Raw genomic sequence first — 227,151 nt, 5'->3', positions numbered from 1 at the left:
ACTCCTCTTCGAAATAACCGGCGTCCACGTGGGATGTGAGGTCCAGATAATAGCGGCTCAAGCCCCCGAGGTCTGTGATGATGGCGCCGTCCGGCCCCTCGCCCGATTCGAGCTGCACAGGCAGGGCTTCGACGATGGTCTGGTAGGACACGGTCTCCAGCTTCACCGTCTTGCCGGGGTTCTCCTCGTTGAACCGCTCGGCGATCGGCGCCATGGTGCTGCAGCCGAAGCCGACATCGTCGCACAGGATCGTGATTTCCTGGGCGTGTGTTGCCGTCGCCATCGCAAGGCCGAGCGTCGTGCCCGACAAAATAGCATTGAGCTTCATGATCCTCCTCCTCTTAGGGCGGTCGTCCACCCTGTCGACCAGCTATGGCTGTCCCAGCCAAATTATGATCGTGGTCTAACCAGAGAAGCTTCTTTTCCTCTGGATGGAATGTCAATAGCCAAAGAGAAGGAGCGTCTATTCTTTTTGAATCCATTGATTTAACAAATGTATTTCCCGAAAAAGGACGCCCCGACCTGGACTTGACATATCGTGCAGTTTCCGTTCTGGTCTGACCGAAAAATGATCGGTACCCTTGCGGCCAACGCAAGAGGACCGGGCATCAGTATCGAATTCGACTTCCCGATGGGCGCGGATTGAAAGAAGGGACAGCAAGAATGCTGAGGTTTGCGGCCGTGGGCATCGACCACGGGCATATATTCGACCATGTCAACGGCCTCATTGCAGCGGGGGCGGAGTTCGCGGGCTACTGCCCTCAGACCTCGGTTCCAACGCTGTTGGAGAATTTCCGCAAAACTTATCCGCACGCAGAAGCGCTCGACCGGGAGACGATCCTCGCCGACCCCTCGATCGACGTCATCTGCATCGCCGCCATCCCGCGCGACCGGGCGGGTCTGGCGATCCGGGCCATGGAGGCCGGTAAGGACGTGATCGTCGACAAGCCGGGCGTCACCACGTTCGAGCAGCTCGAGTTGGTAAAAAGGGCCGTCGAGCGGACGGGCCGCCTCTTCTCCGTCTGCTTTTCCGAGCGACTTTGCGTGCCGTCCGCCGTGGTGGCAGGCAAGATGGTGGCCGACGGCGTGGTCGGCAAAGTGGTGCAAACCCTCGGCCTGGGGCCGCACAGAAAATCGCCCTCCACCCGACCGGACTGGTTCTTTGAGATGGAAGCGGTCGGCGGCGTCATCAACGACATCGCCTCCCACCAGATCGACCAGTTCCTGTTCTACACCGGCTCGGACAGCGCTGAGGTGGTGGCAAGCTCGGTGGGCAATTTCGGCACGCCGCAATCTGCCGGATTCCAGGATTTCGGCGAGGTGCTTTTGCGCAGCGCACGGGCCTCGGGCTACATACGCGTCGACTGGTTCACGCCGGACGGCCTGCCCACTTGGGGCGACGGGCGACTCACTATCCTCGGCACTGAAGGCTATATCGAGCTCAGAAAATACGTCGACATCGGCGGGCGCCCGGGTGGGGACCACTTGTTCCTGGTGAACGGCAATGGCGTGCGCCATATCGACTGTTCGCAGGAGCCGCTCGACTATTTCGAAGCCTTCGCCAAGGACGTGCGCGACCGCTCCGAGACGGCAATGGGCCAGCGCCACATTTTCGAGGTCTGCCGTCTGGCGCTCGAAGCGCAGGCGAGAGCCACCATCATCACGCCCAAGCAACAGGATTGACAATCATGACCCGGAAACTGCGCGTAGCGGTGATCGGCGCCGGTATCGCCGAACGTCACCTGACCGGCTACGGCTGGAACAAGGATCTCTTCGAGGTGCCGGTGCTATGCTCGCTGGATGCCGAGCGTGGAAAGCCCCTTTGCGAGCAGTTCGGCATCCCGGAATATACCCAGGATGCCGACTCCCTCTTTCTCCGTGACGACATAGACGTCATCGATATCTGCACGCCGCCCTACAACCACTTCAAGTTGACCCGACGCGGCATCGAGGCCGGCAAGCACGTGATCTGCGAGAAGCCGCTTTTCGGCTCACTCGCCGAGGTGGACTCGATGGCAGAGGTTCTGGCAAAGAGCGACCGCAAGCTCATGCCGATCTTCCAGTACCGTTACGGCGCCGGCCTGCAGAAGCTCAAGCGCCTGATGGCGGAGGGACTGACGGGCAAGCCGTTCATGACCACCATCGAGACGCACTGGTGGCGCGGCGCTGACTACTACGAGGTGCCATGGCGCGGCAAATGGGCAACGGAACTCGGCGGCGGTCTGCTCGGCCATGCGATTCACGCTCACGACATGCTGAACTACGTGCATGGGGAGTGCGCCGAGGTCTTTGCCTATGGGGCGACGCTTCTCAATAAGATCGAAGTCGAAGACACGATGGCGCTCTCTGTTCGCATGAAGAACGGCTCGCTCGCCGCCCTGTCGATGACGCTGGGCTCGCGCAAGGAGATCTCGCGCCTGCGCTTTTGCTTCGAGAATCTGGTGGCCGAAAGCATTACCGAGCCCTATACCATGGCGCGCGATCCCTGGACCTTTACAGCGGGAACGTCGGAGCATCAGGAGCGTATCGAGCGGATACTGGCCGATTTCGTACCGACGGAGGACAGCTATACGCGTCAATTCCAGCTTTTCCACCAGGCGATCGTAGATGATTCGGAGCCTCCGGTGACGCTGCGGGATGCGCGCAATTCGCTGGAATTGGTGACGGCGGCCTATCACTCCGAGCGCACCGGCCAACCTGTGCCGCTACCGATCGGCCGCGAGCATCCGCTCTACCACTCCTGGTTACCCGAGCCGGAGGTAGCGGCTGCAAAGAGCGCATAGTATCCTAGGCCGAGGGTGCGATCCTCGGGAGAACGGAGACTGGATTGGAGAAGGCTGAAGGCAAGGCCCGCATACTGACGTCCAAGCGGCTCTATCAGATCGTCGCGCGCCGCATTGCACGCATGATCGAGGAGAATGCCGGCAAGCCTGAATGGCACCTGCCTTCCGAGCGCGAGCTTGCCGAAGAGTTGCAGGTGAGCCGCACTGTCGTGCGCGAGGCCGTCATCGCGCTGGAGATGCGCGGGCTTGTGGAGGTACGCGGCCGGGCTGGCATTATTGTGCTTCCGACGCGGCCCGGCCAGCTCGGCTTCGACGCCATCAACACCGACATCGGGCCCGGCCCCTTCGAGCTTCTCGAGGCGCGGCTCGCGGTCGAAGCAGGTGCTGCCTATCTCGCTGCACAGCGGGCGACAAACTACGACATCATGGAACTCGAGGAGTGCATCTCGCGCATGCAGGCTGAGGCGGGCGCGACCCCGTCGAGCGAGAAGGGCGACCGCGAGTTCCACATGACAATCGCCAACATCACCGGCAATGCCATCATCGTTTCCATGGTGGAAGCGCTATGGGCGCAGCGTGACGCCTCGCGCATGTGGAAGAGGCTTCACGAACATATACATCATGAAAACGTGCGGCCGATGTGGATCGGCGACCATCACGCCATCGTCGCCGCCCTGAAGATGCGCAATCCCGAGGCCGCGCATAAGGCGATGGCGCACCACATCACAAACATTATAAATGAGCTGCTGCAGGCAGACGAACGCGGCCGCTTCATGGATGACGAAGACACGACATAGGGAGGCATTCCGTGCTGAAGGGCTTTGAACATGCCGGCATCACGGTGCGCAACATCGACCGGAGCCTGGCGTTCTATGACGATCTCTTGGGATTGAAGCTCGTTGTCCGTCGGCTGGGACTCTACGGCAACGAAATCGCGTTTCTCAACGCCGGCAACTGTATGCTTGAGCTGGTGTGTCCAGCGACGGGTGCACTGCTCGCCGAGGATGTGGCGGAGGGCCGCGCCGGCATACGGCATTTGACCTTCAGCTTCGATGATATCGAGGAGACATATCGCAAGCTCGAGGAAGCAGGGGTGGAAATGGTTGAGCCTCCGCGGCCCGCCTACAATCCCGACATCGTGGGGAAGGTCGCTTTTTGCCGCGATCCCGATGGTCTGCTCATAGAGCTGACCGAACCCACCAAGGAACCGCTTCAGTCGTAGAGTTGCTGCGATCGACGAATGCCATGAAGGGCGTCAATTTAAGCCGACGGTTGGTTGTCGCTGGCAGCGGTTGTTTTGCCTGCGGCTACCGAGTCCCGGGTCCTCCAGTCCTCATTCGACACCGGCGGGCAGCGACGCGGGCGCTGCGTCGTCACGCCGGGCAAGGATAACCATGTTGCGTTCGAACTTCCTGACCACCACGTCCTGCCGGTCGAGGCCGAGGCGATCGATCCACGCGGCGACGATCTCGTCTCTGACACTGTTGCCGTTCCATAGCAACAGCGGGCAGGGCCGGTGAACGAGCTCAGATGGCGATACGGGCAACCGGCCGGTATTTGTGGCAGAGACCTCGATGAGCCGCTCACGATAGCCGGGAGGCATGTAGTACGCGTAGATCTCCTTGGGGAAATTGTTCACCGGCAGCGGTCCTCTATCGCAGCCAGGAAGCGTGGTGATGAGCGCTGCGGCCTCACGCCACTGCTCCTTGGTCTCCTTCGCTAGCCAATAGATCGCGGCACCGAGGCTTATTGCGGCGACGGCCGCGGGAAGCAGGAGCAGGGCCTGCCTGTATGCGCCGTCGTAAATGTCCTCGAGGTCTCCAACGGCGGCGATCGCCAACACATAGAACGGAGGAAGCAGGACGAAGAGGTTGCGGTCGGTGATAACGGGCGTATGCAACGAGATCAGGAGTGCGCCCGCCAGTATGGTTCCCATCGCAACGAGCGGCACGAAGTATTCTGGCTTGCGCACCATCTGAGGGCGACGGACCATGCTGCCGACCACCAGCACGGCAAGGGCTGCAAACACGGCCGGCACACCGGCCGCGAAGCCGGCAAGCCGCGTGAAGGTCGTGTGCCAGTTGTTGGCGATCCAGAACTTTCCTCCGAGCAGTCCGCCAAGGTGCGGAACGTGGAACAGCATCCAAGGAAGAAAGGCGAGCATCGACATCGAGCCCATCACCACGACGGCGCCGATGGCGGGTCGGTCGCGGTGGGCGGCGGCGAACAGGAAAAGGGCGCCGAACAACCCGGCGACGACGAGAACACCGAAATAGTGGGTATATTCGAGCATGACCGTGACGGCAGCCAGGATCGCCGCCGGGGCAAGGACCCGTTCTCGCTGCTCGATGCGACGCGCTATGGCGACACTGAGACAGATCGCTGCCGTCGTCAGAAGAAGAAGCAAAGCGTAGGCGCGGACTTCCTGCGCGTAGACAATGGCACCCGTGGACGTTGCTAGCCACGTCGCGAGGGCCAGCGGTCGGCGCACCACTGGTGTCCATCGCTGTATCAGGGGGACCACTGCCACGCAGAGGGCGCTTGTGACGGCACTCGAAAGTCGCAATGACCACTCGTCGACGCCGAAGACGACGCGCCACGCTCGCATCACGAGATGGTGCAATGGCGGATGTACGTCAGGCAGAATCCATTGGTTGATCCACTGCCCGAACGTCAGGCTAGGATCGGAGGCGGCCACCGTCCACAATTCGTCGAGCCATAGACTTTGCGCATCGAGCCGATAGAAGCGCACGGCGAGGCCGGCGAGGAGCAGCCCGGCAAGCGCGGCTGCCGCCAACTGCGTGCTGCGATCCTGCCGTTCGCCTGGCACCATGTCTGATAGTCTCCGCGCTAATCGGCCTCGATGCCTGCTTCCGTGCCTGCTTGAGATTTCGCCCCGGCAAAATGCGCAAGCAAGCTCAAAAGCAGGGCATAGCTGGCGACAGCCCCAATTGCGACGCATGCCGCATCCGTGCTCCAACTCTCCAAGCCACAACAAACCATCTTATTCCGAGACGACAGACCGATTCAGAAGCGGCCCGGCCAGGGGGCGTAGCACGGGCTAGGCAACTCTCAATTTCCAGCCGCGGCGGGCGAGGAATTCTTTGATCTCGTCTTCTGGAATTGGCGGGCTGAACAAATATCCTTGAGCCTCATTACAACCGCTGGCGCGGATGATTGCCAATTGTTCCTCGGTTTCCAGGCCCTCCGCAACCGATACCATTCCCAAGGCATGAGTGAGGTCCACGATTGCCTGCACGATGGCGAGGTGATCGGGATTGTCCGCAATGCTGGCCACGAAAGAGCGGTCGATCTTCACCTTGTCGACTATGAATTTTCTCAGGTAAGCGAGGGAAGAATATCCGGTTCCGAAGTCGTCAAGCGAAATGCGTATGCCGTGCGAACGCAGCGCATTGAGCACCGAATGGACTTCACTGCTGTCGTCCAGCAGGAGGGTTTCCGTAATCTCCAGTTCAATTCGGTTGGGTGATAGGCCGGTCTCGCCGAGGACCGCGGAGATGGTTTCGATAATATTGGAACGACGGATTTGAGTAGCTGAAAGGTTGACGGCAACGTTGATGTCCGGGGGGAGACTTATCGCCAATGCACAGGCCTTCTCTAAAACCCATGCCCCGATCGGGACAATCAAGCCGCTATGTTCAGCAATGGGAATAAATTCGTCGGGAGCGACAGGTCCCGTAACGGGGTTGGTCCAACGCAGCAGGGCCTCGATTGTCGTGATCTTTTTCGTTTGCAGATCTACGAGTGGCTGGAAGAGTAACTCGAAATCTGTGTCAAAGTTCGTCGAGCGAAGCTGAAGCTCGATCAGACGCCTGCGCTGCAGTTGCGCATCCATTTCGGGTTTGAAAAATTGATAGGTCCCCCGGCCGTCAGCTTTGGCACGGTAAAGCGCCAGGTCGGCGTTCTTCAGAGAATTGTCCGGATCACCGGACGCGTTGGATGCAAAATCGATTCCGATGCTCGTTCCGATAACAACCTGATTACCTGCTAGTCGGTACGGCTTCCCGAGGGCTTCAACCAAGCTCGCAGCGAGCGCTGCGGCGCCCGCTGCTCCGACACCATCGAGAATGATGACGAACTCGTCGCCACCGAAGCGAGATACCATGCCGTCTTGGCCGACGAGATTGGTGATGCGTGAGGCGACCTCGCACAAGAGAGCATCTCCGATCGCGTGGCCAAGCGTGTCATTGACGCTCTTGAAGTTATCCAAATCAAGGCACATGAGCGCCACGCTTTCGTCGCGTGCGAACATTTCCTCCATCCGCTCGCGCAGAAACAGGCGGTTGGGCAGACCAGTCAGCAGGTCGTGGCGCGCCATCCGAGCGAGATCATCGGAGACACGCTGCAGATCTTCATTTGCCGTTCTGAGCCGTAGATGCGTACGGGTCAGCAGGCGGTTGTGCCAGCCCAGCAGCACAATGAAACCCAGGCCACACACGAAGAAGCCTAACGCTGCAATTGAAAAATTCCGGTGGAGCCGCAGGAGGTCGAGCTCATATTCAGTGACTTCAACACTGCTGAACGAGGCGGCATCCGACGCTAGATTGATCATATCGGTTTCCAACGGTGCCATCAGGTCCAGGACCTGCTGCGCCTTCTCCGGGTCGTCAACCTCGCCGATCATTCCGTCCAGTTTCTCAACAAAATCCGACAAGCGCTTGACCACCGCCTGCCGCCCTTTCGTTTCGTCGACGAATGCCTGGAATTTGCCGGTCTTGAAGAGTTCCAAGCGGCCCTTCAAGATCTCGAAGCGCAGTCGCACTTCCTCCCGACGCGATGGGCTCGGCGCTCCAGCCAGCGTAGTGACGCGCTGTAACAGCCTCATAAACTCGTTAACGCCTTGACTGGCGCTCCAAGCGGCATCGAAGTGTGAAACCTTGCTCAAGGATTCCTGTCGATCGAAAATAAGGTAGGACATGTAGCTCGCAGCAAGCGCGAACGTAACGATCGTGACAATCAAGAATGCCTTCAGGAGCCTGAAAGCAAGCCCCTGGCGCAGACGCGATAAGGGAGAGACCGACATCGGCAAACACACTAGCGCACAATTAATCGCGCCAATTGCCAAACGGAGCGCGCATAATACCGTTGGCTGTCGAGATCGGGATCGCTGTCAAACGGATAGACAATAAACAGCGGCCCTTTGTCGCTCACGGACATGTACTCACCGTCACGCTTGAGCGCTAGGATCACCTCGTATTTCCGGAAATCGGCCAACGGTATTGTCGTGCGATAGTCATTCAGCGCGACAGCAACAACTTCGGTTCCATCGGCAGCAACGACTTCCATGAGCCGGTCTACTGGCACGCCTTCAAATTTGACCCGACCATCGAACCAAGGCGTTGTGGTTTCCACGGTGGTCATACCGATCTCTTCAAGCATGGGGCGATCGAAAAGCGCCTTGTCCCCCACGTTTGTCACTCCGATATTGCCCTCGATGGTGAGGATCGGCTGCTCCGTAGGCGAGGGAAGCTGATGGTTCTCTGATCTAGCCGCAAGGAGACCAGTCAGCAGGATCGCCAGACACAAAAACGTGGGCTGAATCATCGAAAAACGCGTCCGAAGCATAGCGGAACCCCCTTTCAGCTGATGCTGCCGCTATTGAACGCTCAATCCGCAACTAAAGCAATTCGGCATTGCGTTAGAGATCCCGGATTCGGGACGCGCATCACTCAGATACTGCTCGTTCCATCACAAGTGAGGTTCCGATATTTAAGCGCGATCCAGCGGGATAAAGAGAAGCGTGAAAAATCTCGCGTGCTGATGGGCGCGCGTTCATCACTGGCGCGCCCGTCTTGAAAGATATTATAGGTGCCGAAAGCGCCCCAGGAGGTTATTTGCAGAAAGGGTTAAAGCCATGACATTGACCGTTCACGGCGTGAGGGTGCCACTAGACCCAACTGAGGTTTCCCCTGAAATATGGCAAGCGTTGTCAAGTGGCACGTACGAGGCCAAAGAGGCGCGGTGGGTTTACAAGACTGTGCGCCCGCACGATCGCGTCTTAGAGTTGGGTACCGGTATTGGCATTCTCACATCCCTTATCGCTGGCATCGAGGGCGTTCATGTCTGGGGCTTTGAAGCAAGTCCTTCAACAGCTCGTCTCGCGAGACGTGTTATCGATGCGAATAAGCTCGATAATGTGACGCTTACCCAAGGCATTCTCGCCGCCGGGCCCCCACGCGACTTCCTTTTCTATCTTCGCAAGGATCTATGGATGTCATCGGTTGTGGAGCACCAAGGTCCGTACGAGGATACTCTGATGATAACCTCCACGAATATTGATCATTTCATCTCGCAACATGCGATCGACGTTATCGTTATGGACATCGAGGGAGCAGAACGCGATCTTCTGATCGAGGCAGAGCTAGCCGGAGTTGGCCGCATCTTCCTGGAATTGCATGACCACATTTACGGCCTCGCCGGCATCCGAGACATCACTCAAGCACTTGCATCCAAGGGGTTCGGCTATGATCCACGCGGATCATGCGGTCCCTGCGTTCTATTCTCTCGGGAAAACGAGCTACGCGATTACCAACCAGAAAGCCCCGATGCTTTTTGATCTCAGCATTTGACCAATTGTGTTCTTCTGTAGCGGGCCTTGGTTGGTCAATCCCCTTTTCGCGTCATCTGCCGCCGGGGTCTTGCTTCTGTCCGTGGTCTGCGCGCTGATACCAGATCGGGCGCACGCGCAGTGGGTTGACGACCTGAAATCACGATATTCCCAACCGCTTCTGCCGCCCGAGTGTCCAGGAAACACCGTCGTCGCGCATGAGGCCGGAGACTTGTTTGCCGATGTGCCGCTCGAGGACGGGCCGCCAAGGAACGAGGGCAAACTCATGGCTCATCTCAATGACGGCATATTTGCCGCTGGCCAGTTGGAGGGAGCAGCGAAGCCTGCCCTCGACCGGTTCGCCGGAGCGGGTCTCCACGTGGGCCAGACCAAGTTGCTCGGAGAGCTTGCCAGCGACGCGGGCGAGTTCGCGACGGCGCAGGGTCACCATCATGCTGACCCGATAGATTATACGGTCCCGCTCTTCGTACGCCAGCCCCTCCGTGAGCAGCCACTGCCGGCGGCGGGCCTGCGCCTCGCGCACCTGACGGCCGAACCCGGAGTCGCGGATCGGTGCCGGATGATCCGAGACGAGTTCACGGTCGAGCCAGGTGGCGCCGTCGGAACCGATCTGCTGATCAAGCGCGAGGTGCGATAGCTTCTCGACGATGACTGGCACGCTCCTCGCCTGTTGGCGCTCGTATTCCACTACCCGGTCGAGGTGATCTGACGCGATGATCCAGGCGCCGTTCGGCTCGCGGGCGATACCCCCGATGGTGCGGATGGCTTCAAGCCGTCGCACATGGGTTTCCGCGAAATCCTGGGTGGCGCGTGGATCGTACCTAAGATGCTGGTCGATGGTATACTGGCCGCCATTGGCGGCGGCCACCTCGACGACGGTCTGATCCACCTGCCGCGGCCCGATGTTCTTCGGAGTTATGCGCACGATGCCCCCGCCCGGGGTCGGCTCGGTCGCATCGCCCCGCCCAATGTCGATGTAATGCGTGCACCCATCCACGCCATCAACGATGAGATAGTGGCGGTCATTGATTTCGTCCGACAGCCCGCGCGTAATGATGCGCCCGACCACAGGTTTCGTATGCGGGTCAGACGGATCGTGGATCGCATAGTCGCCAGGACTCCGGGCGATGTTCTTCTTTGATACTTCGCGGTGTACGGTCTTGATGATGTCGCTGCGCTCGCCCATGCGCCGCAGCGCATCTTCCAGCCCGCTTTCCAGCCGCCACTCGCCCGGACGCAACTCTTCGGCCAGCCCCAGACGCCTAAGCTTCTGCAAGCGCCCCATACGCAAGGTTTGCTGAAAGGCATCACTGTCGGTCATCATGATTGATCCCGTCTCGTCCATTTCGCGGATGAGGCGGCAGTCGATGCTGGTTAGACGCTCCTGCTCCACCTCGCGGCGCAGCTGCTCCTCGATCTCGATATCCGAACGCGGCCCAAAATCCAGGCTGACAATCTCGGCGGCGCGTTCGCGCATGCCGGCGGTGAGGTAGTCACGGGCGATGATGAGATCCTTCCCTCGATCATCCCTGCCGCGCACTAAGACATGCGTGTGGGGATGGCCGGTGTTGTAGTGATCGACGGCCACCCAATCGAGCTTCGAGTCGAGATCCTCCTCCACGCGCGCCATCAGACGGCGAGTGAAGGATTTGAGGTCATCATATTCAACACCGTCCTCGGCCGAAACGATGAAGCGGAACTGGTGGCGGTCGCCGTTCGAGCGCTCCAGGAACGCCTTGCCATCGGTCCGCTCCTGCGTGTCGCTGTAAAGCTCACCCGGCTCCCCCTCGCGGGTCAACCCGTCCCGCTGGATGTAGCGCAGGTGCACCCGCGCCCGGTTCAACCCCTTGCCGGCCAGCTTGGGGATACGGGATTTGATGACGACGCGACGCCGGTGGAAGGCGGAATAGCGGTTGCGATTGGCGAGTACGTGCCCGACGCCCGCGCCGCGGCCGATGCGGCTGCCGGTGAAGCTGGACTTGCGCGCGCCACCACCACCATCACCGGCTCCGCCACGCGCGAGGTTCGACGCGATGATAACCTGATGCAGGAACTTTCGTCCGCTTTTCGATCCGCGCGAGCGGATCCTACCGAGCTTTGGTTTGAAATCATCGTCATCAAACATGGGCGCCCCATTCGATCAGAAAGCTTGGGAGGTGCCACCGCGAGATTTGGCACCAACGATGCCACAAGCGCCCGAGCACTGCGGCACTTGTGTCACCATGACGCTCCGCTGTTCGGGCGGATGTAGCCTCTGCCTTACGCGGCGGCGCTGAAGCTTCCTGTGACCGTCCACGACCACCTGCGATCATGTGTCTTGATGTGGGTGAAATACCACGACAGCACACCCGGCCACCGTGGATGGATGCCGGCGCGAATCCCACCGGTGATATGGTCAACCGCACGCATGTGTGCCCTTATTCCTCGTCTAGTTTTCGCGGCGAAATCGTTACGAACAAACCGCTTGCCGAGTTGGAATTTTCGTCGGCCGCCCCGCTGCCTCTTTCGTTTGCGAGCGGGAAGAACAGTCGTGTTCCAGGGGCGGTCGAGTAGCCTTCCGGAGGTAAGCCAGTGGCCCTGCCGGCAAGCGACTGTCCTAATTTGTAAAGGTAGTCGCGAGTCTCGGCCGGAAGCGGTCTTCCGATACGCAAATGATCCTCGTAACGCCCCGGTCCGGCGTTGTAGGCGGCGAACAGGCCGGGATAGCCGAAGCGGTCATGCATAGCCTTGAGATAGGCCGTTCCAGCGAGGATGTTCTGGCGCGAATCGAAGGGATCGGTGCTGAGGCCATGTTGGTCGCGCAGCTCTACCCATGTGTCTGGCATCAGCTGCATCAGGCCGATTGCGCCTCTAGGCGATAAGGCGCGCGAATCACCGCTGCTTTCTGCCTTGATGACCGCTCGGATCCAGCTTTCGGGGATTCCAAACCGCTTCGATGCCTCACCAATGTGAGCCTGCAACGCGTCAAGGACACTGGCCTCAGCGGGCGCGACGAGGGTCGCGAGGCCTAAAAAAATGAAGGGGCTCATTCGGTCCATAGCGACGCGAGCCTCCCGATCACCTCAGCACTCGCGACCGGTCCGAAATAGCGGCTATCGAACGAATCTGCTGCTTCTGTGAGCAGGAACAATTCGTCTTCGGCCAGCTCCCGGCAGTCGCTCCAGTGTGGCAGAGCGCGGCCCATACGGTCGATTTCGCGCTGGCGGGCGGCGGGTTCTCCGTTGAGAATAACGGTGCCATTGATGACGCAGACAAAATCGCCGGCGGAAGCGGCGACACGCTTGATAAGCGGCAGACCAGCAGGCAAGTAGCCGCGCCTGTCGGCCAGCTGCTCGACGTCTTCGGGCGCGCGGACGAGCACGAGCCCGTTGCGCCGTGGCACGCCAAAAACAACGCGATAAAGGCCGATGGGGGCGCTGGCAGACGCGTTCCAAACCAACCTCGGCACAGTATTGGCAAAAGCGGCAAATCCGACCAGGCCGACGCCGAGAATGCAGAAGATAAAGATAATGCGGGGGCTCTTGTGGGCGCGACGCCGCCGGGAATGCAAAATGACGTTCATCACCGGTTCTCCCTGTCAGAAGTGGAGTTCCGGCTTTGCCCTTGTGACCAGGCATCGAGTTCGTCGATATGGTAGCGGACGAAGCGGCCGTGCTTGCGGAAACGTGGACCGGTGCCGATGAGCCGCATCTTTTCCAGCGTGCGGCGCGACAGGTAGAGGTAGTGCGCGGCGTGTTTGGTGGTCAGGAATGGGCTACCCTTGCGGGCTTCCTCGGCTCTGGTGTTCTTCTCTGTCATCCTTCGATCTCCGATCGCGACATCGACGTGAACGGCGAAGGATGACGGCTGGGAGCGCGATCGGGGAGGATCGAAAAGTGGGGGGTATCGAAATCGATCCCCCTTTTGTTCATGGGGCGCGGTGGATCGCCTCGCCGAAACGGACGAAAGTGCTGAGTGTCATGCCCCCGCCTGCGCCCACCTTTCCGCATTCATCAAGGCTGAGAAGCTAGAAATAGATAAGCTTCGAGCTGACCTATCCGATGACCATCACCGGCTGACGCAGGATCGCCATTAGCTTGGATGGTTTGGTCTTGCGCGGATCACTTAAATAGATCAGGCCGTTGAAGGTGAATCCCTTATTCAGCATCACTTCATCATGGAGCCGGGCCAAGACAGAATCTTCGTCATCACAACTGCCCAAATGCAAAGTTGGGAGCGACAGCCCGTCGGCATAGGGTTTGAGGCGTAGACTTTGCGGAGGCTCGCCGAGCTTCTTGGCGGTTTTCGCCACCGCGCCGTCAAACATGCCACGGGTGACGAATCAGGGACCATGATCATCGTCGTTCGGGATCGCCAGCGCATCGACACCTTTGCCCGTCTCCAGAGTCAGCCAGTTCGCCAAGCCCAACCGCAGTTCGGAAGGGGATGCCCGAGGATCGCTTGGTGTGTCATTTCGCCCCTCCCGCAAACACCCCATTGCCGTCATTGCCGATTTTAGTAGTCGCGCCGTGGATTTCGCCGCGGCCGATGTCGATGCCCGAGTGCGGCAATCGAGTCCGAAGCCGGCCTAATGCGTGCAGACCGTGGCGACGAGCAGTGTCGCAGGGTCGATGCCGAAAGTGCTCTCCAGGTCCATGCCGAACAGTCCGAGCCAGGCATCCTGTGCGCGGTAGGCAAGTGCCTCGCGTTCTCCGGGACAGGCAAAGCGCATATCGGCGGACGACTGCAGGTGGTGAACCATTTCATGCACCAGTACCGAGAGCTGGGCTGGGGTGCGGCCGGTCCAGCCATCGACAAGATAGATTGTGCGGCTGGTGTCATCATAGGCGGCCACGACCTCGCCGGGGCTAACGGATGCCCCGGCGCCGTAGCGGATCTTGACGAGTTCAGAGGCCGGCACAGTCACGAGGACGGGGGGCTCTATCGAGGACGGGAGGTCGAAGTTCGCCGCAAGCCACAGCACTATGGTGTCGAGCACGGAGGGTGGGTCTTGAGACTCGGTAGCAGTGACCGGGGCCGCGGCAGCAAGGCAGAGAGCAATGACGGCGGGTCTTATTGCAATGCGCATGGCAGCTTCTCCTCGGATCGTCATCACCGAGGGTCGGGCAAGTGCCGCCGGAAGTATCGAAAACACTCTGAAGGAAGGCTGAAATTGTGCTAAAATTCAGCAATAGCGGCCTCGGAGCCCGGCATGGACAATCCACGCACCATTCGCTTCGGCAGTTTCGTTCTGAACCGAGCGCGCGGCTGCCTTGAGGATGGAACGGGCGCGGAGCGCTTCCTTCGGGCAAAATCCTACCGTGTGCTTGAGATCCTCTGCGATCAGCGCGGCCGGCTGGTGAGCAAGGACGATCTCGTTCGTGAGGCCTGGCCTGATGTCTTCGTATCCGACGACTCCCTCGCCCAATGCGTGAGCGATATCCGGCGGGCACTCGGTCCGGAAGGCGCGAGCCTGCTGCGTACGGTGCCGAGGCGGGGTTATATGCTGGTGGCTCAGGATGCAGGCCCGCAGGCTCTGGCGCGGGCGGTCTCCAGGCCGTGGATGGTCTGGGCAGGCGGGCTTGTCGCGGTGTCCATCATAGCGGCGGTCACCCTTTTCTGGGAACAGCCGCACAACACACTGGAGGTAGCGCCCTTCGGGACGGAGCTTGCCGTGCAGCAGGCGGACGCGCTGCTGGAAGCACGGGACTGGCGGCGGCGTGAGGACAACGAGCGGGCGAGGACGCTGCTTGAGGCGGTGGTCAAGGAGGATCCCAAACATTCCGACGCACTGGCGAGCCTCGGGCTCACCTACTGGCTGGAGGTCCAGCACGTCGCCTGGGGAGGCGGCCGACGCGAGATGGAACGGGCGCTCGAACTGGTGGAACGCGCCGTTGCGCTCGGCGGAAGCGCTCGTTCGCACCGGCTGCTCGCGGAGATGAGGCTGCTTTCGCCGTTCCCGGAAATACGCTCGCCCATCGATGCTTTGGCAAGCGCGCGTGCGGCAGTAACCATTGACGCGGACGATCCTGACAATCTTGCTGTGCTGGCCCAGGCGCTGGCCTTGACCGGGCGCTCGCACGAGGCGGTTCGGATGATCGAGCAGGCCCTGCACCGCGACCCGACCCCGCCCGACTGGTATCGGCAGGTCGCCGGCCTCAGCTATCTTCTCGTAGGCGAGCCGGCCCGAGCAGCCGAGCAGCTCGGTCCGCTCTATGGCGCGGGAACATTCACCAATGCGCGATGGTGGCCAGGTTGGCTCTTTGCCGCGAGTCTTGCGCATGCGGGCCGGATCGAAGAAGCGGCCAGTGTGGTCAGGGCAGCACATCGGCACCGACCCGAGCAGTCCGTCGCAGGTGTGGCAGAGTCCTTCGACGGCTTTGCCGACGACGCTCTCGGCGTCCTTCTCGAGGGACTCAGGCTCGCTGGCATGTCTGGTTGAGCGGGCTACTCAGCGTAGGCCCGTAACTGCCAATCACCGTAGCCGTCTTTAAAGCGAAGATAGCTGTCCCAAGCCTTGGCAAGCAGCGGATCGCGGGCGGTCTCCTCAGCAATTACCTCCTCCCAAGCCCCGCGGAGCTCGAGGAGGACTTCGTCCGGCCACGCGTGCAGCTCAACGCCCGCGGCGCGGAAAGCAGAAAGCGCCTCGACCTGCTGCGCGGTCGCCTCGGCAGCGGTCCAGGACAGCGTATCGCCACACGCCGTCTCCAGTACCGCCTTATGACGGTCGGAGAGCTCGGCCCAGGTCTTCTCCGGCATGAGAACCTCGAGCGAGGTGACCGGCTGCTGCCAGCCGGGAAAGTAGAGGTTCTGGGCAACCTCGGCGATCCCGAGATCGGCATCGATGGAGGGCAGGGAGAATTCGGCTGCACCGATCAGGCCGGTCTCCAGTGCCGGGCGGATCTCCTCTGCTGGAAGTTCGTAGGGCACCACACCCACCTTGCGCAGCACCCGGGCCCCGTAGCCAAAGCTGCGCATGGACAGCCCTTCCAGATCGGCGGCGCTCTCGATCGGTTCCACAAACCAGCCGCCGCCTTCCGCAGGCAGGATGCCGCAATAAAGGCTCTTCATTCCGTGGCGCGCATAGATCGCCTCCAGCGCCTCGGCGCCGCCGCCCGTTTGCATCCAAGCGGTAAATCCTGCCGGATCGGGACCGAAAGGGAAGCCGGAAAAGATGGTCAGGGCCGGGTCCTCGCGATGATGGTGGCCTGCCGAGCCCCATACCGCGTCGACCAGGCCCGATTCCAGCGCCCCAAATGTGTCCTGGTCGAGCACAAGCCGGTCGTGAACCTCGATAGCAAAGCTGCCGTCCGACAGCCGCCGCACCGTCTCGGCGAACCGCTCTCCGGCTTCACCAAAAAGCTTTGGGTAAAGCAGACTGTTCATGCGCCAGCGCAGGACATCCTCCTGGCCGGCGGCCGGACCGGTCGCAAAGCAGGCGGCGAGAGCGAGCCCGCCAAGAGCGCCAAACATCCGGAAATAATTCGGCATCGACCCAAACTCTGGTACCAGTCGAGGTTTGCCCACGCCTTGTCTGTGTAGCATGTCGCGGACCCGGAAGTCCAAACCGGCGACTGTACCGCAAGGCTTCGGGCAAAGACAGGAGACCGGGAATGTCCGAAAGGTGTCAAGTTCATCCGCGGCGCTGGATTTCATTGCCCGACGAAAACTGAATTGCGCGAACGCACCGGTTTCCAGACTTTGAGTGGTGCTTAACAAGGGGTCGGGTACTCGCGCACTGCGCGTGCAGGTCAGCAGGCCTACCTAGGTCTCAAGGAGCGCCACCACGCGATCATAGGCTCTGGTGAAGCCGGCGAGAGAAATCGAGAAGGCGATGTCCTGCCCGCCAACCGAGGTTGCTTTCACCTTGAGCGCGGTGCCGAGCTTGAGCGAGGCGATCATGTCGGCGTCGAAGCTAACATCGACTATGCATCCGGCTGGCAAACAGGTGCGGAATTGCCGGGTCTGCCCAATCGCTTTCTCGCCAATGTGGAAAGCAACACCCTTCTGAAGGTCGAGACCGAACGGCAAGACAAGGTTTCCCTTTGCAATCCCGCTCTCGGCAGCGAGTTCGATCGCGAGCGCCCTTTGCCCGGTGTTCTGGGCAACCTGCTGCTGCGAAAGGATGCACCGCTTGGCTTTCGAACCGTCTGCCAACGCCGCGAGCACACATTGGACCGTCCAGCTGCCGTGAGTTTCGCTCAAGGATGACGCGTTGCCGGGAAGGCTCACCTCCTGGGCAACCGCAGATGAGCACACGAATGTCGATAGAGCGAAGGCAATGAAGAATTGTCGAACGGAAACCATCTGGGAACTCTCCGTTGCAGATGGGAGGCACTATGACATGCATATCGTTCACAATGTACTCGCGAGGAGACGGGGTTTGGCGAGAAAAGAGCCTTGAACATGTGTCGCTCCAGCTGATCGAGCCACTTCGAGATGATCCGAAGATTCGATGCCCTCCACGATCACGACAGGAGCGGTGCAAGCTGCCAATCCTACCATGTGATAAAGGCTGCTTTGCCCATCGGGCCCGAACCGCACATCGCTGACATATGCGGCGTCGATCTTCACGATGTCGTGGGGGATCGAGAGCAAGCGGTGAGGATTGGAAAGACCGCAACCAAAATCATCGAGCGCAACAAGGCAACCAAGCCCTCTGACTTGGGAGATAAGCTGGCGTGCCAATATTGGGCAGAAGAAAGGCTCACTTTCTGTCAACTCGAGCACCAGGCGATGAGCAAGGTGCTGTCTCCGCTCTATTTGGCCTTCAATGAGTCGCCACGCCTCCGGGCTTGCCATATTGGCCACCGAAAGATTGCAGCCCAGAACAGCGCGAGAATCAGCTTCAAGTGCGTCAAGAACCCTTGCCAGCATCCTGCGGTCAAGCTCCGGCACCCTGCCAACGATATCAAGACACGGGATGAACTCGCAGGCTTCATAGAAATAGCCGTCGTCGCCCCGCAGTCTGGCAAGGCACTCTCCATAGAGCAGATCGCGTCCGCTTGTGGCGTCAAATACGCCTTGAACGGCAAAACCCATCCGGCCGTCCGCTATGGCTCGCGCGACAATCGTAGCTCGTTTCGGATCAAGTATGTCGAGATGGTCAAACACCGGCAACCTCACGGCTAAAGGGGTGCCAAGTCCATGTCGCGTACGCTCACCAGCGTACCCTGAAGCCGACGGTGCCGCTCACGATGTTGCTGTCGCCGAAGTTCTCCAGGCTCGTATTCGCCAGCGCTTCGCCATAAAGCGAGTACCTGTCATCGGCCCAGTTGACCGACCAGCCCAGGCCGATGCCGCCTCGCAGTGAGTCATTTTTGCTTGTGAAGGGAGTTCCTCCCACCCCAACGCGAGAGCCGTCGGCAAAGTCATAATAGAGGTTGGCGACCCCATAGAGATGCGAACGACTGGTGCGGCCTTCCGCATCCTGCCACTCGGTCTGGCGGTCGACGGCCAGACCGAGCCGGCCAACGAGGCTCCAGCTCCTGTCGAGTGACACGTCGGCATCGAAGCTGTCGGTGAAATCGTCGAACCGCACCGAAGAATAAGTGAGTTGGGCCTGCGGCGTCAACGCCCAGGTCTCATCAAGCGCGATGCGCCGGCCGGCCTCGATGCTGAGCGCGTAGCCCGTACCGTCATTGTCGTTGACGAGGCTCTGGCCAGCGGTGGTGGAATAGAGATCGCTGTCATACCACGTCACCTGCGCCTGCCCGTCGAGATAGAAGCCGGTATTGTCGTACCAAGTTAAAGTGCCGCCAAAACCGTAGCCGGTCGTGTCGATGTTGCCATTGCCGTGGGCCGACATGACGTTGGAGGAAACGCTGCCATAGTGCATAGACGCCCCTGCAACCAAATGTCCAGATTCGCCCTCGTGAAGCAGGCCGTCAATGCCGGCGTGGAGCCTCCATGTGGCCGCATCATAATCGGTGCCGCTGGTCGATGTCTTCGGCTCGAAGTCGGCATGAGACGCTTCGATGCGCGCCCAGATGCCGTTTGAATCGCCTGTGCCTTCATTGGCCGCGCCCGCGTCACGGGCGACCCAAAACCTGTTGCCGACACGCTGCTGCAAGGTACCGAGCTTGTTGAAAGCCTGCAGGGAACCGGCATAAGCCTCGTAAAGCGGCACACCGGGCTGGAAGAGGGGAGCATTCGGTTCCTCGTCTGTCAGGGCTGAGCGCAAGTACCAGTCGCCGTCGGAAGGCGTGCTTACGCCACCCTTGAAGAGCCGGTAGGCATAGGCGCCGGCCACAACGGCCTGATCGCCTTCAAAAATGAAGTCACCCTGGAGAGAAAACGTGCCGTTCGACGCGCCGCCGATATCGACCACCTTGATGCCGTCCACGGTCTGCGCCCCGCCGCCCCCGATATTGGCGACACGCAGATCGGAGCTGCCCGAGGTATCGCCGGTGACAACGAGCCGGTCTGTCGCCGAGCCATCCTCGCCGAGCGTGGCGTTCAGGACGATGGTCCCGCCAATGCCCTCATAGTCGCCCGCAACCGTCAAGGTCGTTCCCGGCCCGCCCGACGTCATCACTGTCCCGGCATTGGCAAGCGACGCGACCGTCTGGTCGAACCCGGCAAGATCGAGCGTGCCGCCACTGCCGACCGAAAAGGCCGAAGATGGGCTGAACGCGCCGGCCGAGCCTGCTTGCAGCGTGCCGTCCTCGACCTCTGTCCCACCGGTGTAGGTGTTGACGCCGGAAAGAACCAATGTGCCGAGATCGGCCTTGACCAATGTGGAGGTGCCGACGAGTTCCGCCTCGATGGTCGCGGTCATGTCCGCGCCGTCGAGCGTACCGTCACCCACGCGGATGATGGACGAGCCGCCAACAAGTGTCAGGGGTTCGCCGTCGATGACATAGCCATCGGTCGCGAACTGCATGCCGAGGGCTTCCACCTGGCCGTTTCCGTTGTCGATGGTCACGGTTCCGGGCTGGCCCGCGAACACGGCGAAGGCGCCGCTCGAGTAAGGTGCGTTGATCAGGCCTGTATCATTGGTCCAGTGGTCATTGTCGGCAAGCCGCCAAACGCCATCGCCGCCATGAATGCTGCCGTCATTGGCGGTGCCGGCCGGTCCGTCCCAGAAATTGAGCGTGACGTCCGTCGCGTTGACCAGGTTGACCTGCTTGTCGATCGAGGTCTGCACGAGGAAATCGCCTGGCGGCATGGCACCGAGGCTGAGGCCGTTATCGGTGAGCGTACCCTCATAGCTGATGATGCGGTAGATACCGGGGATGAAGCTGCCTCCCACGGACTCGGTCACGTTCAGCGTGCCGTCGAGATCGAGGTCGTCCCCGATCACGGTGAGGTCATTGAAGGCTCCACCGACCACATTCGCCTGGCCAAAATTATAATTGAGGTCCGAGCCGACGCTGAGAGTGAGACCGCCATTGATGGTGAGCGTTCCGGGAACGATGCCAAGATCGCCGGGATCGATGGCGCCGCCATCTGCCACGATGACATCGCCGCCGATCGTGCCAATCCCGCCAAGCGCTGCGCCGTTTTCAACCGAGGTGAGCCCGGTTGCGCCGGATTGGTCACCATTGATGAGCAGTCTTCCCGATTGCACCGTGGTGGCGCCCGAATAGGCGTTGTTGCCGGTCAGGATAGTGATACCGCTGCCGATCTGCTCGACGGAGCCATTGCCCGAGATCAGGCCGGCGAAGGTGAGAGTGTCCGAACGGTTGAAAGCGAGCGTGCCGTTGTTGAGCACGTCGCCGAGAATAGAGCCAGACGCACCGCCTTCGCCGAGTTGCAGTATCCCCGACGAGATCGTCGTGCCGCCCTCATAGGTGTTGTCGCCGGCGAGTGTTAGCGTGCCACCACCCGTCTTGGTGAGTGGACCCGTGCCGCCGATCATGCCCGACAGGAGGAGATCCGCGTCGGCCTGGAGCGTGCCGCCGCCATCTTCCATGGTGACGGCGCGCGCCGAGGCGAAGGAGGCGGTGTTCTGCAATGTGCCGCCATCGAAAGTGATTGCGCCGGCGGCATTGCCAAGGTTCCCGTCGCTCGAAACCGACACCACGCCCGCGTCGATGAAAGTGCCGCCCTCATAGGTGTTGTTGCCGGCGAGCGTCAACATGGCGCCGCCCGTCTTGGCAAGCGCACCCGTACCGCCGATCACGCCCGACAGGAGCAGATCCGCGTCGGTCCGGAATGTGCCGCCGCCATCCTCCAGCGTGACGGCGCGTGCCGAAGTAAAGGAGGCGGTGTTCTGCAACGTGCCGCCGTCGAAGGCGATTCCTCCGGCCGCGTCGCCGAGGTTGTCGTCGTTCGAGACCTGCAACGTGCCGGCCTCTATCCTGGTGCCGCCCGTGTAGCTGTTGGCACTGGAAAGCACCAGCGTACCAAGATCGGTCTTCACCAGAGTGGAGGCACCATCGACCGCAGTGTCGATGATGGCGGTCATGTCGGCCGCCTCGGAGGTGCCGTCGCCGACACGGATGATGGACGAACCGCCGACCAGGGTCAGCGGTTGACCATCGATGACATAGCCATCGACCGCGAACTGCATGCCCGAGGCTTCGACCTGACCATTCGCATTGTCGACGGTCACGGTGCCGCCCGTACCGGTGAATACAGCAAAGGCTCTGTTGGAAAAGGGTGCGTTGAACGCACCTGTATCGGTCGTCCAGCGTTCGTTGTCGGCAAGACGCCAGACCCCGTCCCCACCCTGGATGATCCCGTCGTTCACCGGACCGGCGGCGCCGTCCCAGAAGGTGAGCTGGTTCCCGCTCGTGTCGATGAGGTTGACCTGGTTGGCAACGGAGGTCTGCAAGTAGAGCTCGGAGGAGACGAAATCGAGGCCGTTGTCGGTGAGCGTACCGTCATAGCTGAAGATGCGGTACAGACCTGGACCAAAGTTGCCTCCAGGCGTCTCTGTCACATTCAGCGTGCCGTCGAGCACGAGGTCACCGCCCACCACGGTCAGGTCGTTGAAGGCTCCGCCGACAACATTCGCCTCGCCGAAACTGTAATTGACGAGCGATCCGTCATTGAGCGTGAGATCACCATTGATGGTGAGCGTTCCGGGAACGGAGCCTGGATTGGCGGGATCGAGGACGGCGCCGTCGGCCAAGGTGACGTCACCGCCGATAATGCCCGTTCCGCCGACCGTGGCGCCGGTTGCGACCGAGGTGAGCCCGGTTGCGCCGGATTGGTCGCCATTGACGTACAGACTTCCCGATTGCACCCTGGTGGGGCCGGTGTAGCTGTTGTCGCCTGTCAGGAAGGTAGTGCCGCCACCGATCTGCTCGACCGAGCCGTTGCCTGAGATCAGACCGGAGAAGGTGTAGGTATCGGAACGGTTGAAGGCGAGCGTGCCTTTGTTGAGCACGTCGCTTGAGAGCGAGCCGGAGGTGCCGCCATTGCCGATTTGCACAGCGCCATCCGAGATGGTCGTACCGTCACTATAGGAATGGTCGCCGGTCAGAGTCAGTGTGCCGGTATTGTCTTTGGTCAGGGTTTCGAAGCCACCGACGCTTGCCCCGTCGAGGGTCAGAGGCAGAGCGTTGTTCACCTCAAGGGTGTCTGTGCCGGCACCGGCCTCGATCCCCCCGCCGCTTATCACGGCACTGTCGTTCAGGATGAGCGTATCGTCGCCGGTGCCGAGTGCCAGTGGGCCGACGCCTGAGTCGATCAGACCCGCCACGCTCACTACATCGCTGCCGCTGCCCAGATCGCCTGCGGCCCTGAGAATGCCGCCGGCATTTATGTTGATTGTGCTGTCGCCGGCATCACCGTTGATCGCCACCTGGGTCGGACCGGCAGCTTGAACCGTGCCGCCAACGGTCATGGTGGAGCTGCCGGTCATGGCGATGGTGGGTGTTTCCAGGCCGCCATCCACCTGGAGGATGCCGGCGCTGATGGTGGTGGCGCCGATGCTGTTGTCCGGCGAGGTCAGCACGCTTGTGCCCGTACCGATCTGCGCCAGGGTGCCGGGGCCACTCAGCGTGCCGTCGAAGGTGAAGGTGTCGCTGCGGTTCAGCGATAGGGTGGAGGTGGGGGAGTCCACGATCACGTTGCCGGCGCCGGCGTTGCCGGTGGTGCCGCCATTGCCGATCACCAGGTTGCCGTCATTGATGACGGTGTTGCCAGTGAAGGTGTTGTTGCCGGTAAGCACCCAGGTGCCGGAATCGTTCTTGGCGAGCGTCGTGGCACCGGCGCCGTTATCGCCGATGGCGCCGCCCATGGTGTTGTCGCCGGTGTTGGTGCCGCCCAGCGCGATGGTACGAGGCGTGTCGGTGCCGGTGAGGGCCACAGGGCCGGTATTGGTGAACTGCAGGGCGCCGGTGCCGGAGGATTCTATAAAGGTGACGCCCTCATCCAGGGTGAATTGACGGTCGGAGGTGTCGCCGGCGCCGGTGTAGCGCAGGGTGGAGCCGTTGCCGATCACCAGATTGGCGGCGTCGTTGGAGGAGGCGCCGATGCTGCTGGGCAGGCCGCCATCGGCCATCTGGTCGATCTCGAGAACGCCGCCGCTGATGGTGGTGACGCCGGTATAGGTGCTGTTGGCGTTGGTCAGGCGCCAGAGACCGTCGCCAGTCTTGGTGAGCGAGGTCGCGCCGGTGCCGTTGTCGTTGAGCTCAGCGGAGAAGATGTCGGTGCCGGTATTGTCGCCGGTCAGCGTCAGTGTACGTGCGGCGTTGGTGCCCGAGAGCGTCACCGGCGCGGTACTGGTAAAGGCAATGGCGCCGCTGCCCGAAGCATCCAGCGCGCCGCCGTTCTCGCCGAGGATGAATTGCCTATTCGTGCTATCCCCTGTGCCGATGTAGCGCAGCGTGCCACCGTCGAGCACCAGATTGGCAGCATCAGCACTGGAAGCACCGATCGAACTGTTCTCACCGCCATCATCCAGGCACTGTACGTAGAGAATGCCGCGGTTGATGGTGGTGCTGCCGGTGTAGTCGCTGTTGCAGCCAGTGAGCCATTGCTGCCTTAGGTCATGGTTGCCGTCCATGACCAGATTGCCGGTACCCGTGATAGCGCCGGCATACTGAAAGTTCTGGGTGCCGTAGATTGTCATCGTGGCGCTACCCAGGTCGATATTGCCGCCATTGGCGCCACCACCCAGGAGGCTCCCTACTCGCGTATCGTAGCCATCCAGGTCCAGAAGCACGCCGGCGGTGTTGTTCAGGATCATATGACCCTGCGGGCCGAACGCGTCGGTCGCCGCCGCGCGGAGCACGCCGCCGGTCACTTGGGTATCGCCGGTGTAGGTGTTGGTGCCCGACAGCACCAGGGTGCCGGGGCCATCCTTGCGCATCAGGCCGGCGCCGATGACCGGCCCCTCGAACTCCAGCGTCGTGGCGGCATTGTTCACGTTGATGGCGCCAGTGGATGTTAATTGGAAACCGCGGTCGATGGCGATGCTGCCCCCGGTGTAAGTCAGCACCGCGCCGATGAATTCCAGATTGGACGGGTCGGCGGTGGAGGCGCCGATGCCGCTGGTCGCGCCGCCATCCTGCAGACAGTCAGTGGTCAGGTTGCCGCCCTGCAGTACGGTGGGTCCGGTGTAGGTGTTGTTGCAACCGTTGAAGGTCTGGGTGCCGCCGCCGGTGCGCCAGACGCCGCCGGTGCCGCTGATGACGCCCGAATAGTCGCCGTTGCCGCGATGGATACGCAGAGTGCCGGAGCCAAGCGTGACGTTGCCGCCATTGACACCGCCGCCGTTGAGGGGGCCGATAAGATTGTCGAAATCATTAAGGTCGAGGGTAACGCCGGCGACATCGGCCAGGGTCGTGGGCCCGACGTTGGTAAAGGCGCCAAGCGTGTTCTCCCCACCGGCACGCAGCACACCACCGTTGACGGTATTGCCGCCGGTATAGTTGGTGTTACCGGACAACACCAGGGTGCCGTCGCCCTCTTTGATCAGGGTCCCGCCGGGACCGTCAACGTCCCCGCTGAAAGTCAGGGTGGTGCCCGCATCGGTCACGTCGACGGTTCCGTCATTGGTTCCCAGCGTGAACCCGCGGTCCGTGGTGACGGTGCCGCTGGTGTATTGCAGGCCGCCACCGTCGAGCACCAGATTGGCGGAACCGTTCCCGGACCGTCCGATGCTGCTGACCTCGCCTCCATTGGCGAGCATCGCAACCCCCAACATACCGCCGGTGACGGTGGTGGTGCCGGTATAGTCGTTGGCGTCATTTGCCAGGGTCAGCGTGCCAGGGCCGCTCTTGGTGAAGTTGGCGTCGTCGGGGCTGGTGACCAGCCCCGAAAAAGTCAGGTTGGCGTCGGCATCGGTGACTTCGATCCCGGCACCAAGGATGTCACCGGACTTGACGATGGTGAAGCCACGGTCACTGCTGGTTGTGCCGCCGGTATATCGCAGAGTTCCGCCTTCCAGAACCAGGTTGGACGAAACGGCGGAGGAAGCGCCAATGCCGCTGGCCAAACCACCATCACCGATATTACCGACAGAGAGAGTACCCTGCACGACCTGTGTCGCCCCGGTATAGCTGTTGCTAGCATTCGTCAGCGTCACAAGCCCCGTACCGGCCTTGATGAAGCCGGTCGTGCCGCCATTATCGACGATCTGGGATGCGATGGTGAAGTTGCCCTCGCTGTTCTGCCGGATGCCCAGGTCACCGCCGGTAGCGCCGGTTAGCATGCCGCCGATGATCAGCTGATCGAAATCCTCCACCGAGGGAGAGCCGATGATCGGGCCGTCGATGCCTAGCGTCTCGCCGGGATCGACGGTCACGGTGGTGGAGATCGGCTGGGTGTAGCGCAGGCCGCCGAGTTGTTTGCTGCCGCTCACCGTGCCGAAAAACCCGTCGACATCTGTGATGAATTCGCCGTCCAGCCAGTTGGCGGCGTTGTCCTTGTCGGTGTAGTCGCTCTCCTCGAAGGCGAGAATGTTGCCCTCCTCTACCTTGGCGTAGTCCGTGCCGTTGACGGTGGCCCAGCCGCCGAGCAACACATTGGTGGTCGTGATGTTGCCGCTGTCCGGCAGGTTGAAGTCAATGAGGCCACCGGTGCGGCTGATGGCGCCGAGATTGAGTGTCATCGTGCCGCCGGTTCCCGAGCTTGCATCGATGATGTTGTTGCCGGCGGTGATGTTGAGACCGTCGAAGGTCTGAATGTTGGCGGCGCCGTCCGCGCCGATCACATTCAGGATGCCGCCACCCATGTTGAGGGTGGAAGCGCTGCCGATGATGTCGCTGGTCGGCGCTCCCGCGGCGCTGAAGTCCAGATTCAGTGTCCCGCCGCCGATGGTGGTGTCGCCGGTATAGGTGTTGGCGCCGGTCAGGGTCTGCTCGCTGGCACCCAGTTTGGTGAGGCCGCCACTGCCGGCTATGTTGCCGCCATAGGTGGCGGTGGTGCCGGACTCGGCCTCGATGGTGAGAATGGCGCTCCCCAAGTCCAAGGTGCCGCCGGTGCCGGAGAGGGTGGTGAGCGTGCGGTCGAAGCTGTTCATGTCCAGCGTGCCGCCGTTGACCACGAAATCCGTCGAGCCGCCGAAGGCGCTTGCGGTACCAGCGCGCAGCACCCCGCTGTCGACGACGGTGTCGCCGGTATAGGTGTTGGCGCCGCTGAGCACCCAAGTGGCGTCGCCGCTGCTGCGAAGGTTGCCTCCGCTCGAGATCACGCCGGAAAACACGTTGTCGGCGCCGGTAAAGCTGCCGCCCAGGGTGGCGGTGTTGCCGATGGTCATGTCCCCACTCAACGCGAGCGCGCCGCCGCCATCATTGGCCAGCGTGCCGTTGTTAAGCGACCAGCTGCGGTTGCTGCTGGCGCCCGCGCCCGTATAGCTCAGGGTGTCGTTTCCGCCGATGGATATACCGGAGCCTGCGCCCAGCGAGCTGGCGACACCGATATCTGCGATGGTGCTGGCTTGAACCGTTCCACCGCCTGTTCCACCGCCGATGGTCGCAGTGCCAGAGAATGTGCTGGCGGTCCCAAGGGTCACGGTACGTCCCGAATCCGCGAGAAACGTGACCGGGCGGCCGTTATTGCTGCTGATCACGCCCAGCAGCTCCAGATCGGCAGATTGTGCGTAGAACTGGGGACCGTTGCCCGAGCCGCCGCCCAGGGCGATATCGCCGGTCAGTATGAGCGTGCCAGCGCCGCCGTTGCGGAGCTGCGGCCGGATACCTCCGGGACCGGAGCCGGGATTTATCTGCCAGTTGCGATTGGAGCTGTCGCCATCGCCAACGTATATGAGGGTGTTATTGGTCTGATTTGAATTACCGAAGAAGATGGTGCCATCGGCAACCGTGGTGGGTGCCCCCAAAGAGCTTGCCACTCCCAGATCGCCGATCGAAGTGAAACTGGATACGCCGCTCCCTGTGAAAGACGTTCGGCCCGTGTAGTCATTGGCATCGTTGGTCATGGCGACCGAGTTGCTGGCGGTGACGCCGCCGTCGCCGGTGAAATAGGCGCTGCCGACCCCGGCGCCAGCAATAACGATGGTTCCCCCGCTGATCGACACCGTGCGACCCGCCAGGTCGCCGCCGGTCGTGCCGGCGTCCAGCCGTGTTCCGGACGCCATATTGATCATGTTGCCGGCGTCGCCGAGACCCGTGTCGCCGTTGACGATCAGCCGGCCACTATTGATATTGACGTCACCGACGAAGTTGTTGGCGGCATTCAAGTGCAGTGTGCCGCCATCGATATCGATCCCACCGTTGAAGGTGTTGATGCCGTCCAGGCGCAGGCCGCCGCCGCCAGCCTTGATGAGCCCGCTGGTGCTGTTGATGACGGATTCAGTGATGCTGGTTCCGGTGGTAACCGAAATGGTCGGGGCGATCCCGTCCAAGGTCAAGGTCCCGCCGGTGATGGTGTAGCCGCCGGTCTGGAACGTCATGTTGTGAACGGTGATCGGCACGCCGAGGGTGACGGTGCCGGCGGTGCCGCCGAAAAAGGCGTCATCGAATGCTCCGTTGTCCCAGGCGCTGTAGGGGCCGCTCACACCATCATCATTGGTGCTCCAGACATCGTCCGTCGTGTTCCAGGTGCCTGTACCGCCGTGGCCGACCGCCGTGTTGTTGACGTCCCAGTACCTGTCCGCTGCCGGGGCGGCGGTCGCGGCAAACCCGATCAATAGCGCTAATGACAGAATTCGGGCAGTCGCCTGGCGGGCGACGCTCGAGAATACGCCGAAGACTTGCGGGGCGTAGCTGGCGGCTTCCCCCTTCCATTTCGTCATGCGCCCGCCGCGTGCCGTGCGCGAGCGACGACTCACGACACGTCTTGATCTAAGCGATGGTCCTGAAAATGTCAGACGGCCACAAGTTTGGATGACCAAATCCTGTCGCATGCCCCCTCCGCATCATACGCCGCACGATGGGCACCCGAGGAAATATTCGTTAACCCCGACCAGCATTGCCCAATAAATTCCACATAATTCTTCTTGTGGAATCCTTATGGCAGGGGAAGGTAATTTACTGTATTGAACATGAATGCGAGTGCGTTAATGGCGTCAATCAGAGAATTCCAATCCTGCTTTCTTGAGTGAGTCGAGAAATATCTTGGCATCTTCCGAGTGGCCAAACCGCAACAATGTCTCTTTTCGAACGTTAGTTACAAGGCCTGGCTCATGTTCCACGAGCCAGGCACGCTCGCGTTCGGCGTCCGCCACAAAGCCGCCTTCGGCAAAGATCGCGGCGGCAATCAAACGATAAAGCGCATTGCCTGGAACATTGGCTTTTTTGATCCACATGACCGCCTGCTGAATGTCACCGCTGAAATAGGCGCACATGGCCATTCCCACCTCATAATAGGCAAGAGGCCCTGGGTTGCGTTCACGCGCTTCTGCGACCAATGGGCACCCTTCCGCCCAATTTCCGGCCAGTGCCAGCCGATACCCATACTCACCCAAAAATACGGTGTCGTTGGGGTTGATGGTCATGCCGCGGCGCCCCACTCGCATGGCCGCATCGATTTCACCCTTGAAATAGAGAGCGAGCATCTGTGCCTGGAGGGCCCGGACGTTGGTCGGCTCCAATTCCACAGCGCGGCGGGCAGCAGAATGGGCGCGGTTCATCAACGACGCCGACCTCACCGGATCGAACGGATAATGGAACCGGACTTCGTCAATGTAGATCAGCGATAGAAGTGCCCAGGCGGTTGCGTATCCAGGAAAGCGCTCCACAGCCTTCTCGAGACAAGAACGGACGGACGGAAGCGTTTCGGGATCGAAGCCGGCTCGATATGAATAATAGGAAAGCGTGCAGAAATATGCGGCCCGGTCGTCGGGAGCGTCGGGGACAACGCGCTTGGCGCCCGCCTCGAATACTGCGCCATACGCCTGGGCTAGGCTTGTCGCTACGTTGGCGGCGATATCGGCTTGAACCTTCAGAAGATCGGGGACTGTTGTCGTACCATCATAGCTGTGCGCCCAGAGCACCGATCCGTCCGCGCGATTGAACATGCGAACCCGAAACCGGAAGGCGTCGGCAGACATATCCACGCTTCCAGCGACCACGTAGCGTACGTCCGGTCCCATCTGGCCGAACGGTTGAATCACGACAATGTCCCTGAATTTGGAGAGCTGGCTTATGACCTCCTGGGTAAGCCCACGGGCCAGGGCCGCAGATTTGTCCGATCCATCCATGTCGTCGAACCACTCGACCAACAAACGGGGGATTTCCGGCTTGCTCGGAGAAAGCCGGAAAGAATAGGACCATATGACCAATACGATGGCAGCAGCGGCCAGCATGGCGACTGCTGCTATGAGCCGAGGCTTGCTCAGTGGGCGTGGCCGCAAAAGCTTGGATGCGGTCGCGGAGGCAGGTTCTTCCGTTGCCGGGCTCGCTGTGTCCCGCGGTGAGAAGGTGGCAACATATCCACCCTTCGGGATGTCGATGAGAATGGGGTCGGCCTGACCTGCTGTCAGGTAATACCGCTCGAGCGATCTGCGAAGGTGGCCGGCTGCAATGCGCACAATCGGATCTGCCTGCGGATCGAACGAAGCGTCACGCTCGAACACCTCCACCGCTATCGAATAGGCCTTGATGCGATCGCTGCGCCCCGCCAGAGTTTCGTCCACGACATAGCTGAGGAACCGATGTTCGCGATCGGTTGCACGAAAGTCCGCACTGCTGAGAATACGCGCGAGTTGATCTCTGCAGTCCTCAATGGAGAAATCCGCCCGTTCACGTGCGTTCAATTCCACGCAAATTGCCCCGTCCAACCGCCACTTGCCTGAATACTGCTATCGATTCGCCGCAACGATGCAGTCGTCCTGTAAGTAGCATTCCGGTTCTTGTACCGGCAACGGGTTTGTGGGTAGCCTCCCGCGGGGGTGGGTCACGTGATGGAGAACAGGGTTACAACTGTGCGAGCAGCGCTATCGGCGGCGGTCCGCCGATCTCCAGAACTCGAACTGACGATCCGCCGAACGATCGCAGTGGATAAGACCTTTCGCGACATGTGCGAGGAATTCGCTGAGGCTGAGGCCGCGCTGTCGAGGGTCGATCAGCTTTCACCGTCGATACGTGCGGCCAGAAGCGCCGAGTTGCGTGATATAATCGAAAGGCTGGCCTGCGAGCTTGAAGAGACGCTACGGGAAAAGCAGGCGGCCCTATCGCGTATCGATTCCCGGCCACCTCTGTGACTCCCGGGCAAATTGTCAGTTAAGCCTGCCGCTCACTCTAAGGCTATATCTCTTGAAACCCTGCGCCTCCACCGGTTGCGCGACCTGCTCTCCAGCTTCTTGTGGCTGAGCAGAAGTTGGGCGGCGCGCAAGTTGCCTGTCTTCTTGGCCCAGACCTCTTTCGGCTTCAATGGCGGCTTTGGACCGATGATGCGGCTCTTGTTCAATATCGGCATAGCCTTCCTCCCGAAAGCCATCCCACAGTCGCAGCGCTCAACCTTTAAGCAGCCCGATTGTACCTCGTCTTAAAAGTGACCTCTCCGGGTGAAAGACAGTCCTGCGTCTTGCTCATCTGAATGATCAGGTTCGATGAAGCGGCCATTGTTCAGAAAGGTTTAAGCATATGGAGTGCTTTCGGCTGCTTTCCTATGTCCAGTTATATGCGATGGCGCACGAACGGAAATGACCGACTAGGGTCGTGAGCTGATGCCTAGGGCTCTGGCCTCTCCGATGTCGGCGCTGGGGCCGCTTCATGGTTGGCCCGTCGAGGATGGTTCAAGCTTGCCGCCCCTTGGGTCCCTAGAGGGATAGTCCACCGCAAGAAACCGTGCCGGAGGATCGGTGCCGGGCAAGTCGCTGCCCGGCACCGACATTGAGAAATCAAAGCGCATTCAAGAATGCCAGCAGTTTGTCGCCCGGCTTGAAGCGCAGGCCTTCTCGTCCCTCCATAGCTGTCACCTTCGCCAACGCCGCCTCCTTCAGTGCGAGATGGCCAAGCCAAAGCGCAATCACCGCCAGGTCGACACCGGCCAATTGTTCCATGGCGGCGCTATGTCGGAGCGTGTGCGGTGAAACGTGTTTCGAGCCCAGGGAGCGGCAGGTCTCGGCTGCAACGTTCACGTACTTGGACAGCATGAGCTGCACGGCGTCTGCGCTCATGCGATCTCCATGGGCAGTTGGAAAAAGCAATGCGGCCTTGGCTCATTGTTCATTGGCGCCTCCATCATTCTTCACATGAAGCGCGAAGCCGGTCGCGCCCGGATCGCCCAATTCAGGGTGCAACTGCATGCTTGGGATCGAATAGTCGCCGGCATTCTGCTGCCGGTAGGGGATGGGTGGGGTAGTGGAAAGCGTGCGCATCCTCTCGCGCAGGCGCTCGGCAACAGGCTCCAACCCACTCTCATCGAAACGGTCAACCCTGTAGACCACGAACGGCGGCAGGACATTGTAGCCCGGATAATAGAGGATGCCGTGATTGATCGGGAACAGGAGGTCGTCGATAGGCCCGTTGATCCCGCGGGGCGCATAGTGTTCTTCCCAGCCGCCGGCGGTCACGATCAACATCGCGCGTTTGCCCGTCAGGGTGCCGTCTCCGTACCGATCGCCCCATCGCACGTCGCTGTGCTCGCCGACGCCATAGGCGAAGCCGTAGGCGAACACGCGGTCGACCCAGCCCTTGAGGATCGCCGGCATGGAGAACCACCACATGGGGAACTGGAGGATCAGGGCATCGGCCCACAGAAGCTTCTCGATCTCGGCCTTGACGTCTTCGGTCAGGGTTTCGGTCTCGAAAGCCTTCTTGGAGGCGCCGGCCGGAACGAGGCGCTCGTCCTGCGCCAGCGTGGGAAAGTCGGCACGGTCGACCTGCGACTTCCAGCCGTCGGCATAGAGGTCCGATATCCGTACTTCGTGGCCTTGGGCCTTGAGTTCCTTGATGGCGACGTCGCGGAGCGCGCCGTTCAGCGAGCGCGGTTCGGGATGAGCATAGACAAGCAAAACTTTCATGGGTCAGCGGTCCTCGGTTGGAGACTGATCCTTAAGCTAGCCAAGCCTGACATCATCCAGTAGATGTAGATAATGCATAAAACTATGCCGAAAAATGGATATATCGCACGTTACGCTTGAGCGCATGCGCACCTTCGTCCGTATCGCCGATCGCGGAAGCCTGTCCGCGGTGGGGCGCGAACTCGGGATCGGACAGTCGACAGTCTCCCGACATCTGCGGGAGTTGGAGGAGGCAGTGGGGGTTCCTTTGCTCTCAAGGACCACCCGGCGCGTCGCGCTGACCGAGGAAGGCAGCCGCTACTACGCCACCTGCATTCAGATCTTGCGCCTTGTGGAACAGGCCGGCAATGAAGCGCGGGGTGCACGCGGAGCGCCTTCCGGCACGATCCGGGTCTCCTGCACGGCGGCTTTCGGGGTCCTGCACGTCAGCCGGTTGGTCTTTGCCTTTCAGGACCGCTATCCCGACATCGGGGTCGATCTTAGCCTGACCGACGAACGCATCGATCTCGTCCGGGAGGGCGTGGATATCGCGCTGCGCCTCGGCCCGCTCACTGACAGTTCCATGAAGTTCAGGCCACTGGGCCAGTCGCAGCGCCTGCTGGTGGCTACGCCGGGCTATCTCGCTGCGCGCGGCAGGCCGACCGTCCCTCAGGACCTCTCCGGCCATGAGGGCATCCGGATGACGAACGTTGCGGGAAGCGACACGCTTGTCCTGCAAGGGCCCGACGGAAAACGTCACGCGGTGGCTTTCGGCGGGCGTTTCCGTGTCGATCACGGGCTCGCCGCACGGGAGGCTCTTGCCGCCGGACGCGGCATTGCACCAGCGCATCGCTGGCTGGTCGATGATCTCCTGGGCGAAGGCCGGCTCGAAGCGGTGCTGCCCGGCTATTCGCTGCCCTCCGTGCCGCTGAGCATGCTGATCGTCCCCGAGCGCACGGGCATTTCCCGAGTCAGGCTGCTGGTTCAATTCCTCGCTGAGCAGATAGCAGGCATGCCAGGGATCGAGTGATCGATCTCACTCCGTTTGATGGGATGCATGCCTCATCGCCTTGCAGTCGCCGTCCGGAAATCCCTTCTTGACCGCTCAGCCTGAGGGGCGTCAACGCGCACGTTTCACTCTTCCCCGACGGCCGTGGACGCGAAGAATCGATGCGTTGCGGCCGCCCACGACGAGCGCGGCAATGGCAGGTCTGAGTCCATCGAAAGAACGGGGATTGTATTACATACCGACTGTATAGTATGTACTTCTCGTGCCAAGACTGTCCAAACTCTCCCCAGAACGCGGCGATGCCCGCACCCGCCTTCTTGAGGCGGCCCGGGATATCATCCGTGCAAAGGGATTTGCCGCCACCACCGTTGACGATCTGTGCAAGCAGGCCGAGGTGACAAAAGGCGCCTTCTTTCATCATTTCGGCTCGAAGGAAGCCCTGGGTGTCGCAGTAGCTGAATTCTGGGCTGATACGACCGCAGCGTTTTTCGAGGCGGCACCCTACCACCTGCCCGATGATCCACTGGACCGCGTGCTGGCATATGTGGCCTTCCGCAAGGCGATCATCGTTGGCGAGCTCGCCGAATTCACCTGCTTGGTCGGAACCATGGCGCAGGAGGTCTATGCCACCTCGACCGATATTCGCGAGGCCTGCGGTAAAAGCATTTTCGGGCATGCGGCAACGCTCGAGGCGGATATCGAGGGGGCCGTGCGGGCTCGCGGAATTCGGGGCGACTGGACGCCGGAAAGCCTCGCTCGCCATACGCAGGCCGTCATCCAAGGAGGATTCGTATTGGCCAAGGCCGGTAACAACCCTGATCTTGCTCGCGAAAGTCTCGACCACCTGGATCGGTACATCCGCGGCCTGTTCAATTTGCCCAAGGAGGCTGCACAGTGACCGAGACCATCAAGTTGTCCTGCACCTGCCGCGCTGTCGAGATGGTGGCCGAGAGCCCACCCATCATGAGCACTGAATGCCTGTGCACATCGTGCCGGACTGCGGCGGGTGTGCTGGAGGCGCTTCCGGGCGCGCCGCAGCTAAGGGAGGCGACGGGCGGCACGCGGATGCAGATGTACCGCAAGGACCGCGTCCGGTGCGTCAAGGGCGCCGCCAACCTGCGGGAATACCGCCTGACGGAAAAGACCAAGACCCGCCGAGTGATCGCGGTCTGCTGCAATACGCCAATGTTCCTCGACTTCACCGAGGGCCACTGGGTCGATCTTTACGGCTCTCTCTGGCCCGAGGGCTCCCTTCCGCCGCTGCAGATGCGGACGATGACAGCCGATCTTGACGATCCATCCGCGCTGCCGGGTGACGTTCCCAACCACAAGACGCATTCGGTGGGATTCTTCGTCCGGCTGGTCGGTGCCTGGGCCGCGATGGGCTTTCGCCGACCGAAAATCGACTATGTCGAGGGGGTGCTAGATGTCCGCGACTGACGACAAGATCGAAATCGAGAACATCAACAAGCCGGGAAAGACCGAACGTGTTGAGCGCGCGAAATACGAAGCCATGCGGGTGGCGCTGCTGTCAGTCCTGCCGGACGAAGAGCCAGGTTCGACTGTCGCGGAGGCCAAATCGGCTCTGCTATCCCAATTGCCCGAAGCACTGTATCCGGAAGGCCAGACCGCCGGGTGGTGGCTGAAAGCGGTTCAGCTTGATCTGGAAGCAAAAGGTATCATCGCACGCGCACCGACCAAGCCCGTCCGCTTATGCCGGATCGCGCCACAGCGCCATCTGATCCCCTCTTGTGTCCCGGAAAAACCGCCGAGCGATAGCAGGCATTCGCGCAAGCGAGGTGAAGGGCAAGATTGTCCCGCTTTTACGCCGTTCCCGAAGGACGGCACAAACGGCAAGGTTCGACCCTTTTTCTGCCCTTCATTGGGAAATGACCTACGCAAGCCAGACCCGAATTGATGTGGTCAGGGTCGAAGGCCTATGCGGTAGCATCACCCGATCTCCGGCAGGCAGAAAATCATATGCGTGTTCTTTCCGACGCTTTCATTCCCGAGCTTCCCAACCACTACAAGGGCAAGGTACGCGAAAACTACGACTTGCCGGAAGTAAATTAACGACCTGAATGTAGAGGAACTGCTCATTGTGACCCCGGATGGAGCCGTGAAAAATCGCGCCATCACGTTCGCTAATCCTCGTGCGGAATTCTGCGCCGAAACTGGACGCTATTGCAGTGACGCACCAATCATGGCCCGCGCACGTGTCATGCTGTCGGGCAATCGATTCGCGATTGTCGATCGAGTGGACGGAGACGCTCCCCTGAGCGCCGGAGCCGGATAAGGCAAACAGTCCGTTCCGCAAGTTCGGCATTAGCGGCAGCGCGTTCTGGACCTATACGCTCTCGCCCGTCGAACGAGTGCTTACCCTCGTAGCCGACGGAAACGACATCACGCGAACCCTCGTTCGGATCGACCCCGACCGCTTTCGCCGTATTTACGCTGGCGTTAGGTTCGCCGACCTCATTGCCCACGAGCACTGGCGTTGCTACTTGGCCAACACCACAGCCGACGATGCTGCATTCGTGACGATCCATAGTGGCCAACAGGCCGCTCCAGGATTTCTGCACGGCTTTCTCAAAACAGCAAGCTACGTAATGACGCTTCGAGGCGCTTTGTCCTGTCCCGTGCAGGATGGGCCCGTACATGAGAAAATGCCTACCGATGCTCCTGTGGAATATCTCATGGTGCAGGGTTTCTCCGATATAAAACCTCCGACAAATGCAGCCAAGAAAGGCGCACTTAGCAAACATCTAGGGGCACTGCAGGCTCGCATCGGGCGGAACGGCCCCATGGAAGATCTAACGCTCCCATTGACCGATACCGACCTTGATGACGACCGCAGTTGACCTGATGGCTGCGACGCAGTAACGTGGGCTGCCCTTCCCGGTGGCAGGGACGGTCGATCCTTGCTTGTACCGGACATGAACGTCGCCGCCCTGTCTGAAGAGAATGCAAAGCTGAAGGCCCTTCTGGCAAAGGCACAGGTGGCATTGACCCAGTCGAGGAAGCGTGCCGCCGGCTGGAGAGTATCATCAGCGATCTCGTGAGAAGTTCGGCTCCAGGTCGGAGAAGCTCAGCCCCGAGCAGTTCAACCTGCCGCTGGAAGACATCGAGATCGCCCAGGGCGTGCTCGATACCGCGCAGGAAAAGGCGAAGCCATCATCAGCGGCAAGCCATCTGGCAAGACGCGCCACCGGTTTCTCCGAGGACACTGGCTTCTCAGTCCCACATCATGGAAGGGCCTGTTCGTTGCGCGCCACCCGGAGGGTGCTTCCCATCTGCTTGGCTCAATTGCACGATGCCAGTCTTCTTCGATTTCGAGGGGATGGGGACCGCAAACGAGATCGGGAACAATTGTAAGCGCTTTCCAATCCCCTGGCAGAGCTGTCAGCTTCCTCATTATCGCCCTCATAGAGCGGCTTTTCCGGCCCGCGCTAGCTCGCTTTCACCAGCTTCAGTTCCCCGTACCGAGCCTGCTCGAAAACTTCGCCAGGTCTACCCAACAGATGACCCTGCACCTCTTTACAACCCATGTTCTTGAGTGCAACGAACTGCGTGTGGTGCTCGACACCCTCCGCCGTTACAGATAGATTCAAGGCCCTACTTAGGCCCAGCACTGTTCGGACGATGGCTGCCGATCGCGGATCGGACTCCATATTTGCCACGAAGCTGCGATCGATCTTCAGGCGGTCGAAGGGAAAACGGCGCAACGCGTCCAATGAGGCCCAGCCAGAGCCGAAATCATCGAGCGCCAAGCTGACGCCAAGCGCTTTCAGCCCTTCGAATGCCTGCAGAACCTTGGAACTTTCGCTGAGGGTCACGGATTCGGTCACTTCAATTTCCAGGCGCCCTGCGGCCAAACCGCTTTCAGCAAGAGCAGCTTTGACCACCCCCACCACATCGTCATGCTCAAACTGAACCGGTGAGACGTTGACACGCACTTCGAGATCTGGTGACCACCGCGCCGCGGCGAGACAGGCTTTCTGCAGTACGAGTCGCCCGAGTGCCGGCATAAGCCCCTGCGCTTCTGCGAGAGTGACGAAGACGTTCGGCGAAATCGCCCCGAACTCAGGGTGATGCCAACGTGCGAGCGCTTCATAGGCGCGCGTACTGCCGTCCGCTGTTGAAACGATGGGCTGATAGGCGAGCGAAATCTGGCTGTCACGAATAGCCGCCGCCAAGGCGCTGACCAGACTATCTGTCGAAACTGCTGCATTCTCCTGCCGCGGATGTGCATTCGCAGGAGCATCAATGACTGTCTTCAGAAGAGGCTCTTCCAGTTGCGTCCGGTTGGCGAGGCCAGTGAGCACATCATGGTGAGCGTGGTAACGCGCGCGAGCCTCCGCCTCCCGATACCGCGTCACGTCAGAGAAGATGGCGAAGATGAACGGCCGAACGCCGTCCCTCGTGGGCAGCTCGATGCGACATTTGCGTGTAGTGATGACCCGCACGGCGCCGGATGCATCCGTTATGACTTCCTCGTTTTCGTTCGGCTCACCGGTACTGAAAACATGATCGTCAACAGACCAGAATACATCGGCCTGGGCGGCGGGCAAAAAATCATAGTCGGACTTGTACAGCAGTTCTTCGCGCGTGTGACCCATCAAGTCGCAAAATGCCTGATTGACCAAAACCCACCGATGCGCCTGATCCTTGACGAAGATCGGATATGGGATCGCGATCAGCAATTGTTGGAGCGTTTCCAGAGATTGCAGCATTCGAGGTGCTCCGTATACTTGGCGGCTGTCGTTCTGTTACGCGGAAAGAAGGTCAGGCGCTACTAGACCACTTGTTCTAGACTTGGTAGCACACAAACCAGATGCCAGACACTAGAGCATCTTCGATGATGCGGAGTCGGTTTTGGGATTTCAATCCGGCTTGCAATGAGGTCCGACAACCAGCCCGGCCGCTCCGCCGTGCCCGCGGACCTCACAGAAGCCTCCAGATTCACGCGATAGGTTTTGTCTGATTCATTTCTCCTCGTGATGATTTGCGAGGAGATGATGATGACGAGGAGCTTGAGCGCTGACCTTCGCGGGCGCGTTATTGCGGCCATTGAAGATGGGATTTCGACACGGGAGGCGGCGCGGAGTTTCTGGATCGGGATTTCGACAGCCGGGAGTTGGTATCGCCGCTATCGCGAGACCGGCGAGACACAAGCGCGCAAGCAGGGCCAGCCATCGCGTTCGAAGCTCGACGCGCATGAGGCCTTCATTCTCGGCCTCATCGAGGAGGTGCCGGATATCACGCTTGCCGAGATCGGTGAATGCTTGGCTGCCGAGCAGAACGTGCAGGCTGCGCCGTCGACGGTCTGGCTGTTCCTCGACCGGCGCGGCATTACGTTCAAAAAAAGACGGCGCACGCCGACGAGCAGCAGCGCCCCGACGTCCGAAGGGACGCCCATTTGCGTCCTTTTCCCTCCAGGTACCTCCGTCCAAACCGCAGGTTTCTTCGCACAATCAGATCGGATGCGGCATGACGGGATCGGTATGTCGCTCTACGCCAAGCGGCTTGAGAAGGGTCGCTTCATCTGGCCTCAGGCGAAGGACGGCACGGTCTCGCTGACGAGCGCCCAGTTTGCGTGTTTGCTCGATGGAATCGACTGGCGCAACCCGCAATATTCCTGGCGTCCGGCAAGGGCGGGATAGGACGCGGATTTCCTCCGCCAAAGCAGCATTTTCCAGTTGCAAAGGGGGGCGGGTGCTGACTCACTTCGGCCATGGAAGCTGCCGGTTCGCCTCTCCCGGACGACGTCAAAGCGCTCAAGGCGCTGGTGGTTTCGATGGGCGCCGATCTCGCTGCCGCGCAGGCCCGTGCATCGGCAACGGATGCCATAATCGCGCACCTCAAACTCCAGATCGCCAAGCTCAGGCGCGAGCAGTACGGCCCCAGTGGCGAGCGCCGGGACGACCAACGTCAGCGCCTTCGAGCGCAGACGCCCGTCAAAGAAGCCGTTTCCCGAGCATCTGCCGCGCGAGCGCATTGTCATGCCCGCGCCCTGTTCTTGCCCGGCCTGCGGCGGAACGCGGCTGTCGAAGCTCGGCGAGGACATCACCGAGACGGTGGAGGTGATCCCGCGCCGGTGGAAGGTCATTCAGGCCGTGCGCGAGAGGTTCTCGTGCAGGGACTGCGAGAAGATCACACAGCCGCCAGCACCGTTCCATGTCGTGCCGCGTGGCTGGGCAGGTCCCGGCTTTCTCGCCATGCTGCTGTTCGACAAGTACGGCCAACACCAGCCACTGAACCGCCAGGCCGAGCGCTTCGCGCGCGAGGGCGTACCGCTGAGCCTGTCGACGCTCGCAGACCAGGTTGGCGCGGCCACTTTCGCACTCATGCCCCTCTATCGCCGGATCGAGGCCCATGTTCTTGCCGGCGAGCGATTGCACAGCGACGACACGACAGTGCCGGTCCTCGCCAAGGGCAAGACCGACACCGGCAGGCTGTGGGTCTATGTCCGCGACGATCGGCCATTCGGTGGTGCCGATCCGCCCGCCGCGCTGTTCCACTATTCGCGCGACCGGCGCGGTGAACATCCGCGAGCCCATCTCGATAGCTGGCCGGAATCCTGCAGGCCGACGCCTATGGCGGCTACGGCGAGCTCTACGCCGCCGGCCGTCGCCCAGCGCCTGTGCTCGAAGCAGGTTGTTTTGCTCATGCGCGCCGCAAGTTTTTTGAGCTCGCCGATATCGAGGCAGCAGCACGCAGGAAGAGCCGCGGCGAGCGGTCAGGGACGATCTATCCGATCGCCTTGGAAGCGGTGCAGCGCCTCGACGCCCTGTTCGACATCGAGCGCGAGATCAACGGGCTGAGCGCCGAGGCGCGCCATTCCATCCGCCAGGAGCGCAGCGCGGCCCTGATGGAGGCGCTTCACGACTGGCTGATCGCGCAGCTTTCCAGCCTCTCGCGCAACCACGATCTGGCCAAGGCCATCAACTACATGCTGCGCCGTTGGCCAGCCTTCTCCCGCTTCCTCGACGATGGCAGGGTCTGTATCACGAACAATGCGGCGGAACGGGCCCTGCGCTGTGTCCCGCTTGGCCGAAAGGCATGGCTGTTCTGCGGGTCGGATCGCGGCGGCCAGCGCGCTGCCATCATCTATTCCCTCATCGGTTCCGCCAAGCGATGTCGATCCGCAGGCCTGGCTTGCCGATGTGCTTGCACGCATTGCCGGGCATCCCGCCCACAGCCTCGACGAGCTACTGCCCTGGAACTGGCGACCCAGGCCCGCTGCAATCGTGGCCTGACGGTGCACATCAACAAGATCCATTCGGTGCAGACCATCGCGCTCGTCGCCCGGGAACTCGGGGAAGACGAGGACTGGCTCGCCGATATCGCGGCCGAAATGGAGCCGGAGGACGGCTTGATCTGGGTCTACAGCGTCGAACAGGAAGACGGCATCATGGCCTTCACCGAATTCGGCGTCGAAAGCCTCCGCAACTTCATCGCCATCCATCGCGACGAAATGAAATAGCCCCCGCTGCGGCCCACGCCGAATGGATACCCGGCATCAAGCCACGCAGTTTCGCGTTCACAGACAAAACAAGACCAGTTGTTTGCGCTATGCCGCACTGCATTCCGTCATCCTTCCGTGCTTGTATTAGATGCTATGCGGCAGGCCGCGCACCTGGGCGACTGACGGGCCTTCTGTCATTCGGACCAAAAATGCGTCATTTGGGACAAACTCAATCGGAAACCCCAGATGGCGCCATCTCAAGGACGAGCGGATGATCATGGCGTTGAGCGTTCCGAGTCTGAAATCAACTTCTTTAAGAAGTCAGTGTGCCAACAAACGTCCACCACGCGGGACATCTTCATTCCGGATATCCACATCATCAGGCAGGGCTTGCGATGAGTACATATATGGACTATATCCAAATATGCGCAAGGAGGAACACAATGCCCGCCAACGCAGCGATCTCGGCCGGCTACGGGCAGGGAACGACGATGCTATCCCCGGATCGGTTCGAGCCCGCGAACCGGAGGATGCTCTCCGGCCCGGGAATGCGCACCTTCCTGACCATTGCCGACCTCTGGGGTTTGAATGAGACCCAGCGCAGGCTCGTCCTTGGCTACCCGTCGAAATCCACCTACCAGAACTGGCGCAAGCTTGCGCGCGAGCACAAAGACATCACGCTAGGCGTCGATACCTTGACCCGGATTTCCGCCGTCCTCGGTATCTACCAGGCGCTCCTGGTCCTCTACACGGACGAGGCGGAGGGTTGGGATTGGTTGAAGCGCCCGAACGCAGACAGGACGTTCGGAGGTCAGCGCCCGCTCGACATTGTCACTGGAGGCACCATCGACGGGCTCATGACTGTTAGGCGGTTCCTCGACGCGGCGAGGGGTGGAATCTACATGGCCCCCAACGAAGCGGATTTCGATCCCAGTCCGTACGGCGAAGACGACGTGGTTGTCATATGAAGATCCCGCGGAGCAGCGCTCCGAGGCCGACCTTCAGATTGATTCCCTCGAAGTTTCCGCCCATCGGGCTGTTTGACACAGTGGCAACCGCGGCCGATCTCGATGCTGTCATGGACCTCGTCGGCTGGACGAACGACCGCCTTGTCTCCGAACGGATCGCACGCATCCCCGTGGCCGACCGCGCTTTCGGGAAGCCAAATTCAAGCGTCATCATGGCGTCGTTCCTGCACGTTCCGCTGTCGGGAGCCAGATTCAATGCCGCCGATTTCGGCGCATGGTATGCATCCGACAGGATTGAAGCGGCCGTCGCCGAGGTCGGCCACCACATGCGTCGAGAAACAGTAGCGACGGGGAGGTTGGACCTGACGCGCGACTTTCGGACCTACAAGGCGGTGCTGGAGGGGCGATATGCGGATGTCTCCGGCAGGATGGCCGACTTGCCGGACGTTTATGCCCCGAACGGTTACACTGCCTCGCAGGCTTTCGGGGAGACACTGCGGGCAAACGGTGCTGACGGTATCCTTTACGACAGTGTCCGCTATGCGGGTGCGCTGAATGCCGCGGCCTTCAGGCCTCGGCTAGTCACTTCCGTTGTCCAGACAGAGCACTACAGGATTTCGGTCCGCCGTGATTCACACGGCATCGAGGCATCGAAGCTGAACGCCTGATCCGACCTGGGGACAGATTTAAGCTGCCATTCGTACCAAGAAAGGCGGCATTGCCCGGGGAAGGCTGCCATGTCGTAGCACGGCCAACACCAGATCAGGTGCCCGCTTGTCATCAACAACATCTTTCACGACTGCGGCCAAGTTCATCGGCCGCCTTCTGCACCTCGATCGCGAAATCAGCTAAGACAGTTGGTACGGCATCGTTGAAGAAAAGCGGCTCAATTCGTGCAGGGGTTTCGAGCATTCTTTGCCGATCTCTTTAACGTTTCAATTGCCTGTAATGTAAGGCACTTTCGATCAAATATCAGCAACATTGTCGATATTGGCTGCCGATCTGATTTGCCGATACCTGATGCCGGATACGATGGCAGTCCATGGTACAAATCAGAGCGGTCGATACCCCGATCGACATCAAAGATCGACTTCAACGGGTGAATATTCAATCTCGAGCGAGCTCGTAATCGACCTGCGGCCCTTCAGGCTAACCATTTCAGGCCAAAGCTATCGCGAGCCATCCACTTTCGGACCACGCGCGATATCCAGCGCATGCAACCGGAGTGCAGCCCGCCCCGACCAGCGGGAAAGTCGCACCCTGTTAACCTGGAAAGCCGGCGACCACCTCCTGAACCAGCCAAGCAACGCGTTCGGCCACGTCCTACCGGCTTATGGCCTCAGAGAACGGAATATCGGAGAAAAATGTCCGCTGGTGATGCCGTTTGACAATTTGTGCTGTCCCCTCCCGGTCGCCATCCTCCGGGACGCGAATTCGAGCGCTACTCTTTCGAGGAGCAGCTTTACTTACACCGACCGCCAGCGCCCCATCACCGCGCATATGCGATGAACCAATCCGCTGAGTATTGTGGTTCGATGACTGCCCGGGGTCAATTTCAGCGCTCATGAAAGGCCTCGTCTCGCATTTCCATCAACGGGTCGCGTCATTTCGCCCCCTCCTCGCGCATTTCCTCCACGATACGCGCTCGAGATCAGCTTCCGCTGACGGGCACGAAGCATGTACAGGCGTCGTTCTGCAGGCGCTCGGGAACAGCCTTGGCCCGTCTTGGCTGGCGAGCCTTCTGTTCGTTTTGGATGCTGTGCTCTCTCGCCATCCGAACCGTGCCTGGCCCGCCGCAGGTTGATTATGGCCTACGTGAACGATCCGGAGAATGTTGATTGGAGCGACATTCACGGCGCCACAATAATCGCAGTTGAGGCGTTTGGCCTCCCGGGGGTGGCGGCGCTCCCACCACATCATTCCGGTCCAGGCTACCGACTCTCTCTCAGTCGTCCCCTGACCACCCGGTCCCGTTGCCCTCTCCCCCTCCATCCTTCGCCAGGAGCTTCAGGTAGCCACCTTCCACCATTTTCCTCGCTCCCCGAACCAGGCGCTGAACGCGTGTGCGGTATCCCGCATCCCAATCCTTCGTCGCAGCTTTTTGTCCGAATAAAACCGCGGCGATGTCGCGCTGGGTCGCCCCAGCCTCCATCCCGTCCCAGGAGCGCAGCATCGCCGTCCACCGCTGGGCACGACGCTCAACGGGATAGAGGCGCCTTAGAAATCGCCGGTCGCGGTAGAGGCTGCTCAACCGGCGCAAAAGAACCGACTTGATCTCGAATTCCGCCAGGCCGCAAAGGGTACAATGCAGAGTGAGCGGCCCCGCAAAAAGATCGACTCCTGAAATGGCCAGCTGCAGGTGCCGTACGCCGTCGGAAAACAGGATATAGTGCTCCCCCATCCCAATGCGCACAACGGCCTTCAACAAAGGGCACTCACGAAAGTCGAAGCCCTTGCCACGGGTATGGGTGGGCTGTGCCTCTACCTTCAACACCAGCGGGTTGCGCTCCGGGAGCCAACACAGGAGCGGACTGCCGTTAATTTCGAAGCAGCACGCACCCCAACGTCTGACAAGCCCTATGTCAGCGCATTCGATTATTGGCGCGTATTCTCCCGTGGAAACCCGGCATGGCACCCGTTGCATGTCTAACTGGAACTGGCGATTGCGGATGAGCCACTGTCCTGTCCAGCCAAACAGGTCGAGGTCCACTGCACGGTTGTAGCGGGAGGAGTCGTGCCAGTCAGTATGCGTGGCTCCGTTCTAGAGAACTCGCGCCGCGCCCATGGCTTCCGTTCATGGCCGAGAGCCAAGGCACTGCCTTTCCAGGCTGAACGCCTGCAGGGGCGTCAGCAATCTTGGTTCCACCCCATTTCGCGGCCCTGGTGCGCGGAGGTGCGCGCGAAAGTCAGATTGATATTCAGCCTAGCCGCAGCCACCCGCATGCGGCCGGTTTCGACGAAAGGCCCGAGCATGTGGTATGGAAGGGCAGCCGCCTCAAATCGGGCGATCCAGTCGGGCTCGATTACACAGGTAAGGGTGTTAACGCTAAGCAGCTTGCACGTGGGAGCAACGGCCTCGATCAGATGCCGGAAGAGCAGACCATCCCGATGATCCCGTCTTATGAAGAACCGTGACCATTCCCAGATGTCGCGGCCGCGCGGAACCGCGCCTTCCACGAGGTATGAAAAATGATCAAGGAGCAAATGGCGCTTGATGGTGGGAATGAATCTATATCCGCCAACCACTTCGTTTCGTTCTGTCGCCAGTAAATAGACGGTATCCGGGTTGTCGTAGTCATCGATCTCACGGCCGTCGGGCTTGCGAAGATCAGTCCAGCCACGCTCGCGGACAAAGATGTCATGGCGGAGCAGAAAGTGCTCTTCGAGCAGGTCCTGGTACCGCGCGTCCTCGGTTCCCTTGATAAGATGCATCATTGAGATTGCCACTCCCTTCAGAGTGACATTCTCGGGCAGTCCGGCCGCACGCCATTGTCAAAGCTGACTATTGACGTTCCTTTTCAGGCGGCGATCTCCCCGACAATCAGCGCCTTCACGACCACCTGGGCGCGAGTGACACAGTCAAGCTTCCTCATGGCATTGGTGATGTGCTTGTTAACGGTGGACTCGGAGATGGTCATGATGCACGAGATTGCCCAAGTGGTCTTACCCTCCGCGACCCAACTCAGCACCTCCCGCTCGCGCTCCGAAAGCCTGGGGCGGCCTTTTCGGCACGCATGTTCCGCGAGGAGTTGCAACCTGCTCGCGAAGGCGAGGGAGAGCATGTTTAGCGAAGAGAGTGCATCGGTCCTTGCGATGGGCGCCTCTGCCGCAAGGGAAATGCATCCGGTTGGAGCATTGCGAACCACGATCGGCACGCAGCAACCATCCCGGAGACCGGCATCCGCTGCCTCCATCATGATCCTGTCGGCTGCTGGACTGTACAGGCTCGTCTGTACTGCGGCTTCTTTCCAGGTAAACGGGATCTTGCTGGTAACGCAGGTACGGACGACTGGATCCTGCTTGATATAGTCGCTCGAAAGGTAATGCGACATCCACTCCTCGGGCCAGAAGCGCTTGAGTACGAGGTTTTCGAACCGCTGCCGCCCAAAGGGTAGACCAGTGAGGATAAAGTATTTGCAACCGAACATCTGGATGGCCAGGCGAAATTTTTCGACAAGCGCATCGATGGCGGTCGCGTTTGCCAGCAACAGTGTGTGCTGAAGGATCTGCTTCGCATCCATTGCCCCGCTCCTAAACTACCCAGTGTCTGCCGCAACGAGCCCTGCGGGTCCTGCGCCGCCAGCTTCGAGCTCGGGCACCGTAAACGATTTTGAGCGCGAACAAACCGTTGTGCAAGCCTACACAATCGAAGGGCTATACCAGCCGGGAAGGTCTTGACGTCATGACCGCGGTCTGAGCAACGGTCCACCCTTAGTCTTCGCAACTGTAAGAGGACGACGAGGATTAGCCAGTTCCTACGATCTGATGGAAGCTGTTGAGGACCATGTTTTCTGAAGTGTGAGAAAGCTTCATCCTGAACATTTTCTCATGTTCTTGATCAAAGCATATTTTGATTCTGGAAATCAAAAATCATATCCCAGCCTGATTTTATTCATAGCTTTTCATGGCGGTGTCCTACGCACCTTTTCGCGTGCCCTGGTGGTCGGAGCAGCACTGATCGCCGCGTGCATTTGGCTCCTGGCCATCAGTCTCGACCGAGCGCTTCCGATTCGGCGCCGCCATCGGCTATGCGCCTGGAGGCGAAGCCTGACATTGATCGGAGTCTTTGAGTTGATCAATCCACTACCTTACGAGACGCTCGCCGGTCGCCAATTGGATCATCGTCTCCAAAAGGACATGCTTCTGTTCCTCCGTGCCGCAAATGCGTGAACACGGTATACCAGAAGCGGAAATCCGCCTCACGCCCTGCATATCTGGCAGTGAAGGCCGCCGACGCGGCGGCGAGCGATGCCTTTGAGCCGTATAGAGCGATCACCGAATCCATCGCCTCTATAGGATCCGTAAGATCCCACAGAGACATCTCGCCGCCAGGCTCAGCGGCGCTTGCTTCTTCGCCCTTGTTGTGTTCAGCCATACCAAATCTCCCGCGGATGCGTCCGACGCGGGAATGCGATGCCACGGGCCGGACGTTGATAACCCACGGATGTGAGCCACGGTCTTCGGGCCTCAGCCCTCGACCTTATCGTGTCGTCCCTGGCCGTGCAGGCGGCAGCAATGGTACGGTATGCGTACAACGCGAATATTACAGGGCACGACCGTAAACGCAATCGACTCTCTTCCGCCCAGCTTGTCACTCGACCGTTTTGTGCGGCGCTTATTTCATTCCCGATCTTTGGGATGGACACGTCGAGGAACGAAATGCCCCGCAAAGAGCGGTCTCAGCAGAATGTCGGGAGAGTTGAGCTCAGTGTTTTTCGACGTGTTCCATCGCTTCATCTCGGGCCCAACCAGATTTGTGGGGCAATCACCTTGCAGCTCGGCGCGTGAGTTGTCGCTATAGCGCCGCCTTGCGCCACATGCCTGGCCAAGGATACTGGAAGCCGTGTTGTCGTTCCGGCTCAGCCCTCGCCGGCCTCCTCCTTCCGCCGTGCAAGGTGCTCGCGACAGACCTGCTCGACAATCTCGTGCAGCTTCGCGGTGCGCTCACCGAGCCAGACGAGCGCTTCCTCGCTGATTTCGTAGTATTTTGAATAGCGGGCCTTCACATAGGCCTCGTTCAGCGTATTGAACCAAGCTGTGTATCGGTGCTGATCTCGCGGCCAGACGTCAGCCAGCCGGCGATCCTGATCTTCGGCTAGAGAGCGGAGAAAGGAGAGATTGTGCGACGGTGGACCGTAGTTGGTTAGGGTGAGCAATACGGTCGAATATGCATGCTCGATGGCCTGATGTAGCTCGAAGGCCGCAATCTTGTACCTGCCCTTCTCGACATGCATGCGGACGCTCTCCATCAGCCCTTGCGCAAAAGGAAAGCGGTCTTTGAAATTCGCCTTCGCCACTTTCCAAGCATCCTTGGGCGTAAGCGGCCTCGGCTCGGCGAGCGGTTCGTCATCCAACTCGTAGAGCACAATGCCTTCTCGGCGGATATCGGTGAAGAAATACTGCCCTTCGCGCAGGGCAGTGTTCACTTCGCGCCGTGAATGAACGATGAAGCTTACGACGGTCTTCACGCCGCGATCGCGCAGCAGCCGGTCCTTGGCCTTGGCCCAATAGGCTGCGAAATCGGCAAGCTTCCGGTTGTTCACGACGATCAGCAGATCATAATCCGAGCGATAGCCCTTCTTGGTGTGCGGTTCGTCCACCCAGTCGCCGCGCGCATAGGAACCGAACAGGATGATCTTGAGGATCCGTCCCTTCTTCTTGAACTCAGCTGTTCCCCCCACGAGCGCATCCTCAAATTCCTCAAGGATGATATCGACAATATGGGCAAGCTGCCGCTGCTTCTTCTCCGGGAGATGGTCGAGGCTTGTCTTCATCGAACCCTTTTGCTTGACGCCGGTTGCTGCCGCCCGACCCTTACAACAGCGTTTGTCCTGTCGCAAAGGGTCGTGGCGGCAGCTTCGCGCCGGAGTCTGGCAGGCCAGGCTTGGGGGGCGTTGGCGGCCTGCCGGTGGTACCTTTGCGCCGGCGCAAGAGAGTACCTGAGCCAGAATACGATTTCGCGCCTCATAAGGGCAGGCCCCTGGAGGTGTAGATTCTGCTACCTTCCCGGTTGTTGCCGAATACGATAGTCATCGAGTTTTGTTCGCGTGTGCACTAAATCCATGCCTCACAGCGGCGATTACTTCGGTGAGGGACGACGGCCCAGTTTACAACGGGCGGGGTAGACCTGCCCGATCTTCCGCCGCAGCGGGATTGCTTATGAAGCCGACTGTAGTCATCTGCTCGCGGGACGCGGAGTTCTACCTCATCCTTGAGCATATCCTGGAAGGGGAGGGCCTCAACAGCAGGCTTGCGAACGATTTGGAGGAAGCGGTCTCAGCGGCAAACGAGCGGGCCGCTGCCGTCATCCTTGACTGCCAGCCGAACGGTCTGGATGCGCTTACCTTGTACACCGCGCTAAGACAGGAAGAGACCGCCCGCAACATTCCAGTCGTGGTGCTAATCGCCCCGGGCGCGGAGAGCTTGCACATTTCACTTTTGAAGGCCGGTGTAAACGATAGCCTCGTGCGTCCACTGGTTCCGGCCAAGCTGGTGGCATCTCTGCGCGTATTGGTGCCGCAACTGCGACGAACCTTTTCGCACGGCGGCGGAAATGCATTGGCCATGGGCAATCTTGAATTGTGGCCAGAAGGAAATCGGGTGAGACGAAAAGGCAAAGAAGTCCAGTTAAGGGCGATCGAGTTCCGAATCTTGCGTTACCTGATCGAGAAATCGGGCCGGGTTCTCAGCCGCAACGATTTGATCGCCGCCGCCTGGCCGCGCAATGTCCATGTCAGCGCGCGTACTGTTGACGTGCACATCAGCCGGCTGCGTAAGGCGCTGCGGAAGATCGGCTGCCGCGACATTATCCGCACTGAGCGTTCAGGAGGATACCGCATCGATGAGGAAAACGGGTACTGATACGACTGGTAGCGCGCCGGTGATGACGGCCACGCCTGACCACCACGAAGAGCCGCGGATATCGGAAGCTTCTCATCTGCATGCGCAAGCAGCACCAATCGATGCAGCCATTCGCAAATGGAACAATAATTATTGCATACGCGCATAATATTACTTCGTAATGAAATATATAAACGAACAACTATCAATATTTATTGTAAATATAATAATATTACAAATCGATACCGATAGAATGGGCGCGACTTCCAGAAGATGCAGCGCAAGGGAGGATGCTGGTGAAGGCGCCCCTGTCACCCGAAGATGCCGTGCAAGGCAGCAAGCGACCCCACCGCTACCGAAACACCGCCTCAGTAATCGAGGGGACATGGCCCCACTTCGATGAGGCCCACCGGCGCGGCCTGATGGCCGTCTATTGCCGTTCGGCGGACGGACGAACGATCTCGCTGGCCAACGGTAGGCGGCAAGGAATGGTGGCTATCGACTACGTTCGTTGCTCCTATCTCGGCCTGGACAACCATCCGCACATTGTCGACGGCGCCATTGTGGCCATTGAGGAATATGGCGCGCTCCACTGGTCGTGCGCGCGCACGCGGCTGAACTTTGCACTGATCGGTGCTCTCGAAGAACGACTGTCGCAGCTCTTCAGAGCCCACATCATCACCTATTCGACCGTTATGATCGCCAATATGGGGGCCCTGCCACTCATCGCTTCCGGGCATCTGACCGGCGCGCAAAAGCCGGTCATGGTCTTCGACCGGCTCGCACATGCGTCGCTTGCATTCCATAAGCCCGTAGTGGCGGACGAAACGAAGGTAGAGACAATCTCCCACAACGACCTTGACGCTCTGGAGCGGATCTGCCGCAAGCATCCTCTCGTCGCCTATGTCTGCGATGGCGTCTATTCAATGGGCGGATGCGCGCCGATCCCTGAGCTCCTGCATTTGCAAGAAAGGTATGGCCTTTTCCTTTATATCGACGACGCCCATGGGATTTCGATCTTCGGCGACCGCGGCGAAGGGTTTGCGCGTTCGCAAATGCCCGATGTACTTGGTGAACGCACCATCATCGCTGCATCGCTTGGTAAGGGATTTGGCGCATCGGGCGGCATGCTGATGTTCGGCACGTCCCGCCAGGAAGCGCTATTCCGGCGCTATTCCATTCCGCATGCCTTTTCCGCCTCGCCCAATGTCGCGGCCGTGGGAGCTGCTATTGCCTCGGCCGAGATTCACGCAAGCGGCGAGCTCGCTGCCCGACAGCATCAATTGGCGGAACGCATCACGTTCTTCGACGAGAGGGTCAGGACGGGCCAGCACGGCGCACCGCTGCCTATCCGCATGTTCAGAATCGGCAATGAACTCGAGGCGATCAGCGTGGCGGAGCACCTCCTGGACGACGGATTCTATACATCGGCCACCTTCTTTCCAACGGTCGCGCGCGGACAGGCCGGCATTCGCATCTGTCTTACGGCATCGCATGATACCAACGACCTGGACCGGCTTTGTCAGAGGATCAGCCGGTACATGGGCGATGGCTGACAACCGGCCGGGAGGAAGCAAGCCTCGGTCAATTCGGGCGGGCAAACCTGCAACAGCTGGTCGGACCGCCTTCCGGCTGTGGCGGGAGACCCGCCTACGAGAAATACGCGCAACAGTGGCATAAAGGCCCGGAGTACCTTGGCTGATCGATCGCGTGTCCCGTCCATCCTTCTTGTATGCGTTTCGGTGTGTTGGGCGAGCTCTTACGTTCTCACAAGGATCGCTGCGGCCGACGTTCCGCCCGCCACGATGGCCATTGGCAGACTATTCATCGCCTATATCGTCCTGAGAATCTGGCTGAGACTGAAGGCCGCCGGTCAGCCGAGCACCACGCTGACCCATTGGGCATCCTACCTTCAGGCGGCATTGTTCGGACACGCCCTGCCGCTTGTTCTCATCGCGGCGGCATCGATGAAAGTACCCGCAGGCGAAATGGCCGTACTTGTTGCGACGACACCCTTCTTCGCCGTCGCTTTGTCGCATCTGTTTCCGCCGACCCTTCCAGCCAGATCAACCATCCTCGGCCTGCTGACGGGCCTTCTCGGGCTGCTTGCCTTTTTTGGAGTGCCCGAGGCGGAGGCGCCGCGTGCGGACTGGCTGGCACGGCTCGCCCTGCTCTGCGCCGCTTTCAGCTACGCCGTGTCCGGCCGTGCGGTAGCCAAATTGCCCGCCGCCGATTCGGTCGCTACCGGGGCCGCAGTCACCCTGTGCGCGGTCTCGATGCTCGTTCCGGTCGGCCTCGTCCTGGAACGTCCGTGGACGATCCTTCCAACGCGTGGCACGATCGCCGCTGTCGTGCTGCTTGGCATTGCCTCGACGGCAGTCGCCTACGTTGCCTACTATCGCCTGATCAGCCTCGGGGGACCCGCCTTCGCGAGTCTCCACCACTATCTTGTTCCGGTCCTGAGCGCGTTATTTGCCGCATCGTGTCTCGGCGAATTTCCGCAAGCGCGGCACATCCTATCCGCTGTCGCGATCGCCCTTGGCGTTTATCTCCTGCGTGGACTGTCTCGACCAAGTCAGCAACCATGATCGACCTCGAGACTCCCCGGCTGTCCCTCAGGCCTTTGACGGCATCGGATTTTGCCAGCGTTCACCGGCTGCACACGGACCCTTTCGTGGTGCACGCCCTCTTCGGCGGAACGACCCCTTCCCGCAAAGACACGTATAGACGCATGCAATACTATCTACGGGATTGGCGGTGCCACGGCTTTGGCTTTTTCTCGGTGTTTCTCAAAAGCGACATATCCTCCCAGGATGAATTCATCGGGCGAGCGGGTCTACGCTATTTCGAGGCTACGACCAACGTTGAATACGGTCACTGCTTCTTCGGCCATGCAGCCGGCGAAGGGCTTGGCCCGGAGGCGGGCAAGGCTGTGTTGCGGTTTGCCTTTCAGCGGCTTGAATTGGACCGAATCGTCGCCGTTGTCCGACCGGAGAACGGGCGCGGGATACGCGCCGTGGAGAAGATCGGCTTCAGGTATGTAGAAGATCGCGTATATGGCGATTGCACAAAAGGCTTTTATGAGATCCACGCCAGCTCATTCTGATCGATGACGAGCATCGCCTATCCAGGTAACATCGCCATAGTGGTTCGGAACAACTCAAGCGCGCCCTGGCGCGATCATGCTGTCAAAGCGGCCCCGATCAAGGCAACGGCCCTGACCCTGTGGCCTCCCACTGTCCCGGCCCAGACGCGCAACCAGCTAGCCGAAGCGATAGACAGGGCAGTGACGGTGGTGACGGGACGCGAGCCGGATTATCGCAGCGCAATCTTGGGACCATTTTTGAGTAGGCGGTGGCAGCCAGCGCGCCGAATGATGTTGCCTGAAGTGCCCACCGCCCGCCACCGCTGACGACCATAGTCTTAAGTTGCGCGGAACACCATCCGATGGGTGCATGGTGACCTGTCTGCGCAAGCTACCGCGTGGCCATTGGGCACGGTCCTGCGTCCTTGAATTCTCGCGCCAAACATTCGGCCTTGTCGAAGGTCCCGCCGGTGATGCGCACCGCTTTCGCCGCCCCAAACACCTGGCACTCCGATAAGGTCGCCGCCAGAGCGACACTCAGAACGCCCCGCGGCCAGTATTTCGTTGTCATCAGGCTCGCCTCCTCGAAAGGAAAGACGATACGCGTCAAATTTGACGTGCCGATGAACAGAACAGTTCGAAGTACCGCCTTCCTCGGCTCGCCGGCTATTCAACCTGCGAATTTCCCCTTATGCCTTTTTCAACGTGTTTAGGGCGTCTGTTCATCAACGGATGTGGCGAGCACGGATTTCAGGCTGCCGAAATTCGGGTTCCCATAGAGAATGTCGTCAATGCGCCATTCTCCGTCATTCTGAGTAAGGATGAGGGTGTCCGTCCAACCCTCATCAGGATCGTCATAGTAGCGGTAGTGGATTTCGACTTCGGGATGATCAGCCGTGCCCGAAATTTCTCCTGCCCTGCAGTCCAACGCAGCATCCTGATAGGCCTTCCATGGCACGCCATCTCCGAGCCGCCCCTTGCCACCTGTTTCCGCTTCAAACCCGGCATTGCCGGCCAACGCCTTCTCGATCGTGGTTTTTAGCTCGGGCGTCACAAGGGGACCGAAGACCGCAGGGTCATCAGGCGGCCAGTTGCCGGCGGCGTTCGGATCGTAGTCGGCGACAGCCGGAATCAGCGTCGAACAGAACCGGCTTACGAAATCCGCTGCTTCGTTCTCCGACAGCGCCGGTGATGCAGCGCTCGCACCAGAATTCAGGAACAAAGCCAGGCCAATACCGATGGAGCGCCGTAACATCATATCCTCCGTAGCTCGTCGCTGATGCGGTCACTATCCATAGGCCGCGCACGGCGCGGGTGCGGATCAGAACCGCATGGTAAAATCCATCTTGGCGTCATGATCGCATGCGTCTTTCGCATTTTTGGCAAGCGCCTGTTGGCCATTTCCTCCCTCAGGGCTAGGCCTTGTTTCGAAATGGACGCGTCGAACCAGGACGGGTCAAGCGCGTCATGAAGCCCTCGTCCGTGTCTTCATCCAATGACGTTCGCCTCGCCAAATTGGCGGCGCCGATCCGAGACCGGTGACCTGACTTATTTGTCCGCCGCCGGAACTGGTTTGTCCGCCGCCGGAACTGGGCAGGCCCCTTCCATGCAAGAGAGGTAGTGATTGAAGTCCCGCACGCGCGCCTCGACTAGGCCGGCTCCACAAGCAGTAAGAATTTCCGGGTAGATGCTGCCGCCTTCGACGCCCGATGCCTGGAACTTGCATTCCGCGTCCCGGAAGGCGATCCATTTGCGCTGCGCTTCTATCATAAGCTTCTTCGTATCCGGGTCGCCACCGAGCGCTCTTAGACCTTCTTGTATTCGGCGTTCAGTTCTTATCCGCCTGCTTGAATTCCTTATCTTGTGCAAAAGCAGATGACGCGATGCATCCGGCTGCAAGGATGACGGCAAGAAACGGCGATTTCATCAGGTGCCTCCTCTGTTTGGCAATGACCGGCCGGTGAAGGTCACCCTACTCCACTTTAGGCTTTCTTGAGCATCTTGTTCACGATCAGGCCAACGATGATTTGGACGACCGCGCCGGCAACGCCGCCGCCCACGAACTGGCCCGCAAGATTAGCAATGTCCATACCGCCGGCCGCCGCACCGGATGCTCCCAGCAGCGGGCCGAGCAACGTTCCGCCACCAACACCACCAACGGCACCAGCGATCAGATTTCCGATGTTGCCAAGGTCAGCGCCCTTAACTGCCTTGCCGCCCGCGGCACCGCCAGCCAGCCCACCGATAAGCTGCGCAATCAATTGTTCCATTCAATTCTCCATCCGTTTGGTTCAATTGTTTGTCGACCATCGTCGTCCCAGTCGTCCTCGTCGGCGCCACCTTCCTCGTCGTCATCGCCTCCATTCGTATCTCGCTTGCCCCCCAGATCGCAGGGGATTTGGTCGAACGTGCCACAGGAAGGGTGAAGCACAGAAACAATAAAGTTTCATCGATCACGATAAATAAAATGGCAGATATGTGAAAAATGATAGAATCTTGATAGACGCTTCGTGGATTCAATTAAATAATTGCCGCCTGCGATCGAAATAGTTTGAAAAATTTTGTGATGAACTCCGTGTTCATGGCGATTTTTTAGCTATATGATGGCGGAACAGAGTCGCATTTGAATACAACTGTTAAAAGAATGCCCTAGAGAGGTATCGCTTCCGACAGGAGTGTTGCGAGCAGCTTGGGCTAGCCAGCCATCTCGTTGATAGACGATACGAGGAGATTGGCGTTGGCCGAATCCATCCACAACCATCATCGCAAAGGGAATTGCGTGATGAGCAAGTTACATCTGCGCGCAATCCGAATGAAGCGAACGATCGCCCCGATCAGCCGCTGCGCGTCTTCTTCAATGAGATCAGCCCGGACTCCCTCAACGTCATCGTCACGTACTCGTATAGCCCGCCAGACTACTAGGCCTATCTCGGGATGCCTGGATGATCGACCAGGAGATTCTATGCCGCTTTCGTGGAGAGGGGATATAGCTAGATGTCTCCTTAAGTGGCGGTGAGGCAGGGGAAGGACAAGTCATGAGACTCACAGGTTTGCCGATCTTAGCACTTGCGGGAATGGTGGCTGGATGCGTGATGGAGGAAGGTCCGCGACCTGCACCTCCGCAAGCTGACCGGCCCGCCGCTTGCACGTTCGAATACGCGCCAGTGTGCGGCGAGCGGAGAGGCCGACGCGAAACCTACGGAAACGCCTGCATGGCACGAGCTGAGGGCGCACAGATCGTTCATGGCGGAGAATGCCGATCCGAAGGCGCAGGACCCCTGCCGCCATCAGGCCCGACACAAGCCTGCACGCGCGAGTATCAGCCAGTGTGTGCTGTAAAGCGCGGTGAAGAACGGCAATCCTTCCCAAACGCTTGCGTGGCAGAGGCCGAACGCGCCCGTATCATCCATGAGGGTGAATGCCGGGGCGCGGGCCTGCCACGTCCACCACAGCCGCCACCGACCCAGGCCTGTACGCGCGAATACAGCCCGGTCTGCGCGATCGGGCGTGGAGAGCGGCGCACATTCGGCAATGCCTGTGAGGCCGAGGTGGCCTGGTACCGCATCATTCACGAGGGCGAGTGCTGAAATGACAATCACAGTTCCAAAGGAGCATGAGCTCTGATGTCCGAGTCCACTATTGGCGCGTGAAACCGAAATGATGGCATTACCCTTCGCAACTCTCTTCCTTGGCCTCATATGCGCATGGCAAGGCCATCGTTTCTGGGCGATCGGCCTGTGGGCAGTAACGCTTATTTTAATGATCGCGCTTTTCCTGCTTCACGCAACCGACCCCTTGGGCCTGCAATTCTGAGATATCAATGCTGGACGATAGCACCAGGTTTTTAAACGCATTGGCACTTCTCGGCATCAGCGCCTTGTTGACATTTGCGTTTGTCGACCAAGTCGCCTTCTTCGACCTGCCATGCCCGTTATGCATCCTGCAACGCCTGGGTTTCGCGGTAGCCGGATTTGGTTTTGCTCTAAATCTTCTGTGGGGGTCGTATGCCAGTCATTATTCGCTCACTATCGTTGCCTCGATTGCGGGTGCCACCGCGGCTGCGAGGCAAGCTCTCCTGCATATCGTTCCGGGAAGCGGCACTTACGGGCAGCCGTTGTTCGGGCTGCATTTCTATACATGGGCGTTCATCGCCTTCGTGATGATCCTCATCTGGTGTGCATTGCTGCTGGCAATCGACCGTCGACTCCTGCCGCAAGGAGAAGCTTCGCCGGGAGGCGAAGAACTCGGGCCGACGGCACGGTCAGTTGCCGTGCCTCGGACAATGATCACATTGTTTCCGATCGCAGTCTTTGGCCTGCTGGTCGGCTTGAACGCGCTCTCGACCCTTCTTGAATGCTCGATCGGAATCTGCCCCACTGACCCTTCCCACTACGAATTGCTCCGATGAGGGATTTCAAACGCGCCTCGCGGTAAGCCGTTCCAGCTCCCGAGACGCCTGTTCATGCTATCCATTCATGATGCACCCCATGACACGCCTCGCCCGATGGATCGAACGCGCCCTTATCTTCCTGATTGCCTCGGCGACCTTATGGTTCATCGTCACCCAGATCTTCAATCGATTTGAACAGCGGGTTCCTGTCTTCGCTGCGTTGCTGCTCACCTACATCCTCGCAGCCTATGTGATCTTGCCGCTCGTCATCCATGCGAGCGTAGCGGTCCTGCGCCGCAACCGTATCCCCAGGGTCACGCGCGCGGCGGACGGCCTTCCTGCTGATCCCGTCAATGTTGTCCTGATCGGTTCTCAGGAGCAGCTCCGCTCAGCTTTCATGGCCGCAGACTGGCACGTCGCAGATTCCCTAACATTTCGTTCTGCTGCAAAAATGGTCGTCAGCTTCGTTCTCAACCGTTCCTATCCAACCGCCCCGTTCAGCGCGCTCTATCTGTTCGCCCGCAAGCAGGACATCGGCTTCCAGGAAGACGTGGGCGACAGCCCGAGGAAGCGACATCACATCCGTTTTTGGGCTGCGGATATGGATCCCGAATCTGGAATCGGAGATCTCACGTACTGGACTCGGAGGCGGCACATCGATCCGTCGCTATCGCAAGTCTGGGTCGGCGCTGGCACAACCGATACCGGCTTCGGCCTGCAATCCATGACTTGGCAGATCTCTCATCGGGTGGACCGCCATGCCGATTCTGAGCGCGAGCATATCGTCGGGGCACTTCGCGACGCCGAGTGCATTACGGAGGAACACTATATCGAAGCTGGCGAACCGGTGGGAACCCACTTCATAACCGACGGCCGCATCTTCCACGCCCGGCTGGTCCCCTACCGATCGCCGTAGGACGATCTAGGCGCAAAGCCCGATTCGCGAAGCGATCGCACGTGCGGAGCGATGCGCCCAGGCAACCACGGCGGCTTCGTCCAAACCGGTGACGACGCGCCCGGCATTGACGGTCTTGCGGCCCGCAACAAAGACGCTGCGGATCGTGTGTCGGCCGCCGATGACAGCCAGTTCAAGGGGCATATCAAAGCCGAAGTTGACCGATTCTTGCGGCTGGCGTACGACAAAGTCGGCGCGCTTTCCCACCTCCAGACTGCCGACTTCGCCCTCGGCGCCGATAGTCGCTGCCGCGCCAATCGTCCGCATCCGCAGCACTTGATTCGGGTGAATGGAATCCGCCACAGCGGCCGATGCACAGATGGCCAATGTGCCAAGGCCATCAAAGTCGCAGGCGCGGGGAATATCGCTTGCGATCCCGACCGGAATTCCGGACCGTGCAAGTGCGGCCATGCGCGACTGTGTTCCGCGACGGCCGAGCATCTGCAGTTGCCCATAAGGACACCAGACCACCCGAATGCCGTGGTCGGCCAGCAGCCCGATCTCGTTCTCGCGCACCAGGTTCATGTGGACGAATGTCACGTTGGGATCAAGCAGCCCAAGCTCATCGAGGTAGGCGAGGAGCGGTTGACCCAGTGCGTCTTCGCGGATGAGTTGTGAGGCCGGCAGATAGCCGAGATGTTCCTGGAAGCGAACATCGCTGGCGTGCGCTAGATCGAGCGCCGCGCGAAAGAGCTCCGGGGAGTCCGTTGCTTCGCCGTAGAGCCCGATAAAGGCCTTTACCAGGCTGTCTTCTTGCTTGTTGCGGAAGAGCTGCGAGCCCAAGCGACCGAGTGCTTCATCCAGGCTGGACGGCCAGCGGGCCAGAAAGCTTTCGCTGGCCAGCTCAGGTAGATTAGCAGCGAGCGATGCCGCACGGTCCGCGACGTAGGGATCCGTCAGCCAGATTCGGATTTGGGCTTGTTCAGCAGCCGTGGCGACCGCATCAGGAGAAAAAATGGTCCCGGGGTCGACAAAGCCGGTGTAACCGCATTTGAGATAGTCCAACGCCGCCAGCAGCGCGCTCGCATGTTCATCCTCCGGCGTCAACGCTCCCTTCCAATCTCCCATTGTGATGGATGTACTCTCCATCAGCGGCAGCACGGTCCGCGCCGTGTATTGAGAGACATGCACATGAGCGTCGATGAAGCCGGGGTGGACGACAGCGCCGCGGGCGTCGAACACATCGGCGGCCGCGTACCGGGAAACGACCGCTTTATCGGATCCCGTGGCGACAATGCGCCCATTGCACACCGCCAGTGCTCCGCCCCTGATGACCAAGTCGTCGGCGTCCATTGTGAAGATTGTGGCGTTACGGACAATAAGGTCACATGGTTCGGGGGTGTTCCTGGGGGAGGACTGGTGGGTCGAATTTATGTCGTGCTGCATGAGCTCTCCGTGAAAAAAGTTTGCCCTGTCGGGGGCTGCCGGTCGCGAAACGTGCCGGACAATGAACAATGCCGCGCCGCAACGGATTTGAAGAGCGCATTGGAACCACCGATGTCACTATCTCCATTTTGCCGCATGATGCAACAAAAAGCGTGATGGCTATGCTGTTCACCACGTAGATCCGGGCTGGGCTGAGGGGCGTCAGCACCGCGGTAGATCGCCTTGAGACATTCAAAATATGCCCACAAGGTACTGGTTAGCACGCTCGTGAACCGGGAGCCGCAACGAAGGCAAAGTCCGGTCTGAGGCTATCAAGATACTTGCAGCCGCTGCGAGCTTGAAAGAAATTATCATTGATGTTACATCAAATTTCAAAAATGCGGCCGACAGCTTTGGAGGAGGACAACTATGCGCCAAGGGAAAGTGGGAAGAGACCTGCCCCGACGTCGAGTCCTGGGGTTGTCCGCCAACGCTCTCCTCGCCATGGGATTCGGAATCGGCTTACCCGGGGCGCGTGCCGCGTCCGGATTTGACCAACTTGCCGAGCGCGCTCGAGCGGCCGGCGAGCACAGGGTTACTGTCGCGGGCGGGACTGGCGCTTATGGCGAGCTCGTCAAGGAGCATTTTTTTGATCCCTTCACCAAGGCGACTGGCATAGACGTCGTTGCAATGGGCGGGAGCTACGGGGAAAAGCTCGCGAAGCTGAAAGCCATGGCGAGCATTGGGCGTGTCGAATGGGACGTGATCACCCTTTCGGCGGACATGCTGGCGCCCGATGTCACGGACTTGCTCCGCGGCCTCGGCGATTGTGCGTCTCTTCCCGACGTCGGGCGACACGGCGTGGATGGCGCCTGCGTGGGCCATGGTGTCCTGTTCGACATCGGTGGCGGGCTCCTCGCGTTTGACAGGCGCAGCTTTCCTGACGGCCAGCGCCAGCCCTCTGACTGGGCGGACTTATGGGATGTGGAAGCGTTTCCCGGGCCGCGGGCGCTGCCGAATATCGGTGCTCCATGGTGGCCGCTGATGGCGGCCTTGCAGGCAGACGGCGTGAGCAGCGAAGAGCTGTTTCCGCTTGACCTCGATAGGGCCTTTGCCAAGCTGGACGAGATCAAGCCGCACGTCACCGTGTGGTGGAGAAGCGGTGATCAGAGCCAACAGATCTTCCGCACGGGCGAGGTCGTGATGGCCATGCTCTTTTCGGGTCGCGCCTTCAGACTGCGCGCAGAGGGGTTGCCGCTCGGGTCCACATGGCGCGGAGCCGTGCTGGATGCAGCCCTTTGGGCGCTCACGCAAGGTGCTCCTCATCCGAACGCCGGCCTAGCCCTTCTAGATTTCATCTACACTAGACCCAAGGCGCATGCCGCCTTTGCGGCGGAATCCTTTGGCGCCACGGCACAACGTGAAGCCTTAGACTTCCTCCCTTCGGAGGCCCGCCAGGCAAGCGTGATCAATCCCGCCAACTGGTCACAGGTCGTAGGCGTGGACCGTGACTGGCTGGCAGTTAATCGCGAGACTGTGGTGCAACGCTGGAACGTGTGGCTCGCAAGCTGACGCATTTTGGGGGCCATGCCACCTGCGAGCACAAGCAAGGGGGAAGATACCGGCAGTGGGTGGCCGCAAGGGGAAGCTTACCGCGCTATCCAGCTATTCCAGCGCTCTGCGATCACTCCGTGATGCTCTGCGAGCCATACATAGTCGACCTTGATTACACCTTTGAGATTGTCGGGAAAGATCGGGCTGTTCTTCTGCTCTTTGACCGGCAGCAACGCCAGTGCCGAATTGGTTGTCGGCGATGCCGCGACCGCACGCGCGAAGGCCGCCTGTACCTCAGGATGATCGAAGTACCAGTTTAGAAAGCGTAACGCGTTCTGTCTGTTCGGAGCGGCCTCGAATACGACCCAATGCGCCTCATTAAGAGTGGCACCTTCCCAGACCCGTTGCAGAGGCAGATCTTCATTGAGAAGAAAGTCGATCCGGGTGTTCCATACGAGCGTCATGGCGATCTCCTGATCGCGCAGTGTGCGCTGAATCTGGTCGCCCGTTCTCCACCAGAGCGAGATATGTGGCCGAATTTCCTCCAGCTTTTCGAATGCTCGATCCAGATCGAGCGGAAACAGCTCATCCGGCCGAACGCCATCGGCGAGAAGGGCGCCGATCAGTACGCGCCAGGGCGTGCCGAAGTTGGGGAGTGACCGCGGCCCCGGAAAGTCCTCGACGTTGAAGAAGTCATTCCAGTCGTCGGGCACGTCGCCGTTAAACAAGTCACGGTTTGCGGTCAGGAGTGTCGCGCCGTAGATCGGCACTACGCCAAAGCGATGGCACACTTGGCCAGCCCCATCGGACTTTGCCCTGGGAACCAGTGCGCAATCCTCGCCCAGGTCGAGGAGCAGGCTGCTGCGCTCAGGGACATAGACGTCACCGGAGCCCGCCTCCAGCATATCCCATTCCAGGCGCCCTATTTCAGACATCGCCTTAGCTTTCGCCCAAAACTCGCTGGCCGTGCCGCCAACAAGGACGACCTCAATGCCGGTCTCCCGCGAAAAGGGCTCGAAGACGATTTCCCTGAGCTTGCGCTCGTAGTCCCCACCGGTTGCAGCCATGACGAGCTGGCCGCCCTCACCTGCTTCAGCGCGGGAGGATGCGGTCGCGAACAGTGCGCCCGCAAGAACGCAGATGAAGATGCCTACACCACGCCTAGCAATAAGCCCGATCCACCTGCTCATGGCCCCTCCTTCCATACTGGATATGATGCAACAAATATATCATTTCGCCAACAAACATTATAGTCAATCTATAAATGATGCATCAAATTCGCGGATACCTGGATTCGATCTCGCGAAACCCTCTGGCGCACAATCGGAGACATCCTCGACCGATTCTCATCCGAAAAGTGGGCCAACTGCATCCTCAATGCAGGTTATGCTTCCGCAAAACCTGATGCGCTCTAGATTTCGCAGCCAAAACGGGCATTGCATTTCTTAAACGACACTCCCACTCCGCCGGATCCCCGTAGAGGAGTATGTCGCTGTCAATCGCCCGCAATCAGCCACGCAAGTGGCATGCCACCGAGTGGCCCTCGGCGGTCTTCCTCAGTTCGGGCTTTTCGGTGCTGCAAAGCGGCAGCTGCCGGATCGGGCAGCGGGTGTGGAAATGACATCCGGTCGGCGGATGGATAGGGTTTGGCACCTCGCCCTGAAGCCGAATGCGCTCGCGTTTTGCCCGCGGCGCTGGGATTGGCACAGCCGAGAGGAGCGCTTCCGTGTATGGGTGCAGCGGCCGCGCATACAGATCACGGGCAGATGCGATCTCGACGATCCGGCCGAGATACATGACCGCGACGCGCGTGCTGATGTGCTCCACCACTGACAGGTCATGCGCGATGAAAAGATAGGTCAGGTCGAACTGCTCCTGCAGATCCTCCAGCAGGTTGATGACCTGCGCCTGGATCGACACGTCGAGCGCAGATACGGGCTCGTCGCACACAATGAGTTTCGGGGAGACCGCCAGCGCCCGGGCGATGCCGATACGCTGGCGCTGACCGCCCGAGAACTCGTGCGGATAACGTCGCATATGGTCAGCACCGAGGCCGACGGTTTCCAGGAGTTCAACGACGCGGTCGTGGAGTTCGCGACGGTTCTTCGCGAGATTATGGATGACAAGGGCCTCGCCGATTATCGCACCGACTGTCATCCGTGGGTTCAAGGAAGCATATGGATCTTGAAAGATGATCTGCATATCGCGGCGTAGCGCCGCGAGTTCCTTCCCGCTGAGTTCGGTAACGTTCTTGCCCTCGAACCAGATTTCTCCGGCGGTCGGCTCGATCAATCTCAGGACACAACGCCCCGTCGTCGACTTGCCGCTCCCGGACTCTCCGACCAAGCCCAAGGTCTCGCCGACATTGAGATAAAAGCTCACCTCGTCCACCGCATGCACTTCGCTGACCGTGCGCCCAAGAATGCCGCCTTTCAGGCCGAAGTTCTTCACCAGGTCTTTTACCTGCAGGAGGGGCTGTGGCATTTGGAGGCTATCCTCTCGGTCAATACTGGATGCAGGCAACCCTGTGCCCTGGCTCGATCTCACGCAGCTCCGGCATCGCATTCGTGCACTCGGGCGTTGCGAACGCGCAGCGCTCCGCGAAGCGGCAGCCGGCTGGCGGGTCCAAAAGGCTCGGCACGACGCCGGCGATCGCCTCCAGTCGCGATTTTTTCTCCGCGGCGAGGTCGATCCTCGGGATGGAGCGGATCAAACCCTGGGTATAGGGATGAAGCGGCCGGTCGAACAATTGGTCAACCGACGCTTCCTCGACCACACGACCGGCATACATCACCACCACGCGCTGAACGCTCTCGGCGATCACGCCCATATCGTGGGTGATCAGCATGATTGCCATGCCGAACCGCTCCTTCATTTCCTCCAGGAGATCGAGAATCTGCGCCTGGATGGTCACGTCGAGCGCGGTGGTGGGTTCATCGGCGATCAGAAGCTGCGGGTTGCAGGAAAGGGCCATGGCGATCATCACCCGCTGGCGCATACCGCCGGAGAACTGGTGCGGGTAGTCGTGAACCCTGCGCTCGGGCGTCGGAATGTGGACGAGGCGCAACATCTCGACCGCCTTGTCCATTGCCTCGCGCCGGGTCAGTGGTTCATGCTGCCGGACGACCTCGGCGATCTGCTCTCCAACGGTGTAGACCGGGTTCAGCGAGGTCATCGGTTCCTGAAAGATGATCCCGATTTCCTTGCTGCGGATTTTGCGCATCTCACCCATATCGAGCGAAACCAGGTCCCTGCCCTGCCAAAGGATTTGGCCGTCGACGATCCTCCCTGGCGGCATCTGGATCAGCTTCAGCACGGTGAGCGCGGTCACGGATTTTCCGCATCCGGATTCACCGACGACACCCAAAGCCTCGCCGCGCTCGATCGTAAGGTCTACCCCGTCGACCGCCCGTACCATGCCGTCGTCGGTCCGGAAATGGGTCTTGAGGCTATGAATGGCGAGTAGCGGTTCTGTCATGGGTTCCCCGGCCATCACAGCACCCTACGCGGGTCCAGCGCGTCGCGCAGCCCGTCGCCGATGTAATTGATGGTGAGCACGGCAAGGAAGATCGCACCGCCCGCGAACATTGCCCAATGGGGTGCAATGTCGAGATAGTCCTTGGCATCGTAGAGGATGCGGCCCCAGGTGGGGATGTCCGGTGGAAAGCCAAGACCGAGAAAGGAAAGGGTCGATTCCGTGATGATCGCCGCGGCCACGTCGATCGTGCCGGCAACGATAACCGGTCCGAGCGCATTCGGCAGGATGTGGCGAATGACCTGGCGCGGGGTTGAAGCGCCGAGCGCTCGCGCGGCTTCCACGAATTCCTTCTCGCGCAAGGAGAAGAACTGGGCGCGCACCAGCCGGGCGACCGGCATCCAGCGGAAACCGCCGATGACGACGACGATCAGGATGAACATGCCGACTTCAGGCCCCGCTATTTCCTTCAGGCTGTCGCGAAACAGGTAGATGATCAGCAGCAGGAGCGGAACCTGCGGCAGGGAAAGAAACAGATCCGTCAGCCACATAAGGCCGGCATCGACACTGCCGCGCGAAACGCCGGCTATCGCCCCGACGATAGTGCCGACGATGACCGCCACAGCCATGGCGGTTAGCCCGACCGCAAGCGAAATCCGCCCGCCATAGAGCATGCGTGCGAGCAGGTCCTGGCCAAGGTCGTCGGTTCCGAGCGGATGCGCTAGGCTCGGCCCTTCGAGCATTGCGGAAAAGTCGATCTCGTTGATTTGCACACGCCAAACTAGGGGGCCGAAAAGGACGGCCAGAATCATCACGCTCAGGATCACCGCGCTCGCCACCGCCAGCCGGTGGCGCCGGAAGCGCCGCCACGCTTCCCTCCCGGGTGTGACGCGCTTGGGCTTCGCCTTGACGGCAACCGGAACGCCGGTGGCGGGATCAACGGTAAGAGATGCGGGGGTCGAGCCAGCCATAGAGAATATCCGCGATAAGGTTGAAGAGGATGACCAGGCAAGCGAAGACGAAGGTGACCGCCATGATCACCGGCGTGTCATTGGCCAGGATAGAGCTGATCAGCAGCGATCCGATGCCCGGGACACGAAATATCTGCTCGGTGATGATGGCGCCGCCGAAAACCGCCGGCATCTGCAACGCCACCAGTGTCACCACGGGGATCAACGCATTGCGCACGATATGCTTCATCACCACGACGCGCTCCGCCAGCCCCTTCGCACGAGCGGTGGTGACATAGTCGAGGCGGATCACGTCGAGCACGGCCGAACGCACGAAGCGTGTCCATGACGCTCCCTGGAACAGGCCGAGCACCGCCACCGGCATGATCATCTGCTTGATGTGCCCCCAGTACCAGGCCAGCCCGGTAGCGTTGATGTTCGACTGATACACGAACGGCAGCCAGTCCAGCGTAATGCTGAAGATCAGGATGAAGACGATGCCGGTAAAGAATGTCGGCAACGAGAAGCCGATGAAGGCCAGGGTATTGGCGACCTGATCGAAGATCGAATATGGCCGCGTGGCCGCATAGATGCCGACCGGAAGTGCGATCAGCAACGCCAATACCTGGGAGGCGCCGATCACGATCAGCGTGGCCGGCAGGCGCTGCAGGATCAGCGTGTCGACATCCATGCGGCTGACGAACGAAAAGCCCCAGTCCCCCTGGAACATCGCGGTCAGCCAGCGCAGGTAGCGAACCATGACCGGATCGTCGAGGCCAAACTTCTCGCGCAGCGCGGCCCGCACCTCCGGGGGGACGGCGGGGTTCATGGCAAGCTCGCCGAACGGATCGCCGGGGGCAAGCGCCAGGATGGTGAACAGAACGATGCTAATGCCGAGCAGGCTCGGCACCGCGATCAGCAATCGTCTGATGAGATACTGGCTCATGGACAACACCTTTCCCGAAAGTCATGGAGGCTCGTGACCGAGCCTCCACCCGTGTTTCGGACGGTCTCAGGCGTCGCGGTACCAGTCCTTCAGGGCCCAGGTGTAGTTGTCCCATCCGCTGAGTGGCGCGGACAAGTTGCTCGCCACGGCCGCCACGTTGGGACGCGAGACGATGGGGATGACAACCACATTCTCGACCAACAGTTCGTTCATGCGGATGAACAGCGCCGCCCGCTTGACGGGATCGAGCTCACCCTGGGCTTCCCGGTACAGCTCGTCATACTCGGAACTGTTCCAGCGTGTGATGTTGCGGCCCTGCCATTTATTTGCCTTGGTCGCGATCTCCCACGAGACGAACTGATTCATGAAGATGCCCGGATCCGGCTGCGTCATCGTCGTCGTGTACATCTGGATGTCGCTGTAGAACTTCGTATAGGTGTCCGGGTTGCCCACATCCGACGAGAAGAAGACCGACGCGGTGACGGACTTCAGTTCGACCTCGATTCCCGCCTTCTGGCAGGCCTGCTTGACGATGGCCTGCGTCTTCTGGCGCGGCGCATTGATTGACGTCTGATAGACAAGGCTGAGCCTCACGCCGTCCTTTTCACGGATGCCGTCGGCACCGGGCACCCAGCCGCCCTCCTCCAGGAGTGCGACGGCCTTCTGGACGTCGAACTCGTACGAGGTTTTCTCCGACCGGAACTTCTCCGGATTGTTGAGGAAGTTGGCGGTGGCGGGGCCGGTGCGGCCGTAGATGTGCTGTTCCACCGAACCCCGGTCGACCAGGAGGTTGAGCGCCTGGCGGACAGCGGGATCGGTGAGGAAAGGATGCTGCGTCTCGGTGCTCGACCTTTCACCGTCCACTTCCTTGCGAGGATCGGTGTTGTTGACCTGGATATGTTCGATGTGACCCGTTTCGGCGATCACGATCTTGCCCTTGCCGGCTTCCTCCAGCCGCGACAGCAATTCGTCCTCGACCTGCATGTTCCACGCGTAGTCGAATTCACCGGTCTGCAGCACGGCGCGCGCCGCCGACACCGCGTCGCCGCCGCCTTTCATCTCGATCGAATCGAAATGCGGCCTGTTCTCCTCGTGGTAGTTGGGATTGAGCTTGCCCCTCACCAGATCGCCGGGGTTGAACTCCTCGAACAGATAGGGGCCTGTGCCCACGGGCGCCAGGTTTGCCGGCGCGTCGCGTGAGGCGGCTCCCTTGAATTCCTCGAAGAGATGCTTCGGGATCAGCATGCCGCGCGTGCCCACGAAGGCATCGGCCCAAAAGGGCGTTGGCTTCTCGAACTCGACTCTCACGGTGTGATCATCGACCTTGACGGCCTTCGAGTCCTGATAGCTGCCGATGGTCACGGCAGCGGTCTCGGGATCGGTCGCGTATTCCCAGTTGAAAACACAGTCGTCAGCGGTGAACGGCTCGCCGTCATGCCATTGCACGCCCTGTTTGAGCTTCCAGGTGACCGACATGCCGTCTTCTGCCAGTCCGCCATTTTCCAGACTCGGGATTTCGGCCGCAAGGATCGGCACGAGGTTCCCATCGGCATCCCATGCTGCCAGCGGCTCGTAGAAAAGCCGGGAGCCGTCCTGGTCCTTCGTCCCGACGGCGAAATGGGGATTGAGTAGTGTCGGGCCCTGCCACCACAAGAGCCGGAGGTGACCGCCGCCGCCGCGCTGGGTCGGTTTGTACTCGGGCAGCGAGGCAGCCATTGCAATGCCTGAGTAGGATAGCATTTGGGTCGCAAACGGTGCGGTCAAGCCGACCGCGAGCATCCTTCTTACGAAATCGCGACGGGACAGTTTGCCGACCCGCACGTCCTCGATCAGGCCTCGCAACTCACGTTCTTTCATTGGATCATTCCCCTCTAACCAAGACTCCCACCCTGGTGATTTTATCGAGACACTTGTTGTACCAGGGACGCTAGAACAGAAACGCTATCATGAGCTGACATGGGGTGCACCCCCTTTATCACTGTTGCGATTGCGCCCTTGTTGATTAACCATCAAAAAAATACAATCGGGTGCTGCCGATTTGAGCAGAATGTCTATATTTTAGGCGCGAGGCGCGTGCCTTGAAGACCGTTTCTTTCCTCCGCTAGACGCCGTAACTTGCCTATAGTATCGTTCCACCAACAAATACTAATTGCGGTCTGAACAGAGGTTCCCCATTGGTTCGGGTGGACCACCCACTTGACTGATCTGAGAAGTAGCCTCAACTGGCGGGCCGGCATGCGTCTCTCCTCGGTTCGCCCTGTTTCAACAACCGGAGCCGGATTTGATGCCAATCTATAATAGCATCGCTGAATTTCACGAGGATTTGACGGAGTGGCGGCGCGACATCCATGCCCACCCCGAACTGCGGTACGAGGAGACACGAACGGCAGAACAGGTCTCCCGCAGGCTGGAAGACTGGGGCATCGAGGTGCACCGCGACATCGCCAAGACAGGAGTGGTCGGTGTGCTGCGGGGCCGGGGCACAAGCGAGCTAACGATCGGCCTGCGTGCCGACATGGATGCTCTCCCGATCCTGGAGCAGACGGGCCTGCCCTACAAGTCGACCGCCGAAGGAAAGATGCACGCCTGCGGTCACGACGGCCACACGGTGATGCTGCTGGGAGCGGCCAGATATCTGGCCGAAACGCGCAATTTCGACGGTACCGTGCATTTCATCTTTCAGCCAGCCGAGGAAGGCGGCGCGGGCGCCAAGATGATGATCGAGGAAGGCCTATTCGAACGCTTCCCCTGCGACACGGTCTGGGGCATGCACAACGCCCCGCACCATCCGGCGGGCACCATCACGACACGGCCGGGCCCGTCGCTTGCTGCGGCAAACAAGGCGTTCATCACCATAAGGGGGCGCGGCGCCCATGCGGCCCGGCCGCATGACGGCGTCGATCCGATTGCCGTCGGCTTTCAGCTTTACCAGGGGCTGCAGCTTATCATTTCCCGCAATGTCGATCCGCTTCAGTCGGCCGTGGTCAGCGTCTGCGAGTTCAATGCCGGGACGGCGTTGAACGTGATCGCGGACACCGCGAGCATGTCCATCTCCATCCGCACCTTCGATCCCGATGTGGGCAAGCTGGTCGAACAGCGCGTGCGGGCGCTTTGCGAGGGCGTGGCGGCCGCGCACGGCTGCACCATCGAGCTGAAATACGAGGAGGGGTACCCCACGCTGATCAACCACGAGCGGGAAACCGAACTCGCCGCAGCCGTGGCGGAGGAGGTGGTCGGCAGCGCGGCTGTAGACCGCAACGGCATCGCCGCCATGGGCAGCGAGGATTTCGCCTTCATGCTGCAGGAGCGGCCGGGCGCCTTCATCTGGATCGGCCAGGGGACCGAGGGCAAGGACTTCGGCCTGCACCATCCGCGGTACGACTTCAACGACGAGATTCTGCCGGTCGGGGCAAGCTACTGGGCCCGGCTGGTTGAAACTTGCTTGCCGCGGAAAGACTGAATAAGCCTTGTAATACGGCATGGCACGGCGGGAATGAGCGACTGCAAAGGTCAGAATTTCCCGTATGCGGCAGTGAAGGCAAGAGCCGAGAGCGGTCGCAAATGGCGGTTGAGAAATTGCTCGGAGGTGTGCTCGAAGGCTGTCGATTAAGCCGTGATTCCGGAGCGACTAAGAGTTTTGATCGATCGCTGGCTAACTAGTCAACTGCAGGTCAGGGCGCCGTGAATTCACCGCCATTCACGTCAATCACCGCACCGTTTATGAAGCTGGCCTCTGGAGCTACCAGAAACAGAACGACATGGGCGATGTCCTCCGGCAGGCCGAGGCGCGCAACGGGAATGCGAGCAAGCGCCTCCCTATTTGCCGGCGAGTCGGTGGGGCCGGCCATGTCGGTCGCGATGCGCCCCGGTGCGACGGTGTTTGCGGTGATGCCGAAGCGTGAGTACTCGCTGACGATTGACCGCGAAAGACCAAGCAAGGCACTCTTGGAGGCCGCATAAGCGCTGCCGGCGATGCGCGGCATGGTCCTGCCGGCAAGGGAGCCGATAAAAATGATTCTGCCACTGGACCGCGCGACCATACCCGGCAGGGCGCACTTGCAACATAGAAGGGCGCCTGTGAGGTTCACGGCCAGAACTTCCTGCCACTCGGCTAGGTCGACATGTTCGACCGGGACTCGGCCGCCATTCCTTTTGGGAGAGTGTCCCGCATTGCAAACAAGAACGGAAGGCGCAGCCCATTCCGTGTCGACACGCATAAAGAAGCGGCGTACCGCTTCAGCATCGCGCAAATCCACTGCCTCAGAAAGTACGCGCTCGGATCCATGGCGGCCCGCAAGTGTAGCTGTCGCCGCTGCGACGCGGTCTTCCTGATGGCTAAAGAAAGCCACGCGATAGCCCGCCTGTAAAAGCCTATCGGCAATGGCGTAACCGATTCCGCTCGACCCACCAGTCACCACGGCAATCTGAGCTTGATCATGCGAAGAATTCATTGGGCTGGCTCCGAAATGGACGTGGTGCGTTCCAAGCGGTCAAGGGTTCCTTCGTAGAGCGATAGAGGTGGGTGTGCGTCAGGATCGGTAATGGCTTCGATGAGCCAGGGCTTTCCCGACGCGATCGCCGTTCGCAGTGCCGGAAGGACCTCACTGGGCTCGCGGACCGTAACAGCATTGCAGCCGCAGGCCTGCGCAAGGGCCGCGTGATCGACGGGCGCAAAATGGCAGGCCGTGGTGTGCTTTCCGAACTTCACGGTCTCCGCATCCTTCTGGTAGCCGAGCACGCCGTTGTTGAGGACGATCACAGTCACTGCAATGTCGAGGCGAACCATGGTCTCCAACTCCGCCCAGGAATGGGCGAAGCCGCCATCTCCAACAAGGGCGATGACGGGATCACTGGGTGCCGCAAGCTTGGCACCCATGGCCAAAGGCAGCCCCCAACCGAGGCCTGCGAGACCGCGCGGGGTCAGGAACCGTTGACCCGCGGCGTGGGCTGTGAGCTGGCCGACAACCCACATGGAGGAATAGCTCGCGTCCGCAACAACCGTCGTGCGTGGCGTCAGGCAGCGCTGAAGCTCCGCCATTATTTGCTCCGGCCGAAGCGGCTTGGCATCGCCGGCGGCGACCTTGCTCCGCTCGGCTTCGAAGGTACTCCGGAAGCGTGCAATGCGGCGCTCCAGTGCATTACGTCCGGCCCGGCGCAGCGAGAGGTCGCGGCATTCCAAGGCGCTGGTGAGTGCATTCAGGGTCTCGGCGGCATCGCCAACGAGACGCAATGCCTCGTAGTTGCGGCCGAGCTCAAGGGGATCGATGTCAATATGAATGATCCGAGCAGATCGAGGAATCGAGCGCCAGCTGTCCGTGCCGTTTTGGTTGGTGCGGGTACCGGCGAGAAGCACCACATCCGCCTCACGAAGAAGTTGTTTCGAATGGCGCCCCAGGGATCCTGGCCCGGTAAGGGATCCTATAACACCGAGCGACAGAGGGTGGGTTTCATCCACGGCCCCCTTGCCCATATTGGTTGTCGCCACTGGCAGGTGTGCGGTATTCTGCAAACGCGAAAGCGCCTCCGGCGCGCCGAGCGACATTGCTCCGCCGCCAGCCATCACAACCGGACTGCGCGCTTTGACAATGCCGTCGGCTGCAGCTGCAATCGCCTGATCGTCCGGCCGGCACCGGTCCAATGGCCAAGTGCCTAACGAGGCCTTGCGTTCAACGAGCGGCGTCAAGACGGGCTCGCGCAAGAGATCTGCAGGCAGAAGGAGCACGGCCGGGCCCGGGCGCCCGCTGCCGGCCGCCGCAAAGGCCGCATCCACATAGTCGTCGATCCTATCGGCGTTGAGGATGCGCCCCACCCATTTGGCGCAAGGGTGGAAAAGGCCAACCTGGTCGATCTCCTGAAATGCGTTGCGGTCGAACTGCGGCCGCTCCACCTCCTGGACCAGGGCAACAAGTGGTATGCTCGCCTTTAGCGCCTCGGCAAGAGGCGCAACCAGCAATGTGGCGGCAGGGCCGTTCTGTGCAGCGACGACGGCAATGCGGCTAGATCGGCGGGCGTAGCCGTCTGCCATCGCTCCGCCCATGTTTTCCTGGCGATACGCGATCTGCCGGATTCCCACCGCTTCCGCGGCCAGGATCACGGCCGTGGGCAGACTTTGTGCAAAGATGATCTCGACGCCGTGGCGCTTCAACGAGCGCGCAACGCGCATGGCCACGGTCTCTCCTCCTTTCTGCGACATCACAGCACCTCCCCTTCACGCCCGTCTCTAGTGGCTAGAAAGGCCTCGAATACGCGCACAATGGTCTCGATCTCGGCCCCACCCATCGGCGTGGAGAGGCATGCCGCCGCTCCCTCCGGAAGAATGATGCCGTGATGCCTGAAGAAGCGGGACATCGTTTTCATCATTTTTGCCTCGGCCATGCTCCAGTAGGCTTCCCGGAAATCCCTTGGTGGTGTCGGCTTTGGATGAATGCGAAATAGCGACGCGGCGCCAGTGATGCTGAAGGGCGCGCGTGCACGCTTGGCCGCCATTTCCAGCCCCGCACGTAACCTGTCACCAAGGGTCTCAAGGCGATCGAAGGCCTCCTGATCTAGAGCCTCCATGGCCGCACGTCCGGCAACCATCGAGATCGGGTTTGCGGAAAAGGTCCCGCCCTGTGGAAGCAGCGGGCGGCCAAGGCTGGCGTCAAACACGGACATGACTTCCGCACGGCCACCGACCGCGCCGATTGGGAATCCGCCTCCGATGATCTTTCCGAGGGCGAAGAGATCCGGCTCGAGTTGGTAGCGAAGGGCAGCACCGTGGAAGCCCTGCCGGAAGGAGAGCACCTCGTCGCTAATGATAAGTATTCCGAGCGTCCGCGCGACCTCCTGGAGAGCAGAGATGAATGCAGGCTCGGGCGTCACGAGGCCGGCGCGGCTCGGCATCGGATCGATGATGACGGCGGCAAGGCGATAGGCGTTGTCCTTCAACAGCCGGACGGCGCCATCCGCATCGTTGAAGCGCAGGACGACCGTTTCCTCAAGCACGGAAGCCGGCATGCCGCGATAGAACGGCACCGCCGCGGGAGTGTCTGCGGGTCCCCAATTGTCCGGCGCGCTCGCCTGCGCCACTTCAACCCAATCATAGGCGCCGTGATAGGCACCTTCGATTTTCGCAATCGCGCTGCGGCCAGTAAACGCGCGGGCAGCCTTGATTGCGAACATTACGGCTTCGGTGCCGGTGTTGACGAAGCGGATGCGTTCGAGCTGCGGCACACGCTCGCACAGAAGCGTGCCGAGTGCGATTTCGGCCTCGGTCGGGTTTGCAAAACAGGTACCGCTGCGCAGTTGCCGCTCCACCGCCGCCATCACCGGCGCGTAGCCATGACCGTGTATGAGGGTGGTGAAGTTTGCGTTGAGATCAAGATACCTGGTTCCCTCCACGTCGAGAAGGTAGGCCCCCTCCCCCTCCGCGGCATAACAGGGTGTGGGATCGCGCTCGATCGTTACCCGCGTCGTCCCGTCAGGAAAGACGACGCGGGCACGTTCAAACAGTCCCGACGAGCGGGATTCGGGCGGCGGATCTTTCAAGCTGGTTTCGAACTGATTGGAAGGGGCTGGCATGGCGTTCCTGCCTCCTGTTTGCTGCCATCACACACGCGACCTCGCGCTCACCAGATGAGAGCGGATTTTGACGTTTGATGCAACAAAATTCTTTTGGTGCGCGAAATCAGCGCTCCTGCCGAGCAGAAACAAGCGAGGAAAGGCGCCGATAACCGCTGCGGATGTCGTTCTCTATTGCCGCCCGCACGGCGGCGCTGTCGTGGTCCTGCAGGCCACGCAATGCAAACAGATGATTAGATACGCCCGTCCGCGACTGTGCGAATTCCGGATAAAGGTCATTGAAGGCCGGGCCAATCTGCAGCCACAGCGTTTCGACGATTGCAACCAACCGAGACATGCCGCTACGTCGGTAGATGAGAAAGTGGAAATCCTTGTTGGCGTCCAGCACATCGGTGTAGCGCGCCTCGTCGAGCCCGCGATTGATGCGCTCCTGAAGGCGTTCCAGTTCCTCGATATCCTCCGGGGCCACCTTTGTTGCCGCCTTCTCGGCCGCGAGGCCCTCGAGCGCCAGGCGGATGGCCGTGATCTCGTCCAGCGCGGCAAGCGTCAGTTCCGGCACGACCACAGTTTTCGGCCCGAGGTTTACAAGCGCTCCCTCCCCAATCAGCCGAGTGATGGCGTCGCGAGCCGGTGTGGTGCTCACATGGAGCGCTTGGGCGACGGACCGCACGGTTAGTTTCATGCCGGGCCGCAACGCGCCACGGATGAGGGAGTCCTTCAGGCTGGCATAGGCCCGTTCCCCAAGGCTCTCGTGCCTTTCAATGGGCACGATCTCTCCGGTGGAGATATCCACTCTCCTTCGCTTTGACGCATCATCCATGACACTATCCTTGTTGGCGGGTGGGCATCCTCCCGCTGCGCCGATTCGGCCTGCACCCATCGTATTCGTGGAAGCGCGACTTCGCTAGCTCGTTACGCGAAGGTGGCTTGACAGCACCATCATTTTGTTGCATCAAATTTCAAATATTAACCTGGGTGTCATATTCACGCCAGGCCGAGGCAAGGCGGCATCGCTTGGCGATTTTGTCCCTCTGACACCGGTCGCTTGGCGCAGAAACACAAAATGGGAACAGCGGAAGCCGATCTGGTCGGTGCCCGGCATGGTGAAACGAAAGGTGGGTCGAACAGTGCATGGAGCAAGCGTTTCTCTGCGAGAATTGGGTAAACGGTACGGCTGTGTGCGTGCGGTCGATCGCGTGGCAATCGACATCCGACCCGGCGAGTTCCTCTCCCTTCTCGGCCCGTCCGGGTCAGGCAAGACCACCCTGCTCATGATGGTAGCGGGGTTCGAACTACCGGATTCGGGTGCAATATGGGTCGGCGATCGCGACATCACACTTGTCGCTCCGAACAGGCGCGACATCGGAATGGTATTCCAGCGCTACGCGCTCTTCCCGCACATGACGGTTGCTGAGAACATCGCTTTTCCGCTGCGCATGCGCAGATTTTCGAAGAAGAAGACAATGCAGGCCGTGGCTGACGCCCTGGCGCTCGTCCAGCTAGGTGGGTTTGAAGCTCGGCTGCCAGCCCAATTATCCGGTGGGCAGCAGCAGCGCGTGGCGGTTGCCCGCGCACTCGTGTTCGAACCGCCCGTCCTCCTCATGGACGAGCCGCTTGGCGCCCTCGACAAGAAGTTGCGCGAGCAGATGCAGATTGAGATCAAGCGTCTGCAGCAGAGCCTCGGCATCACAGTGCTCTACGTCACGCATGACCAGGAAGAGGCACTCACCATGTCCGACCGCATCGCGGTGATGCGTGACGGCCGCCTTGAGCAAATTGGTTCTCCTGCCGAACTCTACGACGCTCCGGCCACCTCCTTTGTCGCGGACTTCATTGGTAAGATGAACTTCCTAGAGGGAGAATGCCTGGGCCAGGACGCCCGATGTTTCGAGATTACCATCGGACGGAGCAGCACCATTGTTGTGGATCGGCACCTGGCATCGCATGAGGCTTTGCCTCAGCGTGGCGAGCGGGTGCGCTTAGCCGTGCGACCGGAGCGTATCGAGCTTACGCCGCACAAGAACCAGAAGCTCAGCGGCATCGTTGAATCCGTGATCTTCGTCGGCTCCTCCCGCACCTTTCTCGTCCGGCTTGCCGGCGGAGAACTCCTCCACGTCCAAAGTCAGACGACACGCGAGAGCTATTCACCAAGCCAGGGCGAGCGTGTCGGGCTTTCCATCCCGAGCGACTGCGTGCACGTCTTCCCGCAGGCGGAGTGCTAAGCGATGCCGGAAAGTTCACTTGCGCAGCCCCGGATCCACGGGAGCCCTTCCTCAGCCGGTCGATATGGAACGATGACATCCCTCGTCCTCGTCTCACCTCTTATCCTTTTGCTTGGCATCGCTTTTGCCTATCCCGTGGGCCGGCTGCTTTGGAACAGCGTCTTTGCCCCGGAACCGACGTTAGCCCACTACACACGCATCGTGGCGGAGCCGCTCTATCTGGTTGTCCTGTGGCGCACGTTCCAGATTGCCTTCATCGTCACTGTTCTGGCGTTTCTGTTTGGCTATCCGGTTGCCTATGCGATGGCGCGCATCCCGGGCCGACGCGCAATGCTTATTGCAGCCTGTGTCCTCGTTCCCCTGTGGACGAGCATTCTGGTGCGTACATATGCCTGGATCGTGCTCTTGCAGCGCAACGGGATCGTCAACACTGTCCTGCAAGAGACGGGGCTGACTGAGACGCCGCTCCAACTCCTCTACACCCAGGGCGCGGTCATCCTGGCGATGACACACGTCCTGCTGCCCTTCATGGTGCTGCCGATATACTCGACGCTACGGAACATTCCCGATGACCTGGCAAAAGCGGCCCGCAATCTTGGGGCAGGTGCACCGCAAGCGTTTATCCGGATCACCTTGCCGCTCAGCCTGCCAGGCGCGGCGGCCGGCACGCTGATAACCTTCATCCTGGCGCTCGGCTTCTACATCACGCCCGCACTGGTGGGCGGCCCGCGCACGCTCATGATGTCGACCCTGATTGCGCAGCAAACGACAGAGCTACTCGACTGGCCTTTCGCCGGGGCGCTGTCGGCAGTTCTACTCACCTCAACGCTGCTGCTTGCCGCTCTCTATCGCCGGGCGCTTTCGTTCAGCAAAGGATTTTCGAATGGCTGAGGCCGACCTTGCACTTGCCGAGCGCGTCGCGAATGTACGCAGCCGCGCTGGACTGGACGTGGCCCGTATCCTGGTGATCCTTGGGCTTGGTCTCGTGCTATTCTTTCTCATACTGCCCACCCTCATCGTCGTCCCGATGTCAGTGGGCACGGCATCCTACATTTCCTTTCCACCTGAGGGCTTCACGCTCAGGTGGTATATCGCCTACTTCCGGGATCCCAGTTGGATGTCCGCCACCTGGTTCAGCCTTCGCATCGCAGGTGTCACCACATTGGCGGCAACAGTGATCGGAACGCTGGCGGCGATCGCGCTTGTCCGTGGACGACTTCCGGGAAAGGAGCTTCTTCAGGCCTTCACAATTGCCCCGCTCGTCGTTCCGCACATCGTGATCGCGGTCGCATTCTACCTCACCTTTGCGCCCCTCGGCTTGACGGGCAATTTTTATGGCTTCGCGATCGCCCACACGATGCTTGCCGTCCCCTATGTGGTGATCACCGTGGGGGCGGCGCTGCAGCGCTTTGATCCCGCGTTGGAGCTTGCGGCGCTCAATTGCGGAGCGACCCGTTTGCAGGCGTTCTTCCACGTCGTATTGCCCAACATCCTACCCGGTGTAGCGGCCGGTGCGGTCTTTGCTTTCCTCGCGTCCTTCGACGAGGCGACTGTCGCCTTCTTCATATCTGGCATCGAAGGCAAGACAATCACGCGCAAGATGTTCGAGGACATCGATTTCAACCTCACCCCGGTCATCGCCGCGGTTTCGACGGTCCTGACCCTGATTTCGCTGACCCTGATGGGCACCATCGAAATCGCGCGGCGCAGAAGCGGTGCCGGCTCGGATCACTGACCGACTTGTTGTGAATGATAGAGTGATTGGAGGTTCGCATGAATATGGGTATGTCACGGGAGGCAGGATTGGTCCGACCCACGGCTCTCCCGAGAACGCGAAGAATTCTTGTCGGTTGCGTATTCCACGAATCGCACGGGTTCAGTCCCCATGTGACCGGAGCCGATCAATTTGAGGTCCATAGGGGCATGGCGTTGCTTGAGCTGGCACGCCGCTCCCAGACCACCCTAGGCGGCATCGTGCGCAAGACGGAAGCGCTGGGTCATGAGGTCGTTCCATCGATCTGTGTCAGCGCCCCACCCAGCGGACGCGTCGACCATGTGTTCTATACCAAGACACGCGATGAGTTCGTCACCTTGGCACGGCGCGAGAAATGTGACGCTGTCGCGCTCGAGCTGCATGGCGCTATGGGCACGACCGAGCTTGCGGATGCAGAGGGCGCTCTGCTCACAGACCTGCGTGAGGCCTTGGGATCGGGCATTCCAATCGGCGTCGGCCTCGACCTGCATGCTCATGTGACGCCCGCTATGCTCGATGCAGCCGACATCTGCATCGCCTGCAAAGAAAACCCACATTCGGATGTCGTTGCATGCGGAGAGCGGGTCATAGAAGGTCTTCTGGCCATGCTTGACGGCACGCTCAATCCCGTCATCACGATAGCGAAGGCGCCGATGATCTTGCCCGGAGCCGCCGAAACCGCTGAAGGTCCGCTTGCGGAAGTGCATGCAAGGGCTCGCTCCATGCAGGCGGTGTGTCCCGAAATCTGGGACATCTCTCTTTATAACGTCTTTCGCTATCTCGACGACGAGGATATTGGCCAAGCAGCCGTCGTGATCTCCAACGGGACGAGTAAGTGCGCCACCGGCGTGGCCGAGGAACTGGCTGGCCTATTCTGGGAATGGCGTGAACGCTTCCGTGACGATCTTATGACAATCGACCAAGCTCTGGATGTCGTGGTCAAGGACAAGGGTGGCCGCCCCTACGTGCTGGCGGACATGGGGGATCGGGTCTTGGCAGGCGCGCCAGGCGACAGCACCGCGATTCTTATGCGCGCCCTATCTCGCGCTGACGGGCTGCGCGGAGCCATCCCGGTGACCGATCCAGACAGCGTAGAGGCCGCCACTGCGGCCGGGGTAGGCGCCCGCATCACAATGGAGGTGGGCGGACGGTTAACGCCCGGCTTCAGGCCCTTAAGGATCACCGGCAAGGTCGTGGCAACCGGCGATGGCCGCTTCGTCATGACAGGGCCATTCCGGGGCGGTGAAGAGACGAACCTCGGCCGCGCCGCCGTCCTCCTCGTGGAGGATCGGCTTAGCGTTCTTCTAACGAGCAAACCCGGCTTCACGCATGATCCCGCTGCCTTTACGAGCCAAGGGATCGAGCTTGCGGCGCAGGACTTCGTGGTCGTGAAATCCGGGTATCACTTCAAGCTCAACTTCGGCGAAATCGCGACGCCGCTCAACGTGGCCTCTCCCGGAATTGGATACTATATGCGCGGGCAACTTAGCTGGAAAAGAGCGTGTTTCTGGCCAGAGCACGAAATTTCCAAGCCGCGGATCGAAGCGTCGATCCACGAGGCAAGATATCGCAAAACGACAAGGCTGAATTGCCGTAGCTGAAACCATCCAGCGGCCATCCGCATAACTATCGCTTACCGCTTTGTATCCCTCGCACGGCGGGAATATCGTGGATGACAGTACGAAAGCACCGTGACGATATGGGGCTGAGCGGAGCGGAAGACCTTTGGACAGTCGCTGCTATCGGCTCTAGGATAAGCGCCGGCGTCGTGATTCGGGGGGAGTTCCATGAGCGGAATCAGGCCCTTTCTCGCTGCGGTTTTGCTGGCGGTATCGGTTGGTGTTGGCCATGCGGCTGACGGTGAGCCGTTTTTGTATTTCGCAACCGAAGACCCCTTTATCAGCCCCGAAACGCCGACCGCGAAGAACGATATCCACGTGTTCGGCGGTATCTTTGCCGAAAAGTCGCTCGGCGGCGTCATCCGGTTCTGGGATGCCGACTATACCGACAACTATATGATCGGCGGGGCCTACGGCCGCGATTTTCGTGAGCTCGGGGCGGGTTTCGTTCTTGGCGGGGTGGCGGGCGCAGCGCTCCGCTTCGGCGAGGACGACGATACCAGCGGCGAGATTTGGGCGGGACTAAGGATCCGCCACCACGGTCTGGTCATTGGCAATCTGGCGATCGCGCCGGGGCTGACACTGGGCTTCAGCGCGGTCACCGCCGCGACGGAGATCGAACGGAGACGCGAGATCGCGCATGGCGGCGACGCTACGTTGCTGGGCTATGTCGGGCCGGAGATTGCGTTCCGGTTGCGGCAGGCTCCGAATGTCGAACTCGTCTATCAGCTTCACCACAGGTCCGGCGCCAACGGGATATTCGGCGATCTCGGCGAGGGGTCCAACGCCAACACCATCGGCCTTCGCTATCGTTTTTAGTGGGTCCCGGTTTTCCTGGAGTTGCTTTAGCCGCTTGCGCTGTCCCGCTGGAAGATCCAGTCGTGGTCGGGGTGGTTCTTGAAGCGCCAGGCGCGGCGGGGGCCGGCCATGACGTTAAGATAGTACATCTCGTAGCCATAAGGCGCGCCGCAGGGGTGGTGGCCACGCGGGACGAGGACGACGTCGTGATTTTCGACGGCGATCGCCTCGTCGAGTTCGCCGTTCTCGGTGAAGACGCGCTGAAAGCCGAATCCTTTAGCGGGGTTCAGGCGGTGGTAGTAGGTCTCCTCCAGATAGGTCATCTCGGGCCAGTTGTCCTCGTCGTGCCGGTGTGGCGGGTACGACGACCAGTTGCCCTGGGGTGTGTAGACCTCTGTCACCAGCAGGCTGTCGGCGACGTCGCGCTCTTCCATGGCGATGGCGTGGATGTAGCGGGTGTTGGCACCCTTGCCGCGCTCGGCGAGGGAGATTCCGGCCGGGCCGATCACCTGGGCCTCGTGGCCACCCTTGCCTGGCGCCGTGCAGACGGCGAGCGTGCAATCGGTCGTGGCTTTCGCCATCCAGTGCGAAGCATTGGGCACATAGGCGGCATGGGGCGGCAGGCGCTCGAAGACGTCCATGCGCTCGCCCAGTTCGCCGAAATCCTTTCCGGCGGCCGAAATCTCGGCTTTGCCCTCGACCAGCACAAGGATGACCTCGGTGTCTCCGGTCTCCTCCTGGGCGGTCTCGCCCGCCTTCAGGCGATAGAGGCCGAAACCGACATAGCTCCAGCCGGCCGAGCGCGGCGTGATGTCATGCACCTTGCCGGCGGTGCCACTGGGCCTGACCAGGAGTTTCGACATCTATCTCTCCCTATTCCGTCTTGTTGTCGGTCTCGGTGCGGGGCTCGTAGTCATATAGGAACACCCAGGCGCAATAGATGCCGAGACCCACGAAGAGCATGCCCCAGAAGGGCGCGCCCATGATGAACTCGAAGATGCCCCAGCCGAGGCAGACCACGATGATAGCCACCCGCCGCCAGAGCGGGGCGAAGAATGGATGATGAAGGTCGAGGAGCTTGTGCATCGGGGGACTATAGATGGTCTATGGGGCAAGATGAATGAGGGGATCGATCCACGTCGTCCTCAGGTTCGGTCCAACCCGGCGGCCCTGGCCGCCTCCTTGAGCGCCTTCAGCCCCATCGACTGGTACTTGACCGGGTCGGCCTTCAGTGGATCCTGCTCGGCCTCGATGACGAGCCAGCCGTCATAGCCGTGCTCGGCGGCGACCTTCAGTACCGGTTCGAAGTCGAGCGCGCCTTCCGGGTCGCCGGGCACGGTGAAGACGCCGCGGCGTACGCCTTCGAGGAAGGAAAGCCCCTCCTCCTCCACCTGCTTCTTGATCGCGGGGCGGACGTTCTTGGCGTGGAAGTGACGTACCCGGTCCATATAGGCGCGAGCGAGCTCGACGGGGTCCGAGCCGCCGAACCAGGCGTGGCCGACGTCTAGGAGGAGCTTCGTTGCCGGCCCCGTACCGGCCATCAGGCGGCCGATCTCCTGGCGGGTCTCAACGATCGTCCCTATGTGATGATGGTAGACGAGGTCGATCCCCTGGCTCAGGCAATATTCGGCGACGGCCTCGACACCGGCGCAGAATTCCGGCCAATCCTCCTCGGCCAGCACCGGCTTGTCCTTGAGAGCGACCGTATCATTGCCATGGATGGCGTTGGAGGTCTCGCAGACGATGCAGACTTGGCAAGCGTTCGCCTTCAGCATGTCGAGATGCGGCTGGATCGCGCGCTTTTCCGTCTCCACGTCGTTGACAAGCAGGTTCAGCGAGTGCCAGCCGGAGATGAAGACGAGGCCGTGGGCGGCCAGCACTTGTCTCAGCGCCTCGCCGTCGGAGGGCATCTTGTGGCCTTTCTCGATGCCGGAAAAGCCGATCGCGGCGGCCTCGCGAAGGCACTGCTCCAGCGGGATGTGGGCGCCTATTTGCTGGTCGTCGTCGTTGGACCAGGCGATGGGATTGGTGCCGTAGCGGATCATTCAGAGCCTCTCCTTGAGCGCGGCTTCGTAGCCGGCGCGGGCTTTTTTCACCTCGTCGCGTTCCGATACCTCGGGCACGGCCACATCCCACCAGTGGCCGCCGGCCTCGGTGGAGGGATAGGGGTCGGTGTCGATGACGACGACGAAGGGACCATCGGCCGCCCGCGCGCGCGCCAGCGCGTCCTCCAGCTCCGCAATCGAGCCTGCCTTCTCCGCATGGGCGCCCATGGAGGCGGCGTGGGCGACGAAGTCGATCTCAGAAGGGTTCACGTGCTGCGCGTGGTCCAAGAGGTTGTTGAACTCGGCGCCGCCGGTCGCCATCTGCAGCCGGTTGATGCAGCCGTAGCCGCGGTTGTCGGTGATGACGACGGTGATCTTGACGCCCATCATCGCCGCCGTCGCCAGCTCCGAGTTCATCATCATATAAGAGCCGTCACCCACCATGACGACCACGTCGAGGTCGGGTTCGGCCATCTTGATGCCCATACCGCCGGCGATCTCATAGCCCATGCAGGAATAGCCGTATTCCATGTGGTAGGAGCCGGGGCGGCCTGCCTTCCACAGCTTGTGAAGCTCGCCCGGCATGGTGCCGGCGGCGCACATGACCACCGTGTTCTCGGTCGCCGCGCGCTGCACGGCGCCGATCACCTGCATGTCGGTGGGCAGCGCGTTGGTGTCCTCGGGCGCCGCGGTCACGGCGTCGGCGGCGGCGAACCAGTCCGCCTTCAGCTTCGGGTCCGGCGGATCGAACCGCATGTCGCCCAGGGCACGCGAAAGGGCTTCGAGCCCCACGCGGGCATCCGCACAAAGGGGCGTGGCGCCATGCTTGACCGCGTCATAGGCGTTGACGTTCAGGCTGATGAGCTTGCGCCCAGGCCTTGAGAAGAGCGACCACGAACCGGTGGTGAAATCCTGGAACCGGGTGCCGACGCCGATGACCACGTCGGCCTCGGCGCAGCGCTGATTGGCGCTGGACGAGCCGGTCACGCCGACCGGGCCAAGGTTATACGGGTGGTCCCAGGGCAGCACCGATTTGCCGGCCTGGGTCTCCACCACCGGGATCCGATGGGCCTCGACGAAGAATTTGAACGCATCGTGGGCGTGGGAATAATGGACGCCGCCGCCGGCGACGATGACGGGCGCCTTGGCGGCGGCAATGAGCTTTGCCGCTTCCTCGACCTCGACCGGGTCGGGCTGGATGCGGCGCTGCCGCCAGACTTGTCGCGCGAAGAAATTCTCCGGCCAGTCGTAGGCCTCGGCCTGCACATCTTGGCAGAAGGCGAGCGTGACGGGGCCGCAGTCGGCCGGGTCCGTCATGGTGCGGAAGGCCCGCGGCAGGGCCGTCAGAAGCTGCTCCGGCCGCGTAATGCGGTCGAAATAGCGCGAGACGGGGCGGAAACAGTCGTTGACGCTGACGGTGCCGTCGGAAAAGTCCTCCACCTGCTGCAAGACCGGGTCCGGACCGCGGTTTGCGAAGACATCGCCGGGCATGAAGAGCACCGGCAGGCGGTTGACGTGGGCAAGGGCGGCGGCCGTCACCATGTTGGTGGCGCCGGGGCCGATGGAGGAGGTGACGGCCATGGCGCGCCGGCGGCGAAGCTGCTTGGCATAGGCGATGGCCGCGTGCGCCATCGACTGCTCGTTGTGGCCGCGATAGGTGGGCAACGTCTCGCGCACGGCATAAAGCGCCTCGCCGAGGGCTGCGACATTGCCGTGGCCGAAGATCGCCCACACGCCGGCGATGAAGGGTTCGCCGTCCTCGTTCATCTGTGCCGCCAGATAGCGTGTCGCGGCCTGGGCGGCGGTCAGTCTAACCGTCTTCATGCGGCCCTCCCTTGTCTGGCCCGTGCGCGGTCCCAGACCTCGCATAGGGCCCGATATTTCTCTGTCATCGTGGCGACGGCCTCCCGGTCGCTGATCTCGCCGGCGAGCCACTGGCGCGCGGCGTCGGCGAAGATGGTGCGGCCGACGGCGAAGCCTTTCACAAGATCGAAGCCGGCCGCAACCGCAAAACTCTCCTCAAGCTCGGCGGCCGGCGCGTCGAGCCCCAGGACGACGATGCCGCGCGTATAGGGGTCGTTGCGGTTGATGGCGCCGCAGGCGTTTTCCCACGCCTTCCCGGAAATCATCGGCTCCAGCTTCCACCAGTCGGGATAAACGCCGATCTCGTAGAAGCGATCGATGACGGCGGCGGCGGTCTTATCGTCGACGGGGCGTACCTTGGAGGGGATGACCTCCAGAAGCATCTCCAACCTGCTGCGGCGGCTGGCGGCAAAGAGCCTCTTGACCACGTCCTCCTGGCGCGCCTTCATCTCGGCGTCGTCGTCGGGATGGTAGAAACACAGGACCTTGACCACGTGCTCCAGCGGCCATTCAACGACGCCGCCGAAATCCGGCCCGATCTCCGGCTCCAGCCTGAGCGGCCGGGAGCCCGGCCATTCGACTGGCCGGCCGATCCACAGGCCGCTGCCGGCCGCCCGGTAGAGCGCCTCTCGGCCGTGCCGGCCATCGCAGAGGATGCCGTAGCCGTGCTTGCCGCCGGATACCTGTCGCGCGGCCTCCAGGCATAGCACCTTGAACGCTCCGATACGCTCATGTGGTGCGCCGGCGCTGTCGGCCATTTCCTCGAGCTGCATGCGGTGGTCGAAGGCGAAGACGCGCATGTCCTGCCAGTTGCCCTTGCGGTTGGTCGACCAGTGGACCTGCTCCAAGGCCGCATCCTTGCGCAGGGCGCGGTCCTTTATGCCGGTGCGGAAGAAATATTGCAGCTCCTCCCAGGAGGGGTAGGCCGGCGTGCAGCCGTGGCGCGAAACGGCGAAGGCGCCGCAGGCGTTGGCTATCTTCAGCGTCGTCGGCCAATCCTCGCCGGTGAGCCAGCCCTTCAAGAGCCCGGCCATGAAGCCGTCGCCGGCGCCCAGAACGTTGAAGACCTCGATGGGGAAGCCCTCGCCCGCCTCGCCCTCGTCGAGCATGTCGGGAATGTCGCCAGCGAAGGCGGAAGCGCCCATCGGCCCGCGCTTGCACACCAGCACGGCATCGGTGAGGCGGCGCACGGCGCGCAGGGCTTCGATGGTGCCGGTGGAGCCGCCGGCGATGTGGAACTCTTCCTCCGTGCCGACGATCAGGTCGAAGAGCGGGAGCGTCTTCTGGAGCTTGGCGGTCACCCGCTCGGATTCGATGAAGCGGCTTTCGCCCGCGCCATGGCCGGCGAGGCCCCAGAGATTGGGGCGGTAATCGATGTCGAGCGCCGTTCTGGCGCCACTCTCCCGCGCCAGCTTCAATGCCTTCAGGACCGCGGCCTCCGTGCGCGGGTGCGACAGGTGTGTGCCGGTAGCGCACACGCAGCCCGCCTCGGCGATGAAGGCGGCGTCGATGTCGTCCTCGTCGAGCGCCATGTCGGCGCAGTTCTCGCGGTAGAAGATGAGCGGGAACTGCTCCTGGTCACGGATTCCCAAGAGCACCAGCGCGGTCAGCCGCTCGGGATCGGTCTTCACGCCGCGCACGTCGACGCCCTCGCGCTCCAGCTCCTCGCGGATAAAGCGGCCCATGTGCTCGTCGCCGACGCGCGTGATCAGCGCCGACTTCAGCCCCAGGCGCGCCGCGCCCGCGGCGATGTTGGTGGGCGAGCCGCCGATATATTTGTTGAAGGAGGCCATGTCCTCCAGCCGCCCGCCGACCTGCGCGCCGTAGAGATCGACCGACGAACGGCCAATGGTGATGACGTCGAGGGGCTTCATCAAATCACTCCTCCCTGATCGATGCGCGTTCCAGCGGATTTCCGGGCGCCGCAACATACCCGCTGTCATCCCGGAAAGCTTGAGCGAAGCGAAGGCTTGTCCGGGATCTATTCCGTGTCGTTCACGCTCCGGAACGGGTCCCGGACAGCCTTCGGCTTTCGGGATGACGCCCTATCCGAATATAGAAGATATGTTCCATTTTGCACGCAAGATCAATCATGAAATTCCATTTTTCCGGGCACGATTGGCCGTGCCCACGGCGACGACCAGCGCCACGGCGAGCGAAAGTGTTGCCGAAAGCGAGCGGAAATCGCCGAAATCGGCTTCAGAGACGGTAAGCAGGAGCGGCGTGACCGGCCGCAAGGGGCTTGCCAGCGCGTCGGTGATGGCCACCACCCTGGCGCCGGCGCGCGCGCCGGCCTCCGCCAGCGCCACCGTCTCGGGCGAATAGGGGGCGAAAGTGATGGCGATCACGGCATCGCCGGCGCGGATGGCATGGCGGCTGTCGAGCTTGCCGACGCTGTCATGCAGCATGGTCGGCACGTTCATCTTCTCGAAGGCGTAGGCGAGGTAGGAGGCGACGGAGAATGCGCGGCGCATGCCGACAATGTGCACCATGTTCGCTTCCGACAGTGCCTTGATGGCCGCGTCGAGCGTGCGCGGGTCGAGCGTCTTGGCGAGATTTTCGAGCGACAACCGCCCCGCCTCGACGAACTCGGCGAGAAGCGCAGAGGGACTGCCGGCCCCGCTCTCGCGCAGCTTCTCCAGGCGGGTCGCATAGTCCGGCCAGTTCTGCGCATAGGAGTCGCGGAACAGGCGCTGCATCTGCGAGAAGCCGGAGAAGCCCAAAACCTGGCAGAAACGCATGAAGGCGGATGGCTGCACGCCGGCCGCCTCGGACATCTCGGCCACGGTCGAGACGGCGACGCGGTCGGGATTGGCCGCCACGTAGTCGGCGCACTGTTTGAGCCGCTTCGGCAAGCCGTCAGAGACCTCGAGGATGCGGTCGAGCAACTCCTCTATACTTGCCGGTGCCGAACGTGCATCCATGTCTTTCCGCCCTAGAGACTATTCTCCCAACGCTATCGCGCTTGGAATAAAAATTCCACTCTTGGCAACGCTACCCCAGAACCTCCGAAACCTTCACGCTCCGTCCCTCCTTCAGCGAGCGGTAGGCCGCGTCGGCCAGCGCCAGCGCCTTCAACCCGTCTTCGCCCGAGGGAGATGCCGCCCGACCGCCCCCTATCGCATCGATGAACGCCGCCATCTCGGCCGCATAGGCCTCGGTATAGCGGGTCATGAAGAAGTCGTGCAGCGGCGGCCTCGTGAAGCCTTCGCCCGTGGCGATCTCTATCGACACCGGTCGTTGGTTCTCCGCCGAGACCGCGCCTTTTTCACCCAGCACCTCGATGCGCTGGTCGTAGCCGTAGGTTGCACGGCGCGAGTTGGAGATGGAGCATTGCCGGCCCGACGCCGTGGTGAGCACCACCGACACGCTGTCATGGTCGCCCAGTTCACCGATCTCCGGGTCGACCAGAACGGAGCCGACGGCGAAGACCGTCTCCGGCTCCTCGCCCAGGAGGAACCGCGCCATGTCGAAATCGTGGATCGTCATGTCGCGCAGGATGCCGCCCGAGGAACGGATATATGTGGCCGGCGGCGGGCCGGGGTCGCGCGATGTGATCTGCACCATCTCGACCTTGCCGATCCTGCCCTCGTCGATCGCCGCGCGCACGGCTGAAAAATGCGGGTCGAAGCGGCGGTTAAAGCCGACCATGAGGGTGGTGCCGGTCTCCTCCACCACTTTCAGGCAGGCCTTCACGCGGCCAAGATCGAGGTCGATGGGCTTTTCGCAAAAGACCGCCTTGCCGGCGCGCGCGAAGCGCTCGATCAGGTCGGCGTGGGTGTCGGTGGGCGTGCAGATCACCACCGCGTCGACATCGGAAGCCGCCTCGACCTCCTCCACCGTGCGCACCGCGCAGCCATAGGCGCCGGCTACGGCGTTGGCCGCCTCGGCAAAGGCGTCGGCCACCGCCACAAGTTGTGCATCCGCATTGCCGGAGATGGCGCGGGCGTGGACCTTGCCGATGCGCCCGGCGCCGAGAAGACCGAATTTCACTGTCATTTCCGTTGTCTTTCGCTGTTTGGAAGGTTGCTGTTTTCGGTTCCGCAACGGGCTACTCGGGATAGGCCCCGGCCACGTTCTGGTCGCAGTCGATGATGGCCCCCGTCATGACACCCGACCGCGGCGACAGAAGATAGCTCGCAAGCGGCGCGACCTCGGCCGGCTTGACGAGCTGGCCGAAGGGCTGTTTGGCCTCGGCCTCGGTCAGCCAGTCGTCCGAGGCTCCGTGAAACCGTTTCTGGGTGGCGTCCTCGCCGGGCGTGTCCATCCAGCCGCAGGCGATCGCGTTGCAGCGGATGCGGTCGCGGCGGTGTGCCTGGGCGGTGTTCCTGGTGATGTTGGCGAGCGCCGCCTTGGAGGCGGAATAGGGCGCCAGATAGGACTGCCCACAATGGATGACCATAGACACAATATTGACGATGGAGGCCGGCAGACGATGCTCTAACGCCTGCCTGACGAAAGCCTGCATGGTGAAGAAGGGACCCCGCGCGTTGACGTCCATGAGTTTTGTCCAGACCTCGGGCGTGGTGTCGAGCAGCGAGCCCCGGTCGCAACTGGCGGCGGCGTTCACAAGGGCATTAGGCGGCCCGATCAGCCGGCCTGCCTCGGCGATTACCGCGTGGCAATCCTCGATATTGCCAAGGTCGGCGGCCACGAAATGCGCCTCACAGCCAAGGGCTGCAAGCTCCGCCGCCGCGGCCCGGCCCTTTTCGCGATCGCGCCCGGACAGAACGAGCCGCTGGCATCCCTCTTCCAGAAGTTGCCGGGCAATGGCGAAGCCGAGCCCTTGTGTGCCACCGACGATGACGGCGCGTGTATCTTTGTTCTGCATGGCCGGTCCGGAACGATTGCGCTTGCCCCTGCCCGCCGGCCTGCGCCGACGGGGGGAGCGAAAGTCAGATATAGCTGGCGTTCTCGTGCACGCCGGTCTTCACGCCGGTGATCAGCGAGACGACCTCGTTGCCGTCGGTCTTGTCGGCCTCCAGCATGCCGGCGATCTTGCCGCGGCGGAAGACCCAGATCTTGTCGACCAGGTTGAAGACCTGACGCAGATTGTGGCTGACGAGGATCAACGGGATGCCCTGTTTCTTCAGGCCGCGGATGATGTTCTCTACCTGTGTCGTCTCCTGCACGCCGAGTGCGGCCGTCGGCTCGTCCATGATGATGAGCTTGGAGGCGAAGCTGGCGGCGCGCGAGATGGCAACGCACTGGCGCTGGCCACCCGACATGTTGGCGATGTTGTTGCGCAGGTTGGGGATCTTCACGCCCGTCCGCTCCAGCGCCTCCATCGATCTTTTGTACATCTTCTTTTCGTTCAGGAAGCTGAAGGGCCCGAGGTTGAAATAGGTCTCCTCGCGGCCAAGGAAGATGTTGGACGGCACGTCGAGATCATCTGCGAGCGCCAGGTTCTGGAACACCGCCTCGATGCCGACGTCGCGGGCGTCGATGGGGCTGCCGAAGGTCACCTCCTTGCCGTCGAAGAAGATCTTGCCCGCCGTCGGCTGCTCGACGCCGGTGATCTGGCGCACGAAGGTGGACTTGCCGGCGCCATTGTCGCCGACGATGGCCACGTGCTCGCCCTCCTGGAGGGTGAAGTCGGCATCCTCGAGCGCGTGCACGCCGCCGTAATATTTGGTCAGACCTTCGGTCTTCAGGACAATGCCGTCACTCGCCATTTTATCCTCCTGCCTAGATCCGGTGCCTTTCGTTGAATCGGCATCATGATCTATCTCTTTGTTTGAGCATGATCTTTTCCGAAAACCGGCATCCACTTTTCGGGATCATGCCCTAGCGCGCACTGGTGCGGTATCTCTGGCGGTACACGTCGGCCACCACGGCGGCGACGATGATCGCGCCCATGATCATCTCCTGGTAGTAGGCGCTCAGCCTCAGGAAGGTGAAGCCGGAGATGATGACGCCGAAGATTGCCGCGCCGATGACCGTGCCGACGATCGAACCGCGGCCGCCCGAGAGCGAGACGCCACCGATGACGGCCATGGCAATCGCCTGCAATTCGTACATGACGCCCATGCCGGCCTGTGCCGTGAGGCCGCGGGAAGCGATCACGATGCCGGCGAGCGCGGCCAGAACGCCCGCGATGGAATAGACCAGGATCAGGTGCCGCTCCACGCTGATGCCGGAAACCCTTGCCGCGCTCTCGTTGGAGCCGATGGCATAGGTATGCTTGCCGTAGACGGTGTATTTCAGCGCCACGTGGAAGAGCGCGGCAATCGCCAGGAAAATGATGACCGGCGTCATACCCTGGCCGATGGCGGCGAAGCTGTCGGTGGGGAAGGAGACCGGCTGGCCCCGCGTGTACCACTTGGCGGCGCCGCGCGCGGTGACCATCATGCCGAGTGTGGCGATGAAGGGCGGGATCCGCGTATAGGCGATCAACGCGCCGTTGATGAACCCCGCCGCTAGCCCGACACTTAAGCCGATAAGCACGGGAATGACGACCGGCAGGTCCGTCAGGTTGGGATAGACGGCGCGCGGATAGGTGCCGACCTGGGCAAAACTCATGGCGACCATGGCCGTCAGGCCGACGATGGAGCCCGATGAAAGGTCGATGCCGCCGGTTATGATCACCTGCGTCACCCCGATGGCGATAATGCCCACCACCGCGACCTGGAGAATGATGATGCTGAGACGCTGGGTGTTGAACAGGAAGCTCTGCCCCTGGAAGATCCAGCCGAGAATCTCGAAGATGAGCGCGATGCCGACAAGCCCGATGAGCGCATTCAGCTCATGAGAGCGCTGCCGCTTTCCGCCTTCGACGGTCGCCACCGCGGCAACCGGTTCCGCCTGATTTGTCACCGTTCTTTCCGCCATGACGGCCATACCTCCCTTGGCGGGCGTACCGGCCTTATGCCGGCCGCCGTCTGGTCGTCGGGCGGGGTCAGGCCCGCCCGACGGCTCAAGCCCATGTGTGTCAGTTCATGCTCGTGAACTTTTCCATGTTCTCGGGCGTGACGAGCTGGAAGGGAATATACACCTTCTGGTCGACCTCTTCACCGCGCACAAGCTTCAGCGCCGTGTCGACCGCGCCCTTGCCCTGGCCCGCCGCGTCCTGGAACACGGTCACATCGAGATCGCCGGCGGCCATGGCGGCCAGCGCGTCCTGGGTGGCATCGACGCCGCCGACCAGCATCTCGTCCATGGAAATGCCGGCCGTCTTCATGGCCTGGATGGCGCCGATGGCCATCTCGTCATTGTTGGAGACGAGGGCGTCGAACTCGAGCCCGGCCGACAGCCAGTTGGTCATAAGGTCGGCAGCTTCCGTGCGCTGCCAATTGGCCGTCTGCTCCTCGACGATCTCCATGAAGGAACACTCCTCCGTGGCGATGACATCGTGGACGTCCTGGGTGCGCTGGCGGGCGGCCTGATTGGACAATTCGCCCATCATGACGACGATCTTGGCGCCGTCGCCCTTGCCCTGCTCCTTAAGGAGGCGGCAGATCTCCTGCGTCTCCAGGGTGCCGGACTCGCGCTCGTCGGAGGCCACGAAGGCCTGGTTCTCTGGCAGATCGTCGACATTCACCGGCTCGCGGTTGACGTAGACCAGCACCACGCCGGCATCGGCCGCCGCCTTGGTCATGGCGACCGTGGCGTCGGTGTCGACCGGGTTGACGATCACCGCGTCGACGCCGGAGGCGATGAAGTTCTGGATCTGGTTGAGCTGCTTGCCCACGTCGTTCTGCGCGTCCTCGACCTGCAATTCCACATCACCGAGCTCGTCGGCGTAGTCCTGCATGCCGTTGCGCAGCACGGTGAGGAAGTTGTCGTCGAACAGCGCCATGGTGACACCGATCGTTTCGGCAAAGGCCGACGTCGTCATCAGCGCTGAAACGGCAACGCCCAGCAAAAGCTTTTTCATCAGATTGCTCCTCCACACGATGGGTGTCCGGTAGCACCCCTTTTTGGCCGGAAATCCCCTTAGCGGGAATCCTTGCGATCATTTCCGGTGGCTTCAACCGGGAACGCGGGGCATTCCGCGCCTCCTCCCTCCCGGAAAAAATGGAACATCGCCACCGTTCTTTTCTCGATATAAAATATTTATTCCATTTTCTGCCGCCACGTCAAGGCGTATTCGGTCTCCTCGTTCGTTTCATGCCGCCTGGCGGCGCGAATGCGCCGAGACATGGGCCATGCTGCGGGCAAGCGCGGCGCCAAGGTCGGGCAGCCCGTGCACAGCCTCCGAAAAGGGCTCGAAGGACAGCGGCCCATCATACCCGGCTGAGAGAAGCCTCGCGATCTGGCCGGTATTGTCGAGCCGGTCATGCTCGTCGACGAGGACGCGGTGACCATCGCGCATCTGCGCCGTGGCGATGGCGCCGTCGGTGACACCGGAGATGTGCACGAGGCCGGTATGGGCCGCAAAAAGCGCCGTCTCGCCCGCCAAATGGTGATGGAACGTATCATGGACAATACGGAAGGTGCCGCTGGCGCCAAGCGCCTCGATCGCCTGCACCGCCTCGGACTTGTAGCGCAAGGAGGAGGTTTCGAAGCCGAGCGGCTCCACCAGGCCGACGATCCCGGCTTCGGCGAGGATCGGCCGCAGCGCCTTCAACGCGATGCGCAGGTTTGCCTGACGCTCGCCGTTTGCCCGGCCCGTGCCGTCATTGGCGGGCACCAGCACCAGGGCCTCGGCCCCGCATGCCTTCGCATAAGCGACGAGCGCGCGGGCCTCTTCCTCGCGCGCATCATCCCAGGCGTTGAAGCGCTGCAGCGCATTGATGGAGATGACGCGCAGGCCACGGGCGGCGGCGGCCTCGGCAATCGCCGCCGGCTCCGTGCCGTCGGCAATGGCATTGCCGTCGATATCGTTGCGGATTTCGACGCCCACCGCACCGATTGCCCTCGCCAGATCGAAGAAGTCGGAAATGGAAAGGCCAGGTGCGCACATGTGGTTGAGCGCGAAAGCGGGGCTTTCTGCCGTCATGATCGGTCCTCCTTGGCGGGCCGAAGGGAAGGCGGCCGCCTTGGAGCAAGAGGATGAATAGCCGCCCACAGGCGGTCAACGCAATCCTGCGGGAAAATCCATCATTTATGATAGATTCTTATCTACAACATCTCATTAGGCATCATGCGCCCAGCAATGGGCGACAGAGGCAGTGGGGATCATATGCTTTCCGGCACATGTAGCGCCGGCGTCAGGAAAAGCTGGCCCGGGGTCTCCGACGGCCCTTCGCGCACCGCGCTTGCCATGTGGTCCAGCAGCGCACGGCAAAGGGCGGGAAGCGGCGTGGCGATGGCGGCGACGATCTGGTGATCCTGAAGGGCGGCGGCCGAATCCTGCGTCAGTTCGTTGACGACGACCGAGGGCAACGGATCCGGCGGCTCGTCGCGGAGCGCCGCGATGGCGCCTTCCATGCCGCCGCCGGCGACGTAGAAGCCGACGATGTCGGGGTACCGGTCCATAAGGTTCAGCGTCGCCTCGTAGGTGACTTGCCGCGTCTCCAGATTGACCAGCGTCTCCAGGATATCGAATTGCGGCGCGTATTCACGAAAGTAGCTGCGGAAGCCGGTTTCACGCAGTTCGTGCCCATGCCAGCGGTGACTGCCGACGAAAACCGCCACCTTGCCGGGGCGCGGCGCGGTGCGCGAGATGAGCCAGGCGGCCATGCGCCCGACCTTGAGATTGTTCAAGCCCACATAGCTTTCGCGCACGCCCTGGGCGAAATCCGACAGCAGCGAGAAGACGGGCTTGCCCTCGGTCTTCAATGCCTCAACGGCCTGCGTCACAGTGTGATGGTCAAGACTGGTGGCGGCGACCGCCTGAGCGCGCTGGCCGAGCGCCTCCAGCCGCTCCGCCACCTCCGCCGGCGTCTGGTTTTTCACATACTCGATATGCGCGTTGACGCGCACGCCGGTCGTCGCCTCGGCCGCCTCCTGCAGGGCCTTGCCGAATGCCTGGTAGAAAGGTTGCGCCTCCTTTTGCAGAAGGAAGGCGAAGTTCATCCTCGGCAGGTCGGCGGTGATGCGCTGGTGGATAAGGGCGGCGGCGTGATAGCCGATCTCGCTCGCCGCCTCGTAGACACGGCGCGCCGTCTCCTCGCGGACGCGGTGGCGGCCGTTCAGGACCCGGTCGACGGTGGCGACGCTGACGCCGGCCTTCCTTGCCAGATCGGCGATGGTCGGACGCCGCCCCATCGAAACCTCCCCTTGATAAGGATCTATCAGGAAATCTAATCATTATTTGATAGAAAATGATAGAAAAAATTGCATGCCGCTTGAGGACTCTCAAGCCTATGCGTAGCATCAAGGCCATCGGAGGAGGTGCCAGAGAGATGGCCAAACGCGATTACAGCCTTATCGGGCCGAATGCCAGCCGCGCCGTCGAGACCGGCCTTGCTTCGGCCGAATGGTATCACACGGACATCTCCCGCAAGGAGATGAAGGCGCTGATGAAGCGCAGCGACGGGCCGGCCATACGCGATACCATCATCTGGCTCGGCGGCATGGCGGTCTTTGCCGGCGCGGCCGCATGGCTGTGGCCGTCCCTCTGGTCGATCCCCCTCTTCCTCGCCTATGGCGTGCTCTACGGCTCGGCCGGCGATTCCCGCTGGCACGAATGCGGCCACGGCACCGCGTTCAAGACGCGCTGGATGAACGACGCCGTCTACCAAATCGCCTCCTTCACCATGATGCGCAACCCGGTGACGTGGCGCTGGAGCCACGCACGGCACCACACCGACACCATCATCGTCGGCCGCGATCCGGAGATCGTCGCCATGCGGCCGCCTGACCTTCTGCGCCTGGCGCTCAATTTCTTCGGCATTCTCGACGTTTGGCACGCCGTCATCGACATGGCGCGCAACGCCGCCGGCATCATCAGCGCCGAGGAGAAGACCTTCGTTCCGGAACAGGAGCAGCCGAAGGCGATCTTCGTGGCCCGTATCTGGGTGGCGATCTACGCCGCCACCGCCGCAGTCGCGGTCTATACCGGCTCAATCCTGCCGTTCCTCCTCATTGGCGGTCCGCGCCTTTATGGCGCCTGGCACCATGTGATGACGGGGCTTCTGCAGCATGGCGGGCTCGCGGAGGACGTGACCGACCATCGGCTCAACAGCCGCACGGTCCATATGAACCCGGTCAGCCGCTTCATCTACTGGAACATGAACTACCACGTGGAGCACCACATGTTCCCCATGGTGCCCTATCACGCGCTGCCGAAGCTGCATGAAATGATCAAGCACGACCTGCCGGCGCCGAACACATCGATCCTCGACGGCTACCGCGAGATGTTCCCGGCGTTTCTGCGGCAGCTGCGCTACGAGGACTACTTCATCAAGCGCGAGCTGCCGCCGACGGCGAAGCCCTACCGGGCCGAATTCCACGACGTGGCGCCGCAGGCCGCCGAATAACCCGCAACCAAGGGAGGCAAGACATGTCCGAATGGGTGGACGCGTGTGCCGTCGACGATGTGGAAGAGGAAGACCTGATCCGCTTCGACCACGACGGAAAGACCTTCGCCATCTATCGCAGCCCGGATGACGATTTCTTCGCCACGGACGGGATCTGCACGCACGAGCACGCACTTCTCGCGGACGGGCTGGTGATGGACTACATCATCGAGTGCCCGAAGCATAACGGCCGCTTCGACTACCGCACGGGGGAGGCCAAGGGCGCCCCGGTCTGCGTCAACCTGAAGACCTATCCCGTCAAGGTCGAGGACGGCCGCGTCTTCATCGACGTGGGCTGAAGCGCCATGGGCGACATCCTCATCATCGGCGCCGGCGAATGCGGCGTGCGCGCCGCCTTCGCGCTGCGCGAGGCAGGGCACGAAGGCGGTATAGCGCTCATCGGCGCGGAGCCCCACCTGCCCTACGAGCGCCCGCCCCTTTCCAAGACGGCGCCGACGGCACCGAAGATCATCGCCGAGGAGGCGCGCTACGCGGAGGCCGAAATCGCACTGATGCGCGGCAGCCGTGTGGAGAGCATCAACCGCGCGGAACGGCGTGTGCGGCTTTCGGACGGCAGCGCCCTGCCCTATGAAAAGCTTCTGATCGCCACCGGGGCGCGGGCCCGCCGCTTCCCCGGCATGGAGGCGGCACTCACCCTGCGCAGCCTCGATGACGCGCGCGGCATTCTCGACGCGCTCGGACCGGGCCTCAGGCTCGCCATCATCGGCGGCGGCTTCATCGGCCTCGAGCTTGCCGCCACCGCGCGCAAGCTTGGGGCGAAGGTCACCGTGGTGGAGGCGGCGGAGCGGCTGATGGCGCGCATCGTGCCGGCGGAGATCGCCGAAGCGATGGCCGAGCGGCACCTGGCGGAGGGCGTCCAACTGATCCTCGGTACGGGTGTGGCCGAAGTGCGCACCAACGGCATCACCCTTGCCGACGGGCGCACGATCGGGGCCGATATGGTGGTGGCCGGCGTCGGCGCCGAACCCGAGACGCGGCTTGCCGCCGAGGCCGGGCTCGAGGTCACCAACGGCATCGTCGTCGACGGTCGGCTCGCCACCGGCGATCCTCACATCTTCGCCGCCGGCGACTGCTGCTCCTTCCCGTTCAACGGCGCGCGTGTGCGGCTGGAAAGCTGGCGCTGTGCGCAGGACCAGGGCGCGCATGCCGCCCGCGCCATGCTGGGCTGCGAGGAGGCTTATGCCCGCGTGCCCTGGTTCTGGTCCGATCAGTACGACCTCACTTTGCAGGTGGCGGGCCTGCCCGATCCGTCGCTCGGCCATGTCCGCCGCGATCTCGGTGGCGGCGCCTTCATCCTGTTCCAGCGCGACGATGCCGGCCGCCTCGTCTCGGCCAGCGGGGTGGGGAGCGGCAATGCCGTCGCCAAGGACATCAGGCTCGCCGAGATGATCATGGAAAAGAGGCTCAGGCCGGACCCCGCGCTGCTGAAGGACCCGGCGGTCAATCTGAAAACGGTTTTGAAAGGGGTGCCGGCATGAAAAGGCCGAACAGGAAGACCGTCGCCGACCTGCGCGCGCTGCGCGGCCGGCGCCAGCTCGCCATGCTGCGTGTGGAAACGCTGGAAGAAGCAGAGGCCGCCGAGCGGGCGGAGATCGACATGGTGTCGGTGCCACCTTCCCTGATGCTCGACCCCACCTTTCGGGATGCCGCGCCCACGGTCTTCGCCGTCCCCGGTGACAACTTCTTCGAGATCGGCACGGCAGAGGATTTCATCCGCTGGGCCTTCCGCCTCTATAAGGCAGGGGCGGACGCGGTCTACTGCTCGGCAGGCACGGAGACCGTCCGCCGGCTCGCCGGGGAAGGCATTCCCGTGTGCGGCCATGTCGGCCTCATTCCCTCCAAGGCCACGTGGACGGGCGGCTTCAAGGCCGTGGGCAAGACGTTCGAGACGGCGCAGCTCGTCTGGAAGCAGGTCAGGGCGCTGGAGGAGGCTGGGGCGTTTGCGGCGGAGATCGAGGTGGTGCCGGAGGCGATCGCCAGCGAGATTTCCAGGCGCACCGGCCTCTTCATGATCTCCATGGGCGCCGGCGCCGGCTGCCATGCGCAGTACCTCTTCTCCGACGACGTGCTGGGCGCCAATACGGGCCACGTGCCGCGGCATGCCAAGACCTACCGGAACTTCGCTGCCGAGTACGCCCGCCTGCAGGCGGAGCGCATCGGCGCCTATCGCGAGTTCGCCGACGATGTGCGCTCGGGCGCTTATCCGCAGGCCGGGCACAAGGTCGAGGCGGACGGGGAGACGGTTTCCCGCTTCCGCGATTGGCTGGAGGCGCAATAGGGGATAAATACCCTGAACCCTCATCTTCCAGCACCTGCCGAGACCAGCCCATGAGCGAAAATACCTTCGACATCAATCTCTCCTGCGAGGACCGTCCGGGCATCGTCGCCGCGGTGACCACGGAGCTTGCCGCCCTCGGCGCCAACATCGCCGAGTCCAACCAGTTCTGGGACCGGCAGACCAACCGCTTCTTCATGCGCATCTCGTTTACCGCGCCCGATGGCGTGGACCGCGATGCGATTGCCCGCGCGCTGGAGCCGGCCGTCGCCCGCTTCGACATGAAGACGGCGCTCGCCAACCGCTCGCGGCGGCCGAAGATCGTCATCATGGTCTCGAAGTTCGACCACGCGCTTCTCCACCTCCTCTATCAGATCCGCGTCGGCTGGCTCGATGCCGAGGTGGTTGCCATCGTCTCCAACCACGAGGATTCGCGGGCGACGGCGGAGGCGGAGGGCATCCCCTATCACCACTGGCCCGTGACCAGGGAGAACAAGGCCGAGCAGGAGGAGAGACTGCTTGCGCTGGTAAAGGAGACGGGCGCCGACCTCGTCATCCTCGCCCGCTATATGCAGGTGCTCTCCAACGCGCTGTCGAACCGGCTCTTCGGCAAGATCATCAACATCCACCACTCCTTCCTGCCGAGCTTCAAGGGGGCGAAGCCCTACCACCAGGCGTACGAGCGCGGGGTGAAGCTCATCGGCGCCACGGCGCACTACGTGACGCCGGACCTCGACGAGGGGCCGATCATCGAGCAGGAGACGGAAAGGGTCACGCATGCCATGAGCGCGGAGGACTTCGTGGCGGCGGGGCGGGATATCGAAAGCCGGGTGCTGGCGCGGGCGGTGAAGCTGCACCTGGAAAGCCGGGTGATGCTCAACGGGCACAAGACGGTGGTGTTTTCGAAGGGTTGAGTGGGCCGGATGGGTGGATGGCGGGGCGCCCCCGTCCTTCGACAAGCTCAGGATGAGGGCTGGTGCTTGCACCGATCCGTCTAGGCCGAAGGTTGCAGCAACGTCGCCTTGCCTTCACCCTCATCCTGAGCCTGTCGACGGACGAGGGTGAAGGCACGCACCTGACTCCACCTGAATTAATTCATCGTTCTAAACTTTTCACCCAATCTCGATCTCGCACCAGTGCCGATACGGCCGCTCCGGCGTTACCACCGGGCTCGGAAAATGCGGATTGTTGATGGCATCGGGAAAATTCTGGTCTTCCAGGCAGAGCCCGCCGAAGCGCGGGTAGCGCCGCCCGCCGAGCCCCGGAACAGGGATGTTCATCATGCCACCCGTATAAACCTGCAGGCCCGGCTGATCCGTCTTCAAGGCCAGCGTGAGCGAGCCGTCCGGCGCGGTGGCGACTGCCACCGGGGCGGAAAGATCGCGACCGGTGTCGAGCACCAGATTGTTATCGTAGGCGACCGGTTCTCCCGCCTCGTCTTTCAGAGGGCGCGGCTTGCGAAGGTCAAGATGCGTGTCGGCGACAGGCCTGATCTCGCCGGTGGGAATCAGGTCGTCTCCCGGCACCGTATAGGCGTTGGCTGCGACCTGGAGCAAATGGTCACGCACATCGCCCTCACCCATCAGGTTGAAATAATTGTGCTGGACGATGTTGACCGGCGTCGGTGCGTCGGTATCTGCCGCAAAATCGATGCGCAGGCGGTTACCGGCAAGCCTGTAGGTGACGGAGATGTCGAGCTTGCCGGGATAGCCCATCTCGCCGTCAGGGCTCGACAGCGAAAGGCGCACCCCCCCTTCATCGGGCAGAAGCGCCATATCCCAGACCTGCCTGCCAAGCCCCTTCGGCCCGCCGTGCAGATGGTTCGGCCCCTCGTTCGCCGGCAGCCTGTATTCCCTGCCGTTCAGGATGAAGCGCGCACCGCCGATGCGGTTCGCCACGCGGCCGGCTATCGAACCGAAATGGGGGCTGTGGGCGGGATAATCCTCGAAACGGTCGAACCCCAGCACCACGGAACGCATGCCGCCCTCGACCGGCACCCGCCAGTCGCGGATCACCGCGCCATAGCCGATGACGGCGATGCTGACCCCCGTCTCGCTTTCAAGCGTCGCCTCAAACACGTCGCGCCCCTCGAACGTGCCGATCTTCTTCAATTCGTCCGTCATGATCCCTCTACTCCAGTGAATTTTCAGACCAGTTCATCGTTTCAGGGAATCGATGAACTGGTCTAACTCCTTGTCTTGTCGCAATTCCGGACGGAAAACCGGTTTCCACTTCCTGGAATTGCCCTAGTGCGGCACGACCGGTCCGGAACTCTCGCGGGCCACCAGCTCCACCGGCAGCACCTCCTCCACGGCGGGCGCGGCGGCCTTACCGTTGCCGATGCGCTCGATGAGCAGCTTGGCGGCCTCGGCGCCGATATCGTTGCGCGGCTGGTGGATCGTCGTCAGCGACGGGATGAAGCGGCGGGCGATGTCGATGTCGTCGAAGCCGACCACCGAGACGTCCCGCGGCACCGAATAGCCCTCCATGCTCAGCTCCGAGATGAAGCCGCAGGCCATCTGGTCGCTGGCGCAGAAGACGGCTGTCGGCCGCTCTTGAAGCGCCAGCCATGCCCGTGCCGCCTCGGCCCCCGACTGAAGCGAAAAATCGCCATCGAAGAACCATTCAGGAACGATCCGAAGGCCGAGTTCCTTGAGGGCCGCGCGCGTGCCCTTGAGCCGGGCGCTCGTCAGCACATTGCCCTGCGGCCCCCGCACATGGCCGATGCGGCGGTGGCCGAGGCGGTGGAGATGGCGGACGGCCATAGCCGCGCCGGCGGCGTTGTCGATCACCACCTTGGAGAAAAGGCCGCCGGCCATCCATTCGCAGGCGAAGACGATTGGCGGCAGGCCGTTGGAGCCGTCCAGCCGCTCCAGAAGCGCGCGCGGCAGCGAGCCGTCGAGCGAGATCAGGCCGTCGGCGCGCGTGTTATGGAGGTAGGTGAAGAGCTGCCCTTCCTCGGCATGCGGTTGCTTGGTGTCGACGATCAGTACGGAGAAGCCGGCCGGAGCCGCCACGTGCTCGATGCCGGCCAGGATACGCGAGAAGAAGGGATTGCCGAGATCTGGCACCATGACGACGATGGCGCCGGTGCGCCGCCGCCTCAGATTCCGCGCCGTCATGTTGATCTGGTAGCCGGTGCGGCGAACGGCATCGAAGACCGCCTCGCGCGTCGCCTCGGAGACCACGGAAGGGGTGCTGATCGCCCGGCTGACGGTCGCGGTCGACACGCCCGCAAGCCGGGCCACATCTTGGATATTTGGTGTTTTTCTTTCCAATTTCCCTATTTCATCCGAATCACGAAAAAAATAATCTGTTCACATGGGAAAAAGGGTTGACACCCCTGCCGCTGCAAATCAAGCTAGCATGTAATCGATTACAAAGCGCAGGATCAAGCGGTTTCAATCGATTACATCGGCGTGGAGGCCGATGTGTTTGGTTTCGGGTCCGCCCTGGACACCCGAACGGGAGGAAAAGAAATGAAGCCTTTCAAAGCATTGCTGACCGCATCCACATTCCTGGGCGCCGCCACCGCCGCGTCCGCCACCGATCTTGAAGTCACCCACTGGTGGACATCCGGCGGCGAGGCCGCGGCCGTGGCCGAATTCGCCAAGGCATTCGATGCCAGCGGCCACAAATGGGTCGACGGCGCCATCGCGGGCGGCGGCAGCACGGCCCGGCCGATCATGATCAGCCGCATCACCGGCGGCGATCCGATGGGGGCGACGCAGTTCAACCATGGCCGGCAGGCCGAGGAACTGGTCGAGGCGGGACTCGTGCGCGACCTGACCGACCTTGCCGAAGCCGAGGGCTGGAGGGACGTGATCGCCGCGCCGTCGCTGCTCGAGAGCTGCACGCTCGACGGCAAGATCTATTGCGTGCCGATCAACATCCACTCCTGGCAGTGGCTCTGGCTGTCGAACAAGGCGTTCGAGGACGCAGGCATCCCGGTTCCGACCAACTGGGACGAGTTCGTCGCCGCTGCGCCGAAGCTGCGCGAGGCGGGCAAGGTCCCGCTGGCGATGGGCGGACAGCCCTGGCAACGGAAGGGCGCCTTCGACGTGCTCATGAACGCGTTGGGCGGCAAGGATCTGACCCTCAAGGTCTACCAGGACAAGGATGCCGAGGTCGCCGCGGGGCCGGAAGTGGCCAAGATATTCGCCGCCGCCGCCGATGCCCGGGAGATGGCCGAGGGCTCCAACGTGCAAGACTGGAACCAGGCCACGAACATGGTGATCACCGACCAGGCAGGCGGGCAGATCATGGGTGACTGGGCGCAGGGCGAGTTCCAGGTCGCCGGCGAGGTCGCGGGCGAAGACTACACCTGCCTGCCGGGGCTCGGGGTCAACGAGATCATCTCGACCGACGGCGATGCGTTCTACTTCCCCGTTCTCGACGACGAGGAGCAGAGCAAGGCGCAGGAGGACCTGGCCTCCGTCATGTTCAACGCCACGACGCAGGTTGCGTTCAACCTCAAGAAAGGTTCGCTGCCGATCCGCAAGGATGTCGACCTCAACGCGGCCAACGACTGCATGAAGAAGGGGCTGGATATCCTGCTCGAAGGGGGCGTCGTCACCTCGGTCAACCAGCTCATCACCCCCGACACCAACACGCAGATCGAAGGGCTGATGACCGAGTTCTTCAGCGACAAGAACATCACCCCCGAGGACGCGCAGGCGCGTTTCGCCGAGATCATCGCCAGCGCCGAGTGAAGACGCGGTGATCGGATTGGCCGCCGGACACTCGCTCCGGCGGCCCTTCAAATACAATCGGCACACCGGGGGAGACGTCGCATGCCGTCCGCACGTCCGAGCCAACTTTTTCGGAACCTCAACGCGAAGATCGCATCGATCCCGATGATCCTAACTGCCGTCGTGGTCTTCCTCGGCGGCACGATCTGGACCGTCGTTTACTCCTTCACCAACTCCAAGCTCTTGCCACGCATGCGCTGGGTGGGCTTCGATCAATACGAGCGACTTTGGGATACCAACCGCTGGCTGATCTCGATAGAAAATCTGGCGATCTTCGGCGTTCTGTCGCTGATCTTCAGCATGGTCATCGGTTTCCTTCTGGCGGCGCTGCTCGATCAGAAGATCCGCTTCGAAGACACCTTCAGGACGATTTTCCTCTACCCCTTCGCGCTCTCCTTCATTGTTACAGGGCTCATCTGGCAGTGGCTGCTGAATCCAGACTTTGGGGTGCAGAGCGTCGTCCGTAGCCTCGGTTTCGATGGCTTCAACTTCGATCCTCTGTATAACGCAGACATCGTCATATACGGCATTCTGATCGCGGCGCTCTGGCAGGGAACGGGCCTCGTGATGTGCCTGATGCTCGCGGGACTGCGAGGCATCGACGAAGACATCTGGAAAGCGGCGCGCATTGACGGCATCCCGATGTGGAAAACCTATCTCTTCATCGTCATTCCGATGATGCGGCCGGTGCTGATCACCGCGCTCGTCATCGTCGCCACCGGCATCGTCAAGGTCTACGACCTCGTCGTCGCCCAGACCGGCGGTGGCCCCGGCATCGCCTCGGAGGTGCCCGCGAAATACGTCTACGACATGATGTTCCTCAGTCAGAACCTCGGCCAGGGCTTCGCCGCCTCAACGATGATGCTCTTGACCGTCATCATCGTCGTCGTGCCCTGGGCCTATCTCGAATTCGGCGGAAAGGGGAAGCGTCATGGCTGAAGCAGGTTTGATCGACCATACCGATGCAGCCGCCGGCAGCCACTCCCGTGCGCTGGAGGGGCCGCGTGGCGCCCGCCCGCGCCGTGTGCTCTCCCGCCGCAACATCATTCTTTACGGCACGCTCTTTGTCGTCGCGGTCTATTATCTGCTGCCGCTCTACGTGATGATCGTCACGTCCTTGAAAGGCATGCCGGAAATCCGCCTCGGCAACGTCTTCTCACCACCTGTGGAGATCACCTTCGAGCCGTGGGTGAAAGCCTGGGCGACCGCCTGCACCGGGCTCAACTGCGACGGCCTGTCACGCGGCTTCTGGAACTCGGTCAGGATCACCATTCCGTCTGTTGTCCTGTCTATCGCCATCGCCTCGGTGAACGGATATGCGTTGGCGAATTGGCGCTTCAAGGGTGCAAATCTCTTCTTCACCATCCTTATCGTCGGCGCGTTCATCCCCTATCAGGTGATGCTCTACCCGATCGTCATCATCCTGCGCGAGATGGGCATTTACGGCACGCTGACCGGCCTCGTTCTCGTGCACTCCGTGTTCGGGATGCCGATCCTGACGCTGCTGTTCCGTAACTATTTCACGTCGGTGCCTGAAGAATTGTTCAAGGCCGCGCGCGTCGATGGGGCCGGCTTCTGGGGCATCTACTTCAAGATCATGCTGCCGATGAGCCTGCCGATCTTCGTCGTCGCCATGATTTTGCAGGTGACCGGCATCTGGAACGACTTCCTGTTCGGTGTCGTCTACACCAAACCGGATATCTATCCGATGACAGTTCAACTCAACAACATCGTCAACTCCGTCCAGGGGGTTAAGGAGTACAACGTGAATATGGCGGCCACGCTCCTGACGGGGCTCGTCCCCCTGGTCGTCTATTTCGTCTCCGGAAAACTGTTTGTGCGCGGCATCGCTGCCGGCGCCGTGAAGGGATAAGCCATGGCCAGTGTCTCGGTTAGGAATCTCGACCTCAGCTTCGGCGACGTGAAGGTTCTGCAGAACTTGAACCTCGACATCGAGAAGGGCGAGTTCCTGGTGCTCCTCGGCTCGTCGGGCTGTGGCAAGTCCACGCTGCTCAACTGCATCGCCGGCCTTCTCGACATCACCGACGGGCAGATCTTCATCAGCGAGCACAACGTCACCTGGGAGCAGCCGAAGGACCGCGGCATCGGCATGGTGTTCCAGTCCTACGCGCTCTACCCGCAGATGACGGTGGAAGGAAACCTCGCCTTCGGCCTGAAGAACGCCCGCGTGCCGAGGGATGAGATCAAGAAACGCATCGCCCGCGCCGCCCAACTCCTGCACATCGAGCCGCTCTTGAAGCGCAAGCCGGCGCAGCTTTCGGGCGGTCAGCGCCAGCGTGTGGCCATCGGCCGGGCGCTTGTGCGGGATGTGGACGTCTTCCTGTTCGACGAACCGTTGTCGAACCTCGACGCCAAGCTGAGGGCCGAACTCCGCGTGGAGATCAAGCGCCTGCACCATGAGCTCGAGAACACCACCATGATCTACGTCACCCACGACCAGATCGAGGCCATGACGCTCGCCGACCGCATCGCCATCATGCGCGCCGGCGCCATCCAGCAGCTCGCCGATCCCGCCACCATCTACAACAAGCCCTACAACAAATACGTCGCCGGCTTCATCGGCTCACCCAGCATCAACTTCATCGACGGCACACTGGAGGCGGCGAGCGATCCTGTCTTCAAGGCGGGCGAGACGAAGGTCGACCTTTCCCGCTATGCCTTCTCCGGCAACGGGCCGAAACCCGGTCCGGTCACCTTCGGCATCCGGCCGGAGCATATTTTCATGGATAAGGCTGCCGTTGACGAGCCCTTCAGGGCCAACGTGGAGGTCGACGTCGTCGAGCCCATGGGTGCCGACACGCTCGTGTGGTCGAAGCTCAACGGCCACGAACTGCGCTTCCGCGTCGACGGTCAGACGCCGCTGAAGAAAGGCGACCGTGTGAAGGTCGGCTTCGATCCGGCGCGGGCGTCCATTTTCGACGCCGAGACGGAAATGCGGCTTTGAAGATGATGATTGGCGATGGGGGGACCTTCGCCGCCTGAACGGCGACACGCGACCGTTGGTATTAACCGGGCGTCCGTCAGGGGCGCCGAATTGTGGAGAGATTCATGACCAGCTTTTCCTACCAGCTCTATTCCTCCCGAGAGTTCCCGCCCCTTCCCGACACCCTTAAGATGCTCAAGTCCCTGGGCTACGCTCAGGTTGAAGGCTACGGCGGTGTCTACGGCGACATCCCAGCCCTCAAGTCGGCGCTCTCCGAGGCCGGCCTCGTCATGGCTTCCGGCCATTTCGGGCTCGACATGCTGGAAAATGAGCCGGACAAGGCGATCGAGATCGCCCGTACCGTGGGCATGAAGGCCGCCTATTGCCCGTTTCTCGCTCCCGACCAACGCCCCGCGGACGCCGCCGGCTATGCCCGCCTCGGCGAGCGGCTGCAGAAGGCGGGTGAGCCACTGGTGAAGGCCGGCCTCGTCTTCGGCTGGCACAACCACGACTTCGAGTTCCGGGCGCTGCCGGACGGCGCCATCCCCCAAGCCGAGATCTTCAAGGGCGGGCCGGACCTTTCCTGGGAGGCCGACATCGCCTGGATCGTGCGCGGCGGCGCCGACCCGCTCGCCTGGATCGACAGCCATGGTGACCGCATCTCGGCCGTCCACGTCAAGGACATCGCGCCGGCGGGCGAGAATGCCGACGAGGACGGCTGGGCCGATGTCGGCACGGGCACCATGGACTGGAAAGCGATCATGGACACCGTGCGGGGGAAGACAAAGGCCGAGCTCTTCATCATGGAACACGACAAGCCGAGCGACCACGAGCGCTTCGCGCGCCGATCGATCGAGAACGCGAGCAAGTTTTGAAACGGTAGAAGATGCATTTGGACCGCTGGTGGGGCGGGGCCCGCCAGCGGTCAAGTCAACGAGGTATTGAGCATGTCCAAGAAACTAGGAGTAGGCGTCATCGGCTGCGGCAACATCTCCGCGGCCTATATGCGGCTTTCGCCGCTCTTCCGCGGCATCGAGATCCGCGCCTGTGCCGATATGAATCCCGAGGCCGCGCGCCTGCGCGCCGAGGAGTTCAACCTGCGCCAGGAGACGGTGGATGGGTTGCTTCAGGCCGACGACATCGACATCGTCGTCAACCTGACGATCCCCGCCGCGCACTACGAGGTGTCGAAGAAGGCGATCGAGGCGGGCAAGCACGTCTATTCGGAAAAGCCCTTTGTGCTCTCCGTGGAGGAAGGCAAGGCGCTGGCCACGCTCGCCGCCGAAAAAGGCGTGCGCGTGGGCTCTGCCCCCGACACATTCCTGGGCGGCGCGCATCAGCTCGCCCGCCATATCGTCGACAGCGGGTCCATCGGCAAGGTCGTCAGCGGCACCTGCCACGTGATGAGCCACGGCATGGAGCACTGGCATCCCAACCCGGACTTCTTCTTCAAGTCCGGCGCCGGCCCCGTGCTCGACATCGGCCCCTACTACATCACCAACCTGATCCAGCTCATCGGCCCGGTGAAGCGGGTCGCCGCGCTGGCCTCCATCCCGACAAAGGAACGCGTCATCCTGTCGGAGCCGCGCAAGGGCGAGAACATCGACGTCGAGACGCCCACCACCATCCACGCCATCATGGAGTTTGCGAGCGGCGCCATCGTCACGCTGGGCGCGAGCTGGGACGTCTGGCATCATAAGCACGCGAATATGGAGCTGTACGGCGAGAAGGGCTCGCTGCACGTTCCCGATCCCAACTTTTTCGGCGGCGACCTCGTCGTCACCGACGAGGTGGAAATCGTCGACGAGCCGCAATGGGAGCACCCGCTGGGCGTCGCCAACCAGGAAGGCAAGGACGGCAAGGGACTGGCCAACTATCGCGCCGCCGGCCTTGCGGACATGGCCATCGGCATCCTGGAAGGCCGCCCGCACCGCTGCTCGCTGGAGATGTCGCTTCACGCCATCGACGTGATGACGTCCATCCTGAAATCCGGCGAGACCGGCGGCTTCGTCGACCTGACGACGACCTGCGAGCGGCCCGCCGCCCTCGATGTCGAGGCGGCGCGCGCATTGCTGGCGGAAAAGGAGTTTGCATGAACTGGCAGCCAGCCGAGAACCGCTACGAGAAAATGCACTACCGGCGTTGCGGCCGATCCGGGCTGAAGCTGCCGGCGATCTCGCTCGGGCTTTGGCACAATTTCGGCCACGACCGTCCGCATGGGTTGAAGCAGGCGATCTGCCGCAAGGCGTTCGATCTGGGGATCACCCATTTCGACCTCGCCAACAATTACGGCCCTCCGCCCGGCACGGCGGAGGAGGCCTTCGGCCAGATTCTGCGTGAAGATTTCGCCGGCTACCGTGACCAGCTCATCATCTCCTCCAAGGCCGGCTACGGCATGTGGCCCGGTCCTTACGGGGAATGGGGCAGCCGCAAATATCTGGTGGCGAGCTGCGACCAGAGCCTTAAGCGGCTTGGCCTCGACTATGTCGACATCTTCTATTCCCACCGCTTCGATCCGGACACGCCGCTCGAGGAGACCATGATGGCGCTCGACCACATCGTGCGCTCGGGCCGCGCGCTCTACGCCGGCATCTCCTCCTACAATTCTGAGCGCACGCGCGAGGCCGCCGCCATCCTCAAGGAGCTCGGCACACCCTGCCTCATCCACCAGCCGAGCTACTCCATGATCAACCGCTGGGTGGAGGAGGACAAGCTGCTCGACACGCTGGATGATCTCGGCATCGGCTCCATCGTCTTCTCGCCGCTGGCGCAAGGCATGCTGACGGACAAGTATCTCGGCGGCATCCCCGAGGAGAGCCGCGCCGCGCAGGGCAAATCGCTCAGACAGGAATTCCTCAACGAGAAGACTATTTCCAACATCTCGGCCTTGAACGACATCGCCAAGCGCCGCGGGCAAACACTGGCGCAGATGGCCCTTGCATGGGTCCTGCGCGGCGGGCGGGTGACCACGGCGCTGATCGGCGCCAGCCGGCCCGAGCAGGTGGAAGACTGCGTGCGGGCGCTCGACAATCCGGATTTCACGCAAGAGGAGCTGGCCGAGATCGACAAATACGCCCGCGAGGCCGACATCAACCTGTGGGCGGCGTCGGCCGAGCGCAAGGGACCCCCAAGGAAATGATCGTCAATCCCATCCTGCCCGGCTTCAATCCCGACCCGTCCATCTGCAGGGTGGGCGAGGACTATTACATCGCCACCTCCACCTTCGAGTGGTATCCGGGCGTTCAGATCCACCATTCCCGCGATCTCGTGAACTGGCGCCTTATCAAGCGCCCGCTGGAGCGCGCCAGCCAGCTCGACATGCGCGGCAATCCCGATTCCGGCGGCATCTGGGCGCCGTGCCTTTCCCATGCCGACGGGCTGTTCTGGCTGGTCTACACGGACGTCAAACGCCTCGACGGCAATTTCAAGGACGCGCACAACTACATCGTCACCGCGCCTTCCATCGAGGGGCCGTGGTCCGACCCCGTTTATGTGAATTCCTCCGGCTTCGACCCCTCGCTCTTCCACGATGACGACGGCCGCAAATGGTTCCTCAACATGGTGTGGAACCACCGCTCCAACTCCATCGGCGGCAGCCCCAAGCACCCCGCCTTCGCAGGCATCCTGCTCCAAGAGTTCGACCCCAAGGCGGGCAAGCTCGTCGGCGAGGTCAAGAATGTCTTCGCCGGGAGCGAGCACGGCCTCGTCGAGGGGCCGCACCTCTTCAAGCGCGACGGTTGGTACTATATGACGGTGGCCGAGGGCGGCACCGGCTACGGCCACGCCGTCACCATGGCGCGCTCGCGCAAGATCGACGGTCCTTACGAGCTGCATCCGGACACCCATCTCTTCACCTCCAAGGACGCGCCGGACGCTGAATTGCAGCGCTCCGGCCACGGCCAGGTGGTGGAGACCCCGGACGGGGCGGTCTATCACACGCATCTGTGCTCGCGCCCGCTTCCCGGCATTCGCCGTTCCCCGCTCGGCCGCGAGACGGCGATCCAGAAATGCGTGTGGAAGGAGGATGGCTGGCTCTATCCGCAGAGCGGGAACCCGGTGCCGGAGGTGCGCGTTCCCGCCCCCTTCGATGTCGAACCGTCGCCACCGAAGGCGGTCGAACGCGTCTTCGACGGCGACAGCCTGCCGGACGAGTTCCAGTGGCTGCGCACGCCGCAGCCCGAACGCATCTTCACCCTCACCGGCACCGCGCTCAGGCTCATAGGCCGCGAATCCATCGGCAGTTGGTTCGAGCAGGCGCTGGTCGCACGCCGGCAGGAGCATTGGCATTACCGTGCGGAAACGCAGCTCGACTTCCGCCCGACCACCTACCAGCAGGCCGCCGGCCTCACCGCCTATTACAACCGCCACAAATTCCATTTCCTTGGCCTGACCTGGCATGAGACGGCCGGCCGTTCGCTCACCATCCTGAGCTGCCCTGGCGAATGGCCGGACGGGCGTCTCAAATTCCCGCTGGAGGCGCCGATCCCGCTGCCGGCGGAAGGGCCAGTGAGCCTTGCCGCCGAGGTGAAGGAAGCGGAGCTGCAGTTCTTCTACAAAACCGGCGGCGACTGGCAGGCCGTTGGCCCTGTGCTCGACGCCAGCGTGATCTCCGACGAGGGTGGGCGCGGCGAGCACGCCTCGTTCACCGGCGCCTTTGTCGGCATGATGTGCTTCGATACGAGTGGCAGCGCGCTTCCCGCCGACTTCACCCGCTTCACCTATGTTCCGGAGCCTGGCTGATGGCTAGTTTTCTGGAGGTCTACGATTGCCGGACCGGGCAGAGTAATGTCTTATATAAGACAGAAGACATGATCGAAGCGCCGAACTGGTCACCCGACGGCCGCTTCCTCGTCTTCAACGGCGGCGGCCTTCTCTACCGGCTCGATATCGCCGAGGGCGCCACGCCGCGGCGGATCGATACCGGCTTCGCCGTCAACTGCAACAACGACCACGGCATTTCGCCCGACGGCACCATGCTCGCCATCAGCGACAAGACCGAGACTGGCGTTTCCTGCATCTACACACTGCCCATCGAGGGCGGCACACCCCGCCGCGTGACAGAGCAGGTGCCCTCCTGGTGGCACGGCTGGTCGCCCGACGGAAAGCGCCTTGCCTACACGGCCAAACGTGGCGAGGCCTTCGACATCTACACGATCGATCTCGAGGGCGGGGCCGAAACCCGGCTGACCGATGGTAGAGGCCACAACGACGGCCCCGACTACGCGCCCGATGGCGAGTGGATCTGGTTCAATTCGAGCCGCAGCGGCACCATGCAGCTCTGGCGCATCCGCACCGATGGCAGCGGACTGGAGCAGATGACCGACGACGAGCGGGTGAACTGGTTTCCCCATCCCGCGCCCGACGGCCGCACCGTGCTCTATCTGTCTTATGGGCCGGGCGTCGAAGGCCATCCGCGCGACCACGATGTGGAGCTGCGGCTGATGGACGCCGAGGGCGGCAATTGCCGCACCGTGGTCGAGCTCTTCGGCGGGCAGGGCTCGATCAACGTGCCCTGCTGGGCGCCCGATGCGGGTGCCTTTGCCTATATCCGCTATTCGCGCGACAGCGCATCTCAGAAGGGAGGTTGAAATGCCTAAGACGATGAAGGGACCAGCGATCTTTCTGGCACAGTTCGCAGGCGACGAGGCACCGTTCAACACGCTGCCGAACATCGCCCGCTGGGCCGCCGGCCACGGCTACAAGGGTATCCAGATTCCAAGCTGGGACGGACGGCTGTTCGACGTTAAAAAGGCAGCCGAATCGAAGGATTACTGCGACGAGGTGAAAGGCATCTGCACTGAGGCCGGTGTCGAGATCACCGAGCTTTCGACGCATTTGCAGGGGCAGCTTGTCGCCGTCCATCCCGCATACGACATCCCCTTCGATGGCTTCGCGCCGGAAAGCGTCCATAACAATCCCAAGGCCCGCCAGGAATGGGCCGTGGAGCAGATGAAGTTCGGGGCAAAAGCCTCGCGGAATCTGGGGCTCGACGTGAGCGTTTCCTTTAGCGGCGCGCTCGCCTTCCCCTATCTCTATCCCTGGCCGCAGCGCCCGGAAGGGCTGATCGACGAGGCCTTCGGCGAGCTTGCCCGCCGCTGGAACCCGATCCTCGATGCCTATGAGGATTCCGGTGTTGACGTCGCCTACGAGTTGCATCCGGGCGAGGACCTGTTCGACGGCGCCACCTTCGAGATGTTTCTGGAGAAGGTCGGCGGCCACAAGCGCTGCATGATCAACTACGATCCCTCGCACTTCCTGCTGCAACAGCTCGACTACCTCGCCTTCATCGACATCTACCACGAGCGCATCTCCGCCTTCCACGTGAAGGATGCCGAGTTCAATCCAGACGGGCGCCAGGGCGTCTATTCGGGCTATCAGGGCTGGGTGAACCGCGCCGGCCGCTTCCGCTCACTCGGCGACGGGCAGGTGGATTTCGTCGGCATCTTCTCGAAGCTCGCCCAGTACGACTACGACTCCTGGGCGGTGCTCGAATGGGAGTGCGCACTGAAGCATCCCGAGCAGGGGGCGGCGGAAGGCGCGCCGTTCATCGCCGATCACATCATCCAAGTCACCGAGAAGGCGTTCGACGATTTCGCCGGTGGTGAGACCGACACGGCCAAGCTCAGGAAGATGCTCGGCATTTCGCAATAAGGGAGGCAGACATGGTTTCCGCATCCGCAAGTACATCCGCCGCAAGCACCATCCGCCTCGGCATGGTGGGCGGCGGCCAGGGCGCGTTCATTGGCGCCGTGCATCGCATGGCCGCCCGGCTCGACGGGCACTACACGCTCCTCGCCGGCGCGCTGTCGTCCGATCCCGAGCGGGCGAAGGCGTCGGCCGCCGAGCTCGGCCTCGATCCGGACCGCTCCTACGGCAGCTTCGAGGAGATGGCGCAAAAGGAGGCCGCGCGCGAGGACGGCATCGAGGCCGTCAGCATCGTAACGCCCAACCACATGCACTATCCGGCGGCGAAGGTTTTCCTGGAGGCCGGCATCCACGTCATCTGCGACAAGCCGCTGACGTCGAGCCTCGAGGACGCCAAGGCGCTGGTGCAGGCGGTGGAGAAGAGCGGCAAGCTCTTCGTGCTCACCCACAACTACTCCGGCTATCCGATGATCCGCCAGGCGCGGCAGATGGTGAGCGAGGGCACGTTGGGCGAGATCGTGCTGGTGCAGGCCGAATACCCGCAGGACTGGCTGGCCGAGCCGATCGAGGAGACGGGCCAGAAGCAGGCCTCGTGGCGCACCGACCCGGCGCGCTCCGGCGCCGGTGGGGCCATCGGCGATATCGGCACCCATGCCTATCAGCTCGCCACGTTCGTGACGGGCCTGAAGGCGGAGAGTGTTGCCGCCGACCTCGACAGCTTCGTCTCCGGCCGGCGGCTCGACGACAACGCCCATGTCATGCTGCGCTTCGGCGCCAGGGACGGGCGGCAGGCCAAAGGCACGATCTGGGTGAGCCAGGTGGCGCCGGGCAACGAGAACGGGCTGAAGCTCAGGGTCTACGGCACCAAGGGCGGGCTTGAATGGGTGCAGGCCGACCCGAACTACCTCTGGTACACACCTCTGGGTGAGCCGAAGCGGCTGATCACGCGCGGCGGCGCCGGGGCGAACGAGGCGGCAGCCGGTGTCACCCGCATTCCGGGCGGCCACCCGGAGGGTTATCTGGAAGCCTTCGCCACGCTCTATACGGAAGCCGCAGGCGCAATCGGTGCGCTACGCGGTGGAGCAAAGCCGGAGGGCCTGGTGCTGCCGACGGTGAAGGACGGGCTGGACGGCATGCGCTTCATCCACGCCTGCGTGGCCTCCTCGCAGGCCAACGCGGCCTGGACGCGGCTCGATGCCGTTTAGGACGGAAGGAATACGGTAGGGGCTTGCCCCTACCGTACCACCAGCACCGAAATCCCGGCATGGCGGACGACGCGGGCGGCGTTGGGGCCTATGAGGTAGTCCTCGGGGCCCGGCCGCATCGCCGAGAGCACGATGAGATCGGCCTTGACGATGCCCGCATAGCGCAGGATCTCGCGGTAAATCGAGCCGTGGCCGACGATGTGGCGGTACTTGATGTCGGCGGGCACGTGCTCCTTGGTGAACTTGTGCAGCGCCTCGTTGGCGTGGTCGATGGCCTCCTGCTCGTGCTCCTTGGGAAAGAAGCCGCCGACGATGGACATGCCGTAGTCGGGCACCACCGTCATCACGTGCAGGCGGCTGCCGAAGTTGCGGGCATAGTCGACGGCCGTCTGGAGCGTGCGCACCTCGCTTTCGGCATGGCCGAGATCGATGGAAACGAGAATGTCCTTGTACATGATCTATCTCCTCACGCGGCGGCCGGTTTCGGCTTCGGATTGCCGGCCAGGGTGCCCCCGCGACGGCGCTGCAGGAAGGCCACAAGCGCCAGGATGAGAAGTGCCGGGATGTAGAACACCTGGCGCGGCATGCGCTCGGCGGTCACTTCCACGGCGGTGATCTGCACCGGCTCTTCGGCATAGAAGTCCATGTTCGACAACGTCCGGCCGGCGAGGCTGTTCATATCGAGCGGCTCGTCCAGGATGGTGGTGCCGTTCTCGATGCGCACGGGCAGGCCGATGGCCTCCTCGAAGCGCTCTTCGCCGCTGGCACCTGCCTCGCCCAGGCTGAAGGCCATTGTGCGCTCCAGCATCTGGTCGGGGTTGTCGAAGTCAGGACCGCGAATGACGAGACGCACCTGCGCGTCGTCCGGCTCGCCCTCGACCACCTCGAAGATCCGCTGCGGCTCCACCTGGTCGAATGGCGGCTGCACGAGGTCGAGGAAGAAGCCCGGCCGCAAGAGCATGAAGGTGACGAGCAGCAGGGCGGCCGACTCCCACATGCGCGACTTCACCATGAAGAAGCCTTGAGTGGCGGCGGCGAAGATAAGCATCGCCACCGTTGCCAGGCAGAACACCCAGATGGCGCCGAGGAAGCCGACGTCGATCAGGAGTAGGTCGGTGTTGAAGACGAAGATGAAGGGGAGCAGCACCGTCCTCAGCGAGTAAAAGAAGGCCGTAAAGCCAGTCTTCAGCGGGTCGCCTCCCGAGACCGCGGCGGCGGCGAACGAGGCAAGCCCCACCGGCGGTGTCACGTCGGCCATGATGCCGAAATAGAAGACGAACATGTGGGCGGCGATGAGCGGGATCAAAACGCCGTTGGCTGCACCCAGTTGCACGATAACCGGCGCCATGAGCGAGGAGACGACGATGTAGTTCGCCGTCGTCGGCAGGCCCATGCCAAGCACCAGGCTGATGAGCGCGGTGAAGACGAGGATCAGGAAGATGTTGCCGCCCGATAGGAACTCCACGAATTCGGCCATCACCTGGCCGATACCCGTCAGCGTGACCGTGCCGACGATGATACCGGCGGCGGCGGTGGCACAGGCGATACCGATCATATTGCGCGCGCCGGTGATCAGGCCGGCGATGAGATCGGAAAAGCCCTCGGCGAAGGCGGCGCGCTGCTCGGGCAGCTGCAGTCCCCGGAAAACGGCCTTCATCGGCTTCTGGGTGAGGATGATGAAGATGAGCAAGAGCACCGCGTAGAAGGCCGACAGGCCGGGCGAGGACCGCTCGATCATCAGGAACCAGATGAGGACGACGAGGGGTAAGAGATAGTGCAGGCCGGTCTTCAGGACATCCACCGGGATCGGCAGTTCGACGACCGGAGCGTTCGGGTCGTCAAGTTCCAGGTCGGGCGCGCGGGCGGCAAACCAGACGAGCCCCACATAGACGCCGAGCATAGCCAGGATAAGCACCGGCCCGGAAATGCCGGGGATCAGCCAGCGCACGAAGCCGATGCCGTAATAGATGACGCCGGCGAGGATGAGGATCGAGGCGATGGTGATGCCGGCGCGCAGCAGTGCGATCGTTACCGGATGCGTCTGGCGCTTTGGCAACATCGGCATGTCGTTCTTCACCGCTTCCAGATGCACCACGTAGAGAAGGGCGATGTAGGAGATCACCGCCGGCAGGAAGGCGTGCTTGATGACCTGGAGGTAGGGGATGCCGACATATTCGACCATCAGGAAGGCGGCCGCGCCCATGACGGGCGGCATGATCTGGCCGTTGACGGAACTTGCCACCTCGACGGAGCCGGCGCGCTCCGGGCTGAAGCCGACTCTCTTCATGAGGGGGATGGTGAAGGTGCCGGTGGTGACGACGTTGGCGATGGAGGAGCCGGAGATGAGGCCTGTCATCATCGAAGCGAGGACGGCCGCCTTGGCAGGCCCGCCACGCAGATGGCCGAGCAACGCGAAGGCGAGCTTGATGAAGAAATTGCCTGCACCCGCCCGGTCGAGCATCGAGCCGAACAGCACGAACAGGAAGACGAAGGCCGACGAGACACCGAGCGCAACGCCGAACACGCCGTTGGGCGAGAGCCACATCTGGTCCATTGCGCGCGGGAAGGAGGCGCCGCCCCAACGGATGATGTCCGGAACCAGGGTCGAGGAGCCGAAGAAGACATAGGCGAGGAAGACGATCGCCACGATCATCAGCGGGGGGCCGAGCGCACGGCGGGTGGCTTCCATGAGGAGCACCATGCCCATGCCGGCGACGATCAAATCCTGGGTTATGGGCAGGCCGGGCCGGCGGGCAAGGTCGCGATAGAAAACGAAGACATAAAGCGCGCAGGCCGCCGCCAGCAGCGCCAGCACCCAGTCAAGCTTGGGAATGCGGTCGCGCGGGCTGCGGGGGAACGCCGGGAATGCCATGTAGGCAAGGAAGAGGCCGAAGGCCAGGTGGATGGCGCGCGTCTGCGCGTCGTTGAGGACGAGGCCGAACCCCGTCAGGCTCGACAGCATGTAGGGCAGCGGCGAGGCGATGTAGAGCTGGAAGAGCGACCAGCAGAGCGCCACGGCTGCAATGATAGTGCCCGAGGTTCCGGCAGGATCGCGCGCGCCCGTATCGGTAGAAGCGACGAGATCCTGCAGTTCATCACCGGAAAGCTGCGTTTGCGCGCCCGTGGCGCCCTTGGTGTCGTCAGCCATTCGTTGTCCCCCTCGAGACAGTTATCGTTCTTGCGCGCCCCCAATCCGGCGAAGCGAAAAAGGGCGCCCCGGAGGGAGCGCCCTTGTTGCCAAGGCTGCTTAGTTGAGCCAGCCCTTTTCCTGGTAGTACTTCTCCGCGCCCGGATGCATCGGCGCGGAATTGCCTTGGCCCACCATCTGCTCGGGCGTCAGGTTGGCAAGCGCCGGATGCAGGCTTTTGAAGTCGTCGAAATTGTCAAACACCGACGAGACGAAGGTGTAGACGACGTCTTCCGGCACGTCGGCCGAGGTGACGACGGTGGCGCCGACGCCGAAGGTATTCACGTCCTCATCGGTGCCGCGATACATGCCGCCGGGGATGACCGCCTTGAAGTAGTAGGGGTTGCCCTCGACCAGCTTGTCGACAGCTTCGCCCTCGACCGGCACGATCACGCTGTCGCAGGTGGTGGTCGCCTCCTCGATGGCGCCGGCCGGGTGGCCGACCGTGTAGGCGAAGGCGTCGATGTTGTTGTCGCAGAGCGCCGAGCTCTGCTCTGCCGGCGCGAGCTCGGCGGCAAGGGCGAAGTCGGAATTCGTCCAGCCCTTCTCAGCGATCAAAAGGTCCATCAGCGCGCGCTGGCCGGAGCCGGGGTTGCCGATGTTGACGCGCTTGCCCTTGAGATCGTCGAACGCGGCAACACCGGAATCGGCGCGCGCCACGACCGTCAGTGGTTCGGGGTGCAGCGAGAAGACAGAGCGCAGGTTCTCATGCGCGCCGTCCTCGGCGAAGTTCGCCTCGCCGTTGGCGGCGTTGTACTGCACGTCCGACTGGACGACGCCGAACTCCAGGTCGCCGCCCTTGATGGCGTTGACGTTGAAGACCGAGCCACCGGTGGATTCGACCGAGCAGCGGATGCCGTGCTCGCGGCGGGTCTGGTTCATCAGCCGGCAGATGGCGCCGCCTACCGGATAGTAGACGCCCGTGACGCCGCCCGTGCCCACGGACACGAACTGCTGCTCCTGCGCCATCGCCGTTCCGGCCGACAGCGCGCCCAGCATCGCGGTGGCGATGCCGAAGCCGAGAATCCGATTTGGTTTCATACTGCGTCTCCCTTTAACTGGATTTTCGTAACCCGTTGCACGTCGATTTCCGGCCCGTCTCGTTTCGAGGGGCCGCCTGCCACCGGGCACCGTGCGGAACGCCCGGCCGGCCTTGCTGCGCAGCCCAGGCGAAGAGCGTGAAATGCCACCTCGCCCAAGTCAATGGATAGACTGCGCAATTTGGTGGAAGATGCAACATATTGTTGTGCTGGCCCGCTGGCGGCACGCGGCAATATGCGGCTTTCCTCCCAGTGTTCCTCCTCAACTCATCTCAGACGAGCGCGGCGTCGACAGCCTCGCCGAGGCGCTCGACGATCGTGTCGGCCGTTTGCCGGTCCAGTATGAACGGCGGGGCGATGAGCACATGGTCGCCGCGCCTGCCGTCGATTGTGCCGCCGGCGGGATAGACCATCAGGCCGCGCGCCATGGCCTCCTTCTTCACCTTCGCATGGAGCTTCTTCGCCGGGTCGAACGGCTCTTTCGTCGCCCGGTCGGCAACAAGCTCCAGCCCCAGGAACAGGCCGCGCCCGCGGATGTCGCCGACATGGGCATGGTTGCCGAAGCGGGCCTCCAGGCGGCCTCGAAGATAGGCGCCTGTCTCGCGCACATTGGCGAGCAGGCCGTCGCGCGCGATCGCCTCCTGCACGGCAAGGGCGGCCGCGCAGGCCATGGGGTGGCAGATATAGGTGTGGCCGTGCTGGAAGACGCCGGAGCCTTCAGCAAAGGCGTCGAAGACGTGGCGGGACAGGAGCACGGCGCCGATTGCCTGATAGCCGCCGCCCAACCCCTTGGCGACGGTTAGAATGTCGGGTGCCACGCCGTCCTTTTCGCAGGCGTGCATGGTGCCGGTGCGGCCCATGCCGCACATCACCTCGTCGAGGATGAGAAGAACGCCGTAGCGGTCGCAGATCTCGCGGATGCGGGCAAGATAGCCGGGAACGGCGGGCACAGCTCCCGCCGTGGCCCCCACGACAGGCTCGGCGACGAAGGCCATAACCGTATCGGCGCCGAGCTCCAGGATCTTGTCCTCGAGCTGCTGTGCGGCGCGCTGGCCGTACGCCTCCTCGCTCTCGCCCGGTCTCTGCAACCGATAGGCATAGCAGGGGTCGATGTGATGGGTCTCGATAAGCAGCGGGCGGAACTGCGCCCGGCGCGCCTCGTTGCCGCCGGCGGCAAGCACGCCCAGCGTGTTGCCGTGGTAGCTCTGGCGGCGGGCGATGATGTTGCGCCGCCCGGGCTCGCCCTTCTCCATGAAAAACTGCCGCGCCATCTTCAGCGCCGCCTCGTTGGCCTCCGAGCCGCCGGAGACGAAATAGGCGTGGCTGATTCCTTGAGGCGCTCCCGCCACCAGCGTCTCGGCCAGCGCCTCGGCCGGTTCGTTGGTGAAGAAGCTCGTGTGGGCGTAGGCGAGCTTTTCGGCCTGGTTCTTCAGCGCTGCGACGACATCCGGATGGCCGTGCCCGAGGCAGGAGACGGCCGCTCCGCCGGAAGCGTCGATATAGGCCCGGCCTTCGGTGTCGAAGAGTTCGACGCCCGTGCCGCCGACGGCGATGGGCAATTCCACGTGAATCTGGCGGTGCAGGATATGCGTCATTGGCTCTTCCGGTGCCGCGCGCGGGCGGCGGGTTCGAAGACATGGACCTTGAGTTCGGCGAGCTGGCGCTCTGTCCGGGCGATCGCCTCCAGCGCCTCTTCCCCGCCCTCGCCGGCCACGAGAGCGGCCAGGATTTCCACCGCCGTGAAGGCCGGCGCCATGGAATGGAAGAAGGAGGGGCTGTCCGTCGAGACGAGGATGGCGTGGCGGGCAAGGGTTGCCACCGGTGAGCCGGCGCTGTCGGTCAGCGTCACGATGGTGAGGCCCTTGGCATGGGCATGGCGTGCCGCCTCGACGCTTGCCCGCGTATAGGGTGCCACGGTAGCGACGAAGAAGACATCCTCCGCGGTGGCGAAACGAAGCGGATCAAGGCCCGCGCCGTTGCCGAAGTCGAGCGCGGTGGTCTTTTCGCCGAGAAAGGAGAGCATGTAGGCGAGATGGGCGGCCACCGGGCGGCTGGAGCGCAAGCCGAGGCAATAGACGCGGCGGGCGCGCGCCATGGCGCCGGCTGCCCCGGTGAGCGCATCGAGGGCGCCCGTTTCGCCGAGAGCTGAAATCTGGGCCGCGGTGGCGGCGGCGATCTCGCCGGCGAAGGCGCGGTCGCCCGCCTGCCTCTGGCGCGCCACCTGGATGCCGGCCTTGCCGGAGAAGCCCAGCGCCTGCTCCTTCAGCGCCTCGCCATGAAGCTGGCGCACCTCGTCATAACCATCGAGCCCCAGCCGCTTTGCAAGGCGCGTCATGGTCCAGGGCTGGACGCCGGCGCGGCGCGCCTGCTCACGCATGGAAAGCAGCGCCACATCGCCCGGGTTCTCCATGACATAGCGGGCGGCGGCCCCCAACTGCCCGGGAAGCGCGTCGACGGAACGGGTGATACGATCGGCAAAGGCGGCGCGGTCCATGGAGCGCATCCTAGACGGCGTTTCGCGGTTATGCAACATATGTTGCATCTTGTGCAACGAATGGAGGATTTGCCGTGGCAGCAGGCGAAAGCAGCTTCGAGGCGCGGTTGGCGGCGATCGCCGTGGCGCCCAATGGCGGGCGGCGCACCAAGGCCGACCATCCGGCCCTGCCGCAGACGGCGGACGAGCTGGCGGAAACGGCCGCCGCCTGTCTGGAGGCGGGGGCGGCGATGCTGCACTGCCATGTGCGCGACCGCGACGGCCAGCACATCCTCGACGCCGAGGCCTATCGCGATGCCACCGCCGCCGTGCGGCGTGAAGTGGGCGAGCGGCTCGTCGTCCAGATCACCACCGAGGCCGTCGGCCGCTACCAGCCGGAGGAGCAGATGGCGGTGGTGCGGGCGGTCAGGCCGGAGGCGGCTTCGCTGGCGCTGAAGGAACTGGTGCCCGATGCCGCGCATGAGGCCGCGTTCGGCCGCTTCCTCGCCTTCATGAAAAGGGAGAGGATCGTCCCGCAGATCATTCTCTACCACCCGGAGGAGGCACTGCGGCTCAAGGATATGATGGCGCGCGGGATCGTCCCCTTCGACGATGTTCCCGTGCTCTATGTGCTCGGCCGCTATACGGCCGGCCAGCGCTCCGCGCCCGCCGACCTCCTGCCCTTCCTGGCGCCGGAGGCGCCGCGCTTCGGGCATTTCATGGTCTGCGCATTCGGCGCGCGGGAAGCGGCCTGCGTGACGACTGCTGCGGCGCTGGGTGGGCATGCGCGCGTGGGCTTCGAGAACAATCTTCATCTGCCCGATGGCACCTTGGCTCCGGACAACGCGGCGCTCGTGCGCGGCGTTGCCGGCGCGCTTGCCGCGCTGGGGATGCGGGCGGCGGATGCGGGGCGCCTGCGCGCCGACTGGGCGCTTGTCGTGAATTGACGCGCGTCGCCGTTTTTCCGATACAGGGCGCAGACAATGGAGGCGGCGAGCTGATGCAATTTGTGCATGTGAACGGCATCGTCCTGCACTACGCGGTGCGGGGGGCGGCGGACAAGCCGACGCTTGTCTTCGCCAATTCTCTCGGCACGGACTTCCGCATCTGGGACGCGGTGGCGGAGCGGCTTGAAAGCGACCACCGGCTGGTGCTCTACGACAAGCGCGGCCATGGGCTTTCCGAGGCAACGAAGCCGCCCTATGCGCTGTCCGACCATGTGAACGACCTTGCCGGCCTGCTCGACCATCTGGGTATCGAGAACGCTGTCATCGTGGGCCTTTCCGTCGGCGGCATGATCGCGCAGGCGCTTGCCACGCTGCGACCCGAGTTGGTGCGGGCGCTGGTGCTGAGCGACACGGCGCACAAGATCGGCACCGATGCCCTGTGGGACGGCCGCATCAAGGCGGTGACCGAGGAGGGCATTGCCTCGATCGCCGACGGCATCATGGAGCGCTGGTTCACGCCCGGCTACCGGACGCCGGAGAACCCCGATTTCACCGGCTACCTCGCCATGCTGACACGCACCACCGTGGAGGGCTATGCAGGCACGTGCGCGGCGCTGCGCGAGGCGGAACTTACCGAATCCACGCGGGCGCTGAAGGTGCCGACACTGTGCCTCGTCGGCGACCAGGACGGCTCGACGCCGCCGGACCTTGTGCGGGAGCTGGCCTCGCTGATCGCGGGGGCGCGGTTCGAGATCATCAAGGGTGCCGGGCACCTGCCCTGCGTCGAGCAGCCGGAAAAGACGGTAGGCCTGATCCGCTCGTTTCTTCGGCAGGCGAACATCGCTTGAGGCCGCCTATATAAAGCGACGGCCGTTACACAGGTCAGCTTTTGTCTAGAAAGGACGCGGAATGGACATTCGCCAGGTCAACGAGGACTTTGCCGTGACGGGGCAGATCGCGCCGGTGCAGGTGGCCGGGATCGCCGATGCGGGCTTCAGGAGCATCGTCTGCAACCGGCCCGACACCGAGGATGGAGCGGTGCCGCACGAGGCGGTGGAAGAGGCGGCGCGCAAGGCGGGGCTGGAATTCCGTTTCCTCCCCGTCGTTTCCGGGGCGATCACGGAAGAGAACGTGCGCGACATGGCGGCAACGCTGGAAAGCCTGCCGCGGCCGGTGCTGGCCTATTGCCGCAGCGGGGCGCGGTGCCTGAACCTCTACACGCTGATGCGGGAGATGGAGGGGTAGCGCAGGCTGGTTCGGCCAATGCCGGCACCCTTCATAGCCAGCTACAGCGGCAGTGCCCCCGTCTCCTTCAGCGTCTGCAGGACGATAGCCGTCTTCACGTGCTGCACGGATTCGTGCGGCAGGAGCACGGCGCTGACGAATTCCGACAGGCTCTTCAGGTCCGGCGTCACCACCTTGAGGATGTAGTCCATCTCGCCCGTCAGCGCGTAGGCTTCCTGCACTTCCGGCAGGCGGGCTACGAGATCGGCGAAGCGGCGGGCGTTGTCCGGGTTGTGGGTGGCCAGCGTGACGGTGATGACGTTGACGAGGGGGAAGCCCAGGCGCTCGCGGTCGAGGAGCGCGCGGTAGCCCTTGATCAAACCCTCCTCCTCCAGGCGCTGGCGGCGGCGCGAGCATTGCGAGGAAGACAGGTTCACACGCTCCGACAGATCGTTGTTGGTGAGCCGTCCGTCGGCCTGCAGCAGAGACAGTATCTTGCGGTCGTAGTCGTCAACCTGCGCATTATTCATGCATTTCTTCCTTCCTCCGCATGCTTCATGCACGGATGGTGCATTTTGCAGCCGCTAATGCAAGCCGCTTGCGGGGCTTGGGGCATAGAATGGCGCCAGCAGAAATCCGAGCGACAGGAGGACAAAATGGGCCCGTTTCCGCACGATGCGCCGCCGCCCGAGATCAGCGCCGAGAATCCGGCCGGCACGGACGGCTTCGAATTCGTCGAGTTCGCTCACCCCGAGCCGGAGAAGCTTTCCGACCTTTTCGCCAAGATGGGCTATACGGAGGTTGCCCGGCACAGGGCGAAGAAAGTTTCCGTCTGGCGCCAGGGCGACATCAACTATCTGGTCAACGCGGAACCCGGCAGCCACGCCATGCGCTTCGTCGACAAGCACGGCCCCTGCGCGCCCTCGATGGCCTGGCGGGTAGTGGACGCGAAACATGCCTTCGAGCACGCGGTGTCGAAGGGGGCCACGCCCTATGAGGGTGACGACAAGACGCTCGACGTGCCGGCTATCGTCGGCATCGGCGGTTCGCTGCTCTACTTCATCGAGACCTACGGTGAGAAGGGCTCTGCCTACGATACCGAGTTCGAGTGGCTGGGCGAGCGCAATCCGAGGCCGGAGGGCGTGGGCTTCTACTATCTCGACCATCTCACCCACAACGTCTATCGCGGCAACATGGACAAGTGGTGGGACTTCTACCGAGACCTCTTCGGCTTCAAGCAGATCCACTATTTTGACATCGATGGACGGATCACCGGGCTCGTAAGCCGCGCCATCACCTCGCCCTGCGGCAAGATTCGCATTCCACTGAACGAATCGAAGGACGACACCAGCCAGATCGCCGAGTATCTGAAGAAGTACAATGGCGAAGGCATCCAGCACATCGCCGTGGGCACGGAGGCGATCTACGACGCCACCGACAGACTGGCCGAGAACGGGCTGAAATTCATGCCCGGCCCACCCGAAACCTATTACGAGATGTCATACGAGCGGGTACACGGGCATGAGGAGCCGATCGATCGGATGAAGAAGCACGGCATCCTGATCGACGGTGAAGGTGTTGTGGACGGCGGGATGACCAAGATCCTGCTGCAGATATTCTCCAAGACCGTCATCGGGCCGATCTTCTTCGAGTTCATCCAGAGGAAGGGCGACGAAGGTTTTGGGGAAGGCAATTTCCGCGCGCTGTTCGAATCGATCGAAGCAGACCAGATCAAGCGCGGCGTCTTGAAGGTGGATGCGGCGGAGTAAGGCGCCGCTCAGTTAGTCCAGCCCCAGCCTCTCCACCTCCTCACGGCGCAGGGGCAAGTCGAAGTCGAGGAAGAACTCGTCGAGCTGCGGTGGCTTGACCGAGGTGCCGGCGAGCATGGCGTGGACCTGGCCGCGATGGTGGGCCTGGTGCAGGAAGAGATGGGCGAGCAGCGCGTCGATTCGCTCGGGGAATTTTCCTGCCCTGCCGCGATCGGTGACGACACGGCGGGGCATGTCGTTCTCGCTTAAACTTGCACAAAACGCGATCAGCCGTTCGTCCTCCGTGCGCTGGGCGGCTTCAAGCGCGGCGGCCTCCGTGAACGGCTCGAAATCGTGGAAGGCGGCAGGGCCGATGCCACCCTCCTCCAGCGCATCGAGATAATAGCGGTCGATGGCGAGGATGTGGTTCAGGGTCTCGACGATCGAGGGAAAGAAGCTGACGCGCTCGGCCGCGAACTCGCCGGGTGCGAGGACAAGAACAGCGCGATAGAGCCGGTCGTTGGACCAGCGGTTGTTTGCAGCCATCCGGCGGAAATGATCGATAAGCGACATCGGTAGGCCCTCACCTCTCGTATTTCTCGACCATCTGCTCGATGGCACCGAAGATGGAATGGCCATCGCCATCTTTCATCTCGATGCGCACTGTATCTCCGATATGCATGAAAGGCGTCTTCGGCTTGCCGCCCTCCAGGGCCTCGATCATGCGCATTTCCGCGATGCAGGAATAGCCGGAGCCGCCTTCGGCAATCGGTTTGCTCGGCGCGCCATCCAGCCTGTTCGAAACCGTGCCGGAGCCGACGATGGTGCCGGCGGTGAGCGGCCGGGTTTTGGCGGCGTGGGCGATGAGGGTCGGGAAGTCGAAAGTCATGTCGATGCCGGTGTCGGCGCGGCCGAAGGGCTTTCCGTTGTAATCGACGCAAAGCGGCAGGTGCAGCTTGCCGCCGTCCCAGGCCGCGCCCAGTTCGTCAGGCGTGGCGGCGACGGGGGAGAAGGCGGACGAGGGCTTCGACTGGAAGAAGCCGAAACCCTTGGCGAGCTCGGCGGGGATAAGGCCGCGCAGCGAGACGTCGTTGACCAGCATGAGAAGCCGGATCGCTTCGCCCGCCTCATCGAGGCTCGCGCCCATCGGCACATCGTCGACGACGACGGCAACCTCGCCCTCGAAGTCGAGGCCCCATGCCTCATCGGCGAGTGGAATGGGGTCGCGGGGGCCGAGGAAGGCGTCGGAGCCGCCCTGATAGATCAGCGGATCCGTCCAGAAGCTCTGCGGCATCTCGGCGCCGCGGGCCCTGCGCACCAGTTCGACATGGTTCACATAGGCGGAGCCGTCGGCCCATTGATAGGCGCGCGGCAAGGGCGCCATGGCTTCGTGCTCGTGGAAGCGCTCGGCGGGGACGGCGGCGTGCTCCAGGCTCTCGGCAAGGGTCTCCAGGTGCGGCGATAGACGCTGCCAGTCGTCGAGGGCCGCCTGCAGGGTGGGCGCCACGGGGGAGGCATCGGTAAAGCGGGTCAAGTCGCGCGAGACGACGACGAGCCGGCCGTCGCGTGTGCCGTTCTTGAGAGTTGCAAGTTTCAAAGGCCATCCTCCCGAGATTTCGCCGGTTCGCATTGGGCCCTTTCGGGCAGTTCGACCATATGGAAAGGTTGGCGCCCTGTCGCGCCCCCTTAATCACTCCAATCCCCCTCCGGCGTGCCGTTGAAGCGTTTTTTCAGCCCTTTCCAGCAATCGATGTAGTCGTCCTGCAGCGTCTCGGTCTCCGCTGCGAAGCGGGTGAGGTGCTGGGGGAAGCGGGTTTCGAACATGAAGGCCATGGTGTCACCGAGCTTCATTGGCTGCAACTCCGCCTTCGTGGCCTTCTCGAAGCCTTCGGCGTCCGGCCCGTGCGGCAGCATCATGTTGTGCAGGCTCATGCCGCCCGGCACGAAGCCTTCTTCCTTGGCGTCGTAGCGGCCCCTGATGAGGCCCATGAACTCGCTCATCACGTTGCGATGGTACCAGGGCGGACGGAAGGTGTGCTCGGCCACCTGCCAGCGTGGCGGGAAGATGATGAAGTCGACATTGGCCGTGCCCTCCTCGCCGCTGGGAGAGGTCATCACGGTGAAGATCGACGGGTCGGGGTGGTCGAACAGGATGGCGCCGACGGGCGAATAGGTGGAAAGGTCGTATTTATAGGGCGCATAGTTGCCATGCCAGGCCACCACATCGAGGGGGGAGTGATCGATCTCCGTGCGGTAGAAGCGGCCGCACCATTTCACCGTCAGGCGGCAGTCGGTCTCCTTGTCCTCGTACCAGGCGACCGGCGTCTTGAAGTCGCGCGGGTTGGCGAGGCAGTTGGCGCCGATGGGGCCGCGGTCGGGCAGCGTGAACTTGGCGCCGTAGTTCTCGCAGATATAGCCGCGCACCGGGCCGTCCATCAGCTCGACCTTGAAGATCATGCCGCGCGGCACGATGGCGATCTCGCCGGGCGCGACCTCCATGGCGCCCATCTCCGTCATCACGCGGATGCGGCCCTCCTGCGGCACGAGAAGAAGCTCGCCATCGGCATCGAAGAAATAGTCGTCCACCATGGACGTGTTGGCGATATAGACGTGTGCGGCCATGCCCACCTGGGTGGTGACGTCGCCGGCCGTCGTCATGGTGCGGACACCGGCGATGAAGTCGGTCTCTTCGTTGGGCATCGGCGTCGGATCCCAGCGCAACTGGCCGATGGGGAGCTCGTGGTCATGGAGGTTGGGCGCGGTCTTCCAGCGCTCGCAAGCAGTCGGCCGGAAGCGAGCCGCGTGGCGGACGCTGGGGCGGATGCGGTAGAGCCAGGAACGCTCGTTGGCGCCGCGCGGGGCGGTGAAAGGAGAGCCCGAAAGCTGCTCCGCGTAGAGACCATAGGCCGGTCGCTGCGGCGAGTTCTGCCCCTGCGGCAGGGCGCCGGGCAGGCTCTCGGTCTCGAAATCGTTGCCGAAGCCGGGCATGTAGCGGAAGGTCATGACATCCTCCATCGAGCTTGCGGATTGCTAGATCACGATGCCGTTTCCTTGAATCGGCACCATGATCTATCTCTTTGTTTGAGCATGATCTTTTCCGAAAACCGGAATCCACTTTTTCGGGATCATGCTCCAGATAGTTGCAAGCGTAACAATCGAAAATGTAACTATCAATTGGAGCACCGGTGCATGAAAGAAGCCGCCCTGGCGCGATGGGAGTTCCTTCCCCTACCGGTTGGGTCGGTTGGCTGGTGAACCACGGGCGATCCGGCCTGACGCGGCCGGAATGGCGATCGCTATCTCTCCCGCCTCACCAATCCATCACTACCTTCCCCGCCTCGCCGCTGCGCATGGCGTCGAACCCCTCTCGGAAGTCGTCCGCGGCGATGCGGTGCGTGATGAGACCGGAGACGTCGAGCGGGCCCTGGACCAGGGCGATCATCTTATACCAAGTCTCGAACATCTCGCGGCCGTAGATGCCCTTCAAGTGCAGCATCTTGAAGATGACCTTGTTCCAGTCGATCTCGAAACCGGTGGGCGCGATGCCGAGGATGGCGATCTTGCCGCCGTTGTTCATGGCGTCGATCATGTCGCGGAAGGCGGGGGCCGCACCCGACATTTCAAGCCCCACGTCGAAGCCCTCTGTCATGCCGAGACGCTGCATGACGTGGGCGAGCGTTTCCTCTTTCGCATTCACCGTATGCTGGACACCGAGCTTTTTGGCGAGTGCCAGGCGGCCTGGGTTGATGTCGGTGATAACCACTTTACGGGCACCCACGCACTGGGCCACGAGCGCGCCCATGATGCCGATTGGGCCTGCGCCAGTGACGAGCACATCCTCGCCGACGAGGTCGAAGGAGAGCGCCGTATGGACGGCATTGCCCAGGGGATCGAAGATGGCGGCGATCTCGTCGGGCACGTCGTCGGGGATCGTCACGACGTTGTGCTGCGGCAGGGAGAGATATTCGGCGAAGGCGCCCGGGCGCTGCACGCCGACACCGAGCGTATTGCGGCACAGGTGCCCGCGGCCGGCCCGGCAGTTACGGCAGTGGCCGCAGACGATGTGCCCCTCGCCGGAGACCCGCTGGCCAACGCGGTATTCGCTAACGGCTGCGCCCACCTCCACCACCTCGCCGACGAACTCGTGGCCGGTCACCAGCGGCACGGGGACGGTCTTTTGCGCCCACTCGTCCCAATTCCAGATGTGCACGTCGGTGCCGCAGATGGCGGTCTTCCTGACCTTGATGAGCACGTCGTTGGGGCCGGTCTCCGGCAGCGGCACGCGCTCCATCCACAAACCCTCCTCGGGCTTGGCCTTCACCAGGGCTTTCATCATGTTGGACATGGGCTTGTCTTCCGCCTGTTGGACGCCGCGATCCTGCGCGCCTGCCTATGCAATGAGGCCCAATTCCCGCCCCGCCATACCAAACGCCTCCACCGCCCGGTCGATATCCGCCGGCGAGTGGGCAGCCGACATCTGCGTCCTTATGCGCGCCTCGCCCTTGGGCACGACGGGGAAGGAGAAGCCAATCACATAGATGCCGTGGCCCAGAAGCCGGTCGGCCATCTTTGAGGCCAACGTGGCATCGCCAACCATCACGGGGATGATCGGATGGCCGCTGCCGGCGAGGGTGAAGCCGAGCTTCGTCATCTTCTCGCGGAAGCGTTCCGCGTTGCCGTAGAGCCTGCGGCGCAGGGCGTCGCCGTTCTCCACCAGATCGAAGACCTTAAGCGAGGTGGCAGCGATGACCGGAGCGAGCGTGTTGGAGAAGAGATAGGGGCGCGAGCGCTGGCGCAGCCACTCCACGACCTCTTTCTTGCCGCTCGTATAGCCGCCGGAGGCGCCGCCCAGCGCCTTGCCGAGCGTGCCGGTGAGGATATCCACCCGGCCCTCGACGCCGCAGGCTTCCGGCGTGCCGCGGCCATGAGCGCCTACGAAGCCGACGGCGTGGCTGTCGTCGACCACCACCATGGCCTCGTATTTTTCCGCGAGGTCGCAGATGGCGGGGAGATTGGCGATGATGCCGTCCATTGAAAAGACGCCGTCCGTGGCAATCAGCCGGAAACGGGCATCGGAAGCCTCCTTCAGCCGCGCTTCCAGCTCGGCCATATCATTGTTGGCGTAGCGGTAGCGCCGCGCCTTGCAAAGCCGCACGCCGTCAATGATGGAAGCGTGGTTGAGGGCGTCGGAGATGATCGCATCCTCGGGGCCGAGCAAGGTCTCGAAGAGGCCGGTGTTGGCGTCGAAGCAGGAGGAGTAGAGGATCGTGTCCTCCATCCCCAGGAAGGCGGAGATCTTCGCCTCGAGCTGCTTGTGCTCTTCCTGCGTGCCGCAGATGAAGCGCACGGAGGCCATGCCGTAGCCGTAGCGGTCGAGTGCGGCCTTGGCGGTCTCGCGCAGTTCGGCGTTGTCGGCGAGACCGAGATAGTTGTTGGCGCAGAAGTTGAGGACCCTCTTGCCGCCGCTCTCGATCTCCGCGGACTGCATGGAGGTGATGACGCGCTCGGACTTATAGAGGCCGGCGCCTTTCAGGCCTGCAAGTTCGGCGGAGAGGTGTTTCAGGAAGGAAGCGGTCATTTTCTCACCTCACGCGGCGATGGTTGTGCGGGTCCGGTCAGAAAAACGCCTGTAGCCCGGTCTGCGCCCTTCCGAGGATCAGCGCGTGCACGTCGTGCGTGCCCTCGTAGGTGTTGACCGTCTCCAGGTTCTGCGCGTGGCGCATGACGTGGTATTCGATCTGGATGCCGTTGCCGCCGTGCATATCGCGGGCCGTCCGCGCGATCTCCAGCGCCTTGCCGCAATTGTTGCGCTTGACGAGGGAGATCATCTCCGGGGCCATCCTTCCTTCGTCGAAGAGGCGGCCGACGCGCAAGGACGCCTGAAGCCCGAGGGCAATCTCCGTCTGCATGTCGGCGAGCTTCTTCTGGAAGAGTTGGGTCTGCGCGAGCGGCTTGCCGAACTGGGTGCGCTCCAGCCCGTAGCGGCGGGCGCGGTGCCAGCAGTCCTCGGCCGCCCCCATGGCGCCCCAGGAGATGCCGTAGCGGGCGCGGTTCAGGCACCCGAAGGGGCCCTTGAGGCCGGAGACGCCCGGAAGCAGCGCGTCTTCGGGGACCTCGACGCCGTCCATGACGATCTCGCCGGTGATGGAGGCGCGCAAGGAGAGCTTGCCGCCGATCTTCGGCGCCGAGAGCCCCTTCATGCCCTTCTCCAGAACGAAACCGCGGATCTGGTTGTCGTGGGCGGCGGATTTGGCCCAGACGACAAAGACGTCGGCTATGGGGGAATTGGAAATCCACATCTTGGAGCCGACGAGCCGGTAGCCGCCGTCGATCTTCTCCGCCCGCGTCTTCATGCCGCCGGGGTCGGAACCGGCGTCCGGCTCGGTGAGGCCGAAGCAGCCGATGAATTCGCCCGAGGCGAGCTTCGGCAGGTATTTTTGCCGCTGCTCCTCGGAGCCGTAGGCATGGATCGGATACATGACGAGGGAGGACTGCACGCTCATCATGGAGCGGTAGCCTGAATCCACGCGCTCCACCTCGCGGGCAACGAGGCCGTAGGAGACGTAGCCTGCACCTGCGCCGCCATATTCGTCGGGGATGGTGATGCCAAGCAGTCCCGCCGCGCCCATCTCGCGGAAGATCTCCGGGTCCGTCTCCTCGTTCATGTAGGCGTGCTCGATGCGGGGGGCGAGCTTGTCGGCGGCGAACGCGGCCGCCGCGTCGCGGATCATCCGCTCCTCGTCGGAGAGCTGGTCATCCAGGAGGAAGGGATCATCCCATGTGAAGGGGGAGGTGGCGGGGCTTTCTTGCATGGTCATCGTTTTCCTGACGTCTGTCGTTGCCGGACTTTTGGCCTTTCCCGCCGCCGCGGTCAAATGGTCCATCGACAGCGGCCACAAAAGCCCCTTTGCCGTATATAGTGCCGACACGTTTTCCCGGATGGGCCAGGGCCTTATAAGCCGCCATCCAGCTGCAGAAAGAGGACTATCCCGTGACCGATACACATAGGCTAACCCAACTGGGCGGAAAGGCGGAAACGCCTGCCTCGCCGGAGGCCGCCGTTCTGGAGACCGTACCTTTCGAACAGGGCGAGGGGCCGCCGGCGATCGTGCGTTTCACCTGCCCCGAATTCACCTCGCTGTGCCCGGTGACGGGCCAGCCGGACTTCGCGCACATCGTCATCGACTACGCGCCGGACAGGTTCCTGGTCGAATCGAAGTCGCTGAAACTGTTCCTGACGTCGTTCCGCAACCACGGCGCCTTCCATGAGGAATGCACGGTGATGATCGGGCGGCGCTTCGTGGAAGCGGCGAAGCCCCTGTGGCTGCGGATCGGCGGCTACTGGTATCCGCGCGGCGGCATTCCCATCGACGTGTTCTGGCAGACGGGGGTGCCGCCGGAAGGCGCCTGGCTGCCGGAGACGGGGGTGGCGCCCTATCGGGGGCGGGGGTAACGCATCCGGCAGAAGGACCAGCGCCCTTCGCGCAATTCCATTCAGTGCATCTCCACCGCTCCACCTTCCACGCCCTCCCCGAATCCCGCTATAAGACCGGCATGCCCATACGCCCCCTCTCCGAGACCGTCATCAACCAGATTGCCGCCGGCGAGGTGATCGAGCGGCCGGCGAGCGTGGTGAAGGAGCTGGTTGAAAACGCGCTGGACGCGGGAGCGAAGCGCGTCGAAGTGGCGACGGCCGGTGGGGGCCTTAGCCTTATCCGCGTCATCGACGATGGCGGCGGCATTCCCACCGACGAACTGCCGCTGGCCGTCTCGCGCCACTGCACCTCGAAACTTTCCGACGATATCCACGACATCCGCTCGCTGGGCTTCCGCGGCGAAGCGCTGCCCTCCATCGGCTCGGTGGCCCGCCTCAGCCTGCGCTCGCGCACGGCCGGCGCCGACGCCGGGGCGGAAGCGACGGTGGACGGCGGGCGCGTGGGGCATGTGAGGCCCGTCGCGGCCAACCCGGGTACGACCGTGGAGGTGCGGGACCTCTTCTTCGCCACGCCGGCGCGGCTCAAATTCATGAAGAGCGAGCGGGCGGAGACGGCGGCGATCACGGATGTGGTGAAGCGCGTGGCGCTTGCCTTTCCCGCCGTGCGCTTCACGCTTTCGGGCAGCGACAGGACGACGCTGGAGCTTGCCGCGGTGCCCGCCGACGGCGACGGTCTATTGAGGCGCATGGGCCAGGTGCTGGGCAAGGCGTTTTCGGAGAACGCACTGGCGATCGACGCGGAGCGCGAGGGCGTGGGCCTGACCGGCTATGCCTCGATCCCTTCCTTCACCCGCGGCAACGCGCTTCATCAGTTCGCCTATGTCAACGGGCGGCCGGTGCGCGACAAGCTGATCGCCGGCGCCATACGCGGCGCCTATATGGACGTTCTGCCGCGCGACCGGCACGCGGTGACGGCGCTTTTCCTCTCGCTCGATCCCGCACTTGTCGACGTCAACGTGCATCCGGCGAAGGCGGACGTGCGCTTCCGCGATCCGGGGCTGGTGCGCGGGCTGATCATCGGTGCCATCCGGCAGGCGCTGGAGGGAGCCGGCATGCGCGCCTCGACCAGCGGGGCGGCAGCCATGCTCGAGGCGTTTCGAGCACCGCAGGCACCCGGAAACGGGGCGCGGTATTCCGGCAGCCACTATACGGGCGGCTGGAGCGCTGCGACCTCGCCGAGCCGGCCGCTCGAACCCGCAACGGCAGCACCATCGCCGCAAGGTTTCGGCGAAGCCGAGCAAGCGGTCTTCGACGTGGGCGCGGGCGTCAGCGCCGATGCGCGGGCGGCGGACGAGGCACCGGCACAGTTTGCCCGCCATCCCCTCGGGGCGGCGCGCGCGCAGGTGCACGAGAACTACATCGTCGCGCAGACGGAGGATTCGCTGGTCATCGTAGACCAGCACGCCGCACATGAGCGGCTGGTCTACGAGGCGCTGAAAGAAGCGATCCATGCGCGCGCCCTGCCCTCGCAGATGCTCCTGATGCCGGAAATCGTCGACCTGACCGAGGATGATGCAGAGCGGCTTTCCGCGCATGCCGGCTTCCTCGCCCGGCTGGGTCTCGGGCTGGAGCGCTTCGGGCCGGGAGCGGTGGCCGTGCGCGAGACGCCGGCCATGCTGGGCGAGATCGACGCAGCCGCACTGGTGCGAGACCTGGCCGACGAGATTGCCGAGAACGACACCGCCGAGGCGCTGAAGGACCGCATCGACCGCATCGCCGCCACCATGGCCTGCCACGGCTCGGTGCGCTCCGGCCGGCGGCTCAAGCCGGAGGAGATGAATGCGCTTCTAAGGCAGATGGAGGCCACCCCCGGGTCCGGCACCTGCAATCATGGACGGCCGACCTATATCGAACTGAAGCTTGCCGATATCGAGCGACTGTTCGGGCGGCGGTGAGACGTCAGTCTTCGGCCGCTCCCCGCGCGGCCCAGGCGAACTGAGCAGGCGCTTCCACCGCGCCGGGCCGTACGGCGCGCAGGCGGGTGAGCGCCTCGTCCATCGGCTCCCCGCGTTCGACAAGGAGGCGGAGCGCAATCATCCCGGAGCGGCCACGCCCGCCGTGGCAGTGGAGGAGCACCCCGCCGCCCTTGTCGAGAATGCCGTGCAGGCGGGCGGAAAGCGGCGGCCAGGCTTTCTCGGCAGCGCCGGACGGGCCGCCATAGTCGCTGATGGGAAGGTGGAACCAGTCTATGGAGGCATCGGCAAGTGCCAATCCCAGATCGCCGGCGCCGTACCGGTCCATTTCCTCCGCAACGGTCATGGAGACCACGATCTCCGGGTTCCATCGGGCGATCACTGCGATATCCGCCAACAGACCGCCGACGCGGCCGGGCAGCGGAGACACGCCGATCCGGCCGCCGCCTTCGACCGGCACGGTGGCGATTGTATAGGCTGTGCTCATCGCTCCTCCTCAAGACGTCGTTGCGAAGCGGAGCGAAGCTATCACACCGCTTGACCTCGGCGCCAATTTGTGGCGCAAGACCCTCATGGAAAGGCTCGTCGCGTCATGAACCGTTTCGAAGGCCCCGGCAGCAGGGAAGCGCGTATTCGCTATCTGGACGGCGACTTCCAGGTGCTCACGCCCGGCGCCTTCGTTCGCTGCGCGGTGACCGGCGAGGCGATCCCGCTCGAAGAGCTTAAATACTGGAGCGTGGCGCGCCAGGAAGCCTATCTCAACGCCGAGACCTCGCTGGTGCGGGAACTGGAGATGAACCCGGAGTTGAGGCGGCGGGGGTGAGGCGGAAGGGCCGGAACGTGCGCGCTTCTGCCTGAACCGGATCGCTAACCCGTCACCATACGCTCGCGCCAGGCGCTCATCGTGTCGCGGATGATCCTGACCGGCATCTCGGCAGCCTCGAACACGGCTTCGACCGGCAGCGAGCGTACCGAGGCGGCGAAATCCTGGACTGGCTTCGGGCCGTGGTTGAGCCGCACCAGATCCTTCTCCGTGGTGACGAGTTGCAGGCCGCCTGCCTTCGCCTGGCTGGACAGTTCTGCAACCTCCTCCTCCCCGAAAGGGTAATGATCGGGAAAGGAGCGGGTAGCGGCGAGCTCGGCGCCTGCCCTTTGCAGCGTGTCGTAGAATTTGTCCGGGTTGCCGATACCGGCGAAGGCGAGAACGCGCGCACCCACAAGCCCGTGCCCGCCGCTCGGCTTCAGGCTGGCGGCGAAAACCGGCTTGCCGGCGCGGGCCGCGGCGCGCACGACGCTTTCGGCCGCCCCGCCCTCGCCCATGACGGCAACGCCGTCGGCGTGGCGCATCTGGCCTACCACGGGCGCGCGCAACGGGCCGCCGGGGATGACGTGGCCGTTGCCGATGCCGCGCCCGGCGTCGACGACGATGAGCGCATAATCCATGTGGATGCGTGCGCTCTGGAAGCCGTCGTCCATGACGATGAAATCGCACCCCTCCTCGATGAGATGGCGCGCGCCGGCCGCGCGATCGGGCGTGACAACGGTCGGCGCGTGGCGGGCCAGAAGCAGCGGCTCGTCGCCCACCAGGCGGGCGGCATCGGCCTTCGCGTCCACGAAATGCGGCTGCGACAGGCTTCCGCCATGGCCGCGCGACAGGAAGCCGGGTTTCAACCCCTGGCGCTTGGCCTGCTTGGCGAGCGCGATGGCGACCGGCGTCTTACCCTGGCCGCCGACGGTGAGGTTGCCCACGCACAAGACGGCGGCCGGCACTTTCTCGCGTCGGGCGTTGGCCATCCGGGTGCCGGCGACGGCACCGTAGAGCGCGGAGAGCGGCCACAGGGCCCAGGCGCGCCAGTCGGGCGGTTCCCACCAGAAGGGCGGTGCTTCGCCGGGCGCGGCCATCTTCAGGCCGCCCTGCCGTTGCCGCTTTGCAAACGGCTCTTGACGATGAGAGGGTGGATGAAGGGCTCAAGCGCGATCAGCGTGCGCGACAGGGCACCCGACATCTCCTCGACCGCCGTTTGGCCGGCGGCGATCATGGAACGGCGCATGTCGTCGTTGTTGATGAGGAAGTTCACGGCGCCAGCCAGCATCTGCTTGTCGCGCACCAGCCGGGCGCCGCCGCAGTCGATCAGCCGGCGGTAGGCGTCGCGGAAATTCTGCACGTTCAGGCCGGAAAGCACCGCCGTACCCAGCATGGCGGGCTCGAGCGGGTTCTGCCCGCCCTCCCCCGTGAGCGAGCGTCCGACAAAGGCGATCTCCGTCAGCTGCAGGTAAAGCCCCATCTCGCCGATCGTGTCGCCGAGGAATATATCCGTTCGCGCGCCTATCGGCTCGCCGCCGCTGCGGCAGACGACGTTGAGGCCGTCGGCGGCAAACGAGGCCTTGAGCGCGGCCGCACGGTCGGGATGGCGCGGCACGATGACGGTCAGAATATCCGGGTGGCGTCTGCGCAGCATCCGGTGAACTTCTGCGGCAATCTTTTCTTCGCCCTCATGGGTGGAGACGGCGGCCCAGACCTTGCGGGTGCCGATGGCGGCCTTCAGCCGGGCCAGCGCCTTGCTATCGGCGGGTGGCAACGCGGTGTCCACCTTCAGGTTGCCGGAGACGGTGACGGGCCTGGCGCCCAGCTTGCGGAAGCGCTCCCCATCGACCTCCGATTGGGCGATGACATGGGCAATGTTCTCCAGCAGCGCCTCCGAGAGAAAGGGACGCTTGCGCCACCTTTCGAAGGAGCGGTCCGACATGCGCCCGTTCACCAGCACCTGGGGCACGCGGCGGGCACCGAGCTCGAGAATGGTGATCGGCCAGATCTCCGATTCGGCCATGATGGCAAGATCGGGTGACCAGTGATTGAGAAAGCGGCTGACGGCGGGCTTCAGGTCGAGCGGCACATATTGATGGATGACCCGGTCGCCCAACCGCTCGGCCGCCACGCTGGCCGATGTCACGGTGCCCGTCGTCAGCACGATATTGATGCCGCTCGCCAGGAAATGCTCGATGAGACCGACAACGGCCACCGTTTCGCCCACGCTGGCCGCATGCACCCAGACCAGCGGGCCGGGAGGCCGCATCTGGCTCGGCCGGCCATAGCGCTCGTGCCGGCGGGTCCGGTCTTCCTTACCCTTGCTGACGCGCCAGGCGATATAGCCGCCGACGAGCGGATAGGCCGCGGCACCGGCCCAGCGGTATGTTGTGAGGATGGCGCGCGCCCAGCGTTCGCTCATTACTTGCCATCAACGAGAGAATAGGCGTCGCGGGTGGCGTGGTTAAGCGCTTGCGTCACCTGGCGGCGCTTCTTCTCCATCTCGCCGTCATCCGCGTCCGCAGAGACAAAGATCGGCTCGCCGAAGACGACGGCGCGGCGACCGAAGGGAAGGTTGATCGTCGTCTTGTCCCATGTGCCCTCCAGCACCTTGCGGCGGCTTGTGGCAATCGCCACCGGCACGATCGGCCTTCCGGAAAGGCGGGCGAGCGTGACGATCCCCATCCCCGCCTGGCGCGGCGTGCCGTGTGGGATATCGGCGATCATGGCCACATTGCAGCCGGCGTCAATCGTGCGCTTGAGTTGGATCAGGGCAGCCGCCCCCCCTTTCCTGGCATTGTGCGCGCCGCCGCGCCCGCCAGAGCCGCGCACAACGTCCAAGCCCAGCTTTTCCGCTACAAGCGCATTGAGCTCCGCGTCGGCGCTGCGCGAGAACAGCGCCACCAGGCGGTGCCGGCGCACGTTGATGGCGGGAGCCAGAAGGTGCTGGCCGTGCCACAGGGCGGCGATGGCCGGTGAATGCGCGCCGATAATCTTCTCCACATCGTGCGAGCCCTCGACACGCCGGTTCGTGCGCGCGACGAAGCGGACCGCCATGGCCATGAACGATGCGATGGCGTGCTTGAGGAAGCGCGAGCGGGTCAGCGGCTTGCGGATGCGCCGCCAAAGCGTCTTCGCCGGCCGCGCATTGCCGCGCCGCCCCGGTTTAACCTCAAGCGAAGGCGCCATTGCCTCGTCGTCCATCGCCTCAACCACGGTCCGCTTTGGCAGCGTCCGGATCGAGGAGGCGATGCAGGTGGACGATGAAATAGCGCATATGGGCATTATCCACGGTTTCCTGGGCCTTCGCCCGCCATGCCGCCTCGGCCGATTTGTAGTCCCCGTAGATGCCGACGATATCCAGGTCATCGAGATCGCGGAACCGTGTTCCCGACAGGGACTCCAGCTCGCCGCCGAAGACAAGATGAAGAAGCTGCTTTTTTCCGTCTTTCTCCGCCATGGCACTCATCGTATCCGTTCTGGAAAATTTTGTGGCGGCGCCTGGCAAAACGCCGAACCCGTGAAAACCCTGCAGCCGCAAATCGATCCAGGTCTTTTTGAATCCATTCGCAACGGCAGGCAACCCCGCATAGCGCAGGCCAGGCCGCCGGTCACGCCCGAATGTCGGCTAGTGATGCGATCCTTGCATGTGGGTACCATCCATTGGGGGTCATGCCAGGAGTGCACCGGCCATTACGTCGAGAAGCAGGCCGCTGCCGGCGGCCAGCGCCCCAAGGCGCGGGTTTGGCCCGGCATAGCGCGGCCGCCGGCGGGCGCCGTCGACGATGCTGCCGCCGGCCTCGCCGAGGATCACGTCGGCGGCCGCCAGATCCCAGTCGTGGGAGGACGGCTTGATGAAGGTGGCGTCGAGCCTTCCTTCGGCCACCATGGCGACGCGGTAGGCGAGCGAGGGGACGTAAGGATGCGGCGCAACGCGGGCATGGATGTCCGGCGGCAGGTCTTTCATCATCGCCTTCGGGCCTGCCAATACGAGTTCCGGCCGCGCCTGCCTGACGGCAATGGGCTGGCCGTTGCGCCACGCGCCGGCGCCACGCGCGGCGGTGAAGCGCTCACCGCGCGCCGGGCAGTCGAGAACGCCGGCAATCGCCCGGCCGTCCTCGACCACGGCGATGCTCACGCACCAGATGTCGCGCCCGCCGAGAAAGGCACGCGTTCCATCGATGGGATCGACGACGAAGGTTCGCCTGGCGCCGAGGCGCTCCTCGTCATCCACGGTCTCTTCCGAGAGCCAGCCATAGGCCGGCCGCGCCTCGGTCAGGATGCGGCGCAGGAAGCGATCGACCTCCAGATCGGCCTCGCTCACCGGCGACTGCCCCTCCTTCCACCAGACATCCGGGTCGCGGCGGAAGTAACGCATGGCGATACGGCCGGCCTCGTCGGCGGCCTGTGCGATCAGCGACAGTTCTTCCTGAAGGTTATGGCCGATATCCTCACTCACCGGCGATGGTCATCCCGTCGATGAGCAGGGTGGGAGCGGCGGTGCCGAAGTTGCGGTCGATGTCGCTTGCCGCCGCCATGCGCATGAACATGTCCTTGAGATTGGAGGCGATGGTGATCTCGGAGACAGGGTAGGCGATGGCGCCGTTGTCGATCCAGAAGCCGGCCGCACCCCGGCTATACTCGCCGGTGACGAGATCGACGCCGTGGCCGAATACTTCCGTAACGTAGAAACCACTCTTCACGGACCCGATCAGATCCTCCGGCGGCGTCTCGCCCGGCTCGATGGCGAAGTTGGTGGAGGCGGGATTGACCGAGGAGGCGGCGCGCACACCGCGCCCGTTGGTCTCAAGCCCGAGTTCGCGGGCGACGGAGGTGGATAGAAGCCAGGCTTTCAGGATACCCTCTTCCACCGGCACCAGCGGCGCGCCCGCCACGCCTTCACCGTCGAAGGGGCGCGAGGACTGGCCGCGTTTTACCCGCGGGTTGTCGGTAACGGTGATGCCGGCCGAGGCAACCTTCCTTTCCATCATATCGCGCAGGAAGCTGGTCTTGCGTGCCACCGAGGCACCGTTGATGGCGGCGGCAATGTGGCCGGCCATGCCGCGCGCCACGCGCGGGTCATAGACCACCGGGAAGACGCCGGTCTTGACCTTTCGGGCGTTCAGCCTTTTCACCGCCCGCTCGCCCGCGGTGCGGCCGATCTTCTCGGGCGTGTCGAGGTCGGCGAAATGGAGCCGCGAAGAATAGTCATAGTCACGTTCCATGCCCGTGCCCTCGCCGGCAATCACGCTGACCGAGCGGGAGAAGCGCGTTGCCGAATATTGCCCGACGAAGCCATGCGAGGTTGCAAGCACCAGCCCGCCAGAGCCGGCGCTCGCCCCGGCACCGGAGGAGTTGGTGACGCCGGGAACGGCAAGGGCGGCTTCTTCCGCGGCCAGCGCATCCTCCTTCAGGCGCTCGGCGGAGACTTCCGTATCGTCGATCAGATCGAGGTCGGCGATCTCGTGGGCAAGCCGCTCCGGGTCGGCCAGTCCCTGATACGGGTCTTCGGGCGAGACCCGCGCCATGGCAACGGCGCGCTCGGCAAGAGCGGCGGGATCGGAGGCGGCGGTGGCCGAGACGCTGGCCACACGGCGGCCGACGAAGACGCGCAGCGACATATCATCGCTTTCGGCCGCTTCGGTGCCCTCCACCTTGCCGAGACGCACGGAGACGCCGCTCGACCGGGAGCGCACGACGACGGCGTCGGCAGCGTCGGCGCCGGCGCGCTTGGCCGCATCGACCAGGGAGGCGACGCGATCGAGAAGGGTTTTGTCGGATGCTGTGCTCATGAGGGGCCCGTCGTCGGTTCGTTGGAGAAGCCGCTCCTCCAGGCGCTGCGGAGGAAAGTCGGCAAGACACGGCTGTCGCAACCATTTATGGTCGCGGACGCGACAACGCAATGGCGTGCTTACCGCGCAAGCCAGGAGAGACACGGAGTAAGAGGAAGGGATGGAAGCATCCGTCGATGGCATCTACTACGAACCGCTGCTGCTTTTGGCCGGCGCAGTGATCGCCGCCCCACTGTTCAAACGCATCGGGCTCGGCACAATTCTGGGGTATCTGGCTGCCGGCGTGGCGATAGGCCCGGTGGCACGGCTGATCGCCGACGGCGAGGAGCTCTTACACGTGGCCGAGCTCGGCGTCGTCTTCCTCTTGTTCATCATCGGGCTGGAGCTCAATCCGTCGCGGCTGTGGGCCATGCGGCGCGATATCTTCGGGCTGGGCCTGGCGCAGGTGCTGGTGACGGGGCCGGTGCTGGCGCTGATCGCCGCGGCAGCGCTCGGCCTTTCCCTCGCCGCGGCGGTGATCGTCGGCTTCGGCCTTGCCCTTTCCTCCACCGCCTTTGCCGTGCAGACGATGGAGACGCAGGGCACGCTCAACCAGCGATACGGCCAAACCGCCTTCTCGATTCTCCTGTTCCAGGACATGGCCATCGCGCCGCTGCTGGCGCTTGTGCCGCTCTTATCACCGGGCGGCGAGGGAGCGGAGGCGATCAGCGGCAGCGGCTTCCTGCTGGCACTGGCAAGTATCGCCGCCTTGGTGATCGCCGGGCGCTATCTGATCAACCCGCTCTTCCGCCTCATCGCCAGCACGGGGGCGCGCGAGGCGATGCTGGCCACAGCCCTCCTCGTCGTTCTGGGGTCGGCGACGCTCATGCAGGTCGCCGGGCTCTCCATGGCGCTCGGCGCCTTCATCGCTGGCGTTCTTCTGGCCGATTCCTCCTTCCGGCACGAGCTGGAAGCCGATATCGAGCCCTTCCGTGGCATACTCCTCGGCCTGTTCTTCATGGCCATCGGGCTTTCGCTCGACCTCGGCGTGGTGATCGACAACTGGTATCTCGTGCTCCTCGCCGTGCCGGCGTTGATGCTTGCCAAGGCGGTGCTCGTCTACGGCCTGTGCCGGGTCTTCGGTAACATCCACAACGACGCCGTGCGCATCGCCACCCTTCTGCCGCAGGGCGGCGAGTTCGGTTTCGTGCTGTTCACCGCGGCTTCGGGGGCGCTGATCTTTTCGCTTGCCACCGCGTCGCTTCTGACGGCGGTGGTCACGCTCTCCATGGCAATGACGCCGGTTTCCGTTGCGCTCGGCACGTTGCTGCTCGACCGTGAGGCGCCGGACGAGATGGACGAGAGCTTCGACGGGGCAGGCGCGGACGTGCTGATGATCGGCTTTTCCCGTTTCGGCCAGATCGCCGCGCAAATCCTTCTGGCCGGCGGCTGCGACGTGACCATCATCGACCATTCCGCCACTCGCGTGCGCGCGGTGGAGAAATTCGGCTTCCGCATCTATTTCGGTGACGGCCGGCGCAAGGAGGTGCTGGAGGCAGCCGGCATCCGCCGCGCCAAGGTGGTGGCCGTGTGCACCAACATACCCGCGGTGACGGACGCCATTGTCGATATGATCCGTTCGGAGTTCCCGCATGTGAAGCTCTATGTGCGCTCCTACGACCGGACGCACACGCTGTCGCTCAGGGCGCGCGACATCGAGTATGAAATCCGCGAGACCTTCGAATCCGCCCTTCTGTTCGGGCAGAAGTCGCTGGAAGCGCTGGGAACGGCCGAAGACACGGCAAGGGCGATCACCGACGACGTGCGCAAGCGCGACGAGGAGCGGCTGGCGATACAAGCCGTCGAAGGCGTCATGGCGGGCCTCGACCGGATGCACGTGCGGCCGGTGACGCCGGAACCGCTGATCAAGCCTTCACGGGAGGCACAGCGGCTGGATCAGGCGGTGAATAGTGAGTAGTGAGTAGTGAGTAGTGGTGATAAAATAAATATATATCTCTATGTATATTTTCTTTAACTACTCACTACTCACTATTCTCCCTCTTCAACACCGCCTCCACCGCCCGCTTCAACTCCTCCTTGATGGAGGCGGTCTCCGCCATGATGGCACCGACCTTCAGGAAGTCGAGCACGCGGAAGCGCTCGACGGCCGGACGCAGGAGGATGTCGGGGCGCTTCTTCTGCATCTTCATGGCGATGATCGACTGCATCATGAGCTGGGTGGCGCCGAACATCATCTCCATGGTGCTCGGCGTCTTTGCGGAGCGGACCGTCGGCGCGCCGACCACATCGACAGCGATCACCACGTCAGCGAGACCCTCCAGGAGATCGAAAGGAACCGGATTGTAGATGCCGCCGTCGATCAGCGTCATGCCGTCGCGCTGGACCGGGCGGAAGACGGCGGGAAGGGCGGCCGAAGCGGCGAGCGCAGAGCGCAGGTCGCCACTATTGAAGACGGCGAGACGATGACCGTAATAGTCGGTCGCCGTCACATGGAGCGGTATCTCGAGCCTCTCGAAGGTCGAGGGAATTTGCGGCGGGAGAAACGCCTTCAGGATGCGCTCGGCGTTGAACTGGCCAAGCCGCAGGCCGCCCTCGACCATTTCCGAAAGGCTTGCCGGACGGGCGCGCCAGACGCGGGCGACCACTTCGGCACGGGTGGCAAGCACCGCGGCGGCATAGGCGTGGATATCCCTCCCCCTCATGCCGGCGGCCATGCCGGCACCGATGATGGCGCCGATAGAGGAGCCGGAGATCGCCGTCGGCCTGATACCCAGTTCATCGAGCGCCTCGATGGCATGGATATGGGCAAGCCCGCGCGCGCCGCCGCCGCCGAAGGCGATGGCGAAAGTGGTGGTGCCGGCCTGACGCTTCTTGCGCGCCAGGCCTACGTCCGCTTCGGTGCGATCAGCCATTGGACACGACCTGCCGGTGTTGCCTCATGGCTGCGGGTACCACGTTTAAGGGCGGGCCTCCAGTATTCAGCCCTTGTCCGGCCCGACGATCAGGACCGTCGGCTCAACAGCGAGCAAGCGTCTGGAGATTTCCTTCACCTCTTCGAGTGTGACGGCGCCGAAGAGCTCCTTCATGCGGTCAGGATAGTCCATCCCCAGATCGTCCTGCTGCAACCCGACAAGCGTGGCCGCGATCGAGCTGGTGGTGGCCAGGTTATCGACGGCAAAGGAGCCGATGGTGTACTTCTTCGCCCGTTCGAGTTCCTCCCGCGTGGGCCCGTCCTCTGCGAAACGGCCGATGACCTGCCGCGCCATCTGCAATGACTCTTTCGCACGCTCCGCCCTGGTCGTGGCGACAGCCGACAAATCACCCCAACCGTGGTTCGACTCGAGACCGGCATAGGCACCGTAGGTCAGGCCGGATTTCTCGCGCAGTTCCTGGGAGAGCCGTCCGGCCATGCCTCCGCCGAGAATATATGCAGCGAGCGAAGCTGGATAATAGTCTTCGCTTTTCCTCGAAACACCGGGAAAGACCATGACGATCGAAGACTGGGGCTGAGCGGCACGCTCGAACACCTTGCCACCATATTTTACAGCCGGCGGTGGAATTTCCGCGACTTTGTCGACGGCAGGCAGTTTGCCGAAGACTGCGTCCAGAACCTCGCCCAGCGTCTGCGGGTCGATAGCTCCGACGACACCGATGGTAAGATCGGAGCGGGCAAGGGTCCTTCTGTGCAGGTCGACAAGATCCCCTCGCTCGATAGAGTTCACCGTTTCGACAGTGGCGTGCCGGCCGAGCGGATGGTCGCCATAGAGAGCGGCGCTCAAGGCCTCTCCGCCACGCCGGTCCGGATCCTTGCTTGTCTGCTCGATGCCCGAGACGGCTACTGAACGCACCCTCTCCAGGGATTTTTCGTCGAAGCGGGGCGACGACAATGCCAGGGAGAGAAGCTCCAGCGGCTTTTCCGTGTCATCGGCGAGCATGCCGATGCTGCCGGAGAATTCTTCCGTTCCGGCTCCGAAGGACAGTTGGGCACCTGTCTCGTAGAGCCGCTGCTGGAATGCATCGGCGTCCAGATCTCCCGCCCCCTCGATGAGCATGGAGGCCATCAGGTGTGACAAGCCTTCCTTGCCCTTCGGGTCCTGAAGGCTACCGCCGGAAAAGGCGAAGGAGATGGAGACCATCGGATCCGCTTGATCCTCGACGAGCCAGGCCTTGATGCCTTTCGGCGAGGTTACCTCCACGATGTCGAGATCGGCTCGAGCAGGCAGGGCTGCCCAAAAGAACGCCGCACCCGCCACGGCAAAGGCAAAACAGGTGAAGGCCTTCCGGAAGGCAAATGAATGGGTCATCGCAATCAGCTTTCTCATTTCTTGTCCCCCTCTTCGGGCAGGAGGTAGCCGGCAACGCTTCGTCGGGGGTCGAAGTACTTCTTCGCCGCATCACGGATCTCGTCCGCCGTGACCGCTTCGATGCGCTCGCGTGCCCTGGCGACATCGTCGACAGTGCCGCCAATCGCCAGCGTCTGGCCGAATTCCAAGGCACGGGATATCTGGCTCTGATCGGCGAAGATCAGTGCGCTCGCCAGCACTTTCTTGGTCGTGCGCAGCTCATCCTCGGAGACGCCATCGGCGGCGATCTTCTCCATTTCGGCCGTGACCGCACGCTCGACCTCGTCAAGCTTGTCCGCCGTCAGCGGAGTAGCCTCGACATTGAGAAGGGAATAATCGCGCATGCGGGTGTTGAGATAGGCGAACACACCCGAGGCGATACGCTTGTTGACGACGAGTTCGCGATAGAGCCTGCTCCGCTTGCCACCGCCGAGGATATTGCTCAGCACCCTCAAGGCATCCGCCGCCTTGCCGTCCTCGGAGAAACGTGACGGCGCGAGCCAGACTCGCGAGAAGCTGGGCAGGCTCACGCGCGGATCGCTGATCTTGACGCTGCGCAGTGTCGCCGGCTCCGGCTCCATGGGGCGGACACGTGGCGGCAGTTCGGGGCCGCGTGGGATTTTGCCGTAGGTTTCCCTGGCCAGCCGCCGCACGTCCCGCGCGTCGACGTCGCCCACCACGACAAGGATCGCATTGTTGGGCGTGTAGTACCGATTGTAGAAGTCGACGAGCTGTTGACGTGTTATCGCATCGATCTCGTGCCGCCAGCCGATGATGTCTCTTCCATAGGGGTGGTTCTGGAACAGCGTCGCATAGACCGATTCGGACAGCAGACTCTCGGGCCGGTTCTCGACGCTGCCCAGGCGCTCCTCCAGAACGACCTGCCGTTCCGTTTCGAGGGCCTCGTCGCTCAGGATCAGGTTGCGCATGCGATCGGCCTCGAAGGCCATCATCTCGCCCAGCGCGCCCGTCGGGACCTGCTGGTAATACGCGGTGTAGTCGAAGGAGGTAAACGCGTTGTGGTTTCCGCCCGATGCGGTGACGGCCTCGTCCAACTCACCGGCTGCGTGATTGCTGGTGGCCTTGAACATGAGGTGCTCGAAGAGATGGGCAATACCGGACTGGCCGGGCGGCTCGTCGGCTGAGCCCACTTTGTACCAGACCATCTGCACGACCACCGGAACGCGCCTCTGCGGTACGACGACCACCTGCATGCCGTTATCCAGCACGAAGGTCGCCGCCTCGGCGGCTCCCGCTGCGGCGGCTTCGGCCGATGCCGCAGGGGCGAACATCAGCCATGTGACAACGAATGGCACGGCCGCAACACGTAACGCCGCCATGCAGGTGCAGGCGGCAATCAGATAATATCTCATAAATCAAACCCTTAATCGCTCCCGATAATCGCCGGGCAATCACACCGATGACGTGAGAAAAAGGCGAAACTCAGATCAGGCCGCAAAGGGCGAGCGACGTGGAGGTGTAGGTGCGCCGCTCATGGACGAGGATGCCCGCCGGCGGATGGAAGGGTGTGGCCGCCGCTTCCTCGACCACGATCAAGGCATCGGCGGCCAGCCATCCACCTTCGAGCGCCGAGGCGACGGCCTTCTCTCCAAGGCCCTTGCCATAGGGCGGGTCGGCGAAGATGAGGCGGAAAGGCTGCATGGTGCCGACGGGGCCGAGACGCGTGGCGTCACGGCGGAAGATGCGTGTTACGCCGGCAAGGCCGAGACTTTCCACATTCTCGCGCACCAAGGCACGGGCGGCTGCATCCTGCTCCACGAAAAGGCAGTAGGCGGCGCCGCGCGACAGCGCTTCGATACCGAGCGCTCCGCTGCCGGAGAAGAGATCAAGCACCCGTGCACCGTCGAGGCTGCCGGGATAGGCATGCTCCAGAATGTTGAAGAGCGCCTCGCGGGCGCGGTCGGTGGTGGGGCGGATCATGTCGGAACGCGGCGAGGCAAGCCGCCTTCCGCGCAGTCTTCCCCCGACGACACGCACCGCTCCGCCCTACCGCCTCTTGCCGCGCGTCGGCTGGCGCTTGTCGGAAGGCTGCCTGCGGCCGGCACCTCGACCGGGCTTCTTCGCCTCCTCCTTGCGCTCGGCGACCTCTTCGGCCTTCTTCGGGCCCATTGGCCGCGCGCCCGGCGCCATCCACACGTTTGCAGCCCGCGAGCGTCGCTCGATCGGGCGGGCTTCCCTGCCGGGGCCTTCTTTGCCGGGGCCTGCCTTGCGGTCATCCTTGCCGGACCGCTTCTGAGGATCGCTTTTGTGGGCGCGCGACGGCGGCTTCGTCTGCAGCCGTCCGCGCATCTCCTCGCGCTTGTCTTCACGGCTTTTCTTGCGGTTCACCGGCGCCCGGCGTCCTTCCTCCTTGTCGCGCGGGCGCTCGGCCTTGTCGCGCGGGCGCTCGGAGGGCCGGCGTGGCGTCTCGGCAGCAGCCGGCTTTGCCGCAAGCGCCGGCTTGTTGGCGAAGGGCCGGACGATCGGCGCGTCGAAATTGGCGCCGGCTTCCTCGATCAGCCGCTCGCCGAGTTGGTCGCGCAGCGTGCGGCCCTTGATCTCCTGCACCGCGCCCTCCGGCAGGGCGCCAAGCTGGAAGGGGCCATAGGAGACGCGGATCAGGCGCGTGACGTCGAGCCCCAGCGCGCCGAGGACGTTCTTCACCTCGCGGTTCTTGCCCTCGCGCAGGCCGAGCGTCAGCCAGGCATTGGAGCCCTGCTTGCGGTCAAGCGTGGCCTCGATAGCGCCGTAGAAGACGCCGTCGACGGCAGTGCCCTTCTCCAGCTCCGCCAGCGCCAGCGGGTCGACGTGGCCGTGCACGCGCACGCGGTAGCGGCGCAGCCAGCCGGTGGAGGGCAGTTCGAGAACGCGGGCAAGACCGCCGTCGTTCGTCAGAAGCAAAAGCCCCTCGGTGTTGATGTCGAGGCGGCCGACGGTGATCAGCCGCGGCAAGCCCTTCGGCAGGATGTCGAAAACCGTCTTGCGCCCCTCCGGGTCGCGACTGGTGGTGACGAGGCCGGCGGGCTTGTGCAGCAGGAAAAGCCGCGTGCGCTCGACCTCGGGGATGGGCGCGCCGTCGACCTCGATGCGGTCGGAAGGCCGTACGTTGAAGGCCGGCGTGTCGAGCGGCCGGCCGTTGACCTTCACCCTTCCCGCCGCGATCATCGCCTCGGCGTCGCGGCGCGAGGCAATGCCCACGCGCGCCAGGCGCTTGGCGATGCGCTCGCCGGCGCCCGCAGGCTCCCGGACCTGTTCCTTCCGGGCTCCGCCCGCCGGTTTGGCGCCGGTTTTGGATGTCTTCATGTTCTTCATGGTGGCCTTCGTCCTTCAGGATCGCTAGGTATCAATTCGCCCACGCGCTTGCGAGCGAAAAGATTGAACCGGCAGCGGACGAACAACTATCCTGCTTTCATGGACGTCGCGCTTGAAGAGGCGCGGGCGGCCGCGGCGCGCGGCGAGGTGCCCGTGGGCGCGGTGGTGGCCCGCGGCGGCAAGGTGCTCGCACGGGCGGGGAACCGCACGCGGGAGCGCGCCGATCCTACCGCGCATGCTGAATTACTGGCCATCCGCGAGGCCTGCCGGGCGGAAGGCTCCGAGCGCCTCGTCGGGGCGGACCTTTATGTGACGCTGGAACCGTGCGCCATGTGCGCCGGCGCCATCTCGTTCGCCCGCATCCGCCGGCTCTACTTCGCCGCAGGCGACGAGAAGGGCGGCGGCGTGGTGCATGGCGGCCGCTTTTTTGCGCAGCCCACCTGCCATCACGCGCCGGAGGTCTACGAGGGGATGGGTGAGCGGGAGGCGGCAGCGCTGCTCAAGGAATTCTTCGGGCGCATGCGCAGTTGAATTATATTACCTCACATTATGTACCTCGTATAAGTATATTATAATTTTTATTGACGAAACCTGAGATAATTCTTTAAAATCATTTAAAACTATTTCATTTTAGGAATATTTAATGCTTATTACAAATATAACTCTTTCCCTTGATCCCGACTATTTTACTTACATACCTGAGATTGCATACGGTGGCACTCAGCCGCAAACGGTGGAAGATACACACCCCGAGACCGGTCTCTCCGCGGAGGATTCGTTATCGGACGATGCCCTGGACCGCCTGGATCCTGACCACGACAATCTCGTCGACGCACAGAGCGGGGCGGCGGTAGACAAGACCGATGCGGATGTATTCGGGGCTCCTTACGAGGCCGATGCGAAACTCGGCGGAACGCTGCGCGAGGCGTTCCTGTCCCATGGGCGCGAGGAGATGGGCGATGCGCAAGCGAGCCTGGACGAGGTGCTCTCGCATATGGGCACGTTCCCCGGCCCGGAGGACGACGCGTTGTCGCGCCGGCTGGCCGAGGCGGCGGGCCTTTATGGCGGCGGGGAGGGCGAGACCAACGTTTCGCCCGCCCAGACGGAATATCTTCGCGCACAGCTGTTGCTGGCCCTGACCGACGAAGTGGATTGGGCGACAGAGCTCGGCACGCGGGCCGCCGACGGGCATGAGGTGACCTCCGACGGCACTGTGCTGCACGGAGCCGGCGCCATGACGATCGCCGACGCGGCGAAGGCGGCCAGGGACAGGATCAGCGGCGCGCTCCAAGAGAAGCTCGATTGGGCCGCACCGCTGGCCGACGCGCTGGTGCCCGTCCTGATCGGCGACCCGACACTTTCCCTGCCCGAGCCGCCGGAGACGATCCTCTACGGCAGTCTTGAGTGGGCGCAGCTGTGGATCGGCATGGACTATGCGGAGGACGCGGGCCTCGATCCGGCGGCGTTGACGACGGACGAGCTTGTGGCGCTCGGCCGGGCAGCCACGTCCGTCGCTCCGGCGGCGGATGGGGAGGAAGCACAGTCGGCGGCGCAAGGGGGCGAGACGGGAGACGGCGAAGCGAAGCAGGACGAAACTGCAGCAGCCGCTTCCTACCGGGCGACCGAACTGCTCATCCTGATCGCCCGGGCCAGGGGCGAGATCGACGGAGCAAGCTTAACCGAGGAGAACCAGGCCGACCTGAAGAAGACGCTCGCCGACGTCGCCCACGACGTCTTCAAGGAGGAGCTCGCGATTGCCGAGGCGCTGGAAACTCTCGGCCGGGACGCGGTCTCTTCCCGCAAGGACATCGTCAGACAAATCCTACGGAACCATGGCCTCAACCCGGACCAAGTGGTCGACTACCTTGGGAACCTCGGTCAGGTTGTCCAGCAGCCGACCCTCGCGGAAGCCTATTTCCAGCACGGGGATCTCTACAACATTCTCGACTTCACTCCTCCCTCCGACCTGCCGGATCCGGCCGCGGCATTCGATGAGGTGTTCGAGAAGAGCAGGGACAGCGTTTCAGAGGCCATGGCCACCCTCATCGACCAGTCGCTGGCGCTTTATGCGAAACAGCACGGGCTGAACCTAGAGGGCGCCACGATTGCGATTTCACGGCCCCTCCTCGTCATATCGAAATGGCACCTCGACTGGGGAGGTCTTACAAACGCAGATATACAGACCATACCGAGCGACATGGCGATTTGGATTACCGTGACCTTCGCCGACTCGGCCACCGATCGACAATTCTTCCTATCGCTTGCGGAGCCCGGCAAGGGCCTGCAGGAAATTCCTGCCGGCACATCCCTCGAGAACTGGGAGGAAACCAATCGCTACAATCTCTTCGATGCTGACCTGCCGGCCGAACAGCACGAAGGCAATGGCAAGTACGACGGTAATGATTACGAATACCGCAAAGAGGAGATAGCCGGCGGGACGGCGGCGGAGATCAAGGGCGCGCTTACCGACTTCTACAAATCGGAGATCGAGAAGTCTCGCGATCATTTGCGCGGCGAGACCGAAAATGAAGCGATCAGCAACTTTCTTCTCAATCTCGTTCCCTTCCGTGCCACGATCGTGGCCATCCAGAAGGGAGATGTGGCGGACGCGATTGGGAACGGTCTCTTCGACATCCTCTCCTTCATTCCCTTCGTGGGCGAAGGCATCCAGGCCGTAAAGGCGGGCGCCCGCGTGGTCTCCACCGGCATATCCACCTTCGTGGCGAGCGCGCTCGAGGACGGCCTGAGCGTCGGCCTTTCGGCCGCCCTCCACGGCGCCGAGCCCTTCGGCCACGCGTTCGGCAAGCAGCTACTCAAAACCACCGTGGCGGGTATCGAAAGCGCTTTGCCCATCCCGACGCCCAGCCTTGCCTCCCATATCACGGTCGCCGGCGCGAAGGACATCGCCCGCGTGGCCGAGCAGCTCAAAGCCACGCTTCCGGAATTGGCCAATGCGCTGGAGGAGGCCGCCAGCCGCACCCGCCTCGTCGAAATCGGGCTCGACGGCGAACAGGCGCTCGCATCCGGCGTAAGGGTGAGGGAGGATGCGAAGGGGATAGAGACCATCGACATCACCCCTCAAGGCGCAGCTCTCGACAAGATCGAGTTGATGCTCGGCCGCAACGACGGGGACGAAATCGTTTTCCTCAAGGAGCGTTACAACAAGGAGGGAGAGCGCTTCTATACGCTGGCGGACCCACGGACCGGCCAGTCCTACGGTACGCGTCTTGCCGCTGAAACCCTCTCCCCTGCTACCGCAGAAAGCCCCTCCCCTGAATTTCCTCCAGTAAATTACTTGGTAAAAATGATTTTCCCTAAATCGATGCGAACAGAATTTCCTGAGGATATAATAAACGCTGGCGTTGAAACTTTCAATAAAGTAAACCCAAAAATAACCGTTAAAACATATTCTCTTCAAGATCAAAAATATATAATAAATAATACAAATAAAGAAACATCTGGCGTATGTGCTGCATTTGTCGCCCATTTCCTACATACCGCGAATGAGGCCTACCCAGCTATACCGGATAAGTTTGGTGATTTTCTCGTGAGCTTGCAAAAGGAATACTTAGAAACATACAGGGGGCGAGTGTCATCAAAATCATTGCTATACAGAAGGGGATTAATGACTACAGATGAGATCACCGCATATGGAGACAATGCGGTTTCCGATATCATCGATTTTTTTGTTAAGGGTCGCTCCTCAGCCTATATGGCGATTCGTGGACGGAGGGGATCCGGCCATGCCCTCGGCCTCGCATGGAAAAACGGCAAACCAGTATTCTTCGACCCGAACTGGGGCGTCTTCGAGTTTAAGAATATTGCCGAGCTTGACACGTGGGTGCCCGAATACATAGCGAAACACTACAAGAATATCAGCGTAGCCTTTGCATATGAGGTTCACAAAAAAGCTTGGTAGCCCGGGGCCAAATTGGCGTGCCTTGAGTGTCTCACGCTGCAGGCTGCAGCCGCCACTCCCAAAGGTCAGTGCTCCTGCCCGGAAGGCTGACCGCGCGCCGGCAGTTCAGGATGATCCCGAAGGGCGGTCGTGTTCGACGGCTCCCTCAGTTCAACCACGGAATGAGCCGGCGCAGGCCGCCTGTCTCCTTTGTCGCTGCCCTCTTGGCGGCACGTTCCTTCTTCCACTCGTCCTCGCCCAGATCGCCGGCCGCCGCGGTTTCGGCCGGCTGGCGCAATTCGGTCGGCGGATCGCTCAGATAGCGCCGCGTGGTCGGACTGCCCTGGTTTGCCAGCTGCTGGCGGCGCTGGAACTCCAGGCGCTGCTCGTTGCGCATGCGGGCACTTCTTTCCAGGATCTCCGGCTTTACCGAGCCGTTCTCGCTGAGGCGGGCGGCGGTTCCCCCTGTCCCCCGGCTCGCGCTGCCGTTGTCAACGTCGCGGACGATGTTGGGCCGGTAGAACGGATCGTCCTGGTTCGCCGTCGCTTCGGCGCGAACGCGCGCCAGACGCTCCTCAGGCGATTCCGGCCAGTTAGGGTTCGATGTCGAGGCGACGCTCTCCTGCGGCGGCGGCAGGACTTCCGTTGACGGCGGCTCGACAATGCCCGGACGGGGCGAATAGTCGATGGGCGGCTTCTTCTTCGGCGCCAGCGACAGGACGCCCGTCAGGTCCTGCACAAGCTGCGTCTCGGCGGTCGTCCCGGTGCCGTAGGTGGTGCCGGAACAGCCCGAAAGGATGATGGCCGATACCGCAAGTGCCGCGCCGACCGCCTTCGGCTTCATGCGCGACCTTCCGCCGCCAATGCGCGCGCCGCTGCCAAGACTGTTCACTGTTCAACTCTCCTCAGCGCCTGCAGGCGGCCGTCCACCGCCCCCGTTACGTGCCTCCTCGCCCCAAAATCCGACGAGATGATGGCGCTCTTCTCCTGTCGGGCCTTTTACCGGACGGGCGGTCATGACGCAACATCCCGGCGCTGGTGCGCTAGCCGTCGACGCAAAAAGACTTTGATCCGTGTGCGCCCGATGGCAGGATGTATGCGCATCGTCAGGAGGGAGAGATGGAACATCTCACAGGACGTTGCGCCTGCGAACGCATCACTTACCGGTTGCACCGGGAGCCGCTCATCGTCCATTGCTGCCACTGCACCTCGTGCCAGAGGGAGACGGGGACCGCCTTCGCGATCAACGCCCTGATCGAGACGGCGAATGTGGAACTGCTCACCGGCAATCCGGAGAAGATCTTGACGCCGTCCGAGAGCGGGCGCGGACAAAAGATCTGGCGCTGCCCGCATTGCAAGGTGGCCGTCTGGAGCAACTATGGCGGCGCGAAGGACCTGGTGCACTTCGTGCGCGTGGGCACGCTGGACCAAGCCCGGAGCATCACCCCAGATATCCACATCTATACGCGCTCCAAGGTTCCCTGGGTCGTCCTTCCCGAAGGTGCGCAAGCCGTCGAGGAATATTACGACGTCCCCTCCGTCTGGCCGCCGGAGAGCCTAGAGCGGCGGAAGGCCTATATGGCCGAGCTCAAGGCTTGAGCCGGCTCAGAACCGGCCAAGCGCCCGCAGTTCGCGCAGTGCCGCCGCGTCGCGCGCGGAGACGTCCGGGAATTCCGGATCGGAGCCGACATCGTCCGTGTAGCGCCAGGAGCGCGCGCATTTCCGCCCGGATGCACGCTCGAAGACGACGGCCACGCCCTTCACCTCCTCCAGCGTGAAGGCATCGGCCGGGGGCGCGTCGCCGCGGATTTCAATACCGCTGGTGATGCAGATCTCGGCCATGTCGCGGCCGGCGATGGCCTCGCGCAGCGCCGCATCCGTGACGTGGACGACCGGAGCGGCCTCCAGAGAGGAGCCGATCGTCTTGTCCTTGCGCTCGATCTCCAGTGCGCCGGTGACGACGCGGCGCACCTGGCGGATCTTGCGCCACTTGGCCGCCAGCTTGTCGTCGCGCCATTCGCCCGGCACCGCGGGGAACTGCGCCAGGTGCACGGATTCTGCGTGTGGATAACGTTCCAGCCACGCCTCCTCCGTGGTGAAGGGCAGCATCGGCGCCATCCAGGTCACCACGCAGTCGAAGAGCTTGCGCACCACCTGGACCGCCGCCTTACGGCGGGTGCTCGAAGGCGCGTCGCAGTAAAGCGCATCCTTGCGCACGTCGAAATAGAAGGCGGAGAGCTCCACCACCATGAAGTCGAGCAGGGCGCGCATGACACGCTTGAAGTCGAAATTGTCGTACCCCTTGCGCACGAGTTCATCGAGTTCGGAGAGGCGATGGAGCATGAGGCGCTCCAGCTCCGGCATCTCGGCGAAGGGCATCTCCTCGCCTTCGTCATGCGCCAGCGTGCCCAGCATCCAGCGGATGGTGTTCCTCAGCTTGCGGTAGGCGTCGATGTTGGTCTGCAGCACATTACTCCCGAGCCGCTGGTCCTCCCAGTAGTCGGTGGTAACGACCCAGAGCCGCAGGATATCGGCGCCGGACTTCGCCATCACGTCCTGGGGGACGACCGTGTTGCCGAGCGACTTCGACATCTTGCGGCCTTCCTCGTCCATGGTGAAGCCATGGGTGATGACCGTGTCATAGGGCGCCCTGCCCCGCGTGCCGCAGGATTCCAGAAGCGAGGAGTGGAACCAGCCGCGGTGCTGGTCCGAGCCTTCGAGATAGACATCCGCCGGCCATTTAAGGTCCGGCCGGTCCTCCAGCGTGAAGGCATGGGTGGAGCCGGAATCGAACCAGACATCGAGGATGTCCATCACCTGGTGCCATGGCTCGTTGGCGCGCGAACCCAGGAAGCGCTCGCGCGCGCCTTCGGCGAACCAGGCGTCCGCGCCTTCCTTCTCGAAGGCCTCGAGGATGCGCGCGTTGACGGCCTCGTCCTTGAGGATCTCGCCCTCATCGTCGGCAAAGACGCAGATGGGTACGCCCCAGGCGCGCTGCCGCGACAGCACCCAGTCCGGCCGCTCCTCGATCATGGCGCGCAGCCGCGTCTGGCCGGCGGCGGGGACGAAGCGGGTGTCGTCGATGGCCTTGAGTGCACGCGTACGCAGCGTCGTGCCGTCGCCGAGGTCCTTGTCCATGGAGACGAACCACTGCGGCGTGTTGCGGAAGATGACGGGCTTCTTGGAGCGCCAGGAATGCGGGTAGGAATGCTTCAGCCGGCCGCGCGCGAAGAGCATGTTCCTTTCGATCAGCGCCTCGATGACGGCCTTGTTGGCATCGCCCTTCTTGCCCTTGTCGTCGATGACGCGTGCTGCGCCACCCTCGCGGTCTGGACCGAGGCCAGGGGCGTCGTGGGTGAAGAAGCCGGCGTCGTCCACGGGGAAGGGGATGGCGGTGTCGATGCCGCGGGCGGCGAGATCGCGCGCGGCGTCCATCCAGGCGTCGAAGTCCTCCCGGCCGTGGCTGGGGGCAGTGTGGACGAAGCCCGTGCCGGCGTCGTCGGTTACGTGCTCACCGGGGATGAGGGGGACGGGGAAGTTGTAGCCGCCGCCGAGGCCTTTGAGGGGGTGGGTGCAGACGACCGCCGCCAGTTCATCCGCCTTCACGTCGCGCAGGCGCTTGAACTCAAGCTTTGCCTTGGCAAAGGACTCTTCCGCCAGAGCATCTGCAAAGATCAGCTTTTCGCCTGACTGCGGGCCGAAATCGTTCTCCGCCACCGTGACCTCGTAGAGGCCGTAGGCGATACGCGGCGAGAAGGATATGGCGCGGTTGCCGGGGATGGTCCAGGGTGTCGTTGTCCAGATGACGACAAAGGCAGATTTCAATTCGCCGAAATACGCCTTCACCGCCTCGGGGCTTGTATCTTCGCCCTGCTTTTCAAGGATTGCAGCGATAGCTTCGATCTGGTCGGTGTAACCCTCCTTCCGGACGTCATCTACCGGAAACTTCACCCAAACCGTATCACTCTCATGGTCGTGGTACTCGACCTCAGCCTCCGCCAGCGCCGTCCTTTCCACCACGCTCCACATCACCGGCTTCGACCCGCGATAGAGCTGGCCGCTCGTGGCGAACTTCAACAGCTCGCCGGCGATCCGCGCCTCTGCGTGGAAGTTCATGGTCAGATACGGGTTATCGAAGTCGCCTTCGACGCCGAGGCGCTGGAACTCCTCGGTCTGCACATCGATCCAGTGCTGGGCGAAGTCGCGGCATTCCTTGCGGAACTCGTTGATCGGCACCTCGTCCTTGTTCCTGCCCTTGGCGCGGTACTGCTCCTCGATCTTCCACTCGATGGGCAGGCCGTGGCAGTCCCAGCCGGGCACGTAGTTGGAATCGTAGCCGCGCATCTGGAAGGAGCGGGTGATGACGTCCTTCAAGACCTTGTTCAGCGCGTGGCCGATATGGATGTTGCCGTTGGCATAGGGCGGCCCGTCGTGGAGCACGAAGAGGGGGCGGCCCTTGGCCTCGGCGCGCAGGCGCTTGTAGAGGCCCATCTTCTGCCAGCGGGCGACAAGCTCCGGCTCCTTCGCCGGCAAGCCCGCGCGCATCGGGAAGTCCGTCTGCGGCAGATAGAGGGTCTTGGAATAATCCAGCTTTTCGGTCGTCTGGCTCATTGTCTCGCTGCGGAAAATGCGAAGCCCGTTGGCCTCGCCGATGATCTTCAAAGAGGCGGAATGGCGCGGTGCGAGCGCGCAGAAAAATCCCGGACCTTCCCGCGAGCCGCTAGGCCACGCGGAAGGCCGGGCCAATAATTCGTATGGCAGCCCGCACAAGGCAGGCGAGTATGAAACCGGCGCTCGTCATCATGGCCCGCGCTTTTAGCCGAGGTGGGCGGAAGAATAAAGGGGCGATTGTGGTTGCAGACGCGCCGGCGTCAACCGGGAAGCCGGGGCAAAAGCGGAGGCTGTCCGGGATGACGAGGTGAAAGCTTCAAAAGGCAATTGCCATATCCAGCGCCGAAAGCGGCCGCACACCCGAAAGCAGCGCCCTCGCCTCCTCCTCGTCGCGCTTCATCTGGGCGACCAGTGGCTCGAGCCCGTCGAACTTCTCCTCCCCGCGCAGGAAGCCGAAGAAGGAGACGGCGCAAGTCTCACTGTAAAGGTCGCCGTCGAAATCGAAGAGGAAGGTTTCGAGAAGCGGCGCGCCCGCCTCGTCCACCGTCGGACGGCGGCCGAAGCTCGCCACGCCGTCGTACAACGTGCCGTCGGCGCGGCGGAAGCGCACGGCGTAGATACCGTGGCGGAGCGCCGTCGCCTCCGGCAGCGCCATGTTGGCGGTGGGGAAGCCGAGCGTGCGGCCGAGCTTCTTGCCGTCTGTCACCTCGGCTTCGACCGTGTAGCGGTAGCCGAGCAGGCCGGCAGCCTGCGCCACCTCGCCCTCGGCTAGGAGCGCGCGCACGCGGCTTGAGGAGACCACCTCGCCGCCCTCGTCGGAGAAGGCGTCGACGACGCTGACGCCGAAGCCGTGGCTTTTCCCCGCCGTCGCCAGCGTTTCGGGCGTGCCGCCGCGGTTCTTGCCGTAATGGAAATCGAAGCCCGTCACCACGTGCGCAGCCCCCAGGCCGCCCGCGAGCACATCGGCCACGAAGCGCTCGGGCGTGAGCGAGGAGAAGTCGCGCGCAAACGGCTGCTCCACCACCGCGTCGAAGCCCATCGCGGCGAGCACCCGTGCCTTCATGGGCGCCGGTGTCAGGCGGAAGAGCGGCACCTCCGGGCGGAAGACGCTGCGCGGATGCGGCTCGAAGGTCAGGACGACGGCGGGAATGCGCTCATTTTCGGCAACCTTTCGCGCGCGCGCCAGCACCGCCTGATGGCCGCGATGCACGCCGTCGAAATTGCCGATCGCCACGACGCCTCCGCGTAGCGACGCCGGGAAGGCATCGAGGCCGGCACAGCGTTGGAACCCTGTCGCCACGGCCCGTCCCTACCGCAGATGCCTGATCGCCGCCACCGGCCGGTGGCCATGCTTTTCCAGGAAGGCGGCGAGGCGCGCCGGGTCCGGCTTGCCGTTTTCGCTGTATTCGGCGGCGTGGATCCCCTCCGTCACGTAGAGGACGTCGATGCCCATACCGGCCGCGCCTTTGACGTCGGTCAGAATGCCGTCGCCGATGGCCAGCGTGTCCGATACGCCGACCGGCCGGCCCAGCACCTCGCCGGCGGCGGCCAATGTCGCCTCGTAGATCGGCCCGTATGGCTTGCCGGCGATCAGCGTGCGCCCGCCGAGGAGGCCATATTCGCGCGCCAACGCCCCGGCGCAGAAGACGAGCCGGTTTCCGCGCTCCACCACGATATCGGGATTGGCGCAGATGAGCGGCAGGTCGCGGGCGCGCAGGCGCTGCAAGAGCTCCGCATAGTCTTCCGGCGTCTCCGTCTCGTCGTCGTAGAGGCCGGTGCAGACGACGCCCGCCGCCTCGAACTCCTCCACCAATTCGATGTCGAGGCCGTCGTAGAGCGACATGTCCCGGTCCGGCCCGAGGTGGAAGAGCCGGCGCGGGGCGTTGCGGATCAGTTCGCGCGTCACGTCGCCGGAGGTGACCACCCGGTCCCAGCTCTCGTCGGGCACGCCGAGGCGCCGCAACTGCTCCTCCACCGGCCCGCGCGGGCGCGGCGCGTTGGTGACCAGCACCACCGCCTTGCCGGCCTCGCGCATGCGCTTCAGCGCCGCGCAGGCCTCGGCAAAGGCGCCAACGCCGTTGTGCACCACGCCCCACACATCGCACAGGATCAGCGCGTAGGGCGCGGCGAGTGCGTCGAGACTGTCGATCATGTCCGGCGGCTGCGGCATTGATTCTCCCTGGATACGGGGATTCTCCCTGGATGCGGATTCGCGGGGCGGCCAGGAGCGGGCCGTGAAACCCGCGCAGGAATTAGCCCATGAGAGGAAGGCTGTCACCCGCTTTTCGGCGCATGAGCACAGTGGCCGAGGCATTAACCCTTCGTGAACCAGTGCCGCATATGGCCGCCCGACATTAAGGAAATCGTTCAGCATCACGCATCATCCTTGCCGGCAAAATCTATCGAGGCAGGGTGGGCAAACCGATGCTGAGGAAATTCCGCCGCGACGAGCGGGGCAATTATGCCATGCTCACGGCGCTGGTGATGGTGCCCGTGATGGGCGCGCTGGCGCTGGCAATCGACTATACGCAGATGAGCCGGCACCGCCAGGCGACGCTGAACGCGCTGGACGCCGCCAACATGGCGACCGCCTGGCGCCTTCTGGAGGGCGAAAGCGAAGAAGACCTGATCGTCTACGCCAACGACTTCTTCGCCGCCAATCTGGGACCGGTGAAACCGGAGAACACGACGCTCTACGTTACCTTCCCCGACGGCTCCGCCGGCGGCAGCACACTGAGGATGCAAGCCGACCTCACCTATAAGCCGATCTTCTACCCTGTCTTCCAGGCACTGAGGGGCGAGAAGAGCGGCGACGGCACCTTCAAGCTCAACGCCAGCAACGAGGTGCGGCTGAAGAACACGCTGGAGGTGGCGCTGGTGCTCGATAATTCGGGCTCCATGGGTTTCAAGGGCTCGGGCTCCGGCCAGAAGCGCATCGACCTACTGAAGGCAGCGGCCAAGGAACTGGTGGACACGCTGGCCGGCCAAGGCGCCATGATGCAGCAGGTCGCCAAGCCGGTGCAGTTCGGCATCGTGCCCTTCGCCGCGTCGGTGAATGTCGGGCCGGATAACGAAGAAGCGGATTGGATGGATACGGACGGGGTTTCGTCGATCCATCACGAGAATTTCGACTGGGACACGATGGCGGAGATCGAGGGCGGTAAGAAGCGCGTCGAGAAGGTCGACGGCGTCTACCACAAGCAAGGGGCGCTGTGGAGGGACGAGGAAGGCGACAAGGTCACGCGCTTCACGCTCTATGACGAGATTAAGGAGGTGACCCCCTCGGCGCCAATGGCCTCGTGGGCCGGCTGCGTGGAGATGCGGCCCGGCTCCTACGGGCTGGACGACACTGTGCCCGACAGGAAGAACCCCGATACGCTGTTCGTGCCGATGTTCGCGCCGGACGAGGAGGACCCTAAGAACTGGCGCGAGAACGTCCATAACAACTGGTTGGCGGATGCGGGCGGCGGCGACGCGATCAAGCGGCAGGAATATATGCCGAAATACTTCCCGGCAGTGCTCGCTCCCCGGGTTCCCGACGGCGGGGGACCAAATGCGAGTTGCACAACCAAGCCCATCACGCCGCTCACCGACGTAACGGACAAAGACGGGCTCGAGGCCATCAAGGACGCCATCGACGGCATGGTCGCCGACGGGGCGACCAACGTGCCCGAAGGCATGGCCTGGGGCTGGCGGGTGGTCTCCGGCAGGGCACCTTTCACGGAGGGTCGCCCCGACGAGCAGAGGGGCAACGACAAGGTCGTGATCGTTTTGACGGACGGGGCGAACACCTACTACACACCGCAATGGCTCGGCTACAACGATCCCGCCGGCAATAAGTCGATCTACTCCAACTACGGCTATGCCAAGAACGGCCGCATCTTCGAAAACACGACCGTCAACCCTTACGACTACTCCAACCCCAACTACACCAAGGCGATGAACCAGCAGTTCGCCAAATTGTGCGACCACGCCAAGTACGGCAAGGACGGAAAGGGCGGCAAGGATGAGGACGGCGAGATCATCGTCATGACGGTGGCGCTCGACCTGAGCACGTGGAAGGCCGACGAGCGGGAGCAGATCGAGGCGCTGAAGTCCTGCGCCTCCGAATCCCGTTTCCGCAAGGACGAGAACGGCAATCCCGCCAAGCTGTTCTGGAACGCCACCGGCGCCGACCTCTCCGAAAAGTTCAAGGAAATCGCCGACGAGCTTTCCAACCTGCGCTTCGTGAGTTGAGGGCGGGGGCGGCGGTTGCTTGAAGGGCTGGCGCCCTTCAAGCGATTGCCCTGAGGCCGCCGCCGCCCTTGCCGCCCCCACCCTTATCGGCTAGGACAGCCGCGCCCGGAAGAGGGCGCGGCTTTTCTCATCTCGCAAGGACGGAACACGGCATGGCAGGCAAGGCGGACAAGGTGAAGGCACGGCTCCCGCGCGGGCTCGTCGACCGCCACCCGGCCGACATCCGCGCCGTCGACGAGATGGTGGCGAAGATCCGCGCCGTCTACGAGCTTTACGGCTTCGAGCCGGTGGAAACGCCGCTCATCGAATACACCGACGCGCTGGGCAAGTTCCTGCCCGACCAGGACCGGCCGAACGAGGGCGTGTTCTCCTTCCAGGACGAGGACGAGCAGTGGCTCTCGCTGCGGTATGATCTGACGGCGCCCCTGGCGCGCTTCGTGGCGGAGAACTTCGAGCGGCTGCCGAAGCCTTACCGCAGCTACCGCGCGGGGTGGGTTTTCCGGAATGAGAAGCCGGGGCCGGGACGGTTTCGGCAGTTCATGCAGGTTGATGCGGATACGGTCGGGACGCCGGGCGTCGCGGCGGACGCCGAGATGTGCATGATGATGGCGGACGTGATGGAGGCACTGGGGATTGCGCACGGGGATTATGTGATCCGCGTGAACAACCGGAAGGTGCTGGATGGGGTGCTGGAGGGGATCAGGCTCGGTGGCGACGAGAATGCCGGGCGGCGGCTGACGGTGCTGCGGGCGATTGATAAATTGGACAAGTTTGGCCCCGAGGGCGTGCGGGAATTGCTCGGTAAAGGCCGCATGGACGAGAGCGGTGACTTTACGAAGGGTGCGGGGCTGGATGAGGCGCAGTGTTCCGTAGTCTTGGAAGCAACCGCAAGTGAAAACGTTCTATCGGGTCAGGAGAACTACAAACCCGGTCAGATGCTGCTACACAAACTGCCAGATGCGCTCGGCGACGATCGGTATTCGCTTGCGGCAAACTCCAGCTACATGGATGGGATACGGGAGTTGCAAGAAATAAGTAGCCTGGTGAAGTCTGCCGGTTATGGCCCAGACCGCATCCGCATCGATCCCTCCGTCGTCCGCGGCCTCGAATACTACACCGGCCCCGTCTTCGAGGCCGAACTGACCTTCCCCGTCACCAACGAAAAAGGCGAAACCGTCCAGTTCGGCTCCGTCGGCGGCGGCGGGCGCTACGATGGCCTCGTCTCGCGCTTCCGCGGCGAGCCAGTGCCGGCCACCGGCATCTCCATCGGCGTGTCACGCCTAATGACGGCACTCAGGAACCTCGGCAAGCTGGAAACCGCCGAGACGGTCGCCCCCGTCGTCGTCCTCGTCATGGACAAGGAAACGGAAAGCCTCAGCCGCTACCAGAAGATGGTTTCCGAGCTGCGCGGCGCCGGCATCCGCGCGGAGATGTATCTGGGCGGCGCCGGCATGAAGGCGCAGATGAAGTATGCCGACCGGCGCGGCAGCCCCTGCGTCGTCATCCAGGGCGGCGACGAGCGCGAGAAGGGCGAGGTGCAGATCAAGGATCTCGTGGAGGGCAAGCGGCTTTCCGAGGAGATCGAGGACAACGTGACGTGGCGCGAGGCGCGGCCGGCGCAGTTCTCCGTGCCGGAGGGCGATCTGGTGGATGCGGTGAAGCGCGTGCTCCAGGCGCAGCGGCAAGAACGGGGCGCGTAAGAATGAGTCGTTCCGCCTTTTTTGGAGAGGCCGGCGCCCCTTCGCGCCCCCCTCTGTCCTGCCGTAGGGCGCCGGGCTTGCTGAAAAGCAGCAGAACCCCACGCCCATGACCCCCCGCACCCCCGCCTTCGCAAGCGATATCCTCGCCCTTTTCGCCGAGCGCGAGGCGGCGCTGACAGACATCGCCATCATCCAGCCCGCCGACCCCTTCCTCGACATGGCCGGCGAGGACCTCAGGCGGCGCATCTTCCTCACCGAGAGCGAGACGGGCAGGAGCCTGTGCCTCAGGCCCGAATTCACCATCCCCGTCTGCCTCGACCACATCGAGAGCCGGGCCGCCACGCCGCGCCGCTACGCGTATCTCGGCGAGGTGTTCCGGCAGCGGCGCGAGGGGGGCGCGGAGTTCTTTCAGGCGGGCATCGAGGACCTGGGCGCAAAGGACAGGCCGGAGGCGGACGCGCGCTCGCTGGCGGATGCGCACGCGCTTCTTTCCCGCGTGCTGCCGGACCGCACGCTTTCCATGACGCTGGGCGACCAGGCGGTGTTCGAGGCCGTGCTTTCCGCCCTCGGCCTGCCGCGCGGCTGGCAGAAGCGGCTGGCGCGCGCCTTCGGTTCTCCTTCTATGCTGGAGGCGGCGATCGCCGAGTTCACCAGCCCGCAAGGGGCAGCAAGCCTGCCGCGCGCGGTGGCGAGCCTGGTGGCGCGCGGCGATGAAGAGGCGCTGACGCGGCATATCGATGAGGCCATGCAGGCGGCCGGCCTGTCGCCCTCCGCCGGGCGCCTTCCCGAAGAGATCGCGCGGCGGCTGATGGAGAAGGCGGAGCTTCGCAGCGTACGCCTTTCCGACACCGCGCTCGACGCGCTAAAAGCCTTTCTCGCCATCCACGTGCCGCTGGAAGAGGCTGAGGCGCGGCTTGCCGCCTTTGCCGGCGAGGCCGGCATCTTCCTCGACGAGGCGCTGGAAGGGTTTGCCGCGCGCGCAGAGCGCATTGCCGCGCACGGCCTGCCGCTCACCGAGACGCATTACGACGCCGGCTTCGGCCGCCCGCTCGACTATTATACGGGCTTCATCTTCGAGATCGGCACGGAGGGCCTCGGCCAGCCGCTCGCCGGCGGCGGGCGCTACGACAGACTGCTGACGCTGCTGGGTGCGGAAAAGCCGATCCCCGGCGTCGGCTTCTCCATCTGGCTCGACCGCGTGGCAGCGCTCAGGGAGGAGAGGCCATGAGCGTCACGCTCGCCCTGCCCTCCAAGGGCCGGCTGAAGGACGAGGCGGTGCGGCGGCTCGAGGCAGCGGGACTGCCCGTCCGCCTGCCGGAGAACGACCGGCGCTACCGCGCGGCGATCGACGGTGTGACGGGGCTGGAGGTGACGTTCCTTTCGGCCTCGGAGATCGCCCGCGAGCTCGACCGCGGAGGGGTCGACCTCGGGATAACCGGTGAGGACCTAGTGCGCGAGACTATTCCCCATTGGGAGCGCCGCGTGGAGATCGCCGCACGGCTCGGCTTCGGCCGGGCGGACGTGGTGGTGGCCGTGCCGGAAGTGTGGTTCGACGTCTCCACCATGGCCGACCTCGACGACGTGGCCGCCGATTTCCGCCAGCGCCATGGCAGGCGGCTTCGGATCGCCACGAAGTACTGGCGGCTCACACAGCAGTTCTTCTCACAGAAGCACGGCATCCAGGTCTACCGCATCGTCGAGAGCCTGGGCGCCACGGAAGGCGCGCCGGCGGCGGGCTCGGCGGATGTGATCGTCGATATCACGTCGACCGGCTCGACGCTGAAGGCCAATCACCTGAAGGTGCTGGACGACGGCGTGATCCTGCGCTCGGAGGCGTGCCTTGTTGCGGGGCGGAAGGAGCGGGCAGCGGCGGATGAAGAGGTGATCGCGCGAATCGCAGCGGCGCTGGGCTGACGAGCGGGGTGTCGGTCGGCGCGCGGCCGCTACTCCTCCACCACCCGAAGCCGCAGCGAGCCGGAGCCGGGTCCGCCGGCAGCGCGTTTGGCTTCGCCGTCTTCCAGTACTTCCGCCTCCCCGGCCGCGCCCAGCTCCAGCGCCTCGATCCGCGCCCCGCGCTTGGTCACCTTGTCGGCCGAGGTGAGGATCATGTCGATGTCCTTGTTGGCCTGCAGGAAATGGCCCTGCAATTTCCGCACGCGGTCGTCCAGCCGGCTGACGTCCTGCATGAGCTTCATCACCTCGGCCTGGATCAGGTGCGCCTGCTCGCGCATGCGGGCGTCCTTGAGGACCGCCTGGATCACCTGGATCGACAGCATCAGGAGCGACGGCGAGACGATGACGACGCGCGCGCGGTGCGCACGCTGCACCAGCGCCTCGAAGTTCTCGTGGATCTCGGCGAAGATCGATTCCGACGGCACGAACATGAAGGCCGTGTCCTGGGTTTCGCCATTGATCAGGTATTTTTCGGCGATGGCCTTGATATGCACCTCGACATCGCGGCGGAAGGCGCTCTCGGCCTGCTTGCGCGCCTCCGCCCCGCCCTCGCCTTCGCTTGCCGCGCGAATGGCGTTCCACGCCTCCAACGGGAACTTGGCGTCAACGACCAGCGACGGCGCGCCGTTGGGCATCTTCACCACGCAGTCGGGCCGGCTGCCGTTGGAAAGGGTGGCCTGGAACTCGTAGGCTCCGTGCGGCAAGCCGTCGGCGACGATCGCCTCCATGCGCGACTGGCCGAAGGCGCCGCGGGTCTGCTTGTTGGAGAGGATCTGCTGCAGCTGCACCACCTGGCCGGCGAGCGACTGGATGTTGTTCTGCGCCGTGTCGATGACGGCCAGCCGCTCCTGCAGTTTTGCGAGGTTCTCGTGCGTCGACTTGGTCTGCTCGGTGATCGACTGGCCGAGGCGCGACGTCATGCCGTCGAGCCGCTCGGAGATCGACTTGGTCAGCTCCGCCTGGCGGGATCCGAACACCTCCGCAATCGTGCCCATGCGGCCGGAAAGCTCGGCCTGCGCCTTCGTCAGCTCGGCCATGCGCGCCTCTGCTTCACGGGCGCGCTGGGCAGCTTCCGCCCCGGCCTCGGCGCGCGCACGCCCCGCCCGCCACAGGGCGATGACGAGGAGCGCGAGCATCCCAAGGAGCAGCGCGCCAGAGGCGGCCAGCACATGGCCGAGCGAAATCGTGGTCGCGCCAAGCTGGGCGACGGGCATCGAAAGGAGCGAGACGGCTTCGTTCATGCCGGCACCTTAGACGATTCGTGATGTCGCCATAAGACCAAAACGTGAACGAATTGAACGGCCCGATACGAAGCATATTGACGGTTTCGGGCCCAGCCATTACCTGACGCCCATGACCATCCGCCCGCTCATTCTTCTTCCCGATCCCAAGCTGCGCCAGGCTTCAAGGCCCGTCGAGCGCATCGACGACGACGTGCGCAAATTCGCCGACGATATGCTGGAGACCATGTACGACGCGCCGGGCATCGGCCTTGCCGCCATCCAGGTGGGCGAGCCGCGACGGCTTCTGGTGCTCGACGTGGCGGAGAAGGACGCGCCGCCCGCGCCGCAGGTCTTCATCAATCCGGAAATCGTCGCCCGCTCGGACGAGCGTAGCGTGCACGAGGAAGGCTGCCTTTCCATCCCCGACTACTATGCCGAGGTGGAACGCCCGGCAGCGGTGACGGTGAAATATGTCGATCTCGACGGCAAGGAGCAGGTTGTAGAGGCCGACGGCATCCTTGCCACCTGCCTGCAGCACGAGATCGACCACTTGAACGGCGTGCTCTTCATCGACCACCTGTCGAAGCTCAAGCGCGACATGGTGGTGCGCAAGTTCAAGAAGCTCGCCAAGGACCGCCCGCCTCCGGAGCGCATGGTGGGGTGAGAATTTGCCAGACGAACCTCACGCTGATATCATTGATATCAGAAACGTGGAGTGTCGATGGGTGGCGCACCGATCAGGAATATTCCCGCCGAGAAGAAGGCCAAGTCGAAATCATTCGTTTCGGCGGGGGATGACTTGCGCCCTTTGATGTATGCCGGCGATGCGCAGGAGGCGGAAGAATTCGCAAGGGCTATGGAAGCGGTCGAAGCGATGCGCAAGCGCGATTTCGGACGCCCGGCGCCTGAACTTGAGTGATGGAGGTTGGCGATGGGCGATATGCTTGTCCGCGGTATCGATGCCGAGTTGAAGCGACGGCTGGAGGAAGGCGCACGTCAGCACAAGCGCAGCCTCTCGCAGGAAGCGATCGATCTGATGCGCAAGGGCTTGACGGCGGAAAAGCGCGGCGACCGGAACTTCGCAGACCGGTTGCGTGCCGAGATGCGTGATGGCTTCTTCACCGATGAGGAACTCGCTGCGATCCGCGCATCCAGGAAGGAGCCTGACCGAAATCCTCCGAGCCTTGTATGATCCTTCTCGACACGAATGTCATCTCCGAGGTACTTTCCCGCAGGCCCCACAAGACTGCGATCCGCTGGTTGGACGAGCAGGAAGAAGCGGATCTCCTGTTGTGCCCCGTCGTTTTAGCCGAGCTCTATTTCGGCGCCTACCTCGTGCGCGAGGTTGAACGGCACGAAATGCTTCTTGAGAATATCGCCCTCATTCGCCGCCGCTTCGCTGGTCGGGTGCTGCCCTTCGGCGACCTGCCCAGCGAAATATACGGGCGGATCACAACCTCGCGGCAGATCGCCGGCCAGCGCATGGAGACGAAGGACGCCATGATCGCAGCTATCTGCCTTGCCCACGGCGCGGCGCTCGCCACGCGCAACACCCGCGATTTCGAGGGCCTTGACCTCACGCTCGTAAACCCGTTTGAAGCGGGGGCGTGAGCGCGCCGCGTTCGCGCAAGCATCTCAAGTACCGGATGGTCGCATGCCCCTACGCCTCGTCTTCATGGGAACGCCGGAATTCTCCGTGCCGACGCTTCAGGCGCTGGCTGCGGCGGGACACGAGATCGCCGCCGTCTACACGCAGCCGCCCCGGCCTGCCGGGCGGCGCGGGCTGGAGTTGACGAAATCCCCGGTGCATCAGGCGGCCGAAAAGCTGGGCGTGCCGGTGCGCACGCCACAATCGCTCAAGGGCGAAGAGGAGCAGCAGGCGTTCCGCGCGCTTCAGGCTGATGCGGCGGTGGTGGTGGCCTACGGCCTCCTCCTGCCGAAGCCGATCCTGGAAGGGACGCGACTCGGCGCCTATAACGGCCACGCATCGCTCTTGCCACGCTGGCGCGGCGCGGCGCCCATCCAGCGTGCCATCATGGCGGGGGACAGCGAGACCGGCATAATGGTGATGAAGATGGACGAAGGGCTCGACACAGGCCCGGTGGCGATGACCGAGAAGGTCGCCATCGGCCGGGACATGACGGCGGGCGAACTGCACGATACGCTGAAGGAGGTCGGCGCGAAGCTGATGGCAAGCGCGATGGAAAGGCTCGAGCGCGGCGATCTGCAACCGACGCCGCAGCCGGCGGAAGGTGCGACCTATGCCAGGAAGATCGGCAAGGAGGAAACGCGCGTCGACTGGACCCGTCCGGCGGCCGATGTGCACAACCACATCCGCGGGCTCTCGCCCTTTCCCGGCGCCTGGTGCGAGATGCCCTTCGCTGGCAAGCCGGAGCGCGTGAAACTGCTGCGCTCGACGCTCGACGCCGCGGGCAGCGGCGCACCGGGCGAGATCATCGACGAGTTGGCCGTCGCCTGCGGCGAAGGCGCCGTATGGCTCCTGGAGCTGCAGCGGGCGGGCGGCAAACCGGTGGCGGCGGGCGATTTCCTGCGTGGGGCGAAGGTCGAGAAAGGAGCGCGGCTCCCATGAGCGCCGTCATCATCCGCCCCGAGGAACCGGAAGACCCGGAGGCAATCCGCACCCTCCTCGCCACCGCCTTCGGCGGCGAGGCCGAAGCACGGCTGGTGGACGCGCTGCGCGCGGCAGGAGACGTGGTGCTTTCGCTCGTGGCCGAGCGCGCCGGCGAGATACGCGGCCATATCCTGTTCTCGCGCCTCATCGTGCGGAACGGCGAAGAAGCGTTTCCCGCCGTGGCCCTGGCGCCGCTTGCCGTCCATCCCGACCATCAAGGCGAGGGCATCGGCACCGCCCTTATGGACGACGCGCATCTGCGGCTGCAACGGGACGGCGAGCGTCTCTCGGTGGTTCTGGGCGATCCCGCCTATTACGGCCGCTTCGGATACACGCACCAGCGCGCCGTCGGGTTCGAAAGCGCCTATCAGGGCGATGCCTTGCAGGCGCTCGCCTGGGGCGAGGCACCGCACGCCGGCCGGCTCGACTACGCCGCCGCCTTCGCGGATCTCGGCTGACCATGCCGCGCTACCGTATCGACGTGGAGTATGACGGCGGGCCCTATGCGGGCTGGCAGCGCCAGGCGGGCCACCACAACGTGCAGGAGGCCATCGAGAAGGCCATCGCCGCCTTCTCGGGCGAGAACGTCACCCTGCGCGGCGCTGGCCGCACGGACGCCGGCGTCCACGCGCTGGGCCAGGTCGCGCACTTCGACCTTGAAGGCGAGTGGAAGGCGGATACGGTGCGCAATGCTGCGAACGCGCATCTGACGATGGCCGGCGAGGCCGTTTCCATCCTGAGCGCGGCAGCGGTGGGGGAGGATTTCGACGCCCGCTTCTCCGCCAGGGCGCGGCACTATCTCTACCGCATCCTCAACCGCCGCGCGCCGCCGGCGCTTCAGAGCGGCAGAGTGTGGCACGTGAGCCGGAAGCTCGATGCGGAGGCGATGCACGAGGCGGCACAGCGGCTCGTGGGCAAGCACGACTTCACCACCTTCCGATCCGTCCAGTGCCAGGCCAAGAGCCCGGTCAAGACGCTCGACCGGCTGGATGTCTCACGCCTCGGCGAGGAGATCGAGATCCGCGCCTCCGCCCGCTCCTTCCTGCACAACCAGGTGCGCTCTCTGGTCGGCACGTTGAAGAAGGTGGGCGAAGGCGGCTGGACGGGCGACGACGTGGAGAAGGCGTTGAAGGCCCGCGACCGCGCCGCCTGCGGCCCGGTCGCGCCGCCTGAGGGGCTTTATCTGGTGCGGGTGGACTATTAGGCACTCGGCCAAACGGAAAGGGGGGCGCGAAGGGGCGCCTGCTTTCCATTGATCGAACGACGCTCCGGTCTATACCACCCGCACCCGCGCACGTGGCGTCGGCCAGACCTCGGTCACCCCCGCCTGCGCCGGCCTTTCGAGATAGGTGGAAAGCGCAACGTAGCTGCGCGTGGCCACCACGCCGGGGGTGGCGTAAAGGCGCGCCAGAAGACCCTCCAGCGCATGGGTATCCGTCGTCCGCACCTTTAAAAGCATGCAGGTGTCGCCAGCGACCGAGTGGATCTCCTCCACCTCGGGATGCTCCGAGATCGCCATCAGTTCCGGCGTCTTGCCCCAGCCGGTGGTGTCGACATGCACGAAGGCAAGCAGCGTCTTGCCGACGGCGCGCGGGTCGACGAGCGCGGCCATCCTGCGGATGACCCCGGAGCGCTTCAGCCGCTTCACCCGCTCATGCACGGCCGGCGCCGAGAGGCCGACACGCTTGCCGAGATCGGCATAGCTGAGCGTCGCATCCTCGATCAGGGCGCCTAATATTTTTCGGTCCATCCCGTCGATCGCATGGTCGGCCGATGGCTTCGGCTGAACATCATCTGTTTTTATTGTCATTCGGTAAAATCCCATTGTTGCCGAATTTCATTCAGGCATTATGGCCTCATGTCGGACACGCATCAAGCATCGCAAACACTGTCGCCCTCCAGCGTGGCGGGGCAGCGCATACCGCCCGCCGTCTTCCTTCTCACCGGCGCGGTGGCAGTGATCGGTTCGAATTCGCTGGTCCTGTCGCCCATCGCGCCGGAGGTTGCGCGGTCGTTCGGTGTTTCGGTGCCCACGGTGATGAGCGGCACGGCCGCATTCGGGCTCGGCACGGCGGCGAGCGCGCTCTTCCTGGCGCGCCATATCGACCGTATCGGCGCCTGGCGCATGCTGCGGATAGCCTTTGCCCTTTTGGCAGCGAGCCTTCTCGTGAGCGCTGCCGCACCGGTGGCGCTCGTTCTCGTCGCGGCCCAGCTTGGCGCCGGTGTTGCCGCCGGTATCGCGCTGCCGGCTATCTATGCCAGCGCGGCGGCAATCGCGCCGCCGGGCCGCGAAAGCACGACGGTGGGCATCGTGCTCACGGGCTGGACGCTGAGTCTGGTTGCCGGCGTTTCGATCTCGGCGGTGCTGGCGGACTGGCTCGACTGGCGCGCCGTCTACGGCAGCGTGTTCCTGCTGGCGGCAGGTGCCCTCGCCGTCCTTGTCTTCAACAAGCACCGGGACAAGGTCTCGGCGGAGCCGGCGGCCTCGCCGCTGGCGGCGCTCGCTATTGTCGGCGTGCGGCCGCTGCTTTTGGCCTGCGGCGCTTTCATGACGGCCTTTTACGGCGTCTACGCATATCTTGGCGATCATTTGCACTCAGAGCTCAGCCTGCCCATCAGCGCCAACGGGCTCGTCACCCTCGCCTACGGGCTCGGCTTCGGTGCGGCCGCCTTTCTCGATGGCCTGGAGAAGCGGGTGGCGCCGCAGATGGGCCTGCCGCTCGCCTTCCTCGCCGTCGCTCTCGTCTATCTGCTGATGGCGATGGAAAACGGGGCGTACGGCGCCATCCTCGCGCTCGCCTTCCTGTGGGGCCTTGCCAACCACCTGGGGCTGAACCTTCTGATCGTGCGGCTGACGGCGCTTGAGCCGGCACGGCGCGGCGCCATCATGGGGCTCAACAGCGCCGTGACGTACCTGGCCGTCTTCGCCGGCCCGCTCGGCTTCGGGTGGCTCTACACCACGGCAGGCTTCGGTGCCCTGGCGGGCCTGGCGGTGGTGCTGATGGCGGTTGCCATCCTCGCCGCCTATGCCGCGCCCTCAAAATCTAAAAGCTGAGGCCGAGCAGGGACTGCAGAGCGACCAGCGAAGCGATGGACGTGACCAGCATGGCGAAGAAGACCGCCGAGCCGATCGCCGGCCCCTTGGCGATGGCGGCCACGGTAAGCCGCCAGTTCAGGACGAGCGTGACGAGGAACAACACCAGCGAGACGAGAACCGTCAGGTCTTCCGTGCCGGGCAGGAACAGGCGCAGGAGCGCCGGCGGCAGCATCAGCCAGGCGAACAGCGCCGAAGCCCAGTTGATGACGACGACGTAGTGCACGAAACGGTCGGCGATGCCGGCCGGCCGGGCGGCCACGGCGAGTATCACGAGAGGCAGGATCCAGGCGCCGATTTCGGCAAAGAACAACCGCACCAGCAGCGAGAAACGCGTGCCGAAGGTCATCATCCCCGCCATGTCGTTGGCGATGCCTACCCAACCTACGACCAGCGCCGGCAGGGCGATGACAATGGCGAAGAACGAATTCCAGAAGCCGTCGGCGGAAAAATCGAGCAGCTTGAGCCCGTCCGGCCTGCCCATCATGATGCGCAGGATACCGGTCAGGTACTGCTGTATCTCCTGCCCCGACGGCATCAGGCGAACCAGTCCTCGAGGAAACGGAGATAGATCCGGGTCAGCGCCTCCAGGTCGGCGAGCGCCACCCGCTCGTCGACCATGTGCATGGTCTGCCCGAGGAGGCCGAACTCCACAACCGGGCAATAGTCCTTGATGAAGCGGGCGTCCGACGTGCCGCCAGAGGTGGAAAGCGCGGGCTTTGCGCCAGCCACGGCCTCCACCGAGGCCGACAGCGTGTCGATCAGCTTCTCGTCGCGGGTAAGGAAGACATGGCTTGGCCGATCGCGCCATTCGATCTCGAAATCCACGGGGTCGGTGCGGCCGGGGCGCAGGCGGCTTTCCTTGCTCGCGCGGTCGAGCCGGTTGTGAATCTCGGCCTGCAGCGTTTCCACCTGCCACGTGTCGTTGAAGCGCAGGTTGAAGGCAGCGCTCGCGCGGGCGGGGATGACGTTGACGGCAGGGTTACCGACATCGACGGAGGTGATCTCCAGATTGGTGGGCTGGAAGTCGGCCGTGCCCTCGTCGAAGGGTGGTGAAAGTAGCGCCTCGGCAAGCATCAAGAGCCCACGCACCGGATTGTCCGCCAGGTGCGGATAGGCGACATGGCCTTGCCGGCCGGTGACGGTAACGGTGCCCGAAAGGGAGCCGCGCCGGCCGATCTTGATGGTATCGCCCAGCTTCTCACGATTGGTCGGCTCGCCGACGAGCGCAGCGTCCCACCTCTCGCCTCTCGCCGCCGCCCATTCGAGCAGCTTGACAGTGCCGTTGATGGCCGGGCCTTCCTCGTCGCCGGTAATGAGGAAGGAGACGGAGCCTTTCGGGGCCCCATGCTTTTCGACATAGCGGGCAACGGCGGCGGTGAAGCAGGCTATGCCGCCCTTCATGTCCACCGCGCCGCGACCGAACATCTGGCCGCCGGCGATCTCGGCCGCGAAGGGCGGATGGGTCCAGGCCGCCTCGTCGCCCGGCGGCACGACGTCCGTGTGGCCGGCGAACATCAAGTGCGGCCCGCTGTCGCCGATCCGCGCGTAGAGGTTCTTCACGTCGGGCGTGCCATCCTCGGTGAAAACCAGGCGCTCGGAAACCGCGCCGAGCGGCGCCAGCATGGCTTCGAGCGCGGCAAGCGCGCCACCCTCGGCCGGTGTCACGGATGGGCAGCGGATCAGGGCGGCGAGGTTGGCGGCGGGGTCGATGGGCAGTTTCATACTGCTGGCAATAATCGAAACCCCGCCGGCTGTCACGCCGGTTGGTGACGGGCGGCTAGAGCAATTCCAGGAAAAGTGGAAACCGGATTTCCGTCTGGAATTGCGACAAAACAAAGAGTTAGACCAAATCATCGATTCCATGAAAAACGATGATTTGTTCTACACGCGACGGGTTCTTTCGCCGCGCGGGCTGGGCACCGTGTGGCCCGGCGCCCATTCCGCGGCAAAACCGCTCACGCAGCGCTCCGCTCGGCACGGTCGGCCATGACCGTTTCGCCGTGGCGGATCTCGGTGCCCAGGACCTTGAGACATTCGCGCATGAAGGCGGCGAGGCCCGGCCAGCCTTTCGCCGACACGAGATTGCCGTCGACATGGGCGCCGTCCGGCGGGACGTCGATATAGGTGCCGCCGGCGAGCGTCACCTCCGGCTCGCAATATTGCAGCGCCGCGACTTCCTTGCCGCGCACCACGCCATCGACGGCGATCAGCACCTGCGCACCGTGGCAGATGGTGAAGATCGGCTTCCCGGCCTCGTGGAAATGGCGCACGATCGCCTGCACGCGGCTGTCGATGCGGATATATTCGGGGCCGCGGCCGCCCGCCACGTAGACGGCGTCGTATTCCTCGGGCCGGACTTCCGAAAAGGTCTTGTTGACGTAATAATCGTGGCCGAGCTTTTCCGTATAGGTCTGGTGTCCCTCGAAATCATGCAGCGAGGTCTTGATCATGTCCCCGGCCTTCTTGTCGGGGCAGACGACATGGACCGTGTGGCCCACCGCGTGCATGGCCTGCTCAAAGACGAAGATCTCGTATTCCTCGCTGAATTCGCCGACCAGCATGAGGATCTTCTTTCCGGACATTTGCTCCTCCTCCTTCACTCTTCCACGGCCAATTTTTTTCACCGGCCAAAATAATTCAGCCGATGATAGTCCCGGAGGCAGCGTAGGAAAAGCGATTTCTGGTCCTACCAGATTTCTGTCGCGTCACTGCGGCGCGTTGGTGCGCTCGCCGTATTCATTCGCGCCCTCGTCGCCCGGATAGAGACAGAACACGACAAAGGCGAGGATCGACACCATCGGAATGAACAGCGTGACGGCGAAGATGCCGGGCTTGCCGAAATCGTGCAGCCGCTTCACCCCCAGCGCCACGTAAGACCAGACGGAGAGGAAGAAGATCGCCCAGAACAGCACCGCCCATACCTGGCTGGAGCCGCTTTCCTCCGGCGCCAGGGTGAAGCGGTAGAGCGCGAAGGCCTGGAAGACGGCCAAAAGCAGGCCGGCCAGGAAATAGGCCATGCGGCTGACGCGGCCGGAAAGGCTGAAGAAAAGCCACTTGAGCTGGTCACCGCTCACGCCCGCCGCCCTGTTTGCCATCAGTCCCTGAGGAGTTCGTTGATAGAGGTCTTGGAGCGCGTCTTCTCGTCGACGCGCTTGACGATGACGGCGCAGTAGAGGCTCGGGCCCCAGTTCTGGCCGGGAACGTGCCGGCCCGGCATCGAGCCGGCGACGACCACCGAATAGGGCGGCACCTCGCCGTAGAACACCTCGCCCGTGGTGCGGTCGACGATCTTGGTCGACTTGCCGATGAAGACGCCCATGCCGAGCACGGAGCCCTCGCGCACGATGCAGCCTTCCACCACTTCCGAGCGGGCGCCGATGAAGCAGTGGTCCTCGATGATGGTGGGGCCAGCCTGCATGGGCTCGAGCACGCCGCCGATGCCGACGCCGCCGGACAGATGCACATTCTCGCCGATCTGCGCACAGGAGCCGACGGTGGCCCAGGTGTCGACCATGGTGCCCTTGCCGACATAGGCGCCGAGATTGACGAAGGAGGGCATCAAGACGGCGCCGGGCGCGATATAGGCGGAGCGGCGCACCACGCAGCCGGGAACGGCGCGGAAACCCCCGCGCTCGAAATCGACGGCGCCCCAGCCGTCGAACTTGGAGGGCACCTTGTCCCACCAGACGGCATCGCCCGGCCCGCCCTTGATGACCTGCATCGGGTTGAGCCGGAAAGACAGGAGAACGGCCTTCTTCAGCCACTGGTTCACGTGCCAGTCGCCGTTCTCGCGGCGCTCGGCGACGCGCGCCGCGCCGCTGTCGAGAAGCGTCAGCGCCTCTTCCACGGCCTCGCGCACCTCGCCGCGCGTATCGGTCGTGACGGCGTCACGCTCCTCGAAAGCCTTCTCCACCGTCTGTTCCAGCGCGGCGATATCCGAATTCCTCATCGACAAATGCTCCGCTACACGGGCTGTTAAGGGCGCGTCCTTAGGTTTAACAAAGGACGAAGTGACAGCCGGCGCGGAACCTATGCGAAGCGCCGGAGGGGGTCAATCGCGGTGTGCGCGGCGCCGCCGCGCGGAAAGACGGGACTGGGATCGCATGAAGTCGAACGAAACCGGCGGCTGGACGCCGCTGCCGCATTCCGATGAAGACCTGAAGCGCGCCCGCAGCGTGCCGGACACGCCGCAGACGCGGTCCGATACCTACCGGCTCGCCTGGGACGACGAAGACTTCATGACCCGCCGCGCGCTCAGGCCGGTGCGCCTGCAGCTCGAGTTGCTGAAGCCGGAGATGGCGCTGGCCGAGCGCGGCATCCGCTCCACCGTCATCCTGTTCGGCGGGGCGCGCATTCCCGAACCGGGCGGCGAGGCCTGGGCGGCCAAGAACAAGGTGCAGAAGAAGAACCTCGAGGCAAACAGCCGCTACTATGATGAGGCGCGCAAGTTCGCCCGGCTGTGCTCGGAGCATTCGGCGAAGTCCTACTATCGCGAGTATGTGGTCGTGACGGGCGGCGGGCCGGGCGTGATGGAGGCGGGCAACCGCGGGGCTGCCGATTGCGGCGCGCCGACGATCGGCCTCAACATCGTCTTGCCGCACGAGCAGGCGCCGAACCTCTATGTGACGCCGGAATTGTGCTTCAACTTCCACTACTTCGCCATCCGCAAGATGCATTTCATGATGCGGGCGAAGGCGGTTGCCGTCTTTCCCGGCGGGTTCGGCACGATGGACGAACTGTTCGAGGCGCTCACCCTCATCCAGACCGGCCGCATGGAGCGCATGCCGGTGATCCTGTTCGGCACGGCCTTCTGGGAGCGCGCCATCGACCTTTCCTTCCTGGCCGAGCAGGGCACGATCTCGCCCGGAGACGAGGAGCTCATCACCTTCACCGACACGGCCGAGGATGCCTGGTCACATATCGCATCGTTCTACGAGCTGTAGCGAGAAGACGGGGCGGTCCTGCGCGGAACGCAACACCCGGCTCAAGCGTTTTTCATGCGAGGGAAGGAGACCGGCATGGCCAGAAGCGTTCCCGACGACGACATGATGGAGAGCCAGCAGGCAAAGGATCTCGGCCACGCCACCAAATCGGCGGAGGACGCGAAGCGGCAGGCGGAACAAAAGGAGCGCGAGAGGCGGGAGGCGCTGGAGCGAGCGGCCTATCCCCCGGGAAAGCGGCGGCGGCGCATCACCGTGCCACGACCGTTGTAAGGAAAGCAGTCAGATCGTCGGTCACATAGTCGACGTCGTCCTCCTCGCCCGGATCCTGCTCCCATATCTCCGAAAAGTCCGGCTCGAAATTCTTCGGCACGATGAGCACCGTCGTCATGCCCAGGCGCTTGGGCACCCGCAGGTTGCGCGCCAGGTCCTCGAACATGACGGCGTTGGCCCCGGCGATGGTGTGCAGGGCGACGAAGAGATCGTAACTTTCGGCCGCCGGCTTGGGCGTCATGCCGGCGGCGACGATGTCGAAGATGTCTTCGAAATGGTCGAGGATGCCGAGCTGGCGGGCGGCGCGCTCGGCGTGGCTGCGATTGCCGTTGGTGAAGATGAATTTGCGGCCCGGCAGCGCGCGAATGGCGTGGCCGAGCGCCGGGTCGGGCTGGAGCCAGTTGTAATCGATGTCGTGCACCTTCTGCAGAAAGTCGTCCGGTTCGACATGGTAGCGCTCCATCAGGCCCTTCAGCGTTGTGCCGTATTCCCGGTAGAGCTCCTTCTGCACCTTGCGGGCTTCCTCCCGCGGCAGGTGCAGAAGCTCCGACACATAGGCCGTCATCTTCACGTCGATCTGCGAAAAGAGGTTGCTGTGGTGCGGATAAAGTGTGTTGTCGAGATCGAAGACCCAGTCGGTGACGTGGGCGAATCGGGTGGGGTCGGGTTGGTTTGTCATGACCGCTTATCGCAGATTTTCCGGCACTCTTTCAAACTTTCGCAACACAGGAAAGGAAGGAGAGAAGCGCAATTTCTTGCACCGGAGCCTGGCGGCGGCTAGTGGTGCAATCCTGACGGATGGCACCCATCTGTCAGGACAAATCGCCCCGCCAGACCAATAGCTTGCAGTCTTCGCCTCCCGCCCTCCTTCTTCGGACCCTCCATGGAACTGTGGATCCCCATCACCATCGCCGCCGCCTTCCTTCAGAACCTGCGCTCGGCGGCGCAGAAGCACCTGAAGAGCGTGATGGGGACGACCGGCGCCACCTTCGTGCGCTTCGGTTTCGGCCTGCCGTTCGCCATCCTCTTCGTGCTGGCGCTGCGCTATGGCGCCGGCTTCGCCGTCCCCGAGCCGAACGACGTGTTCATCGGCTGGGTGCTGGTTGGCGGACTGGCGCAGATCGGCGCCACCTTCCTGCTCATCCACCTGTTCTCCTATCGCAACTTCGCCGTCGGCACCGCCTATTCGCGCACCGAGCCGGCGCAGGCGGCCGTCTTCGGCCTCATTTTCCTCGGCGAGATCGTCGGCGCCGGCGCGCTGATCGCCATCGCTATCACGGTGGTCGGCGTGATGCTGATCTCCGTCGCCCACGTACCGATGAGCTGGCGTAACCTGTTCGCCTCGCTCGTCAGCCGCAGCGCGCTGATCGGCCTTGCCTCGGGCACGCTGTTCGGCGTGTCGGGGGTGGCCTACCGCGCGGCGTCCCTGTCGCTCGGTGGGCCCAACTTCATGATGCAGGCGGCGACCACCCTGCTCTTCACCATCCTCTTCCAGACCGCAATCATGCTGGCGTGGATGCTTTGGAAGGACCGTGGCGAGATCGGACGCATCGCTCGGGCGTGGAAGGCCTCGCTCTTCGTCGGCCTGGTCGGCGCTTCCGCTTCCTTCGGCTGGTTCGCGGCGATGACGCTGCAGCAGGCGGCGGTCGTGAAGGCGCTGGCGCAGATCGAGATGATCTTCACCTTCGCCTCCACGGTCTATTTCTTCCGCGAGAAGATCAACCGCACGGAGGTGGCGGGCTGCGCGCTGATCGTCGCCGGCATCGTGGTGCTGATGCTGATCGGCTAGTGGTCTGACCCAAACAGATGGTACCCATCTGTTTGGGTAAGTCAGCCCACAAGCTATTGATCTGGTGGGGTGATTTGTCCTGACAGATGGGTACCATCTGTCAGGATCGCAACACTAGAAGCGCAAGTGTATGGAGGTGATGCCGCCCTGAAAATCAGCTCCGCTGCGCCGGCTGAAACAACTCCACCGGATTTCCGGAAGGGTCCTCGAGCAGGATCTGGTCGCCGCCATTACCCTTGACGATGCCGCTGCGGAAGACGCAGCCCTCGGCCTTCAACCGCTCCACGGTGGCGGCCAGGTCGTCGACCTCCATCTGAAAACGGTTCCACCCGCCGGGCGCCGGTGCGATTTCGCCCGTCTGCGTCCCCGCACCGCCGGCGCCCGGCTGGTTGATAAGCAGCCGCAAAGGCCCACGAGAGAGAGCCGCAAAGCCCGGCGCCGGATGGAAATCCACCGTAAAGTCGAGGACCCTCGTGTAGAACGCGATCGCCTCTTCCACGTCCTGCACGATATAGCGCACTCTCACCTGGCTCATTTCGTCCTCCTCCGGCACGATGCGCGCGGATGATCGCCGGTTCGGCCGATCGGCGTCAAGGAACGATCAGCGTTCCCGCGCCATGTTCGGTGAAGAGCTCCAGGAGCACGGCGTGCGCGGTCTTGCCGTTGAGGATGACGACGCCTTCCACGCCGCGCTCGATCGCCTGGATACAGGTCTCGACCTTGGGGATCATGCCGCCGGAGATCGTGCCGTCCTTGATGAGGGCGCGGGCCTCGGCCACCGTCAGTTCGTCGATGAGCTTCATGTCCTTGTCGAGCACGCCCGGAACGTCCGTCAGGAAGAGCAGGCGGCTGGCCTTCACCGCGCCGGCGATGGCGCCGGCGAAGGTGTCGGCGTTGATGTTGTAGGTGTGCCCGTCGCGGCCGGGCGCCACCGGGGCGATGACGGGGATCATCTCGGAGCGGGCGAGGAGGTCGAGAAGCGTGCGGTCGACCTCCACCGGCTCGCCGACGAAGCCGAGATCGAGCACGCGCTCGATGTTGGAGTCCGGATCGGTGACGGTCTTGTGGGCCTTTTCGGCGAACACCATGTTGCCGTCCTTGCCGCACAGGCCGATGGCCCATTCGCCCTCGGCGTTGATCAGCGCCACGATCTCCTTATTGATGGAGCCGGCCAGCACCATCTCGACGATCTCGACCGTCTTGCGGTCGGTCACGCGCAGGCCGCCCTCGAATTTCGATTCGATGCCCATCTTCTTCAGCATGGCAGCGATCTGCGGCCCGCCGCCGTGGACGACGATAGGGTTGACGCCGGACTGTTTCAGAAGCGCCACGTCGCGGGCGAAAGCCTGGCCGAGCTCGGCATCGCCCATGGCGTGGCCGCCGTATTTCACGACCACCGTCTTGTTCTCGTAGCGCTGCATAAAGGGAAGTGCAGCGGAAAGCAGGCGCGCTTGCGCTTCGGCGGTCTCGGCGATGTCCGTCATGTCAGAGCCCTTCGATCGATCGTGCGTCTCATATCGCATTCGCGGGGGTGGGCAAATGCCCGAAGGCCCATATTCCTTCACGGCCCGTTGATTTGCCGGTGACAGGGAGCGTGCCTATTGTCTGCCAAAACGGAGATCGAGATGATGAAACGCCGCAACTTTCTCTATGCTGGCGCCGGCGCGATCGCCGCCCTTGGCGGCGGTGCTTTCATCCTGCGCGACAGGCCGGGCGCCAGCGCCGCTGCAGAGACGTTCGAGATCGCCAGGTCCGATGAGGAGTGGCGGGCGATCCTTTCGCCGCAGCAATATGCCGTCCTGCGCGAAGAGGCGACGGAGCGCGCCTTCACCAGCCCGCTGAACGAGGAAAAGCGCGCCGGGCTCTTCCACTGCGCGGGCTGTGACCTGCCGCTTTATTCGTCCGAGGCGAAATATGATTCGGGCACCGGCTGGCCAAGCTTCTGGGAAGCGCTGCCGGGCGCCATCGGCACGAAGGAAGACAACACCTTCTTCATGACCCGCACCGAATGCCACTGCAGCCGCTGCGGAGGCCATCTCGGCCACATCTTCGAAGACGGCCCGCCGCCGACGGGAAAACGTCACTGCATCAACGGCGTGGCGCTGGCCTTCCGGCCGAACGAGGCGGCCTAGAGCAATTCCAGGAAAAGTGGGAACCGGTTTTCCGTCCGGAATTGCGACAAAACAAAGAGTTGGACCAGTTCATCGATTCTGTGAAACGACGAACTGGTCCAAGGCTCACAGATCCGCGATGGCGCGGACGATCGCCGCCCGCAACTCGTCCATGCCCGCTCCCTTCTCCGAAGAGGTGGCAACGATCTCGGGGAAGGCGGCCGGGCGCTTTGCCATTTTCTGCCGCGTCTCCTCCACCAGCTTTGCCACGGCGGGTGGCTTGATCTTGTCGGCCTTGGTCAGCACCACCTGGTAGGAGACGGCAGCCGTGTCGAGCAGGTCCATCACCTCTTCGTCGATCTTCTTTACGCCGTGGCGGGCGTCGATCAGGAGATAGACGCGCTTCAGCGTCACGCGACCGCGCAGGTACTCGAAGACGAGCCTGGTCCATGCGTCGACCTGCGTCTTCGGCGCCTTGGCGAAGCCATAGCCCGGCATGTCGACCAGCGCCATGGGCGGCAGGTCTCCGGCTTCTCCGCTGTAGCCTTCGGGCACGAAGTAATTGAGCTCCTGCGTGCGGCCGGGCGTGTTGGAGGTGCGGGCGAGACCCTTCCGGCCGACGAGAGCGTTTATGAGCGAGGACTTTCCCACGTTGGAACGGCCGGCGAAGGCGACCTCCGGCGGCCCCTCGGGCGGCAGGAACTTCATCGCCGGCACGCCGCGGATGAAGACCCACGGCCGCGCGAAGAGCTTTTCGCTCCCGCCGTCCTTCGCCGGGCGGGCAGCGGCTGCGCGGCTCACGCCGCCGCCTCCAGCTTCGCCAGATTGTTGCCGCGGATGGCGTCGAGATTGCGGGTGATCTTGTCGGCCGGCCAGTTCCACCAGGCGATGTCGAGCAGGCGGCGTACAGTCAGTTCATCGAAGCGCATCTTCACCACCTGGGCCGCGTTGCCGGCTGCCACCGCATAGGGCGGCACATCATGGGTTACGACAGAACGCCCAGCGATGATTGCACCGTCGCCAATCTTCACACCAGGCATGATGACGGCCTCCATGCCGATCCACACATCGTTGCCGACCACGGTATCGCCGCGCACCTCGCGGCGCCAGCTCTCGACATCGAAGCCTTCCTCCCACCCGTGGCCGAAGATGTTGAAGGGATAGGTCGAGAAGCCCGACAGCACGTGGTTTGCACCGTTCATGATGAAGCGGGCGCCCTCGGCGATGGCGCAGAAGCGGCCGATGATGAGCTTGTCGCCGATGAATTCATAGTGGTGCAGCACACATTTCTCGGCGAAGAGGTCCGGCCCGTCGGGGTCGTCGTAGTACGTGTACTCGCCGATCTCGATGTTGGGCTTGTCGACGAGAGGTTTGAGGAAACCGACGCGCGGGTGCAGGAAAATCGGGTGTTTGATCTCGGGCTTGGGTCCGTGCATGAGGGTCTCCACGATCGATGACAAACGGAACGACTGTCGCGGGCGGTCTCCTCAACAGAACAGTTTCTATATACCGCACGGACCGCGGCGGACAAAGCGTCCGCCGCGATATCCCCTGGTCAGGTCTTGATGCTCAAGGCGGCGATGAAGCAGGCGAGCGCAGCCAGGGAGGTGGCCGTGCGCACGTGGTTCCACGCGGTCCAGCGGGCGAGATATTGCCGCCAGTAGTCGGCGCCGGCTCCGCTCGCCGGATCGAGGGACGCCAGCGTATCGTTCATCGGCACGTTGAAGACGACGGTGACGAGAAACGTGCCGACGACATAAAGGACGGCACCGGCGAGCATGAAGGCCGAGCTTGCGCCGTTCCAGCCGGCGACCGCGAGGACGCCGAGCACCAGCCCGAGCAACGGCGTGCCGAAGAAGACCACGAAGAACAGCGGGTTCTGTATGGTCACGTTGATTTCCTGCATGGCGCGGATGCCGGCGTCCGCCGGAATCCGGCCAAGCGCCTGCATGGCGAAAGTGGAGAAGGTGAAGAAGAGGCCGGCCATGAGGCCGGCGCCGATAGCGGCGAAAAAGGTGAGGATGAAGGCGATGCGTTCGGACATGATGGCGGTTCCTCTCTTGCAGGCTCCAGCGACTATGAAGCGGCAGGCGCCTGCGCGTCCCACACACCGCTTGCCGCCGTGCGCCGCACATAATCGGCGAAGTCGCGCGGCGCGCGGCCGAGCGCCCGCTGGACGCCGTCGGCCAGACGTTCGTTGCGCCCGTCGAGCACCTGGGTGAAGAGTTCGATCATCAGATCGATGAAGGGTTGTGGCACCTGCTGTTCGTGCAGGGCGGCGACGAACTCGTCAATGGTGACGCGCCTGAAGCGGATGTCGCGCCCGGTGGCGGCGGCGATCTCGCCGACGGCTTCGGCGAAGGTCAGAAGGCGCGGGCCGGTCAATTCGTAGAGCGTGCCGATGTGGCCGGGCTCGGTGAAGCAGGCAAAGGCGATGTCGGCGATATCGTCGGCATCGATGAAGGGCTCCCCGACGTCGCCCACCGGCAAGACCAGTTCCCCTTCCAGAATGCCGTCGATCATGTAGTTCTCGCTGAAATTCTGCGCGAACCAGGCGGCGCGCAGCACGGTCCAGTCGGCGCCCGTGGCCTCGAGGAGCTTCTCGGCCTTCTCGGCGCCCTCCTCGCCGCGCCCGGACAGGAGCACGAGGCGTCTTACCCCCTTCTCCAGCGCCCTAAGGGCGAAGGCTTCGACGGTTTCGGCCGCCCCTGGCAGCGCGAGGTCCGGATAGTAGGAAAGATAGGCCGCGCTCACGCCGTCAAGCGCGCCGTCCCAGGTCGACCGGTCTTCCCAGTCAAAAGGAATGTCGGCGCTGCGCGAGCCGATGCGCACGGGCACGCCGTGGCTCGTCAGGCGCTTGGCAAGGCGACGCCCGGTCTTTCCGGTGCCGCCAGTAATGAGAATGGTTTCTGCGCTGGCTCGGTCGTTGGACATCTTCGTACTCCTCTCGTTGTTAAAATATGAGTAATCCTCACATTTGCTAATGTGATAAATCCTCATATTATGAATGTCAACACCGAATCATGAGGGCGCGAGATGGAGACTGAACCGATGATCGACGGAGCAGCCGCAAAGGCCGGGCGCAGCCCGAGCCAGAAGCGCAGCCGCGAGCGCGTCGAGCGCATATTGGCGGTGGCGGCGGATCTGATTGAGGAAGCCGGCAGCGACGCCATGAAGATGAGCGAGGTGGCGGCGCGCGCCGGCATATCCATCGGCTCGCTCTACCAGTACTTTCCGGACAAGGCGGCGGTCATCCGCACGCTGGCGGAGCGCTACAACGAGGGGAACCGGCACTGCATTGCCGAGGCACTCGAAGGGGTGCGCACGGTCGACGGCCTGCTCGGCGCCTTCGGCCGCCTGATCGACACGTACTATGCGCTTTTCCTCGCCGAGCCCGTCATGCGCGACATCTGGTCGGGCATTCAGGCCGACAAGGCCTTGAGCGAAATGGAGCTGCGCGAGGCGCGGGCGATCGGCGCGATGCTGGCGGCGGCGATGCTACGCGCGAGGCCGGACAAGCGCGCAAAGGACGTGGAGGTGAGCGCCTTCCTTATCATGCACCTCGGGGAAGCGGCCATGCGCCTTGCCATTACCCTCGACAGAGAGGAAGGGCGGGCGGTGGTGGAGGCATATAAGGCTATGGCGATGCGCGAGATCGCGGCGGCGCTCGGCTGAAATGAAAAGAGGCTCCGCGCTTGCGGAGCCTCTGGAGATAGAGCGGCCGGTGGCCTTATTCGGCCGGATTCGGGTTCTTCTTCCTCTTGAACAAGGCCATCAGATTGTCCCACAGCTCGATCTTGGCGCCCTGGCGCTTCATGATCACGCCCTGCTGGACGATGGACAGGAAGTTATTCCAGGCCCAGTAGATGACGAGGCCGGCCGGGAAGGTCGCCAGCATGAAGGTGAAGACCACCGGCATCCAGGTGAAGATCATGGCCTGGGTCGGGTCGGGCGGCGTCGGGTTCATGCGCATCTGCAGGAACATGGTGATGCCCATGATGAGCGGCCACACGCCGATCATCAGGAAAGAGGGCACGTCGTAGGGCAGAAGACCGAACAGATTGAAGAGCGACGTCGGGTCTGGTGCCGAAAGGTCCTGGATCCAGCCGAAGAAGGGCGCGTGGCGCATCTCGATGGTGACGTAGAGCACCTTGTAGAGTGCGAAGAAGACCGGGATCTGCAAAAGGATCGGCCAGCAGCCGGCGATCGGATTGATCTTCTCCTTCTTGTAGAGCTCCATCATCGCCTGCTGCTGCTTCATCTTGTCGTCCGCGTATTTCTCGCGGATTTCCAGCATGGCGGGCTGCATCTTCTTCATGTTCGCCATGGACTTGTAGGACTTGTTGGCGAGCGGGAAGAAGACGAGCTTCACGGCGACGGTGGTGGCGAGGATCGACAGGCCGAAATTTCCGAGCAGCTTGAAGAACCAGTCGATGAGATAGAACATCGGCTTGGTGATGAAGTAGAACCAGCCCCAATCGATCAGAAGCTCGAACTGGCGGATGTCGCGCTCGGTCTCGTAGGCATCGACGACACCGACCTCCTTGGCGCCGGCGAAGATCAGCGTCTCGGTATCGACAGTGGCGCCGTCGGCGACTGTCAGCTCGTCGGAGAGAAAGTCGGCCTGGTAGCGCGGGCCGTTGTCCTCGGAATAGTAAAAGCGCGGCTGGAATTCGGTGCCGGCGCGCGGCACCATCGTCACCGCCCAGTACTTGTCGGTGATGCCGAGCCAGCCATCGGAGGATTTTCCGGGCTTGATGTTCTCTTCCTCGACTTCCGAATAATCGATCTCCTGGAGGCCCTCCTCACCCGTCACGCCGATCAGGCCTTCGTGAAGGATATAGATGCCGGTGGTCTCGGGCTTGCCGATGCGCGTGGTACGGCCGTAGCTGCGCAGCGCGACCGGTGCCCCCGACGCGTTCTCCACCGTGTCGGAGACAGTGAACATGTAGTTCTCGTCCACCTCGATGATACGCGTAAAGGTCAGCCCCCTGTCGTTGGTGTAGGTCAGCGTCACCGGGCTTTCCGGGGTCAGCACCTCGCCCTCCGCGAGGCGCCAGACCGTATCCGGCCCCGGCAGGTCGCCGGTCTCGGCATTGCTCACATACCCGGTCTCGACATAGTAGCCGTCGGGGCCGCCCGACGGGTTGAGGAGCTCGATGTTGGGAGAATCCCGCTTCACCGTGACGCGGTAGTCCTTCAGAAGGAGATCGTCGAGGCGGGCGCCGGTGAGGTTGATGGAGCCCGACAGACGCGGCGTGTCGATGCGCACGCGCTCGCTCGCGGCGACGGCGGCCTCGCGTGAGGCGGCACTGCCGGCTTGCGTGGAAGTACCGGGAATGGACGTCGCGTCGCCGGTCGAAGGAATGTCCGCCGGCGCGCCGCCGGCGCCCGGCGCGGGCGCTTCCTCCCCTGTTCGCTGCTCGGCCTCGATGCGCGCGGCCTCACGCTGCTCTTCGATGCGCGGGTTCATGTAGAACACCTGCCACACGGTCAGGATGACCACCGACAGCGCGATCGTGATGAGGAGGTTGCGATTGTTGTCCATGGGTGTCCTTAGCCCGCGTGCACGGGTTTCTTGCCACGAATGCGGCGGGAAAGCTCTTCCTTCAGCGCCACGAAGGGCGCATCCAGTATCTCGCGCCTTCCCACGATCACATAGTCGGTGCCCGGCGCCATTTCATCGGCAGCGTGGATGCGGACCGCCTCGCGCAGGCGGCGGCGGATGCGGTTGCGCTCCACGGCGTTGCCGGCCTTCTTCGTCACGGTGATGCCGAGACGCGGCGGCTGGTCGTCGCCACGCTCCAGAACCTCGAGCAGGAAAAGAGGGCCGCGCCGCTTCGTCCCGCGACGGACCGCCAGGAACTCGGCGCGCTTTTTGAGGCGCGCGGGATACCCGCTCCGCGCCTGGCCGGACAATGCCGAGGCCCTGAACCCGCCACTTAGGCCGAAAGCCGCGAGCGGCCACGGTTGCGGCGCGCGGCGATGACGCGGCGGCCGCCCTTGGTGGCCATGCGGGCACGGAAACCGTGCCGGCGCTTGCGGACGAGTTTGGAGGGCTGGTAGGTGCGCTTCATTTATTTAATACCGCGGCGTGCGGCCCTTCTTCATTCTGTCTCGATGAACAGGAGCGTTTCGGACCGCCGGGCGCACAAGAGCATCCGCCGGACGGTCAGCCCGAACGTGCCGGGCTTATAAGAAGCGCGTTTGCGAAAGTCAATGAACGCGGGACTGCGGATGCGAATTGTCGCAAGGTTGCCCCCCGCGCGTCGGCCCTAATACGCATGCTCCAGGAAAACCGGTTCGATGGAGCCGCCCCAGCGCGTGTGATAGGCCGTCACCATCTCCTGCGCGCTGGTGGTGCCGCGGGCGACCACTTCGTCGAGCGGGTTCAGGAAATCGGTCTCGTCATAGCCTTCGTGGTTTCTCCGGGCGCGGTGCTTCAGGCCCATGCGGGAGATTGCGAGCACCTCGCGCGCCGTCTCGCGCAGCTCGTGGTTGCGGAACCGGTTCGCCAGCCCCTCCACGGGCACGGCGTCGCGCATCGCCTGGACTTCCTCGAAGCTCCAGCCCTTGGTGAGGTCTTCGGCCGCGTCGAGCGCGGCATCGTCGTAGAGAAGCCCGACCCAGAACGCCGGCAAGGCGCAGATGCGGCGCCACGGGCCGCCATCGGCGCCGCGCATCTCCAGGAAGCGCTTCAGCCGCACGTCGGGAAAAAGGGTCGACAGGTGGTTCGCCCAGTCGCCCATGGTGGGCATGCCGTCGGGCACGGTCTTGCGCAGCGCGCCATCCATGAACTGGCGGAAGGTGACGTGGGTGCAGTCGTGGTAGCGGCCATCGCGAATGACGAAATACATGGGCACGTCGAGCGCCCACTCCACATAGTCGGCAAAGCCGAAATCCCGATTGAAAACGAACGGCAGAAGGCCCGAGCGCTGATTGTCGGTGTCGCGCCAGATCTCGGCGCGCCAGGACTGGAAGCCGTTCAGCCCGCCGTCGGTGAAGGGGGAGTTGGCAAAGAGCGCGGTAGAAAGCGGCTGCAGCCGGGTCGACACCTGCATCTTGCGGCGCATGTCGGCTTCCGACGCAAAGTCGAGGTTCACCTGGATCGTGCAGGTGCGGTACATCATGTCGAGGCCGTGGGTGCCCACCTTGGGCATATAGGCGGTCATGATGTCGTAGCGCGATTTCGGCATCTTCGGCGTGTCCGAAAGTCGCCACTTGGGGCTGGCGCCAAGGCCGAGGAAGCGGATGCCCAGGGGTTCTGCGATCTCGCGCAACTGTGCCAGGTGGGCGTTGCCCTCGCGGCAAGTCTGGTGGATGGTCTCAAGCGCCGCGCCGGAAAGCTCGAACTGGCCGCCGGGTTCCAGCGAGATGGCGCCCTGCCCCGTCGGCTCGACAAGGCCGATGATATGCCCCGCATCCTCGATCGGGTCCCAGCCGAGCGTTTTCTGCATGCCCTCGAGCAGCGCACGGATGCCGCGCGGGCCCTCATAGGGAACAGGCTGGTTGCCATCGACATAGAAGGGAAACTTCTCGTGCTCGGTGCCGATGCGCCAGGCGTCCTTCGGCTTCGAGCCGGCGGCGAGATAGCCGACCAGTTCATCGATTGCTCCGATCGGCCGGTTGTCGGTCGTGTCGCGCGCCATTCTCTCCTCCGGCCTGTTCAGAAGCACAGCCTGATTGACCAAGTCGCAATCGGCAAGCAAGCAAAAAGTTCTGAAGACCTCCTCAAGCGGTCACCATGTCGCGCCAATCGCCCGCGGCCGCCTGGATGAGGGCGAGCGCCGCCACCGCCGCGGTGTCGGCGCGCAGGATGCGGGGGCCAAGCGGAATCGGCACCACGAACGGCAGCGCGCGCAGCGTCTTGCGCTCCGCCTCGGAGAAGCCGCCTTCGGGGCCGACGAGCAGGCCGAGCTTGGCATTCCGCAGCGCCGTGAGCGCTTCCAGCGGGTTGTTGGTGGGGGCGTCCTCGTCGCAAAAGACAAGGCACCTCCCCTCCTCCCAGTCGGTGAGAAGGCGGTCGAGCTTGATCGGCTCGCATACGACGGGAATCGAGAGGACGCCGCATTGCTCTGCGGCCTCCATCACGTTCGCTTGGAGGCGTGGCAGGCCGAGCTTGGGCACCTGCGTGTGCTGGGTGAGGACGGGCTGAAGGTGGCCTGCGCCCATCTCCACCGCCTTCTGCACCAGATAGTCGAGGCGGCCCTGCTTCAAGGGGGCGAAGCAGTAGAGGAGATCGGGCTTCGGCGTCTGCGGGCGCGTCTGCTCGCGCACGGCAAGGTGCGCCGACTTTTTCGACAAGGCAGCGATCTCGGCCAGCCATTCGCCATCGCGGCCGTTAAAGACAAGCGCGTGGTCGCCCTCGCGCATGCGCAGGACATGGGCGAGGTAATGCGCCTGCTCGCGCGTCGTCTCCACCTCCGCCCCTGGCGAAAGGTCGTCGGCGAGGTATAGCCGCTGCATCTTGTAGTTCGCTCGCATGGGCGCTTGATGCGCCGCGGCGCTGGCTCGGTCAAGAGCGCGCCGTATCGTGCCAGACGGGACGATAGCCGCTGGCGAGCGCGGCAGCGGTAGCCGGCGGGGTGATGAGCGTGAAGGGGCCGGACAGACGGTCCGTCCCGCGGGGCGCACCGTAGCCGGTGAAAGCCCAGGGCAGCAGCCGCCCGCCGCGCAGCGCATAGGCGCGGCCTGCCGATTCGACCATGGTTCCCTCCGGCAAAGCCGGCAGTTGCACTTGTTCCAGCGGCACGACCGCGCCACCGGATGCGCGGCGCTCCTTGTGCAGCCGGGCATCCATCTCGGGCGCCGTCGCCCGCCGTCCCTCGCCGCCGGCAAAGCAACGGGCAAAGCTCAGCGCCCGTTCGTGCCGGCAATAGAAGCATGGCCGGTGGCCGGCGGCGAGCGCCGTCACCTCGTCGAGGAAGAAGAGTTCGGTCCAGCCTGCGCCGCCGCTGCGGCTGTTCTTCCCCATCACCTCGCGCCGCCGGTTGCCGAAGGCGCAGTCGCAGACGATCCAGGCCCTGGTAGTCCATCGGCGGGAAAACAGCGTCCTGGTCGCCGGATCGTGGATGACGCCGCGATTGCCGGTGAAAAGGCCGCGGGCGGGCACCGCATGGATTGCGCCGAAGGGGTCGACACGGTTTTGCAGCGGCATGGGGCGCCCGCCGTTCAGCGTTTCACCGGAGGGACGAAACTGTTGCCCGAGGGCGACAGCGCCCGTGCAAAGCGGTGCATCATCTCCCCTCGCACCTTGCGTTTTTCGGCACGCCCGATAATTGGCCTATCACCAACGAAACGAACTTCCTTCATCAATTCTGCAAGCCGAATCTTCGGGAACCGAATGGTAACCGGTGGAACCTTATGCTCGAACGCGGAACGGAAAAAGAGATGAGCCTGATGCGCGCCACTGTCCTCTCCCTTTTGTTGATCACCGCCGTGGCGGTAAGCGGCGCTGGCATCTATGCGGCAACGGCCTCCGACACCCTCGGGACGACGGACGGCTACGGCATCAGCACCTTCGGCAGATAGCTACCCCGTTACTTCCATCAGACGCTTGCGCCTGCCCTCGAACATCATCGCCGTCAGCCGGCCGGTGTAGAAGGCGCCGGTGTCGAGGTTCACCCGGTTGGGCATGATCTCGGGCGCCGGCGCCGGCGTATGGCCGTGCACGATCAGCTTCGGATGGAGCCCGGTATAGCTGTGGAAGCGCCCGCGAATCCACACCAGATCCTCCGGCGACTGGTCCTTAAGCGGCACGCCCGGCATGATGCCGGCATGGCAGAAGAAGAAATCGCCGAAAGTGGCGGAGAGCTTCAGGCCACGCAGGAAGATGAGGTGCTCATCCGGGATCGCGTCCCGCAAGGCCGCGTGGCCGCGCAGGAGCGCGTCGTGCGCAAAAAAATCCAGCTCCACACCGTAGGAACGCGCGGTCGCCTCGCCGCCATTGTTGGCGAACAGGCCACCCTCCGAGGGCTGCGCGAGGAAGTCGAGAAGGCCGATGTCGTGGTTTCCCGCAAGCGTGATAATGCGCGGGTCCATCCGGACGGCATGGGAGAGGAAGTCCAGCACCTGGCGCGTTGCGGGGCCGCGGTCGACGTAGTCGCCCAGGTATACGATGCGCCAATCGGACGGCTGGTCCTGCATGATCTCGGCCATGATGTGGCGATGCATTTCCGACATCAGGTCGTGGCGGCCGTGGATGTCGCCCACCGCGTAAAGCCGCATGCCCTCCGGCGCGGCCGCATCTTCGAAGTGGATGCCCGCCTCACCCACCATCAACGACGATGAGATGCAGCGCGCGTGGACCGTGGGCGCCGAGCAGCAGCGTCTGCTGGATGTCGGCGGAGCGCGACGGGCCGGTGATGAGGTTCAGCGTGCGCGGCATCTTCCCCTTGCCGAATTTCTGCCGGAGGCTGGAGAACACCGTCTCCAGATCGCCGGCGATATCCTTGGCTTCGACCACCACAATGTGGTGTTCCGGCAGGAAATTGACAGTGGTCGGATTGTCGACGCCGGAATGAAGGGCGATTGTACCGCTCTCGGCCACGCCGGCAAGCGCATGGCTGACGCCCACCTCGTCCTCCGGATCGGCCCGCCCGGACTTCACCTCAAGCGATTTCACGCCACTCCACGGCATCTCCCGAAGGCGCTCGTCCGCTCCCATGCGCACGGAGGCCGGCAGGTTCCTGGAACGCAGATAGGCGGAGACGGCCTCGGGCACGTCGGCGGGCTTCTCCACCCGGTCAATCGTCGCGGACACCTTCTCGGCCATCCCGCAGAACAGCGCGATGCGCTCCTTGTCGGCCAGTTGCCCGCGTGCCGGCACCACGCCCGTCGGCGCATCGGCAAGCCGCTTCGCCACCACCTCGGCACGCGCCGCCTCGCCGGGTGCCGTGCCGAGGGAAGAGCGGACCTTGTTCAGAATTGCCTCGCGCGCGCTCATGTGCGTGCCTCCTGCTTATCCGCTTCCCGGTTCCGCCATTGCTGCAGGAAGGTGCGGCTTTCGGGCGCCGGCAGGTCGCGATGCTTCGTCCAGCCCCCGGCGAAGGGCAGATAGCGGAAACGCCGCTGCGCCCCGCCGAACGCCGAGAGCGCGGGAATGGCGAACGAGGCCGCCAGCCGGTAGAGCCGCGGGCGGCGGGCAAAGAAGGCCCAGGCCTTCAGGCCGTAGCGCTGCGTCGCCGGGTTGAGGCCACGGGCGAACTCGCGCTCGCGCCAGTGGCGCATCATCTTCGGCAGCGGGATGTGCATCGGGCAGACCGCCTCGCAGCGGCCGCAGAAGGTCGACGCGTTCGGCAGATGCCCCGACTTGTCGACGCCGATGAGCGAAGGCGTGAGCACCGCCCCCATGGGGCCGGGATAGACCCAGCCGTAAGCGTGGCCGCCGACGGCGTGATAGACGGGGCAATGGTTCATGCAGGCGCCACAGCGGATGCAGCGCAGCATGTCCTGGAACTCGGTGCCCAGCATGGACGAGCGGCCGTTGTCGAGGAGCACGACATGGTACTCCTCCGGCCCGTCGGGGTCTTCCGGCCTGCGCGGCCCGGTGGAGACGGTGGTGTAGACGCTCATGTCCTGGCCGGTGGCCGAGCGCGCCAGCACACGCAGGATCTGGCTCGTGTCGGCAAGCGTCGGCACGATCTTCTCGATCGAGGCGACGACGATGTGGACGCGCGGCAGGATCTGCGTCAGGTCGCCGTTGCCCTCGTTGGTGACGATGACGGAACTTCCCGTCTCGGCCACCAGGAAATTGGCGCCGGTGATGCCGACGTCGGCGGCGAAATATTCCGCGCGCAACACCTCCCGCGCCTCGCTGAGCAGCGAAGCCGGTTCGGAGAGGTCGCGCGTGGGCGGCAGGTGGTGGTGGGCGCGGCGGAAATCGGCCTCCACCTGGTTCTTGGTCAAGTGCACGGCCGGCGCGATGATGTGGCTCGGATGCTCGCCGCGCAACTGGATGATGTATTCGCCGAGATCGGTCTCGACCGGGCGGATGCCCTCCTTCTCGAAGAACTCGTTAAGGCCGATCTCCTCGGTGATCATGGACTTGCCCTTGGTCACCGTGCGGGCGCCGGCGGCGCGGCAGATGTCGAGGATGAGAGAGCGGGCATCCTCCGCCGTCTCGGCCCAGTGCACGCGGCCGCCGGCTGCCTTCACCTTCTCCTCGTAGGCCTCGAGATAAAGGTCGAGGTGGGCGAGCGTGTGATCCTTGATGGCACGGGCGGAATCGCGCAGCGCGTCGAACTCCGGCAGGGCGTCGACCGCCTTCTGGCGCTTGTCGATGAAGCCCGAGCGCACATGGCCGAGCGCCTCCTGCAGGTGCGGGTCGGCGAGCGCGCCGCGCGCGTTCGCCTTGAAGGCGGGGGATGTGATCTGCATCAGCGCCCTCCCCCGCCGATGGCCGGGCCGTCGTCCATGCCGGCCAGCACCTCCGCCACGTGGCGCACCTTTATGTCGGCGCCCTGGCGCTGCAGCTTGCCGGCCATGTTCATCAGACAGCCGAGGTCGCCGGCAAGCAGCGTCTCGGCACCGGAGGCCTTGATGTTGACCGCCTTCTCCTCGACGATCTTGTTGGAAATGTCGGGATATTTGACGCAGAACGTGCCGCCGAAGCCGCAGCATACGTCCGCATCCTTCAGTTCCTTGAGCTTGAGCCCTGAGACCGAGCCAAGCAGGCGGCGCGGCTGCTCGCGGATATTGAGCTCGCGCAGGCCCGAGCAGGAATCGTGGTAGGTGACGCTGCCCTCGTGCGCCGCGCTCACAGCCTCCATGCCCATGACGTCGACGAGAAAGCTCATCAGTTCGTGCACCTTGGCCGAGAAGGCGGCGGCGCGCTCCTCCCAGGCACCGCCCTTGAAAAGCGCCGGATAATGCTTCTTCAGCATGCCAGCACAGGAGCCGGAGGGAGCGACGATGTAGTCGAACTCCTCGAAGGTCTCGATGGTGTTCCTGGCGATGGCAATGGTGTCGTCGCGGTCGCCGGAGTTGTAGGCTGGCTGCCCGCAGCAGGTCTGCGCCATGGGCACCTCGACCTCGCAGCCGGCCTCCTCCAGGAGCTTCACGGAGGCAAAGCCGACGGTGGGGCGGAAGAGATCGACCAGGCAGGTCACGAAGAGGCCGACGCGCGGCCGTTTCAGCGTTTCTTGTCTCAATGCGCTTTCCTGTTCAATGAGCCGGCCTGTTCATGAACCGGCCGCGGCGGACCGTCGGGTTTGCCTGCGCCCAGCGCGCTCCGTGGAGCGCTGGTGCAGGCGAAGCTTGGCAATGCGTTCCCACTCGCCGGTGCGCTCGGCCTCTGCGCTTGCCTTTTCGACATAGGCGATGTGGGCAATCGCCGCCTTGCGCGCGACAGCCGGTTCGCCGTCGCGGATCGCCTCATAGATCGCTCGGTGCTGGGCAAGCAGCTCCTCGCGCGCGCCGGGCAGATCGTAGATGCGGGCGCGGCTGTAGAAGACGCCGTCGGCCAGGAGCCGATAGCAGGAGCGCAGCGTGTGGAGGAGCACGAAATTGTGCGCGCACTCGCCGACGGCGTTGTGGAACTCGACGTCGATCTCCACCTCCGTCTCGAAATCGGCGGTCGCGTGCGCGTGCTCCATGCGGTCGATGATGCCGGCGAGCAGCGCCTTGTCGGCCTCCGTCGCCCGCCGGGCGGCCATTTCGGCGGCGACGGCCTCGATCTCGCGGCGGTATTCCAGATAGTCGGCGGTGGCCTTGGGATGGGTGGCGATCAATTCGCGCATGGGCTTGGCGAACACCTCGCCGACGATGTTGGCCACATGCGTGCCGCCGCCCTGGCGGGTGACGAGAAGGCCCCTTGCCTCCAGCGCCTTCAGCGCGTCGCGCAGGATGGGGCGGGAGACGTCCATCTCAGCCGCCAGCTCGCGCTCGCCCGGCAGCCGGTCGCCGTCGCGCAGCACACCCTCGAGGACCAACCCCTCGATCTGGCGCACCACGGCATCGGCCGTGCGGGCATGCTCTATCCTGGAATAGATGGTGTTCACGGGCGAAACCGGCCTTTTGGCTGCTCGGCGCAATCTAGCGGCCGCCATCTAACGGCATTGACGAAGATTGGTCAAATGTTTTAACCAATTTCCAGCAAGGTCGCGCGAAAAGCAGCGGCTTTCGCCTGTCGGCAGTGTATCATTTGTACATACCGCTGGAGACCCGGTAGATTCATTTTACCACAAGGACGCGTTCCATGTCCGGACCGCATATGCCCAAGCCCGATACGGCAACCCTGAAGAAGCGCGACGAGATCGTCGCCGACATGCGCATCATCGTGCCCGGCGAGGGCGTCGTGGCGGCCGACCGCGAAATGCGCGCCTTCGAGAGCGACGGGCTGACCGCCTATCGCCAGGTGCCGTTGGTCGTCGTGCTCCCCGAAACGGTGGCCCAGGTCTCGCGCATCCTGAAATATTGCCACGAGCGCAACATCCGCGTGGTGCCGCGCGGCTCCGGCACCTCGCTGTCGGGCGGGGCGCTGCCGCTTCAAGATGCCGTGCTCCTCGTCATGAGCCGCTTCAACCGCATCCTTGACATCGATTTTCCCAACCGCGCGGTGGTGGCGCAGCCGGGCGTGACCAATCTCGGCATCACCCAGGCGGTCGAACACGCCGGCTTCTACTACGCCCCCGACCCCTCCTCGCAGATCGCCTGTTCCATCGGCGGTAACGTGGCGGAGAATTCGGGCGGCGTGCACTGCCTGAAATACGGGCTCACGGCCAACAACATCCTCGGCATCGAGATGGTGCTGATGAACGGCGAGGTGATCCGCCTCGGCGGAAAGCACCTCGATGCCGAAGGGTACGACCTCCTGGGCCTGATGACGGGTTCCGAGGGCCTTCTGGGCGTCGTCACCGAGGTGACGGTGCGCATCCTGCAGAAGCCGGAGACGGCGCGCGCCATGCTCATCGGCTTCCCGTCGAGCGAAGAGGCCGGGCAATGCGTGGCCGACATCATCGGCGCCGGCATCATCCCCGGCGGCATGGAGATGATGGACAAGCCGGCGATCCACGCGGCGGAGGACTTCGTCCATGCCGGATACCCGCTCGACGTGGAAGCGCTCCTGATCGTCGAGCTCGACGGCCCGCAGGCCGAGGTGGACCACCTGATCGAACGGGTGGAGGACATCGCGGCGAAGAATGGCTGCACGACGAGCCGCGTTTCCCACTCCGACGAGGAGCGGCTGACCTTCTGGGCCGGCCGCAAGGCCGCCTTCCCCGCCGTCGGGCGCATCTCGCCCGACTATTACTGCATGGACGGCACCATCCCCCGCAAGGAACTGCCGCGCGTGCTCTCCGGCATGCGGAAACTCTCGGAGAAATACGGCCTGAAGGTCGCCAACGTCTTCCACGCCGGCGATGGAAACCTGCACCCGCTCATCCTCTACGACGCCAACAAGCCGGGCGAACTGGAGAAGGCGGAAGACTTCGGCGCCGACATCCTGCGCCTGTGTGTCGCGGTAGGCGGGGTGCTTACCGGCGAGCATGGGGTGGGCGTGGAAAAGCGCGACCTGATGCCGGAGATGTTCACCGAGGACGATTTGAACCAGCAAATCCGCGTCAAATGCGCCTTCGACCCGAACCACCTGCTCAACCCCGGCAAGATGTTCCCGCAGCTGCATCGCTGCGCCGAACTCGGCAGGATGCATATACACCGGGGGCAGATGCCGTTTCCGGAGCTGGAGAGGTTTTGAGGGAGAGGCAATGTCTGATGGCCGATGAACAAGCCTATGACGAATGGTTCCAAAAAGGTTCATGAAGCGCTGGCCGACGCGTGCCCGGCAACGCCGCATCGGCAGGTGATGGACGAAGCGCAGGTGATCATCGATAGGAAGCGTCGTGCACACGCTTGAAGGTAAGGAATTATTGCCTTACCTTCAAGCGTGTACACAATGGAAGCGCAACGATGACGACACTCACGGTAACGTCCAAAGGACAGGTGACATTGAAGAAGGAACTGCTCCAGCACCTCGGCGTTAAGCCGGGGCAGAAAATCGAAGTGGACCCCATGCCGGGAGGGCAATTGGCGGTCCGAGCCGTCCGGCAGGAGGGCGGCTGGGAGGACGTCTTCGGTATCCTCGCCGGCGAGACCGACAAGGTTGCTACGATTGAAGAAATGAACGAGGCGATTGCCAAAGGTTGGGCTGGCTTGAAATGAAGGTTACGGCCGACACAAATCTGCTGGTGCGGATTGTCGTCCGTGACGATGAGGCTCAGGCGCGAACAGCCCTCAAACTCCTGGCAGGCGCGGAGGCGGTTGCTGTCTCCTTGCCCTGCTTCTGCGAATTCGTCTGGGTTCTTGACAGAATCTATCGCCTGTCTCGCGACAAGATAGCTATGTCGGTTCGCATGATCATGGAAAGGGGAAATGTCACGACCGACACAGCTGCGGTGACAGCCGGTCTGCGTATTCTCGATGCAGGTGGCGATTTCGCTGACGGCGTGATTGCTGCGGCGGGTCTGTCTTTGGGCGGCGAGACCTTCGTCTCATTCGACCGCAAGGCGGTTGCACGCCTAAGCGCAATGGGCATGCCTGCTCAACATGCCAGCGAATTTGCATGACCACCTTCACCCCCCAAACCGCGCCCCAAGTCCTCGACATCGTCCGCTGGGCCGTATCCGAGGAAACCCCGCTGGAGATCCTCGGCCACGGCTCCAAGCGCGGCATCGGCCGCCCCGTGCAGACCGAGCACGTCCTCGACCTGTCGAAGCTTTCCGGCGTCGCGCTCTACGAACCGGAAGAGCTGGTACTTTCGGCCAAGGCGGGAACGCCGCTGGCCGAGATCGAGGCGCTGCTGGCAAAGCACAACCAGCAACTCGCTTTCGAGCCGATGGACTACTGCCCACTGCTCGGGCTCAAGCCCGGATGCGGCACCATCGGCGGGACGCTTGCCGCGAACCTCTCCGGCCCGCGCCGCATCAAGGCGGGGGCGGCGCGCGACCACGTGCTCGGGGTGCTCGCGGTCTCGGGCCGCGGGGAAGTCTTCAAGTCCGGCGGGCGCGTGGTGAAGAACGTTACCGGCTACGACCTTTCCAAGGGGCTTGCCGGGTCCTGGGGCACGCTGGCGGTGGTGACGGATGTCACGTTCAAGGTGCTGCCGGCGGCGGAAACCGAGAAGACGCTTGCCGTCACCGGCCTCGACGACGCGGAAGCGGCCGCCGCCATGGCCGAGGCGATGGGTTCCAGCGCCGAGGTCTCGGGTGCCGCGCACCTGCCGGAGGGCGTTGTGGGGCGGTTCGCGAAAGGCGGGCTTTCGGGCAGCGCGAAGACCGTCCTGCGCATCGAGGGCGTCGGCCCGTCCGTCGCCTATCGCATCGACCTTCTGACACGGCTCATGAAGCCGCATGGGGCGGCTGAGGTGATCGAAGAGGAGGAATCGCGGCCCCTGTGGCGGGAGATTCGCGACTGCCGGCCCTTCGCGGACGGGACGGAGGCGCCGGTGTGGCGCGTTTCCATGGCGCCGACGCAAGGCCACAGGATGGTCGACGCTTTCCGCCGGGCGGCCGGCGCCAACGCATTCTACGACTGGCAGGGCGGGCTCATATGGCTGCGCATGGAGGCGGAGCCGGAGGCGGAGGTCCTGCGTGGGCTGATCGGCCATTTCGGCGGCGGGCATGCGACGCTGGTGCGTGCCACGCCTGCCGTCAGGGCCGCCCTTGCCGTGTTCCAGCCGCAGCCGGCCGCACTCGCCGCGCTTGCCGCGCGGCTCAAGGAACAGTTCGACCCGAAGGGCATCCTCAATCCGGGTCGGATGGCGGTCGCGTGAGCGCGTGATAGAGTGGCCGCGCCATTCAAGTTGGGAGACGACCAAATCGGGAGACGACAATGAGCGAGCCAAACCCGCAGCAAACCCCGCCACGTAAAGCCGAAGGATGGCTGGACCCGGGAGCGACCAACATCCAGGTGATCTACATTCTCTATCTGGTCGGGTTCGTCATCGGCATCTCAGCACTGGTGGGTATCGTGATCGCCTATATGAATCGCGGCAAGTCGGATGAATGGATCGAGACCCACTACACCTGGGCCATCCGCACATTCTGGATCGGGCTTCTTTTCGGCCTCGTCTCGGCAATCCTCATGGTGGTCGGCATCGGCTTCCTGCTCCTGCTGGCGGTTGCCATCTGGGCCATCATACGCATCATCATCGGCCTGCAGGCGGTAGGCCGCGGCGAGCCGATCAGGAATCCCGAAAGCTGGATTTTGTAGCGACACATGCAGACAAACTTCACGCCCGAGCAGCTGGCCGAACCGCAGGTCGCCCATTCGGAGACGATCCTGCGCAAGTGCGTGCATTGCGGCTTCTGCCTGGCCACCTGCCCGACCTATGTCGAGCTCGGCAACGAGCTCGACAGCCCGCGCGGGCGCATCTATCTCATCAAGGAGATGCTGGAGAACGGGCGGCCGGCGGACCGCGAGACGGTAACGCATATCGACCGCTGCCTGTCGTGCCTTTCCTGCATGACGACGTGCCCCTCGGGCGTGAACTACATGCATCTGGTCGACCATGCGCGGGCGCATATCGAAAAGACATACCGCCGGCCGCTCCTCGACCGGCTGACGCGGGCAGCGCTCGCGCGCGTGCTGCCCTATCCCGGCCGCTTCCGTCTGGCGCTGAGGCTCGCAAGGCTTGGTCGGCCCTTCGCACCGCTCATGCGCGCACTGCCGGGGTTGAAGCCGGTGGCCGCCATGCTGGCCTTGGCACCGGACACCATGCCACCGGCCGCCGCCGCGCCGGCAGCCCTGCCGGAGGGAGCGCCGCGCGGGCGCGTAGCGCTTTTGGCGGGCTGCGCCCAATCCGTGCTGGATCCGGGCATAAACGCGGCAACGGTCCGGCTGCTCACGCGGCTCGGCATCGAGGTGGTGGCACCCGAGGGGGAAGGCTGTTGCGGCGCTCTGGTGCACCATATGGGGCGCGAGGAAGAAGCGCTCGATTTCGCACGGAAGAATATCGACGCCTGGACGCGCGCCGTCGAGGAGGGCGGGCTCGACGCCATCCTCATCACGGCGTCGGGCTGCGGCACGACCATCAAGGACTACGGCCATATGCTGCGGCTCGACCCCGGCTATGCGGAAAAGGCGGCGCGGGTCTCGGCCCTTGCCAAGGACATCACCGAGTATCTGGCCGAGCTCGACCTGCCGGAGCCCGATATCCGGCCGGGGCTGGACATCGCCTACCATTCCGCCTGCTCCATGCAGCACGGGCAGAAGATCACGCGCCAGCCGAGGGCACTGCTCACGCGGGCCGGCTTCATCGTCAGGGAGCCGCGCGAGGGGCATCTGTGCTGCGGCTCGGCCGGCACCTACAATATCCTGCAGCCCGAGATCGCCCGGCGCCTGCGCGACCGCAAGGTGAGGAACATCGAGGCCACGGGCGCCGAGGCGGTCGCCACCGGAAACATCGGCTGCATCACACAGATCGCCTCGGGCTCAAATCTGCCCGTCGTACACACGGTGGAGCTCATCGACTGGGCCTATGGCGGGCCGAAGCCCGCTTGTATCCCCGAAGCAAGGCCGATGGCCGTCGCCGCGGAGTAGAGCAATTCCAGGAAAAGTGGAAACCGGTTTTCCGTCCGGAATTGCGACAAAACAAAGAGTCCAGGCATAAAGGAAAAGGCGGCGCCTCCCTCAAGGCGCCGCCTTCCCCGACGTTCCGGCACGGTCCGGCCGGCCCGTCCCCCGTTCGATAGAATCAGATTACCACGACCTTTGCCCCTACGGGAACATGCTCATAGAGTTCGATCACATCTTCGTTGCGCATGCGGATGCAGCCCGACGATACGGCCTGGCCGATGGTCCATGGCGCGTTGGTGCCGTGGATGCGGTAGAGCGTGGAGCCGAGATAGAGGGCGCGCGCGCCCAGCGGGTTCCGCTCGCCGCCTTTCATGTGGACGGGCAGGATGCGGCCCTTCTTCTTCTCGCGCGCGATCATCTCGGCCGGCGGGCGCCAGTCGGGCCACTCGCGCTTCTGCGAGACCTTCTGCGTACCCTTCCATGCAAAGCCTTCCTTGCCGACGCCGACGCCGTAGCGGCGCGCCTTGCCGCCTTCGAGCACGTGATAAAGAAAACGCTCACTGGTATCGATGACGAGGGTGCCGGGCTTGTGCGGCCCGTCATAGGCCACGTCCTGCGGCAGGAACTTCGGATCGAGGCTGAGATCGGACAGCGGCCGCGGCTTCGGCGCGATGGCCGCCGTGCGCACCGACGGCTCGGCCCGCGGCGACAGGCGCTGCGCGTTTCTGTACTGGGCAACCGGCTGCCGCTCGGCCGGGCGTTCCACCGTGCGCCATTGTTCCTGGCGCGGCCGGGCCTGCCGCTGCCGCGGGACAGGCTGTCCCTGGCGCAATTGCAGCACCCAGGGGGCGGAAAGGTCGGGGCTGACGAGAACCGGCGGCGGCTCCACATAGCGGTTCTGCGCCTCAGCGCCGAGGGGAAGAAGCAGCAAGACGATCGCGCCGGCTGCGCTTGAAAAGAACTTCATCGACTACACTCTCTGTTGCTGGCCATTTGCACATTCAGACCTGGCGGCTACCGGCTCTGACGGGAACGGGCGGCTCCCGCAAAAAGCGGCTCACACGCCCCGTCTGTCAGGATGCTGCACCAGACGAGCGAGCAAATGGTGAATCGGGCTTCCTAAAATGCGATATTTCGGCAAAACCATTCGGAGTGGTTACCGCCGGGTTCAGAAGGTTGGTGAACGGCTTATTAAACCGGTGGTTGTACGCTTAACCAATGGGAACCGACAGCATGAGCGAAGAAAAAACAGGCCTGATCGAAGGGGCGGACGGCAAGACGCGCTGCTTCTGGCATGCCAACCTGCCGGACTATCTGGCCTATCACGACAACGAGTGGGGCCGGCCCGTGGTGGACGACAAGCGGCTCTTCGAGAAGCTGTGCCTTGAGGGGTTCCAGTCCGGCCTGTCGTGGCTGACGATCCTGCGCAAGCGGGAGAACTTCCGCGAAGCCTTCGCCGGCTTCGACTTCGAACAGGTGGCGCGCTTTACCGAAGAGGATGTGGAGCGGCTTCTAGGTAATGCCGGCATCGTTCGCCACGGCGGCAAGATCCGCTCCACCATCAACAATGCGCGCCGCGCCATCGAACTGTGCGAGCAGGAAGGCTCGCTCGCGCGCTATTTCTGGCGCCATGAGCCGGGGCTGGAAGAGCGGCCGGAAAAGCTCGACTACGCAACGCTCCGCACGCTCGGCAAGACCGAGGTCTCGACACGCGTCTCCAAAGACCTGAAGAAGCGCGGCTGGACCTTCGTCGGCCCCACCACCGTCTACGCCTTCATGCAGGCCATGGGCCTCGTCAACGACCATATCGAAGGCTGCGCAATGCGGACGGAGGTGGAGGCGGAGCGGCAGCGCTTCCGGCGGCCGGCTTAGGCCTGGGGTGGCTGGAGCCCCGGTCGGTCGGCACTGAGCCGTTCAACCCTCCTGGGAAACCGGCTCCGCCACGAGCCGCTCGCGGTAGACGATGTAGAGGCCCGCGGCCATGACGACGGCGATGCCGATCGCGGCCAGCCCATTGGGCAGGTCGCGGAAGACGAGCCAGCCGATCAGCGTGGCGAAGGGTATCTCCAGATACTGGATCGGCGCCAGCGTTGCCGACGGCGCGAAGCGCAGCGACCACGTCATCAGGAGATGCGAGAGCGTGCCCAGGATGCCGACGGCCCCAAGCAGCGCCATCTCGCCGCCATTCGGCATCACAAAGCCCAGGCCCGGCAGGTCGGCACCGACCGTCATCGCAAAGACGGCCGCCAGCCCGATCGTGCCCATCAGGCCGCTGGCACCCTGGAGCGCGATGGGATCGGCCTCCCGCGCCACCTGCCTCGTGACAAGGATATAAAGGGCGAAGATCACGGCGACGGCAAGCGGCAGGAACGCCGGCAGCCCGACCACGGCGAAGCTCGGCTGAATGACGAGCAGCGTGCCGGCGAAGCCCACCGCACAGGCGAAAAGGCGCCGCGGGCCGACCTCCTCCTTCAGCACCATGCGGCCGAGCATGAGCAGAATGAAAGGCATGACATAGGCGATCGCCACCGCATCGGCGAGCGGCAGGAAGCGCAGCGCCGTGAAAAATGCGCCGAGGCCCAGAATCTGAAGGACCGTGCGGACAGCCGTGAGCCTCAGGAGACGCGGGGTCAGCGCGATGCTGCGCCCGCTCCAGGCGACAAGCGGCAGGACGAGCAGAGCCTGCACGGCGAAGCGCACGAGGAGAAGTTCGATGAGCGGGATCGTCGCGCCAACCACCTTGGCGGCAGCGTCATTCATGGGCGCGAACACGCAGAAGCCGATCATAAGGGCAATGCCGAGAAGAGGCCGGTCGGCCGCGGCGCCGCTGATCTGTGCCATTCCGCCGGCCCCCTCGCTTGACTCTTAAGGGCATCCAAATTATTTGGGCCCCTGTTAGCACTCTCTATCGGGGAGTGCTAACGACGCTCCGCCCGACCGGGGGGAGAAGAAACCTATTTCATCGTCGCAATCAAGGGTTCAGAACATGGCCAAGACGAATTTTCGCCCGCTTCATGACCGTGTGGTCGTTCGCCGGGTCGAATCCGAGGAGAAGACGGCGGGGGGGATCATCATTCCCGACACTGCCAAGGAGAAGCCGCAGGAAGGCGAGATTCTCGCCGTCGGCTCCGGCGCGCGTGACGAGAGCGGCAAGCTCGTGCCGCTGGACGTCAAGGAAGGCGACCGCGTCCTCTTCGGCAAGTGGTCCGGCACGGAAGTCAAGCTCAATGGCGAGGATCTCCTGATCATGAAGGAGTCCGACATCATGGGTGTGATTGCCTAACCACCGCTATTCGAAACGAAATGGTAACAGGGCTGCTTCGCACGCCCAGGAGCTAGAGAAATATGGCTGCAAAAGAAGTAAAATTCTCCCGTGACGCGCGCGAGCGCATGCTGCGCGGCGTCAACATCCTCGCCGACGCGGTGAAGGTCACCCTCGGTCCCAAGGGCCGCAACGTCGTGCTCGACAAGTCCTTCGGCGCACCGCGCATCACCAAGGACGGCGTGACCGTCGCCAAGGAGATCGAGCTCGAGGACAAGTTCGAGAACATGGGCGCCCAGATGGTGCGCGAAGTGGCCTCGAAGACCAACGACATCGCCGGTGACGGCACCACGACGGCCACGGTTCTCGCCCAGGCCATCGTGCAGGAAGGCGCCAAGGCGGTTGCCGCCGGCATGAACCCGATGGACCTGAAGCGCGGCATCGATCTCGCCGTTGCCGAGGTCGTCGACTACCTCGCCAAGGCCTCGACCAAGATCAAGACCTCGGAAGAGGTTGCCCAGGTCGGCACCATCTCCGCCAACGGCGAGAAGGAAGTCGGCCAGATGATCGCCGAGGCGATGCAGAAGGTCGGCAATGAAGGCGTGATCACGGTCGAAGAGGCCAAGACCGCCGAGACCGAGCTGGAAGTGGTCGAGGGCATGCAGTTCGACCGCGGCTACCTCTCCCCCTACTTCGTCACCAATGCCGAGAAGATGGTGGCCGAGCTCGAGGACGCCTACATCCTCCTGCACGAGAAGAAGCTGTCCAACCTGCAGGCCATGCTGCCGGTTCTGGAGAGCGTCGTGCAGTCGTCCAGGCCGCTCGTCATCATCGCCGAGGACGTCGAGGGCGAGGCGCTTGCCACGCTCGTCGTCAACAAGCTGCGTGGTGGCCTGAAGATCGCCGCCGTCAAAGCACCGGGCTTCGGCGACCGCCGCAAGGCCATGCTCGAGGACATCGCCATCCTGACGGGTGGCCAGGTGATCTCCGAAGACCTCGGCATCAAGCTCGAGAACGTCACGCTCGACATGCTGGGCCGCGCCAAGAAAGTCTCCATCACCAAGGAGAACACGACCATCGTCGACGGCGCCGGCCAGAAGGCCGAGATCGAAGGCCGCGTCGGCCAGATCAAGCAGCAGATCGAGGAGACCACCTCCGATTACGACCGCGAGAAACTGCAGGAGCGGCTGGCCAAGCTCGCCGGTGGCGTGGCCGTGATCCGCGTCGGCGGTGCGACCGAGGTCGAGGTGAAGGAGAAGAAGGACCGCGTCGACGATGCGCTCAACGCCACGCGCGCAGCGGTCGAGGAAGGCATCGTGCCGGGCGGCGGCGTCGCCCTCCTGCGTGCTTCCGCCGCCATCAAGGTGAAGGGCGAGAACGCCGACCAGGATGCGGGCGTCAACATCGTGCGCCGTGCCGTCCAGGCTCCGGCACGACAGATCGCCGCCAACGCCGGTGCGGAAGCCTCGATCGTCGCCGGCAAGATCCTCGAGAACAGCGGCGCCACCTTCGGCTACAACGCCCAGGCCGACGAGTATGGCGACATGATCGCCATGGGCATCGTCGACCCGATGAAGGTGGTCCGCACCGCACTGCAGGATGCCGCGTCGGTTGCCGGCCTCCTCGTCACCACCGAGGCCATGGTCGCCGAGCTTCCGAAGAAGGAAGCGGCTCCCGCGATGCCCGGCGGCGACATGGGCGGCATGGGCGGCATGGGCTTCTAAGAAAGCTCCACCGATCACCACCTACGGAAAGGGCGCCCTCGCGGCGCCCTTTCTCGTTTGCGCACAAGGCCCTACTACCCGCGAGCACGGCCGCCGGACAAGCCGGCGCATTGCCCCCTCTTGTATGTTCAGTTTGGCTCTGATCCTTACCGATTCGAGCCAAACTGAACATGCAAGAGGGGGCCGGCATCCACGGGGATAAATTCCCGCCCCTCAAAAAAACATTCGTTCCAAAACAATCGCTTATCATTTTTTGCCCCGCCCAACCGCGCATTTTATCCCCGCTGCCCAAGCTGCTCCTATCATGCTCCCCGTCCCTCCCGCGGGAACGTGGATCGCGACGGCGGTCTCGCGGGGAGGGGCCGGCGCCTCCGGCGGGCCGCTAACGTGGCGGCCGGCCCGGGGAGGCTCCGCCCAAGGGTTCCCCTGCCGCCACTACGGGCGGCGCGTGCCGGACGGTGCACTTTAAAAGGGAGCCGGAAAGACGGGGGCGCGGAGCGCCCTGTCGTGGGAGGCTCAAAGCCTTCCGGATCCGGCTTCGTGGAAGCGGAACGGGCGGAGACTTAAGAACGCCGGACGGGCGGCCCGAGGGTCGCGAAAATAATTTGACTGGCGACACTTTGGCCGCCCGTCTTCCCACCACCCTCACCGAAGGGTGGGTTCTTTGAAATGGCCAGACGGTGAAAACCGGGCGTGGCGAGGATGGCGCGCGCCCACCTGCCACGAACAGGGTTGGCCCTTCGCTTTTCCCTTAAGGGCATGCCATTGCAAATCGGCCGCACTCGCGTCATTAAGCTCCCGTCCTCGACGCGCCGAAAATGGAGGTACCGCATGACAACGACCCGCACTGAAACCGATACGTTCGGCCCGATCGAGGTGCCCGAGGATCGCTATTGGGGCGCGCAGGCGGAGCGCTCGCGCGGCAACTTCAGGATCGGCTGGGAGAAGCAGCCCCTGCCCATCGTGCGCGCGCTCGGCATCGTCAAGCGTGCGGCGGCGGAAGCCAACATGGAGCTCGGCCGGCTCGACCCCGCGCTCGGCAAGGCCATCACCGAGGCCGCGCAAGAGGTGATCGACGGCAAGCTCGACGAGCACTTCCCGCTCGTCGTCTGGCAGACGGGCTCCGGCACCCAGTCGAACATGAACGCCAACGAGGTGATCTCCAACCGGGCGATCGAGATGCTGGGGGGAGAGAAAGGCTCGAAGAAGCCGGTCCATCCCAACGACCACGTCAATATGAGCCAGTCGTCCAACGACACCTACCCGACCGCCATGCATATCGCCTGCGCGGAGGAGATCTCGCACCGCCTCCTTCCGGCGCTGAAAAAGCTGCATGGCGCGCTCGACGCCAAGGCGAAGGCCTGGGATCACATCATCAAGATCGGCCGCACGCACACGCAGGATGCCACACCGCTGACCCTCGGCCAGGAATTCTCCGGCTATGCGGCGCAGGTGGAAAACGGCATCGCCCGCATCGAAAGCACCCTGCCCGGCTTGATGCAGCTTGCCCAGGGCGGCACGGCGGTGGGCACCGGCCTCAACGCACCGGTCGGTTTCGCCGAAAAGGTGGCAGCGCGCATCGCCGCCATCACCGGCCTTTCCTTCACCACCGCGCCCAACAAGTTCGAGGCGCTGGCCGCGCACGACGCGATGGTCTTCTCCCACGGCGCGATCAACACTGTGGCCGCCTCGCTCTTCAAGATCGCCAACGACATCCGTTTCCTCGGCTCCGGCCCGCGCTCGGGGCTGGGCGAGCTGGCGCTGCCGGAAAACGAGCCGGGCTCCTCCATCATGCCGGGCAAGGTCAACCCGACCCAGTGCGAGGCGCTGACCCAGGTCTGCGTGCAGGTCTTCGGCAACCACGCCGCGCTCACCTTCGCCGGCAGCCAGGGCCATTTCGAGCTCAACGTCTACAACCCCGTGATGGCCTACAACTTCTTGCAGTCGGTGCGGCTGATGGCCGATGCGGCGGTCTCCTTCACCGACAACTGCGTTGTCGGCATCGAGCCGCGCGAGGACAACATCAAGGCCGGGCTTGAGCGCTCGCTGATGCTGGTCACAGCGCTGGCGCCGGCGATCGGCTACGACAACGCGGCCAAGATCGCCAAGACCGCGCACCGACAAGGCACGACCCTGCGCGAGGAGGCGCTGAAGAGCGGCCTCGTCTCGGAGGAAGACTACGACAGGCTCGTGCGGCCGGAGAAGATGATCTCCCCGGCATGAGCCGCGGGCGCGGGTAGCCAGAAAAATGGTTTCCGTCCGGAATTGCGACAAAGCCAAGGGTTAGACCGGTCCATCGATTCCATGAAACGATGAACCGGTCTATACTGGCGGAGCCGCGGATGGCGGGAAGCCAGCGCGCACTGGCAAGGCGCCGGGTCAACGAAAATGAGGACCCATCCATCGGAAGAAGGAGGCGGGCCGACCTTTTGGGGTGTTCTGCCTGGAATCTGCCGCGCCTATCGTGCCCGGTGGACATGCGCTCCGCAGCCGTCCGTTTCACTTGTGGAGATGCGACATGAGCACTGCTGAAAGCAAAGTCCAGCCGGAGCTCGTCAAAACCGAGTACATCGACTTCTGGAACGACATCCTCGTTCCGAAATTCCTCCGCTGGAAGCACATCATCGTCGACGGCCTGACGCTGCACAGCGCCCAGGTGTTCCCCAGGCTCGAGGTCCGGGAGGGCGACCGGGTGGTCGATGCCGGCTGCGGCTTCGGCGACACGGCGATCCTGCTCGCCAAGCGCGTCGGCCCTACCGGCCACGTGTTCGGGGTGGACTGCTGCGACGCCTTCCTCGAATACGGCCGCAAGGATGCTGAGGCGGAAGGCATCGACAATGTCACGCTCATCGAAGCGGATGTGCAGACCTATCCTTTCGAGCCGGTGCACGATTTCTGCTTCTCGCGCTTCGGCACCCAGTTCTTCGAGAACCCGGTCGCCGGCCTGCGCAACATGCGCAAGAGCCTCAGGCCCGGCGGCATCATGACCATGATCGTGTGGCGCGATCTTGCCGAAAACCCCTGGCTCGCGATCCCCAAGGAGGTGGTGCTGCGCTATCTGCCGCCGCCTGGGGAGGATGCGCGCACCTGCGGCCCCGGCCCGTTTTCCATGGCCGATACCGGTGTGGTCACCAAGCAGCTCGAGATCGCCGGCTACACCGACATCGCCTTCGAGCGTATCGATGCCGAGGTTCTGGTCGGCCGGGATGCCGACGAGGCGATCGCCTTGCAGATGGAACTTGGGCCGGCCGGTGAGATCTGCCGCGAGGCCGGCGAAGAGACCGAACGGCACCGCGACGAGATCACCGCCGCGCTGAAAGCCGCTTTGGCCCCGTTCAAGAAGCCGAACGGCATCATGATGCAATCGAGTTCCTGGATGGTGACGGCAAGGAATCCAAGCTGATCCCGGGAATGCCGCATGGAGGCGGTATATGCCGCGGCTCTCGATGCCGAGGTTGGGGAGAACGTCATGATAGACTGGAGTATCGAAGCCAGCACTTTCGGCAACTGCAACTGCGACTATTGCTGCCCCTGCCAGTTCGAGCTGCGCCCCACCCACGGCGATTGCAAGGGCGTGGAAGTGGGCCGGATCGAGCGGGGCCATTTCGGCGATGTCGTCCTCGACGGCCTTCACTGGGCGCTGCTCTTCGCCTGGCCGGGGGCCATCTTCGAGGGCGATGGCGCGATGCAGGCCATCATCGATGAACGCGCGGATGACAGGCAGCGTAAAGCGTTGCTAGCCGTGCTCCACGGCGGTGAAACCGAAGAGGCCACGACCCACTGGTGGGTCTTCCATGCCATGTCCAGCACTGTCCACGAGCCCATCTTCAAGCCGATCGACTTTGCGGTGGACTACGAAAAGCGCTCGGCGCGGGCCACGATCCCCGGTATCCTGGAAACGAGCGGACGGCCCATCATCAGCCCGGCAACCGGCGAGGAGCACCGGGTGCGGATCGACATCCCCGCCGGCATCGAGTTCGAGATCGCCGAGATCGGCAGCGCCTCGACCAAGGCGACCGGACCGATCGCACTCGACCTGAAGGACAGCTACGGCCAGTTCAACATGCTTCATCATACGGGCAAGGGGGTAGTCCGGAGCCGGAAGTGAACGGCTGCGTGTCTTCGCCGGCACGCGCCTCAGCCTCGGGAGGCAGCCGGAAGCCGAGGTCTTTCGATCTATGAGGAGGTAGCCATGGCTTATGTCGACTGGATGATCCGGGGACCGGAAATCGGAATGTGCAACTGCGACTGGGGGTGCCCCTGCCAGTTCAACGCGCCGCCCACGCGGGGCAATTGCCGCGCGGTGGCGGGCTTGCGCGTCGACGAGGGGCACTTCGGCGACGTGCGGCTCGACGGGCTTAAGGCGGTGGCAATCCTCGCCTGGCCCGGTGCCATCCACGAAGGGCATGGCGAGGTTCTGCCGATCGTCGACGAGCGCGCCAGCCCCGAGCAGCGCGAGGCGCTCTTGAAGATCCTCGGCGGCGAGGAGACAGAGGAGTTCGCGACGATCTTCAACGTCGTCAAGGCGACGACGGAGACCGTCCATGAGCCGCTTTTCCTGCCGATCGAGTTCGAGGCCGATGAGGAGAGCAGGACCGGGCGCGTTTCGATTCCCGGTATCCTCGAGGCCAGCGCCGAGCCGATCCGCAATCCCGTCACCGGCGCCGAGCACCGCGCCAAGGTCGTGCTTCCGCACGGCTTCGAATACAAGGAAGCGGAATATGCGAGCAGCAACGTGAAGACGACCAGTACGGTCGAACACGACTGGACCGGCCGCCACGCCCATTTCTGCATGCTGCATCTGGGCCCCTACGGCATTATCCAGTGAGGTGAGATCGTGGCCGCCTCGACGCTCGAAGCCGTGTTGACGCGCGACCGTCTTCTCGTCGCCGCGAGCCTTGCCGGGCTCTGCCTCTTATCGTGGCTGTTTCTCCTCCATCTGGCGTTGCAGATGGAAACGATGGACGGCCTGGCGGGGCGCATGATGGGCATGGACGTCGAGGATGCCCTGTCGAGGCGCCTGGCCGCGGCGGTGGGGCCGGCGGCCGCCGCGCTGGCGGACACCGCCGTCAACTTCACCCTCGTCACGCTGATGTGGGCGGTGATGATGGTCGGCATGATGCTGCCGAGCGCGGCACCCACCATCCTCCTCTTCGCCGCGCTGGAGCGCAAGCGGGTCGCGAAGGGCGGGATCGGCGGGCGGACCGCGGCCTTCGTTGCCGGATATCTGGCGATCTGGAGCGCCTTTTCCCTCGCCGCGGCGGCGATGCAGACGACGCTCGCCCATGCCGGCCTCGTATCCATGCACCTGGCGGCGACGAGCACCATGCTTGCCGGCGCGATCTTCCTCGCCGCCGGGCTCTACGAACTGACACCGCTGAAGGACCGCTGTCTCGCCCATTGCCGCTCGCCGCTCGAATGGATCCCGCGCCACATGCGGCCGGGCCGGCTGGGCGCGCTGCGCATGGGGGTGGAGCATGGCGCCTATTGCGTCGGCTGCTGCTGGATACTGATGCTCCTGCTCTTCGTCGGCGGCGTCATGAACCTGATTTGGGTAGCAGTGCTGGCGGCGGTCGTGCTCGTTCAGAAACTCCTGCCCGGCGGCCTCATCCTGTCCCGGATCACCGGCATCGTCCTTGCCGCCTGCGGCATCGCGCTCCTCGCCATGCCTCTACTGACGGCGTGAGCCTTACCAGGCTGCGAGGCCCGCCGATTGACACAGGCGATACTTCCAGTCGAAAAATACGCTCTGCCCTGATTCCCTTCCGGCCAGCGCCGGAGACCTCCCGGGGGAGCGCGGGTGGAAACACTGCGTCAACAAAAGTGGCCATATCCACGTTGGCGCAAATCCTGTAAGTGGCCGCTTCCTTTCCTCAACAGCGACGGATCCATCCGAATGTCAAACAGCGCACTCCTTCTTCTGGGGCGTATTCTTATCGCCGTGATCTTCATCTTCGCCGGCTTCGGCAAGCTCACCAATATCGGCGGCACCGCCGGATATTTCGGCAGCCTCGGCCTTCCCGTGCCCGTGCTCACCGCATGGGCGGTGGCGCTGGTGGAGCTTCTGGGCGGCCTTGCGGTGCTCATCGGCTTCAAGACGCGGATCGCCGCGATTGTGCTGGCGGCTTTCACGGTGGCATCGGCGTTGATCGCGCACCTGGATTTCGGCGATCAGATGCAGCTTACCCAGTTTCTCAAGAACCTGGCGATTGCCGGCGGCTTCCTGGTGCTGGTGGCCCAGGGTGCCGGCGCGCTGTCGCTGGATGGGCGGCGCAACTGATTTCCTGCCTCGCTGAAAAAATGGGCCCGCCGAAAGGCGGGCCTTTTTTCATGCCGCAAGCATAAAAATCCGCCCGCACGCCGTCATCACGGGAGAGTGATGCCGGTAGCCAACAGGCTCAAAACGCGGTGAGATGGGACGCGGCGGATTGCGCGGGGGTAGCGAAAGGGTCATGTAGAGCGCCCAAGCCCTTTCGGCAAAGGCACGAGAATGACCATGGTGAGCGAGAGACCGGACACGCAGAAGCGCCGCATCCTGTGGCGCTTTGCGCCGCTGGCGCTCGTCGTCCTGGCGCTCGTTGCCGGCTACGCAATGGGCTGGCATCGGTATCTGACGCTGGCCGCGCTGGCCGACAGCCGCGAGATGCTGAAAGCTTATGTGGCCGCGCATCCCCTTTTGGCGCCAGCGGCTTTCGCCCTCGTCTACGCCGCTGCGGTGGCGGCGTCCTTTCCCGCCGCCTCGCTGCTCACGGTCACTGCCGGCTTCCTGTTCGGCTGGCTCCTGGGCGGCATGCTGGTGGTTGTCGCCGCCACCGCCGGCGCGACGCTGCTGTTCCTGGCTGCACGCACGGCGCTTGGCGATGTCCTGAAACGGCGGATGAGCGGGCGCGCCGCACGGCTGGCACAAGGTTTCGAGGAAGGCGCTTTCGGCTATCTGCTGGTGCTGCGTCTGGCGCCGGTCTTTCCCTTCTGGATAATCAACATCGCCCCCGCCTTCTTCAACGTGCGCCTGAAGACCTACGTGGCGGCCACGGCGCTCGGCATCGTGCCGGCCACTTTCGCCTATGCCTATCTCGGGCACGGGCTGGAGAGCGTGCTGATATCGGCGGCCCGCTCGGGGAACGACCTCACCCTTGCCGATCTCGTGACACCGGAACTGACAATCGCCTTTGCCGCGCTTGCCGTTGTCGCGGCCATCCCTCTCATCATAAGAAAGGTGCGCGGAAAGCGGCTTTCCTGACCGTCAGACCGCCAACGCCCGTTACCGAGGCATACGCTCATGGCGACACTGCTGGAACCGGATATCTGCGTCATCGGCGGCGGCTCGGGCGGGCTGACGGTCGCCGCCGCGGCCGCTTCCTTCGGCGTGCCCGTGGTGCTGATCGAAAAGGGCAAGATGGGCGGCGACTGCCTGAACTACGGTTGCGTGCCCTCCAAATCCCTGATCGCGGCGGGCAAGCAGGCGCACCGGCTTTCCCAAGGCCCGGCCTTCGGCGTGGCCGAGGCGGAACCGCAAGTCGATTTCGCCAAGACGATGCGGCACGTGGAGCGAGTGATCGCGGCCATCGCGCCCAACGATTCGGTCGAGCGCTTCACCGCTCTCGGCGTGAACGTCATTAAGGAGGAAGCGCGCTTCACCGACGCGCGCACCGTGACGGCGGGCGATCATACGATCCGTGCCCGGCGTTTCGTCATCGCCACCGGCTCCTCTCCCGTTGCCCCGCCGATCCCGGGGCTGGACGCGGTGCCTTATCTCACCAATGAGACCATTTTCGCGCGCAAGCGCCTTCCCGCGCACCTGATCGTCATCGGCGGCGGGCCGGTCGGCCTGGAGCTTGCGCAGGCGCATCGCCGCCTTGGCGCCCGCGTCACCGTTGTCGAAGCGATGGCCGCGCTGGGCAAGGACGATCCGGAGCTGGCTGCCGTGGTGCTGAAGCGCATCCGCGCCGAGGGGGTGGAGATCCTCGAGCACACCAAGGTGGCGCGGGTGGAAAAGCATGGCCGCAGCGGCGTGCGCGTGCATCTGGAAGGCGAGGGCAATGCCCGGGTGCTCGACGGCTCGCACCTTCTCGTCGCCGCGGGGCGGCAGCCCAATGTGGAGGCGCTGGCGCTGGAGAAGGCGGGCATCGCTTACACCGCCAAGGGCATAAGGGTATCGAGCAAGCTGCGCACCACCAACCGGCGCGTCTACGCCATCGGCGACGTGGCAGGCGGATTGCAGTTCACCCATGTCGCCAATTATCACGCCGGCCTCGTCGTTCGCGCCACGCTCTTCCGCCTGCCGGCGAAGGAGAACCGGGCCCTCATCCCGTGGGTGACCTACACGGACCCGGAGCTCGCCCATATCGGGCTGACGGAGGCGGAGGCGCGCAAGCGCGGCGGCCGCGTCACGGTGCTGCGCTGGCCCTATGCGGAGAACGACCGCGCGCAGACCGAGCGCAGCACCGAGGGTTTCATAAAGCTCGTTGCTGGCCGGCGCGGGCGCATCCTCGGCGTCTCCATCGTCGGCGAGGGCGCCGGCGAGATGATGAATTTCTGGTCGCTGGCGCTCGCCAACCGCATGAGTGTGCGCGATATCGCCGGCTATGTGGCGCCCTACCCCACCATGGGCGAGATCGGCAAGCGCGCGGCGATCTCCTACTTCGCCGAGGCCGCGCGAAAGCCCGTGGTGCGTGGACTGATCCGCTTTCTGCGTTTATTCGGTTAGATCATCCGGCGCACGGCCAGCAGGCGGTGCCGGCCACAGATGCGGCAGAGAACGGCGATGGTGGACGAGCGGCAGGAAAACGGCAAGGAAGGGGGCGACACGGGCGCGGTTCCGCTGACGCGTGGCCTGTCGACCAAGCTGCTCTTGCTCACCATCCTCTTCGTGATGGCCGCGGAGGTGCTGATCTTCATCCCCTCCGTGGCCAATTTCGGCCTGCAATGGATGAACCAGCGGCTGCAGACCGTGGCCGCCGTCGGCGTGGTGCTGATGGAGGGCGATCCCGACAGCCTCAGCCGGCAGGCCAGCAACGACGTGCTCATGGCGATGGGCGCGAAGGCGATCGCCGTGCGCGACGAGGGCAGCGCGCGCCTGCTGGTCGTCTCCGAGATGCCGCCGGAAGTCGACATGCATGTCGATCTCGACGGGGTCGGCCCGTTGCAGGCGATCGTGCGCGCCTTCGACACGATGTTCTTCGGCGGCGACAGGATATTGCGCATCTACGGCCGCGTCGGCGAAAGCCGGAGCCAATACGAGATCGTCATCCCCGACAGCGCGCTGCGCTCGGCCATGCTGGTCTACGCGCGCAACGTGGCCGTGCTTTCGCTCATCATCTCGCTGATCACCGCGATGCTGGTCTTTTACGCCATCAACCGCATCATGATCGGGCCGATCCGCGCCATGACGCACTCCATGCTGGCATTCGGCGTGGCGCCGGACGATGCGGAGCGCATCATCAAGCCGGAGGACAGGGGCGACGAGATCGGCATTGCCGAGCGCGAGCTCGCCGGCATGCAGCAGACGCTCCATCGCACCCTGGGCGAGCGCAAGCGGCTCGCCGATCTCGGCCTTGCCGTCTCCAAGATCAACCACGACATGCGCAACATGCTGGCGTCCGCGCAGCTCATGTCCGACCGGCTGGCGCAGGTTTCCGACCCGGCGGTGCAATCGCTGACGCCGCGGCTGGTGCGCACGCTGGATCGGGCGGTCGCCTATTCCGAGGGTGTGCTCGCCTATGGCCGGACGCAGGAGGCGCCGCCGACGCGCCGGCGGCTGCGCCTCTGCCAGCTTGTGGACGATGTGCACGCCACGCTCGCCATCGATCCTGCGAGCGGCATCGAATTCGTCAACGAGGTGGACCCCACCCTGGAAGTGCACGCGGACGCCGAGCAGCTTTTCCGCGTGCTCGCCAATCTGTGCCGCAACGCCGTCCAGGCCATGTCCGGGGAAAGCGAGGCGGCGCTGGTGCGCCGACTGACCCTTTCGAGCGCGCGCGAGGAACGGCTGGTGCGCATCTTCGTGACCGACACGGGACCCGGCCTGCCGCCGCGGGCGCGCGAGAACCTTTTCGCCGCTTTCCGCGGCGCCGCCAAGAGCGGCGGGACCGGCCTCGGTCTGGCGATCGCCCAGGAGCTCGTGCACGCCCATGGCGGCGAGATCACGCTTGTGGAAAGCGGCAGCGGCCATACGGTCTTCTGCATAACCCTCCCTAACGGGGGCAGCTACGGACGGTCGAGCGCTGAGCCCAGTCCGAAACGCCAGACGGCGAATTAACGCACCGTGCTTTTCGAAAACCGGCATCGATTTTCGAAAAAGCACGGCGCGAAGATTCAATAGCCTACAGCGTCCTTCTGTAGCGCCCTAAAGGACGCACGGCGCTGTAGCGGCATCACGTCGGTGCGTCAAAGAATTGTCACTTCGGCGCTTGCTTTTGGCGTTTTCAATCGTTAGGTAAGCGGCGTCCGGTCGCCGGGCAATCCGCCCGCGACCTCGCTGCCACCCTGGCAGCCAGCGCGCCCGTAGCTCAGCTGGATAGAGCACCAGACTACGAATCTGGGGGTCAGGAGTTCGAATCTCTTCGGGCGCGCCATTTCACAGTCGAAGATTCAAACCGTCCTCGCTCAGCGTGCAGAACCACTCAGCATGTGATCCGCCAAGCTGTAGCAGTGGCTCGCCTGATAGGCGTTCCGGCCCCGGTTCATGTGCGTCAGGTTGAACGCCCGGATGGCCCGCAACGCACGGCGCGCCGCGAGGAATTTGCCGATCGAGGAGAAGCCGCGGACCTTGATGCCGAAAATGTCCTCGCCTCGGGGGAAGAAATAGCTGATGTCTTCCGGCGTTATGACACAGCGCTCGAGGAAGGCTTCGTCCACCTGGCCCTGATCGAGGGAATGGTCGGTGGTAAAATCGGAAAGATGCACCAGGAATAGCGCGCGGATGCCCTCGCCGTCCGCATAGAGCGAGAAAAGCTCCATCCAGCTCGCATTGACGCGAACGAGCGCCTTGCCCGGGGTCGACGGCAGACAGGAAACCGACCAGTAATGCCGCTCGGTCCGGCGCGGGATCGGGATGCAGTCGCGGCCGTAGCACCCGAGAATTTCCAGGACCTCTTGCGCTTGCGGCCGGCGCAGCAGTTTCTCAAACCGCGCGACGTATTTGAGACGCAGTTCCAGGGACTGCGAGCGCTCCTCGACGTCGCGCAGGACCGTCTTGCCCTCCATCCAATCGCGCTGCTGCTCAAGATCCAGGAATCGGCGCAGACCGGTGGTGTTTTTACGGCGTGTCGTGCTCACGTCAGGTACCAGTTCGGATGGCGTGTCGGCAATTCGATCCGTCGCCTTTGGGGTAGTCGCCTCCAAATCGGGGGGCAATCCAGCCAAGGCGCGCGGCAACGTGCTGGCGAAGCAAGTCGGCTGGAATATCACAGCATACCGGAAAAACGTAGGTCTCAGTTTCATCTACGCTGGGTGCCATTTTCATTTTCCGGCCGCCCATGCGAGCCGCAAATCCTCCCAGAACCATGCCCGATCACAGGTCGATCAAGACTAGGTGACAAGCGTTCGCATCTCCTGTCGGGTGTGCTGAATAAGCAACAAATCGGCACATGGTAGCCCTATTTGCAGAGCAATAGCCGTGCGTCAAAATCCAGTTCTGGGGCGATAAGCGCATGACGAAATCCAGGGTGAGTGAAACAACCGCAACCGGACGGTCGAACAGGCTCGACCGCCGCGCCTTTCTTCGTGGCGCCGGCGGAACGGCCTTGCTCGGGATAACCGGCTGCTCGACCTTTAGGGCCCCGCGGGTTGCGGGCGACCCCGTTCCGCCGTCACCCGCAGCAAGCAACCTGATGTCCGGAGGCGACTTCGCCTACTATTCAGCCATGTATGCGGCCCGCCCGGAAGAGCTGTTCCCGCTTCCCGCCATTCCCATCGAGCGCATCGATCCGGTCTTCTACCGCCGGCTTGTCGACGATCCGACAGGCGAACGGCCAGGAACGGTCGTCGTCGATACGGACAACCATTTTCTCTACCTTACGCAGGAGAACGGCAAGGCGCTGCGCTATGGCGTCGGCCTTGGCCGCGCCGGCTTCGAATGGGACGGACGCGGCGTGATCCAGTATAAGCGCCCCTGGCCGCGCTGGACCCCGCCGGACGAGATGGTGGCACGCCAGCCGGAGCTCGAACCCTACAGCATCGCCAACGGCGGCATGGATCCGGGCCTTACCAACCCGCTGGGTGCGCGCGCCCTCTACATCTTCCAGAACGGCCGGGATACGCTCTACCGTATCCATGGTTCACCCGAATGGTGGACGATCGGCAAGTCGGTGTCGTCGGGATGCGTCCGTATGCTCAACCAGGACGTCATCGACCTTTACAACCGCGTGGTCGACGGCACACCCATCCTCGTCACCGGCCTGGGCGCCGCCGCCTATCCTCCCCTGTCGGCGTGACGGCGAGGTCTCACCGACGCGCTAGCCGGCGAGCCTGACGTGGCGCCAACGCAGGAAGAAATGGCCGCTCCAGCCGGCAAGGGCGGAGAAAAGCAGAACGCTGCCGAACTGCCATATGAGGACCGTAAGGCCGGCATCCTGCGGATGAAACAGCCGCAACCCGAAATCCCCGATCGCGGCGGCGGCCAGCCCGCCGAGCATGACGGTCATGCGCGGCGCCAGCGGCGCCCCGCGGCGAAGCATCGCGACGATGGCAAGCGCGGGCACGGCGCCGACCATGGCGATCGCCGGCAGGCACACCCAGTCCAGCTCGACCTGAAAGGCTTTCCATCCGAATGCGAGCCAGGCCCGTAGACAGTCCAAGCCAAGGCTCGTGAACCAGAGCGCCAGCGGGACCGCCGGAAGAAGCGCGAGCTTCCTGCTGTGCCCGGGCGTCGCCAGGCAGAAAGCGGCCATGGCGGCGGTGACCGCGGTGGCGAACGCGGCGCCTTCTTCGATCAGGAAGCGCATTTCGCCGAGCTTGACCGCCAGGTCGGGGCGCGGAGAGACCAGAAGAACGACGAGCGCCACCGAGAAAAGCGCGACGAGCAGCCATTGCGCTGCCTGGGCCCATGCAGGCGGCAGCCGGCGAACGGGCGTGGCATTCGCGGAGAGATGCCGGATGAGGTCGTCCGTCTTCATCGCCATGCCTCCTTGTCCAGCAGGGCGCCCAAGGCCTTTATCGCCCGGTGCACGGAAACCTTCAGCGCCGCGATGCTTATGCCCGTCGCCGCCCTTGCCTCCTTCATCGACATCTCGCGGAGCTTCAACAGTTCGATCGCCTGGCGCTGGGCGGGGGGCAGCTGATGGATAGCCTTCCGCAACTGCTCTTGATCGTCCCAGCGGCAGAGAACGGCATGCTGGTCCGCTTCCGAACGGATTTCCGGCAGATGCTCCACCGCGACCTCATATGCCGCCTGACGCGCATCGCGGCGTGCCGCATCGGCCATCCTGTTGCGGGCGATCGCCATCAGCCAGGGAAGGAAAGGGCGCTCGGGATCGTAGGTCGCGCGGGCGGTATGGACGGACAGGAGGATCTCCTGGACGATGTCTTCGGCGTTCTGCGGGTGCCGCGCCCAGCCCTTCCGCAAGACCTTCCGGCGCAGAAGGGGGGTGACCTCGCGCAACAAGGACGCGAAGGCAGCCGCGTCGCCGTCCTGCGCCGACCGCATCAAGCTGGCGAGACGCCGATCGCTGTTATGGATCCGATCCACCTGTAATCCGGCTTCCAGTAAGGCTGCGGCCCAAACGTCACTCACTCGAACAGCGGGAGACGCTGGCCGAGGCGACCGGCACAGCTTAGCGGCGCGATGCCTCATCCGGGAAATCAAGGCTGGGTCAATTAATCTTGAGCAGCCGGCTGCGGGACCGGGGGGCTTTCTCCGGATCGTTACCTGAAGCGTGTGCATAAGCGTCCTGAAAGGCGGCGGCTCAGCGGCGCGCCAGCTCCGCCTGTACGGCCTCCATCTGGGCATCGACGTCGATATGTGTCTCCGAGAGCACCTCCAGCTCGCGGTCCTCGAACGGGTCCCGATCCGGATGTTCTGCCGCCCAGGCCTTCAGCCGTGCATCGCGCTCATGGAGCAGCACCTCGATCTGCGGCCCGAACAGCCGCAGCATCGCCGTCAGCCAGCGATTGGCCGGCCACGAGGGATAGGCATGGTCCACGGCGAACCGGCCGAGCATGCGGCACACGTCGGCGGCGCTGTACCAGGTCTCGCCCGTCACCCAGCGATTGGTGGTGAAGAGCCCGAGCGGATATCCGTAGCGGTCCATCGACACGGCGACGATGTGCGACTGCGCGTCCTTGCCGCTCGGCCAATCCCGACCGGCCGCCTCCGGCACCGGCTGGACATCGGCGGGCATTCCCCCCTGGCGGAGGAACGTATGGAAATGGCCGTGCTCGCCCTCGCGATGCGCGTGATAATAATATTGGGAGTGGGTATCCCGGTCATAGACGTCGCCGGAGGGGTAGTGGTTGAGCTCGTAGAACTGGCCCTGCCCCTTCAATATCTCGCCGACGATGTTGAGGCCGGTTTTCTTCAGAACGCGATAGCACTCCGCAATGTCTTCTCCGGCGGCGAGCATCGCCTTCAGCCGTGCTTCGTCCAGCCGCGAGAAATCGAAGGCGGGTTGCTTCTGCCTGGCCGCTGCCGCTGGGTTTCCCGTCATGTCAGGCCGCTCCTTAGAAGCCTCATCACCCTATATTACACAAAACCGCGCACCGCATCGACGCGGCTGAACAGCCCACGGTGGCCGGCGGCAAAGCTGCCGCCGGTCCATCCTTCTTCCGCGCTCATCGATGCTAGTTCGCCCTGTATTCCTCGGGCAGGAAGAACAAGCTGTCCTGGTTGTCCGCAACCGAAGCGTGGCAGCCGATGCAGAATTCGACAGCCTCCGCGTTCGGCCCCTGGGTTCTACCGCCGACCGCGCCGTCCGGCATCACCATGGTGTAGCGCCAGTCGCGGCTCTCCTGGTCCCAGCCCTCCTCCATCTTCTCCATCAGGAAGAGCGGCCCGAGCGCGGCCTCGCCATTGGACGAGATCGTGAAGCTCGGCTTGGCGATGATCCCGCCTTCGGGCATCGTGCCGATCTCCTCGTACTTGCCGTATGCCTCTTCGGCGGCGTCGTTGGCGTAGTTGACGACGAACCGTTCTCCGTGCGTGGCGGAGGTATAAGGCGCGGTGGCGAAGTTCTTCCAGTCGAGGAAGGATTTGGCCTCCGGGAGGTCGTTGTCGCTATAGGCGACGCGTTGCGGCCGTAAGAGGCCCGCCTTCGCGAAGTCGGTTCCGTCCTGCCAGCTGTCGCCGTAGGCCGTGCGCATTTGCGCCTTCAGGCAATCGAAGACCGCCCGCAGCTCATCCTCCGTCACATCCGGCGGTGCCGCCGCCGCTCCGCACGGGCTGCACGGATTGGCCGCCGCGCAAGGATTGGCAGCCGCACACGGGTTCGCGGCAGCACACGGGTTGCAGGGATTGGCCGCTGCACACGGGTCCGCGACGGCGCACGGGTTGCTGGCGGCAGCACAGGGATTAGCCGCCGCGCAGGGATTGCCCATGGAGCGTTGAAGCGCAGCCAGGGTCCGTTTGCCGATCACACCGTCGGTTTGCAGGCCATTCTGGCGTTGGAAATCCATGACCGCCTGACGATCGATTTCACCCTCCGTGGCACCAGGATCGAATCCTATTTCGCGCAACGTGTCACGGATTGTCGCGATCTCCTCGTTGGACAAAGAGACGGCCATGCGCGCGGGAGCAGCCGCGCACGGATTAGCCGCGGCCGCGTAGGGGTTGGCTGCCGCGCATGGGTTGGCGGCTGCGCACGGATTGGCGGCGGCGCAGGGGTTGCAGGGGTTGGCTGCCGCTGCGCAGGGATCCGCCTTCACGGCGCAAGGGTTGCACGGGTTGGCTGCTGCAGCACAAGGATTCTTGGCTGCGCAGGGGTTGGCCTGAGCCTGTTGCAAGCGCGGCACGACGCAGTCGCTCGCTCCTGCGGGCGCGGCGCCGCAAGGTGAGCAAGGATTGGTTTGCGCTCGCGCCATGCCGATCGGCCCTGGGGCCGGTGCGCTGGTGAAGACAAGGGCAAGGCTCAGCGACATGGGCAGCGCCGTGGTACACAAAAGTCTTTTCGTCATGGACATGGTGGAAGCCTCCTTGAGCATGCTTTGACGAGAGCGGAGCATGGGCTCCAAAACACCGGTTCGCTTCGCGTTCGCCGCTCACGACCCGGCCGGTTCATCGCGCGTGACCACCACTAGTTCGCAAGGCGGAGGCGAAAGGTTACAGGTCGCGACCCGCAAGGCCCGCCGGCGGGCCGCCATGTGCGCCGCGCGTAACCTTTTTTCCCGGCTCTGCGAAATATCGGTAACAACCCAGCGAGGGCGGCACATGACCAAACAGACAATCCTTATCGTCGATGACGACGACGAACTGCGCTCGATGCTCAAGGAGCAACTCACCGTCTACGACGAGTTCCAGATCCTGGACGAAGGAACGGCCGCCAAGGGCATCCAGGCGGCGCGGTCCAACATCGTCCACGCCGCCATAATGGATGTCGGCCTGCCCGACATAGACGGCCGGGAGGCCGTGAAAATACTGCGCAGGACAGGCTTCAAGGCGCCGATCATCATGCTGACGGCCAGGGACGGCGATGCGGATACGATCCTGGGTCTGGAATCGGGAGCCAACGACTACGTGACCAAGCCGTTCCACTTCGCCGTTCTGCTCGCCCGCATCCGCACGCATCTGCGCCAGCACGCGCGAAGCGACGACGCGGTTTTCCGTATCAGGTCCTTCCTGTTCCAACCGGGCAAGAAGATGCTGGTCGATGAACGGGGCGCCAGGATACGGCTCACGGACAAGGAAACCGCCCTCATCAAGTACCTCTACAGCGCGCAGCAAAAGGTGGTTTCACGCAACGAGCTGCTTGAGAAGGTCTGGGACTACAATTCGGATGTAACGAGCCACACCCTGGAGACCCACGTCCACCGGCTGCGGCAGAAGATCGAGCGGAATCCCGCAAACGCCGAAATTCTCGTGACGGAAGGTGGCGGCTACAAGCTGGTGATGTAACCAAGGTCCCGCGCGATGCCGATAGAAAGAGGCATCCGCATCACGAGGCCAGCGCCGCAAGGACCGGGCATTCGGGAACGCGATCGCCGGAACATTGGGCGGCCGTTGCGGCCAGTATCTTCTCGATGCGTCTGAGATCGGCGATCTTGGCGCGTATGTCGGCAAGATGCCGCTCCGTCCGCTCCTTCACCTCAGCGCAGGTCTGAGCGCCGCTATCGACCAGTTCGAGCAAGCCGCGGATCTCGTCGATGGCAAAACCGAGCTCGCGAGCCCGCAGGATGAACAGCAGGCGTGAAACGTGCCCCTCGCCGTAAACGCGATAGCCCGACGCCGTGCGCGGCGGGTCCGGCATCAGGCCGATCTTTTCGTAATAGCGGATGGTCTCGAGATTGCAGCCCGTCCGGCGCGCGAGTTCGGCGCGCTGCAGGCTCTTCGCGGAAATGTGATCGCCCATCGTTGCGACAGCCTCTTGAGTCTGTAGTTCCTACAGACTGTAGCGTGCATCCATCGGAAAATCGAGGGCGCGAAAATCGATAACTCAATGAGCACGGCAAGAACCGAACCAAACTCCATGGAAACCGCCGCACGGGCCGGCGATGGGAAGCAGGGCTGGTTCGCGGCCGGCGGCGTGATGGGCGCCGTTCTGGCGTCTTCCTGCTGCATTGCGCCGCTCGTCTTGGTCATGCTCGGGGTTTCCGGTGCGTGGATCGGCAATCTCACGGTGCTGGAGCCGTTCAAACCCGCCTTCGCGGTGCTGGCGTCCGTCTTCATCGGCCTTGGCTTCCGGCGGGTCTATTTCACGCCCAGGCCCGCGTGCGCCGAAGGTTCCTACTGCGCCCGGCCGCAATCGGCACGCATCACCAAGTCGGCGCTATGGCTATCCACCATTCTCGTGGCCCTTTCCGTGAGCATCGGATGGTGGGCGCCGCTCCTCTACTGACCCAGCGTTTTGCACGGAGAAAACCCATGCACCGACCTTCCCTCATCTCTGCCGCCATGCTCGCCCTGGGCGCCGCCGGCATCCTTCCGGCAGGGCTGTTTTCGCCGCTATCCATGCAATCGGCCGCCGCCCAGGAGGCGGTTGCCCGCACGGCGACATTCGCGGTCGAGAACATGACCTGCGCCCTGTGTCCCCTCACCGTGAAATCGGCGATGAAGCGTGTGGAAGGCGTGCAATCGGTGCAGGTGGATTTCGAGGCCAAGACGGTGACCGTCACATACGATCCTTCGCGCGCCACCGCCCAAGCCATCGCGGCGGCCTCCACCAATGCCGGTTATCCGGCGGCGGTGAAGGGATAGGCCCTGACCATGAAGCGCGGCTACGATCTTGCGGTTGTCGGCGCGGGCTCGGCCGGTTTCTCTGCGGCGATCACTGCTGCCGAGCAAGGCGCGAGGGTCGCCCTCGTCGGCCACGGCACGATCGGCGGCACATGCGTCAACATCGGCTGCATACCGTCCAAGACCATGATCCGCGCTGCCGAGGCGCTGCACGGCACGCGGGCGGCGCACCGCTTTCCGGGCCTCGTCGGGGAGGCACACCTTGCCGATTGGCAAGCCCTGGTCGGGGCCAAGGACGATCTGGTCGCAACGCTCCGGCAGACCAAATACCTCGATCTCCTGACCGATTACGACTCCATCGAATACGTAGACGGCACAGCCCGCTTCAATGGCGCCGGCCTTGAGGTGAACGACGAGCCCATGCGGGCCGGCAGCGTCATTCTCGCCACCGGCGCTTCGCCCGCGCGGCCCGGCATTCCTGGCATTGAAGACGTCCCGTTCCTCACCAGCACTTCGGCGCTCGAGCTCGACGTGCTGCCGCGGTCGCTGCTGGTGGTCGGCGGCGGCTACATCGGTTGCGAGCTGGCGCAGATGTTCGCGCGCGTCGGCGTTCAGGTCACCTTCGTGACGCGCAGCCGCCTGCTGCCCGAAGCCGAGCCGGAAATCTCGGCCGCGCTCACCGGCACCTTGCGCGAGGAGGGCCTCACCGTGCGCACGGGCCTCGCATACCGCCGCATCGCCCGCACGGACAAAGGCGTGGCGCTGACAATCGAGACGGGCGGCAGGGAGGAGACCGTTACGGCCGATGAGGTTCTGGTCGCGACGGGCCGCACGCCGAACACGGCCGGCATGGGGCTGGCCGGCGCCGGTGTCCGTCTTCACGACACCGGCGCCATCCTCGTCGACGAGAGGATGCGTACCTCCCGCCCACGCGTCTATGCCGCCGGCGACGTGACCGGCCGCGACCAGTTCGTCTATATGGCTGCCTACGGCGCCAAGCTCGCGGCACACAACGCCCTCAACGGCGACGGAAAGGTCTACGACAACACCGCCATGCCCTGGGTGGTGTTCACCGATCCGCAGGTGGCCGGCGCCGGGCTCGGCGAAGCGGAGGCGCGGGCGGCGGGTTACGCGGTCAAGACCTCTATCTTGCCACTCGACCAGGTGCCCCGCGCCCTTGCCGCCCGCGATACGCGCGGGCTCGTGAAGCTTATCGCCGACGCCGGCAGCGACCGGCTCATCGGCGGCCAGATTCTCGCCCCCGAAGGCGCCGACAGCATCCAGACGCTGGTGCTCGCCCTGCGGCACGGGATGACGGCGAAGGATCTCGGTGAAACCGTCTTTCCTAATCTCACCACCGTGGAAGGCCTGAAGCTTGCCGCCCAGGGCTTCGAAAAGGATGTTGCGAAGCTTTCCTGCTGCGCCGGGTAGGCACCGCTATATTGGCACTCCTTTCTATTCGCACCCGGTTTCGGGGATTTCGCTTTCCCCCGACCGGCGGAAACAACGAAGAGATGCTCTGACCCCGGCGGGAGACGGCAGTACATTTGCCGAAAATCCATGCAATGGAGGCTCAAATGCGTATCGTTCCATTGACCCTGGCATTCGCGCTCGGCCTTGCCGCGCCGGCGTTTGCCCAGAACGAGGAAATCCGCCCGCTCGTCGACACCCAGTGGCTGAAGGACCACGCCGACGACGAAAACCTGGTCATCCTCGATATCCGCGACGATATCGAAGGCACCGACCTTGGGAGCGAACCCTATATCGCCAACGCGGTCGTCGCGCCCTATGCCAGCGCCGGCTGGCGCGCGGAGGTGGACGGCGTGCCCGGCATGCTGCCGCCGGTCGACCAGGTCGCCGGCCTGATCGGCAGCCTCGGCATCGACAATGACGACCATGTCGTCGTCGTGCCCTGGGGTACGGATTCCACCGAATTCGGCAGCGCCACCCGCGTCTACTGGACGTTCAAGTATCTCGGCCACGACGCGGTTTCGATCCTCGACGGCGGCTGGCGTCAGTACGACGCGGCGGGCGGCGAAAGATCGAGCACGCCGGCCGAGCCGGAGCCGGCCGAGTTCACCTACGAACTGCAGGACGAGCTTCTGGCGACGAGCGAAGACGTGACCGCCGCGCTCGAATCCGGCGTCAAGCTGGTCGACGGCCGCCCGGCCGAGCAATTCGAGGGCAAGTCCAAGAGCCCCGTCGTGCGCACGGAAGGCACCCTGCCGGGGGCTGTCAACATCAAGCACAGCGACCTCTACAGCAGCGAATATGCGGCGTTCGCCCGTCCCGAAACGGTCCGTGCGCTCGCGGAAGCCGCCGCTGTCGGGGCCGACGAGGAGGCCATCGCGTTCTGCAACACCGGCCACTGGGCCTCGGTCGCCTGGTTCGGCCTGAGCGAGATCCTCGGCAACAAGAAGACGCGCATGTATGACGGCTCGATGTCCGAGTGGGCGAGCGATCCCGCGCGGCCGGTCGAGGTACGCGCGGAGGAGTAGCCTTTCCCGCTTGACCCCGCTTCGGGTCGCCATATCCTGGCCGCGAATGCCCGGCGCCTGTTCGGGCATTCGCTGCTGTTGACGCCCGCCACCGCGGGCCGGCTGGATTTTCCCTATGACGGACCTATCGCTCGACCGCCCCAGCTATCTGCCGCCCGTGAGCGCCGACCGCACGCCGATGCTGGTCGCCGGCGGCGCGCTGGTGCTCGGCTTTCTGGCGATCGCCGCGCTGATCGATTTGCGCCAGGCGGCGCTGTTTCTCGTCGGCGGCCTGCTTGGCGCCGCGCTCTACCACGGCTCCTTCGGCTTCACCGGCGGCTGGCGCCGCATGGTGGTCGAAAGGCGCGGCCGGGCCATGCGCGCGCAGATGCTGATGATCGGCGTCGCCGCGGCCGCCATGATCCCGCTGATCGCCGCCGGAAGTCTCGGCGGCCAGATGCTGGTTGGCGCCGTGGCGCCGGTCGGCGTCAGCGTGCTCGTCGGCGCGGCGATGTTCGGCCTCGGCATGCAGCTCGGCGGCGGCTGCGGCTCCGGCACGTTGTTCACCGTCGGCGGCGGCTCGGCGCGCATGCTCGTCACGCTGGTCTTCTTCATCGCCGGCGCCGTCGTCGGCACGGCGCATCTTCCCTGGTGGCTCGGCTTGCCGTCGCTGCCGGCCGTCAGCCTCGGCGCAGAGATCGGCATCGCCCCGGCGATTCTTGCCACCCTCGCCGGCCTCGGCATCCTGGCGCTTGTTACGGCGGCAATCGAAAGGCGCGCGCACGGCAGCCTCGAAGGCGAGCCCGGCCCCTCGCGGCCCGGCTGGAGCTGGGTGATGTACGGTCCCTGGCCGCTCGTCGGCGCCGGCCTTCTCCTGGCGCTCCTCAACGTCGCGACGCTGCTTCTGGCCGGCCATCCCTGGTCGGTGACTTTCGGCTTCGGCCTGTGGGGGGCCAAGGTGGCACAGGCTGTCGGCGTCCCCGTCGAAAGCTGGGAATTCTGGACCTGGCCCGGCCCGCAGACGGCGCTCGGCTCCAGCGTTCTGGCCGATGTCACGTCGGTCATGAACTTCGGCATCATCCTTGGGGCCGCTCTTGCGGCAAGCCTGGCGGGCAAGTTCGCGCCGAAGGTCAAAGTGCCGTTCCCCTCGCTCCTGGCGGCGGCGATCGGCGGCCTCCTGATGGGCTACGGCGCCAGGCTTTCCTTCGGCTGCAACATCGGCGCGCTGTTCAGCGGTATCGCCTCGGGCAGCCTGCACGGCTGGCTGTGGTTCGCCGCCGCATTTGCCGGTTCGGTGGTGGGTGTGCGCCTGCGCCCGATATTCGGCCTTGACGGGTTCACCAGGAAATGACGGCAAGAAACACCCTTCTGTTCGGCACGGCGCTGGCGGCTGCCACCGCGGCGGTGGCCGTCGACCACTACAATCACGCCGCCCCTAACGCCGAAGCACTGCCGCCCACGTCGGTTTCCGGCATGGCACCTTGTGCGGCGGCCGCGCCTTGTGCGGCAGCGCCGCAGGATGCGGCAAACCCCGAGCCGCTGCCGGCTCCCGCCCCCGCGCCCGCCTCGCCCTGTGCCGCCGCGCCCTGCGCAGCTGCCAAGCCGCGGCTTGCGCCACCTCCGCC

Annotated in this window: 218 protein-coding genes, 1 tRNA gene and 2 pseudogenes (1 of these 221 only partly in view); 108 read left to right on the top strand and 113 right to left on the bottom strand. The window is 63.5% G+C overall.

From position 1 onward, the window contains the following. Positions 1-328, bottom strand: the 5' portion of a protein-coding gene (locus tag GPJ75_RS06375) for an ABC transporter substrate-binding protein (protein WP_246248939.1). Its footprint begins 941 nt before the window's first position; only the first 328 of its 1,269 coding nucleotides appear in the window; the start codon lies at positions 326-328; its stop codon lies beyond the left edge, outside the window. Positions 329-663: 335 nt separating this feature from the next. On the opposite strand from GPJ75_RS06375, the gene GPJ75_RS06370 reads away from it, so the two are divergent. The 4 genes from GPJ75_RS06370 to GPJ75_RS06355 are packed head-to-tail and all read left to right on the top strand — an operon-like array spanning position 664 to position 4,005. Further along, positions 664-1,683, top strand: a complete 1,020-nt coding sequence (locus GPJ75_RS06370; protein WP_163266258.1) for a Gfo/Idh/MocA family protein — start codon at positions 664-666, stop codon at positions 1,681-1,683. Positions 1,684-1,688: 5 nt separating this feature from the next. Beyond that, a complete protein-coding gene (locus tag GPJ75_RS06365) occupies positions 1,689-2,783 on the top strand; it encodes a Gfo/Idh/MocA family protein (RefSeq protein ID WP_163266256.1) in 1,095 nt (364 codons plus the stop codon). 44 nt (positions 2,784-2,827) lie between these two features. Further along, positions 2,828-3,580 (top strand): FadR/GntR family transcriptional regulator, encoded by a 753-nt coding sequence (locus tag GPJ75_RS06360; RefSeq protein ID WP_281354753.1) that lies wholly within the window; start codon positions 2,828-2,830, stop codon positions 3,578-3,580. 11 nt (positions 3,581-3,591) lie between these two features. Next, on the top strand, positions 3,592-4,005 hold the full coding sequence (locus GPJ75_RS06355; RefSeq protein ID WP_163266254.1) for a VOC family protein: 414 nt from the start codon (positions 3,592-3,594) through the stop codon (positions 4,003-4,005). A gap of 111 nt (positions 4,006-4,116) precedes the next feature. On the opposite strand, the gene GPJ75_RS06350 is transcribed toward GPJ75_RS06355, so the two are convergent. From GPJ75_RS06350 to GPJ75_RS06340, 3 genes are all read right to left on the bottom strand, one after another. Then, positions 4,117-5,616, bottom strand: coding sequence for a glycosyltransferase family 39 protein (locus GPJ75_RS06350; protein ID WP_163266252.1), 1,500 nt, complete (start codon positions 5,614-5,616; stop codon positions 4,117-4,119). Between the two features lie 228 nt (positions 5,617-5,844). Further along, a complete protein-coding gene (locus GPJ75_RS06345; RefSeq protein WP_246248938.1) occupies positions 5,845-7,764 on the bottom strand; it encodes a putative bifunctional diguanylate cyclase/phosphodiesterase in 1,920 nt (639 codons plus the stop codon). A 74-nt stretch (positions 7,765-7,838) separates the two neighbouring features. Then, positions 7,839-8,348, bottom strand: coding sequence for a putative pterin-binding protein (locus tag GPJ75_RS06340; RefSeq protein WP_246248937.1), 510 nt, complete (start codon positions 8,346-8,348; stop codon positions 7,839-7,841). A 310-nt stretch (positions 8,349-8,658) separates the two neighbouring features. Between GPJ75_RS06340 and GPJ75_RS06335 the strand changes: the two genes are divergently transcribed. Further along, positions 8,659-9,360 carry an FkbM family methyltransferase gene (locus GPJ75_RS06335; RefSeq protein ID WP_163266248.1) on the top strand — a complete coding sequence of 234 codons (702 nt, stop codon included), beginning with the start codon at positions 8,659-8,661 and terminating at the stop codon, positions 9,358-9,360. 151 nt (positions 9,361-9,511) lie between these two features. On the opposite strand, the gene rlxS is transcribed toward GPJ75_RS06335, so the two are convergent. The 6 genes from rlxS to GPJ75_RS06305 form a co-directional block, all read right to left on the bottom strand. After that, positions 9,512-11,497, bottom strand: coding sequence for a relaxase/mobilization nuclease RlxS (gene rlxS / locus GPJ75_RS06330; RefSeq protein WP_163266246.1), 1,986 nt, complete (start codon positions 11,495-11,497; stop codon positions 9,512-9,514). A gap of 292 nt (positions 11,498-11,789) precedes the next feature. Further along, the gene (locus GPJ75_RS06325; RefSeq protein ID WP_163266244.1) at positions 11,790-12,410 is read right to left on the bottom strand and encodes a transglycosylase SLT domain-containing protein; all 621 of its coding nucleotides are present in this window, start codon (positions 12,408-12,410) and stop codon (positions 11,790-11,792) included. Next, positions 12,398-12,934, bottom strand: a complete 537-nt coding sequence (locus tag GPJ75_RS06320) for a S26 family signal peptidase (protein WP_163266242.1) — start codon at positions 12,932-12,934, stop codon at positions 12,398-12,400. The genes GPJ75_RS06325 and GPJ75_RS06320 overlap by 13 nt, the downstream gene beginning before the upstream one ends. Continuing rightward, the gene (locus GPJ75_RS06315) at positions 12,934-13,170 is read right to left on the bottom strand and encodes a helix-turn-helix transcriptional regulator (RefSeq protein WP_163266240.1); all 237 of its coding nucleotides are present in this window, start codon (positions 13,168-13,170) and stop codon (positions 12,934-12,936) included. Before GPJ75_RS06315 ends, GPJ75_RS06320 begins: the two co-directional genes overlap by 1 nt. 235 nt (positions 13,171-13,405) lie before the next feature. After that, positions 13,406-13,678: a hypothetical protein gene (locus GPJ75_RS06310; protein ID WP_163266238.1), complete on the bottom strand. Its 273-nt coding sequence runs from the start codon at positions 13,676-13,678 to the stop codon at positions 13,406-13,408. 261 nt (positions 13,679-13,939) lie between these two features. Further along, positions 13,940-14,440, bottom strand: a complete 501-nt coding sequence (locus GPJ75_RS06305; RefSeq protein ID WP_246248936.1) for a DUF6647 family protein — start codon at positions 14,438-14,440, stop codon at positions 13,940-13,942. Between the two features lie 123 nt (positions 14,441-14,563). On the opposite strand from GPJ75_RS06305, the gene GPJ75_RS06300 reads away from it, so the two are divergent. Continuing rightward, positions 14,564-15,793, top strand: coding sequence for a winged helix-turn-helix domain-containing protein (locus GPJ75_RS06300; protein WP_163266236.1), 1,230 nt, complete (start codon positions 14,564-14,566; stop codon positions 15,791-15,793). Positions 15,794-15,798: 5 nt separating this feature from the next. On the opposite strand, the gene GPJ75_RS06295 is transcribed toward GPJ75_RS06300, so the two are convergent. From GPJ75_RS06295 to GPJ75_RS06275, 5 genes are all read right to left on the bottom strand, one after another. Continuing rightward, positions 15,799-17,070, bottom strand: a complete 1,272-nt coding sequence (locus GPJ75_RS06295) for a TRAP transporter substrate-binding protein (RefSeq protein ID WP_205602473.1) — start codon at positions 17,068-17,070, stop codon at positions 15,799-15,801. Positions 17,071-17,115: 45 nt separating this feature from the next. Further along, positions 17,116-17,658, bottom strand: a complete 543-nt coding sequence (locus tag GPJ75_RS06290; RefSeq protein ID WP_163266234.1) for an invasion associated locus B family protein — start codon at positions 17,656-17,658, stop codon at positions 17,116-17,118. Between the two features lie 48 nt (positions 17,659-17,706). Next, positions 17,707-18,465 (bottom strand): EAL domain-containing protein, encoded by a 759-nt coding sequence (locus GPJ75_RS06285; protein ID WP_163266232.1) that lies wholly within the window; start codon positions 18,463-18,465, stop codon positions 17,707-17,709. Positions 18,466-18,511: 46 nt separating this feature from the next. After that, on the bottom strand, positions 18,512-28,504 hold the full coding sequence (locus GPJ75_RS06280) for an autotransporter-associated beta strand repeat-containing protein (protein WP_163266230.1): 9,993 nt from the start codon (positions 28,502-28,504) through the stop codon (positions 18,512-18,514). Between the two features lie 273 nt (positions 28,505-28,777). Then, entirely contained in the window at positions 28,778-30,472 is a 1,695-nt protein-coding gene (locus GPJ75_RS06275) for a hypothetical protein (protein WP_246248935.1), read from the bottom strand. Positions 30,473-30,610: 138 nt separating this feature from the next. Between GPJ75_RS06275 and GPJ75_RS06270 the strand changes: the two genes are divergently transcribed. Next, positions 30,611-30,913, top strand: a complete 303-nt coding sequence (locus GPJ75_RS06270) for a hypothetical protein (RefSeq protein ID WP_205602472.1) — start codon at positions 30,611-30,613, stop codon at positions 30,911-30,913. A gap of 639 nt (positions 30,914-31,552) precedes the next feature. Here the strand turns inward: GPJ75_RS06270 and GPJ75_RS06265 are convergent. Next, on the bottom strand, positions 31,553-31,861 hold the full coding sequence (locus GPJ75_RS06265) for a tyrosine-type recombinase/integrase (protein ID WP_281354752.1): 309 nt from the start codon (positions 31,859-31,861) through the stop codon (positions 31,553-31,555). 12 nt (positions 31,862-31,873) lie between these two features. Continuing rightward, positions 31,874-32,677 (bottom strand): NAD(P)H-dependent oxidoreductase, encoded by an 804-nt coding sequence (locus tag GPJ75_RS06260; RefSeq protein WP_163266226.1) that lies wholly within the window; start codon positions 32,675-32,677, stop codon positions 31,874-31,876. Positions 32,678-32,771: 94 nt separating this feature from the next. On the opposite strand from GPJ75_RS06260, the gene GPJ75_RS06255 reads away from it, so the two are divergent. The 6 genes from GPJ75_RS06255 to GPJ75_RS06230 all read left to right on the top strand — a co-directional run bounded on the left by GPJ75_RS06255 (position 32,772) and on the right by GPJ75_RS06230 (position 37,040). Then, positions 32,772-33,686: a LysR family transcriptional regulator gene (locus tag GPJ75_RS06255; RefSeq protein ID WP_163266224.1), complete on the top strand. Its 915-nt coding sequence runs from the start codon at positions 32,772-32,774 to the stop codon at positions 33,684-33,686. 241 nt (positions 33,687-33,927) lie between these two features. Continuing rightward, positions 33,928-34,563: a TetR/AcrR family transcriptional regulator gene (locus GPJ75_RS06250; RefSeq protein ID WP_163266222.1), complete on the top strand. Its 636-nt coding sequence runs from the start codon at positions 33,928-33,930 to the stop codon at positions 34,561-34,563. Further along, positions 34,560-35,105 (top strand): GFA family protein, encoded by a 546-nt coding sequence (locus tag GPJ75_RS06245; protein ID WP_205602471.1) that lies wholly within the window; start codon positions 34,560-34,562, stop codon positions 35,103-35,105. The genes GPJ75_RS06250 and GPJ75_RS06245 overlap by 4 nt, the downstream gene beginning before the upstream one ends. Then, the gene (locus tag GPJ75_RS27295; protein WP_246248934.1) at positions 35,092-35,583 is read left to right on the top strand and encodes a DUF6958 family protein; all 492 of its coding nucleotides are present in this window, start codon (positions 35,092-35,094) and stop codon (positions 35,581-35,583) included. The genes GPJ75_RS06245 and GPJ75_RS27295 overlap by 14 nt, the downstream gene beginning before the upstream one ends. Before the next feature lie 586 nt (positions 35,584-36,169). Further along, positions 36,170-36,526 carry a hypothetical protein gene (locus GPJ75_RS06235; protein WP_163266220.1) on the top strand — a complete coding sequence of 119 codons (357 nt, stop codon included), beginning with the start codon at positions 36,170-36,172 and terminating at the stop codon, positions 36,524-36,526. A gap of 163 nt (positions 36,527-36,689) precedes the next feature. Next, positions 36,690-37,040: an IS66 family transposase gene (locus tag GPJ75_RS06230; protein WP_163266218.1), complete on the top strand. Its 351-nt coding sequence runs from the start codon at positions 36,690-36,692 to the stop codon at positions 37,038-37,040. A gap of 74 nt (positions 37,041-37,114) precedes the next feature. On the opposite strand, the gene GPJ75_RS06225 is transcribed toward GPJ75_RS06230, so the two are convergent. Continuing rightward, a complete protein-coding gene (locus tag GPJ75_RS06225; protein WP_163266216.1) occupies positions 37,115-38,398 on the bottom strand; it encodes a sensor domain-containing protein in 1,284 nt (427 codons plus the stop codon). 288 nt (positions 38,399-38,686) lie between these two features. Here GPJ75_RS06225 and tnpB point away from each other — a divergent pair, with 288 nt between their 5' ends. The 6 genes and pseudogenes from tnpB (at position 38,687) to GPJ75_RS06200 (ending at position 42,769) form a co-directional block, all read left to right on the top strand. Beyond that, positions 38,687-39,328 carry an IS66 family insertion sequence element accessory protein TnpB gene (gene tnpB, locus GPJ75_RS06220; protein WP_163266214.1) on the top strand — a complete coding sequence of 214 codons (642 nt, stop codon included), beginning with the start codon at positions 38,687-38,689 and terminating at the stop codon, positions 39,326-39,328. 71 nt (positions 39,329-39,399) lie between these two features. Beyond that, a pseudogene (locus GPJ75_RS27705) lies at positions 39,400-39,645 on the top strand (IS66 family transposase); the annotation flags it as partial. Then, positions 39,572-40,924: pseudogene (gene tnpC / locus GPJ75_RS06215) on the top strand (IS66 family transposase); the annotation flags it as partial. The pseudogenes GPJ75_RS27705 and tnpC, both read left to right, overlap by 74 nt. A 2-nt stretch (positions 40,925-40,926) precedes the next feature. Then, entirely contained in the window at positions 40,927-41,151 is a 225-nt protein-coding gene (locus GPJ75_RS06210) for a hypothetical protein (protein ID WP_163266211.1), read from the top strand. A 425-nt stretch (positions 41,152-41,576) separates the two neighbouring features. Continuing rightward, positions 41,577-42,101 (top strand): antitoxin Xre/MbcA/ParS toxin-binding domain-containing protein, encoded by a 525-nt coding sequence (locus tag GPJ75_RS06205; RefSeq protein ID WP_246248933.1) that lies wholly within the window; start codon positions 41,577-41,579, stop codon positions 42,099-42,101. A gap of 2 nt (positions 42,102-42,103) precedes the next feature. Then, complete coding sequence (locus GPJ75_RS06200) at positions 42,104-42,769, top strand: RES family NAD+ phosphorylase (protein WP_163266625.1); 666 nt, start codon at positions 42,104-42,106, stop codon at positions 42,767-42,769. Positions 42,770-44,046: 1,277 nt separating this feature from the next. Here the strand turns inward: GPJ75_RS06200 and GPJ75_RS06195 are convergent. From GPJ75_RS06195 to GPJ75_RS06175, 5 genes are all read right to left on the bottom strand, one after another. Next, a complete protein-coding gene (locus tag GPJ75_RS06195) occupies positions 44,047-44,811 on the bottom strand; it encodes a DUF2285 domain-containing protein (RefSeq protein ID WP_163266209.1) in 765 nt (254 codons plus the stop codon). Between the two features lie 137 nt (positions 44,812-44,948). Beyond that, positions 44,949-45,536, bottom strand: a complete 588-nt coding sequence (locus GPJ75_RS06190; RefSeq protein WP_163266207.1) for an acyl-homoserine-lactone synthase — start codon at positions 45,534-45,536, stop codon at positions 44,949-44,951. 83 nt (positions 45,537-45,619) lie between these two features. Beyond that, complete coding sequence (locus GPJ75_RS06185; protein ID WP_163266205.1) at positions 45,620-46,342, bottom strand: LuxR family transcriptional regulator; 723 nt, start codon at positions 46,340-46,342, stop codon at positions 45,620-45,622. Between the two features lie 554 nt (positions 46,343-46,896). Next, entirely contained in the window at positions 46,897-47,196 is a 300-nt protein-coding gene (locus GPJ75_RS06180; RefSeq protein ID WP_163266203.1) for a hypothetical protein, read from the bottom strand. Between the two features lie 484 nt (positions 47,197-47,680). Further along, a complete protein-coding gene (locus GPJ75_RS06175; RefSeq protein WP_163266201.1) occupies positions 47,681-48,595 on the bottom strand; it encodes a nucleotidyltransferase and HEPN domain-containing protein in 915 nt (304 codons plus the stop codon). A 385-nt stretch (positions 48,596-48,980) separates the two neighbouring features. Here GPJ75_RS06175 and GPJ75_RS06170 point away from each other — a divergent pair, with 385 nt between their 5' ends. The 4 genes from GPJ75_RS06170 (at position 48,981) to GPJ75_RS06155 (ending at position 52,767) form a co-directional block, all read left to right on the top strand. Next, positions 48,981-49,682 carry a winged helix-turn-helix domain-containing protein gene (locus tag GPJ75_RS06170; protein ID WP_163266199.1) on the top strand — a complete coding sequence of 234 codons (702 nt, stop codon included), beginning with the start codon at positions 48,981-48,983 and terminating at the stop codon, positions 49,680-49,682. Positions 49,683-49,957: 275 nt separating this feature from the next. Next, on the top strand, positions 49,958-51,217 hold the full coding sequence (locus GPJ75_RS06165) for an aminotransferase class I/II-fold pyridoxal phosphate-dependent enzyme (protein ID WP_246248932.1): 1,260 nt from the start codon (positions 49,958-49,960) through the stop codon (positions 51,215-51,217). 78 nt (positions 51,218-51,295) lie between these two features. Beyond that, a complete protein-coding gene (locus GPJ75_RS06160; RefSeq protein ID WP_163266195.1) occupies positions 51,296-52,249 on the top strand; it encodes a DMT family transporter in 954 nt (317 codons plus the stop codon). Next, positions 52,246-52,767, top strand: a complete 522-nt coding sequence (locus GPJ75_RS06155; protein WP_163266193.1) for a GNAT family N-acetyltransferase — start codon at positions 52,246-52,248, stop codon at positions 52,765-52,767. The genes GPJ75_RS06160 and GPJ75_RS06155 overlap by 4 nt, the downstream gene beginning before the upstream one ends. A 688-nt stretch (positions 52,768-53,455) precedes the next feature. Here GPJ75_RS06155 and GPJ75_RS06150 read toward each other — a convergent pair. The 3 genes from GPJ75_RS06150 to GPJ75_RS06140 all read right to left on the bottom strand — a co-directional run bounded on the left by GPJ75_RS06150 (position 53,456) and on the right by GPJ75_RS06140 (position 55,016). Continuing rightward, entirely contained in the window at positions 53,456-54,001 is a 546-nt protein-coding gene (locus GPJ75_RS06150) for a hypothetical protein (RefSeq protein WP_163266191.1), read from the bottom strand. A gap of 293 nt (positions 54,002-54,294) precedes the next feature. Beyond that, a complete protein-coding gene (locus GPJ75_RS06145; protein WP_281354755.1) occupies positions 54,295-54,615 on the bottom strand; it encodes a lysozyme inhibitor LprI family protein in 321 nt (106 codons plus the stop codon). 113 nt (positions 54,616-54,728) lie between these two features. Continuing rightward, positions 54,729-55,016, bottom strand: a complete 288-nt coding sequence (locus tag GPJ75_RS06140; protein ID WP_163266187.1) for a hypothetical protein — start codon at positions 55,014-55,016, stop codon at positions 54,729-54,731. Between the two features lie 29 nt (positions 55,017-55,045). Here GPJ75_RS06140 and GPJ75_RS06135 point away from each other — a divergent pair, with 29 nt between their 5' ends. From GPJ75_RS06135 to GPJ75_RS06125, 5 genes are all read left to right on the top strand, one after another. After that, positions 55,046-55,228 carry a hypothetical protein gene (locus GPJ75_RS06135; RefSeq protein WP_163266185.1) on the top strand — a complete coding sequence of 61 codons (183 nt, stop codon included), beginning with the start codon at positions 55,046-55,048 and terminating at the stop codon, positions 55,226-55,228. A 553-nt stretch (positions 55,229-55,781) separates the two neighbouring features. Beyond that, entirely contained in the window at positions 55,782-56,333 is a 552-nt protein-coding gene (locus tag GPJ75_RS27645) for a Kazal-type serine protease inhibitor domain-containing protein (protein ID WP_343036169.1), read from the top strand. 70 nt (positions 56,334-56,403) lie between these two features. Continuing rightward, positions 56,404-56,559, top strand: a complete 156-nt coding sequence (locus GPJ75_RS27290) for a DUF5993 family protein (RefSeq protein WP_343036176.1) — start codon at positions 56,404-56,406, stop codon at positions 56,557-56,559. Between the two features lie 7 nt (positions 56,560-56,566). After that, positions 56,567-57,154, top strand: coding sequence for a disulfide bond formation protein B (locus GPJ75_RS06130; RefSeq protein WP_163266183.1), 588 nt, complete (start codon positions 56,567-56,569; stop codon positions 57,152-57,154). Positions 57,155-57,233: 79 nt separating this feature from the next. Beyond that, positions 57,234-58,052, top strand: coding sequence for an LssY C-terminal domain-containing protein (locus GPJ75_RS06125; RefSeq protein WP_163266181.1), 819 nt, complete (start codon positions 57,234-57,236; stop codon positions 58,050-58,052). 6 nt (positions 58,053-58,058) lie between these two features. Here the strand turns inward: GPJ75_RS06125 and GPJ75_RS06120 are convergent, their stop codons facing one another. Next, positions 58,059-59,384 carry an amidohydrolase family protein gene (locus GPJ75_RS06120; RefSeq protein ID WP_163266179.1) on the bottom strand — a complete coding sequence of 442 codons (1,326 nt, stop codon included), beginning with the start codon at positions 59,382-59,384 and terminating at the stop codon, positions 58,059-58,061. Positions 59,385-59,960: 576 nt separating this feature from the next. Here GPJ75_RS06120 and GPJ75_RS06115 point away from each other — a divergent pair. Continuing rightward, entirely contained in the window at positions 59,961-61,028 is a 1,068-nt protein-coding gene (locus tag GPJ75_RS06115; RefSeq protein WP_163266177.1) for an extracellular solute-binding protein, read from the top strand. Between the two features lie 77 nt (positions 61,029-61,105). Here the strand turns inward: GPJ75_RS06115 and GPJ75_RS06110 are convergent, their stop codons facing one another. From GPJ75_RS06110 to GPJ75_RS06085, 6 genes are all read right to left on the bottom strand, one after another. Further along, positions 61,106-62,200, bottom strand: a complete 1,095-nt coding sequence (locus GPJ75_RS06110) for an extracellular solute-binding protein (RefSeq protein ID WP_163266176.1) — start codon at positions 62,198-62,200, stop codon at positions 61,106-61,108. A 319-nt stretch (positions 62,201-62,519) separates the two neighbouring features. Then, positions 62,520-63,494 carry an ABC transporter ATP-binding protein gene (locus GPJ75_RS06105; protein ID WP_163266173.1) on the bottom strand — a complete coding sequence of 325 codons (975 nt, stop codon included), beginning with the start codon at positions 63,492-63,494 and terminating at the stop codon, positions 62,520-62,522. A gap of 19 nt (positions 63,495-63,513) precedes the next feature. Continuing rightward, on the bottom strand, positions 63,514-64,488 hold the full coding sequence (locus GPJ75_RS06100; protein WP_163266171.1) for an ABC transporter ATP-binding protein: 975 nt from the start codon (positions 64,486-64,488) through the stop codon (positions 63,514-63,516). A 14-nt stretch (positions 64,489-64,502) separates the two neighbouring features. Continuing rightward, a complete protein-coding gene (locus GPJ75_RS06095) occupies positions 64,503-65,456 on the bottom strand; it encodes an ABC transporter permease (RefSeq protein WP_163266169.1) in 954 nt (317 codons plus the stop codon). Next, positions 65,422-66,381, bottom strand: a complete 960-nt coding sequence (locus GPJ75_RS06090; protein ID WP_163266167.1) for an ABC transporter permease — start codon at positions 66,379-66,381, stop codon at positions 65,422-65,424. The genes GPJ75_RS06095 and GPJ75_RS06090 overlap by 35 nt, the downstream gene beginning before the upstream one ends. A 66-nt stretch (positions 66,382-66,447) precedes the next feature. After that, positions 66,448-68,238, bottom strand: coding sequence for a peptide ABC transporter substrate-binding protein (locus GPJ75_RS06085; protein ID WP_163266165.1), 1,791 nt, complete (start codon positions 68,236-68,238; stop codon positions 66,448-66,450). 427 nt (positions 68,239-68,665) lie between these two features. Here GPJ75_RS06085 and GPJ75_RS06080 point away from each other — a divergent pair, with 427 nt between their 5' ends. Then, positions 68,666-69,841, top strand: a complete 1,176-nt coding sequence (locus GPJ75_RS06080) for a M20 aminoacylase family protein (protein ID WP_163266163.1) — start codon at positions 68,666-68,668, stop codon at positions 69,839-69,841. 211 nt (positions 69,842-70,052) lie between these two features. Here GPJ75_RS06080 and GPJ75_RS06075 read toward each other — a convergent pair whose 3' ends face one another. From GPJ75_RS06075 to GPJ75_RS06060, 4 genes are all read right to left on the bottom strand, one after another. Further along, positions 70,053-70,832, bottom strand: a complete 780-nt coding sequence (locus GPJ75_RS06075; protein WP_163266161.1) for an SDR family NAD(P)-dependent oxidoreductase — start codon at positions 70,830-70,832, stop codon at positions 70,053-70,055. Next, on the bottom strand, positions 70,829-72,574 hold the full coding sequence (locus tag GPJ75_RS06070) for an acetolactate synthase catalytic subunit (RefSeq protein WP_163266159.1): 1,746 nt from the start codon (positions 72,572-72,574) through the stop codon (positions 70,829-70,831). Before GPJ75_RS06070 ends, GPJ75_RS06075 begins: the two co-directional genes overlap by 4 nt. Beyond that, entirely contained in the window at positions 72,574-73,941 is a 1,368-nt protein-coding gene (locus GPJ75_RS06065; RefSeq protein WP_163266157.1) for an aspartate aminotransferase family protein, read from the bottom strand. The genes GPJ75_RS06070 and GPJ75_RS06065 overlap by 1 nt, the downstream gene beginning before the upstream one ends. Before the next feature lie 106 nt (positions 73,942-74,047). Further along, entirely contained in the window at positions 74,048-74,761 is a 714-nt protein-coding gene (locus GPJ75_RS06060; RefSeq protein ID WP_163266155.1) for a GntR family transcriptional regulator, read from the bottom strand. 376 nt (positions 74,762-75,137) lie between these two features. On the opposite strand from GPJ75_RS06060, the gene GPJ75_RS06055 reads away from it, so the two are divergent. From GPJ75_RS06055 to GPJ75_RS06035, 5 genes are all read left to right on the top strand, one after another. Then, positions 75,138-76,163, top strand: a complete 1,026-nt coding sequence (locus GPJ75_RS06055) for an ABC transporter ATP-binding protein (RefSeq protein WP_425483121.1) — start codon at positions 75,138-75,140, stop codon at positions 76,161-76,163. Between the two features lie 3 nt (positions 76,164-76,166). Beyond that, positions 76,167-77,054 carry an ABC transporter permease gene (locus GPJ75_RS06050; RefSeq protein WP_163266153.1) on the top strand — a complete coding sequence of 296 codons (888 nt, stop codon included), beginning with the start codon at positions 76,167-76,169 and terminating at the stop codon, positions 77,052-77,054. Further along, the gene (locus GPJ75_RS06045; protein ID WP_163266151.1) at positions 77,047-77,898 is read left to right on the top strand and encodes an ABC transporter permease; all 852 of its coding nucleotides are present in this window, start codon (positions 77,047-77,049) and stop codon (positions 77,896-77,898) included. The genes GPJ75_RS06050 and GPJ75_RS06045 overlap by 8 nt, the downstream gene beginning before the upstream one ends. Before the next feature lie 38 nt (positions 77,899-77,936). Further along, positions 77,937-79,517 (top strand): M81 family metallopeptidase, encoded by a 1,581-nt coding sequence (locus GPJ75_RS06040; RefSeq protein WP_163266149.1) that lies wholly within the window; start codon positions 77,937-77,939, stop codon positions 79,515-79,517. A 186-nt stretch (positions 79,518-79,703) separates the two neighbouring features. Next, a complete protein-coding gene (locus GPJ75_RS06035) occupies positions 79,704-80,354 on the top strand; it encodes a hypothetical protein (protein WP_163266147.1) in 651 nt (216 codons plus the stop codon). A 26-nt stretch (positions 80,355-80,380) separates the two neighbouring features. On the opposite strand, the gene iolB is transcribed toward GPJ75_RS06035, so the two are convergent. The 13 genes from iolB to GPJ75_RS05970 form a co-directional block, all read right to left on the bottom strand. Then, the gene (gene iolB, locus GPJ75_RS06030; RefSeq protein WP_163266145.1) at positions 80,381-81,196 is read right to left on the bottom strand and encodes a 5-deoxy-glucuronate isomerase; all 816 of its coding nucleotides are present in this window, start codon (positions 81,194-81,196) and stop codon (positions 80,381-80,383) included. Positions 81,197-81,206: 10 nt separating this feature from the next. Next, a complete protein-coding gene (locus tag GPJ75_RS06025) occupies positions 81,207-81,419 on the bottom strand; it encodes a DUF3329 domain-containing protein (protein ID WP_163266143.1) in 213 nt (70 codons plus the stop codon). Between the two features lie 59 nt (positions 81,420-81,478). Continuing rightward, positions 81,479-82,378 carry a myo-inosose-2 dehydratase gene (iolE, locus tag GPJ75_RS06020; RefSeq protein WP_163266141.1) on the bottom strand — a complete coding sequence of 300 codons (900 nt, stop codon included), beginning with the start codon at positions 82,376-82,378 and terminating at the stop codon, positions 81,479-81,481. Continuing rightward, positions 82,379-84,202 carry a 3D-(3,5/4)-trihydroxycyclohexane-1,2-dione acylhydrolase (decyclizing) gene (iolD, locus tag GPJ75_RS06015; protein WP_163266139.1) on the bottom strand — a complete coding sequence of 608 codons (1,824 nt, stop codon included), beginning with the start codon at positions 84,200-84,202 and terminating at the stop codon, positions 82,379-82,381. Beyond that, complete coding sequence (locus tag GPJ75_RS06010; RefSeq protein WP_163266137.1) at positions 84,199-86,115, bottom strand: bifunctional 5-dehydro-2-deoxygluconokinase/5-dehydro-2-deoxyphosphogluconate aldolase; 1,917 nt, start codon at positions 86,113-86,115, stop codon at positions 84,199-84,201. Before GPJ75_RS06010 ends, iolD begins: the two co-directional genes overlap by 4 nt. A gap of 216 nt (positions 86,116-86,331) precedes the next feature. Next, positions 86,332-87,165, bottom strand: a complete 834-nt coding sequence (locus GPJ75_RS06005; RefSeq protein ID WP_163266135.1) for a MurR/RpiR family transcriptional regulator — start codon at positions 87,163-87,165, stop codon at positions 86,332-86,334. Positions 87,166-87,235: 70 nt separating this feature from the next. Further along, a complete protein-coding gene (gene iolG / locus GPJ75_RS06000; protein WP_163266133.1) occupies positions 87,236-88,240 on the bottom strand; it encodes an inositol 2-dehydrogenase in 1,005 nt (334 codons plus the stop codon). A gap of 52 nt (positions 88,241-88,292) precedes the next feature. After that, complete coding sequence (locus GPJ75_RS05995) at positions 88,293-89,072, bottom strand: SDR family oxidoreductase (RefSeq protein ID WP_163266131.1); 780 nt, start codon at positions 89,070-89,072, stop codon at positions 88,293-88,295. Between the two features lie 64 nt (positions 89,073-89,136). Beyond that, on the bottom strand, positions 89,137-89,916 hold the full coding sequence (locus GPJ75_RS05990; RefSeq protein ID WP_163266129.1) for an ATP-binding cassette domain-containing protein: 780 nt from the start codon (positions 89,914-89,916) through the stop codon (positions 89,137-89,139). A 112-nt stretch (positions 89,917-90,028) separates the two neighbouring features. Next, a complete protein-coding gene (locus GPJ75_RS05985) occupies positions 90,029-91,072 on the bottom strand; it encodes an ABC transporter permease (RefSeq protein ID WP_163266127.1) in 1,044 nt (347 codons plus the stop codon). A 100-nt stretch (positions 91,073-91,172) separates the two neighbouring features. Then, entirely contained in the window at positions 91,173-92,117 is a 945-nt protein-coding gene (locus GPJ75_RS05980; protein WP_159588062.1) for a sugar ABC transporter substrate-binding protein, read from the bottom strand. A 231-nt stretch (positions 92,118-92,348) separates the two neighbouring features. Continuing rightward, positions 92,349-93,182: a TIM barrel protein gene (locus GPJ75_RS05975; protein WP_163266125.1), complete on the bottom strand. Its 834-nt coding sequence runs from the start codon at positions 93,180-93,182 to the stop codon at positions 92,349-92,351. 179 nt (positions 93,183-93,361) lie between these two features. Continuing rightward, positions 93,362-94,393 (bottom strand): LacI family DNA-binding transcriptional regulator, encoded by a 1,032-nt coding sequence (locus GPJ75_RS05970; RefSeq protein ID WP_163266123.1) that lies wholly within the window; start codon positions 94,391-94,393, stop codon positions 93,362-93,364. Positions 94,394-94,530: 137 nt separating this feature from the next. Here GPJ75_RS05970 and GPJ75_RS05965 point away from each other — a divergent pair, with 137 nt between their 5' ends. The 5 genes from GPJ75_RS05965 to purU are packed head-to-tail and all read left to right on the top strand — an operon-like array spanning position 94,531 to position 98,856. Further along, positions 94,531-95,607: a fatty acid desaturase family protein gene (locus GPJ75_RS05965; RefSeq protein ID WP_163266121.1), complete on the top strand. Its 1,077-nt coding sequence runs from the start codon at positions 94,531-94,533 to the stop codon at positions 95,605-95,607. Positions 95,608-95,630: 23 nt separating this feature from the next. Beyond that, positions 95,631-95,945, top strand: a complete 315-nt coding sequence (locus GPJ75_RS05960) for a MocE family 2Fe-2S type ferredoxin (protein ID WP_163266119.1) — start codon at positions 95,631-95,633, stop codon at positions 95,943-95,945. Positions 95,946-95,951: 6 nt separating this feature from the next. Then, on the top strand, positions 95,952-97,145 hold the full coding sequence (locus tag GPJ75_RS05955) for an NAD(P)/FAD-dependent oxidoreductase (RefSeq protein WP_163266117.1): 1,194 nt from the start codon (positions 95,952-95,954) through the stop codon (positions 97,143-97,145). Beyond that, entirely contained in the window at positions 97,142-97,945 is an 804-nt protein-coding gene (locus GPJ75_RS05950; RefSeq protein ID WP_163266115.1) for a 3-methyl-2-oxobutanoate hydroxymethyltransferase, read from the top strand. Before GPJ75_RS05955 ends, GPJ75_RS05950 begins: the two co-directional genes overlap by 4 nt. 50 nt (positions 97,946-97,995) lie before the next feature. Then, positions 97,996-98,856, top strand: coding sequence for a formyltetrahydrofolate deformylase (gene purU, locus GPJ75_RS05945; RefSeq protein ID WP_163266113.1), 861 nt, complete (start codon positions 97,996-97,998; stop codon positions 98,854-98,856). Positions 98,857-99,054: 198 nt separating this feature from the next. Here the strand turns inward: purU and GPJ75_RS05940 are convergent, their stop codons facing one another. Together GPJ75_RS05940 and GPJ75_RS05935 are read right to left on the bottom strand one after the other, a co-directional pair. Then, entirely contained in the window at positions 99,055-100,065 is a 1,011-nt protein-coding gene (locus GPJ75_RS05940) for an aldose epimerase family protein (protein ID WP_163266111.1), read from the bottom strand. Between the two features lie 123 nt (positions 100,066-100,188). Next, positions 100,189-101,190, bottom strand: coding sequence for a LacI family DNA-binding transcriptional regulator (locus GPJ75_RS05935; RefSeq protein WP_281354751.1), 1,002 nt, complete (start codon positions 101,188-101,190; stop codon positions 100,189-100,191). A 231-nt stretch (positions 101,191-101,421) separates the two neighbouring features. Here GPJ75_RS05935 and GPJ75_RS05930 point away from each other — a divergent pair, with 231 nt between their 5' ends. From GPJ75_RS05930 to GPJ75_RS05880, 11 genes are all read left to right on the top strand, one after another. Beyond that, positions 101,422-102,654, top strand: coding sequence for an ABC transporter substrate-binding protein (locus GPJ75_RS05930; protein WP_163266107.1), 1,233 nt, complete (start codon positions 101,422-101,424; stop codon positions 102,652-102,654). A gap of 81 nt (positions 102,655-102,735) precedes the next feature. Next, positions 102,736-103,632: a carbohydrate ABC transporter permease gene (locus GPJ75_RS05925; protein ID WP_163266105.1), complete on the top strand. Its 897-nt coding sequence runs from the start codon at positions 102,736-102,738 to the stop codon at positions 103,630-103,632. After that, positions 103,625-104,566 (top strand): carbohydrate ABC transporter permease, encoded by a 942-nt coding sequence (locus tag GPJ75_RS05920; protein WP_163266103.1) that lies wholly within the window; start codon positions 103,625-103,627, stop codon positions 104,564-104,566. The genes GPJ75_RS05925 and GPJ75_RS05920 overlap by 8 nt, the downstream gene beginning before the upstream one ends. Before the next feature lie 3 nt (positions 104,567-104,569). Further along, positions 104,570-105,658: an ABC transporter ATP-binding protein gene (locus tag GPJ75_RS05915; RefSeq protein ID WP_163266101.1), complete on the top strand. Its 1,089-nt coding sequence runs from the start codon at positions 104,570-104,572 to the stop codon at positions 105,656-105,658. A gap of 104 nt (positions 105,659-105,762) precedes the next feature. After that, positions 105,763-106,512 (top strand): sugar phosphate isomerase/epimerase family protein, encoded by a 750-nt coding sequence (locus GPJ75_RS05910; RefSeq protein ID WP_163266098.1) that lies wholly within the window; start codon positions 105,763-105,765, stop codon positions 106,510-106,512. 72 nt (positions 106,513-106,584) lie between these two features. Then, positions 106,585-107,733 (top strand): Gfo/Idh/MocA family protein, encoded by a 1,149-nt coding sequence (locus GPJ75_RS05905; RefSeq protein WP_163266096.1) that lies wholly within the window; start codon positions 106,585-106,587, stop codon positions 107,731-107,733. Then, complete coding sequence (gene mgrA / locus GPJ75_RS05900) at positions 107,730-108,776, top strand: L-glyceraldehyde 3-phosphate reductase (RefSeq protein WP_163266094.1); 1,047 nt, start codon at positions 107,730-107,732, stop codon at positions 108,774-108,776. Before GPJ75_RS05905 ends, mgrA begins: the two co-directional genes overlap by 4 nt. Next, entirely contained in the window at positions 108,773-110,377 is a 1,605-nt protein-coding gene (locus GPJ75_RS05895) for a glycoside hydrolase family 43 protein (protein ID WP_163266092.1), read from the top strand. The genes mgrA and GPJ75_RS05895 overlap by 4 nt, the downstream gene beginning before the upstream one ends. Beyond that, positions 110,377-111,225, top strand: a complete 849-nt coding sequence (locus tag GPJ75_RS05890) for a TolB family protein (RefSeq protein WP_163266090.1) — start codon at positions 110,377-110,379, stop codon at positions 111,223-111,225. Before GPJ75_RS05895 ends, GPJ75_RS05890 begins: the two co-directional genes overlap by 1 nt. A 1-nt stretch (position 111,226) precedes the next feature. Then, positions 111,227-112,288 (top strand): sugar phosphate isomerase/epimerase family protein, encoded by a 1,062-nt coding sequence (locus GPJ75_RS05885; protein ID WP_163266088.1) that lies wholly within the window; start codon positions 111,227-111,229, stop codon positions 112,286-112,288. An 11-nt stretch (positions 112,289-112,299) separates the two neighbouring features. After that, complete coding sequence (locus GPJ75_RS05880; RefSeq protein WP_163266086.1) at positions 112,300-113,487, top strand: Gfo/Idh/MocA family protein; 1,188 nt, start codon at positions 112,300-112,302, stop codon at positions 113,485-113,487. 29 nt (positions 113,488-113,516) lie between these two features. Here the strand turns inward: GPJ75_RS05880 and GPJ75_RS05875 are convergent, their stop codons facing one another. The 5 genes from GPJ75_RS05875 to GPJ75_RS05855 form a co-directional block, all read right to left on the bottom strand. After that, positions 113,517-113,942, bottom strand: coding sequence for a universal stress protein (locus tag GPJ75_RS05875; protein ID WP_163266084.1), 426 nt, complete (start codon positions 113,940-113,942; stop codon positions 113,517-113,519). 11 nt (positions 113,943-113,953) lie between these two features. Continuing rightward, the gene (locus GPJ75_RS05870) at positions 113,954-116,635 is read right to left on the bottom strand and encodes a TRAP transporter permease (RefSeq protein ID WP_163266082.1); all 2,682 of its coding nucleotides are present in this window, start codon (positions 116,633-116,635) and stop codon (positions 113,954-113,956) included. Between the two features lie 99 nt (positions 116,636-116,734). Continuing rightward, on the bottom strand, positions 116,735-117,715 hold the full coding sequence (locus GPJ75_RS05865; protein WP_163266080.1) for a TAXI family TRAP transporter solute-binding subunit: 981 nt from the start codon (positions 117,713-117,715) through the stop codon (positions 116,735-116,737). 271 nt (positions 117,716-117,986) lie between these two features. After that, entirely contained in the window at positions 117,987-119,309 is a 1,323-nt protein-coding gene (locus GPJ75_RS05860) for an aspartate aminotransferase family protein (RefSeq protein ID WP_163266078.1), read from the bottom strand. After that, positions 119,306-120,208 carry a MurR/RpiR family transcriptional regulator gene (locus GPJ75_RS05855; RefSeq protein WP_163266076.1) on the bottom strand — a complete coding sequence of 301 codons (903 nt, stop codon included), beginning with the start codon at positions 120,206-120,208 and terminating at the stop codon, positions 119,306-119,308. Before GPJ75_RS05855 ends, GPJ75_RS05860 begins: the two co-directional genes overlap by 4 nt. Positions 120,209-120,282: 74 nt before the next feature. Between GPJ75_RS05855 and GPJ75_RS05850 the strand changes: the two genes are divergently transcribed. The 3 genes from GPJ75_RS05850 (at position 120,283) to GPJ75_RS05840 (ending at position 122,379) form a co-directional block, all read left to right on the top strand. Continuing rightward, complete coding sequence (locus GPJ75_RS05850) at positions 120,283-121,134, top strand: beta-keto acid cleavage family enzyme (protein WP_246248928.1); 852 nt, start codon at positions 120,283-120,285, stop codon at positions 121,132-121,134. Positions 121,135-121,187: 53 nt separating this feature from the next. Beyond that, positions 121,188-121,982, top strand: a complete 795-nt coding sequence (gene pcaD / locus GPJ75_RS05845; RefSeq protein ID WP_163266074.1) for a 3-oxoadipate enol-lactonase — start codon at positions 121,188-121,190, stop codon at positions 121,980-121,982. Between the two features lie 61 nt (positions 121,983-122,043). Then, positions 122,044-122,379 carry a protein tyrosine phosphatase family protein gene (locus GPJ75_RS05840; RefSeq protein WP_163266072.1) on the top strand — a complete coding sequence of 112 codons (336 nt, stop codon included), beginning with the start codon at positions 122,044-122,046 and terminating at the stop codon, positions 122,377-122,379. Positions 122,380-122,420: 41 nt separating this feature from the next. Here GPJ75_RS05840 and GPJ75_RS05835 read toward each other — a convergent pair whose 3' ends face one another. After that, positions 122,421-122,888, bottom strand: a complete 468-nt coding sequence (locus GPJ75_RS05835; RefSeq protein ID WP_163266070.1) for an Lrp/AsnC family transcriptional regulator — start codon at positions 122,886-122,888, stop codon at positions 122,421-122,423. A 126-nt stretch (positions 122,889-123,014) separates the two neighbouring features. Here GPJ75_RS05835 and hppD point away from each other — a divergent pair, with 126 nt between their 5' ends. After that, complete coding sequence (gene hppD, locus GPJ75_RS05830; protein ID WP_163266068.1) at positions 123,015-124,127, top strand: 4-hydroxyphenylpyruvate dioxygenase; 1,113 nt, start codon at positions 123,015-123,017, stop codon at positions 124,125-124,127. Between the two features lie 12 nt (positions 124,128-124,139). Here hppD and GPJ75_RS05825 read toward each other — a convergent pair whose 3' ends face one another. From GPJ75_RS05825 to GPJ75_RS05800, 6 genes are all read right to left on the bottom strand, one after another. Then, entirely contained in the window at positions 124,140-124,679 is a 540-nt protein-coding gene (locus tag GPJ75_RS05825) for a DinB family protein (protein WP_163266066.1), read from the bottom strand. A gap of 10 nt (positions 124,680-124,689) precedes the next feature. Continuing rightward, positions 124,690-125,703: a fumarylacetoacetate hydrolase family protein gene (locus tag GPJ75_RS05820; RefSeq protein WP_163266064.1), complete on the bottom strand. Its 1,014-nt coding sequence runs from the start codon at positions 125,701-125,703 to the stop codon at positions 124,690-124,692. A gap of 89 nt (positions 125,704-125,792) precedes the next feature. After that, positions 125,793-127,109 (bottom strand): homogentisate 1,2-dioxygenase, encoded by a 1,317-nt coding sequence (gene hmgA / locus GPJ75_RS05815; RefSeq protein ID WP_163266062.1) that lies wholly within the window; start codon positions 127,107-127,109, stop codon positions 125,793-125,795. Positions 127,110-127,416: 307 nt separating this feature from the next. Continuing rightward, positions 127,417-128,451, bottom strand: coding sequence for an L-threonine 3-dehydrogenase (gene tdh, locus GPJ75_RS05810; protein WP_163266060.1), 1,035 nt, complete (start codon positions 128,449-128,451; stop codon positions 127,417-127,419). 45 nt (positions 128,452-128,496) lie between these two features. Further along, on the bottom strand, positions 128,497-129,684 hold the full coding sequence (locus GPJ75_RS05805) for a glycine C-acetyltransferase (RefSeq protein ID WP_163266058.1): 1,188 nt from the start codon (positions 129,682-129,684) through the stop codon (positions 128,497-128,499). 37 nt (positions 129,685-129,721) lie between these two features. After that, on the bottom strand, positions 129,722-130,918 hold the full coding sequence (locus GPJ75_RS05800) for an acyl-CoA dehydrogenase (RefSeq protein ID WP_163266619.1): 1,197 nt from the start codon (positions 130,916-130,918) through the stop codon (positions 129,722-129,724). Between the two features lie 179 nt (positions 130,919-131,097). Between GPJ75_RS05800 and queF the strand changes: the two genes are divergently transcribed. Beyond that, positions 131,098-131,559 (top strand): preQ(1) synthase, encoded by a 462-nt coding sequence (gene queF, locus GPJ75_RS05795; protein WP_163266056.1) that lies wholly within the window; start codon positions 131,098-131,100, stop codon positions 131,557-131,559. Between the two features lie 101 nt (positions 131,560-131,660). After that, positions 131,661-133,496: a DNA mismatch repair endonuclease MutL gene (gene mutL / locus GPJ75_RS05790; protein WP_163266054.1), complete on the top strand. Its 1,836-nt coding sequence runs from the start codon at positions 131,661-131,663 to the stop codon at positions 133,494-133,496. Between the two features lie 4 nt (positions 133,497-133,500). Here mutL and GPJ75_RS05785 read toward each other — a convergent pair whose 3' ends face one another. Continuing rightward, positions 133,501-134,001 carry a phosphatase domain-containing putative toxin gene (locus GPJ75_RS05785; RefSeq protein ID WP_163266051.1) on the bottom strand — a complete coding sequence of 167 codons (501 nt, stop codon included), beginning with the start codon at positions 133,999-134,001 and terminating at the stop codon, positions 133,501-133,503. A gap of 105 nt (positions 134,002-134,106) precedes the next feature. On the opposite strand from GPJ75_RS05785, the gene GPJ75_RS05780 reads away from it, so the two are divergent. Next, a complete protein-coding gene (locus GPJ75_RS05780; RefSeq protein WP_163266049.1) occupies positions 134,107-134,337 on the top strand; it encodes a DUF2093 domain-containing protein in 231 nt (76 codons plus the stop codon). 44 nt (positions 134,338-134,381) lie between these two features. On the opposite strand, the gene lpxK is transcribed toward GPJ75_RS05780, so the two are convergent. The 6 genes from lpxK to GPJ75_RS05750 form a co-directional block, all read right to left on the bottom strand. Next, complete coding sequence (lpxK, locus tag GPJ75_RS05775; RefSeq protein ID WP_163266046.1) at positions 134,382-135,416, bottom strand: tetraacyldisaccharide 4'-kinase; 1,035 nt, start codon at positions 135,414-135,416, stop codon at positions 134,382-134,384. 2 nt (positions 135,417-135,418) lie between these two features. Beyond that, positions 135,419-136,741, bottom strand: coding sequence for a lipid IV(A) 3-deoxy-D-manno-octulosonic acid transferase (gene waaA / locus GPJ75_RS05770; protein ID WP_163266044.1), 1,323 nt, complete (start codon positions 136,739-136,741; stop codon positions 135,419-135,421). Next, positions 136,741-137,523, bottom strand: coding sequence for a lysophospholipid acyltransferase family protein (locus GPJ75_RS05765; RefSeq protein WP_163266042.1), 783 nt, complete (start codon positions 137,521-137,523; stop codon positions 136,741-136,743). The genes waaA and GPJ75_RS05765 overlap by 1 nt, the downstream gene beginning before the upstream one ends. Positions 137,524-137,527: 4 nt before the next feature. Further along, entirely contained in the window at positions 137,528-137,779 is a 252-nt protein-coding gene (locus GPJ75_RS05760; protein ID WP_163266040.1) for a DUF4170 domain-containing protein, read from the bottom strand. Between the two features lie 210 nt (positions 137,780-137,989). Then, the gene (locus GPJ75_RS05755) at positions 137,990-138,778 is read right to left on the bottom strand and encodes a 3'(2'),5'-bisphosphate nucleotidase CysQ (RefSeq protein ID WP_163266038.1); all 789 of its coding nucleotides are present in this window, start codon (positions 138,776-138,778) and stop codon (positions 137,990-137,992) included. Further along, entirely contained in the window at positions 138,771-140,111 is a 1,341-nt protein-coding gene (locus tag GPJ75_RS05750; RefSeq protein WP_163266036.1) for a TldD/PmbA family protein, read from the bottom strand. The genes GPJ75_RS05755 and GPJ75_RS05750 overlap by 8 nt, the downstream gene beginning before the upstream one ends. A gap of 160 nt (positions 140,112-140,271) precedes the next feature. On the opposite strand from GPJ75_RS05750, the gene GPJ75_RS05745 reads away from it, so the two are divergent. Next, complete coding sequence (locus GPJ75_RS05745) at positions 140,272-142,068, top strand: monovalent cation:proton antiporter-2 (CPA2) family protein (protein ID WP_163266034.1); 1,797 nt, start codon at positions 140,272-140,274, stop codon at positions 142,066-142,068. A 64-nt stretch (positions 142,069-142,132) separates the two neighbouring features. Here GPJ75_RS05745 and GPJ75_RS05740 read toward each other — a convergent pair whose 3' ends face one another. From GPJ75_RS05740 to GPJ75_RS05720, 5 genes are all read right to left on the bottom strand, one after another. Next, entirely contained in the window at positions 142,133-143,023 is an 891-nt protein-coding gene (locus tag GPJ75_RS05740; RefSeq protein ID WP_163266032.1) for a patatin-like phospholipase family protein, read from the bottom strand. 66 nt (positions 143,024-143,089) lie between these two features. Next, entirely contained in the window at positions 143,090-144,433 is a 1,344-nt protein-coding gene (locus tag GPJ75_RS05735; protein WP_163266030.1) for a M16 family metallopeptidase, read from the bottom strand. Further along, positions 144,430-145,827, bottom strand: coding sequence for a M16 family metallopeptidase (locus GPJ75_RS05730; protein WP_246248926.1), 1,398 nt, complete (start codon positions 145,825-145,827; stop codon positions 144,430-144,432). Before GPJ75_RS05730 ends, GPJ75_RS05735 begins: the two co-directional genes overlap by 4 nt. Before the next feature lie 70 nt (positions 145,828-145,897). After that, positions 145,898-146,452 (bottom strand): 16S rRNA (guanine(966)-N(2))-methyltransferase RsmD, encoded by a 555-nt coding sequence (rsmD, locus tag GPJ75_RS05725; protein ID WP_163266028.1) that lies wholly within the window; start codon positions 146,450-146,452, stop codon positions 145,898-145,900. 9 nt (positions 146,453-146,461) lie between these two features. Continuing rightward, positions 146,462-147,766, bottom strand: coding sequence for a pseudouridine synthase (locus tag GPJ75_RS05720; RefSeq protein ID WP_163266026.1), 1,305 nt, complete (start codon positions 147,764-147,766; stop codon positions 146,462-146,464). 99 nt (positions 147,767-147,865) lie between these two features. Between GPJ75_RS05720 and GPJ75_RS05715 the strand changes: the two genes are divergently transcribed. After that, entirely contained in the window at positions 147,866-148,297 is a 432-nt protein-coding gene (locus tag GPJ75_RS05715; RefSeq protein WP_163266615.1) for a nucleoside deaminase, read from the top strand. Between the two features lie 112 nt (positions 148,298-148,409). After that, positions 148,410-151,685: a YopT-type cysteine protease domain-containing protein gene (locus tag GPJ75_RS05710; protein WP_163266024.1), complete on the top strand. Its 3,276-nt coding sequence runs from the start codon at positions 148,410-148,412 to the stop codon at positions 151,683-151,685. A 145-nt stretch (positions 151,686-151,830) separates the two neighbouring features. Here the strand turns inward: GPJ75_RS05710 and GPJ75_RS05705 are convergent, their stop codons facing one another. After that, the gene (locus GPJ75_RS05705; RefSeq protein ID WP_246248925.1) at positions 151,831-152,556 is read right to left on the bottom strand and encodes a hypothetical protein; all 726 of its coding nucleotides are present in this window, start codon (positions 152,554-152,556) and stop codon (positions 151,831-151,833) included. Positions 152,557-152,783: 227 nt separating this feature from the next. Here GPJ75_RS05705 and GPJ75_RS05700 point away from each other — a divergent pair, with 227 nt between their 5' ends. After that, entirely contained in the window at positions 152,784-153,263 is a 480-nt protein-coding gene (locus GPJ75_RS05700; protein WP_163266022.1) for a GFA family protein, read from the top strand. A gap of 6 nt (positions 153,264-153,269) precedes the next feature. On the opposite strand, the gene ileS is transcribed toward GPJ75_RS05700, so the two are convergent. The 3 genes from ileS to GPJ75_RS05685 form a co-directional block, all read right to left on the bottom strand. Beyond that, positions 153,270-156,275, bottom strand: coding sequence for an isoleucine--tRNA ligase (gene ileS / locus GPJ75_RS05695; protein ID WP_163266019.1), 3,006 nt, complete (start codon positions 156,273-156,275; stop codon positions 153,270-153,272). 316 nt (positions 156,276-156,591) lie between these two features. Next, on the bottom strand, positions 156,592-157,575 hold the full coding sequence (locus tag GPJ75_RS05690; RefSeq protein WP_163266017.1) for a bifunctional riboflavin kinase/FAD synthetase: 984 nt from the start codon (positions 157,573-157,575) through the stop codon (positions 156,592-156,594). 9 nt (positions 157,576-157,584) lie between these two features. Beyond that, positions 157,585-158,445, bottom strand: coding sequence for a TIGR01459 family HAD-type hydrolase (locus GPJ75_RS05685; RefSeq protein ID WP_425483119.1), 861 nt, complete (start codon positions 158,443-158,445; stop codon positions 157,585-157,587). A gap of 254 nt (positions 158,446-158,699) precedes the next feature. Here GPJ75_RS05685 and GPJ75_RS05680 point away from each other — a divergent pair, with 254 nt between their 5' ends. The 4 genes from GPJ75_RS05680 (at position 158,700) to hisG (ending at position 164,125) form a co-directional block, all read left to right on the top strand. Beyond that, positions 158,700-160,511, top strand: a complete 1,812-nt coding sequence (locus GPJ75_RS05680; protein WP_163266015.1) for a pilus assembly protein TadG-related protein — start codon at positions 158,700-158,702, stop codon at positions 160,509-160,511. A 152-nt stretch (positions 160,512-160,663) separates the two neighbouring features. Further along, positions 160,664-162,211, top strand: a complete 1,548-nt coding sequence (hisS, locus tag GPJ75_RS05675; protein ID WP_163266013.1) for a histidine--tRNA ligase — start codon at positions 160,664-160,666, stop codon at positions 162,209-162,211. A 106-nt stretch (positions 162,212-162,317) separates the two neighbouring features. Then, on the top strand, positions 162,318-163,439 hold the full coding sequence (locus GPJ75_RS05670) for an ATP phosphoribosyltransferase regulatory subunit (protein WP_163266011.1): 1,122 nt from the start codon (positions 162,318-162,320) through the stop codon (positions 163,437-163,439). After that, complete coding sequence (gene hisG / locus GPJ75_RS05665) at positions 163,436-164,125, top strand: ATP phosphoribosyltransferase (RefSeq protein ID WP_163266009.1); 690 nt, start codon at positions 163,436-163,438, stop codon at positions 164,123-164,125. The genes GPJ75_RS05670 and hisG overlap by 4 nt, the downstream gene beginning before the upstream one ends. Positions 164,126-164,154: 29 nt before the next feature. Here the strand turns inward: hisG and GPJ75_RS05660 are convergent, their stop codons facing one another. After that, positions 164,155-165,405, bottom strand: a complete 1,251-nt coding sequence (locus tag GPJ75_RS05660) for a DNA recombination protein RmuC (RefSeq protein ID WP_163266007.1) — start codon at positions 165,403-165,405, stop codon at positions 164,155-164,157. Between the two features lie 112 nt (positions 165,406-165,517). Here GPJ75_RS05660 and def point away from each other — a divergent pair, with 112 nt between their 5' ends. The 7 genes from def to truA are packed head-to-tail and all read left to right on the top strand — an operon-like array spanning position 165,518 to position 169,223. Next, positions 165,518-166,051: a peptide deformylase gene (def, locus tag GPJ75_RS05655; RefSeq protein ID WP_163266005.1), complete on the top strand. Its 534-nt coding sequence runs from the start codon at positions 165,518-165,520 to the stop codon at positions 166,049-166,051. A 57-nt stretch (positions 166,052-166,108) separates the two neighbouring features. Further along, positions 166,109-166,306, top strand: a complete 198-nt coding sequence (locus tag GPJ75_RS05650) for a hypothetical protein (protein WP_163266003.1) — start codon at positions 166,109-166,111, stop codon at positions 166,304-166,306. Between the two features lie 12 nt (positions 166,307-166,318). Continuing rightward, the gene (locus GPJ75_RS05645; protein WP_163266001.1) at positions 166,319-166,579 is read left to right on the top strand and encodes a FitA-like ribbon-helix-helix domain-containing protein; all 261 of its coding nucleotides are present in this window, start codon (positions 166,319-166,321) and stop codon (positions 166,577-166,579) included. After that, complete coding sequence (locus tag GPJ75_RS05640; protein WP_163265999.1) at positions 166,576-166,998, top strand: type II toxin-antitoxin system VapC family toxin; 423 nt, start codon at positions 166,576-166,578, stop codon at positions 166,996-166,998. The genes GPJ75_RS05645 and GPJ75_RS05640 overlap by 4 nt, the downstream gene beginning before the upstream one ends. A gap of 43 nt (positions 166,999-167,041) precedes the next feature. Then, complete coding sequence (gene fmt, locus GPJ75_RS05635) at positions 167,042-167,977, top strand: methionyl-tRNA formyltransferase (protein ID WP_163265997.1); 936 nt, start codon at positions 167,042-167,044, stop codon at positions 167,975-167,977. Beyond that, positions 167,974-168,477 (top strand): GNAT family N-acetyltransferase, encoded by a 504-nt coding sequence (locus GPJ75_RS05630; RefSeq protein ID WP_163265996.1) that lies wholly within the window; start codon positions 167,974-167,976, stop codon positions 168,475-168,477. The genes fmt and GPJ75_RS05630 overlap by 4 nt, the downstream gene beginning before the upstream one ends. A gap of 2 nt (positions 168,478-168,479) precedes the next feature. Beyond that, positions 168,480-169,223: a tRNA pseudouridine(38-40) synthase TruA gene (gene truA / locus GPJ75_RS05625; RefSeq protein WP_163265995.1), complete on the top strand. Its 744-nt coding sequence runs from the start codon at positions 168,480-168,482 to the stop codon at positions 169,221-169,223. 69 nt (positions 169,224-169,292) lie between these two features. On the opposite strand, the gene GPJ75_RS05620 is transcribed toward truA, so the two are convergent. Further along, positions 169,293-169,829, bottom strand: coding sequence for an Lrp/AsnC family transcriptional regulator (locus GPJ75_RS05620; RefSeq protein WP_163265994.1), 537 nt, complete (start codon positions 169,827-169,829; stop codon positions 169,293-169,295). 48 nt (positions 169,830-169,877) lie between these two features. Between GPJ75_RS05620 and GPJ75_RS05615 the strand changes: the two genes are divergently transcribed. Then, complete coding sequence (locus tag GPJ75_RS05615) at positions 169,878-171,074, top strand: MFS transporter (RefSeq protein WP_163265993.1); 1,197 nt, start codon at positions 169,878-169,880, stop codon at positions 171,072-171,074. Here the strand turns inward: GPJ75_RS05615 and GPJ75_RS05610 are convergent. Together GPJ75_RS05610 and dapE are read right to left on the bottom strand one after the other, a co-directional pair. Beyond that, positions 171,064-171,651, bottom strand: a complete 588-nt coding sequence (locus GPJ75_RS05610) for a transporter (protein WP_163265992.1) — start codon at positions 171,649-171,651, stop codon at positions 171,064-171,066. The two genes, GPJ75_RS05615 and GPJ75_RS05610, sit on opposite strands and share 11 nt — an antisense overlap. Continuing rightward, positions 171,651-172,838 carry a succinyl-diaminopimelate desuccinylase gene (dapE, locus tag GPJ75_RS05605; protein ID WP_163265991.1) on the bottom strand — a complete coding sequence of 396 codons (1,188 nt, stop codon included), beginning with the start codon at positions 172,836-172,838 and terminating at the stop codon, positions 171,651-171,653. The genes GPJ75_RS05610 and dapE overlap by 1 nt, the downstream gene beginning before the upstream one ends. Between dapE and GPJ75_RS05600 the strand changes: the two genes are divergently transcribed. Beyond that, a complete protein-coding gene (locus GPJ75_RS05600; RefSeq protein ID WP_163265990.1) occupies positions 172,825-173,106 on the top strand; it encodes a hypothetical protein in 282 nt (93 codons plus the stop codon). The two genes, dapE and GPJ75_RS05600, sit on opposite strands and share 14 nt — an antisense overlap. On the opposite strand, the gene GPJ75_RS05595 is transcribed toward GPJ75_RS05600, so the two are convergent. The 3 genes from GPJ75_RS05595 to dapD form a co-directional block, all read right to left on the bottom strand. Beyond that, complete coding sequence (locus GPJ75_RS05595) at positions 173,072-173,698, bottom strand: DJ-1/PfpI family protein (protein WP_163265988.1); 627 nt, start codon at positions 173,696-173,698, stop codon at positions 173,072-173,074. The two genes, GPJ75_RS05600 and GPJ75_RS05595, sit on opposite strands and share 35 nt — an antisense overlap. Before the next feature lie 123 nt (positions 173,699-173,821). Continuing rightward, a complete protein-coding gene (locus GPJ75_RS05590; RefSeq protein ID WP_246248924.1) occupies positions 173,822-174,190 on the bottom strand; it encodes a DUF805 domain-containing protein in 369 nt (122 codons plus the stop codon). Positions 174,191-174,210: 20 nt separating this feature from the next. Beyond that, the gene (gene dapD / locus GPJ75_RS05585) at positions 174,211-175,065 is read right to left on the bottom strand and encodes a 2,3,4,5-tetrahydropyridine-2,6-dicarboxylate N-succinyltransferase (RefSeq protein ID WP_163265984.1); all 855 of its coding nucleotides are present in this window, start codon (positions 175,063-175,065) and stop codon (positions 174,211-174,213) included. Positions 175,066-175,219: 154 nt separating this feature from the next. Here dapD and GPJ75_RS05580 point away from each other — a divergent pair, with 154 nt between their 5' ends. Next, complete coding sequence (locus tag GPJ75_RS05580) at positions 175,220-176,059, top strand: LOG family protein (RefSeq protein ID WP_163265982.1); 840 nt, start codon at positions 175,220-175,222, stop codon at positions 176,057-176,059. A gap of 75 nt (positions 176,060-176,134) precedes the next feature. Continuing rightward, positions 176,135-176,329 carry a hypothetical protein gene (locus GPJ75_RS05575; protein WP_163265979.1) on the top strand — a complete coding sequence of 65 codons (195 nt, stop codon included), beginning with the start codon at positions 176,135-176,137 and terminating at the stop codon, positions 176,327-176,329. On the opposite strand, the gene GPJ75_RS05570 is transcribed toward GPJ75_RS05575, so the two are convergent. Further along, positions 176,307-177,008: a pyrimidine 5'-nucleotidase gene (locus GPJ75_RS05570; protein WP_163265977.1), complete on the bottom strand. Its 702-nt coding sequence runs from the start codon at positions 177,006-177,008 to the stop codon at positions 176,307-176,309. The genes GPJ75_RS05575 and GPJ75_RS05570 overlap by 23 nt on opposite strands. A 204-nt stretch (positions 177,009-177,212) precedes the next feature. On the opposite strand from GPJ75_RS05570, the gene GPJ75_RS05565 reads away from it, so the two are divergent. Then, entirely contained in the window at positions 177,213-178,118 is a 906-nt protein-coding gene (locus GPJ75_RS05565; RefSeq protein WP_163265975.1) for a DMT family transporter, read from the top strand. A 154-nt stretch (positions 178,119-178,272) separates the two neighbouring features. Here GPJ75_RS05565 and GPJ75_RS05560 read toward each other — a convergent pair whose 3' ends face one another. After that, positions 178,273-178,653: a VOC family protein gene (locus GPJ75_RS05560; RefSeq protein ID WP_163265973.1), complete on the bottom strand. Its 381-nt coding sequence runs from the start codon at positions 178,651-178,653 to the stop codon at positions 178,273-178,275. Between the two features lie 55 nt (positions 178,654-178,708). Further along, a complete protein-coding gene (gene argB / locus GPJ75_RS05555; RefSeq protein ID WP_163265971.1) occupies positions 178,709-179,602 on the bottom strand; it encodes an acetylglutamate kinase in 894 nt (297 codons plus the stop codon). Between the two features lie 141 nt (positions 179,603-179,743). On the opposite strand from argB, the gene msrB reads away from it, so the two are divergent. Further along, positions 179,744-180,250 carry a peptide-methionine (R)-S-oxide reductase MsrB gene (gene msrB / locus GPJ75_RS05550; protein WP_163266609.1) on the top strand — a complete coding sequence of 169 codons (507 nt, stop codon included), beginning with the start codon at positions 179,744-179,746 and terminating at the stop codon, positions 180,248-180,250. Positions 180,251-180,355: 105 nt separating this feature from the next. Here msrB and yihA read toward each other — a convergent pair whose 3' ends face one another. From yihA to GPJ75_RS05530, 4 genes are all read right to left on the bottom strand, one after another. Then, positions 180,356-181,030: a ribosome biogenesis GTP-binding protein YihA/YsxC gene (gene yihA, locus GPJ75_RS05545; RefSeq protein WP_163265969.1), complete on the bottom strand. Its 675-nt coding sequence runs from the start codon at positions 181,028-181,030 to the stop codon at positions 180,356-180,358. After that, on the bottom strand, positions 181,027-181,665 hold the full coding sequence (locus GPJ75_RS05540; protein WP_163265967.1) for a CatB-related O-acetyltransferase: 639 nt from the start codon (positions 181,663-181,665) through the stop codon (positions 181,027-181,029). The genes yihA and GPJ75_RS05540 overlap by 4 nt, the downstream gene beginning before the upstream one ends. Positions 181,666-181,784: 119 nt before the next feature. Then, on the bottom strand, positions 181,785-182,273 hold the full coding sequence (locus tag GPJ75_RS05535) for an anthrone oxygenase family protein (protein WP_163265965.1): 489 nt from the start codon (positions 182,271-182,273) through the stop codon (positions 181,785-181,787). A gap of 32 nt (positions 182,274-182,305) precedes the next feature. Then, complete coding sequence (locus GPJ75_RS05530) at positions 182,306-183,163, bottom strand: Rossmann-fold NAD(P)-binding domain-containing protein (RefSeq protein ID WP_163265963.1); 858 nt, start codon at positions 183,161-183,163, stop codon at positions 182,306-182,308. Positions 183,164-183,265: 102 nt separating this feature from the next. Between GPJ75_RS05530 and GPJ75_RS05525 the strand changes: the two genes are divergently transcribed. Further along, on the top strand, positions 183,266-183,904 hold the full coding sequence (locus GPJ75_RS05525; protein ID WP_246248923.1) for a TetR/AcrR family transcriptional regulator: 639 nt from the start codon (positions 183,266-183,268) through the stop codon (positions 183,902-183,904). Positions 183,905-183,959: 55 nt separating this feature from the next. Here the strand turns inward: GPJ75_RS05525 and yidC are convergent, their stop codons facing one another. From yidC to GPJ75_RS05495, 6 genes are all read right to left on the bottom strand, one after another. Further along, positions 183,960-185,777 (bottom strand): membrane protein insertase YidC, encoded by a 1,818-nt coding sequence (yidC, locus tag GPJ75_RS05520; protein ID WP_163265962.1) that lies wholly within the window; start codon positions 185,775-185,777, stop codon positions 183,960-183,962. Between the two features lie 8 nt (positions 185,778-185,785). Further along, on the bottom strand, positions 185,786-186,148 hold the full coding sequence (gene rnpA, locus GPJ75_RS05515; RefSeq protein ID WP_163265959.1) for a ribonuclease P protein component: 363 nt from the start codon (positions 186,146-186,148) through the stop codon (positions 185,786-185,788). A 23-nt stretch (positions 186,149-186,171) separates the two neighbouring features. Next, on the bottom strand, positions 186,172-186,306 hold the full coding sequence (gene rpmH / locus GPJ75_RS05510) for a 50S ribosomal protein L34 (protein ID WP_106572747.1): 135 nt from the start codon (positions 186,304-186,306) through the stop codon (positions 186,172-186,174). 198 nt (positions 186,307-186,504) lie between these two features. Then, positions 186,505-187,878, bottom strand: coding sequence for a glutamate--cysteine ligase (locus GPJ75_RS05505; protein WP_163265957.1), 1,374 nt, complete (start codon positions 187,876-187,878; stop codon positions 186,505-186,507). Positions 187,879-187,960: 82 nt separating this feature from the next. Further along, a complete protein-coding gene (locus tag GPJ75_RS05500; RefSeq protein ID WP_163265955.1) occupies positions 187,961-188,713 on the bottom strand; it encodes a 16S rRNA (uracil(1498)-N(3))-methyltransferase in 753 nt (250 codons plus the stop codon). A 31-nt stretch (positions 188,714-188,744) separates the two neighbouring features. Then, entirely contained in the window at positions 188,745-189,386 is a 642-nt protein-coding gene (locus GPJ75_RS05495) for a hypothetical protein (protein ID WP_163265953.1), read from the bottom strand. A gap of 242 nt (positions 189,387-189,628) precedes the next feature. Here GPJ75_RS05495 and GPJ75_RS27565 point away from each other — a divergent pair, with 242 nt between their 5' ends. After that, entirely contained in the window at positions 189,629-189,760 is a 132-nt protein-coding gene (locus GPJ75_RS27565; RefSeq protein WP_281354750.1) for a hypothetical protein, read from the top strand. Here the strand turns inward: GPJ75_RS27565 and GPJ75_RS05485 are convergent, their stop codons facing one another. The 5 genes from GPJ75_RS05485 to GPJ75_RS05465 are packed head-to-tail and all read right to left on the bottom strand — an operon-like array spanning position 189,761 to position 194,229. Next, positions 189,761-190,507: a metallophosphoesterase gene (locus tag GPJ75_RS05485; protein ID WP_425483118.1), complete on the bottom strand. Its 747-nt coding sequence runs from the start codon at positions 190,505-190,507 to the stop codon at positions 189,761-189,763. Then, positions 190,497-191,174 (bottom strand): LutC/YkgG family protein, encoded by a 678-nt coding sequence (locus tag GPJ75_RS05480; protein ID WP_163265949.1) that lies wholly within the window; start codon positions 191,172-191,174, stop codon positions 190,497-190,499. Before GPJ75_RS05480 ends, GPJ75_RS05485 begins: the two co-directional genes overlap by 11 nt. Continuing rightward, on the bottom strand, positions 191,171-192,607 hold the full coding sequence (locus GPJ75_RS05475) for a LutB/LldF family L-lactate oxidation iron-sulfur protein (RefSeq protein ID WP_163265947.1): 1,437 nt from the start codon (positions 192,605-192,607) through the stop codon (positions 191,171-191,173). The genes GPJ75_RS05480 and GPJ75_RS05475 overlap by 4 nt, the downstream gene beginning before the upstream one ends. Continuing rightward, a complete protein-coding gene (locus GPJ75_RS05470; RefSeq protein WP_163265945.1) occupies positions 192,607-193,380 on the bottom strand; it encodes a (Fe-S)-binding protein in 774 nt (257 codons plus the stop codon). The genes GPJ75_RS05475 and GPJ75_RS05470 overlap by 1 nt, the downstream gene beginning before the upstream one ends. Before the next feature lie 30 nt (positions 193,381-193,410). Then, positions 193,411-194,229, bottom strand: coding sequence for an FCD domain-containing protein (locus tag GPJ75_RS05465; RefSeq protein ID WP_163265943.1), 819 nt, complete (start codon positions 194,227-194,229; stop codon positions 193,411-193,413). Between the two features lie 197 nt (positions 194,230-194,426). On the opposite strand from GPJ75_RS05465, the gene GPJ75_RS05460 reads away from it, so the two are divergent. From GPJ75_RS05460 to glcF, 6 genes are all read left to right on the top strand, one after another. Further along, complete coding sequence (locus GPJ75_RS05460) at positions 194,427-195,923, top strand: FAD-linked oxidase C-terminal domain-containing protein (RefSeq protein WP_163265941.1); 1,497 nt, start codon at positions 194,427-194,429, stop codon at positions 195,921-195,923. Positions 195,924-196,135: 212 nt separating this feature from the next. Continuing rightward, positions 196,136-196,387: an AbrB/MazE/SpoVT family DNA-binding domain-containing protein gene (locus tag GPJ75_RS05450; RefSeq protein ID WP_163265939.1), complete on the top strand. Its 252-nt coding sequence runs from the start codon at positions 196,136-196,138 to the stop codon at positions 196,385-196,387. Beyond that, the gene (locus GPJ75_RS05445) at positions 196,384-196,791 is read left to right on the top strand and encodes a type II toxin-antitoxin system VapC family toxin (protein WP_163265937.1); all 408 of its coding nucleotides are present in this window, start codon (positions 196,384-196,386) and stop codon (positions 196,789-196,791) included. The genes GPJ75_RS05450 and GPJ75_RS05445 overlap by 4 nt, the downstream gene beginning before the upstream one ends. Continuing rightward, entirely contained in the window at positions 196,788-197,996 is a 1,209-nt protein-coding gene (glcE, locus tag GPJ75_RS05440; RefSeq protein ID WP_163265935.1) for a glycolate oxidase subunit GlcE, read from the top strand. Before GPJ75_RS05445 ends, glcE begins: the two co-directional genes overlap by 4 nt. Positions 197,997-198,055: 59 nt before the next feature. Further along, entirely contained in the window at positions 198,056-198,436 is a 381-nt protein-coding gene (locus tag GPJ75_RS05435; RefSeq protein WP_163265933.1) for a DUF4870 family protein, read from the top strand. A gap of 6 nt (positions 198,437-198,442) precedes the next feature. Continuing rightward, on the top strand, positions 198,443-199,765 hold the full coding sequence (gene glcF, locus GPJ75_RS05430; protein ID WP_163265931.1) for a glycolate oxidase subunit GlcF: 1,323 nt from the start codon (positions 198,443-198,445) through the stop codon (positions 199,763-199,765). Between the two features lie 154 nt (positions 199,766-199,919). On the opposite strand, the gene GPJ75_RS05425 is transcribed toward glcF, so the two are convergent. After that, the gene (locus GPJ75_RS05425; RefSeq protein ID WP_163265929.1) at positions 199,920-200,708 is read right to left on the bottom strand and encodes a L,D-transpeptidase; all 789 of its coding nucleotides are present in this window, start codon (positions 200,706-200,708) and stop codon (positions 199,920-199,922) included. A gap of 266 nt (positions 200,709-200,974) precedes the next feature. Here GPJ75_RS05425 and GPJ75_RS05420 point away from each other — a divergent pair, with 266 nt between their 5' ends. Continuing rightward, on the top strand, positions 200,975-201,613 hold the full coding sequence (locus GPJ75_RS05420; RefSeq protein WP_163265927.1) for a DNA-3-methyladenine glycosylase I: 639 nt from the start codon (positions 200,975-200,977) through the stop codon (positions 201,611-201,613). 42 nt (positions 201,614-201,655) lie between these two features. Here the strand turns inward: GPJ75_RS05420 and GPJ75_RS05415 are convergent, their stop codons facing one another. Next, on the bottom strand, positions 201,656-202,582 hold the full coding sequence (locus GPJ75_RS05415; protein WP_163265925.1) for a DMT family transporter: 927 nt from the start codon (positions 202,580-202,582) through the stop codon (positions 201,656-201,658). Positions 202,583-202,727: 145 nt separating this feature from the next. Here GPJ75_RS05415 and groES point away from each other — a divergent pair, with 145 nt between their 5' ends. The 12 genes from groES to GPJ75_RS05355 all read left to right on the top strand — a co-directional run bounded on the left by groES (position 202,728) and on the right by GPJ75_RS05355 (position 215,301). Further along, complete coding sequence (groES, locus tag GPJ75_RS05410; protein WP_159589654.1) at positions 202,728-203,024, top strand: co-chaperone GroES; 297 nt, start codon at positions 202,728-202,730, stop codon at positions 203,022-203,024. Between the two features lie 62 nt (positions 203,025-203,086). Then, positions 203,087-204,727 carry a chaperonin GroEL gene (gene groL, locus GPJ75_RS05405; RefSeq protein ID WP_163265923.1) on the top strand — a complete coding sequence of 547 codons (1,641 nt, stop codon included), beginning with the start codon at positions 203,087-203,089 and terminating at the stop codon, positions 204,725-204,727. A gap of 831 nt (positions 204,728-205,558) precedes the next feature. Next, entirely contained in the window at positions 205,559-206,950 is a 1,392-nt protein-coding gene (gene fumC / locus GPJ75_RS05400) for a class II fumarate hydratase (RefSeq protein WP_163265921.1), read from the top strand. A 295-nt stretch (positions 206,951-207,245) separates the two neighbouring features. Continuing rightward, positions 207,246-208,130 carry a class I SAM-dependent methyltransferase gene (locus GPJ75_RS05395; protein WP_163265919.1) on the top strand — a complete coding sequence of 295 codons (885 nt, stop codon included), beginning with the start codon at positions 207,246-207,248 and terminating at the stop codon, positions 208,128-208,130. A 15-nt stretch (positions 208,131-208,145) separates the two neighbouring features. Then, on the top strand, positions 208,146-208,835 hold the full coding sequence (locus GPJ75_RS05390) for a DUF1326 domain-containing protein (RefSeq protein ID WP_205602470.1): 690 nt from the start codon (positions 208,146-208,148) through the stop codon (positions 208,833-208,835). Between the two features lie 84 nt (positions 208,836-208,919). Continuing rightward, on the top strand, positions 208,920-209,555 hold the full coding sequence (locus GPJ75_RS05385) for a DUF1326 domain-containing protein (RefSeq protein WP_163265917.1): 636 nt from the start codon (positions 208,920-208,922) through the stop codon (positions 209,553-209,555). Positions 209,556-209,564: 9 nt separating this feature from the next. Then, positions 209,565-210,413 (top strand): DUF2182 domain-containing protein, encoded by an 849-nt coding sequence (locus GPJ75_RS05380; RefSeq protein ID WP_205602469.1) that lies wholly within the window; start codon positions 209,565-209,567, stop codon positions 210,411-210,413. A gap of 210 nt (positions 210,414-210,623) precedes the next feature. After that, the gene (locus GPJ75_RS05375; RefSeq protein WP_163265915.1) at positions 210,624-211,007 is read left to right on the top strand and encodes a DoxX family protein; all 384 of its coding nucleotides are present in this window, start codon (positions 210,624-210,626) and stop codon (positions 211,005-211,007) included. A 216-nt stretch (positions 211,008-211,223) separates the two neighbouring features. Continuing rightward, complete coding sequence (locus GPJ75_RS05370) at positions 211,224-211,967, top strand: TVP38/TMEM64 family protein (RefSeq protein ID WP_163265913.1); 744 nt, start codon at positions 211,224-211,226, stop codon at positions 211,965-211,967. A 39-nt stretch (positions 211,968-212,006) separates the two neighbouring features. Then, on the top strand, positions 212,007-213,434 hold the full coding sequence (locus tag GPJ75_RS05365; protein ID WP_163265911.1) for a dihydrolipoyl dehydrogenase family protein: 1,428 nt from the start codon (positions 212,007-212,009) through the stop codon (positions 213,432-213,434). Between the two features lie 57 nt (positions 213,435-213,491). Then, positions 213,492-214,985: a sensor histidine kinase gene (locus tag GPJ75_RS05360; protein WP_163266599.1), complete on the top strand. Its 1,494-nt coding sequence runs from the start codon at positions 213,492-213,494 to the stop codon at positions 214,983-214,985. 239 nt (positions 214,986-215,224) lie between these two features. Then, a tRNA-Arg gene (locus tag GPJ75_RS05355) sits at positions 215,225-215,301 on the top strand. A 31-nt stretch (positions 215,302-215,332) separates the two neighbouring features. On the opposite strand, the gene GPJ75_RS05350 is transcribed toward GPJ75_RS05355, so the two are convergent. Next, positions 215,333-216,016: a hypothetical protein gene (locus tag GPJ75_RS05350; protein WP_163266597.1), complete on the bottom strand. Its 684-nt coding sequence runs from the start codon at positions 216,014-216,016 to the stop codon at positions 215,333-215,335. Between the two features lie 377 nt (positions 216,017-216,393). Between GPJ75_RS05350 and GPJ75_RS05345 the strand changes: the two genes are divergently transcribed. Then, the gene (locus GPJ75_RS05345; protein WP_425483117.1) at positions 216,394-217,161 is read left to right on the top strand and encodes a L,D-transpeptidase; all 768 of its coding nucleotides are present in this window, start codon (positions 216,394-216,396) and stop codon (positions 217,159-217,161) included. Between the two features lie 21 nt (positions 217,162-217,182). Here GPJ75_RS05345 and GPJ75_RS05340 read toward each other — a convergent pair whose 3' ends face one another. From GPJ75_RS05340 to GPJ75_RS05325, 4 genes are all read right to left on the bottom strand, one after another. Then, positions 217,183-217,842: an NrsF family protein gene (locus tag GPJ75_RS05340; protein ID WP_246248922.1), complete on the bottom strand. Its 660-nt coding sequence runs from the start codon at positions 217,840-217,842 to the stop codon at positions 217,183-217,185. Then, positions 217,839-218,414, bottom strand: coding sequence for a sigma-70 family RNA polymerase sigma factor (locus GPJ75_RS05335; RefSeq protein ID WP_246248921.1), 576 nt, complete (start codon positions 218,412-218,414; stop codon positions 217,839-217,841). Before GPJ75_RS05335 ends, GPJ75_RS05340 begins: the two co-directional genes overlap by 4 nt. A gap of 217 nt (positions 218,415-218,631) precedes the next feature. Next, entirely contained in the window at positions 218,632-219,372 is a 741-nt protein-coding gene (locus GPJ75_RS05330; RefSeq protein ID WP_205602468.1) for a DUF6969 family protein, read from the bottom strand. A 133-nt stretch (positions 219,373-219,505) separates the two neighbouring features. Then, entirely contained in the window at positions 219,506-220,444 is a 939-nt protein-coding gene (locus GPJ75_RS05325; RefSeq protein ID WP_163265905.1) for a peptidoglycan-binding protein, read from the bottom strand. 643 nt (positions 220,445-221,087) lie between these two features. Here GPJ75_RS05325 and GPJ75_RS05320 point away from each other — a divergent pair. Further along, on the top strand, positions 221,088-221,771 hold the full coding sequence (locus GPJ75_RS05320; protein ID WP_163265903.1) for a response regulator transcription factor: 684 nt from the start codon (positions 221,088-221,090) through the stop codon (positions 221,769-221,771). A 40-nt stretch (positions 221,772-221,811) separates the two neighbouring features. On the opposite strand, the gene GPJ75_RS05315 is transcribed toward GPJ75_RS05320, so the two are convergent. Further along, entirely contained in the window at positions 221,812-222,225 is a 414-nt protein-coding gene (locus GPJ75_RS05315) for a MerR family transcriptional regulator (RefSeq protein WP_163265901.1), read from the bottom strand. An 87-nt stretch (positions 222,226-222,312) separates the two neighbouring features. Between GPJ75_RS05315 and GPJ75_RS05310 the strand changes: the two genes are divergently transcribed. The 6 genes from GPJ75_RS05310 to GPJ75_RS05285 form a co-directional block, all read left to right on the top strand. Beyond that, on the top strand, positions 222,313-222,711 hold the full coding sequence (locus tag GPJ75_RS05310; protein WP_163265899.1) for a mercuric transporter MerT family protein: 399 nt from the start codon (positions 222,313-222,315) through the stop codon (positions 222,709-222,711). Between the two features lie 26 nt (positions 222,712-222,737). Then, positions 222,738-223,070, top strand: coding sequence for a heavy-metal-associated domain-containing protein (locus GPJ75_RS05305; RefSeq protein ID WP_163265897.1), 333 nt, complete (start codon positions 222,738-222,740; stop codon positions 223,068-223,070). 9 nt (positions 223,071-223,079) lie between these two features. After that, complete coding sequence (gene merA / locus GPJ75_RS05300) at positions 223,080-224,480, top strand: mercury(II) reductase (RefSeq protein WP_163265894.1); 1,401 nt, start codon at positions 223,080-223,082, stop codon at positions 224,478-224,480. A gap of 146 nt (positions 224,481-224,626) precedes the next feature. Further along, positions 224,627-225,547, top strand: coding sequence for a sulfurtransferase (locus tag GPJ75_RS05295; protein WP_163265892.1), 921 nt, complete (start codon positions 224,627-224,629; stop codon positions 225,545-225,547). Between the two features lie 115 nt (positions 225,548-225,662). Further along, positions 225,663-226,877, top strand: coding sequence for a YeeE/YedE family protein (locus tag GPJ75_RS05290; RefSeq protein WP_163265890.1), 1,215 nt, complete (start codon positions 225,663-225,665; stop codon positions 226,875-226,877). Continuing rightward, on the top strand, positions 226,874-227,151 hold a 278-nt coding region (locus GPJ75_RS05285; protein ID WP_205602467.1), incomplete at its 3' end, for a hypothetical protein. The genes GPJ75_RS05290 and GPJ75_RS05285, both read left to right, overlap by 4 nt.

It is taken from the genome of Chelativorans alearensis (genome assembly GCF_010993735.1).
In the GTDB taxonomy this organism is placed as follows: domain Bacteria; phylum Pseudomonadota; class Alphaproteobacteria; order Rhizobiales; family Rhizobiaceae; genus Chelativorans; species Chelativorans alearense.
The sequence above is the reverse complement of the archived record's forward strand: the minus strand, read 5'-3'. Positions and strand labels throughout refer to the sequence as shown.

Coding starts and splice junctions, on each gene's coding strand:
- GPJ75_RS06100 (WP_163266171.1), bottom strand. CDS start 64,488: ATGACAGAACCGCTACTCGCCATTCATAGCCTCAAGACCCATTTCCGG.
- GPJ75_RS05805 (WP_163266058.1), bottom strand. CDS start 129,684: ATGACCGCTTCCTTCCTGAAACACCTCTCCGCCGAACTTGCAGGCCTG.
- GPJ75_RS05295 (WP_163265892.1), top strand. CDS start 224,627: ATGCGTATCGTTCCATTGACCCTGGCATTCGCGCTCGGCCTTGCCGCG.
- iolD (WP_163266139.1), bottom strand. CDS start 84,202: ATGAAGACGGTTAGACTGACCGCCGCCCAGGCCGCGACACGCTATCTG.
- GPJ75_RS05995 (WP_163266131.1), bottom strand. CDS start 89,072: ATGCAGAACAAAGATACACGCGCCGTCATCGTCGGTGGCACACAAGGG.
- GPJ75_RS05480 (WP_163265949.1), bottom strand. CDS start 191,174: ATGAGCGCGCGCGAGGCAATTCTGAACAAGGTCCGCTCTTCCCTCGGC.
- GPJ75_RS05570 (WP_163265977.1), bottom strand. CDS start 177,008: ATGACAAACCAACCCGACCCCACCCGATTCGCCCACGTCACCGACTGG.
- GPJ75_RS05950 (WP_163266115.1), top strand. CDS start 97,142: ATGAAAAGGCCGAACAGGAAGACCGTCGCCGACCTGCGCGCGCTGCGC.
- GPJ75_RS05990 (WP_163266129.1), bottom strand. CDS start 89,916: ATGGCGAGTGACGGCATTGTCCTGAAGACCGAAGGTCTGACCAAATAT.
- GPJ75_RS05610 (WP_163265992.1), bottom strand. CDS start 171,651: ATGCCGTCGGGGCAGGAGATACAGCAGTACCTGACCGGTATCCTGCGC.
- GPJ75_RS05660 (WP_163266007.1), bottom strand. CDS start 165,405: ATGAACGAAGCCGTCTCGCTCCTTTCGATGCCCGTCGCCCAGCTTGGC.
- GPJ75_RS06065 (WP_163266157.1), bottom strand. CDS start 73,941: ATGCCAGCCCCTTCCAATCAGTTCGAAACCAGCTTGAAAGATCCGCCG.
- GPJ75_RS05750 (WP_163266036.1), bottom strand. CDS start 140,111: ATGAGCACAGCATCCGACAAAACCCTTCTCGATCGCGTCGCCTCCCTG.
- GPJ75_RS05615 (WP_163265993.1), top strand. CDS start 169,878: ATGTCGGACACGCATCAAGCATCGCAAACACTGTCGCCCTCCAGCGTG.
- GPJ75_RS05670 (WP_163266011.1), top strand. CDS start 162,318: ATGACCCCCCGCACCCCCGCCTTCGCAAGCGATATCCTCGCCCTTTTC.
- GPJ75_RS06040 (WP_163266149.1), top strand. CDS start 77,937: ATGAATATGGGTATGTCACGGGAGGCAGGATTGGTCCGACCCACGGCT.
- GPJ75_RS05800 (WP_163266619.1), bottom strand. CDS start 130,918: ATGCAAGAAAGCCCCGCCACCTCCCCCTTCACATGGGATGATCCCTTC.
- GPJ75_RS06120 (WP_163266179.1), bottom strand. CDS start 59,384: ATGGACGCCGACGACTTGGTCATCAGGGGCGGAGCACTGGCGGTGTGC.
- GPJ75_RS06150 (WP_163266191.1), bottom strand. CDS start 54,001: ATGTTACGGCGCTCCATCGGTATTGGCCTGGCTTTGTTCCTGAATTCT.
- GPJ75_RS27565 (WP_281354750.1), top strand. CDS start 189,629: ATGCGCGCCACTGTCCTCTCCCTTTTGTTGATCACCGCCGTGGCGGTA.
- GPJ75_RS06260 (WP_163266226.1), bottom strand. CDS start 32,677: ATGAAAGTTTTGCTTGTCTATGCTCATCCCGAACCGCGCTCGCTGAAC.
- GPJ75_RS05460 (WP_163265941.1), top strand. CDS start 194,427: ATGTCCGGACCGCATATGCCCAAGCCCGATACGGCAACCCTGAAGAAG.
- GPJ75_RS06320 (WP_163266242.1), bottom strand. CDS start 12,934: ATGAACGTCATTTTGCATTCCCGGCGGCGTCGCGCCCACAAGAGCCCC.
- GPJ75_RS05740 (WP_163266032.1), bottom strand. CDS start 143,023: ATGGCTGATCGCACCGAAGCGGACGTAGGCCTGGCGCGCAAGAAGCGT.
- tnpB (WP_163266214.1), top strand. CDS start 38,687: ATGACGAGGAGCTTGAGCGCTGACCTTCGCGGGCGCGTTATTGCGGCC.
- GPJ75_RS05620 (WP_163265994.1), bottom strand. CDS start 169,829: ATGACAATAAAAACAGATGATGTTCAGCCGAAGCCATCGGCCGACCAT.
- GPJ75_RS27290 (WP_343036176.1), top strand. CDS start 56,404: ATGATGGCATTACCCTTCGCAACTCTCTTCCTTGGCCTCATATGCGCA.
- lpxK (WP_163266046.1), bottom strand. CDS start 135,416: ATGGCCGCGCCCGGCGAAGCACCGCCCTTCTGGTGGGAACCGCCCGAC.
- GPJ75_RS05890 (WP_163266090.1), top strand. CDS start 110,377: ATGGCTAGTTTTCTGGAGGTCTACGATTGCCGGACCGGGCAGAGTAAT.
- GPJ75_RS27295 (WP_246248934.1), top strand. CDS start 35,092: ATGTCCGCGACTGACGACAAGATCGAAATCGAGAACATCAACAAGCCG.
- GPJ75_RS05630 (WP_163265996.1), top strand. CDS start 167,974: ATGAGCGCCGTCATCATCCGCCCCGAGGAACCGGAAGACCCGGAGGCA.
- GPJ75_RS05390 (WP_205602470.1), top strand. CDS start 208,146: ATGGAGGCGGTATATGCCGCGGCTCTCGATGCCGAGGTTGGGGAGAAC.
- GPJ75_RS06080 (WP_163266163.1), top strand. CDS start 68,666: ATGCCAATCTATAATAGCATCGCTGAATTTCACGAGGATTTGACGGAG.
- groES (WP_159589654.1), top strand. CDS start 202,728: ATGGCCAAGACGAATTTTCGCCCGCTTCATGACCGTGTGGTCGTTCGC.
- GPJ75_RS06105 (WP_163266173.1), bottom strand. CDS start 63,494: ATGCCACAGCCCCTCCTGCAGGTAAAAGACCTGGTGAAGAACTTCGGC.
- GPJ75_RS06095 (WP_163266169.1), bottom strand. CDS start 65,456: ATGGCTGGCTCGACCCCCGCATCTCTTACCGTTGATCCCGCCACCGGC.
- GPJ75_RS05785 (WP_163266051.1), bottom strand. CDS start 134,001: ATGAGCACAGCCTATACAATCGCCACCGTGCCGGTCGAAGGCGGCGGC.
- GPJ75_RS05780 (WP_163266049.1), top strand. CDS start 134,107: ATGAACCGTTTCGAAGGCCCCGGCAGCAGGGAAGCGCGTATTCGCTAT.
- GPJ75_RS06060 (WP_163266155.1), bottom strand. CDS start 74,761: ATGGATGATGCGTCAAAGCGAAGGAGAGTGGATATCTCCACCGGAGAG.
- GPJ75_RS05420 (WP_163265927.1), top strand. CDS start 200,975: ATGAGCGAAGAAAAAACAGGCCTGATCGAAGGGGCGGACGGCAAGACG.
- GPJ75_RS05525 (WP_246248923.1), top strand. CDS start 183,266: ATGGAGACTGAACCGATGATCGACGGAGCAGCCGCAAAGGCCGGGCGC.
- hisS (WP_163266013.1), top strand. CDS start 160,664: ATGGCAGGCAAGGCGGACAAGGTGAAGGCACGGCTCCCGCGCGGGCTC.
- GPJ75_RS05920 (WP_163266103.1), top strand. CDS start 103,625: ATGGCTGAAGCAGGTTTGATCGACCATACCGATGCAGCCGCCGGCAGC.
- iolB (WP_163266145.1), bottom strand. CDS start 81,196: ATGTCGAAACTCCTGGTCAGGCCCAGTGGCACCGCCGGCAAGGTGCAT.
- GPJ75_RS06310 (WP_163266238.1), bottom strand. CDS start 13,678: ATGTTTGACGGCGCGGTGGCGAAAACCGCCAAGAAGCTCGGCGAGCCT.
- hppD (WP_163266068.1), top strand. CDS start 123,015: ATGGGCCCGTTTCCGCACGATGCGCCGCCGCCCGAGATCAGCGCCGAG.
- GPJ75_RS05305 (WP_163265897.1), top strand. CDS start 222,738: ATGCACCGACCTTCCCTCATCTCTGCCGCCATGCTCGCCCTGGGCGCC.
- iolG (WP_163266133.1), bottom strand. CDS start 88,240: ATGACAGTGAAATTCGGTCTTCTCGGCGCCGGGCGCATCGGCAAGGTC.
- GPJ75_RS06335 (WP_163266248.1), top strand. CDS start 8,659: ATGACATTGACCGTTCACGGCGTGAGGGTGCCACTAGACCCAACTGAG.
- GPJ75_RS05505 (WP_163265957.1), bottom strand. CDS start 187,878: ATGGCGCGCGACACGACCGACAACCGGCCGATCGGAGCAATCGATGAA.
- GPJ75_RS06300 (WP_163266236.1), top strand. CDS start 14,564: ATGGACAATCCACGCACCATTCGCTTCGGCAGTTTCGTTCTGAACCGA.
- GPJ75_RS06010 (WP_163266137.1), bottom strand. CDS start 86,115: ATGAAGCCCCTCGACGTCATCACCATTGGCCGTTCGTCGGTCGATCTC.
- GPJ75_RS05980 (WP_159588062.1), bottom strand. CDS start 92,117: ATGAAAAAGCTTTTGCTGGGCGTTGCCGTTTCAGCGCTGATGACGACG.
- GPJ75_RS06175 (WP_163266201.1), bottom strand. CDS start 48,595: ATGAAGACAAGCCTCGACCATCTCCCGGAGAAGAAGCAGCGGCAGCTT.
- GPJ75_RS06085 (WP_163266165.1), bottom strand. CDS start 68,238: ATGAAAGAACGTGAGTTGCGAGGCCTGATCGAGGACGTGCGGGTCGGC.
- GPJ75_RS05365 (WP_163265911.1), top strand. CDS start 212,007: ATGGCGACACTGCTGGAACCGGATATCTGCGTCATCGGCGGCGGCTCG.
- GPJ75_RS05415 (WP_163265925.1), bottom strand. CDS start 202,582: ATGGCACAGATCAGCGGCGCCGCGGCCGACCGGCCTCTTCTCGGCATT.
- GPJ75_RS05580 (WP_163265982.1), top strand. CDS start 175,220: ATGAAGTCGAACGAAACCGGCGGCTGGACGCCGCTGCCGCATTCCGAT.
- ileS (WP_163266019.1), bottom strand. CDS start 156,275: ATGAGCCAGACGACCGAAAAGCTGGATTATTCCAAGACCCTCTATCTG.
- GPJ75_RS06205 (WP_246248933.1), top strand. CDS start 41,577: ATGCCCGCCAACGCAGCGATCTCGGCCGGCTACGGGCAGGGAACGACG.
- waaA (WP_163266044.1), bottom strand. CDS start 136,741: ATGAGCGAACGCTGGGCGCGCGCCATCCTCACAACATACCGCTGGGCC.
- GPJ75_RS05290 (WP_163265890.1), top strand. CDS start 225,663: ATGACGGACCTATCGCTCGACCGCCCCAGCTATCTGCCGCCCGTGAGC.
- GPJ75_RS05930 (WP_163266107.1), top strand. CDS start 101,422: ATGAAGCCTTTCAAAGCATTGCTGACCGCATCCACATTCCTGGGCGCC.
- GPJ75_RS05445 (WP_163265937.1), top strand. CDS start 196,384: ATGAAGGTTACGGCCGACACAAATCTGCTGGTGCGGATTGTCGTCCGT.
- GPJ75_RS06370 (WP_163266258.1), top strand. CDS start 664: ATGCTGAGGTTTGCGGCCGTGGGCATCGACCACGGGCATATATTCGAC.
- GPJ75_RS05875 (WP_163266084.1), bottom strand. CDS start 113,942: ATGTACAAGGACATTCTCGTTTCCATCGATCTCGGCCATGCCGAAAGC.
- GPJ75_RS05905 (WP_163266096.1), top strand. CDS start 106,585: ATGTCCAAGAAACTAGGAGTAGGCGTCATCGGCTGCGGCAACATCTCC.
- GPJ75_RS06365 (WP_163266256.1), top strand. CDS start 1,689: ATGACCCGGAAACTGCGCGTAGCGGTGATCGGCGCCGGTATCGCCGAA.
- GPJ75_RS05880 (WP_163266086.1), top strand. CDS start 112,300: ATGGTTTCCGCATCCGCAAGTACATCCGCCGCAAGCACCATCCGCCTC.
- GPJ75_RS06170 (WP_163266199.1), top strand. CDS start 48,981: ATGAAGCCGACTGTAGTCATCTGCTCGCGGGACGCGGAGTTCTACCTC.
- GPJ75_RS05565 (WP_163265975.1), top strand. CDS start 177,213: ATGGAACTGTGGATCCCCATCACCATCGCCGCCGCCTTCCTTCAGAAC.
- purU (WP_163266113.1), top strand. CDS start 97,996: ATGAGCGAAAATACCTTCGACATCAATCTCTCCTGCGAGGACCGTCCG.
- GPJ75_RS05910 (WP_163266098.1), top strand. CDS start 105,763: ATGACCAGCTTTTCCTACCAGCTCTATTCCTCCCGAGAGTTCCCGCCC.
- GPJ75_RS05730 (WP_246248926.1), bottom strand. CDS start 145,827: ATGAGATATTATCTGATTGCCGCCTGCACCTGCATGGCGGCGTTACGT.
- GPJ75_RS06190 (WP_163266207.1), bottom strand. CDS start 45,536: ATGATGCATCTTATCAAGGGAACCGAGGACGCGCGGTACCAGGACCTG.
- GPJ75_RS05915 (WP_163266101.1), top strand. CDS start 104,570: ATGGCCAGTGTCTCGGTTAGGAATCTCGACCTCAGCTTCGGCGACGTG.
- GPJ75_RS05710 (WP_163266024.1), top strand. CDS start 148,410: ATGCTTATTACAAATATAACTCTTTCCCTTGATCCCGACTATTTTACT.
- GPJ75_RS05575 (WP_163265979.1), top strand. CDS start 176,135: ATGGCCAGAAGCGTTCCCGACGACGACATGATGGAGAGCCAGCAGGCA.
- GPJ75_RS06070 (WP_163266159.1), bottom strand. CDS start 72,574: ATGTCGCAGAAAGGAGGAGAGACCGTGGCCATGCGCGTTGCGCGCTCG.
- GPJ75_RS05765 (WP_163266042.1), bottom strand. CDS start 137,523: ATGGACGACGAGGCAATGGCGCCTTCGCTTGAGGTTAAACCGGGGCGG.
- GPJ75_RS05485 (WP_425483118.1), bottom strand. CDS start 190,507: ATGGTGGGTGAGGCGGGCATCCACTTCGAAGATGCGGCCGCGCCGGAG.
- GPJ75_RS05500 (WP_163265955.1), bottom strand. CDS start 188,713: ATGCGAGCGAACTACAAGATGCAGCGGCTATACCTCGCCGACGACCTT.
- argB (WP_163265971.1), bottom strand. CDS start 179,602: ATGACGGACATCGCCGAGACCGCCGAAGCGCAAGCGCGCCTGCTTTCC.
- GPJ75_RS06325 (WP_163266244.1), bottom strand. CDS start 12,410: ATGGACCGAATGAGCCCCTTCATTTTTTTAGGCCTCGCGACCCTCGTC.
- fumC (WP_163265921.1), top strand. CDS start 205,559: ATGACAACGACCCGCACTGAAACCGATACGTTCGGCCCGATCGAGGTG.
- GPJ75_RS05450 (WP_163265939.1), top strand. CDS start 196,136: ATGACGACACTCACGGTAACGTCCAAAGGACAGGTGACATTGAAGAAG.
- GPJ75_RS05535 (WP_163265965.1), bottom strand. CDS start 182,273: ATGTCCGAACGCATCGCCTTCATCCTCACCTTTTTCGCCGCTATCGGC.
- GPJ75_RS05865 (WP_163266080.1), bottom strand. CDS start 117,715: ATGAAACCAAATCGGATTCTCGGCTTCGGCATCGCCACCGCGATGCTG.
- fmt (WP_163265997.1), top strand. CDS start 167,042: ATGCCCCTACGCCTCGTCTTCATGGGAACGCCGGAATTCTCCGTGCCG.
- GPJ75_RS05720 (WP_163266026.1), bottom strand. CDS start 147,766: ATGAAGAACATGAAGACATCCAAAACCGGCGCCAAACCGGCGGGCGGA.
- GPJ75_RS05325 (WP_163265905.1), bottom strand. CDS start 220,444: ATGGCCGTCTCTTTGTCCAACGAGGAGATCGCGACAATCCGTGACACG.
- hisG (WP_163266009.1), top strand. CDS start 163,436: ATGAGCGTCACGCTCGCCCTGCCCTCCAAGGGCCGGCTGAAGGACGAG.
- msrB (WP_163266609.1), top strand. CDS start 179,744: ATGATGAAACGCCGCAACTTTCTCTATGCTGGCGCCGGCGCGATCGCC.
- GPJ75_RS05835 (WP_163266070.1), bottom strand. CDS start 122,888: ATGAATAATGCGCAGGTTGACGACTACGACCGCAAGATACTGTCTCTG.
- GPJ75_RS05315 (WP_163265901.1), bottom strand. CDS start 222,225: ATGGGCGATCACATTTCCGCGAAGAGCCTGCAGCGCGCCGAACTCGCG.
- GPJ75_RS05640 (WP_163265999.1), top strand. CDS start 166,576: ATGATCCTTCTCGACACGAATGTCATCTCCGAGGTACTTTCCCGCAGG.
- GPJ75_RS06315 (WP_163266240.1), bottom strand. CDS start 13,170: ATGACAGAGAAGAACACCAGAGCCGAGGAAGCCCGCAAGGGTAGCCCA.
- GPJ75_RS05955 (WP_163266117.1), top strand. CDS start 95,952: ATGGGCGACATCCTCATCATCGGCGCCGGCGAATGCGGCGTGCGCGCC.
- GPJ75_RS06350 (WP_163266252.1), bottom strand. CDS start 5,616: ATGGTGCCAGGCGAACGGCAGGATCGCAGCACGCAGTTGGCGGCAGCC.
- GPJ75_RS05395 (WP_163265919.1), top strand. CDS start 207,246: ATGAGCACTGCTGAAAGCAAAGTCCAGCCGGAGCTCGTCAAAACCGAG.
- GPJ75_RS06305 (WP_246248936.1), bottom strand. CDS start 14,440: ATGCGCATTGCAATAAGACCCGCCGTCATTGCTCTCTGCCTTGCTGCC.
- GPJ75_RS06140 (WP_163266187.1), bottom strand. CDS start 55,016: ATGGAACAATTGATTGCGCAGCTTATCGGTGGGCTGGCTGGCGGTGCC.
- GPJ75_RS05540 (WP_163265967.1), bottom strand. CDS start 181,665: ATGCACGGACCCAAGCCCGAGATCAAACACCCGATTTTCCTGCACCCG.
- GPJ75_RS05975 (WP_163266125.1), bottom strand. CDS start 93,182: ATGACGGCAGAAAGCCCCGCTTTCGCGCTCAACCACATGTGCGCACCT.
- GPJ75_RS05530 (WP_163265963.1), bottom strand. CDS start 183,163: ATGTCCAACGACCGAGCCAGCGCAGAAACCATTCTCATTACTGGCGGC.
- GPJ75_RS06050 (WP_163266153.1), top strand. CDS start 76,167: ATGCCGGAAAGTTCACTTGCGCAGCCCCGGATCCACGGGAGCCCTTCC.
- GPJ75_RS05495 (WP_163265953.1), bottom strand. CDS start 189,386: ATGCCGCTGCAAAACCGTGTCGACCCCTTCGGCGCAATCCATGCGGTG.
- yidC (WP_163265962.1), bottom strand. CDS start 185,777: ATGGACAACAATCGCAACCTCCTCATCACGATCGCGCTGTCGGTGGTC.
- GPJ75_RS05855 (WP_163266076.1), bottom strand. CDS start 120,208: ATGGACCGCGCCGCCTTTGCCGATCGTATCACCCGTTCCGTCGACGCG.
- GPJ75_RS05840 (WP_163266072.1), top strand. CDS start 122,044: ATGGACATTCGCCAGGTCAACGAGGACTTTGCCGTGACGGGGCAGATC.
- GPJ75_RS05360 (WP_163266599.1), top strand. CDS start 213,492: ATGGTGGACGAGCGGCAGGAAAACGGCAAGGAAGGGGGCGACACGGGC.
- dapE (WP_163265991.1), bottom strand. CDS start 172,838: ATGAAACTGCCCATCGACCCCGCCGCCAACCTCGCCGCCCTGATCCGC.
- GPJ75_RS05370 (WP_163265913.1), top strand. CDS start 211,224: ATGGTGAGCGAGAGACCGGACACGCAGAAGCGCCGCATCCTGTGGCGC.
- GPJ75_RS05560 (WP_163265973.1), bottom strand. CDS start 178,653: ATGAGCCAGGTGAGAGTGCGCTATATCGTGCAGGACGTGGAAGAGGCG.
- GPJ75_RS06185 (WP_163266205.1), bottom strand. CDS start 46,342: ATGGATGCGAAGCAGATCCTTCAGCACACACTGTTGCTGGCAAACGCG.
- GPJ75_RS06225 (WP_163266216.1), bottom strand. CDS start 38,398: ATGCTGCAATCTCTGGAAACGCTCCAACAATTGCTGATCGCGATCCCA.
- dapD (WP_163265984.1), bottom strand. CDS start 175,065: ATGAGGAATTCGGATATCGCCGCGCTGGAACAGACGGTGGAGAAGGCT.
- GPJ75_RS06090 (WP_163266167.1), bottom strand. CDS start 66,381: ATGAGCCAGTATCTCATCAGACGATTGCTGATCGCGGTGCCGAGCCTG.
- GPJ75_RS06340 (WP_246248937.1), bottom strand. CDS start 8,348: ATGATTCAGCCCACGTTTTTGTGTCTGGCGATCCTGCTGACTGGTCTC.
- GPJ75_RS05685 (WP_425483119.1), bottom strand. CDS start 158,445: ATGCCGCAGCCGCCGGACATGATCGACAGTCTCGACGCACTCGCCGCG.
- GPJ75_RS06075 (WP_163266161.1), bottom strand. CDS start 70,832: ATGAATTCTTCGCATGATCAAGCTCAGATTGCCGTGGTGACTGGTGGG.
- def (WP_163266005.1), top strand. CDS start 165,518: ATGACCATCCGCCCGCTCATTCTTCTTCCCGATCCCAAGCTGCGCCAG.
- GPJ75_RS05940 (WP_163266111.1), bottom strand. CDS start 100,065: ATGACGGACGAATTGAAGAAGATCGGCACGTTCGAGGGGCGCGACGTG.
- GPJ75_RS05475 (WP_163265947.1), bottom strand. CDS start 192,607: ATGCAGATCACATCCCCCGCCTTCAAGGCGAACGCGCGCGGCGCGCTC.
- GPJ75_RS06035 (WP_163266147.1), top strand. CDS start 79,704: ATGAGCGGAATCAGGCCCTTTCTCGCTGCGGTTTTGCTGGCGGTATCG.
- GPJ75_RS05895 (WP_163266092.1), top strand. CDS start 108,773: ATGATCGTCAATCCCATCCTGCCCGGCTTCAATCCCGACCCGTCCATC.
- iolE (WP_163266141.1), bottom strand. CDS start 82,378: ATGATCCGCTACGGCACCAATCCCATCGCCTGGTCCAACGACGACGAC.
- GPJ75_RS05330 (WP_205602468.1), bottom strand. CDS start 219,372: ATGACGGGAAACCCAGCGGCAGCGGCCAGGCAGAAGCAACCCGCCTTC.
- GPJ75_RS05925 (WP_163266105.1), top strand. CDS start 102,736: ATGCCGTCCGCACGTCCGAGCCAACTTTTTCGGAACCTCAACGCGAAG.
- GPJ75_RS06110 (WP_163266176.1), bottom strand. CDS start 62,200: ATGAGCAGGTGGATCGGGCTTATTGCTAGGCGTGGTGTAGGCATCTTC.
- GPJ75_RS05310 (WP_163265899.1), top strand. CDS start 222,313: ATGAGCACGGCAAGAACCGAACCAAACTCCATGGAAACCGCCGCACGG.
- GPJ75_RS05825 (WP_163266066.1), bottom strand. CDS start 124,679: ATGTCGCTTATCGATCATTTCCGCCGGATGGCTGCAAACAACCGCTGG.
- GPJ75_RS05700 (WP_163266022.1), top strand. CDS start 152,784: ATGGAACATCTCACAGGACGTTGCGCCTGCGAACGCATCACTTACCGG.
- hmgA (WP_163266062.1), bottom strand. CDS start 127,109: ATGACCTTCCGCTACATGCCCGGCTTCGGCAACGATTTCGAGACCGAG.
- rlxS (WP_163266246.1), bottom strand. CDS start 11,497: ATGTTTGATGACGATGATTTCAAACCAAAGCTCGGTAGGATCCGCTCG.
- GPJ75_RS05985 (WP_163266127.1), bottom strand. CDS start 91,072: ATGGCGGAAAGAACGGTGACAAATCAGGCGGAACCGGTTGCCGCGGTG.
- GPJ75_RS06280 (WP_163266230.1), bottom strand. CDS start 28,504: ATGACGAAATGGAAGGGGGAAGCCGCCAGCTACGCCCCGCAAGTCTTC.
- GPJ75_RS06130 (WP_163266183.1), top strand. CDS start 56,567: ATGCTGGACGATAGCACCAGGTTTTTAAACGCATTGGCACTTCTCGGC.
- tdh (WP_163266060.1), bottom strand. CDS start 128,451: ATGTCCAACATGATGAAAGCCCTGGTGAAGGCCAAGCCCGAGGAGGGT.
- mgrA (WP_163266094.1), top strand. CDS start 107,730: ATGAACTGGCAGCCAGCCGAGAACCGCTACGAGAAAATGCACTACCGG.
- GPJ75_RS06255 (WP_163266224.1), top strand. CDS start 32,772: ATGGATATATCGCACGTTACGCTTGAGCGCATGCGCACCTTCGTCCGT.
- GPJ75_RS06290 (WP_163266234.1), bottom strand. CDS start 17,658: ATGGTTTCCGTTCGACAATTCTTCATTGCCTTCGCTCTATCGACATTC.
- glcE (WP_163265935.1), top strand. CDS start 196,788: ATGACCACCTTCACCCCCCAAACCGCGCCCCAAGTCCTCGACATCGTC.
- GPJ75_RS06045 (WP_163266151.1), top strand. CDS start 77,047: ATGGCTGAGGCCGACCTTGCACTTGCCGAGCGCGTCGCGAATGTACGC.
- GPJ75_RS05970 (WP_163266123.1), bottom strand. CDS start 94,393: ATGGGGCGGCGTCCGACCATCGCCGATCTGGCAAGGAAGGCCGGCGTC.
- GPJ75_RS05715 (WP_163266615.1), top strand. CDS start 147,866: ATGGACGTCGCGCTTGAAGAGGCGCGGGCGGCCGCGGCGCGCGGCGAG.
- GPJ75_RS05680 (WP_163266015.1), top strand. CDS start 158,700: ATGCTGAGGAAATTCCGCCGCGACGAGCGGGGCAATTATGCCATGCTC.
- GPJ75_RS05745 (WP_163266034.1), top strand. CDS start 140,272: ATGGAAGCATCCGTCGATGGCATCTACTACGAACCGCTGCTGCTTTTG.
- GPJ75_RS06115 (WP_163266177.1), top strand. CDS start 59,961: ATGGGATTCGGAATCGGCTTACCCGGGGCGCGTGCCGCGTCCGGATTT.
- GPJ75_RS06025 (WP_163266143.1), bottom strand. CDS start 81,419: ATGCACAAGCTCCTCGACCTTCATCATCCATTCTTCGCCCCGCTCTGG.
- GPJ75_RS05965 (WP_163266121.1), top strand. CDS start 94,531: ATGGCCAAACGCGATTACAGCCTTATCGGGCCGAATGCCAGCCGCGCC.
- GPJ75_RS05960 (WP_163266119.1), top strand. CDS start 95,631: ATGTCCGAATGGGTGGACGCGTGTGCCGTCGACGATGTGGAAGAGGAA.
- GPJ75_RS05425 (WP_163265929.1), bottom strand. CDS start 200,708: ATGAAGTTCTTTTCAAGCGCAGCCGGCGCGATCGTCTTGCTGCTTCTT.
- merA (WP_163265894.1), top strand. CDS start 223,080: ATGAAGCGCGGCTACGATCTTGCGGTTGTCGGCGCGGGCTCGGCCGGT.
- GPJ75_RS05885 (WP_163266088.1), top strand. CDS start 111,227: ATGCCTAAGACGATGAAGGGACCAGCGATCTTTCTGGCACAGTTCGCA.
- GPJ75_RS06180 (WP_163266203.1), bottom strand. CDS start 47,196: ATGGCTGAACACAACAAGGGCGAAGAAGCAAGCGCCGCTGAGCCTGGC.
- GPJ75_RS05650 (WP_163266003.1), top strand. CDS start 166,109: ATGGGTGGCGCACCGATCAGGAATATTCCCGCCGAGAAGAAGGCCAAG.
- GPJ75_RS06125 (WP_163266181.1), top strand. CDS start 57,234: ATGACACGCCTCGCCCGATGGATCGAACGCGCCCTTATCTTCCTGATT.
- GPJ75_RS06155 (WP_163266193.1), top strand. CDS start 52,246: ATGATCGACCTCGAGACTCCCCGGCTGTCCCTCAGGCCTTTGACGGCA.
- GPJ75_RS05435 (WP_163265933.1), top strand. CDS start 198,056: ATGAGCGAGCCAAACCCGCAGCAAACCCCGCCACGTAAAGCCGAAGGA.
- GPJ75_RS05870 (WP_163266082.1), bottom strand. CDS start 116,635: ATGGCTGACGACACCAAGGGCGCCACGGGCGCGCAAACGCAGCTTTCC.
- mutL (WP_163266054.1), top strand. CDS start 131,661: ATGCCCATACGCCCCCTCTCCGAGACCGTCATCAACCAGATTGCCGCC.
- groL (WP_163265923.1), top strand. CDS start 203,087: ATGGCTGCAAAAGAAGTAAAATTCTCCCGTGACGCGCGCGAGCGCATG.
- GPJ75_RS05595 (WP_163265988.1), bottom strand. CDS start 173,698: ATGTCCGGAAAGAAGATCCTCATGCTGGTCGGCGAATTCAGCGAGGAA.
- GPJ75_RS05320 (WP_163265903.1), top strand. CDS start 221,088: ATGACCAAACAGACAATCCTTATCGTCGATGACGACGACGAACTGCGC.
- GPJ75_RS05375 (WP_163265915.1), top strand. CDS start 210,624: ATGTCAAACAGCGCACTCCTTCTTCTGGGGCGTATTCTTATCGCCGTG.
- truA (WP_163265995.1), top strand. CDS start 168,480: ATGCCGCGCTACCGTATCGACGTGGAGTATGACGGCGGGCCCTATGCG.
- GPJ75_RS05340 (WP_246248922.1), bottom strand. CDS start 217,842: ATGAAGACGGACGACCTCATCCGGCATCTCTCCGCGAATGCCACGCCC.
- glcF (WP_163265931.1), top strand. CDS start 198,443: ATGCAGACAAACTTCACGCCCGAGCAGCTGGCCGAACCGCAGGTCGCC.
- GPJ75_RS05645 (WP_163266001.1), top strand. CDS start 166,319: ATGGGCGATATGCTTGTCCGCGGTATCGATGCCGAGTTGAAGCGACGG.
- pcaD (WP_163266074.1), top strand. CDS start 121,188: ATGCAATTTGTGCATGTGAACGGCATCGTCCTGCACTACGCGGTGCGG.
- rpmH (WP_106572747.1), bottom strand. CDS start 186,306: ATGAAGCGCACCTACCAGCCCTCCAAACTCGTCCGCAAGCGCCGGCAC.
- GPJ75_RS05760 (WP_163266040.1), bottom strand. CDS start 137,779: ATGGCGGAGAAAGACGGAAAAAAGCAGCTTCTTCATCTTGTCTTCGGC.
- GPJ75_RS05860 (WP_163266078.1), bottom strand. CDS start 119,309: ATGACGCATATCCTGCACCGCCAGATTCACGTGGAATTGCCCATCGCC.
- GPJ75_RS27645 (WP_343036169.1), top strand. CDS start 55,782: ATGAGACTCACAGGTTTGCCGATCTTAGCACTTGCGGGAATGGTGGCT.
- GPJ75_RS05385 (WP_163265917.1), top strand. CDS start 208,920: ATGGCTTATGTCGACTGGATGATCCGGGGACCGGAAATCGGAATGTGC.
- GPJ75_RS05735 (WP_163266030.1), bottom strand. CDS start 144,433: ATGAGAAAGCTGATTGCGATGACCCATTCATTTGCCTTCCGGAAGGCC.
- GPJ75_RS05600 (WP_163265990.1), top strand. CDS start 172,825: ATGGGCAGTTTCATACTGCTGGCAATAATCGAAACCCCGCCGGCTGTC.
- GPJ75_RS06005 (WP_163266135.1), bottom strand. CDS start 87,165: ATGGATGCACGTTCGGCACCGGCAAGTATAGAGGAGTTGCTCGACCGC.